The organism is Serratia sp. JSRIV006 (genome assembly GCF_019968685.1).
Lineage (GTDB): Bacteria > Pseudomonadota > Gammaproteobacteria > Enterobacterales > Enterobacteriaceae > Chania > Chania fonticola_B.
In genome coordinates this window covers 1,210,270-1,440,955 of sequence record NZ_CP074137.1, presented here as the reverse complement: position 1 = coordinate 1,440,955, position 230,686 = coordinate 1,210,270, and the positions used below count along the sequence as shown (strand labels likewise).

Genomic DNA, 230,686 nt, shown 5'->3' with positions numbered 1-230,686 from the left:
GATATTCTATCGGCTATTATTTATTAACCAGTTTTGCCGGAACGCTATAGGTCAGTATTGCCCCCAGTATCATCATACTGGATAGCACACACATCGCGACCAGATTACTTTCCGTAGTATTTTTAAAGTAACCAATAATATAAGGAGAAATAAAGCCCCCTATATTGGCAATCGAGTTAATTAACGCTATCCCAGCGGCAGCGCAGGTACCGGTAAAGATAGCATTTGGCAAACTCCAGAAAAGGGGCGAAGGCACCAGGCTGGAGGCGACGGCAATACATAATGCCACCATTACGATGACTTTATTATCTGGGAACAGGCCGATAAAGATCAACGAAACCGCAGCAATACAGAAAGGAACAATAATATGCCAACGCCTTTCTCGATGTTTGTCAGAGCTGCGCGCAGCCATTAGCATAGCGACAACGGCCAGCATATACGGCAGCATGGTCAGCAAACCGATATCCAACACCGAGCTTACCCCCGTATCACGGATCATGGTTGGCACCCAGAAGGCCAATCCCCCTTGCCCCATCACCGTGCAGAAACAGATCAACCACATTTTCGTGAAGGCGGAAGACTTCAGCATGGTCTTCATTGTCCACTCCTGTGCAGTACCATCAGCACCCACTTTTTTCGATGTTCCCTGCGCCATATCTTGAGTGATCATCTCTTTTTCTTGTGGACTGAGCCACTTAGCACTCTGATAGGTATTATCCAGGAAGAAGAAAATGACGACCGCAATCAGTAATGCACGCGGCCCACTGATAAAGAATAACCATTGCCAACCGGACAGCTCAAACATGCCATTCATGTTTTCAATAATCCAACCGCAAAGTGGCCCACCAATGATGTTACTTACCGGTATCCCGCAAACAAACAACGCCGTCATTTTTGCCCGCTGGCTTGAAGGGAACCACAGTGTCAGATAGAGGATCACCCCCGGATAAAAGCCGGCTTCGGCTAACCCCAGCAGGAATCGTGCCAGATAAAACTGTGTGGGATTGGTAATAAAAATACTCAGCATTGAGATCGTGCCCCATACCAACATCAACAGGGCAATGACCTTCCGCGCACCATACTTACTCAGTAAGATATTACTGGGTACACCGGCGATAATATAACCAATAAAAAATACGCCGGCACCGAGGCCATAAACCGCCTCCGCCATCGACACATTACCTTGCAGAATATCCGGCATCATTTGGAACTTTGAAAATGATATCCCCACGCGATCAAGATAACCGACGATATAGCTAATCAGTAATATCGGCATAATTCGCCAGGCTATTTTACGGTAGAGTTTAGCCTTGTCGGGACTGGCCAGAATAGCTTGATCAATCGCAGCATTATTGGTCGCCATATCGGATCTCCTTGGTTGGCATCCTGCTATTTCAGATTTTATTTCACTGTCATTGGATTAACTCGCCCTGGTTATTAAAGACAGGGCGGTGGGAATTTAAACAATATTGATTAATTGCTGTATTATAAATGCTAACGTGGTTTTACCTTATCCCACGGAATACTATTCTCAACCAACACCGCCAGCAGCACACCAACCAACAGGCCATTGCTGAATAGCGGCCTGATGGTGATCGGTACCCCCTGCCAGAAGGAGGAAGGCATACTCATCAGGAATACGCCCAAAAACAGCGGTAGCGCCAGCCGATAAATGTTGCGGCTATTCAATTCGATCTTGTTGATAAACAGCACCGAGGAGAACAGCAGAGGCAGATAAGAGGCCAACATAACGGCACTGCTGACCGTGAGCGGAATACTGCAAAAAAATTGCGCTAGCGGCGTCAACATCCCCACCAACAGGAATACCACGCTGCCAATAATAAACGAGCGCTGGCTGCTGTCTTGTGTCTGGGTCAGCAGGCCAATGGAAGAGACAAAAGGCGAGAAAGGCACCACGCCCAGTGGAGCAGCCAGGCAAGTCAGTCCGCCTGAAACCATAAAGCTACGCCGGAACAGGCTTCTGCCCGCCGGGCCGTCCGCATAAAAAATATCGGTGCCGCGAATGGCGGCAAAGTTATTCGACACGTTGACCAAACCGGTCAGGACGGCGCTGATCACAATTCCCCCATGTAATTCCTGCGGCCACCCGAGTGGGAACAGCACCCAATCGCTGCCCGTGATAGGCGTTCCGGTAGGTGCAAACCACCAGCTGTAAACGCCCCAGCCAACCAGGGTGCCGATTAACAGCGCATATTTGCCGATCGCCCGCGGTAAAAAGGCAATAATGGCGATAATCAGCAGCAACACCGTCAACGCCCAGTAAAAGGCCGGGTAGTTAATGGTCACGACGCCGGTATAAACGCCAAAAGGTAACCCCAGCATCCCTTTCATAAAGATGGTGATTAACTGCGCCCCCAGCAAAAACATAAACGTAGCCATCACCGCCGGACGGAACAGGCGTGCCAGGTGAAACCCCAAGCCGCTAACCCCAATCAGGATGGTCAAAATGCCAGAGATCAGGATCCCCACCGCAAGGCTGCCACCAATTTCTGGCAGCGGCGTGCCGTTGGCCGCTTCCGCCAGGGTCAGAGTTAAAATGGTCACCCACCATAACCCCGTTGGCCCTTCCATAATGGCTCGCCGATGGCCCAAAAACACCTGCGCCAGGCAGGCCAGCGCCGTTGAGATAAAGGTATATTGGGTAATACAAAAGGTCACGCCGGCGGAGAGGTTAAATGCCGATTGCAGGGTCGGCGGGATCACCACCGTATTGCAGAAAATGAAAAAGAACCACTGCAAGCCCGATAACCAACTGCTACGACTGGCACATAACCCGTTCATGGGTGCTTCCTTCATATCCAATATCTCATCATTCATGCGCCCGCCCGGTGACGGGCGCTGATTAACATCTGTTATTGCTGATGTTTAAGCACAAATTTACCGATCGGACGAACGCCAAAGCCCGCCTTGATATCGTAAATCACTTCGCCACGCAGGAGGGTTTTGGCCACCCGGGCGTTGATTTTCCGCCCCACATACGGGCTGACCTTATGGCGATACTCGAGATCGCCGCTAGCCAGTACGTAGCTACTGTTGGGTTGAATGAACACCAGATCGGCATCTTTCCCTACAGCAATGCGCCCCTTATGCTTCAAACCAAAAATATCGGCGGCGTTGGTCGCCATCAATTTGGCAAACACCGGCAGTGACATGCCCCTTTTCTGCACCGCTTCATCGAACATGATATCGACGCAGTTTTGTATCCCGGCGATCCCGCCCCAGGCCTGCATGATATTGCCCGCTTTCATATCCGGTGGGCATGGCGAGTGGTCGGACACCAGGCAGTCTATCTCACCGTTAAACAGCTTATCCCACAGCCCTTTTTGGTTCTGCGCATCGCGGATCGGCGGTGAACACTTGGCCAGGGTGCCAATTTCCTCAAACTGGTCGGTATCCAGCACGAAGTAGTGCGGGCAGGACTCACAGGTGACCTGTTGCCCTTCCAGACGAGCGCGAGTCACTTCTGCCACCCCTTCCGGGCTACTGACGTGGCAAATATGCAAGCGGCAACCCGCGACCTTGGCCAGATACAGCACCCGGCGGATCGCTTCAACTTCGGTAAATACCGGGCGAGAGGCAACATAATCGTGTGCCGTTACGCGTCCTTCCGCCTTGGCCTCTTCCCCCAACGCATCGCAAATCAGGGCGTTTTCGGCGTGTACCGCCACCAACTGATCCAGCTTGGCCAAGGTCTGCAAACCTTTGAAGTATTCAAAGTCGTTCACGTCGCGGAAGTCATTGCTGACGCTGCGATCGCCACAGGTCGCTACAAAGCATTTATAGGCCACCACGCCAATCTCATCGAGTTCATGCAGCCGATCCAGATTGTAGGAAACCAGGCCACCAAACTGGGCCGCATCGATGGTGAGCTTGCCTTCTGCGGCCGAGAACTTCATTTCTATCGAGGCTCTGTCCACCGTGGCTGGCAGCTGGTTGAGCGGCATTTCGACCATGGTGGTGATACCACCCTTGGCCGCAGCACGCGTACCGGTTTCATACCCTTCCCAATGGGTACGGCCCGGTTCGGACATATGCGCATGGGCGTCGATCATGCCCGGTGCCACCACCATTCCGCTGGCATCAATCTCCGTTTTAGCGCCGGTAAGACCATTGCCGATGGCAGCAATCTTACCTTCTTTAACCGCGATATCGGTAATGATGGCATCATGTTCTAAAACAACCTTACCGTTCTTGATAATTAAATCGTATGACATAATCATGCTCCTTCGTGAAATTAAAGTATCATATTATTACGCTTAGGGTTATTGACTTCTTTCTCATATTCACTTCAGGTATATTCTTGCCGATTAACTACTGTTCTACTTTTGAGTAGCGCATATAAACAGAATGCGCTGATAACGCCAACAAACCAGGAAACCCGTGATAAAGGTTCGAGTATCTCAATGAACTTACCGCCCAACGACAGCAACACGGCAAACAGCGTTACAATAAACGCCACGCTGTTAAAGCCGTTATCGTAGTATTTATAATTACCGGGTTCGATATATAAGGTGTCTAGATCGATCTCGCTGCGCATCACGATGAAATAATGCGCCATCATCACACCAATCACCGGCCCTAAAATTCCGCCGATCACATCCAGGAACAGGTAAATACTTTCCTGATTCTCCATCAGTTTCCACGGGCAGATAATCAGGCTGATGATGCTGGCAATCACCACGCCATTTTTGTAGGTGAGTTTTTTCGGTGCGATGGCGGCAATCTGGTAGCCCGCAGGAATGATGTTACCGGTCGCGTTGGTTGAGATGGTCGTCATCAGGATCACCAGCACCGCAAACACCGAGGCAAAAATACTGTCCCATTTCTGCACGATATCCAGCACGTTCCAGGTATCAACCCCGTAATGAATACTGGCCCCGGCCAGGATACAGACGCTGGCGACGGCAAATAATAGATATCCCACAACCAGACCCAGCGTTTGCCCCCAAGCCTGCTGGCGGAAGCTGCTGGCATTCTGGGTAAAGTCCGAGGCGCTGACCGCCGGAGCGGCCCATACCGCCACCACCGCATTGATCACCACCAGGAACATGAAGCCGCCGTTGTTAGTCGTTATAGCATTGGCTGGAACATAGGCGATGATGTTGTCCAGGCCAGCGATGGAGATAGCCCAAATGGCCATGCCGCCAAACACCACGTAGATGCAGGGGTTGAGGATCGCGGTAAACTTGTTAAGAATGCTGCCACCACCCAGGCCGATAGCCACGTTCACCGCCCAGAAAATCAGGAAGGCAATCAGCCCAGGCAGGCCGATCCCCAACAGGTTGAAATCCCCACCCAAGGTCAGAAACTGTGGCCACAGTTTGCCAATCAGGATCAGGAAGGCCAGCGAGCCTGCGTAACACTGCAAGCCAAACCACATGATGGCGGCCACGCAGCCTCTGAGGATCCCTGGAAACAACGCGCCACGCACGCCATAAGAGGCACGTAGGATCATGGCAAAAGGAATACCGTATTTCGAACCGGCAACGCCGTTCATCACCATCACAAAGGCAATAATAAAGGCGCTGAGAATAATGGCGGCCATAATGCTTAAGGTGGAAAGCCCAAGAATAAAGAAGCCCCCGACGGCCACATAGTTGGGAACGTTATGTACCGAACCCATCCACAAGGTAAAATAGTTAATTCCCTTCCAGGTTTTTTTATCCGCTTCTTTGGGTAATAGATCCTCATGATAGCCGCGCCGTTGGTAAATCTCTCTCTGCTTATTGCTAATAGATTCCATGACAGGTCCTTCTTATATTATATAAGAAAATAGCGTAGGTAATTTTTTGCTTATTATCATTGCAACAAACTGATGTTCTAATCTTTATATTAGTCAAATACCAATACGGCCAAGACAGACAGGAATATAACCATTAAACAACTATACGATAACCAGAATTCAAGTTGCAGGCGGAAGGCACCTGCAACTTGTTAAGCCTTACTCTTTAGCCAGCCACTTTATGGTTAGCCATAATTTCCAACGCCTGTACCAACGCGGAATGGTCCAGATCTTTGGCCCCATTGGCCGCACAGAGATTGAACAGTTCCTGGCAAGTGGCGGTATTTGGCAAACTGAGCGCCAACGACTTCGCACCCTGTAGCGCCAGATTGAGATCCTTTTGATGCAGGGAGATACGGAAGCCCGGCTCAAAGGTCCGTTTAATCATCCGCTCACCGTGCACTTCCAGAATGCGCGATGAGGCAAAGCCGCCCATCAGCGCTTCACGGACCCGTGCCGGATCGGCACCCGCTTTGGCAGCAAATATCAGCGCTTCGGATACCGCTTCGATCGTCAGGGCCACAATAATCTGGTTGGCGACCTTGCAGGTCTGGCCGTCGCCATTGCCGCCGACCAGCGTAATGTTTTTCCCCATCAGGGCCAGCAACGGTTTTACCCGCCCAAATACGCCTTCGTCACCGCCGACCATAATGGTCAAGCTGCCCTGCTTGGCCCCGACTTCACCACCGGAGACCGGCGCATCCAGGTAATCGGCGCCCAGTTGGTTGATACGTTTGGCAAACTCCTTGGTCTCCAGCGGCGAGATAGAACTCATATCCACCAGGATCTTGTTTTTGAGCGGCGCTTCGGCACAGCCATTGGCCGCAAATAACACCTCTTCCACCTGAGGCGTATCGGGCACCATAATGAAAATGACGTCAGCCTGCTCGGCCACCTGCTTGGGAGTAGCACAGGCGATGGCCCCTTTTTCCACCAGCTCCGGCGGAACCTGATGCAAGGTGTTGGCATACAGCTGATGGCCGCCTGCGATCAGCTTATCCGCCATTGGCGTGCCCATGATCCCTAAACCAATAAAGCCTACTTTCATGATGTGTCCCTCAATGTTGATATTGCTTAATCCATGACAGGCCGGCAGCCGTCGTTGTCGCAGGTTTGTATTCACAGCCAATCCAACCGCGATAGCCCATCTTGTCCAGCGCGCGGAACAGATAGTCGTAATTGATTTCCCCGGTGCCTGGCTCATGGCGCCCCGGATTATCGGCAACCTGGATATGCGCGATTTTCTGTAACAGCGTTTCCATGGTTTGGGCCAGTTCGCCCTCCATGCGCTGCATGTGATAGATATCGTATTGAATAAACAGGTTAGGGCTCGCGACCCAATCCATCAGCTCCAACGCCTGACGAGTGGTTTGCAGATAGAAGGCGGGCATATCGTATTTATTGATCGGTTCAATCAACAGACGAATATTCGCCTTGGCCAACTCCCTTGCCGCATAGCTCAGGTTAGCGACCACAATCTCATCGGTCTTATGTTTGGCGACGGACTTATCCGGGTTACCGATCAGGCAGTTGATCTGCGCACAGCCCAGCGCACGGGCATATTCCACCGCCAGACCTACGCCATCACGAAACTCGGACTCGCGCCCTGGCAGGCAAGCGATACCCCGCTCACCCGCAGCCCAATCCCCGGCTGGCAGGTTTTGTAATACCTGCGTGAGTTGATTCTCTTCCAGAGCGCCCCTCAACGCCTGCACGGAATAATCGTAGGGAAACATATATTCAATCGCCGTGAATCCCTGCTCTTTGGCACAACGAAAACGCTGCATAAAATCGACTTCATTAAACAACATCGATAAGTTGGCTGAAAACTTCGGCATGAGCCTGCTCCTTACTGATAGTTGAAGTAGCTGACCGAGGTCGGTGCATCTTCTGGCGACTCGGCAACGGGTTCAAATTCATTGACGTTATCCAGCTCTGTCCCCATCGAGATATTGGTGACCCGCTCAAGGATAATCTCCACCACCACCGGTACCTGATGCAGACGCATCAACTCTTGCGCCTGTTGGAAGGCCGGAGCGATATCCTCAGGCTTAACAACGCGGATCGCTTTACATCCCAGCCCTTCGACTACCTTGACGTGATCGACACCGTATTCGCCCACTTCCGGGTTGTTGATGTTTTCATAGGACAGCTGGACGCAGTAATCCATATCAAAACCGCGCTGCGACTGGCGGATCAGCCCCAGATAGGCGTTATTGACCACCACGTGGATGTACGGCAGCTTGAACTGCGCGCCAACGGCCAACTCTTCGATCATGAACTGGAAGTCGTAGTCACCCGACAGCGCAATCACTTTGCGCTGCGGATCGGCGGCACACACGCCCAAAGCAGAAGGAAGAGTCCAACCTAATGGGCCCGCCTGCCCGGCATTAATCCAATGGCGTGGTTTGAACACGTGCAGCATCTGTGCCGCCGCGATCTGCGAAAGCCCGATAGTGGTGACGTAACAGGCATCACGCCCGAACGCCCGGTTCATCTCTTCGTAAACGCGCTGAGGTTTGATTGGCACGTTATCGAAATGCGTTTTACGCAGCAGAGTTTGTTTGCGCTGGAGGCAGGTTTCCACCCACTGTGAGCGATCTGGCAGCGTCCCTTGATCCGCACGTTCACGAGCTCTTGCCACTAACATTTGCAGGGCGATTTTGGCATCGGAAACAATGCCCAGATCCGGGCAGATCACGCGGCCAAGCTGGGTTGGTTCGATATCGATGTGGATCACCTTACGCCCGGCGGTGTATTTATCTACCGAACCGGTATGGCGGTTAGCCCAGCGGTTGCCAATGCCAAACACCAAATCGGAATCCAGCAGGTTGGCGTTACCGTAACGGTGTGAAGTTTGTAACCCGGCCATCCCTGCCATCAACGGGTGATCGTCCGGGATACAGCCCCAGCCCATCAGCGTTGGGATCACCGGTACGTTGCAGGTCTCCGCCAGCTCTTGCAGCAGGTCGGCCGCGTCCGCGTTGAAGATCCCGCCACCGGCAATGAACAAGGGTTTGCTTGCGGCACACAGCATGTCCAAGGCTTTGTCGATCTGCGCTTCAGTGGCCGCCGGTTTGTAAGCCCCCAGCGAGGAATAGGTTTCCGGATCAAACTCAATCTCGGCCATCTGTACGTCATAAGGCAAATCGATCAGCACCGGGCCTGGGCGGCCAGAGCGCATTAAATGGAATGCCTGCTGCAGCACGCGGGGCACCAGCGCCGGCTCCATGACCGTCACCGCCATTTTGGTGACCGGCTTGGCGATGGATTCAATATCTACCGCCTGAAAATCTTCCTTATGCAAACGCGCCCGGGGAGCCTGGCCGGTGATGCACAAAATGGGAATGGAATCGGCAGAGGCGGAGTAAAGCGCGGTGATCATGTCCGTTCCCGCAGGCCCCGAAGTCCCGAGACACACCCCGATATTGCCGGCTTTGGCTCTGGTGTAACCTTCCGCCATATGGGAAGCGCCTTCAACATGACGCGCCAGATAGTGTTTGATGCCGCCGTGTTGACGCATCGCGTTATAGAAAGGGTTGATCGCCGCGCCAGGCACGCCGAATGCGGTATTCACGCCTTCCTTTGCCAACACGTACATTGCCGCATCTACTGCTCGCATAATTGCCATCTCAACGTTCTCCTAAATTTTGGAAAAATTTTCCAAACTTAAAATGAGTTCAAAAAAACCCGTTCAGGTAATAAACGGGGAGGTAACCTCATCCTGCAGCCGCGATCGCGGCTACAGGTTTTGCTTTAAACGTGCTATTTCTTGCTGCGCGACTCGCCTAGCGCGGTACTGATGTCGTTGGCTACGTCACGCACCAACTCCCCCAGTTCCTTGAAACGATCGCTGCTAACGCGCGAACTAGGCCCTGAAATAGAGATGGCCGCAATGACGTTGTTGTTACGGTCAAAGATCGCCGAAGCCAGGCAATTCAGGCCAAGAGCGTGCTCTTCAGCATCAACGGTATAGCCCTGCGCCTGCGATTGCGCTAAATCCTTACGTAATAGATTTACGCTGGTCAGGGTCTTCGGGGTAAACGAGTGCAGCCCCGAACGTACAAACAAATCCAGCATCTCCTCTTCCGCCAGCGGATACAGCAATGCTTTCCCTGCCCCAGATGCGTGCAGCGGTAAGCGGCTGCCAAGTGGCGCGCACATCCGCACCATCGCCTGGCACTCACATTGACGGATCAGCACGGCGTCAAAGTTATTCCTGATGGCCAGATTGGCGGTTTCCCCTGATAGCAACATCAGCCGCCGCATGTAAGGGCCCGCCACCGATACCACATCCCTGTCATTCATATAAGCCGCACCGACGGTAAACGACTGGATGCCGATATGCCACCAGCCAAGCTGGGGATCCTGAAAAACGAATTCCGATTTCTCTAATACTTTCAATAATCTGAAAGTCGTTGATAGCGGTAACTCCAACTTCTCGGATAGCACGGAAACGGACGAGCTTCCTCCGGCATTGGCCAGAAACTGCAGGATCTCCAACCCACGATCCAACGCCTGCGCGCCTTTCGTCGCCCCTGCTTCTGTCGTTGGTCTTCCCTTTCTGCGTACTTCGTTCATTCAGGCTTTCCTTTATTTAGCTCAAGGTTTCCCCGCTATAATAAACAGCCTGTGCGCCTGGGGACAGCGCTATCCAAGCACAACCCGGTAAGTCTCTGGCAATGCTTTGACGATACAGTTGTCGGCACCGCCACGATCGACCGTGAAAAAGTCGGTGATCGCGCCATAAGCAAACAGCGGATGGTGCCAAACATTGCGGTGATAATTCACCCCTTGCTTACCGTTGGTGATAAAGGCGCGCAAAGTATGTAACGGAATTTCATCCCCTTCCCCGGCTTCAGCAACAATCACCACAAAGCGTTCTCCCTTCATCGGCATAAAAGCCTGCGAGGACAACGGGTGTTTCTCCAACACGGAGAACTCCAACGGCAGATCGCAAGGCTCAGATCGGTTGATGCTGACCAGCACCCGATGGTCATCGGCCACTTCTACATTGGCAAGATCATGGTATCTTTCTGTTTTACCACCATTAATATGGAAAAAGGGCGCCCCCTCGATCTGCAATACATTCCCATAAGGTGCAAAGGCTTCAGGCGTTAACTCAACGGCAATCAGGTCCATCAGTTTCTCCAGGATCGTTTCAAAAAGGAACATGACTGAATGGGTTCACTCTAGACAGGTCGCCTGAAATTTAAAAGTTAATATTGGAAAAATTTTCCACAACACGATCTACTGCACATTTTTTGTGCCAAGCAGAAAATATTTAATTAATAATCAAGGCATTAAAAAAAACACCTCCGCGATACAGTTCGTTAACAGAGTTGTCACTTTCAGCGGTATTCAGCAGAGGAAGGGCAATAAAACGTGAGCGAGATCACGGTAAGCGGCTTTATGACTAACCCAAGGCAACTAAGGTAAGTAAATTCTTTTGCAACACTAGGAGAACGATGGCCGCACCGGTTAAGGAATCGATATGCTGGATCACGAAACAATTCGATCGTTTATCAAAGTCGCGGAATGCCAGAGCTTTTCCCGCGCCGCCGAATTACTGCACAAGACCACTGCCACCATCAGTTACCGCATCAAAACGTTGGAAGAAAGCATCGGCACCCAGCTGTTCATCCGCACCACCCGCAGCGTAAACCTGACACCCGCAGGTGAATACCTGCTGGAACGTTGCCGCCAATGGCACAACTGGCTCGACTCCATGCCCGATGAGCTACGCCAGATCAACGACGGCGTGGAGCATCAGGTCAACATCGTAATCAACAACCTGCTGTACAACCCGCTAAGCGTCGCCCGGCTGTTGGCCTACCTGCAACAGCGTTATCCCTTCACGCAGTTTCATATCTCGCGTCAGGTGTATATGGGAGTATGGGATTCGTTGTTACACGGGGATTTTCAGCTGGCCATTGGCACCACCGGCTCTGAATCACTGGCCAATGACGTCAGCGTCTTGAAATTGGGGGGGATCAGTTGGGCTTTTGTGGTCACGCCAGATCATCCGCTCGCGGCCTGCCAGGACACGGCACTGCACGAAGATCGGCTGCGCAGCTACCCGGCAATCAACGTGGAAGATACTTCGCGCAACCTGACCAAACGCGTTGCCTGGCTGCTGCCCGGCCAAAAAGAGATCAAGGTGCCTGACCTGCGCAGTAAACTCGAATGCCACCTGCAGGGGCTGGGCGTCGGGTTCTTGCCGAAAAATCTGTGCCAACCCTATCTGGATAGCGGCCAGTTGATCACCCGTGACGTCGTCAATCAGCGGCAACCGTCACCGCTCTCTCTGGCCTGGCGTAACGACTGTGGTAAAGCCGTGGAAGAAATTGTCACGCTGTTCCAACGACGCGATGAACGCATCACCGGCTTTCTGCAAAGTATTGATTTACCCGTTTAACACGCGATTTTATCGCTTCTGGGTCTGAAGTTACCTAATCGGCAGCAAACCTGATAGAAACGGCGTATTCGCCGTGAGATCCTGAGGTTTTCTGCAAAAAACAGTCTTATCCTGGTGATGTATTAGGCATTCCCTCTGTCACTGGCGTAATATCTAGCAATATGTCTGACAGGAGGTTGTGCCATGTTTACCATTATTCCGATCGTGATCGTTGTCGCGCTGATTATCGTCTTTTCAAGCATCAAAATTGTCCCGCAAGGCTTCCAATGGACGGTAGAGCGCTTCGGCCGTTATACCAAAACGCTGATGCCGGGTTTAAACCTGGTAGTGCCTTTTATGGATCGTATTGGCCGCAAGATCAATATGATGGAGCAGGTGCTGGATATCCCTTCCCAGGAAATTATCTCGCGCGATAACGCCAACGTGTCAATCGATGCCGTTTGCTTTATCCAGGTGGTCGATCCGGCTCGTGCCGCCTATGAGGTCAGTAACCTCGAGCAGGCGATCGTTAACCTGACCATGACCAACTTCCGTACCGTGCTTGGTTCCATGGAGCTCGACGAAATGCTGTCACAGCGCGACAGCATCAACAGCCGCCTGCTGCATATCGTCGATGAGGCCACCAACCCTTGGGGCGTCAAAATTACCCGTATCGAAATCCGTGATGTGCGTCCACCGGCCGAACTGATTGTGGCGATGAACGCCCAGATGAAGGCCGAACGAACCAAACGTGCCGACATTCTGGAAGCGGAAGGGGTACGCCAAGCCGCGATCCTGCGCGCCGAAGGGGATAAGCAATCGCAGATCCTGAAAGCCGAAGGCGAGCGCCAGTCGGCGTTCTTGCAGGCAGAAGCGCGTGAACGTGCTGCCGAAGCAGAAGCACGGGCAACCCAGCTGGTGTCTGACGCCATCGCCACCGGTAATATCCAGGCGATTAACTACTTTGTAGCCCAGAAATACACCGACGCATTGCAGAAGATTGGCTCGGCCAATAACAGCAAAGTGATCATGATGCCGCTGGATGCCAGCAGCCTGCTGGGCTCTATCGGCGGTATTACTGAATTGCTGAAAGACAGCAAAGGTAAGTAATTATGTTGGAACAGATCGCAGCAAACCCTCAATGGTTCTGGGTCTCGCTAGGCGGGCTGCTGTTGGCCGCGGAAATGCTTGGTGCCAGCGGCTATCTGCTGTGGAGCGGTGTTTCTGCGGTGATTGTCGGGGTGATTATCTGGCTGCTGCCGGAGTTGAGCTGGGAGTGGCAGGGGGGCCTGTTTGCCGTGATGACCATCGCCGTGGCCTATCTATGGTGGTACTGGCTGCGCAAGCGGCCAACGGCAACCAGCGGTTCGCCGGTACTCAACCAGCGCAACCGTCAACTGATCGGCACCCGCGCCACGCTGACCGAGGCGATGCATAACGGCCATGGCCGCATCAATATCGCCGACAGCAGTTGGCGCGCGCAAGCCAACGAGGATCTGCCAATCGGCACCGAAGTTGAAGTGGTGGCGGTCGAAGGCACCACCTTGGTGATCCGCGCCATTATCCGCTAGCCTTGGTGGCAGCAGCCTGCCAGATTATTAATGATCGGGCAGTCTGCGCCTTCATCACCAGGGCATTGTTCCGCCAGCGCCAGCAGGCGTTGGCGCATTTCCCCCAGTTCGCTGATGTGCTTTTCGATATCGGCGACTTTCTGCAACGTGCGGGCTTTGACATCGGCACTGTGCCGCGCCGGATCGTTGAACAACGCGACCAGTTCACGGCACTCATCGAGGTTGAAACCCACCTGACGAGCCTGGCGCAATAACGTCAGTTCTTCAATATGCCTGGCACTGTAGCTGCGGTAGCCGTTGTCCGTACGGATCGGGGCGGTCACCAATCCTTTCTCCTCATAAAAACGGATGGCTTTGCTGGTCAAACCGGTTTTTTTGGCAACGTCGCTGATATTCACTTTATCCCCCTTGACCTTAACCCTTGCACACGGCCACTCACGTGACCGTGTGAAATCGATAAATCATAACCTCTTTATCCCACAATTACCGCTTTAGAGCTGCAACACAAAAATCATGCGAACCAGGATAAGAACAAAATAGTGGGCGCTATACCCACAAAATATTGACCACTCGATTAAAGATGGGCATTATACCCACAAAAGGAGAGACGCAGGGGAAAGGGATGGAAAGTGGAGAACTCATCAAACGATTGCAGGCTGACGGATGGATTATCAGGAAGTCGAGAGGCAAGAAGGCAACAGGAAGCCACGTAACAATGACAAAACCGGGGGTAGCAAAAATCATCACCATCCCCCACCCCAAAAAAGATCCTTCAAAGGGCATATTGAGGCAAGTACAACAGATATCCGGCCTCAAATTGATTTAACGCAAAACGCCTCAGCAGCTTTACTGGAGAAGTAACAATGATTTATCCAATATTCATCTTTAAGACGTCAGAAGGCTTTGATGGCTACTTTCCCGATGTAGAAGGCTGTTTTTTTGCCGGTGAGAAAATGTCAGATATCCCAAAAAATGCAGAAGAGGCCTTTGGGGTACATATGGAAGCACTCATCGAAGAGGGGTTCCCTGTTCCAGCCGCCCCCCAAGATCCGCAATCCTATCTCAATGATAGTCGGCTGCGAGAAGACGGCGGCATTTTGGGATTTGTTGAGATAGATCCGGCCAAGTATGAGGATAAATCGATTAAGTTTAATCTGACGATGCCACGTAACTTACTAACGGCAATCGATAAGTACATCGAAACCACACGCGGCTACAAAAACCGCAGCCAGTTTCTAGCGGAATTAGCCCGCGAAAAAATATCCCATTAAAGGGTGCAGCATGTGCGCATGCTGGTAGAGGAATGTCTGCAGTCTACAGCCAGCCTTTGGGCTGGTTTTTTTATGCCCAAAGAAAACCCCGTAAAATTCGGGCCTGATGTCGGAGCGTGGCCGAGTTGTAGACAGCGTTAATACAAATCCTTTTCTATCAAAATAATATTCTATTGACCTTCCCCTTGCTGGAAGGTTTAAGATCATTCTCAATCAAAAGAACCTAGGCGGTCCACCGCCATTATTTTGCGAGGAAAACCATCATGTCACAAACTACCGTGCTGGCGTTGCAGGGGCTCTCCTGCATGAACTGCGCGCAAAAGGTGAAAAAAGCCTTGGAAAGTCGCGCGGACGTCGAACAGGCCAACGTCAACGTTCACTACGCTAAAATCACCGGTGCAGCCCCGGCTACCGAGCTGATTGACAGCGTCGTTGCCGCTGGCTACCAGGCAGAAATCGCCCATCAGGCAGACACCGAGTTACAACTTTCCGGCCTCTCCTGCATGCATTGCGTGGGCAGCACCCGTAAAGCTCTGGAAGCGGTGCCGGGCGTGATCGCCGCCGACGTGACCCTTGAGGGGGCCAAAGTCTATGGCGATGCCACTCCAGAACAGCTCATCGCAGCGGTCGAGGATGCGGGCTATCACGCCAGCCAGGCGGGAGCCAATAGCCACCCAAAAACTGAGCCGCTGACTGAATCTGCCCCAACCTTGCCGGAAACCCAGGCAGCGGCCCCCTCTTCACTTCCGGCAAGCGAGACTGACGACAGCATCCAGCTGTTGCTCAACGGCATGACCTGTGCCAGCTGCGTCAATAAAGTCCAGACGGCGTTACAAAACGTGCCCGGCGTTGAGTTGGCGCGGGTAAACCTGGCAGAGCGCAGCGCCCTGATCACAGGTAAGGCCACACCGCAGGCGTTGGTCGCAGCAGTAGAAAAAGCCGGTTATGGCGCGGAGATGATCCAGGACGAAACCAAGCGCCGTGAACGCCAACAACAAACCGCACAGGCTAATATGAAACGCTTTCGCTGGCAGGCCGCATTAGGCTTGGCAGTGGGTGTCCCGTTGATGGCCTGGGGCGTGTTTGGCGGCAGTATGTCGCTGACGCCAGAAACCCAGCGGCCGTGGCTGATGGTTGGCATCATTACCCTGGCGGTAATGGTGTTTGCCGGTGGCCACTTCTACCGCAATGCCTGGCGATCGTTGATGAACGGCAGCGCCACCATGGATACGCTGGTCGCCTTGGGGACCGGTGCAGCCTGGCTGTACTCCATCAGCGTCAACCTGTGGCCAGACTTCTTCCCGATGGAGGCACGGCATCTGTATTACGAAGCCAGTGCAATGATCATCGGCCTGATCAACCTTGGTCATGCCATGGAGCAGCGCGCGCGGCAGCGTTCTTCCCAGGCGCTGGAACGGCTACTGGATCTCACTCCGCCAACCGCCAGGCTAGTCACAGAACTGGGTGAGCAAAGTATCCCGCTGGCAGAGGTGCAATTGGGCATGACGTTGCGCCTGACGACTGGCGATCGCATCCCGGTTGACGGCGAAATCGTGCAGGGCGAGGTGTGGATCGATGAAGCCATGCTGACCGGCGAAGCGTTGCCGCAGCAAAAAGGCGTCGGCGATACGGTGCATGCCGGTACGGTGGTAGACGACGGCAGCGTGCTGTTTCGCGCAGCGGCCATTGGCACCCAAACCACGCTGGCACGTATTATCAAGCTGGTGCGTCAGGCGCAAAGCAGCAAACCGGAAATCGGTAAGCTGGCAGACCGCATCTCGGCGGTATTTGTGCCCACCGTGGTCGCCATCGCCCTGTTCAGCGCCGCCATCTGGTATTTCTTTGGCCCACAACCGCAGTTGGTCTACACCCTGGTGATCGCCACCACGGTGCTGATCATCGCCTGCCCTTGCGCCTTGGGGCTGGCAACGCCGATGTCAATTATCTCTGGCGTTGGCCGGGCCGCGGAGTTTGGCGTGCTGGTGCGTGACGCCGATGCGCTGCAGCAGGCCAGCAATCTCGATACGCTGGTGTTCGATAAAACCGGTACTCTGACGGAAGGCCAGCCGCGCGTGGTGGAAATCATCACCTTTAACCAGGTGGATGAACAGCAGGCCTTACGTTGGGCCGCAGCACTGGAACAAGGGGCTAACCACCCGCTGGCCCGTGCCATCGTCGAACAGGCTAAAGGGCAGACACTGCCTACGGTAGAGCAATTCCGGACGTTGCGCGGCTCCGGCGTAAGCGGTGAGGTTGAGGGCGTACAGTTGTTGCTGGGTAACGCCAAGCTGTTGCAAGAAAATCAGATCGCGACCGATGAGCTCACTCAGCAGATACAGCAACAGGCTGAATGCGGTATCACGCCGGTACTGTTGGCCGCCAACGGCAAACCTGCCGCGTTGATCGCCATCCGTGATCCGTTACGCAGTGACAGCGTGAGCGCACTACAGCGCCTGCATCAGCAAGGTTATCAACTGGTGATGTTAACGGGCGATAACCCGGTGACCGCCAATGCTATTGCCAAAGAGGCCGGTATCGACCGCGTGATTGCTGGCGTGTTACCCGACGGTAAGGCCGAAGCGATCAAGCAGTTGCAGGCTCAGGGCCACCGGGTAGCGATGGTCGGTGACGGCATCAACGACGCCCCTGCTCTGGCTCAGGCCGATGTCGGGATCGCCATGGGCGGCGGCAGTGATATCGCCATCGAAACTGCGGCGATCACCCTGATGCGTCACAGCCTGAACGGCGTGGCGGACGCGCTGGCCTTGTCGAAGGCAACGCTGCGTAATATGAAGCAGAACCTGCTCGGGGCATTTATCTACAACGCACTTGGCATTCCCATTGCCGCCGGTGTGCTCTATCCGCTGACGGGCACCCTGCTCAGCCCTGTGGTCGCTGGCGCGGCAATGGCACTCTCCTCCATTACCGTGGTCAGCAACGCCAACCGATTGCTGCGTTTTAAACCCAAGCAGTAACCTTCAACCGGAGCGCACCCCATCGCGCTCCGGCCTTTTGAGATAATTCCTCTGCCCTCGGGGTTTATTGTCAGCCACTTAGCGTTTAGCATGGGGAAAAGCCAGCAGCCATCCTGCACGCTGGAGGAAAGGATCAGGAGCCACGCTGTATGGGTCAACTGTTACGCCGCATTGCTACCTTTCTCGGTATTATTTCCCCGCAGAGCTACACCTACCCGGCCTTGGACATCAAGCTGACGGGAAATCGCCAACTACATTTGGTCGGTAGCATTCATATGGGCACCGTCGATATGTCGCCGCTGCCTGCTCGGCTGTCAGCACGCCTGCGCCAGGCCGATGCGTTGATCGTTGAGGCCGATATAACCGGGTCCTCCTCGCCATTTGGCCACGCTGAACCCCAACTCGAACTTGAAGAGCGTCTTGGCGATGAAGAATTCCAACGGTTGCAGGTGCTATGCCAGGAGCTGGGGGCGGATGTAGAGAGCTTCTCTGCTCTTCCCGGCTGGCAGGTAGCGCTGATGATGCAAGCACGGCAGGCACAGCGGCTGGGTTTACGCGCCGAATACGGAATTGATTATCAGCTATTGCAAGCCGCTAAAGTACAGCAGATGCCAGTGATCGAACTGGAAGGGGCCGAAGAACAGCTAAGCATGCTGGAACAACTGCCAGAAGGCGGTATGGCCCTGCTGCACGATACGTTAGAGCACTGGCACACCAACGCCCGTTTGCTGCAAACCATGGTGAGCTGGTGGCTGGACGCCAAACCGAACGCCACGTTGGAAACGCTACCCTCCACCTTCAGTGCCGAGTTGTACGACGTCTTGATGCACCGCCGCAATCGCCACTGGCAGCAAAAGCTGGAAGCGTTACCGCCGGGCAACTATGTGGTGGCAGTCGGTGCTTTGCATCTGTATGGCGAAGACAATTTACCGGCCATGCTGCAGGCACGATAAAAAAGTGGCCAATATCGCTATTGGCCAGTCAAAGAGGAATTTTTCATATTTTAGTTATACGCATTGTAACCGTGTTAACGATTACAATAGACAGGGTAGCAACCTGACGAACCTATTGGCAACTGCCTTTCATCCTCCTTGGCACAGGTTGCTCATTCGGCTACATTTTTATCGTTTCGTTGCCACCGATGACAACTTCCCACAGTTTTGGAAAAGAAATTATGACACCCGCAGTGGTTCTGCTTGAAAAACAAAAGGTGGCCTTCACCCTCCACGCGTATCACCACGATAGCGAAGAAACCAACTTTGGCGACGAGGTGGTAAAAAAGCTGGGGCTGAACGCCGAACAGGTCTACAAAACGCTGTTGGTGTCCCTCAATGGCGATGCGAAAAATCTGGCCGTAGCGGTCACGCCAGTCGCGACCCAGTTGGATTTGAAGAAGGTGGCGAAAGCGCTAGGGGCCAAGAAAGCCGAAATGGCCGATCCGGCAGTCGCTCAACGTGTGACGGGGTATCTGGTTGGTGGGATCAGCCCGCTCGGGCAAAAGAAACGCTTGCCCACGGTGATCGACAGCCCAGCGCAACAGTTTGCCACCATTTTCGTTTCCGGCGGCAAACGCGGGTTGGATATTGAATTGGCGGCCAGCGATCTGTGCCACTTGCTGTCCGGCACCTTCGCCGAGATCGCCAAGCGGGATTGAAAAAGCAGGCCGTTACCTTCCTCTGCAACGGCCTAGTACCTTACTTGTAAACGATCTCGCCTTTAGGCTCGTACGCCGCCGCATCCAGCGGTGAGTGCTTTTCGATATACTGCTTGAGCACTTCCGCATCGATAAAGCCGGTGTTGACGTAGCTTGGCAGGGTATCAATCTTCGGATAACCATCGCCGCCCAGGGCGTTGAAGTTCAGCGTCGCCATACGATAGGTCTTGTCTGCCTGTAAGGGTTCGCCCTTGATCTTGACGTCGCTAACGCCTTTGCCGTCCGCCACCAGGCTGACGTTGGCGAACTGCGCATAGGCCCCGGAGTCCACCTTCATATTGGCTACCGCTGCCAGATATGGCTCAACCTCGCTGCCTTTCATATCGACATACACCAGCGTGTTGCCAAACGGCTGCACCTTGAGCACGTTTTTATAGGTGATGTCACCGGCCTCGATCGAGTCACGCACGCCACCACCGCTCATCACGGCGAAGTCTGCGTTGGCGCGTTCCATCTGCGCAGCTAACAGCACGCGCGAAAGGTTGGTCTGCACGAAGCGGACTTTACTGCGGTCCCCTTCCAGTTTGCCGTTGACGCTGCCCACCTTCACTTCTAACTGAGCCTTGCCTTTGTCCTGGAACGGCGTCAGCAGCTTCATCATCGACGGATCTTCCTGGATCTGCTCGGTGTAATACACCCGCTCGCTGGTGCCGTCGGCTTTCTCTACCTTTTTCTTCAGGTTGACCGGGATCAGTTGGTAATGCACCAGTTTCAGCTCGCCGTTGCGGAACTGGAAGTCGGCACGGCCGACGTATTTACCCCATTCGTGGGCCTGGACGATCCAGGTACCGTTTTGGCGATCTGGCGCGCAAGGCGTGCCCGGTACGTAATCCACCTGTTTGTGGTTTTCACTCGCCATACAGACCGGATCTTGCGAATGCCCACCGACAATCATATCCAGGTAGCCCGTAGGCAGGCTACGTGCCATCTCCACGTCCCCCGGCGCGTTAGAGCCATGGTTACCATCGTCGTAGTGGCCCATGTGGGTAGCGGCGATAATCACGTCCGGCTTTTCATCTTTGCGCAGCTGTTCCACCACCAGCTTGGCTTCTTGCGCCGGAACACGGAATTCGATATCGGTAAAGTATTCCGGGTTGCCGATTTTTGCAGTGTCATCGGTGGTCAGGCCGATCACCGCAATCTTCACCCCTTGCTTTTCAAACAGGGCATAAGGCTTGAACAGGCGTTGCTGAGTGCTTTTTTGATAAATGTTGGCGGACAATAGGGGGAAAGAAGCCCACTTCTCCTGCTGGCGCAACACGCTGAGGGGGTTGTCGAATTCGTGGTTGCCGATCGCCATCGCGTCGTAGCCGATCAGCGTCATACCACGGAAATCGGGTTCTGCATCCTGCAAATCCGATTCTGGCACGCCGGTATTGATGTCCCCACCGGACAGCAACAGCACGCTACCGCCTTTCGCCGCCACTTCCTGACGGATGCTGTCCACCAGCGTCTTTTGCGCCCCCAGGCCGTACTCGCCATGATCGTTCTGCCAGAAATGGCCGTGATGATCGTTGGTGTGCAGGATGGTGATATCGTAGGTTTTATCCTTTTCCCAAGCACTGACTGTTCCTGAAAACAACGTCAGGGAAACAGCCAACGCACATGCGGTGGTGTGAAGCGAAAAGCGCATGGCAGATCTCCATGGTTAATAATGGGTATTTTTTGATAAGGACGAAATTGTAACGCGAATCGGCTGCAACTAATTTCAAATTTTTGCGACATACGTCAAATTATGTCGGAAAGGCACGGCCGGTTCGAATTTTATCGGCACTCCCAATAGCACATAATGATCGAGAGAGAATCAGCTACCCCGTTGTCGGACGAAAGATGAACGTTATAAGATGTCGGCTCTCCCTCTCTCACTTACCAGGCTAATAATAATATGACTGACCGTAGTGAAACGGATATTCCACCGGTAACCCGCAGCGCGGCCAAAGGCACTGCGTTCTCTATTCTCGGTGCTATCAGCGTTTCCCACCTGCTCAACGATATGATGCAATCGCTGATCGTGGCGATTTACCCGATTTTGCAAGCCGATTTTAGCCTCAGCTTTGTGCAGATCGGGATGATCACCCTGACCTATCAGCTCACCGCCTCACTGCTACAACCGCTGATTGGTTATTACACCGATAAACACCCGCAGCCTTATTCGCTGCCTATCGGCATGGGATTCACCCTGTCGGGCTTACTGCTGCTTTCGGTGGCCAACACTTTCCCTCTGGTGCTGCTGGCGGCCGCTTTGGTGGGCACCGGTTCCTCCGTATTCCATCCTGAGTCATCCCGCGTGGCGCGCATGGCATCCGGTGGACGGCACGGTTTGGCCCAGTCGCTGTTCCAGGTGGGCGGCAACTTCGGCAGTTCCCTCGGCCCGCTGTTGGCCGCGCTGATTATTGCCCCCTACGGCAAGGGCAATATCGCCTGGTTCTCCCTGGCTGCGCTGCTGGCCATTGTGGTCTTGTTGCAGGTCAGTAAATGGTATAAGCAGCAACATCGGGCGGCCCAAGGCAAGCCAAAAGCCGCTTCTCTGGTCAAACCGCTGCCAAAACGTACCGTAGTGTTCTCCTTAAGCATTCTGCTGGTGCTGATCTTCTCCAAATACTTCTACTTGGCGAGCATTAGTAGCTATTACACCTTTTATCTCATACATAAGTTCGGCGTTTCGGTACAGAATGCCCAATTCCATCTGTTTGCCTTCCTGTTTGCCGTAGCGGCAGGAACCATCATTGGCGGGCCTTTGGGTGATAAGTTTGGACGTAAATATGTCATTTGGGGCTCCATCCTGGGTGCTGCTCCCTTTACCTTGGCTTTACCCCATGCTTCTCTCTACTGGACCGGGGTTTTGACGGTGATCATCGGGGTTATTCTGGCCTCGGCCTTCTCGGCCATTCTGGTGTATGCGCAGGAGCTGATCCCTGGCAAAGTGGGGATGGTTTCCGGGCTATTCTTCGGTTTTGCTTTCGGTATGGGCGGGTTAGGTGCGGCAGTTCTTGGTTATGTCGCCGATTTGACCAGCATCGAGCTGGTTTATCAAATCTGTGCATTCCTGCCGCTTATCGGCATTATCACCGCATTGCTACCAAATATGGAGCATAACCAGCAATAACCCTGATACAACCCCGGTTTAGCGCAGAAGTTAAACCGGGTTATCCACTCCGAAACCCCATTTAATCCGGTCAATTACGCCATAATTCCCCTTCCTTCTGCCAAAATAGACGAATAGTCTGGTTTTTTACACAAAACCCTAAATTAGCTAAGCAATGAAAGCACAAATGCAATAAACTAAATGTATCCTTTCGTAACACCCGTGAGCACAACCAGAGGAGTATGGATGCATAATTCAACACCCTTGATCACCACTATTGTTGGAGGGTTAGTACTCGCCTTCCTCTTCGGAATGCTGGCAAACCGCCTGCGCATCTCCCCGTTGGTAGGGTATCTGGCCGCAGGCGTTCTTGCCGGCCCGTTTACCCCCGGTTTCGTCGCTGATACCTCGTTAGCGCCGGAACTCGCGGAGATTGGGGTGATCCTGCTGATGTTCGGTGTTGGTCTCCATTTCTCGCTTAAAGATCTCCTCGCTGTAAAAAATATCGCTATCCCTGGGGCCATTGCCCAAATCGCCGTCGCGACGGTGTTGGGGATGGGGTTGTCCAAACTGATGGGCTGGGATTTGGTTTCCGGCCTGGTATTCGGCCTGTGTCTGTCCACCGCCAGTACCGTGGTACTGCTGCGCGCCCTGGAAGAACGGCAACTGATCGACAGCCAACGCGGGCAGATCGCCATCGGCTGGCTGATTGTCGAAGATTTGGCCATGGTGTTGGCCCTGGTGCTGCTGCCGGCATTTGCCAATATGCTCAACAGCGATACCGCCAGCACCACACAGCTGCTCACCGAGTTGGCCATCACCATTGGCAAGGTTATCGCCTTTATCGCGCTGATGATTATCGTTGGCCGCCGAGTGGTGCCTTGGATCCTGGCAAAAACCGCCAGTACCGGCTCGCGCGAGCTGTTTACGCTGGCAGTGTTGGCACTGGCGCTGGGTATTGCCTACGGCGCTGTCGGCCTGTTTGACGTCTCGTTTGCCCTGGGTGCCTTCTTTGCCGGTATGGTGCTGAACGAATCGGAACTGAGCCACCGCGCAGCACACGATACGCTGCCGCTGCGTGACGCCTTTGCGGTGCTGTTCTTTGTCTCGGTCGGTATGCTGTTCGATCCGATGATCCTGATCAACCAACCGCTGGCGGTGTTGGCAACGCTGGCGATTATCCTGTTTGGTAAATCGGTGGCGGCCTTCGCGCTGGTCAAAATGTTCGGTCACTCCAAGCGTACCGCGCTGACCATTTCCGCCAGCCTGGCACAGATTGGTGAGTTCGCCTTTATCCTGGCCGGATTGGGGGTCACGCTAGGCATGATGGATCAGCATGGCCGTAATCTGGTGCTGGCCGGGGCGATCCTGTCAATCATGCTCAACCCGCTACTGTTTACCTTGCTGGAGCGCTATCTGGCCAAGACGGAAACCATCGAGGATCAGATCCTGGAAGAAGCGGTGGAGGAAGAGAAGCAGATCCCGGTCGATATCTGCAATCATGCCGTCGTAGTCGGTTATGGTCGTGTTGGCAGCCTGTTAGGGGCCAAGCTGACCGAAGAAGGCGTGTCGATGGTGGTGATAGAAAACTCTCGCCCACGGGTTGAAGCGCTGCGCGCTCAAGGGATCAAAGCGGTGTTAGGCAATGCGGCCAATCCCGAGATCATGGAACTGGCGCGGCTCGACTGCGCACGCTGGCTGCTGCTGACCATTCCCAACGGTTATGAAGCCGGTGAGATCGTGGCCTCGGCCCGCACCAAGCGCCCAACTCTGGAGATTATCGCCCGCGCTCATTACGATGACGAGGTTTCGTATATCTCCGACCGGGGTGCCGATCAGGTGGTGATGGGGGAACGCGAGATCGCCAACAGTATGTTGAATATCCTCAAGCTGGATTCGTTGTCGGACGAAGAGAAGCTGGCCGCCTGCCCAATCTGACGCCATTAAGCCGGTAAGAGCGCTAAAACCGCGCTCTTACCGGTTGTTGGTTACCGTTCCCAGTAAGACTCTTCCAGACTGTCTTCCCGCTCCGGCAACCCACGGGTCAAACGTGGCGAGTGCTGGTTAAGCACCTGATAGCTAACGCGGTTGGCATATTTGCAGACCTGCGCCAATGAAGAATAGGTCAGATAGCTACGCACATGCTTGCTGGAGTTTGGCACGTTGTTACGGTGATAGCCGTTAGCGGCGATATCATGCAGCAGCGCAGACAGCGCACCGTCGCCCGCACCGTTGGTATTCATGATCTTTTCCGGGCCACCCATATACGGGGCGATATGCGAATAGACCTTGAGTGCGTTTTCGCAGCTTGCACGGCGCATCGCACGGCTGAATTCAAAGCGGTTAAACTCGGCGATATGGCCCGGCAACAGCGGATGCTGGGTTTCACGCTTGTTGGCCTCTTCGGTGTAACCTGCCATATACAGACCGTTTGGCCCAGCGGTACACAACACCAAATCTACCCAGTCCAATGCCATCTCTGAGGCCATCAGCGGATCGCTCAACCCAGTGAGTTCCAACGCCTCATCTTCGTTCATCGCCAGAATGGAGACATGCTCTCTGAGAAAATCACGCCACCACACCGGATTATCCGCAATGACGTACTTGGTGCCCAGCGTCAGCACCACCGGTACATCATGCTTTTTGGCAAACTTTATCGCCTGCATGGTGGCTTCCGGCATGGGTTCACCGGGTTTGCAACGCACCAGATAGGAGGTCAGTACCAACCCGGCAGCCCCTGCGATCACCTCTTCAGGAATGCTTTCCGGGCGTAGCTGGTTCATCTGGCCTGGGCTGATGGCAAAGGTGCGCTCGCCGCTCTCGCTAATCAGCGTAAAGCAGCGGCCAATGGCTCCATCCACCGCTTGCAGGTAGTTGAGATCGGTACGGCTGGAGGTGTTGCACAGATAGCGATAGGCATAGCTGCCAATTTTGACGTTGCTACACATCACGCCGAGCAGCACGGAACGATCGTCCGCCAGTACCGAGTAGTTGTGCAGGGTGTTACCGATGGTGCCACCGGCAAATTGATGAGTGATCAGGTTATTGTCGCTCAGTTCCTGATACAGCGCCTCGGCAACGTCGTCTTCAATGACCAGCGAATGGCCCAGGCTAAGGCCGTAGCGTTCGACAAACGCGTCATCCACTTTCGCTTCGATATCCACCAGCGTCTGATCGATACCGACGACATAAGAGGTACTGACTTCATTTTCAGGCTGTGTCTGCTGCAATAACGGATCGCGAGCGTTGACCGGAAAATAATGTTTGGATTTACGTTTACCAGGAAATTTCATGTGATTGGCGGTGAGTTGCGGTGAACAGGCAGGAATGTTAGCACATTCCTGCCTGATTGCTGCGTTTTCACGTGAGCATTTTGCCAGCCGAGCGGTGAAAAGCCGGCTTGATTACAGGCGTTGCCCCACCAACTGTTGCATCATATCGATATGGGCGGCGTCATCATTGAGTGCCGGGATGTATTCAAACTTCTCGCCACCCGCCTCCAGGAAGATTTCGCGGTTCTGCTCTTTGATCTCCTCCAGCGTTTCCAGGCAATCCGCAGAAAAGCCGGGGCAGATCAGTTGGATATGCTTCACGCCTTGCGCTGGCAGACTCTTCAGGGTTTCGTCGGTGTACGGCGTCAGCCAGGGCTCCCGACCGAAGCGCGATTGATAGGTCATCATCACCCGATCTGGGGCCAGCGGTATGGCCGCCGCCAACGCGCGGTAGGTATCTTCGCAACGTTGCGGGTAATCATCACCCAGCGTGGCGTAGCGTTTGGGAATACCGTGGAACGACATCACCAGGCGGTCGGGCTTACCGTGTTCGGCGAACGCCCGCTCAACGCTTTGCTGCAAGGCCAGGATATACGCTGGGTGCTCGGCATAGTCACGGATAAAGCCAATCGATGGCAGGCGGCGATAACCTTTCAGCACCCGCGCAACACCATCCCAGACTGCGGCGCTGGTCGAGCACGAATATTGCGGATACAGCGGCAACACCACCAGATTGGTCACGCCCTGCGCCAATAGGCTGTCGATCGCCTGTGCCAGACTGGGTGATCCGTAGCTCATACCTAGTTCCACCGGCGTATTCGGCATACGCGCCGCCAGCTCCCGCTGTTGGCGACGGCTGTAGACCAGCAACGGTGAACCTTCGTCCATCCAGACAGATTGATAAAGCTTTGCCACACGCGGTGAACGGATCGGCAAAATGATGCCGTTAAGAATTGGCCACCAGATCAGCGGCGCAGTGTCGACCACCCGGTTGTCACTGAGAAATTCTTTCAGATAGCGTTTTACCGCCTGCGGGGTAGGTGCCTCTGGCGTACCCAGATTCACCAGCAATACCCCGTGTTTCTCTTGCTTCATTCCGATCCCCTTGTCCTTCCCGGCAAATACCCTGTTATTTCTCAGCGTATTAACAGCCACTCATGCGGCCTATTGTAACGGAAAAGCGCCGGACCGGAACCTATATCAGCAACAGGTAGAACAGGGGTTATTTTTGCGCCAGCTGCCAGACGGCAGCTACGTTGCGCGCCGTAACTTCCAGGTTATGGGCCGCGTCCGCCAGCGCCTCTGGCAGCGTCACGATGCGGTCGATCACCGAGAAAGCGGCATCGATGCCGTGTTGATGCACCACCTGATAGTCTTTTGACAGGCTACCGGCAATGGCAATCACCGGTAATTGGTGGCGCTTGGCTACCCGCGCAACGCCGATCGGGGTTTTGCCGTGGATCGACTGGCTGTCGAGCCGCCCTTCGCCAGTGATCACTAAGTCAGCATTACGTACCGCGTCTTCCAGATGCAGCGTTTCGATTACGATTTCGATGCCTGGCCGCAGCTCAGCTGCCAGAAAACCGATCAGTGCCGCTCCCATGCCCCCGGCAGCACCCGAGCCGGGCACCTGCAATACCTTGCGCCCGGTGCTCTGCTCCAGGAGCGTGCCGTAATGATGCAGCGCCTTGTCCAGTTGCCGCACCTTCTCCGGCGTGGCCCCTTTTTGTGGGCCGAAGATTGCTGAAGCCCCGTGATCGCCACACAGCGGGTTATTCACGTCGCAGGCTACCGTGATCTTCACCTGCTGCAAGCGGGGATCCAGTTGGCTGAGATCGATATGCGCCAGTTGCGCCAACGCCGCACCACCGGGCCGTAATTCTTGATTGCGGTGGTCGAGAAGCTTAGCGCCCAGCGCCTGCATCATACCCGCCCCGCCATCGTTGGTTGCGCTGCCGCCGATCCCCAAAATGATCGAGTCTACACCTTGTTGCAGTGCCGCCAGGATCAGCTCGCCGGTGCCAAAACTGCTGGTCACTAACGGATCGCGTTCGTCACCCGCCACCAGATGCAGCCCGGACGCGGCTGCCATTTCGATCACTGCGGTTTTCCCTTCCCCCAGCAGACCATAAAATGCTGCTGTAGGTTTGCCCTGCGGCCCGCTAACCTGCACATTGATGATTTCCCCACCGGTGGCGGCCACCATCGCATCGACGGTGCCCTCGCCTCCGTCCGCCATGGGCAGCAACACATAGTGCGCCTGCGGATAGATTTGCCGGAAACCACGCTCGATCGCTTCTGCGACACCCTGAGCACTCAGGCTCTCTTTAAAGGAGTCGGGGGCAATTACCACTTTCTGTAGGGTGTTCATCGACAGCGCCTTAATCTTCAGAGGATGCCACTGCATCGGTTAGTGAATACCATACCCTGCCGACAACGGAAATTCTTTAGCGATAGACACAAACAAAAGGGTAAAAAAGAACGTTATTTTGTGCATTCACACAATTCAATCCTGCATCAACATCCCGATATACAGTTGCAAGACGTCCGCCAATTGGTTGATCTTCAGGCCAGTCGTTTTTTCTACGCGCTGCAGACGGTAACGCAGGGTGTTAACGTGAATATGCAGCTGTGCCGCAGTCTTGGTTTGGTCACAATTCTGATTGAAATAGTGGCGCAGCGTGTTTCTCAGCATCCCTTTTTCATCCTGGGCGCTCAATTGCCGCCAGGGCCGTGAAAGCTCCTGGGCTCGCCAATCCTCCCCTAAATCGCACAGCAGCGAGGGCAGCGGGTAGTCATCATAAAACAGCGTGTGCTGGATCAGTTTGAGACGGTGCGCCATGGTTTGCACTGCTCTTGCGGTCTGAATGGAGCGATAGACGCCCTCCTCACCACTGTAAAAGCCCCCGACGATCAACCGCAGGCCAAAGCGTTGCTGGATCTCATTCTGGAGCTGCTGGGCCAGCTTACGCTCCTGCTGTACGTCCCACACGCCCTGTTTCATACAGGCCGGGCGCAAGAGCACCAGTTCATTAAAGCTGGTCATGGTGATCAGCGCCTCACGCTGGGTGATCTCCAGCTCTGCCAGCAAGCCTCTCAGTACCTGCGGCTGCGGTTCATACAGCTCTAGCAGCCAGACAATGCGTGGCTGTTGCAGATCCAGCTCTAAATAGGCCGCCATCGCCTCGCGCGAACCAGGTTCACTGTGCCCTTGCAGCAGTTGGTTGGCCAGCTCTTCCCGGTAACGCTTTTCCCACTGATGTTGATCGAGCATCGCAGCCTGTTCCACCATCAGCTCTGCCGCCATTTTCACCAGTTCACCATAGGCTCGCACCTGGGCCGGATCGCCGGAAACCCCAATCGCTCCCACCAGTTGATTACGAAAGCTGAACGGCAGATTGATGCCGGGCTGCACGCCCTTCAGATGGTGTGCCGTGGCCTCATCAATCTCCACCACCCGGTTTTCGGTCAGGGCCAATACCGCCCCTTCGTGTCGCTGATACAGGCGCGAGGCGTTGCCGGAAGCAATAATGACGCCGTTGCTGTCCATCACGTTGACCGAATGGTGAATGATGCTCATCGCACGTTGCACGATCTGGCGCGCGGTCGCTTCTTGCAAAAAATTTGTCTGCCTGGGCATGCGGCTCTTCCTGTCGGGCGAAACGGTAGCACTGATAACCTAGCATGAAGCGGCAAAAAAAACGCCGGGCAGCAACCGCAAGCCCAGCGTTTTCTACAGCCTTGACACCGATTAGCCCAGAATGGTCGCCAGCTCAGCGCTCACTTCCGTCACCTTACGGGTGCCATCGATCTTGTGGTAAGACGTATTACCCGCCTCGGCTTCTTTATGATAGTAAGACACCAGCGGCGCGGTCATCTGATGGTATTCCACCAGGCGCTTACGCACGGTCTCTTCCTGATCGTCTTTACGGGTGGTCAGCTCTTCGCCGGTGGCGTCGTCTTTCCCTTCTACCTTCGGCGGATTGAATTTGATGTGGTACACGCGGCCAGATGGCGCATGCACGCGGCGGCCAACGATACGATCGACGATCAGTTCGTCCGGCACGTCGAACTCCAGCACGTAATCCACTTTAATGCCGGCTTCTTTCATCGCGTCAGCCTGTGGAATGGTGCGTGGGAAACCGTCCAGCAGGAAACCGTTACGGCAGTCTTCCTGGGTAATACGCTCTTTGACCAGCGCAATAACCAGCTCATCGGTCACCAGCTTGCCGGCGTCCATGATTTCTTTCGCCTTTTTGCCCAGCTCAGAACCGGCCTTAACGGCTGCGCGCAACATATCGCCCGTGGAGATTTGCGGAATGCCGTATTTCTCCATGATGAATTGAGCCTGAGTGCCTTTACCAGCGCCTGGAGCGCCCAGCAGAATGATACGCATTGCGTAAATCCCCTTGCTATGTATTTCCCTTCATTCTTCTGGCCGCGGCCGGAAGTCTATCGGGTTTGAGTTTTTATTAAATTTCGAAAACACTCAACCTTACCATTTCTGAGGGGGGTGGCTCAAGGTAGCGAGAGGAAATCGGTTGCGGAAAGATCGGGCTGAAACGAGGCAAGCAGGAGAAAAATTTGACGGGAATAGAAGAGATTACGCCCCAAACCCTAAGGTCTGGGGCGTATTTTGCTGATTAAGCGGACAACAGCTTATTCATGCGGCGGATAAACTGGTTTGGATCTTCCAGCGTACCCCGCTCTGCCAGCAGGGCCTGATCCAACAGCAGATCGATCCATTCGGCAAATTGTTCGTTATCGCCCACATCGGATGCGCGTTTGACCAACGCATGCTCCGGGTTCAGCTCGAAGATATACTTCACTTCCGGCGCAGCCTGCCCCGCAGCGGCAAACAGTTTGGCCATCTGGGTGCTCATCTCGTCGGCATCGGTGGTAACGATGGCCGGGGTATCCGTCAGGCGGTGCGTCAGACGCACGTCCTTCACGCGCTCACCCAGCAGCGTCTTGACCCGCTCGATAAACGGCTCCAGCTGCTTCTCGGCTTCTTTCTGCTCTTCGGTTTCATCCGCCAGTTTATCCAGCGCTTCATCCGCTTTGCTGACCGACTGGAACACCTTACCGTCAAACTCGGTCAGGTAGCTCATCATCCACTCATCGATGCGGTCAGACAGCAGCAGGACTTCGATGCCTTTCTTGCGGAACAGCTCCAGGTGCGGGCTGCTCTTGGCGGCGGCATAACTGTCGGCGGTGATGTAGTAAATCTTGTCCTGGCCTTCGGTCATGCGGCCAACGTACTCTTCCAGCGAGACGGTTTGCGCCGAGCTGTCATTGTGCGTAGAAGCAAAGCGCAGCAGTTTGGCGATGGCCTCTTTGTTGCCGCCGTCCTCCGCTGGCCCTTCTTTCAGTACCATACCGAACTGCTGCCAGAACTTCTGGTAGGCTTCCGCGTCGTCTTTGGCCAGCTTGTCCAACATCTGCAACACGCGTTTGGTCAGCGCGCCACGCAGGTTTTGGGTAACACGGCTGTCCTGCAGGATTTCACGCGAAACGTTCAGCGGCAGATCGTTGGAATCGATCAGGCCACGCACAAATCGCAGGTAGTTCGGCATGAACTGCTCGGCGTCATCCATGATAAACACGCGCTGAACGTACAGCTTCAGGCCGTGTTTATGATCGCGATTCCACATATCCCACGGCGCCTGGGCCGGGATGTACAGCAGGCTGGTGTACTCCTGCTTACCTTCCACCCGGTTGTGGCTCCAGCTCAGCGGATCGGTAAAGTCATGGGCAATGTGCTTGTAGAACTCTTTGTACTCTTCTTCGGTCACGTCAGCTTTGCTGCGAGTCCACAACGCTTGCGCCTTGTTGATTTTCTCCCAGGTGACGGTGCCGTCTTCTTCATTCTTGGTTTCAATCTCTACCGGCAGTGCAATGTGATCGGAATATTTGCCAATCACCGAGCGCAGACGCCAGCCGTCGAGGTATTCGTCTTCGCCTTCACGCAGGTGCAGGGTAATTTCGCTGCCGCGATCGGCCTTGCTGATATCGGCGATGGTGTAATCACCTTCACCGGCAGACTCCCAGTACACCCCTTGATCTTCCGCAGCACCGGCCGCGCGGGTACGCACGGTGACTTTGTCCGCCACAATGAACGCCGAGTAGAAGCCCACGCCGAACTGACCGATCAGTTGGCTGTCTTTCGCCTGATCGGAGCCGATAGACTCCAAGAAGGCCTTGGTACCAGACTTGGCAATCGTCCCCAGGTTTTCGATCACTTCTTCGCGGCTCATACCGATGCCGTTATCGGCAATCGTCAGGGTACGCTTCTCTTTGTCGAAAGACAGACGCACACGCAGCTCGCCATCACCTTCATACAGTTCCGGCTTGGAAAGCGCACGGAAACGCAGTTTGTCCGCCGCATCGGAGGCGTTGGAGATCAGCTCACGCAGGAAGATTTCTTTATTGGAGTACAGCGAATGGATCATCAAATGAAGCAGTTGTTTGACTTCAGACTGGAACCCACGGGTTTCTTGACCTTTCATACTCATTGATTACCTCAAAGACAGTAATGACCAAATCATGCAATGAGGATCAAATGGGGTTAACTCTGTGGTTTTTCAAGCGGCTGGCGGGGAATTTTTTGTCAACGGATTACGGGGCAGAGGACTGCCCCGTAAAGAATCATCAGAATTTGATCGCGTGGCGTCCGGCCAGGGAGTGCGACAGCGTGGTGCCATCCACCATTTCCAGTTCACCACCCACCGGAACCCCGTGGGCAATGCGGCTGGCAAGTACGCCATATTGGCCACACATCTCGGCGATGTAGTTGGCCGTGGCGTCCCCTTCCACCGTTGGGTTGGTGGCCAGGATCACTTCAGTGATGGTTTCCTTCTCCAGCCGTTGCTCCAACCGATCCAGGCCGATATCGCCTGGGCCAATGCCGTCTAACGGTGACAGATGGCCCATCAGCACAAAGTAGCGCCCGGCAAACTGGCCGGTCTGCTCGATGGCGTGAATATCCGCCGGGCTCTCCACTACGCAAATCTGGCCGTTTTGCTGGCGGCGCACATTATTGCAGATGGTGCAGGTATCCTGCTCGGTGAAGGTACGGCAATCGGCACAGTGGCCGATCTCCGACATGGCACGGGTCAGCGCCTGTGCCAGCCGCATACCACCGCTGCGATCGCGCTGCAGCAGTTGGAACGCCATACGCTGCGCCGACTTCGGGCCAACGCCCGGCAGGCAGCGCAGTGCCTCCATCAATGATTCAAGGAGCGGGCTGGTTTGCATCAGAACGGCATCTTAAAGCCTGGCGGCAACTGCATCCCGCTGGAAACCGACGCCATCTTCTCTTTCTGGGTTTCTTCGATGCGACGTGCTGCGTCATTGAAAGCGGCAGCGATCAGATCTTCCAGCATCTCTTTGTCGTCTTCCATCAGGCTTGGGTCGATTTCTACCCGGCGGCAGTTATGTGCCCCGTTGATGGTCACTTTCACCAAGCCAGCCCCGGATTCACCCGTCACTTCCAATTTGGCAATTTCTTCCTGCATCTGCTGCATCTTTTCCTGCATTTGCTGGGCTTGCTTCATCAGGTTACCCATACCGCCTTTACCAAACATAGTCGTCTCTCATAGCATTGGCCGCGCACCGTGCGCCGCGTTAAATAGGGCGAATACTCTCTTCATCCAGATCTGCATCGAAGAACCGACGCAGAGTCTGGATATTGGTATCCGCAACGATGGACTGGCGAGCCTGCGCCAGTTTTTCTTCATAAATGGCTTGCCGCCACTCCAGCGGAGTCCGCTCCGCCGGATTATCGTCTTCCACCACGCTGAGTTCAACCGTGCGGCCATGTAACTCACTGAGTGCCTGCGCCAGTGTCTTCTGTGCCGAAGGCGAATTCAGATGACGCTGCGAAGACCGCAGGTGGAGACAAATGCTGTCCGGAGCCAGCTGCTGCTTAAAGGCGTTTAACGCCAGTTGCTGCACCAGTTTCGGTATTTTTAGCTGGTCGATCTCTGCCGCCCAAGGATCGCGCTCGATGGACTCAACCACCAGTTTAGCCGACAGCTCAGGCGTTTTTTCATGTTCGAGCGCCGTACGCAACGCTTTTGGCGTGGCCAGCGGTTCCGGCGCGGCTTCAGGTTCGGTAAGCGCACGCCAGCGATAGGCCTCCGGCTTGGCCGGCTTCTCCGTCACGATCTTTTCGGCCTGACGCTTCTGGCTGCGTTCGGTTACCGAGGCTAAACGCTCTAGTGCCGAGTTAGCCGGCCGCGCTATTCCTGGCGCCGCCGGCTCATTCTTTTTTGCGGTGGATGCCCCCTGTTGCCGCAGCAACTGGGTTCGCGCTTTAAGTAACTGCGCGGTAGCATCCGGTAAATTTGTTGGTTGAGTATTCTGCACTGACGCAGCCTGCCCCAAGGGAGGTGGGGCATCTGGATAGGGGGAAGGTGGCGCAACGGCCATATTCCCCTGCGGCTGTGCGGGCGCGGTCTGTACCATGGCCACCGGCTCTGGGATCACCGCTTTGGGGTGAAACGCCAGCGCGCGCAGCAGGGTCATCTCAACGCCCATACGGCGATCCGGGGCAAAGGCCAACTCTTTGCGGCCAACCAACAAGGTTTGGTAGTAAAGCTGTACGTCCGTTGGCGGCAGGGTACGCGCCAGCTCACGTAACCGCTGCTCAATCGCAGCGTAATGGTTGTCCAGCACCGAGGGCAGCAGTTGCACCATCGCAATGCGGTGCAGCAGCGCCAGCGTCTCCACCAGCAGGTTTTCCCAATCCACGCCGCGTGACGCTGCCTGGGCGACCTGCGCCATCACTTTTTCACCGTCGGCACTCACCAGGGCTTCCAGGATGGCCAGCGGCTGCTCATCATCCAACGTCCCCAGCATCTGGCTGACGGTGTCGGTCGTCACCTGCCCCTGCCCCATGGCAATCGCCTGGTCGGTCAGGCTGAGGGCATCGCGCATACTGCCATCGGCGGCGCGTGCCAACAGTTGCAACGCGCGGGCATCGCTGATGATGTGCTCTGCCAGCAAGACGGTTTCCAACTGGGTGCGGATTTGTTCCACGTCCATCGCTTTAAGATGGAATTGCAGGCAGCGAGAAAGAATAGTGACCGGCAGCTTCTGCGGATCGGTGGTTGCCAATAGGAACTTGACGTGCGCAGGCGGCTCTTCCAGCGTTTTCAGCAACGCATTGAAGCTGTGGCGCGAGAGCATGTGGACTTCATCGATCAGGTAAACCTTGAAACGGCCACGCGCCGGGGCGTATTGCACGTTATCGAGCAGATCGCGAGTATCTTCCACTTTGGTTCTGGAGGCGGCATCGATCTCGATCAGATCGACAAAGCGCCCCTGCTCAATTTCACGGCAGTTATCACATTGGCCGCAGGGCGTCGCAGTGATGCCTGTTTCGCAGTTCAAACCTTTGGCCAACAGACGCGCAATGGTGGTTTTACCCACGCCACGCGTGCCAGAGAACAGATAGGCGTGATGGATCCGCCCCAGAGAGAGGCCATTAGCCAGCGCCGTCAGGACATGCTCTTGTCCGACAACCTCTGCAAACGTTTGGGGGCGCCACTTACGGGCAAGAACCTGATAGCTCATTAAGACTTCATCACTGATTTATGGAGTAATTTCAACCCAAGTAGTACACCACAACGTCGAGGACATTGCCATGTGGGCGGCCTGCTGGTACCGAGGTTGAACCGATACCCTTTATCGTCCGATGGCCACTCACACTTTAGTGTAACAGTACGCCCGCCGTCATTCCTATAACTTTGCATCATGCCTGCCAGGTGCAAACCTGTTAGCCCGTCAAGATAGGGAACGCTTTGGCATTTTTAGCAAGGAACTGATGGGAGCGAAACAGAAAATGTCAGAATACAGCAGAGAATACGGGGAAGTAGTGATTCTACGTCAACCCCGCAGCGAACCACGGGGTTGTCTATCGAAGCTATCAATGCCCGGCGAAGTCGAGCAGGCAGTAGCAATTAATACCCAGATTATTCAGGCGCGTTTCGCCCCCGAGGTCCGGCAGGTTGATGATAAATGCCGCATCTGTCACTTCACCACCCAAACGGCGGATCAGCGTGGCGGTGGCTTCGATCGTGCCACCGGTGGCCAGCAGATCGTCAACGACCAGTACTTTGTCACCAGCAACGATGGCATCGGTGTGAATTTCCAGCTTGTCGGTGCCGTATTCCAGCTCATAGCTTTCGCTCAGCGTCGCACGCGGCAATTTGCCCGGTTTGCGTACCGGCACAAAGCCAACGCCCAGCGCCAACGCTACCGGTGCGCCGAACAGGAAACCACGCGCTTCAGTACCCACCACCTTGGTGACGCCCGTATCGCGGTAACGTTCGACCAGCAGTTCAATACTGGAAGCATACGCCAGCGGGTTTTCCAACAGGCTGGTCACATCACGGAACAGAATACCCGGCTTCGGGTAGTCGGGAATGGTTTTGATACTGTCTCTAATATACTGAAGCTGTTGCGCAGTCGCGGTCATAGTTATTGCCTGATAAAACTACCTGATAACTTCCACACAGGCCTGCAACCACCACGCTTTGAACAAAAAAACGTCGGGAGGAAACCTGCGCACGAAAACGCCCAAATCTATGCAAAAAGGCGGATAAATGCAACTGACGCCGCACGATCAGCGCTGTTTTTGTTGCGGCAGGTCAATAACTGGCAGCCTGAGCATAAAGGTCAGCAAAATAACCAGGATCGCCAGCAGTACACCTCGCACCCACCAAAGGTTCACCAACCAGAGGGAAGCGGCAAAAGTCAGGACAATAACCAGCACCGCTTTCCACTTGGCTCCTGGCGGTAACGCCTTATGCTGTTGCCAATGCCGCAAATAAGAACCGAACCAGGAGCGATACAGCAACCAATGATGAAACCGCGGTGAAGAGCGTGCAAAGCACCAGGCAGCCAACAACAGAAATGGGGTCGTTGGCAGCAGTGGCAGCATCACGCCCAACGTTGCCAGCACCACGGCTAACCAACCCAGTATAATCAACAACCAACGAGTCATGCCTGTCCTTACCTATCATGATGGCCCGTTTACTGTAGCATCCTTGGCCATAATGCTGCCAGTTGGCGGCTTTATCCATCCGAAGCTTGTCTGATCTCTCTTTCACGGGCAAGCTTAGGCACTTACTGCCTTATCAAAGGATCTCACGTGACTACGCAACGCTTATTACAGGCGCTTGAACAACAGATCGCCGCCCTGGCCAGCGAAATCCAACCGCGAGGTGATACTCCGATCTCGCAGGCGCGGTTTGACGTTGCCCTGTTCTCCAACCACGGCACGCGGTTACGAGATTATCTGGCCGAGATACAAAAGAACTTTGCCCAGCTACAAACGGCGGTCAAAGACAACCGTACCGCCCACGTCGCCTTTCTGGCAGAAAAGCTGGTGGCACAGCTCACCGCGTTACAGCGCGAAATGGCGACCCAGACGATACGGCGTAAAAATCAGCCGAAGGAAGTGGCGGTGGTCGATTTGTACCATAAGCTCGCCGAACATCAGGATTATGAACGCCGCCTGATCGCCATGATCCAGGACCGCGAAAGTCTGTTAGGGCAACAAACCACCTTCGCCGCGCAGAAGAAATTACAACAGGAACTGGCCGCATTCGAGGGCAGATTAGTGCGTTGTCGGCAAGCGTTGGCGCGCATAGAGCGCAGTATCGAGCGAAAAGAAAACGGTTTTTGAATATTTGTCACAATATTTTAATGATTATTCCCCTCCCCGCGCCAGGTTCACTATACTCAGCCAAAGCACAATCTCGTCTCTCCTGCGTTTAAAACACGGGAAGATCCCTTTACTCACACCAACGTTGGACTTATGTCGCTAGAGAATGCCTCCCCAGAATTACAACTGGCGGTAGACTTGATTTACCTGCTGGAATGCAACGAGATCGATCCGGCAACGGCGCTGGCCGCGCTGGACATTGTCAGAAAAGACTATCAGGAAAAGATGCAGCGTGCAGGCATCACCTCACCGTACTTGCCCGCGGGCCAATGATCATGGCCCGCTAGCGTTATCATCAGGTTCCTACACCGCAGGGTGATCACCGATGCCTGGAACCTGCGCCCGCTTGACCTCCTGCACTTCGTTGCCCTGCTGGTTATGCAGGTACACTTCCAACTGGTTGAAGGCGATATTAATGTCGTTCTCACGGCATAGGCGGTCAATCGCCCGGTTCAGTTCATCCACGGTATAGCTGCGATCGCGCAGCTCACGCACGTACAACCGCAGCTCATGATCCAGCGTGCTGGCACCAAAGTTGAGGAAAAACACCATCGGCTCAGGATCCGTCATCACGCGCGGGTTTTCATGCGCCGCCTGCAACAGCACCGCCTTGACCTTGTCCAGATCGGAGCCATAGGCCACTCCCACTTTAATCAGCACGCGGGTAATGGTGTCTGACAGTGACCAGTTAATCAGCCGCTCGGTGACAAACGCTTTGTTAGGAATGATCACTTCTTTACGGTCAAAGTCCGTAATGGTGGTAGCGCGAATCCGGATCTTGCTGACCGTCCCGGAGTACGTGCCGATGGTGATGGTATCGCCGATCCGCACCGGGCGTTCAAACAGAATGATCAGGCCGGAAACGAAGTTGGCAAAGATTTCCTGTAAACCGAAGCCCAAACCTACCGACAGCGCCGCCACCAGCCACTGGAGCTTGTCCCAAGAGACGCCCAGCGATCCTAACGCAGTGATGGTCCCTACCGCCGTGATCAGATAGGTCAGAATGGTGGTGATGGCGTAAGACGCCCCCTGCCGCAACTGCAGGCGGGATAACACCAACACTTCCAGCAACCCCGGCAGGTTACGCGTCATGACGTAAGCGACGATCACCGCCAGGACGGCCACCATCATATTGCCCAACGTTACCGCCTGCGGTATCACACTGCCCGCCACGTTGCTGGAGTAATGCCATAGGGTAACGCTGTCGAGGTAGGAGATCACCGTGACCAGATCCGACCATATCGCATAAAACGCACTGGCGAAGATCAGAAACAGCACCATGGTGGTCAAACGCAGCGACTGCTGGTTGATTTGATCCAGCGCCAGTGGGGGTTCCTCTACCGGCTCGTTACCTTCGGCCCCCTCTTTCTCTTTGGCCTGGTTTTGGCGGCGCGCAAGGGCACGGCGATAGGCCAACCGACGAGCGGCCACGCTCAGGCCACGGATCGCTGCCAGATAAACGATATTCCACAGGAAGTACAGATAGAGGCTATCGATCCAACGGCCAGCCAAACGTAACGTGGTATAGAAGTAACCGGCAAACATCAGCCCTAGCAGGATCACCGGTGTGGCAGCCAGCGCAGTGACCATCAGCAACCGCACTTTATGGGAGTCTTTTTCACGCCAATGGTCGCGGCAGATAGGGAACACCAACACCGATAATAGCGCCAATGTCAGGATCACCACCACCTGGCCAATAACATCTTCGACCAATCTCAGCGGGGCTTTTTCGCCCAGCACTGACCAGAAGATCAGTGGTAACAGGGCAAGTCCCAACCTGAAGGTCTGGCGGCGATAGTGCGCACAGCGATCGGCCGGGATATTAAAATGCCGCTGCGAAATACCTCCCGGGGCCAGCATGCGGAAAGTGAAGCCAAACACCAACCAGAATAACGCCAGCTGTTGTGACAAGGCCCAGATAAAATCGCTGATGCTGAAATCGGCCCGATAGAACCAGAACCCGGCACCGAGCAACAGTAAAGAGCCCGGTAACACCTTTAATAAGGTGAGCAGAATGGCTTTCGGCGTATGCAGTTGGCTATCGCGCTTTAGCTGGCCGACATCATTGGCCAGCTTTTGCAGATGCCTGTCAATCAGGCGGTAGCGCCAGCGCAGTAGGCCAATCACTACCAGCAACGGGATCAGGAACACCAGGGCATGCAGTCCGCCCAACATCAACTGTCCGGGTTCGAATTTAAAATCCAGCCCGGCCAGCTGTTCTTTCACCGCGCCAGGCAGCCCCTTGAGCCAAGCGAAATCGATAGGCTTGTTGCTGTTAACCCAGAAAATCTGCTGGGTCAGCGTGTCCTGTACCGAGCTATAGACGCTGGTCAGTTGCTGCTGATTAATCTGCAGGTTGATGGCCAACGACAGTTGGTTATTGAGCTGTTTATTCAGTTGATCGAGCAGCTCACGGCGCATATCGACAATTTCATTCAACGCGTCAAGCACGTCGCCGTTGGCCTTTTCCTTACTGTCCGCCACCAGCTTATTGATGAAGTCATCGCCCTTGAACAGCTCATCGCGCTGCTGGTTGATCTCAAACTGCTCCAGCCGTAAATCCGCGATCTGGGTGCTCATGTCCGCCACCAATGTGCCCGGCGGCAGGTTTTGCTGCTGCTGATAAAGAATGCGCGATAACACCAGGCTGCCCTTCAGCACCTGGATCTGCTCTTTCAGGTTTTGTTCCGATTGCAGGCCGCGATCGAGCCAGTTTTTCACCTGAATATTTTGCTGGAACAGGGTATTACTTTCTTGCGTGGCGGTGATCAGCCGCTGGCTGATTTGCCGGTTGATGTTCAGCTCTTTGCTCACCAGTTTGTCGCTCTGGATATCGCTGGTATCCTCCGGATTCTGCGCCTCTTTCGCCGTTTTTTCCGACAGCGTCAGCCGTTTGCTGTTTACCACATCCTGCAACACCTGCACTCGGTGATCCAGGGCATCGATGTTCATGGTGGTGTAATCACGCTGCTTCTGGAGCAGGTCTTGTAACGTTGTGTTGGCATCCAGGCTTCTGCGTTGCAGGTCTATCTCAGCATTGAGCAACACCTGCTCCGTATTGAGCATGACCTGCTGGGTGCTGCGTAATACCTGCTGCCCCGGTGCACGATCGCTTAGCAGGTTACGGATTTCCTGCAGGCGTTGGGAAGCCGTGTACATACTGCTCTGTACGCGCTCTGGCTGGGTCTGCAGTGAGATAAGCTGGCTGTTGTAGGTGGAGAGGCTTTCCTGGGTGTCCTGCAGTTCGTCCAACGTCTGATACAGGCGGCTTTCCAACTGACGCAGGGAAAGCGGTAGCAGTTCGGCTCGCGTCACCGCTTCATCAGCCGGATTTTTCAGCGACTCCAGATCCCGTGTGACCTGTTGTAACTTGGCCGGGGCCTGCTGAACCTGCTGTTTAAGCTGATTGACCTCTTGCTTGATACGATCGATGCCGTCAAGCAGTTCCAGCGTGCGATTTAAGTCCTGTAGAGAGAGCTTTTCGACCGGCGTCAGGTTTTTCTGTTTGTTCAGCGCCTCTATCTGGCTCTGAATGTCACTGCGCGCAGGGAGGTCGCCGCTTTGTGCCGCGAACGCGCCCAAAGGCAGAACCAGCGCCGCCAACAACAAAAACCATAGCGTAATAATGCGGAATTGGCCCGCAGCGTAAGACAGGGAAACAGTTTGTACTACGGGGAGAATACGCCTGCGACTCATGATTTAGCGTCGGTTTAACCATCAAGCGTCAAGGTTATCACGATCGCAGGTCGGCGATGAATAAGAAAAGCATTGCAGGACATGAATCGCCTGGGACTCAGAAAGTCAGCACTTTCTCTGCCGCCAGCGTCCACTGGGCCAATTCCACCAGCGTGCCAATTTCTACGCCATCGGCCAGCTTCAGTTGGCTGACGCCACGGGCATCGGCACAGGTTTTACAGAGTTTGACCGGTACCTGCTGCGCCGTCAGAATTTCCAGCATCTGCTGCAAATGATAACCTTCACGCGGCTGCTGCCCGGCAATGCCCGCCACGACCGCATCGGACATCAGAAATAGTTTTAACTGCAGCTTGGGCTGCTGTTCTTTCAGGGTGATCGCCAGACGTAGCGCATTGAACAACGATTCCTGGCCATAAGCCGCACCGTTGGCAATCAGTAACAGAGATGACATTGGGATTCTCCTTATCGAGGTCTACCGGGCTGGCGCGTTCACACGTAGGGAAGGGCTAAGCTGCGCCATTTCTAGGAAGCTGTCGACCAAGATACTCGCCTCGGCTTTGAGATCAAAGCTTTCCGGCATAAACAGCCAGTTCTCCATCAGGCCGGTGATGTAAGCACGCAGGATGATTGCGGCCCGGCGGGTATGCAGATCGGCAGGGAGTTGCCCGTGATCCATACTGTTGCGTAAAACGCGTTCGATACGATCATAGCCTTCAAGGTAAAGCACCTTGCGAGCGTCATGTAACGGCATCATTTCGCCAATAAATTCGCATTTATGGAACACGATCTCCATCAATGCCCGGCGCCGACAGTCATCGACCGTAGCGGTCAGAATATAAATCAGAATCTCTCTTAAAATACGCAGTGGATTATCGGGATACTTTGCCTGATACTCTATCTCCAGATCGCCTATTTTCGACTCTGAGAGCTCCCAAACTTCATTAAACAGGTCTACCTTGTTCTTGAAGTGCCAGTAAATTGCACCACGCGTAACCCCGGCAGCGGTTGCGATATCAGTCAAAGAGGTTGCCGAAACGCCACGCTCGGAGAATTCCCTCACTGCGGCGTCGAGGATCTGTTGTCGTGTTTCTTGCGCCTGCTGTTTGGTTTTTCGTGCCATGATGTTGTTTTTTAGGGGCGGTGTGATTTACATACATTCGCGAATGTATGTACCATAGCACGCAGATAAAATTAACGCAGCAATGGGTTTTAAAGCTTGTGATCCATTGATCAATTTGAAATCGGACACTTGAGGTTTTTCTATGAACAAAAACAGAGGGTTAACGCCTCTGGCGGCAGTTCTGATGCTTTCAGGCAGCTTAGTGCTTACAGGATGTAACGATAAAGAAACCCAGCAACAGGCCCAACACCAGGCTCCTGCCGTGGGTGTGGTGACGCTGAAGGCTGAACCTCTCAATATTACTACCGATCTTCCTGGCCGTACCGCAGCATACCGCATCGCCGAAGTTCGCCCTCAGGTTAGTGGCATCATCCTGAAACGCAACTTTACTGAAGGCAGCGACATCAAGGCGGGTGTTTCACTGTATCAAATCGATCCAGCGACCTATCAAGCCGCTTATGACAGTGCCAAAGGCGACCTGGCCAAAGCCCAGGCCGCGGCAGAAATCGCGCGTCTGACGGTCAACCGTTACAAGCCTTTACTGGGTACTAGCTACATCAGTAAGCAAGACTTCGATAATGCCAACTCCACACTGCTGCAGGCTAACGCTTCCGTGATCGCTGCCAAGGCCGCAGTGGAAACCGCGCGTATCAACCTGGCTTACACCAAAGTGACTTCCCCAATCTCTGGTCGTATCGGCCTTTCATCGGTAACCGAAGGGGCGCTGGTGACTTCCGGTCAGGCCAATGCGCTGGCTACCGTGCAACAACTGGATCCGATGTATGTCGACGTGACCCAGTCAAGCAACGACTATCTGCGCCTGAAACAGGAATTGGCTAACGGCACCCTGAAACAGGAAAACGGCAAGGCCAAAGTGAAACTGCTGCTGGAAAACGGCCAGGCCTATGCGCAAGAAGGAACGCTTGAATTCTCCGACGTGACCGTTGATGAAACCACCGGTTCCATCACTATTCGTGCCATCTTCCCTAACCCGAACGATGCCTTGCTGCCAGGTATGTTCGTGCGCGCCCGTCTGGACGAAGGCGTGCGTACCGATGCCTTGCTGGTTCCGCAACAGGGCGTGACCCGTAACCCGCGTGGCGAAGCTACCGCGATGGTTGTCGGTGCGGACGATAAAGTGGAAGTACGTACGCTGACCGCCGCGCAGGCGATTGGCGACAAGTGGTTGGTGACGGCTGGTTTGAAACCGGGCGATCGCGTCATTGTTTCTGGCCTGCAGAAAATCAGACCTGGCGTTCAGGTGAAAGCGCAAGAAGTTGATAGCAAGCCACAGACTGCGTCTGAACCCGAGAAGAAGTCATAAAAAGGAGCCGGTAATACATGGCTAAGTTCTTTATAGATCGCCCCATATTTGCATGGGTAATCGCCATCATCATTATGTTGGCGGGCATCTTGTCGATCATGAAGCTGCCTATCGCGCAATATCCGACCATTGCGCCACCAGCAGTCACGATCTCCGCCAACTACCCGGGCGCTGACGCCAAAACGGTGCAGGATACCGTAACGCAGGTTATCGAACAGAATATGAACGGTATCGATAACCTGCTGTACATGTCCTCCAACAGTGACTCGTCCGGTAACGTCCAGATTACGTTGACCTTCAACTCTGGTACTGACCCTGATATCGCTCAGGTACAGGTACAGAACAAGCTGCAGCTGGCAATGCCGCTGCTGCCGCAGGAAGTACAGCAACAGGGCGTTAGCGTTGAGAAATCAAGCAGCAGCTTCCTGATGGTAGCGGGCTTTATTTCCGAAGACGGTAGCATGACGCAGGAGGATATCGCGGACTATGTAGGTTCCAACATCAAGGATCCTATCAGCCGTACCTCTGGTGTGGGTGACGTTCAACTGTTCGGTGCCCAGTACGCGATGCGTATCTGGCTTGATCCCAACAAACTGAACAACTACCAACTGACCCCGGGCGATGTTATCGCTGCGATCAAGGTTCAGAACAACCAGGTTGCTGCAGGCCAGCTCGGTGGGACTCCACCGGTGAAAGGCCAACAGCTGAACGCCTCGATCATCGCGCAAACCCGCCTGACCTCACCGGAAGAATTCAGCAAGATCCAGCTGAAAGTCAACCCGGACGGCTCGCAGGTACGCCTGAGTGATGTGGCCAAGGTTGAACTGGGCGGTGAGAGCTACAACGTCATTGCCCGTTATAACGGTAAGCCTGCTGCCGGTATCGGTATCAAGCTGGCAACCGGTGCCAACGCCCTGAACACGGCGTCAGAAGTGAAGGCAGAACTGGCCAAACTGGAACCGTTCTTCCCTGCAAGTCTGAAAGTTGTTTACCCTTATGACACCACCCCATTCGTTAAGATTTCCATTAACGAAGTGGTAAAAACCCTGATTGAAGCGATCATCCTGGTGTTCCTGGTGATGTATCTGTTCCTGCAGAACTTCCGCGCTACGCTGATCCCAACGATCGCCGTACCGGTAGTATTGCTAGGGACGTTCGCCATCCTGGCAATGTTTGGCTTCTCGATAAACACCCTGACGATGTTCGGCATGGTGTTGGCGATAGGCCTGCTGGTGGATGACGCCATCGTGGTGGTAGAAAACGTCGAGCGTGTCATGGCTGAAGAAGGCCTGCCGCCAAAAGAAGCCACCAAGAAATCGATGGAACAGATCCAGGGCGCATTGGTGGGTATCGCCATGGTGCTGTCAGCGGTATTTATCCCGATGGCCTTCTTCGGTGGGTCAACCGGGGCAATCTATCGCCAGTTCTCGATCACCATCGTTTCCGCCATGGTGCTGTCGGTATTGGTGGCGTTGATCCTGACGCCTGCGCTGTGTGCCACCATGCTCAAACCGATCCCGAAAGGCGATCACGGCATCAAGACCGGCTTCTTCGGCTGGTTCAACCGCCTGTTTGAGAAGAGCACCCACCACTATACCGATAGCGTAGCGAACATTTTGCGTAGCACCGGGCGTTATCTGGTGATCTACCTGCTGATCGTGGTTGGTATGGCGGTGCTGTTCATGCGCTTGCCTTCCTCGTTCCTGCCGGACGAAGACCAGGGCATCCTGCTGACCATGGTACAAATGCCAGCGGGTGCCACTCAGGAACGTACCCAGAAAGTCCTGGACGAAGTTAACCGCTACTACCACGAGAAAGAAGGTAACAACATTAACTCGGTGTTCACCGTTAATGGCTTCGGCTTCAGCGGCCAGGGTCAGAACACCGGTTTGGCGTTTGTCAGCCTGAAAGACTGGTCTGAGCGTAAAGGTGAAGAGAACAAGGTGCCGGCAATTGCTGCCCGTGCAATGGGAGCTTTCTCGCAGATTAAAGACGGCTTGGTATTTGCCTTTAACCTGCCAGCGATTGTGGAACTGGGGACGGCGACCGGCTTCGACTTCCAGTTGATCGATCAGGCTAACCTGGGTCACGAAAAACTGACCGCAGCACGTAACCAGCTGTTGGGCATGGCGGCAGAACATCCTGATTTGCTGGTCGGCGTACGCCCGAACGGCTTGGAAGATACGCCTCAGTTCAAACTGATCGTCGATCAGGAAAAAGCACAAACGCTGGGTGTTTCCCTGAGCGATATTAATACGACTCTCGGCACCGCACTGGGCGGCTCGTATGTGAACGACTTTATCGACCGCGGTCGTGTGAAGAAAGTGTACGTGCAGGCTGATGCTCCGTTCCGTATGCTGCCTGATGATATCAATAACTGGTATGTGCGAGGTAGCACCGGGCAGATGGTTCCGTTCTCCGCCTTCTCCACGGCGAAATGGGAGTTCGGTTCACCGCGTCTGGAACGCTACAACGGTCTGCCATCAATGGAAATCCTTGGCCAGGCTGCCCCGGGTAAGAGTACCGGTGAAGCGATGGACATGATGGAACAACTGGCGGCGAAACTGCCAAACGGCGTCGGCTATGACTGGACCGGTATGTCCTATCAGGAACGTCTGTCCGGTAACCAGGCTCCGTCACTGTACGCCATCTCACTGATCGTGGTGTTCCTGTGTCTGGCCGCTCTGTATGAGAGCTGGTCGATTCCGTTCTCCGTTATGTTGGTTGTGCCACTGGGCGTCATCGGTGCTCTGTTGGCCGCGACCATGCGCGGGCTGGAAAATGACGTTTACTTCCAGGTAGGCTTGTTGACAACCATTGGGTTGTCGGCGAAGAACGCGATATTGATCGTGGAATTCGCCAAGGACCTGATGGATAAAGAAGGTAAAGGGCTGATCGAATCAACGTTGGAAGCGGTACGTATGCGTCTGCGTCCAATCCTGATGACGTCACTGGCCTTTATCCTCGGGGTTATGCCGCTGGTTATCAGCAGCGGCGCAGGCTCCGGCGCTCAGAACGCGGTAGGTACCGGCGTAATGGGCGGGATGGTGACAGCTACCGTCTTGGCAATCTTCTTCGTACCGGTGTTCTTCGTGGTGGTTCGCCGCCGCTTCAGTAAAAAGACTGAAGATATGGAACACGCCCATCCGGTTAAGCATCACTGATGCTTTCCTACTGACAACCAAGGCCGCGCAAGCGGCCTTTTTTATGCCTGCTAGTTAGCCAATAGACCCAACGCTGATCCACGCAATTTTGAGGTTGATCCCGATCCCAGAGAGGTGCATAATAATTGTTATAGTATAACATAACAATTGAGGTCATCATGAAGGCAGGCATCCATCCAGACTACCGCACCGTGGTATTTCACGATCTTAGCGCCGATACCTACTTCAAGGTGGGGTCGACCATCAAAACCGATCGCACTATCGAGCTTGAAGGTAAAAGCTGGCCCTACGTCACCATAGATGTCTCTTCCGCTTCGCATCCGTACTACACCGGCAAGCAGAAAGAGTTCTCAAAAGAAGGCAGCACCGCGCGCTTCCAGCAGCGGTTTGGCCATTTGGTTAACAGCAGAAAATAATCGGGGTTGATGATGCAAGTATTGAGTTCACTGCGTTCGGCGAAGGGTCGCCATCCGGATTGCAAAGTTGTGCGCCGTCATGGCCGCGTCTTTGTGATTTGTAAGTCCAACCCGCGTTATAAAGCGGTACAGGGACGTAAGAAGAAGCGTTAAGCCAAAGTGTCACTGGTAACCAAAGCCCCGTTGCTGCTCAACGGGGCTTTTTTATTGCCAAATGCCACTGCAAAGGAAAAACCCACCGCATGCGGTGGGAGGAAAATTTACTTCATGCTGCCAACAATGGCCTCGACGTTGTGTTTGAATGCCTGCACATAGCTGGCTGCCGGGCCTTGCGGTTTGGATAGTGCTTCAGGATACAACTCACCTCCCGCTTTCGCCCCCGTTGCCGCCGCGATCTGCTGTACCAAGCGCGGATCCGTTTGGTTCTCAATAAAATAGGCTTGGACTTTTTCCTGCCTGATCTGCTTGATCAACCCGGCGACATCGCTGGCGCTGGCTTCAGCCTCGGTAGAAAAACCGACCGGGGCAAGGAAAGTGACGCCGTATTCTTGGCCAAAATAGCCGAAAGCATCATGGCTGGTCAGCACCTTGCGCTTTTGCTGTGGCACCGCTGCGAACTGTGCTTTGGCCCAACCATCGAGCTGCTGAAGCTGTTGAATATATTCACCACCACGTTGGCGGAAATAGGCGGCATCTTCAGGATCCGCAGCGATCAGCGCATGCATCACGTTGGTCGCATACTGCACGCCATTGTTCATGCTGTTCCAGGCGTGTGGATCGGTGACCTGTTTGCCCTCTTCTTCCATGCTGCGCGACTCGATCCCTTTGGATGCGGTGATCACCGGCCCCTGATAACCGGAAGCCTTCACCAACCGATCGATCCAACCTTCAAGCCCCAATCCGCTGACAAACACCACATCGGCCTGCGCCAGCTGCTTGCTGTCTTGCGGCGATGGCTCAAAACTGTGCGGATCGCCATCAGGGCCAACCAGCGTGCTGACCTTTACATGTTCACCCCCCACCTGTTTGACGATATCGCCAAGAATAGAAAAGCTGGCCACGGCCTCAACGGTTTTTGCCTGCGCTAACGGGCTGGCGAGCAGAGCAGCTGCCACCAGCGTTATGGGTAAAGATTTCATGTTTTCTCCTTGCAGATAGCACTTCTCAATGACGCGCACGGCGCAACATCCCGCCACGCGTCCCAAACAAAATCGACATTAAAAACATCACGCTGGCACTGAGGACAATCGCCGGGCCTGCGGGCAATGAAGCGTAGTAGGACCACTCCAGACCAACCAGGCTAGCGAGCAGCCCAATCCCCATAGCCACGGCTAATGTCTGCGGTAAATCTCGCGCCCAAAACCGGGCGCAGGTCGCCGGTAGCATCATCAGACCTACCGACATCAGGGTGCCAAGGATTTGAAAACCGGCCACCAGGTTGATCACCACCAAAGCGAGAAAAAGCCCGTGGATCCACGCCAGCGAGCCTGGTGCACTGACGCGTAAAAAAGTGCTGTCAAAGGATTCAATCACCAGAGCCCGATACAGCACTGCCAGCATCATCAACGAAATACTGGCGATAATGCCTACCATAACCAACGCCTGCGCATCCACCGCCAGGATCGAGCCAAACAGTACGTGCAGCAGATCAACGCTCGAGCCGCGTAAAGAGACCAACGTGACGCCCAACGCCAGCGACCCCAGATAGAAACCCGCAAAGCTGGCGTCCTCTTTTAACGGGGTTTTGCGGCTCACCAGCCCGGACAACATGGCTACGGCCAACCCGGCAATAAATCCCCCTACGCCCATGGCTACCAGTGACATGCCAGAAATCAGATAGCCGATTGCTGCACCGGGTAATACCGCATGGGAAAGCGCATCACCCACCAGGCTCATCCGGCGCAGCAATAAAAACACGCCTAGTGGTGCAGCGCTCAGCGATATTGCCAGGCAGGCAACCAATGCCCGGCGCATAAAACCGAAAGAGATAAAAGGATCGAGCAACAGATGGAGTAGCGTCATTACGCTACCCCCCTCTGATTAGCCGCCGTCGAATAATGCGCTAACACGCGCTCGGCGTTATCCCAATGGCAGAGTTCAGGGGTGAGCAACAACGCTTCGGGGAAATGGTTGGCTACGGTAGACATATCGTGCAATACGGCAATCACCGTTCTTCCCTGCCGGTGTAACTGCGCAATGACCTGCAGCAACAGTTGAGTGGTTGCCGCATCGATGCCGGTGAAGGGCTCATCCAGTAAAATCAGTGGCGCTTGCTGGACCAGTAAACGGGCAAATAGTACGCGTTGCAGCTGCCCACCGGATAACTCCCCCACCGCCTCACGCGCCATGGAACTCATGCCCACGGTGTCTAACGCGCCAGCAATAAGCTGCATGGAGCGTTTATTCACACCGCCAAACAGACCGCTTTGTGGCCAGCAGCCCATAGCGACCAAATCCTGAACCAGAATAGGAAATTGACGATCCAGCTCCGCCAGTTGTGGCAAATAGGCCTTCGCCGGAGCCTTCCCGCCCGCAAAATGTAGCTTGCCGCCCAGCAGCGGGTGCAACCCGGCCAACGACTTCATCAACGTAGATTTACCGGCGCCGTTAACGCCAATCACCGCCGTTAATGAACCGGCGGCAAAACGACCGCATAACGGCGGAAACAGAGGAACGTGGTCATAACCCACGATGGCATTTTGTAGCGTTATCATGGCAGCGCAACCGCCCACGTAATGGCTAGCCATAGTAAGGTCAGCAATACGCTAACGGCTCCGCAGCGCAAGACTGCGGCTGAGGTAAACAGGGTAACGGGAAGGAAAGGCAGCATGGTTATCGCCAAAAAGATGACACAAATGTAATAATATAACATCACACAATCTAGAGATCCTCAAGTCGTTCAAGTGCCAATAATGCAACGGAACGTAACATTTCCAGGTTATCGAGCCGATGCTGCTGAGTGAGCGGCAGAACTATCGAGCGGTAAAAATCTCAAAGCTGGGTAAAAAAGCGTTAATCAGTGAAAAGTTTGCCCATCAAGGCTGGAAAAGGAGTAAGATAGAGGCATAGAATGTGATACAACCAGATATCCAAATGCTAGTAACGCTAAGCCGTTGTTCCGAAGTAGACACACTTTCTGTGAAACAATTAAGGAAAGTGGTCGATAATCAATTATCTGACTTGGTACCGGCGCTCACCAGTGGGCTAAGCTTTTACTCCGAGAATGCACGCTATGTGGAAGGCTCATTAGAAATTATTGAGATTAACTGCATCGGTAATAGCGAGTATTCAATGAGTTACCGCTATCAGTGGTCGATTTTTAACGCATGCCTGGATATCAGTGGTGACGAATACATAAATGATTCTGTCACTTTTACCGTGACGGAAAAGGGTTTGGTGTTTGAGGTTATCGACAACTCACGGCCATCAACCGCTGACGAATTGTAAGTTTCGGTAATAGTAACAGGCTAAATGGCAAAAAATGATTTATATTTAATATGCTGAAAGTTTATTAAGCCTGAGCTAAGCTTCACAACATATGATGTAAATCAATGTACTCACAGAGTGTTATCAACACCGAAATTAAGACTGACGGGGGATGATATGGATGAGTATTCGCCTAAAAGGCACGATATTGCTCAACTCAAATTTTTGTGTGAAAATTTGTACGACGAAGGCATCGCTACCCTGGGTGACAGCCATCACGGCTGGGTAAACGATCCAACGTCCGCCGTCAATCTGCAGCTTAATGAGCTGATCGAACATATTGCTTCGTTTGTAATGAGTTTTAAAATTAAATACATGGACGAAGGTGATTTATCGGAACTGGTCGAAGAGTACCTCGACGATACCTACACGCTGTTTAGCAGCTACGGTATTAATGACTCCGATTTGCGTCGCTGGCAAAAAACCAAGGCACGCACATTCAGATTGTTCTCAGGAGAGGGCGTCTGTACCACAATGAAAACTTAGGGGATAATTATCCTCAAATAAATTTATGGTTAATAAGACTAAAGGTTATCATGACAAAAATTGACTATCTGATGCGTTTGCGTAAATGCACCACGATTGAAACCCTTGAGCGCGTGATCGAGAAAAATAAGTACGAACTTTCTGACGATGAGCTAGAGCTGTTCTACTCTGCCGCCGATCATCGCCTGGCCGAACTGACCATGAACAAGCTATACGATAAAATTCCGGTCGCCGTTTGGAAATTTGTAAGATAATCAAAGTAGCCTTGCGTTGAGCCGATAATATTATCGGCTTCAATGGTCGCTCAGATTAAGCATTATCTTAAAAACTCAAGTTTACTTGCCCCTGAGTTGAAAATCGTGCAGTAGCAACTGGAAACAGTTTTCAATTAAAGGTGAGTGATTTTGTTTTGCGCTGCGCATAAGTGCCACAGTGCGGTTAAGTAATGGCTGTTGTAATTGAATAACGGTTAATTCTTCATCGTTTAAATGCGTCGTATAAAGCTGCGGCAAAATAGCCACCGCTAATTGTGACCGTACCAAACCATACAGCGTTTCCAGAAAATCGACCTGATAACGCGCCGTTAAGTTCAGACGATGGCTTTCCGCCAGTGCCGATACCAATCGACTGCTATTCCCTTTCGAAAATACCGCAATATCTCTGTTTGCCAATTGCCGCCAGGGCAGATGATATGGATCTGCCAAGGGATCGTCCCGGCGCATCACCGCCACAAACGGATCTTCCTGCAACGGATAAATCTCAAGCCGATCTGGCACCGAGCTGTCCAAAGCCCCTATGCCGAAATCTATCTGCCCATTTTCCAACTGTAGCAGCAGGGAATCATTGGTTTGATCGTGGAATTCTACGCGTAACCGCGGGAAATGTTGCGCCAGCAATCGCGGTACCGCAGGAAACAGCAGGTTGCTCACCGAAGGCACCAGACCGATACGTAACGTGCCATCCCCTCCGGCCAACATGACGCGCTGCATATCATCAAAGGTAGCGTGAGCCACATTCAGCAGCCGTTGCGCATGCGGCAGGATCGCCGTGCCTAGTTCCGTCAGGGTCACTGCAGAGGCCGTTCGATTGACTAACTTCCCACCAAGCACGGTTTCGACTTGCCGCAGCGCACTGCTTAACGCGGGCTGGCTGATCGCCAGACGGCTGGCGGTATCAGTGAAATGTCGTAGCTGCGCCAGGGTTACAAAGTACTGAATTTGCTTGAGGGAAAGCGCGGGTAACCGTCGCCATGGCTCGGACATAGGCCTAACCTGCCAGGAAAAGAGGTAAACGTTTGCCACAGCATAAACGTTTCTTATCACACAATAAATTAAATCATCTGTGCAAAGCTTACGCCCCCGCCTACAGTAACTCCCTTACTTTTATTCCGGGGATTATCATGACCACCTTTTCTGTCAGTAACGGTGAACGCCAACGTGCCGTACAGGCTGCGCTGGGGAATACGCCGTTTGATCTCTTGCTGAGCAATGCCAACCTGATCGACATGGTCACCGGGGAAATCCGCCTGGTTGATATTGGCATTGTCGGCCCGCTAATCGCCAGCGTTCATCCTTGTGGTTCCTTGCCAACGGCACATCGGACGCAAGACCTGGCGGGAGCCTACCTCAGCCCTGGTCTGATCGATACCCATGTGCACGTTGAGAGTTCCCACCTGCTGCCAGAACGCTATGCCGAGATCGTCGTCGCACAGGGCACCACCACCATCTTCTGGGACCCGCATGAATTGGCGAACGTGCTTGGCGTTGCGGGAGTGCGCTACGCGGTGGATGCCAGCCGCAACCTGCCCCTGCGAGTGATCTGCGCGGCGCCCTCCAGCGTGCCTTCGACGCCTGGGCTGGAAATGTCCGGTGCCGACTTTGGCGGCAACGAGATGGATACCATGTTAGCCTGGCCCGAAGTGGGCGGCGTGGCGGAAGTGATGGATATGCACGGCGTGCTGCACGGCAGCGAACGAATGCAGGAGATCCTAAACGCCGGGCTTAACAGCGGCAAATTGATTGAAGGCCACGCGCGCGGTTTGAGCGGTCCGCAGTTGCAAGCCTATCTGGCCGCAGGCGTAACCTCCGATCATGAGCTGACCTCTGCTGCCGATGCTCTGGAGAAACTACGCTCTGGGCTGACGCTGGAGATCCGAGGTTCTCATCCTTATCTGTTGCCTGAAATTGTTGCGGCATTAAAATCGCTGCCGCATTTCTCCTCTCAAATCACTCTCTGCACTGATGATGTACCTCCCGATATGCTGCTGGAGAAAGGCGGCGTTATCGCCCTGCTCAATCTGCTGATTGAACACGGATTACCGGCTACCGATGCACTACGGATGGCTACGCTCAATGCCGCCATACGCTTGCAACGTAACGATCTGGGCCTGATTGCCGCAGGAAGGATCGCCGATCTGGTCGTCTTTGACTCCCTGGAACACCTCCAGGCCAGCCGGGTTTACGTTGCTGGCCAGTGTCTGGCAGAGCAAGGCAAAATGCTGGCTCCAGTACAAGCTACGCCAGGCGTATCCGCACCACGTGACACGCTCCATCTGCCACCATTGGCCGCAGATGATTTCATCATGCGGGTTGCGGCCATTCGTCACGGCCAGGCCACGTTGCGCCATATCAAAGGGGCACGTTTTACCCAATGGAATAAAACCACGGTAGAAGTGCGCGACGGCAAGGTACAGCTCCCGCCGGGATTCAGTCTGATTTGGGTACAGCATCGCCACGCCCGACACCCAGCCAAGCCTCAGTTGGCATTGCTGGAAGGTTGGGGCGAACTACGGGGGGCGATTGCCACCAGCTACTCTCATGATTCGCATAACCTGGTGGTGCTGGGCCGCGATCCTAATGACATGGCGCTGGCCGCTAACGCGCTGATCGCTACCGGCGGCGGCATGGCTCTCAGCCAGAACGGTGAAATATTGGCGCAGGTGGCCATGCCGATCGCCGGTATGCTTTCCGATCTTCCCGCCGCACAGCTGGCGCAGCAGTTTAAAAACCTGCGCGATCTGAGTGCCAAGGTTGCAGACTGGGAACCACCCTACCGGGTGTTCAAAGCGATTGAGGGCACCTGCCTGGCATGCAATGCCGGACCGCACCTGACGGATTTGGGCCTGACCGATGGCACAACACGCCAGATCGTTGATCCGCTGGTTGCCTGTTGGGAAACCCCGGCATAAATAATATATAGGTAAGGCATCGGCGGCTTGTCGGTGCTTTTTTTTGGGAGGGGAGAAAGCTAGAAATTGGTGGAGGCCCTGCCAGCTACATCCCGGCACACACGTCACTCGCTACGGCTGCTTCCTTCCGGATCTGACCGAGTTCACCAGTTAGTGTTGCGGGAGAACCAACAGGGCCCCCATTGACGGCTTCTTGAATTGCGAAGCGGTGGGCATTATCGGTGATGGCCAGGCAAATAGCAAGCCAACCGGGAGCAACCGCTGTTTTCTTACCCATCTCCCCCTATCGCGCACTCGTTTGGATTGGTTACCAAGCAGCAATGTTGCTAAATTGTCAGGAGCGAAATATTCGCCGCCTAACTCATCACGCAGGAAGAGAGCCATGCAACCAGAAGACGCAACCTTCAGCCAGCGCGTATTTCATATCCTGGCCGCCATTCCTCCTGGCAAGGTCACCACCTACGGCGAAGTTGCACGGCTGGCAGGCTCACCCCGGGCGGCACGCCAGGTTGGCGGCGTATTACGGCGTTTACCAGAGGGCAGCACCCTACCCTGGCACCGGGTCATTAACCGCCACGGGCAGATCTCACAGCAGGGTGAAGATTTTCAGCGCCAACGGCAGGCGTTACTGGCAGAGGGAATTATTTTCGGCCCGCAGAGCACGGTTGATTTTGAACTGTATGGCTGGCACGGGTAAAAAAAACAGCCTCTGGCCAGAGGCGCAAAGGCTGTCAGATGCAGGCACTGCTGCTTACGGATCTGGGGTCGGAGTGACCTGAACCGGAACGTTTTGTACCGGTACCAGCAGCAGATCGGCCTGGGTCCCATTGCGGTTAATCACTTCCTGGATCGTGTCGGTGATAAACATCAACTGGCCATTCACCGTAATCGCCGCGCTCAGGATGATACGCGCATTAGGCTGAATGTCCGCAGGGTTATACGGTAGCGTAAAGCGGAACGGACTCTGCATACCCTCGGTACGTATCGCCTGCTGTGAAATCACTCGTGAAGGGGCATCAGCAAGTGATGCATCGGACAGGGTCACGGTCAGTACCGCATCCGGTGGCAGCGCGATACGCTGACGAATATTAACTGAGCCCTTGACCACCGGGCCTTGGATCTGCGTTTGCGAGGCCGCAGCGTTAGCCGTCTGCGTTGGCACATCCGCATTCTTGTGGGCACAGCCTGCCAGTGTGATCGTCAATGCAGCTGCTCCCCCTACCATTTGCCAGAGTTTCATGGGTCGGTCTCCTTTATTATTAGTTACATGTTAGTGGCTTAAACCACCACACTGATTAAACCTAGCACAAAATACTAACAACTGCCTATCGGACTAGACCTAAATAGCCCGAAGGGCTCATGACGCATGCCTCTGGCTGCAACAGCTTCCTCCGCCGAAATAACGCAATATATTGACGTCCTGCCATCATATTCAGCACACTGCGCAACATGATAACTAAAAGGATCGCCACTTTATGAGCCAGGCACTGCACAACCTCCTCGAACTGCTGGATTTGGAAAAAATTGAAGAAGGTTTATTTCGTGGCCAAAGCGAAGATCTGGGGTTACGCCAGGTCTTTGGCGGTCAGGTGGTCGGCCAGGCGCTGTATGCTGCCAAGCAAACCGTTCCTGCGGAGCGTATCGTTCACTCCTTCCACAGCTATTTCCTGCGCCCTGGGGATAGCAGCAAACCGATTGTTTATGACGTAGAAACCCTGCGCGACGGCAATAGTTTCAGCGCGCGGCGCGTTAGCGCCATTCAAAATGGCAAACCCATTTTCTATATGACGGCCTCTTTCCAAAGCCCCGAGCAGGGTTTTGAGCACCAAAACACCATGCCGGATGTTCCACCGCCGGAAGGATTGATGTCGGAGTCAGAAATTGCACAAAAGCTGTCGCATATGCTGCCGGAAAAGGTGCGCGACAAATTCATTGGCCCGAAGCCGATCGAAATGCGCCCGGTGAAATTCCACAACCCGTTGAAGGGCAGCGTGGAAGAGCCTTATCGCCATGTCTGGTTCCGCGCCAATGGCACCATGCCGGACGACCTGCGGATCCATCAGTATCTGCTTGGCTACGCCTCTGACTTCCACTTCCTGCTGACGGCGCTACAGCCGCATGGTGTCGGTTTCCTAGAGCCGGGAATGCAGGTGGCGACCATTGACCATTCAATGTGGTTCCACCGTCCGTTCCGCATGGACGATTGGCTGCTGTATGCGGTAGAAAGCACCTCAGCCTCAGGTGCCCGTGGCTTTGTGCGCGGCCAGTTCTACACCCGCGACGGTGTGCTGGTAGCCACGACTGTGCAAGAAGGCGTGATCCGCAAGCGCGATATTTAAATGAAAAAGGGGCGATGTTTCCATCGCCCCCTCAGGGTTTAATTCAACGTATTTTACTGGTTGTAAGCATTCTCGCCGTGGCTGTTCACATCCAGGCCTTCGCGTTCCTGCTCTTCCGGTACACGCAGCCCCACCACGGCCCCGGCGACCTTAAAGGCGATAAACGCGGCCACGCTTGACCACACCAGCGTCACAACAACGCTCATCAACTGGACCCATACCTGATGCCCCATGGTAACGCCATCGGCATAGCCCGTTCCGCCCAGTGATGAGGCGGTAAAGACACCGGTCAACAGACAGCCAACGATACCGCAAACCCCGTGCACACCAAACACATCGCAGGTGTCGTCTACTTTCAGCCATTTCTTCAGCGTAACCACGCCCCACAGACCAGCAATACCACCTACCAGGCCGATAATCAGCGCACCGCCTACACCCACGGTACCTGCCGCTGGCGTAATCGCAACCAGACCAGCGATACAGCCCGAGCAGGCTCCCAGCAGAGAAGGTTTGCCCCGTACGACCCACTCGGCAAAGGTCCAGGAGAGGATTGCACCGGCAGTGGCTATTACCGTATTGAGGAACGCCAGCGCTGCAATACCGTTGGCCGCACTGGCTGAACCGGCGTTGAAGCCAAACCAGCCGATATACAGGATCGAGGCTCCGGTAAATACCATCGGCAGGTTGTGTGGCTTGAAGGCCTCTTTACCATAGCCGGCACGTTTACCCAACAGATAGGCCCCCACCAGACCAGCGCTCGCGGCGTTGATATGCACCACGGTACCGCCCGCAAAATCCAACGCGCCGTCGGTTGCCAGGAAACCACCGCCCCAAACCATGTGCGCGATTGGCAAGTAGGAAATCGTGAACCAGATGGCGGCAAAAATAACCACCGCAGAGAAGCGGATGCGCTCAGCAAAGCCGCCCACCACCAACGCCACGGTAATGCAGGCGAAGGAGCACTGGAACGCCACGTGGATCATCTGGCTAAAGGTGCCGGTCAGGCTGTCTATCCCGATCCCTTTGAGCATCACCGTCTGGAAGCCACCGAAGAAGGCGTTACCTTCGCTGAACGCCAGGCTGTAGCCGTAAATGACCCACAGCACACACACCAGGGCAAAGGTGACGGTCACCTGAGTCAACATTGAGAGGACGTTCTTCGAGCGCAGCAGGCCGCCGTAAAACAGCGCCACTCCCGGTAAAGTCATAAACAGCACCAGCGCGGTGCAAATCATCATAAAGGCGTTGTCCGCCTTGTCTGCCACCGCCGGAGCGGCCAGAGCCAAAGAAGGAACCAGGGTTACCAAACTCAGGCCCAACGTGGATAACAGTCTTTTCATTATCAATCCATCCCCATTCAGTTGACTGAGCCTGCGATCACAGAGCCGCTTCGTCGGTTTCGCCGGTACGAATTCGAATCACACGTTGCAATTCGGCAACGAAAATTTTGCCGTCACCGATCTTGCCGGTGTAGGCCGCCTTGCTAATCACATCAACCACTTCATCCAGTTGGTCATCGGCAATAGCGATATCAATTTTGACCTTAGGTAAGAAATTGACGCTGTACTCCGCCCCGCGATAGAGCTCGGCATGACCCTTCTGGCGGCCAAAGCCTTTGACTTCGGTTACGGTCAGCCCCTGAATACCTACAGAGGATAAAGCTTCACGCACGTCCTCTAACTTGAATGGTTTGATCACCACGGTAACCAGCTTCATATTGCCTCTCCACGATTAAGCCCAAAAACTTACCCCCGGTACGAGTCATATAAAGCAAAGGCTGTGCCACAAATTATTTTTTATTTAAATTCAATTGATTATATAGAAATACCCACAACCAGAGGCCAGCACTGGACGAAAGCAGAGATCGCAGCCGGAAGATTGTGCACTTTTTTGGTGCATTACGCGTTGGGAAAGTGCAGTAGGAGGGAGTTGAAAAGCGCTATTGCCTGTTGGTGGTGCGGGCTCCTGGAGCGGAGCCCTTGCTTAAGATTATGCGGGCTGAGTTTCATCGCGAGTCGTAGCAGCCAACTCTTCACCCACCAGCTGTAGCTGATACATTTGGTAGTAGCGACCCTGCTGTGCCAACAACTGCTGATGGTTCCCCTGCTCCACGGCATGACCGCGATGCAGTACCAGAATAGAGTCGGCATCCACAATGGTTGAAAGGCGATGGGCGATCACCACCAGCGTCGTCTGCTCGCGGATCAGCCGTAAGGCACGCTGGATCGCCTGCTCGGTGCCGGAATCTATATTGGCGGTCGCTTCATCCAGGATCAGGATCTGCGGTGCCTGGACCAACACGCGCGCCAAGGCCAACAACTGCTTCTGTCCCACGGACAGATTATTCCCCTGCTCCCCCAGGCGCGTATGGATGCCATGTGGGAAGCTACGTACCAGTTCCCCCAGTTGCACCGTTTCCAGCGCCTGCCAGACCGCCTCTTCACCGATGGAGCGACCAAGCGTGACGTTTGCCAGCACCGATTCCGCCATCACCACCGGATCTTGCTGCACCATGGCAATGCCTTGGCGCAGGGTACGATGTGAAAGGCTGGACAACGGGCGGCCATCCAGACGAATTTCCCCTTCGCTCAGCGGGTAATAGCCCATCAACAGGTTAGCCAGGGTGCTCTTTCCGCTGCCGGTATGACCCACCAAGGCAACAAAACCCCGTGACGGCACCTGCAACGAGATATGTTGCAGCACTTTTTTGTCGCTGCGGTAGGCAAAACTCAGGTCGCTGATATCAATACGGCCGCTCGCCAACGGGCGATCGTCACTGCCATAGCTCTGCTGGCTGCGATCCATCAGCTCGAAAATACGCTCACCGGCCACCACGGCCTGCTGCAATATCGATTGCTGGGCGGTCAACTCAATCAACGGTTCGTTCAAACGGCCAAGATAGTTGATGAAGGCATACAGCACCCCCACGCCAATCGCGCCTTCACCGCTGAAGCCAAACAGCATCAACAGGCCACATAGCACCAAGGCAGAGAACAGGCTAAGCAGTGGCCGTAACAGAAAACCATCCAGGCGCAGCGTCTGCATCCGGGCGGTGTAATGCGAGCGGCTGGCCGCACTCATGCGCTCACCAAAACGGATCTGCTGACGGAACTGCTGGATCACCCCCATGCCGCTGATCACTTCGTTGAAGCCATCGTTGATATCCGCCAGGTAGCTACGCATCCGCCTCACGATCGGCGTGCTGTAATATTGATAGATCCCCATCACCACCATCACCGCCGGGAAAATGCAGATCGCCACCAGCGCCATGCGCCAGTCCAGGCTGAACATCGCCACCAGCATCGCCCCGATCAGCGCCGCACTTTTCAGTACCGTGGACACCACCATCACATACAGATCTTTGATCACTTCGGTATCGTTGGTCACCCGCGAGATCAATTGCCCAACAGGCTGGGTATCAAAGGCGCTCAGCGGTTGGCGCAGGGCTGCATCCATCACATCGGTGCGTAACCGTTGTACCACCCCGACCGCCACCCGATTAAACAGGATGGCCTGGAAATAGTGCAACGCCGCAGCAAGCAGTTCCAGCAGGATATAAGCCACCGCCAGGGAGCTGACGATCATCAGCGGCAGCTGTCCTTTGGCAACGTAGTTATCAATAAAGTAGCCGATCAGAATTGGCCCGGCGACTTCCGCCGCCGCCGCTACCCACAACATCAATACCGCCAATCCCAGGGGTTTACGATAAGGCGAGCCATAAGCCAGCAAACGTTTCAGCGTTGGCCACATAGTTTGTATCTTACTCATCGGCCAAAACCTCCTCGGAGCTATCAGGAGCCTCATCCAACGCCGCTTTCAATTGCTGATAACGATGCATGTCGCGATACCAGCCAGGCTCACTAGCCAATTTCCCATGCTGCCCGCGCTGTACCACCGAGCCGTGTTGCATCACCAGGATTTCGCTGGCTTCCGTCAGGGCCGAAAGGCGGTGCGCGCTGATGATCACCGTGCGGTTTTGCCCCCAACTGCGCAGGTTATGCAGGATCTGGTGTTCGGTGCGCCCATCCACCGCCGAGAGGGCATCGTCGAGGATTAGAATTTCCGCCTCCAGCAGTAGCGCCCGCGCGATGGAAATACGCTGTTTTTGGCCGCCAGAAAGCATCACGCCGCGCTCACCCACCTCGGTCTCGTAACCCTGAGGCAAACGCAGAATATCTTCATGCACGCTGGCCAGGCGCGCGGCCTGTTCAATCTGTTCCTGAGTGGCCGCCGGGTTGCCCAAGGCGATATTATTGGCCACGCTATCGGAGAACAGGAACGGCGTCTGGCTAACGACCGACAGGCGTGAACGCCACTCGTCGAGCTTGATCTGGGTGAGTGGCAAGCCGTGATAGCTGATATGGCCGTCATCAATATCAAACTGACGCTGGATCAACGAAAGCAACGTCGATTTACCCGAACCGGTAGGCCCACACAATCCCAACATTTGCCCCGGCTGCAACTGCAACGCCACGTCATGCAACGCGGGTTTACTGGTTTGCGGATAATGGAAGGCATTGATGTCCACAGTCAGGTTGCCGCGCCCGGCGGGCAGATCGAGTTCACCATCCTTCACGGCCGGTGCCTCTTCCAGCAGGCTGCGGATACGGCTATAGGCGGCACTGCCGCGCTCGACGATGTTGAACATCCAGGCCAGCGCCAGCATCGGCCAAATCATCAGGCCGAGGTACATGACAAAGCTGGTCAGTTGCCCCAGCGTGAGGGAACCGTTAACCACCATCCAGCTACCGCCGCCGATCGCCAGCAGGTTAGCCGCACCGATAGCGATGTAAATCGTCGGATCAAAGCGCGCATCAATTCGCGCCACGTGCATATTCTTCGCGCCGGTTTGCGCGGCCACTTCGGCAAACTGGTTGGACTGATGATCCTCCAGGCCAAAAGCCTTGATCATACGGATGCTGGTCATGCTCTCCTGTGCCTGATCGTTAAGGCTGGAGAACGCGGCCTGCGCCGACTTGAAACGCTGGTGCAGCTGATCGCCATAGTATTTGATGACGATCGCCATGATCGGCATCGGGATCAGTGAAAGCAGGGTCAATTGCCAGCTGATCTGGGTGCTCATCACGATCAGCACCGCCAGCCCCATCACCAAAGAGTCCACCAGCGTCAGCACGCCTTCACCGGCCGCAAACACTACGCGGTCAACGTCATTGGTCGCTCTGGCCATCAGATCGCCGGTACGGTGGCGCAGATAGAAGGCCGGGTTCTGGCGGCTGAGTTGACGATAGAAGTTTTCCCGCAGTTCGACGGCCAGTTGGTAGGAAGCCCCAAACAGCAGCACTCGCCACACGTAGCGCAGCAGATAAACCACAATGGCGGTACCAATCATCAACCCCAGCCAGGCCATCAGTACCTTGTTGGACATCTGATCCTTGGTGACACCATCAACAATGATGCCAACCAGCTTAGGCGGCAGCAGTTGCAGGATGGCAATGGCAATCAGTAGCACCACGGCCCCGAGGTAGCGGCGCCACTCGCGGCGGAAATACCAGCCGATTTGAGCAAAGAGTCTCACGCAGTTTTATTCCAGACAGTATCCGACAAATTCCCGGCTGCAGCCCTGCAACCTTAACATTCAACAGTAGAGTGACGATTTCACTCTGGCACGGGTAGCGCCGTGGTGTATTTGATTTTTTCCATCGCGAAGCTGGAAGTGACATCAATCAGCCCCGGCACGCCGGTCACCAGGCGTTTATAGAAATTGTCATAGCTTTTCATGTCCGCTACCTCGACCTGCATCAGGTAATCATACTCCCCCGCCATACGGTAAAACGCCAACACTTCCGGCATCTGCGCGGTGAGATCGACAAATTTCTGATACCACTCGCTGCTGTGCTGCTGGGTTTTTATCAGCACAAACGCCGTCAGGCCAAGCCCGAGCTTTTCATTATCCAGCAGCGCGACACGCGCGCGAATGTAACCTTCATCTTCCAGCCTTTTTAGCCGTTTCCAGCAAGGCGTTGAGGTCAGATTCACCGCTTCGGCCAGCACTTGCAGCGATTGCGTACAGTCCTGTTGCAGCATGCACAACAGTTTACGGTCTGTTTTATCCAACATAAGGTGATTTCATAGAAAATATTTCTCCCATTAGGCGATTAAACAGGAAAAATGGCAATCCTTTTTTCTCGCTGAACCGCTATGCTACTGCATAAATTAAGACCCTATTTTGAGGCCAGATCATGACAAACGCTTGGGTAAAATATGCTATTGGTGAAATAGAAGCGGATTTCCAACGCTCCGCCGATACGCACTTGATCCGCTTGAACCTGCCGGAATTTCCCGGCATCTATCTTTACCTGAAAGATGAAAGCACCCATCCCACCGGCAGTCTGAAACACCGCCTGGCGCGTTCGCTGTTTCTTTATGGGCTCTGTAACGGTTGGATCAACCAGAACACGCCGATTATTGAAGCCTCATCGGGCAGCACGGCGGTATCTGAAGCCTATTTTGCTCGCCTGCTCGGCCTGCCGTTTATCGCGGTAATGCCTTCCTGCACGGCTAAACGTAAGGTCGAGCAAATCGCCTTTTACGGTGGCCGCAGCCATTTTGTCGATCATGCTGCCCAGATTTATGCGGTGTCAGAGGAGTTGGCCAAAGAGCTGAACGGCCATTATATGGATCAGTTCACCTTTGCCGAACGCGCCACCGACTGGCGTGGTAACAACAACATCGCCGACAGTATTTTCCGCCAGATGGAGCGCGAACCGCACCCGGTTCCGAAACACATCGTGATGAGTGCAGGCACTGGCGGCACTTCGGCAACGCTGGGGCGCTACATTCGCTATCAAGGGCATGATACCCAGCTCACCGTGGTCGATCCGGAAAACTCGGTGTTCTACGACTGCTTCCATCATGGCGATCGCACCCTCATCGGCAGCTGTGGCAGCCGCATCGAAGGGATTGGTCGCCCACGCGCCGAACCGTCGTTTATCCCTTCGGTGATCGACAACATGATGCGCGTGCCTGATGCCGCCAGTATCGCCACCATTTACTGGTTGGAAGGTATTCTTGGCCGCAAGGTAGGCGCGTCCACCGGGACCAACGTCTGGGGAGCACTGCAACTGGCCAGGCAGATGCGGGATAAAGGCGAGCAAGGTGCCATCGTCACCCTGCTATGCGACAGCGGTGAACGCTATCTGGATACCTATTACAACAGCGACTGGGTCAGCAACCATATCGGCGATCTGACGCATTACAGTACCCAACTGGCTAACTTGTTAGAAAAGTAAGTTATTAAGTTATTAATACGAAGTTCAGGGGATAAAAAAAGCCGGGTAGTCATACCCGGCCGGCTGTAATGCTAATACCTCAGAATTCGGGGGAATAGGTGAGGTGTGGTGAACGCAGCCAATGTTGTAAATAGTGAGCCACCGCCTGCTGTTCGCAGTGGCCGATAACCTGTAGTTGGGGCAGTAACGATTTCAACTGTGGCAGGGCATTGCCCATCACCACGCCGTGCCCGACTCCCGCCAGCATTTCCTTATCATTCATCGCATCGCCAAAGGCCATGCAATCAGCCAGCGTCAGCCCCAGATGGCGGCTCAGCCTGTCCAATGCTGCTCCCTTGTTGCACGCCTTTGGCAGCACTTCGAGGCAATCATAGGCCGAGAAGCACAAATCGACACGGGTACCGAAATGTTCACTCAACTGTGCCTGGAGTTTGACCAGTTCTTCATGAGGGGCACAGAAACAGACTTTGCTGTTGCCAAACGCGGACAGACGGCGCAAATCGGTGAGTTGGAAATGAAAGCCACTGAGATGATGTGCAGCCAGCATTTCCGGCACCGCGGTTTCGGTCAACCATCCCTCATCACGAAACACGTGCATGCTGGCAGAAGTACGCCAGTGGGTATGCAACACTTCTTCGGCAATCTCCGCCGGTAAGTCGGTAGCATGCAGTTGCTGCCCTTGCTGATCATGGACGCGAGTGCCGTTACCGGTGATCAGGTAACCTTGTAAACCCAGTTGCGCCATGATCGGCTGGGCATCGAGGTAATGCCGCCCGGTGGCAAAGGTCACCACCATCTCCCTGTCGATAAGCTGCTTTAACGCGCTCAGCGTTTCCGGCCCGACACGGTGATCGGGGGTCAGCAGGGTGCCGTCCATATCGAAAGCGGCCAGGCGATACATAGGAACCTCGTAAATGTGAGCACAATGGCAATCAACGCAGTATGGGGTGGTATTTGCGGAAGTAATAGTGAACAATTTGCCTAAACGCTTCCTGATTTATCTTTCATCGCTTGCAACACCTAGGATACCGCTATGCGCCTGGTTCATCGCCTCGGTCAGTATCAACGTTTGTACCACCAGCTAGGCAGCGCGCCGGTGGCGATCACGATCGGTGAATTAGCTGCGATCTTCTATTGTAGCGAGCGGCATGCACGCACTCTGGTGCAGCAGTTGCAGCAACAAGGCTGGCTAAGTTGGCAATCACAGGCCGGCAGGGGGAAACGCGCGCAGTTGCAGTGCCTGAAAACCCCCGATGAACTGCGGACTGCGCATCTCCAACGTTTACTGCAACTGGGCGATCATCAGGGGGCCTTGGAAATGGCGCAGCTGGCGCCACAGCATCTGCAAGAGTTGCTAAGCCCCCACCTCGGCGGCCAATGGCAGAAGGGCAGCCCTACGCTGCGTATCCCTTATTACCGCACATTGGAAAAGCTCGATCCATTGACGCTAAGCGGCCGTGCGGAACAGCATCTGGTCGCGACCGTTTATGCCGGTTTGACGCGCTTCAATACCGGTTGCCCCGAGCCACAGCCCGATCTGGCCCATCATTGGCAGATTAGCGAAGACGGCCTGCGTTGGCAGTTCTTTCTGCGCAGCCAGCTGCGATGGCATAACGGCGAGGCCTTGACGGGCCAACAACTATTGCAAACCCTCAACGCCCTGCAACACCATCCGCGCAGTCAGCCATTATTGAGCAGCGTGGCGGCAATCAGCCTGCCGCATGCGCTATGCGTCCAGTTCGATCTGCAAATGCCCGATTATTGGCTGGCGCACCGGCTGGCGGAACTGCCCTGCCTGATGACACATCCAGAGTTACCGAGCCTCGGCGCAGGCCCGTTTAAGCTGGCACTAAACGAGCCGCATATGGTACGGCTGGAACAGCATCCTTACTACCATCTGCAACATCCTTATCTTGAAAGCATCGAATACTGGATCACGCCAGAGCTGCCAACCCGCAGTACCGACACCAGTTGCCAGCACCCGGTACGCATCACCATCGGCCAGCAGGAAGAACTGGCACAGGCGCGGCCGGTACAACGCAGTATGAGCCAAGGGTGGTGCTACCTGGCAATTAACCAGCGCCGTGGCGTACTGAGTGAGGCACAAGGGCAAAAGCTGCTGATGCTGATCCAGCGCTCAGGGCTGCTGGCCAGTTTGCCCATCCAGCAGGGCGTGATTATGCCAAGCCATGAAATGCTGCCGGGCTGGGCGATCCCTGAGCATGATGTCAGACAGGATGTTGAGCTGCCCCCTCGATTGACGCTGCTGTACCATCCACCGATCGAACTAGAGAGCGTGACTCAGGCTTTGCAACAATTGCTGGCGGAGCATGGCTGCCAATTAGAGGTCCGCTATTATTCCGGCAAACGTTGGCAAAGTACCGAGCAGGTAGCCCAAGCCGATCTGTTGCTGGCCGATAACCTGATTGGTGAAGCTCCGGAAGCGACGTTAGAAAGCTGGCTACGTCGCGATTTGCTGTGGCAAGGGATTTTGCGAGAAGAGGATTGGCAATACCAACAGCGAACCCTGCAACAGATCCAGCAATGCCCAGCACCACTGCAACGCTACAGCCAGCTAAAAGCGTATTATCAACAGTTGATGGGGGCGGCGATCCTCACGCCCCTATTCAATTATCAGTATCAGGTCAGTGCCCCTCCCCGCATACAGGGCGTGATGCTCACCGCCTACGGCTGGTTTGATTTTTGCCAGGCTTGGCTGCCACCACCGCTGGATGATTAGGTTGCCCTACGCTGTGGCGAGCATTTCTGATAGCATCCCCACATGTGTGTTATAAAGCCCAATAGCGCCAGGTTCAGGCCAGTAACGCTGTAACCTGGCAGTAAAGGGCATAAACCGGCCGCCCGAATGTGCATCGGGAATGGCCCTAGCCAGAAGGTAGATTTATGAAACGCGCAGTCGTCGTTTTTAGCGGTGGACAAGACTCCACGACCTGCTTGATCCAGGCATTGCAACAGTATGATGAAGTTCACTGCATCACGTTCGATTACGGCCAGCGTCACCGCGCCGAAATCGAGGTGGCCCAGGCCCTATGCCAAACCCTGGGAGCCAAGGCGCACAAGGTTTTGGACGTTGGGTTGCTCAATGAGTTGGCCATCAGCAGCCTGACTCGCGATAACATTCCGGTCCCCACCTACGACAGCTCGCAGACCGATGCCTTGCCAAGCACCTTTGTGCCGGGACGCAACATCCTGTTCCTCACCCTGGCGGCGATTTATGCCTACCAGGTGGAAGCCGAAGCCGTGATCACCGGCGTGTGCGAGACGGATTTCTCGGGCTATCCGGATTGCCGCGACGAGTTTGTTAAGGCTCTGAATCAGGCCATCGTGCTGGGGATCGCCCGTGATATTCGCTTTGAAACTCCACTGATGTGGCTCAACAAGGCTGAGACCTGGGCGCTGGCGGACTATTATCAACAGTTGGAACGTGTTCGCCATGAGACGCTCACCTGTTATAACGGCGTTCAAGGCGACGGTTGTGGTGAATGTGCGGCCTGCCACCTGCGCGCCAACGGATTGCAGCAGTATCAGCAGGACAAGGTCGGCGTGATGGCCAGCCTGAAGCGGAAAACCGGCTTGGTTTGAACTCGTTTATGGGCGGCGATAGCGTCGCCCAGTCAATCAGGCCTGCTGATCCTTTTGTTGTAGTGCCACCAGGTGTTCACGCAGTGCGCCTTCAATCGGCAGTGCCCGCTGGGTTTTCAAATCGATACAGACAAAGGTCAGCGTCGCGTCGGCGACCACGGTCCCCTCCGGCTCCAGCAATACCTGCTGGCTCAGCACGCCGCTCTTGCCATTGAGTTGCAGCATCTGGCTATCGATGCGTAGCTTATCCCCCAATACGGCAGGCTTACGATAATTGATATTGATGTTCACCACGATAAACGCGATGTTGTTTTGCGTCATCCAGTGGAAAGCATCCAGATCCTCCAGCCATTCCCAGCGCGCCTCCTCCAGAAATTCCAGATACCGGGCATTATTAACGTGTTGATAGACATCAAGATGATAGCCACGAACTTTGATATAAGTCTGCATAGTGAAACGACCGCTCCTGCTCTGGTGATAACAAATTAATACCGGCATACCCGTTCAGTGATATCCCTCCTTGCAGACCGCATGCTGATACCGCAGGGCTTGGCAAAGAGTTTGCGATGGACGACTGGTATGACCTGTAAAATGTAGCAGAGCAGCGCGGCTGCGAGGGCACTTTGCCACGCAGCCGCGAGCGGGATCACATTTTCAGCCGATCACGATTTCTTTCCACCAGGGAGGGGCCGATCCCCGGCACCTCCTGTAGCTGGTCAATTTCGCTAAACGGCCCGTTCTGTTCGCGGTAGCGCACTATGGCCTCTGCCTTTTTCAGCCCTACGCCGTTCAACACGGTGGCTAGCGCCTCTGCATCTGCCTGGTTAATACTGACCTTGGCTTCACCTTCGCCTGATGCTTCAGGGCTAACCTTAGGCGATACCACAGCGGCCTGTGGTTGCCCCTGAGAGGGTTTCTCTGCGGCAATGGCCGAGCTCCCTATCAGGCCAAACAACGCCGCCGCCAAGAGTAGCTGGCGGATAACGGTAAAACGGATAATGGCTTTATTTTCGCTAAGTTGCATGCTGTATCCTCCTTGTGTTTGACAGCTTGGTTACCTTGCCGCAGCGGCGGAAGATCGGCAAATGGCAGAGTTTAAATGTGGAAAAGGCCGCGAAAGCGGCCTTTGAATATTGCAAGCTGTTGCAAAGAAATGCGGTGCTTATTCCCGTCCACTGCAGGGAGGAATACGGGCGCAGCATGCTGCGCCCCCTACAAAACCAGAGAGCGGAGATTACGGCTGTTGCTGCTCAGCGGCACCCATTTTGATCTTGGCTTCTTTGCGCAGGTTAGTCAGCAGGGCATCGAAGGTCACGCTAGCGCTTCCTTTCTCCATGTTGCTGACGAAGGTTTTCATTTCGTCTGCTGGCAGAGTGCCTGGCTTAACGCTATCCAGAGCGATCAACACCACGTTCCCTTGAGCATCCTGTGACATGCCGTAAACCACTTTACCGGCTTCCGGGTGCGGCAGTGCGAAAACGGCTTCCACAAGTTGGCTGTCTTCCGGGGCGCGTGCCATTTTCTGTACGCTGCCGAAGCTCAGACCAGCGGCTTTCATCGCCTCATCGCCTTTGCCCTGCTTCAGCTCAACCAGCAGTTTTTCACCCTGCAGCTTGGCTTCTTGCAGTGCCTTGTTGTGTTTGACCATCGCGGTTACGCGATCTTTCACCTTGTCGAAAGGTTCAATCCCTTCCGGCTGATGGGCCACAACGCGAACCACGAATGCACGGTCACCGTCAACGGTGATGACGTCAGAGTTGCTGCCTGGTGCGCCGTTCTCGCCAATCAGCGAACCATCGAAGATGGCCTGCACAACCGGCTTGAAGTTCAACGCAGCAGGTACCGAGTCACGGGTAAACCATTCGGTGTTAGCCGCCTTGATACCCGCAGCTTCTTCCGCTGAGGCCAGGGACTCGTTATCGCTGGTCGCCGCCTCGCTGACTTTCTGCTGCAGCGCATAGTAGGCATCTACCGCTTTTTCCTGCTTGAGCTGCTTGGCGATAGCATCATGCACTTCGCTCAATGGCTTCACCAGCGCTGGCTTGATATCGTCCAGGCGCACGATCAGGTAACCCACTGAAGACTTCACTACGCCAGACAGTTGGCCTTTCTCGGTCAGGTTTGCCTGTTTCAGTTCGTCTGCCGTGGTATCTGGTTCCATCCAGTCCATTTCGCCACCGGTACGGCGCGAGATGATGTCGGTAGATTTCTCTTTCGCCAATGCAGCGAAATCGCCACCGTTTTTCAGCTCTTCCAATACCGCTTTGGCATCCGCTTCGGTTTTCAGCTGGATCACGCTGAATTTTTTGCGTTCCGGCTGGCCAAAGCTGCTCTGGTGCCCATCGTAATAGGCGCTGATATCCGCTTCGGTAACGGTCACAGTATCCTGCAATGCCGCGGCATCCAGCGGGATAAAGCTCACTTTCACCTTCTCTGGCGCGATGAAGCTGTTTTTATTCTGCTCGAAGAAGGCCTTCAGCTCTTCGTCGGTGACGGTTTGCTTGGCCATCATGGTATTGAGATCGATCGTCGCCAGACGCACGTCGCGCTCTTGCAGAACCAGGGCAACCATAGACTGTGCTTCGCTGGGTGTGACGATATCGGAACCGCCAAAGCCCTGGATCATCTGCTGGTTGATTAACCGCTGGCGTGTATATTGCGCATATTGATCGGCGCTAAAGCCCGAACGGGTAATCAGGTCGAGATATTTGGCGTTGTCGAATTTGCCGTCCGTCTGGAAATAGCTTTCTTGACGGATGGCCTCTTTCACCTGATCGTCACTGGCGCTCAGGCCCAGCGTCTTCGCGTACTGGTCCAGCAGCGACTTGTCGATCAGTTGAGACAGCACCTGCTGGCGCATCTGCTGCATGTAGCCTTCGTTGCCAGCCATGGCAGAGAAACGGTCACCCAGTTCCTGCTGCATCCGGCTACGTTCACTCTGGAAAGCCTGTTCCAGCTGGGCGCGTTCGATCACCTGGCCATTTACTTTCGCAGCGTAATCGCCGGCACTTCCCTGATAGCTGACTACTCCAGTCAAAAGAAATGACAAGATAATCAGCCCCAGGATGATTTTTAGCACGACGTGGTTAGCAGCCGCGCGTAAATTGTCCATCATAGTGTGACAACACTCCGCTGTGATGTGGATTAACAACCCTTGTGCAGGCGCGTTCCCTGCGACAAAAATAAAAAAAGCGCATCAACCTGATGCGCCTTATATCTTACCTTACCAATACCGCTGCGTCAGGTGATTGTTTACCGGCGACGCGATGCGATTAAACGCCGTAATCAGTTTACTGCGTCTTTCAGGGCTTTCCCTGCACGGAAAGCCGGAACTTTGGCTGCCGCGATTTTAATCTCTTTACCCGTTTGCGGGTTACGGCCGGTACGAGCTGAACGCTCACGCACGGTGAAAGAACCGAAACCAACCAGAGCCACGTCATCCCCTTCTTTCAAGGAATCGGTAACGGAAGCAATAATGGCGTCCAAAGCACGCCCTGCTGCCGCTTTAGAAATATCAGCACCCGCGGCAATTTTGTCGATCAGTTGTGACTTATTCACTCTATCATCCCCTCTAGAATTCAAAACGTCGCACCGAAAAAATCCCTACGGTTACGACAGCGCTGCTGTTATATCAATCCCGTCGTGCCTTGGCAAGCCACCAAACGGCAGCGAAACGCGAGCCGACAGGGATCTAACTTAGCGGCACAAAAAAATACTGGCAAGTCCGAATTGGCTTGCCAGCATGAGTTTTATCAATGGTTTTTGCTATACGTCACTATTTTACCGCTACCGGCTGTGCGCCGAAGGCCGGATTAACCAGTGCGATGTTCAAAACTTCATCGATCCGCTGTACCGGATGGATCTCCAGATCGGCAATGACGTTGTCCGGGATCTCTTCCAAATCGCGCTTGTTCTCGTAAGGGATCAGCACGGTTTTGATACCGCCACGGTGTGCCGCCAGCAGCTTCTCTTTCAGGCCGCCAATCGGCAACACATGACCACGCAAGGTGATCTCGCCGGTCATCGCCACATCGGCGCGCACCGGGTTGCCTGTCAGGCAGGAAACCAGCGCGGTACACATGGCAATACCGGCGCTTGGGCCGTCTTTCGGCGTCGCCCCTTCGGGCACGTGGACGTGGATATCACGTTTTTCATAGAAATCGGCGTTGATGCCCAACTTCTCTGCACGTGCACGTACCACGGTCAACGCGGCCTGGATCGACTCCTGCATCACTTCACCCAAAGAACCGGTGTAGGTCAGCTTGCCTTTGCCCGGTACGCAGGCAGTTTCGATGGTCAGCAGATCGCCGCCCACTTCCGTCCACGCCAGCCCGGTTACCTGGCCTACGCGGTTTTCGGTGTCTGCACGGCCGTAATCAACACGCTGAACGCCCAGATAGTCCTTGAGGTTCTCGCCGTTGATCTCGATGTGTTTGAGCTTCTTGTCCATCAGCAGCGACTTGACCGCTTTACGGCACAGCTTGGAAATTTCACGCTCCAGGCTACGCACCCCGGCTTCACGGGTGTAATAGCGGATGATGCCGATAATGGCACTGTCATCTACCGTCAATTCGCCTTTCTTCAACGCGTTGCGTTCAAGCTGCTTCGGCAACAGGTGCTGTTTGGCGATGTTCAGCTTTTCGTCTTCGGTGTAGCCAGAAAGACGGATCACTTCCATACGGTCCAGCAGCGGTGCCGGGATGTTCATCGAGTTCGAGGTCGCCACGAACATCACGTCGGACAGATCGTAATCCACTTCCAGATAGTGATCGTTAAACGCCACGTTCTGTTCCGGATCCAGCACTTCCAGCAGGGCTGAAGCCGGATCGCCACGCATGTCGGATGACATCTTGTCGATCTCATCGAGCAGGAACAGCGGGTTTTTCACCCCAACCTTGGCCATTTTCTGGATCAGTTTACCCGGCATGGAGCCGATGTAAGTCCGGCGGTGACCGCGAATCTCTGCTTCGTCACGTACGCCGCCCAGCGCCATACGGACATATTGGCGGCCGGTCGCGCGAGCGATCGACTGCCCCAGCGAGGTTTTACCCACGCCAGGAGGCCCTACCAGACACAGGATCGGCCCCTTGATTTTGCTGACGCGGCTCTGCACTGCAAGATACTCAAGGATGCGGTCTTTGACGCGTTCCAGGCCGTAGTGATCGGTATCGAGCACTTCCTGCGCCTTGAGCAGGTCTTTTTTCACCTTGCTGCGCGCATTCCACGGCACCTGGATCATCCAGTCGATATAGCCACGCACGACGGTCGCTTCCGCAGACATCGGCGACATCATTTTCAGCTTTTGCAGTTCCGCTTCGGTTTTCTCACGCGCTTCTTTCGGCATTTTGGCCGCTTCGATCTTGCGCTTCAACGCCTCGTGTTCATCCGGCGTGTCGTCCATCTCGCCCAGTTCTTTCTGAATCGCCTTCATCTGCTCATTCAGATAGTACTCGCGCTGGCTCTTTTCCATCTGTTTCTTGACGCGGTTACGGATGCGCTTCTCAACCTGTAGCAGGTCAATTTCCGACTCCATCATCGCCATCAGGTACTCAAGACGCTCGGTGATATCGAACATTTCCAGCACCGACTGCTTGTCGCTGAGCTTCAGCGGCATATGCGCAGCGATGGTATCCGCCAGGCGTGCAGCGTCGTCGATGCTGTTCAATGACGTCAGCACCTCCGGTGGAATTTTTTTGTTCAGCTTGATGTAGCCTTCAAACTGATTGATCGCCGTGCGCACCAGGACCTCCTGCTCACGCTCGTCGATAGCCGGTGATTCAAGATATTCAGCCTGGGCAGCGAAGTGTTCGCCGCTGTCGGAAAGCGTGGTAATACGCGCACGCTGTAAACCTTCGACCAGCACCTTGACCGTGCCGTCCGGCAGTTTCAGCATCTGTAAAATCGATGCAACGGTACCGACCGAGAACAGATCGTTAATGCCAGGTTCATCCGTCGAGGCCTCTTTCTGCGCCACCAGCATGATCTTTTTATCGTGATCCATTGCGGCTTCGAGGCACCGAATCGATTTTTCCCGGCCAACAAACAACGGGATCACCATGTGCGGATAAACCACCACGTCGCGCAATGGCAACACGGGGATTTCAATGCGTTCGGAACGCTCAGGGTTCATAGAGCTCTCTCTTAGTTTAATTTCCGCCAGGATTAGGGGGATCTCATGAGACGCCAGCATCAAACGTTTCACAAAATCTGGATTATGAGTATATGGGGATGAATCTCTGACATTCAACGGTAACAATGTAGAGAAAAAGAAAAGGGGGATAAAATCCCCCTTTTACGATTAACTTTCTGGTTTGACTGGCTAATTATTCGCCAGAAGCCTGCGCTTCCGGTTTGCCGTAAATCAATAACGGCTTGGATTGGCCAGCGATCACCGATTCGTCGATCACCACTTTATCTACGCTTTCAAGCGACGGCAGATCGTACATGGTGTCCAGCAGCGCGCCTTCGACAATCGAACGCAGACCACGGGCACCCGTCTTACGCGTCATGGCCTTCTTGGCGATGGCGTTCAGCGCTTCCTCACGGAATTCCAGATCGACCCCTTCCAGATTGAACAACGCCTGATATTGCTTGGTCAGAGCGTTTTTCGGCTCTTTCAGGATCTGGATCAGTGCCTCTTCGCTCAGTTCGCTGAGGGTGGCAACCACCGGCAGACGACCGATGAATTCCGGGATCAGGCCAAATTTGATCAAGTCTTCCGGCTCTGCCTGCAACAGCAGTTCGCCTTCGGTGGCTTTTTCAGATTCACCCTTCACCGTGGCACCAAAACCGATACCGGAACCGGTGTTAACGCGCTGGCCAATCACCTTATCCAGGCCGGCAAACGCACCGCCACAGATAAACAGGATCTTGGAGGTGTCCACCTGCAGGAATTCCTGCTGCGGATGTTTACGCCCACCCTGTGGTGGAACCGCCGCAATCGTGCCTTCGATCAGCTTCAGCAGCGCCTGCTGCACGCCTTCGCCCGAAACGTCACGGGTGATGGACGGGTTGTCTGACTTACGTGAAATCTTGTCAATTTCATCGATATAGACGATGCCGCGTTGGGCTTTCTGCACGTCATAGTCGCATTTCTGCAACAGTTTCTGGATGATGTTTTCCACGTCCTCACCCACGTAACCGGCTTCGGTCAGCGTCGTGGCATCGGCCATGGTGAAAGGCACATCCAGGAAACGTGCCAGCGTTTCTGCCAGCAAGGTTTTGCCGCTACCGGTTGGGCCGATCAACAAAATATTGCTTTTGCCCAGTTCGATGCCATTGCTGGTATCGCCGTTACGCAGGCGTTTGTAGTGGTTATAGACCGCCACCGCCAGCACTTTTTTCGCCTGTTCCTGGCCGATAACATAATCGTCCAGGTGGTGACGAATCTCGTGCGGTGTCGGCAATGAATTACGCTCGCGATGCGGCGCAACCTCTTTAATCTCTTCGCGAATAATGTCGTTACACAGATCAACACATTCATCGCAGATATACACTGACGGACCGGCAATCAGCTTACGCACTTCATGCTGGCTTTTGCCGCAGAAAGAGCAGTACAGCAACTTTCCTGAACCGTCTTTGCGCTTATCTGTCATGAGTCAAACCTCTTCTTTTGTCTTTGTCCCGCACCATTACGCGGCGACAATGCGCCCAAACTTTATACCGGGAACGCCGATAACGCTGTTTAAAGCGAGCCAGGCCCGCTCTGAATACTATAGCCTATCGGCCCGCAAGCCGCGCGCTACCTAATAACCCTTCAGGCGGCAGGTACGCTCTACAGCTTGCGGCCCTTGGGTATAGTTTTAGCTGCGGTGCGTCAGAATGCTGTCGACCAGACCGTATTCTACCGATTCTTCCGCCGTCATGAAGCGGTCACGTTCGGTATCACGTTCGATCTGCTCCAGCGATTGGCCGGTATGTTGTGCCATCAGCTCATTCATCCGAGCCTTCACCTTCAGGATCTCACGCGCATGGATTTCAATATCCGTTGCCTGGCCCTGGTAGCCGCCCAGCGGCTGGTGGATCATCACTCTGGAGTTTGGCAGGCAGAAACGCTTGCCCTTGGTGCCTGCCGTCAGCAAGAACGACCCCATGGAACACGCCTGCCCCATACAGATGGTGCTGACGTCCGGTTTGATAAACTGCATGGTGTCATAGATTGACATACCCGCCGTGATCACGCCGCCCGGTGAGTTGATATACAGGAAAATATCTTTTTCTGGGCTTTCTGCCTCGAGGAACAACATCTGCGCCACGATCAGATTAGCCATATGATCTTCAACCTGGCCGGTCAGGAAGATAATGCGCTCTTTCAGCAGGCGGGAATAAATATCGTAAGAACGCTCCCCGCGCGAAGTCTGCTCTACCACCATCGGCACCAGTGCCATGTTAGGTGCAAATTGGTCTCGTTCGCCACTGTATGACATTACCGTCTCCTAATAGAAATTGCCTTGGCGCCATTGTCTGTCGATTCTACTTGAGAACGGCCATCATGACTACGTTCAAGCCATCGACAGGCTCCACACTGATTTGACGGCGCTATCATTCCGCCAGGCGGATAAAGCGGCCCATACTGTTGTAGGAATTGGGGGGTCACAGAGCGAATTTCAAGCCCGGTGAACAATTTCACCAACATCCCTGTGTGGCAGGCAAGGTCACAACCACTGGCCTTCCGCTACCGCCATTCATCCTCGTCCCAATAAATATAGTGCATATTGCCACAGTTAAGCCGAGATTAATCAGTCACGTGGCAAAAGAAAAGCCCGTAACCAAAGTTACGGGCCTTGTAAGGAACTCCCTGCTACGGCAATGGACCTGCCATCAGGCCGTTCCTGGCATCAACCAGCATTAAGCTTGTTGAGTCTGGTTCATCAGCTCGCTGAAGGTAGTGGCTTTTTCGGTCACTTTCGCTTTAGCCAGCAGGGCTTCTACCGCTTGTTCTTCCAGAGCAACGTTACGCATGTTGTTCATCAGCTCTTTGTTTTTGCTGTAGAACTCAACAACTTCGCTCGGATCTTCGTAGGCGGAAGCCATTTCTTCGATCAGGGTCTTAACGCGCTCTTCATCGGCTTTCAGATCGTTGGTGCTGATCACTTCGCCCAACAGCAGGCCGACCACAACGCGACGTTTGGCTTGCTCTTCGAACAGTTCGCGTGGCAGTTCCAACGCTTGCTTCTCGTTGCCACCAAAACGCTGTGCAGCCTGACGACGCAGAACGTCGACTTCGCCGTCGATCAGTGCCGCTGGCACGTCGATGTCGTTAGCGTTGACCAGACCGTCGATAGCCTGAGTCTTGATGCGGTTACGCACGGCGCCTTTCAGTTCGCGCTCCATGTTTTTACGCACTTCGGTACGCAGACCGGCGAGAGAACCATCAGCCACGCCGAAACGCTTGATGAACTCTTCAGTCAGTTCTGGCAGCTCGCGCTGTTCAACTTTCTTCAGCACGATAGCGAACTTGGCCGCTTTCCCTTTCAGGTTTTCAGCGTGGTAATCTTCTGGGAAGTTGACGTCGATGGTGAACTCTTCACCGGCTTTATGACCCACCAGACCTTCTTCGAAGCCCGGGATCATGCGGCCCTGGCCCATGGCCAGAACGAAATCGGCAGCTTTACCGCCTTCAAACTCTTCACCGTCGATAGAGCCGGTGAAGTCAACGGTCACGCGGTCTTCAGCAGTGGCTGCGCCGTCGGTGTCTTTCCAGGTCGCCTGCTGCTTACGCAGAGTTTCCAGCATGGTATCAACATCGGCGTCGTTAACTTCAACTACAGGTTTTTCAACCTCGATGCTTTCCAGGCCTTTCAGCTCAACTTCTGGATAGACTTCGAATTCCACGGTGAAAGCGAAATCTTCGCCTTCTTTATACTCGCCCGGTACGTAGTTTGGTGCACCGGCCGGGTTGATTTTCTCTTTGATGATCGCGTCAACAAAGTTGCGCTGCATCAGATCGCCCAGCACGTCCTGACGGACGGAGGCGCCATAACGCTGTTCGACGATGTTCATTGGCACTTTGCCTTTACGGAAACCGTCGATACGTACGCTTTTAGCTGCGTTGATCAGCTCTTTCTTTACTGCCTGATTGATAACATCAGCGGGTACAGTAATAGAGAGACGGCGCCCAAGGCCTTGAGTGGTTTCTACTGAAACTTGCATCTTGTTACCTCAAAAAAATCACAGTGCTCGGTCAACTCCGTTCCAAGAACCAGGACGGCTACATTAAAAACCGAGTTCCCTGATGTCGAGAGCGTTCCGAAACCATTCCGGAAAAAATAGACGCGACATTATAGCGGCGCAAGCGTAGCTAGTCGAGGATGGCAAGGCAGCACTGGCGCGTTAAAAATCACACTTTTGCCGATTTTTCGCCCAAATACCTTGATGCCATGGCCATCAGAGCTGCAAACGCCTTCGGCTTTGTCGTCGTCAAAAACAGCAACGGCCCGCAGGCCGTTGCAAAATTCGTCAGTAGTAATACCTTAAATACGGGTAAAAGTTCCACTGATACCGTAAATTTTAGGTATTAAGCCAGTGTGCCCGCCCCACGACAAGGTGGTGAAGCCGGAACCGTATCCTGCAGCCCTTCCCACTCTTTCAGGGTATAGGTATGCAATGCCAGCGCGTGTACGCCGTTTTCCAGTTCCTCCGCCAATACGCCATAAATGGAGCGATGGCGGGTCAGGAACCGTTCGCCGACAAATCGGTCGCTCACCAACACCACTTTGAAATGACTTTCGGATCCAGCGGGAACATTATGCCGATAGCTCTCATCAGTCACTTCCAGATACGCGGGTTCAAACGCCGCCCTTAACTTTGCTTCTATTTGCTCGCGGATCATAGGATCTCCTTACAACACCGGCAGGCTACCAGGTTCTACTTTAATATTAGTCGGTTTTGCCCCCTGCAGAACATGGCTATCGTAAATCCCACCGCTCTTTGCTGTAAAAAGCATCAACAAAAGCGGCTCAGTTGAGGTTTATCCGATTGAGCCTCGCAAAAAAGCCTGTTTTTATTCTGGTTGAGGAAAAATTTACGTCACGGCCACCTTCAACACTTCCCCCCGTTGTTGGCAATGCTATGATGGCGGCAATTTATCGTTGACTCTAGCGCTTTGATTATCAAGCACCCACAACCCTGCCCGCGGGCTTGAACAGCACCGGGTATAAAACCACGATTGATGAGACAGTCATAATGTTAAAAAAACTTTGTCTTCCGCTGCTGGCTGCACTGCTGTTGGCTGGCTGTGCTACCAGCACCAATACCCTGAACGTAACCCCGAAGATCGTGTTGCCACAGCAGGACCCAACCCTGCAAGGGATCACCATCAGCATTAACGGTGCCGATCAACGCCCAGACCAGGCGCTGGCCAAAGTGAACCGTGACGGCCAACTGATCACCCTGACCCCATCGCGCGATCTGCGTTTCCTGCTACAAGAAGTGCTGGAAAAGCAAATGGGCGCGCGTGGCTATATGATTGGGCCATCAGGTGCGGTTGATTTGCAGATCGTGGTGAATACGCTGTTTGCCGACGTTTCCCAAGGCAACCTGCGCTACAACATCACCACCAAAGCGGATATTTCAATCATCGCGCAGGCCAAAAACGGCAACAAGCAGGTGAAGAACTACCGTTCTACCTATAACGTGCAGGGTGCCTTCACCGCCAGCAATGAAAAAATCACCGATGCGGTCAACACCGTGCTGGGTGACGTCATCGCCGATATGGCGCAGGACACCAGCGTCAACGACTTTATCAAGCAAAACGCACGTTAATCAGGCAATGCGTTGCCTGTACTTCCGGGCAACGCAGACCAGGATCTCATGTCGAAACAGTATCTGAATATTTTTACCCAGCGTAATTCCGTCATCCTGTTGGTGTTGGGCTTTGCCTCGGGGCTGCCGCTGGCATTGACCTCCGGCACGCTGCAAGCCTGGATGACCGTCGAAGGCCTAGATCTGAAAACCATTGGTATCTTCTCACTGGTAGGTCAGGCCTACGTGTTCAAGTTCCTCTGGTCTCCGTTTATGGATCGCTACACTCCCCCGTTCCTTGGGCGGCGGCGTGGCTGGCTGTTGATCAGCCAGTTGCTGCTGGTAGTGGCCATCGTGGCGATGGGGTTTATGAATCCGTCACAGCACCTGTGGTGGCTGGCCACGCTGGCGGTGGTGGTGGCATTCTGTTCTGCCTCACAGGATATTGTTTTTGACGCCTACAAAACCGATCTGCTGGCGGCCGAAGAACGTGGTGCCGGGGCCGCAGTCTCGGTACTGGGTTATCGCCTGGCAATGCTGGTTTCCGGCGGGCTGGCCCTGTGGCTGGCCGATCGCTATTTCGGCTGGCAGGCGACTTACTGGTTAATGGCCGGGCTGATGCTAATTGGCGTAGCCGCTACGCTGATGGCACCAGAACCGGACGACAGCATTCCTGCACCGCGCACCCTCGAGATGGCAGTAGTCGCTCCGCTGCGTGACTTCTTCGCCCGTAACAATGCCTGGCTGATCCTGTTGCTGATCGTGATGTATAAGATGGGTGACGCCTTTGCCGGGAGTTTGAGTACCACCTTTCTGATCCGCGGCGTCGGCTTCGATGCCGGCGAGGTCGGCCTGGTGAACAAAACGCTCGGTCTGTTTGCCACCATCGTCGGGGCCCTGTTCGGCGGTGTCCTGATGCAGCGTCTCAGCCTGTTCCGCGCGCTGATGCTGTTCGGCATTTTGCAGGCAGTGTCCAACATCGGTTACTGGCTGTTGGCGATCACCGCTAAAAACATCCTGACGATGGGCAGCGCCATTTTCCTGGAAAACCTGTGTGGCGGTATGGGCACGGCAGCCTTTGTCGCCCTGCTGATGACCCTGTGCAACAAATCCTTCTCCGCCACCCAGTTTGCCCTGCTCTCGGCGCTCTCCGCCGTTGGCCGTGTTTACGTCGGGCCGATTGCCGGTTGGTTCGTGACCGCCCATGGCTGGCCACTGTTTTATCTGTTCTCCATCGCGGCTGCGGTTCCAGGCCTGTTGCTGCTGTTAATCTGCCGCCAGACATTGGAGTACACGCAACGTACCGACAACTTCATGCCACGCACTGAGTTTCGTGCCGCCTACCGCTGGGCATTGCGTCTGTTGGGCATCGGCTGCTCGCTGCTAGGCGTATGGCTGCTGTTGCTGATCGCCAACGCGCTGAATTGGACCAACTGGCCCGACCTCGCCGTGCAGCTCCTGCAAACCGGTGCCATGCTGAGCCTGGTGGGAATTATCATGGGCAGCCTGTTGGACTACCTGGCGTTGCGCCGAACGCAATTAGCGTGATTTTTTTGTTAGCCGGTAAAATTCGGCCAACAAAAAAGCATCAGAAAAGCGAATTTATTTCGTTAAAAATTTAATATTTTCGCCAAAGCTATTTTTTTACCCGAGTAAAACGCTCGGAAATAGATTTTAATTCACCTCAACAAAACAAAAATTTTACATTAAATAAACCTTTTTGCGCCTATTCAAACATCGCCACCGCTGACGCCATATCCTGACATACCCTTGGTTTTCCATGACATAGCATCCCCCCGGAACGATTCAGCTCGCCAACACGTTGTTGCCATTAGTAAATTGTCACCTTACGTTACATGTGTGACCCCCTTAACAGAAAGTGTCAACAAGCCGCTGACACTCTCTTAAGTATGTTTACAGTACTGCAACCTTCCCGTAAAATGCCCGCACACATGAAACGACAATATAGAGCCTTGGTAATTGGGGTCGTTAGATGAGACTTAAGAAATACAATAAAAGTATTGGGATGTTATCCTTAATTGTCGCCACCGTTCTGCTAAGCGGTTGCGATATGGTGTTGATGGATCCCAAAGGAGCAATAGGTGTTGAGCAACGAAGACTGATCCTCACGGCAATCGGCTTGATGCTGATCGTTGTGGTGCCAGTGATCTTCATGGCATTTGCCTTTGCCTGGAAGTATCGTGCTTCCAACAAGAGCGCCAAGTACAGTCCGAATTGGTCACACTCCAACAAGATTGAAGCGGTCGTCTGGACCATTCCAATCATTATCATCGCCATCCTTGGCACCATAACCTGGAAAACAACCCACGCGCTGGATCCATTCAGGCCGATTGTCGCCGACAAAAAGCCAATGACCATCGAAGTGGTATCGTTAGACTGGAAATGGCTGTTCATCTACCCAGAGCAAGGTATCGCGACCGTTAATGAGCTGGCTTTCCCGAAAGATGTTCCCGTCGAATTCAAAGTCACCTCTAACTCGGTAATGAACTCGTTCTTTATTCCTCAGTTAGGTGGGCAGATTTATGCGATGGCCGGGATGCAGACCAAACTGCACCTGATCGGCAACGAAGCAGGCAAATACGATGGTATTTCCAGCAGCTTCAGTGGCCGTGGGTTCTCCGGCATGAAATTCACCGCCATTGTCACCCCGACCGAAGGCGACTTCGATCAGTGGGTAGCCAAGGTGAAAGAATCGTCTAATACCCTTAACGCCACCAGCGATTTTAACAAACTGGCAGAGCCGAGTGAAAACAACCCGGTTGAGTACTTCTCCAGTGTCAAACCGAATTTGTTCAAAGAGACAATTGGCAAATTCATGGGTGATATGCACATGCACAAAGGCGCAGAAGCTTCCGCGCATCAGGGCATGGACATGAGCCAGGGTATGGACATGAGTGAACATGCTCACGCCGGAGCCGAGGAATAATCTGATGTTGGGAAAATTAACACTTGATGCGGTTCCGTTGCATGAACCGATCATCATGGTCACCGTTGCTGCAATCATCGTTGGCGGGCTGGCCCTGCTGGCGCTGATCACGTATTTCGGCAAATGGAAGTGGCTGTGGAGCGAATGGCTGACTTCGGTCGACCATAAAAAAATCGGTATCATGTACATCATCGTGGCTATGGTTATGCTGCTGCGTGGTTTTGCTGATGCCATCATGATGCGTAGCCAGCAGGCGCTCGCGTCTGCCGGTGAGGCCGGATTCCTGCCGCCGCACCACTACGACCAGATCTTTACCGCGCACGGCGTCATCATGATCTTCTTCATGGCGATGCCTTTCGTGGTAGGTCTGATGAACGTGGTAGTGCCGTTGCAAATCGGTGCGCGCGACGTTGCCTTCCCGTTCCTGAACTCCCTGAGCTTCTGGTTCTTCGTGGTCGGCGTGGTCTTGATCAACATCTCGCTGGGTGTCGGTGAATTCGCACAGACCGGCTGGTTGGCCTATCCACCGTTGTCAGGTAAGGAATACAGCCCTGGCGTCGGGGTCGATTACTGGATCTGGAGTCTGCAGATTTCCGGTCTGGGTACCCTGTTGACCGGTGTGAACTTCTTCGCCACCATCCTGAAGATGCGTGCCCCTGGCATGCCGATGATGAAGATGCCCGTGTTCACCTGGGCAGCACTGTGTACCAACGTGCTGATCATCGTCTCCTTCCCAATTCTGACCGTCACCGTCGCGTTGCTGACCCTGGATCGCTATCTGGGCACCCATTTCTTTACCAATGATATGGGCGGCAACATGATGATGTACATCAACCTGATTTGGGCCTGGGGTCACCCAGAGGTGTATATCCTGGTTCTGCCAGTGTTCGGTGTGTTCTCTGAAGTTACCGCCACCTTCTCGAAGAAACGCCTGTTCGGCTATACCTCACTGGTATGGGCAACCATCGCGATCACCGTCCTGTCGTTTATCGTTTGGCTGCACCACTTCTTTACCATGGGGTCAGGCGCCAACGTTAACGCCTTCTTCGGGATTGCCACGATGATCATTTCCATCCCGACCGGGGTGAAAATCTTCAACTGGCTGTTCACCATGTACCAGGGCCGTATTCAGCTTAACTCCGCGATGCTGTGGACCGTGGGCTTCATCATCACCTTCTCCATCGGTGGGATGACCGGCGTGCTGCTGGCGGTACCGGGTGCCAACTTCGTGCTGCACAACAGCCTGTTCCTGATTGCCCACTTCCATAACGTCATTATCGGTGGTGTGGTGTTCGGTTGCTTCGCTGGCCTGACCTACTGGTTCCCTAAATCCTTCGGCTTCCGTCTGAATGAGACCTGGGGTATCCGCGCATTCTGGTTCTGGATCATCGGTTTCTTCGTCGCCTTTATGCCGCTGTACGCACTGGGCTTCATGGGAATGACTCGCCGTATCAGTCAGAATATCAATCCTGAGTTCCACCCTCTGCTGCTGGTTGCGGCTGGCGGTGCAGCGCTGATTGCCTGCGGTATTCTGTGCCAAGTGATCCAGGTTTACGTCAGTATCCGCGACCGCGAGCAAAACCGCGATCTGACCGGTGACCCGTGGGGTGCACGTACGCTGGAGTGGTCAACCTCTTCACCACCTCCGTTCTATAACTTCGCCGTAGTGCCGGAAATTCACGATCGTGATGCGTTCTGGGACATGAAAGAAAAAGGCGAAGCCTATAAGAAACCCGCGAAGTACGAGCCGATTCATATGCCGAAGAATACCGGCGCCGGTGTGATTATTGCTGGCTTCAGCCTGGTATTTGGTTTCGCGATGATCTGGGATATCTGGTGGATGGCGATTGCTGGCTTCGTCGGCATGATCGTGACCTGGATCGTCAAGAGCTTCGATGAAGATGTTGATTACTATGTGCCGGTTGATGAGATCGAGCGCATTGAAAACCAACACTATGAACAAATCAGCAAAGCAGGCGTGAAACATGTCAACTGATACTCTGACCAACCATAGCGCAGCCCATGCCGAGCATGGGCACCACGACGCAGGAGAAACCAAGGTCTTCGGATTCTGGGTTTACCTGATGAGCGACTGTATTTTGTTTGCGAGCTTGTTCGCAACCTATGCAGTACTGGTGAACGGGACCGCTGGCGGTCCCACTGGGAAAGATATCTTCGACCTGAATTTTGTACTGGTTGAAACTTTCCTCCTGCTGTTCAGCTCCATCACCTACGGTATGGCGATGATCGGCATGAACAAGGGCAAGGTCAGCAGCGTTAACACCTGGCTGTTCCTGACCTTCCTGTTTGGCCTCGGCTTCGTGGCGATGGAGATCTATGAATTCCATCACCTGATCGCCGAAGGTTACGGCCCAGACCGCAGTGCGTTCCTCTCCAGCTTCTTTGCGCTGGTAGGTACTCACGGTCTGCACGTAACCACCGGCCTGATCTGGATCATCATCATGATGATTCAGGTGAGCAAGCGTGGCCTGAACCCAACCAATAAAACCCGTCTGATGTGTCTGAGCCTGTTCTGGCACTTCCTGGACGTGGTCTGGATCTGCGTATTTACCGTTGTCTACCTGCTGGGGGTAATGTAAATGAGCCATTCATCCCATGATACCTCTCACGGCGGCGCAAGCCACGGTAGCGTGAAGTCATATCTGACCGGCTTTATCCTGTCGGTCATCCTGACGGTAATTCCATTTGCGATGGTGATGAGCGGCAGCGCCTCTCACTCCACCATCCTGGCGGTTGTGGTCGGCATGGCGGTTATCCAGGTGATCGTTCACCTGGTTTACTTCCTGCATATGAACACCTCATCGGAAGAGCGCTGGAACCTGGTGGCATTGCTGTTCACCGTTATGATCATCGGTATCGTTGTTGTGGGTTCACTCTGGATTATGTACAACCTCAACATCAACATGATGGTCGATTAAGAGCAGAGCTGGACGTGATGATTAAGCAATACCTGCAAGTAACTAAACCAGGAATTATTTTCGGTAATTTAATTTCTGTCGTCGGGGGATTCCTGCTCGCTTCCAAAGGGAGCATCGACTATCCCCTGTTTCTCGCCACCCTGTTAGGGGTCTCGTTGGTGGTTGCCTCGGGCTGTGTATTTAACAACTACATTGACCGCGACATCGACAAGAAAATGGAGAGAACGAAGAACCGGGTGCTGGTAAAAGGCCTGATCGCGCCGAGTGTGAGCCTGGTTTACGCTACCTTGCTGGGTATTGCTGGTTTTGCACTGCTGTATATCGCAGCCAACCCGCTGGCCATGTGGCTGGCGGTGATGGGCTTTGTGGTTTATGTCGGCGTTTACAGCCTGTACATGAAACGCCACTCGGTATATGGCACGCTGATCGGCAGCCTGTCTGGGGCCGCGCCACCGGTTATTGGCTACTGCGCGGTCACTAACGAGTTTGACGCTGGTGCGTTGATCCTGCTGGCTATCTTTAGCCTGTGGCAGATGCCGCATTCTTATGCGATTGCCATCTTCCGCTTTAAAGATTACCAGGCAGCCAATATCCCGGTGCTGCCGGTGGTGAAAGGCATCTCCGTTGCCAAAAACCATATTACGCTCTACATCCTGGCGTTTATGATCGCCACGCTGATGCTGACCCTGGGCGGTTATGCTGGCTACAAATACCTGATCGTCGCAGCGGCGGTGAGCGTGTGGTGGCTGGGCATGGCGTTACGCGGCTACAAAGCGGAAAATGACAGCGTCTGGGCGCGCAAACTGTTTGTGTTCTCAATCGTGGCCATTACTTCACTTAGCGTAATGATGTCGATCGATTTCAGTGCCAGTGCTACACCAGAAACCCTGTTAACCTACGCTTGGTAAACAGCGGATGTCTGCGAATGGGCCGCTCAGCGGCCCATTTTATTTGTTTCAGAGAAAAGCACGCCAACTGTAATATCTGTTAAACAACATTCGATTTACCCCCCCTGCCCTTCGCACTAGAATGACGCAACTTTGCCGAGGCTATTCCAACAGGCTAAGTCCCCCCTACTTAGCCCGTTGGAATAGGCTTTACTGAGGTCAAGATGAACGACAATATAATGACGCCCCAAGAACGCCGTGCGACCTGGGGCTTGGGAACCGTATTCTCACTGCGCATGCTTGGCATGTTTATGGTGTTACCGGTACTGACCACCTATGGGATGGCGCTGCACGGTGCCAGCGAGGCCCTGATCGGCCTGGCTATCGGTATTTATGGCCTGGCGCAGGCGGTATTCCAGATCCCCTTCGGCCTGATTTCGGACCGCGTTGGCCGTAAGCCACTGATCGTCGGCGGGCTGCTGATCTTCGCCCTTGGCAGCGTGATCGCAGCCTTAAGCGACTCTATCTGGGGCATCATTCTTGGCCGTGCATTGCAGGGTTCCGGGGCGATAGCCGCTGCGGTAATGGCGCTGCTGTCGGATTTAACCCGCGAACAGAACCGTACCAAGGCGATGGCGTTTATCGGCATCAGCTTCGGTATCACCTTTGCTATCGCCATGGTGGTGGGCCCGATAGTGACCCATGCTTTCGGTTTGCATGCGCTGTTCTGGATGATTGCCGTGCTGTCACTGGCTGGTATCGCGATTACCTTACTGGTCGTCCCTTCTGCCGACGAACACGTGCTGAACCGGGAATCGAGCATCGTGCGGGGCAGTTTTAGCAAGGTGCTGAACAATTCGCGGCTGTTGAAACTCAACTTTGGCATCCTGTGCCTGCATATCTTGCTGATGTCCAGTTTCGTCGCCCTACCGTTGGCGATGGAAAAAGCTGGGCTAGCCGCTGCGGACCACTGGAAAGTCTATCTGGTCACCATGCTGGTTTCCTTCATTGCCGTAGTGCCGTTTATCATCTATGCGGAAAAATACCGCCGTATGAAGCAGGTCTTTATGGGCTGCGTGGCGGTACTGTTTTGCGCCGAGGTGGTACTGTGGTTTTCTGGCCAGCATCTATGGGGCATCATTGCCGGAGTGCAACTGTTCTTTATGGCGTTTAACGTCATGGAAGCTATCCTGCCTTCGCTGATCAGCAAAGAGTCCCCGGCGGGTTATAAAGGCACGGCGATGGGGGTTTACTCCACCAGCCAGTTTATTGGCGTGGCCATCGGCGGCAGCGTGGGCGGCTGGTTATATGGTTTTCAGGGAGCAGGATTGGTCTTTATCGCCGGTGCGGTACTTGCCGCCGTCTGGTTTGTGGTCAGCAGCACCATGAAAGAACCGCCTTACGTCAGCAGCCTGCGTATCACGTTGTCTGAACTGGCGGTAAAAGATTCGGCGTTGCAAAGCCGTTTGCTGGCTCAGCCGGGCGTAGCGGAGGCGGTCGTGGTTCCCGAGGAGCGCAGCGCTTACGTGAAGGTAGATACCAAACAGACCAATCGCGGTCAGTTGGAAGCCCTGATCGCAGCGCTTTAAAACAATAGGGCCGGTTTACCGGCCCTGCACAACTTAATCGCGGAAGTTTTTAAACTGGAACGGCTGTCCCAGATCGGCACCACGGATCAGCGCCATCACGCTTTGCAGATCGTCGCGTGCCTTACCGGTAACGCGGATTTCATCACCCTGGATCTGCGCCTGTACCTTCAGCTTGCTGTCTTTGATCAGCTTGACGATCTTCTTCGCCATTGAGCTTTCGATCCCCTGCTTGAGCTTGGCATCCACGCTGTAGGTTTTGCCACTGTGGGTCAGTTCTTCCGGGATTTCCAGCGCACCGCCTTCAATGCTGCGTTTCATCAGTTTTTCGCGCAGGATATCGAGCAATTGCTGCACCTGGAAGTCAGACTCGCTGGCGACCTTAATGCTTTGGTCTTTCTCGTTCAGCTCAAAGCTGGCCGGTACGTTACGGAAATCCCAACGGGTGCTGAGATCGCGGGTAGCGTTATCAACGGCGTTGCGAACTTCCTGCATATCAATTTCGGAAACGATGTCGAAAGATGGCATACTTCTCTTCCTCCTGAATGGGTGCTGTATGATTTCGTTGCCGTGCATGATACCCGCTTTGCGGTTTCAGGCAAAATTCAGATATATGCCTGAACAAGACGTTCAACAACAGAAAAGCCTATAATCAAAAGGATGCATCAGTGGTCTTTCCGAAAACCAGGGAGATGAAATGAAAATAACCATTCTTGGTTGCGGCGCGCTCGGACAACTGTGGCTAGCCAAACTCTATCAGCAGGGCCACGATGTACAGGGATGGTTACGGGTGCCCCAGCCATTTTGTGCGGTCAACGTCATTGAACCCGACGGCACCTCGTTTAACCGTAATTTACCCACCAACGATCCTGAACACCTGCGGCAAAGTGAGTTGCTGCTGGTCACGCTGAAAGCCTGGCAGGTTTCCAGCGCGGTGACGGCATTGCTGCCCAAATTAAACCCTCGCTGTGCCATTTTGCTGCTGCATAACGGCATAGGGACTCAAGAGGAATTGCCACCGCACAGCCAGCCGGTGCTTCAGGGAATTACCACCCATGCCGCACGCCACGATGGTAACACCATTGTGCACGTCGCCAACGGCACCACCCACATCGGCCCAACGACCCAGCAAGCCACCCACCTCAGCCATCTGGCAGAGATCCTGCACCAGGCTCTGCCCGACGTTGCCTGGCATAACAATATTGCTTCGGCCAGTTGGCGCAAGCTGGCGGTCAACTGCGTCATTAACCCGCTAACCGTGCTGTATGACTGCCGTAATGGCGATCTGCAACGCTATCCTGAGCAGATAGAGCTTATCTGTCGTGAAGTGGCTAGCGTGATGGAGATGGAAGGTCACCACACCTCGTGCGAAAGCCTGGTGTTCTATGTGATGCAGGTGATCCAGTCAACGGCGGACAACATCTCCTCAATGCTCCAGGATATCCGTTCTCAAAGGCACACCGAGATCGACTACATTACCGGTTATTTGCTGCGTCGCGGACGCAGCCACGGCATTCCGTTGCCAGAAAATACCCGGCTGTTTGAAATCATTAAACGCAAGGAAAATAGCTATGAGCGTATCGGTATTGGTCTGCCTGGCACCTGGTAGTGAAGAAACCGAGGCCGTAACCACCATCGACCTGCTGGTTCGCGCCGGTGTCAAAGTAACGACCGCCAGCGTTGCCAGTGATGGTGGCCTGACCATCGTCTGCTCACGCGGCGTCAAGCTGCTGGCAGACGCCCCCTTGGTGGCAATTGTTGATGACCACTTTGACGCCATCGTCTTACCTGGCGGTATCAAGGGAGCAGAGTGTTTTCGCGATAGCCCGTTGCTGGTGGAAAAAGTTCGCCAGATGCATCTGCAAGGCAATATTGTCGCCGCCATCTGTGCGGCACCGGCCTTGGTATTGCAGCATCACCAACTGTTCCCGATCGGCAATATGACCGGCTTCCCTGGCCTGAAAGAGCAAATTCCGGAAGATCAGTGGATGGAAAGACGCGTCGTGTTCGACCCACGCGTCAACCTGCTCACCAGTCAAGGGCCAGGCACCTCGATGGAATTTGCCCTGAAACTGATCGATTTGCTGTTGGGTAAGGCCAAAGCGGCTGAGATAGCGGCACAGCTGGTACTGATCCCCGGCATGTACGACTTCCGCGATTGAAGCAATATTGGCAGGCCGGCTGGCCTGCCAAGCCAATGGCTTATTCGCTGATGGTAAAGGTCAGCGTTGAAAGCAACACGGATTCATCACATTTCGCCTTATCCGCATAAGGCAGTTTATGTTCGGTTTCGACTACCCAATATCCTGCCTTCAGCGGGTAAACGTTGACTTTGCCCTTGCCGTCGGTCTGATTCAAAAAGGCTTTGGCATGACTATGCGTATGCCCGTGGTGCTCGTGTTGGTCGCCAAATCCGGCAAACGTCGCCGTCACATCGGCATTCTTTAGCGGTTTCCCGTCATACAATACCTGTATTGGCAACGGCTGCCCTGGCTTGATGGTGGCCGGGTTGGCTAACGGGATAATTTCCAGCTGCAACCCCTGCGGCTGGCTGATGACTGCGGTCTCTGTCGCCCCATCGATGTTCACAATGGTTTTGCCAAACATGGAGGCCCGCTCGCAGTAAAGCGCGTCTGGCATTTCCGTCCTGCTCTGCTGTTGCCATCCCGATTTATTTTTCGACCAATAGGTGGGGTTATAGATAGCGATAGCGGCATAGCTACCCTTGGCTAACGGTTTTTCCGTCACGAACTGGTAATTCTCTTTACCAGGCTTCAGCATCAGATCCCCATTCTTACCGATCAGCTGTGCCGGTGCGAAAATGTGCAGGCGATCTTCAGGGATCGCTTCTGCGGTAGGGAACTCATCTCCATAACCGAGCTCTATCGTGCTCTGCCCGCCCGCAGCGGGTAACGCATTAACCCATAACGAATGGGCCTGCGAATGGCTGACAAACCAAAAAGGCAGTATCGCCACCAACTTTTTCAACTGCATTAACCTGCTCCTTTCCCAATCCACACAAAAGATATGTTATAACGTAACAATAAATAAACCAAAGTAAGCCACTATGTCAAAGTTATTCGAGGGGAAAGAGAAAAAAAGAGGATCAAGCAGAGGAAGTGGTCAAGGATAGCAACACCAGAGAAACGGCATTGCTACCCTGCAACGCAGATTACGGGCGGTAGACTTTAACGTTAGCGTAGCCCTGCTCCAGCAGGTACAGCGCTTGCAAACGGCTCATTACGCCGCGCTCACAGTACAGCAGATAGGTTTTGCTCTGATCGAGATCGGCAAACTGCGTGCCTAACTTGTAGAACGGCAGCAGTTTGACTTCCACCTGCGCCAATTGCAGCGGCTTCTCTTCCTGCTCGTCCACCGAGCGGATATCCAGGATCACTTCGTTAGCGCTGAATTCAGCCACGGTTTCTACTTCGGCGACCTGCTGACTGGTTTCTTCTGCGATAGTGCGGATATCGACGTTACGCGCTTCGCGCACCACGCGATTGAGGATCTCGAAGTCAAAGTGCCCTTCTTCCTCTTCAATCCTGGTTTTGATTGCCTTGACCGTCGGGCTTTTTGAGATCACACCACAATATTCCGGCATGGTCTTGGCAAAGTCTTCAGTGCCGATTTCACGCGCCACGTTGATGATGTGCTCTTTATCATGCGAGATCAGCGGGCGCAGGATCAGGGTATCGGAGGCGTTATCGATCAGACGCAGGTTGGTCAGGGTCTGGCTGGAAACCTGGCCCAGCGCTTCGCCGGTCACCAAAGCCTGCACATCATAACGTTCAGCAACCTGGGAAGCGGCACGTACCATCATGCGTTTGAGCACCACGCCCATTTGACCATCGTCGACCTTTTCCAGGATCTCACCGACCACCGGTTCGAAATCGATCGCCACAAAGCGCACCTTGTGTGAGCTGCCGAAGCGGTTCCACAGATAGTAGGCAACCTGCTTGACGCCAATTTCGTGCGCCGCGCCACCCAGATTAAAGAAGCAATAATGTACACGGCAGCCACGGCGCATCAGCATATAACTGGAAACACCAGAGTCAAAACCGCCGGAAATCAGTGACAGCACATCTTCCTGAGTGCCAATCGGGTAGCCGCCAATGCCTTCGCGGCGCGCCTTGACCAACATCAGCTTGTCGTCATCGATCTCCAGATTTACCGTCACCTGAGGGCGAGAAAGTTTGACGCGCGCGCTTTCAATATGCTGGTTCAAACCGCCACCAACGTAACGCTCTACATCCTGCGAGCTGAACTCATGCTTGCCGCGGCGTTTCACCCGCACGCAGAAGGTCTTGCCTTCCAGTTGCTCGCGGTAGGTTTCCAGCGTCTGCTCAAAGATGTGGTGGACATCGGTATAGGCGCGATCTTCCACTTCCAGGATATGGTGAATGCCGGGAATACGCGTCAGAGCATCGGCAATCACCGGGCGCTGATCTTCGTTTTTGGCACGCACCTCGATAAAATCCCAGTGACGGACAACCGCCAGAGTTTCATCATACTGCTTCAGGACGTTACGGATGTTGGTAGTCAGGATCTTAATGAAGCGCAAGCGCACAGATTGACTCTTGATGGTGATTTCCGGGAACAATTTAATGATAAACTTCATGGCGGTCTTTATAGTCTGATGAAAATTAGGCAATACCTCTGCCCTATGGGTTTCAGCGGCCGTGGTTAGCTGCCACTGCAAGGCTATTAGGTATACAATGGCGATAAGATTGATAAAATCGCGGGCTGGCCGAGCTTTTATCAATCTTATCTGGGCGCGAAGTATATCACTATCTGCATGCGCGCCGTGCACAAAACCACATAGACGTGCCATGATTTGCTAATCAAGATCCGCTAGGATAGGCTCGGGCCCCACTGTTCACATGATGATGTAAAAAGAAAACTATGGCGAAAAAACCTGCACAATCAGACAGTAAAGAGCAAAGCATCAGCTTTGAGAATTCTCTGAGCGAACTCGAGAGTATCGTAACCCGGCTGGAATCTGGCGAGTTGCCTCTGGAAGATGCGCTTAATGAGTTTGAGCGTGGCGTCCAATTGGCTCGCCAGGGCCAACAGAAGCTGCAACAGGCGGAGCAGCGAGTACAGATCCTGCTCAACGACCAGAACGACGATGCCGCACTGACCCCTTTTACCCCGGACGCTGAGTAATTACGATGTCTGAGTTCCACGATCAGTTACAGGCCTTCCATCAGCGCAGCGATCGCGCACTGCTTGGCTATATCGCTCCGCTGCCGTTCAATGATGGCAAAATGGTTGAGGCGATGCGTCACGGCGCCTTACTGGGCGGTAAACGACTACGGCCTTTCCTGGTTTACGCCACCGGGCAAATGTTTGGCCTGAGCCTGGAGAATCTGGATGCCCCAGCGGCGGCGGTGGAATGCATCCATGCCTATTCGCTGATCCATGACGATCTGCCAGCGATGGATGACGACGATCTGCGCCGCGGCCAGCCAACCTGCCATATCAAATTCGGGGAAGCTAACGCGATTCTGGCGGGCGATGCCCTGCAAACGCTGGCTTTCTCGATCCTGGCTGACGCCGACATGCCCGATGTAACCCTGCGCGATCGGCTGGCGATGATTTCCGAACTGGCCAAAGCCAGCGGCGTTGCCGGTATGTGCGGTGGCCAGTCGCTGGATCTGGAAGCCGAAGGTAAGCAGATCGATCTACAGGCACTAGAACAGATCCACCGCCATAAAACCGGCGCGCTGATCCGTGCCGCGGTTCGCTTGGGGGCTTTGGCCGCCGGTGAGCCGGGCCGTGCTGCACTCCCTGAACTTGACCGTTACGCGGCCGCCATAGGGCTGGCGTTTCAGGTGCAGGACGATATTCTCGACGTCGTGGGCGAAACCGAAAAAATCGGTAAGCGCCAAGGCTCCGACCAACAGCTTGGCAAGAGTACCTACCCTGCACTACTTGGGCTTGACAGCGCCAAGTTAAAAGCGTGGGATCTCTATCAGGAAGCCTTGGCCGCATTAGACTCGTTGGCCACACAATCTTATAACACCGCACCGTTACGTGCATTGGCCAACTTCATTATTGAACGCGACAATTAACTCCTCTGATATGAGTACTGAATGAGTCTTGATATAGCCAAATACCCGACCTTGGCCTTAGCGGAAAATCCTGAAGAGCTCCGCTCATTGCCAAAAGAAAGCCTGCCGAAGTTGTGTGATGAACTGCGGCAATACCTGCTGGACAGCGTCAGCCGCTCCAGTGGCCACTTTGCGTCTGGGCTGGGTACCGTCGAGCTGACGGTGGCACTGCATTACGTCTACAACACTCCTTTCGATCACCTGGTTTGGGACGTTGGCCATCAGGCTTACCCACACAAGATCCTGACCGGTCGGCGTGACCGCATCTCGACCATCCGCCAGAAAAACGGCCTGCACCCTTTCCCGTGGCGCGCCGAAAGTGAATATGACGTGTTGTCCGTTGGCCACTCTTCAACCTCGATCAGCGCGGGTCTTGGTATGGCCGTGGCCGCCGCGCGTGAGGGCAAAAACCGCCGTACCGTCTGCGTGATAGGCGACGGTGCCATCACCGCAGGCATGGCGTTCGAAGCCATGAACCACGCTGGCGACATCACCCCGGATATGCTGGTGGTGCTGAACGATAACGAAATGTCGATCTCCGAAAACGTCGGAGCGTTGAATAATCATCTGGCGCAGCTGCTGTCTGGCAAGCTCTACTCCACGCTACGCGAAGGCGGCAAGAAGGTACTCTCCGGCGTACCGCCGATCAAAGAACTGCTCAAGCGTACCGAAGAACACCTCAAAGGCATGGTGGTCCCCGGCACGCTGTTTGAAGAGCTGGGCTTTAACTACATTGGCCCGGTAGACGGGCATGACGTGCAGGGATTGGCCGCTACGCTAAAAAACATGCGTGACCTGAAAGGCCCGCAGTTACTGCATATCATGACCAAGAAAGGCCGTGGCTATGCTCCGGCAGAAAAGGATCCGATCAGCTTCCACGCGGTGCCAAAATTCGATCCGGCCAGCGGCACCCTGCCAAAAAGCGCTGGCGGCCTGCCAACCTATTCCAAGATCTTTGGTGAATGGCTGTGTGAAACGGCGGCCAAAGACAGCCAACTGATGGCGATCACGCCAGCCATGCGCGAAGGTTCCGGCATGGTGCAGTTCTCTCGTGACTATCCGCAGCAATATTTCGACGTGGCGATCGCCGAGCAGCATGCGGTGACTTTCGCCGCCGGATTGGCGATCGGCGGTTACAAGCCGGTGGTGGCGATTTACTCTACCTTCCTGCAGCGCGCCTACGATCAGGTGATCCACGACGTAGCGATCCAGGAGCTGCCGGTGATGTTTGCCATCGACCGCGGTGGGATTGTCGGTGCAGATGGCCAGACCCACCAGGGCGCCTTTGATCTTTCGTTCCTGCGCTGTATCCCGAACATGGTGATCATGACGCCGAGCGATGAAAACGAATGCCGCCAGATGCTGTACACCGGTTATCACCATAATACGGGCCCAAGTGCGGTACGCTACCCACGGGGCAATGGTACGGGTGCAACGCTGGAACCTCTGGCTGCACTGCCGCTCGGTAAGGGCATAGTGCGCCGCGAAGGGGAAAAGATTGCCATCCTCAACTTTGGTACCCTGTTGGCGGAAGCCGCTCAGGTCGCCGAAGCGATGAACGCTACGCTGGTAGACATGCGCTTTGTCAAACCACTGGACGAACAGCTGGTGCTGGAAATGGCCGCCAGCCACGAAGTGTTGGTGACGCTGGAAGAGAACGCCATTATGGGCGGCGCTGGCAGTGGGGTTAACGAACTGCTGATGGCCAAACGCCGTGTGGTGCCCGTGCTGAATATTGGCCTGCCGGATTACTTTATCCCACAAGGAGGCCAGGAAGAGATCCGCAGCGATCTGGGCCTGGATGCGGCCGGTATTCAGCGCCAGATCGAAACCTGGTTGGCATGATTTAACCAAAAGGGCGTCCCACTGGGCGCCCTTATCAATCCCACCCTTCAACGCCACGCCCATCATTTCTGCATCATTTTCCGCTACAGTTATTTTTTGAACGGTACACAGGAGAGAGGCATGAAATATCTAAAGTTAGGTAACACCGATCTCAACATTTCCCGCATCTGTTTGGGTTGTATGACCTATGGAGAACCCTCACGTGGCAACCACGCCTGGACGCTGCCAGAGGAAAGCAGCCGCCCGTTGATCAAGCAGGCGCTGGATGCGGGCATCAACTTCTTTGATACCTCCAACAACTATTCCGATGGCAGCAGCGAGGAGATCGTTGGCCGGGCAATGCGCGACTTTGCTCGCCGCGACGAGGTGGTGATTGCCACCAAAGTCTATAACGCCATGAGCAACCTGGAGCGCGGCCTGTCACGCCCCAAGATCATGCAGTCGATCGACGACAGCCTGCGGCGTTTGGGTACCGACTACGTCGATTTACTGCAAATCCACCGTTGGGACTATGAAACCCCGATCGAAGAAACGCTGGAAGCCCTGCATGACGTAGTAAAAGCGGGTAAAGCACGCTATATCGGGGCCTCTTCGATGTACGCCTGGCAGTTTGCCAAGGCGCTGTACACCGCCGATCTGCACGGCTGGACACGTTTTGTCAGCATGCAGGATCAGTACAACCTGATCCAACGGGAAGAAGAGCGCGAAATGCACCCGCTATGCGCCGCCGAAGGGATTGCCGTACTTCCCTGGAGCCCGCTGGCTCGTGGCAGGCTGACACGCCCCTGGGGCGAAACTACAGCGCGTCTGGTCAGCGACCTATATGGCAAAACCTTGTATGACGCTACCGAAGGGGTTGATGCCCTGATTGCCGAGCGCGTAGCCACTATTGCTGAAGAGCGCAGCGTTTCGCGAGCGCAAATCGCCCTGGCATGGCTGCTGAGTAAACCAGTGGTTACCGCGCCGATTATTGGTGCCTCACGCAGCGAACACTTGGTCGATGCCTTAGCCGCCGTTGATCTGGAGCTAACATCGCAAGAGATTGCAGAATTAGAAACGGCCTATGTGCCACATCATGTGGTCGGCTTTGAATAGCAACTGAGGCGTACTCAAAAATGCAAAAACCCGACTGGTGAGGTCGGGTTTTTGCGTTTCGGCCGATACTCTGACCAGGGTAGAACTATCCCTAACTAACACGGGCCAGTATAAGACAAAAGATTGAGAGGTGCAAATTCGTACAATTTGACGCTCGTTTTTTACTCACCCCTCCGATATAATCAGGAGGTTAGTCATAGTGATAGTTAAACTTTGGCCTTTCGCAGCGTGGGATAGACGTCTTCAAGTCCTGGCTGAAATACAGGTGGTGCTGATTTCAGTGCTCTGGCCGGAGTTGAACTATCCCTAACTAACATTCGGGATAAACCGTTGTGACAGGCAGCGTATGAGTAAGCAACGGCGTTCTCACTCCACTTGATGGAGAAACGGATGAAAACTTTGATTGATAAAGTTCTCATCGTTCTTAAAGCGCTGGTTGCGCTGCTGGAACTGATCCGCCGGCTCATCGATTGATGACTGTGGAAACGTAGCTAAGGTCGGGGGTTTTTGCCGCCTCCGACCTTTAATAATAACTATTGAGCGCTCCCGAAGTGATCGTAACCACGCCAAGGCAGTTCAACCTCTTGCTGATCGCGGTAGAACTTCATCCCTTCAGACTGCGGGCCGATCTGGCCAATACAGGTGTAATCCGCACCTAAATGGCTTAATGCCACTTCCAGCGCACCCCGATTGATCTCTGGCACGGTGAAGCACAGTTCATAATCTTCACCGCCGGTCAGCGCCCAGCGCAACGCCTGATCTTCATCGGTATTGCTGGTCAGCGTCTGCGACAGCGGCAACTCATCCAGCTCGATACGGGCACCGCACTCAGAGGCGTTCAGCACGTGTCTCAGATCGGAAATCAGACCGTCGGAGATATCGATCGCCGAGCTGGCCAAATCACGCAGCGCCTGGCCTTGCAGCACACGCGGATGCGGGCGCAGATGGCGCGCCAACAGATATTGTTGAGCAGCCCGATCGCTCACTTGCAAACGATCCTGCAGGATTGCCAGCCCGGCGGCGCTGTCGCCCAGCGTACCGGTCACGTAAATCCAGTCGCCAATACGCGCGCCGCTGCGGGTTAGCGCCCGCCCGACCGGGATATGGCCGTGGATCGTCAACGTCATGCTCAGCGGGCCACGGGTAGTGTCGCCGCCAATCAGTTGCATGCCGTAGTAATTCATCTGTTCGAACAGGCTATCGCTGAACGCCTTGAGCCACTCTTCGTTCACTTCCGGCAACGTCAACGCCAGCGATAGCCACGCGGGATCGGCGCCCATTGCTGCCAGGTCGCTCAGGTTAACCGCCAGGGCTTTATAACCGAGATCGGCGGGATCGATATCCGCCAGGAAGTGAATACCCGAAACCAGGGTATCGGTACTGATGGCTAAAAGCTGTTTTTCCGGCACTGTAAGCAGTGCGCAGTCATCGCCGATGCCGAGCTGTACGTCGCGGCGCACACTTTTGAACCGGTCAAAATAGCGGGCAATGAGATCAAATTCGCCACATGCCATAATTCGTCTTCCAAAGAAGTAAGGCCGGTTTCCCGGCCTTATATTTTATTTTTTCCTACGGATGCTGGGGGCTGCTTTATCCAGCACGCCATTGACAAACTTGTGGCTATCTTCTGCGCCGAAGGTTTTCGCCAGTTCGATCGCTTCGTTGATGGCCACTTTGTAAGGGACGTCTTCACGCATTTTCAGCTCGAACAGCGCAATGCGCAGTACGGCTCTTTCCACCTGGCCCAATTCTTCGAGCTGGCGCGACAGGAAGGGGGCCATCAGGCCATCCAGCATACCTGCGTTGACTGCCACACCGGACAGCAGCTCACGAAAATAGGCGACGTCAACATCTTTGACATCCTGCTCCGTCAGGAACTGGTGTTCAACATCGGCAATGTCATTTTTAGACAACTGCCAAGAGTAAATCGCTTGAACAGCGCACTCACGAGCGCGACGACGAGCAGCAGGTTTCACGGAATTCCCCTTAAACTAAATTCAGGCTTTAATAGCTTTGATTACATTAATCATTTCAAGTGCGGTCAGGGCGGCTTCTGCGCCTTTGTTGCCCGCTTTGGTGCCGGCACGCTCGATCGCTTGTTCGATACTTTCGGTGGTCAGCACGCCAAAGGCAACCGGGATCTCGGTATTCATAGAGACTTGGCCCAGACCGGAGCTGGCTTCGCCCGCCACATATTCGAAGTGCGCGGTGCCCCCACGGATCACCGTACCCAGAGCAATCACCGCATCGTATTTACCGGTGTTAGCCAGCACGCGTGCGGTTAATGGCAGCTCGTAAGCGCCTGGGACCCAAACAACGGTGATGTTGTCATCAGCAACCTGGCCGATACGCTTCAGTGCATCAATGGCACCTTGCAGCAGGCTGTCGTTGATGAAATTGTTAAAACGTGCAATTGCGATCGCCACACGGGCATTTGGAGTAGCAACAACACCTTCGATAACTTTCATGGGCTTTCCTTAAAAATGGGTTCAATACCCCGCAGGGGGGCGGATTCTATCATATTCTTTGCCCGGCTGCGCGGCGCTTTTGTAAAACGCGGCTGCACCGGCAGGCAAAGGTTACATTCTCTATTTGGCGGTTAACCGCAGGCGCAGATCGGGGCCAATCTGACGCACCTCGCTAAAGACAAACTCAGGCGCATCGGCCAAGTGCGTCAGCCCCGGTAGTTGACACAGCCCACGGGCATTATCCCCCAATAGTTTGGGCGCGATGTACAAGACGAGCTCATCCACCAGCCCAGCCTGCAGCAGCGCACCGGCAAGCTGTGCGCCAGCCTCGACCCAGATGCTGTTCACCTGGCGCTTGGCCAGTTGCATCATCATTACCACCAGATCGATACCGCCGCCGTGCAGTGGGAAAGATAATTGCTCTACCCCTGCTGGCCAAACCCGATCGTCTGGCTGCTGGCGTGCCAACCAAGTCATCCCCGGTTGCTGCACGACCCGGTGCTGAGGCGTGACCCGGTTCTGGCTGTCCAGAATAATCCGTAGCGGCTGGCGCAGGCTGTCACGCGGATAAATCTGCTGGGTTTCACTGCTCAGTTCATCCCAGCGCACCGTTAGCGAAGGATCGTCGGCCAACACGGTTGCGCTGGTGCTGAGGATCGCCGAACTGGCCGCCCGCAACTCCTGTACATCCCGCCGGGCCTGCGGTGAGGTGATCCACTGGCTTTCCCCCGAGGCCATCGCCGTACGGCCATCCAGTGAAGCGCCCAGCTTGAGCTGCACATAGGGAAACCCGGTGCGCATACGCTTGAGGAACCCCAGATTGACCGCTTCCGCCTCTGCCAGCATTACGCCGTGGCGCACTTCGATGCCCGCCTGTTGCAGCTTGTATAGCCCACGCCCGGCAACCTGCGGATTAGGATCTTGCATGGCTGCCACCACGCGGCTGACTCCCGCTGCAATCAAAGCATCTGCACAAGGTGGCGTACGGCCATGGTGGCTACAAGGTTCCAGCGTGACATAGGCCGTAGCCCCTCGCGCCTTTTCCCCTGCCATGCGCAAAGCGTGTACTTCAGCATGAGGCTCACCGGCCCGCAAATGAAAGCCTTCACCCACGATACTACCATCGCGCACGATCACGCAGCCCACGTTCGGGTTCGGCGTGGTGGTAAAACACCCCAGACGTGCCAGCTCAAAGGCACGTGCCATATAGAATTCGTCGTTTTGCATGCGGACCCTGTTAATCCTGCAGTTTGGCGATCTCTTCGCCGAATTCGCGAATGTCTTCAAAACTGCGATATACCGAAGCGAAGCGGATATACGCGACCTTATCCAGCTTCTTTAACGCATCCATCACCAGATTGCCGACCATTTTGGTGGGCACTTCACGCTCGCCGGTAGCACGCAGCTGGGATTTGATGTGGTTGATGGCGTTTTCTACGTCGTCGGAGCTGACCGGGCGCTTTTCCAGCGCTTTCAGCATGCCACGGCGCAGTTTATCTTCGTTGAACGGTTCGCGAACCTCATCACTTTTGATCACTCGTGGCATTACCAGTTCGGCCACTTCAAAAGTGGTAAAACGTTCATTACACACCAGACATTGGCGACGACGGCGCACCTGCGATCCATCACCCACCAGGCGGGAATCAATCACTTTGGTATCAACGGCAGCGCAGAAAGGGCAATGCATAACTCGTCCTGATAAGCGTTTACATAGTTGAGCACAGTTTACCCCGAACTAACGCCACAACAAAGACCGCCGGGCATTTGTTGCGAATTGCGTCCATCATTGAGTAATAAAGCACCCCTAAAAGGCACTGGACATGACTTTGGCCAGCGATCGGTCTAAGCTGGTAGCCAGTGTGATTGAAGAGGAAATTGCCGTTATGACAATCCGTTATCGTCAGGTTTGTCTGCTCACCGCCATGATCCTGCTGGCCGGTTGTGCACAGAACCGCGAAGTGCCGAAACTCACCAACCAGGTGGTTGAGCTGAAACAGGTGCTGGGGGAGTTGACCGAGCAGGCGACCGCCCTGGAGCGCCAAAATCGGCTTAACCAAAGCTCAACCAGCGGCGTCTACCTGCTGCCAGCCGCCAATAATGCCGCCAGATTACACAGCAGCGTGGGTGAGCTTAGCCTGTCGCTCAACTATGTGAAGAGCGAGGCCAACGGCAGCCAGGCAATACTGTATGTGCGTACGCTCTCAGGCCAATATCTGCCAGGCTTTACCGCTACGTTGGAGTGGGGCCAGCTGGATGCCGCAACCGGTATGCCTCTGACCGCGCAGGCGCAGTCGCAACAAATTCAGAGCGCCAGTTCGCTGCTGCCAAAAACCGAGCAAATCTTTGAACTGCGCCTGAGTGGCGTAACGCCATCGCAACTGGGCTATATCCGTGTGCATAGCATAGAGCCCATTGCTCAACGTTGATACGACGAGTCACCCAATCCCCGTTGTTCACGGGGATTGGGCCAGCAAGATTAACCTAAACGCTGCAGCTTTGCTGGTAACCCCTGCCGCACCGCCGCCCCGCTGACCCAGTCCAGCCAGCTATTACCGACTTCGCGAGTCGGATCGGCCAGCCCCAGATCGTTGAGGTTGATCCCTGCGGCAATGCGTGGATCCGATGCCAATGCCTGCCCATCCAGCGAATGAACCCGAGCCCCCATTTCACGATGCCCATAACCGTGTTCAATGGCAATCACGCCCGGCATGACCCCGTCGAGCAAGCTGATTTGCGCTTCCACGCTGCCGCCCGGCGTCTGCAACCTGACCCGGTCGCCATGTTGTAACCCATAGCGCTCGGCATCTAGCGGGTTGAGCGCGACCAGATTAACCGCCTTCACGGCCCGCAAACGCTCGATAGGAGCAGTTGAGCTGCTCATCAGGTGCGACTTGAACGACATCAGCCGGAACGGCCACGCCTCGCTCGGGTAGTGCTGCGCCACGTCGGAGCCGTCGGCAAAACGTGGTGGATAATAGGTTGGACAGCCGCTATAGCGCTCCCCGGTCATGGCATGGCGATGGCGTGCCACCTCTTCATTCCAGATATTCAGCCCCTGCTTCCACTGCGGACCGGTCGCCTCCCCTTGCCAAGCCTGCTCATGAGGCGCGAAACGGCCACCACGCGCCAGCACATAGCCCACCCGCAGCCGCTCGTCCGGTTTCAACACCTGATTCAGCGCCGGTTGCAGACGATCAACGCCGGTCAGGCGCAGCTCGCTCTCCGTCGCCTCAGGCACTGGCTCACCGGCAAACGCCACGTTGGCCGCTGCACGCAGGTAGTAATCTTCGGCACAATGCAGCCCGCAAGGGTTACCTTGCGCATCCTGCAACGCCCCGTCGCCGAATCCCGGCAGCCCCATGGCCTTCGAGAGCGCAATAACAAAGCTCTCCAGCGCGATCGGCTGCCCATCCGCCGTCTTGGCTGTTCGCGCAGGCACCACTGGCCAACGGGCGGTACTGGCCTTGACCATTACGCCAGACCAAGGGGAGGTAAATCCCCAACTTTCAAAGTTATGCGTATCCGGCACGATATAGTCCGCCAACGCGCTGGTTTCGTTAATAAAGGCGTCGACGGAAATGAACAGCGGCAGATGCTGCGGATCCTTCAGCCTGCTCTCCACCACGTCGCGCAACCCAGCTACACCATAGAGCGGGTTGCCCATGTGATTGATCCAGGCTTTCAGCGGATAAGGGTATCCCATCAGCGCCGGAGCTAGCTGCTCGGTAAACTGACCAGCCACAAAGGGATACCACGGCCCCCGCGCCGGATAAGGATTGACACCTTGTTCCACCTTGCGGCGATATTCATCTGACTTTTCGTACGCCTGCTTACTGCGCGACAGCACCAATCCTTTCGGCTTCACCATCTCAGGGAAAGTGGCGAGATTGTAGCGTGGCCCTTCGGCAAACTCCTTGAACTTGCCGCCGCCTACTGAAACGCCCCCCTTGAGATTAAGGTTACCGATCAGCGCATTGAGCATCATCACCGCCCAGCTGCTATAGAAACCGTTGCCGCTCATCATGCCGCCATGGGAGATCACTGCCGCCTGCCGCTGATAGGACGTAAACTCCTTGGCCAACGCCGCAATGGTTTCAGCGCTAACGCCACACTGGGCGCTGTATTCAGCCAGAGTAAAGCGTTGCGCCGCCAATTGCAGACAACGCAAGCTGGAGCGCACCCGTACCGATGAGCCATCGGCCAGTTGAACCTGCTGCTCAACCAGCAGTTGTCCACGCATGGCCTCGGTGGCGGGCAGTGGTTCGTTTCGCTGTGCGTCCCACACCAAGGCAGGGCTTTCCTCATCACCGCCAGCCCCACCTACCAGATGTGACTTACGCAGGAACTGGCCGCACAGAGGATGATCGTCATCGATCACCACCAGATGCGTGGCATTCGACCAGCTTTTTTCACCGGCCGCCTGCATGGCCGCCTCGCCGGGTAACGCCAGATAATCGGCGTTATAACGCTCCTGGTCGATAATCCAACGGATCATGCCCATCGCTAGCGCTGAGTCCGTCCCCGGCAGTACCGGCACCCAGCGGTTATGATCGTTGGCCAGCGTGGTGGTCAACGGCAGCGCCGGGGCTACCACCACATAGCGGAACTCATCGCGCAGGCGGGCATTGGCTAACTGACGCCCCTGCCGTTTGAACGGGTTACCGGACTGTGCGGGTGACGTCCCCAGAAACAGTGCAAAGCGCAGATGATCCCAGTCGGGTTTCACATGGGCGTTTTTGTCCAGATCGCCCATCAGCGCTCCGGAACCTGCCCGATAGGCTAGACCACAGTAAGCGCCATGATGGCCGAAGTTGCGCGTGCCAAAGGCGTTTTGTGCAAAGCGTTTGATAAAGGTATCCCGCCCCTCATCACCTGCGTTGGTGACCAGCAGTTGGTTAGCCTTCGGCCCAAGCGTTGGCTGTGCCGGATCGAGCGGCGTTTGCAGATCGCGGATGGCCCGTAATCCCTCCACTGGCCCTTCACCAAACAGATCGCCGCCTTCAACCACTTCCTTGATCAGTTGTTCAAAACTGATGCGCTGCCACTGCCCGCCACCGCGCGGCCCTACCCGTTTCATCGGTTCCAGCACCCGGTAGGGGCTGGTCAGCCCTTCCAGCAGAGTTGCACCGCGAGCACAAGCGGTTGAGCGCTGTTCCAGACCAGCATCACCGCCTAGCCGGTTGAGCGCATCACTCACGGGCAAACGATAAGGAAAATGATGATCGTGCGACAGCGGATGATAGGGGTTACCCGCTACGCGCAGTATCTGATTGCTGTCACGATCGACCCGCACCCGTAGGCCGCACAGCGTCCAGCAGCCAAAACATTGTGTCATGGAAACTGCCTGCTGCGGATTGGCCTGCCAGCCTTCGGGATGCTGACGGCCTTCTGGCGGTAACGCATTGGCACTGATCCGGTCCAGCGTCAGTTTTCCACTGCTGCCGTCACGCAGGCCGGTAAACACCTTTTGCACCATTTCGCTGTAGCTGGCACCAAACACGGCCAGCCCACCCAAAGCGAGCCCGCCTTTCAACCACTGACGACGCGTTGACTTAGCCATAGCGTTTTTTCTCCATCAACCCATGCTGTAATTCACGAACCCCGATGATCAATGCCAGCCACAGCCCGAAGGTTCCGAGGATGGCCAATAGCCCCTCGCTGCCGAGCGGTAACACATAGGGGTTGAACAATATATTGAACTTGGGCAGTGTCTGGGTTTGCATCAGCAGCATCCAGCGCACGCCCCAACAGAGCAACAACGCTGCCACGCATTGTGCTAACAGACCTGCCGTCCCTAGCGCCCGATGACGCGATCGCCAAGCCGAAACCAGCAATAGCAGGATCAAGACGGCAAATGTGCTGCCAACCCATGACCAAGCGCTCCCCTGGGTGGGTAACTGACGCAATGCAGCAGCGGAGTCACTACCGTCCAACCACCAGCCCAGGCTGGAGAGGCACAGCAACAGCAGAGAGATCCCTTGATAGCGTGCCAAGCGCGATTGCCATTGGGGTTCGTGACGTAACCAGTAGGCCAGCATTGGCGGAACGGCCTGCATAGCGGTGAGCAGCAATAGCCAAGGCAACCACAGGTTGTACCACAACGGTTGTGAACGCAGCACGGACACTTCGCGGCCGGTATAGAGCAAGATGCTGACGGCTGAAAGCAGCGTGGCCAAGGCTATCCAGCGCAACCATTTCTCTTCTTGCCAAGCGGGCCAGATCTGTAACCAGCGCGCCCAAAATGGCAGGGCTTTTGCCCTCAGTTGGCAACGCAGCAGCAAAATGAAATAGGCCATTACCAGCAAGGTAAACAGCGGCAAAAACACCGAGCCAAGAGACATCCACGACCAAGGTGCAAAATGGGCATAGAAGTGCCAGATTCGAGCGGGCTGATGTAAATCCGCACTCAGAGCCAACGGAGCCACAGTGCCGCTCACCACCGCCAACGAAACGGCGGTCAACTCCAGCCGAGATACCTCAGACGCTGAACGCCAGCGTAGCCAGGCCGCAATGGCAATGCTGCTACATGCCAGGCCGATGAAAAAGAAATACTGTACCGCCCAGGGCAACCAGGCGATCTCCTGTGGGCGAGCCATCACTTCGCGGATCATGAGTGTACCTCCTGCCACAGCGCCGGTTGTCCCCGGACATGGCTGACAAAAGCCTCATCCAGCCCCAGATAAAACACCTGCGGGTGCGTCCCCTGCTCGGGTTTCAGCACCTTTAGTTCCCCTCGATGCTGTTCCAGCATGCGCCTTATAGTGCCTTGTTCATCGTTGAGATCGCCAATCATGCGCGCACCGCCGACGCAGGATTCCACGCAGGCAGGCAACAGTCCGGCATCCAGGCGGTGGACGCAGAAGGTGCATTTATCCGCGGTTTGGGTTTCATGGTTGATAAAGCGCGCCTCATAGGGGCAGGCTTGCACACAGTAGGCGCAGCCGACACAGCGCGTGTTATCAATCACCACAATGCCGTCCTCACGCTGGAAGGTCGCCTGTACCGGGCAGACCGGCACGCATGGCGGGTTATCACAATGATTGCACAGGCGCGGTAGCAGCACGTTGGTGGGGATACGCTGGCTATCCGTGACGACCTGATACTGCAGCACACTGGTGCGAAACTGCCCCTGCGGCAGCTGATTTTCTATCGCGCAGCTAACCGTGCAGGCCTGGCAGCCAATACAGCGGCGCAGATCGATCAACATCGCCATACGCTTTTTGCCGTCGCCTTCACGCCGCTCGGGTTGCAACTGCCAGCCGGAGTGCGCCAGCGGTACCAATGCGGCTCCTGCGGTCAGGACACCGAGGCGTTGTAAAAATTGCCGTTTTCCACTATCCATTGATTTCTCCCAAAAAGTATCAACCGGGGAGCTGATACAAAGGAGTGTAAAAGTGGCGTACGACCGTCCATATTGTGGTTTACCACATTCCCTACTGCGGCTTGATCCAGGACAATTCCTGCTGGCGATCGAGATCATAAAAATGGAGATGATGTGAAAAAGGCAGTACTGATGATCTTGCTATGCGGTTGGTTGAGCCCGGCCTTGGCGGGGCAATGGACTATCGCCGTGCTGGCATTACGCGGCGATACACATGCGCTGGCCCAATGGCAGCCGTTAATTAACCATCTCAACCGTCAGTTCCCAGACGAAAGCTTTCAACTGTTGCCGCTGAACCTGGCCGATATGGGGGAAGCCGTCAGCAACGGCCAGGTCGATTTTCTGCTCACCAACCCGGCGCAGTATATTCAGTTGGACAATAGTTATCCGTTACGCTGGTTGGTGTCCTTACGCTCCGGGAAAAATCAGCAGAACGCTTCAAACAACGTAATAGGCAGCGTGATATTGGTACGCCGCGATAGCCCAGTGATCAACGCCGATCAGCTCACCGGAAAAAAAGTGGGCGCGGTCTCCCCTGACGCCTTTGGCGGCTATCTTCTGGGCTATAAGGAACTGTTGGCCGCCGGCGTACATCCGGAAAAAGATCTGCAACTGCACTTCAGCGGTTATCCGGTGGACGCCCTGCTTTATCTGCTGCGCGATCGGGCACTGGACGCGGCCATCGTGCCGGTTTGTCTACTGGAAGAGATGGAGAAAGAGGGATTACTCAAAGCCAATGATTATCGTGCCCTGCTGGCCAAACCCAGCGCACAGCCCTGCCTGACCAGTAGCGTGCTTTATCCCAACTGGTCGTTTGCTGCCTTGAACCACGTCCCCGATCCCCTGGTCGACGAGCTGACCCGCCAACTGTTGCAAATGGATACCCCAGGTCTCCCTGCCTGGGGCGCTCCCGCCTCATCTCGCCAGGTAGATCAATTGCTGCGCGATCTGGATCGCCATCCGGCACAGCGTTCACTCTGGCAAGAGATACACAGTTGGGCATTGCAACATCTGCTCCTGCTTGGCGCGCTCGCCGGGGGCATGCTACTGCTTGGCACTAACCACCTGTGGATCGGCCACTTGGTACGCCAGCGTGGGCGCGAGCTAGAACAAATGCATCTGACGCTGCGGGCCAGAGAAGCGGCGCTAGCCCGGGCGCAACGTCTCAGCACTCTGGGTGAGATGGCCTCCGGCTTTGCTCACGAACTTAACCAGCCTCTGGCGGCAATACGTCACTATGCCGAAGGCTGCCGTATTCGCCTTGAACGCAGCGATCCGCAGCACGAGCTGTTGCCGATCCTCGAACAGATTGGCCAACAGGCGCAGCGCGGGGCAGAAATCATCGTCAATCTGCGCCAATGGGTCAGCAAAACGCCACACCATGAGAGCGCACAATGGCTAACGCTGCGCCCCCTGGTGGAAAACGTCATCAAGCTGATGCGCATCGAACAGCATTACCCTCAGTGCCAGTTGGCCATCATCATCGCCCCGAAAAGCCAGTTGTATAGCCAGGCCACGCTGTTGGAGCAGGTGCTCACCAACTTGTTAAGTAACAGCCTGCAGGCCGGTTCACAGCAGATCACCCTGAGGCTGGAAACCGATGGCGATCGCCAGACGCTGATACTGGAAGACGATGGCGGCGGCCTCAGCGCCGAACAGTTAGCACAGCCGTTCGTGCCTTTTCGCAGTACTAAATCTGAAGGTCTTGGCCTGGGGCTGGTGATCTGCCAGCGGCTGCTAAGGAGCCAGCAGGGGGAGCTGACGCTGGAAAATTATTCGATATCGCCACAACGGCAGGGGCTACGCGTTACCCTGCTCTTCCCTGGGATCAAAAAGGAAACACGCCATGGCGCTGATACATCTGGTCGATGACGATCTGGCAGTCACCGACGCCAGCCGCTTTTTACTCGAAGGGTTGGATTACCGGGTGAAGATCTGGAACGACAGCCAAAGCTTTATCGACCAAGTCGACCCTTACCAATGCGGCGTCGTGATGCTGGATATTCGCATGCCGGGGATCGATGGGCAGCAAATCCATCAGCGGCTACGCGAGCGGGAAAGTACGCTGGCAGTAGTGATCGTTACCGGCCATGGCGATATCGCCATGGCGGTAGCAGAGATGAAATTGGGGGCGTTGGATTTCCTGCAAAAGCCGATTGCCACCGCACCGCTGATCGCCGCGTTGGAACGGGGGATCGCCCATTCTCAACGCCAAGTGGAGCGCTACCAGTTGCAGCAGCGTTACAGTACGCTAACCTCACGCGAGCGTGATATCGCTAGCGGCGTTGCCGCCGGAATGACCAACAAGGCCATCGCCGATCGTTACTTCGTTGCCGTACGCACCGTCGAGGTACACCGCTCTAAAGTGATGGAGAAGATGCAGGCCACCAGCCTGGCGGAATTGGTGAGCTCGCTGAACCTGCTGGCTGCACAGGAGCAAAAAAAATGCCGGTCAGCGTAAACTGACCGGCATCGGGTTCAGACGGTGCGTGGCTTACTCAGCCACATACCGGGCAATCACGGCAGGATCGAAGGCTGATCGGCGCCCTCTTTCTCCACTTTCTGCTGCAGCATGTGTTCGCGTTTCATACCCAGTTTCAACGCCAACGCAGAGGCGACGTAGATAGAGGATATGGTACCGATAGACACACCGATCAGCATGGTCAGGGAGAAGCCCTGCAGCATCGCGCCGCCGAAGATGTACAGCATCAGAACCACCATCAGCGTAGTGGCGGAGGTCATGATGGTACGGCTCAGCGTCTGCGTCAGCGAGACGTTCATGATTTCGTAAGGCGTACCGCGACGGATCTTGCGGAAGTTCTCACGAATACGGTCAGATACCACGATACTGTCGTTCAGCGAGTAACCGATCACCGACATCAAGGATGCCACGATGGTCAGGTCAATCTCGATATGGAACAGCGACAGCACGCCCATGGTGATAACCACGTCGTGCGCCAGGGCGATAACGGCCCCCGCGGCCAAACGCCATTCAAAACGGAAGCCCACGTAAATCAGGATACAGATCAACGCCACCAGCAGCGCCATGCCGCCGGTTTGTGCCAGTTCTGCCCCTACGCTCGGGCCAACGAATTCAATACGCTTGACGGACGCATTCTTATCGACCGATTCGTTGATCACGCCAATAACTTTGTTACCCAGTTCCTGGCCTGCAGTACCGACCGCCGGTGGCATACGCACCATCACGTCACGGCTGCTGCCAAAGTTCTGGATAATCGGGTCCTGGAACCCGGCTTTTTCCAACGTATCGCGCATCAGGTCCAGATTCGCGGGTTGTTCCAGAGTAATTTCAATCACCGTACCACCGGTGAAATCCAGACCCCAGTTAAACCCACGCACGGACATGGTGGCGATCGACGCTACCAACAGCACCAAAGAGATGCCGAAGGCCACGTAATCCCAGCGCATAAAGTCATAGACTTTACGGCCGTAGTTGAGTTGTTCAACAGTATAATCCTGTGCCACAACGCACTCCTCAGATAGACAGCTTGTTAATGCGCTTGCCGCCGTAAAGCAGGTTGACGATGGCACGGGTACCGACAATCGCGGTGAACATGGACGTCGCCACACCGATTGCGGTGGTAATTGCAAAGCCCTTGATCGAACCGGTACCGACTGCGTACAGAATGATCGCGGTGATCAACGTCGTGACGTTGGCATCAACGATACTGGAGAACGCGCCTTTATAGCCCTCATGGATCGCCTGCTGAATGGATCGTCCATTCTTCAGTTCCTCCTTGATACGTTCGTTTATCAGTACGTTGGCGTCAACCGCCACCGCCAGCGTCAGCACGATCCCGGCAATCCCCGGCATGGTTAGCGTCGCCCCTGGTAGCAGAGACATCACGCCAACGATCAACACCAGGTTAGCCATCAGCGCGGTAGAGGCGATCAGGCCAAACTTGCGGTACCAGACCACCATAAAGACGATCGAAGCCACCAGGCCCCACAGGCAAGCTTCCAGGCCCTGGGTGATGTTCTGTTGCCCCAAGGTTGGACCTATGGTCCGCTCTTCCACGATCTGGATAGGCGCAATCAACGCACCGGCACGCAGCAGCAGCGACAGCTGACGTGCTTCGTTCGGGTTGCTGATACCGGTGATACGGAAGCTGTTACCCAGACGTGACTGAATGTTCGCCACGTTGATCACTTCTTCCTGCTTCACCAGCACGGAACGGCCGTTGGCATCTTTCTTGCCGCTGTCTTTATACTCCACGAACAGCGTCGCCATTGGCTTGCCAATGCTGTCTTTGGTGAAGTTGGACATGGCAGTACCACCAGCGCTGTCCAGTGAGATATTTACCTGCGGCTGGTTGTACTCATCGGTGCTGGAGGTGGAGTCTGTAATGTGGTCACCGGTCAGGATGACACGCTTGTACAGCACAACCGGTTGGCCTTCACGGGTGTATTTCACCTCGGAGTCACCCGGCACACGGCCATTGGCCGCAGCGGTCGCATCCGCGTTGGTGTTCACCAGACGGAATTCCAGCGTAGCGGTCGCACCCAAAATTTCTTTGGCGCGCGCGGTATCCTGGATACCCGGCAATTCAACAACGATACGATCGGCACCCTGGCGCTGTACCAACGGTTCGGCAACGCCGAGCTGGTTAACACGATTACGCAGGATGGTGATGTTCTGCTGCACCGCATACTCACGCGCTTCGCTCAGGCGAGCGTCGGTCATCGTTGCTTTCAGGGTGTTGCTGCCGTTGGCAGAAAGCACCAGATCGCGCTGACGTGGCGTCATGTAGCTGATGGCCTGGTCGCGAGCGGCGTTGTCACGGAAGCGAACTTCCACGCCGTTGTTGTCCAACTTGCGGATCGCAGCGTAAGGAATGCCCTTTTCACGCAGTTCGCTGCGCAGGGTATCCATAGTTTGTTCTTGCAACTTGCTCAGCGCGGTGTCCATGTCGACTTCCATCAGGAAGTGCACGCCACCACGTAAATCCAGACCCAGCTTCATCGGCTCGGCGTTGAGCATCGCCAGCCAGGCAGGCGTTGCCGGGGCAAGGTTCAATGCGACGACATATTTGTCACCCAGTTCCGCCATCAAGGCTTCACGGGCGCGCAGCTGAACGTCAGGATCTTTAAAGCGAGCCAGGATGGCACCGTTTTCCAGCGCAATCGACTTGCTCGCAATATTGTCTTTTTCTAATACAGAACGGACTTGGTCCAGCGTAGTTTCACTGGCGGCGACTCCGCGCGCGCCAGTGATCTGTACGGCCGGATCCTCTCCGTAAATGTTGGGAAGCGCATATAGCAGTCCGACGAGGATCACCACGATCAACATCAGATACTTCCACAGAGGATAACGGTTTAGCACGGCAGTTCCCTTAGGGAAAACAAAATTACAGGGCCTTCATAGTACCTTTCGGCAGAACGGCCGCCACGAAGTCACGCTTGATCATCACTTCCGTGGTGTCATTCAGCGCGATGGCAATGATACCGGTATCTGCCACTTTAGTGACACGGCCAATCAGGCCACCGGTGGTCAACACTTCATCACCCTTGCCGATGGAGTCCATCAGTTTTTTGTGCTCTTTAGCACGTTTCTGCTGTGGGCGCAGGATCATGAAATAGAAAATCAGACCAAACACCACCAGCATAATGATCAAAGAGTACGGGCTACCCTGAGATGGAGCCCCTGCTGCTGCCACTGCATCGGAAATGAAAAAGCTCATTAAAATTCCCTCATTAAATTTTCAATTATTAATTCAAGCGTTTAAAGGTGGTATCGGTTTACCGATCCGACCATAAAAATCCGCCACAAACAGCTCTAATTTACCCTCTTCAATGGCCTGGCGTAAACCCGCCATCAAACGTTGGTAATAGCGCAAGTTATGGATGGTGTTCAATCGGGCACCGAGAATTTCGTTGCAGCGATCGAGATGATGCAAATAGGCACGACTATAATGGCGACAAGTATAGCAGTCACACTCACTGTCCAGCGTGGAGGTATCATCCTTGTGCTTGGCATTACGGATTTTTACCACACCGTCCGTCACGAACAAATGGCCGTTACGGGCATTACGCGTTGGCATCACGCAGTCGAACATGTCGATGCCGCGACGCACGCCTTCAACCAGATCTTCCGGCTTGCCAACCCCCATCAGATAGCGTGGCTTATCTTCTGGAATTTGTGGGCAAACGTGTTCAAGAATGCGATGCATATCCTCTTTTGGCTCACCTACCGCCAAACCGCCCACAGCGTAACCATCAAAGCCGATCTCCACCAGCCCTTTTACCGATACATCACGTAAATCTTCGTAAACGCCGCCTTGGATAATACCGAATAACGCATTGTTGTTATTCAGTTCATCAAAACGCTGGCGGCTGCGCTGCGCCCAACGCAGAGACATTTCCATCGAACGCTTGGCATAGTCCCAATCCGCCGGGTAAGGCGTGCATTCGTCGAAAATCATCACGATGTCAGACCCCAGGTCGTACTGGATCTCCATCGATTTTTCCGGGCTGAGGAACACCTTATCGCCGTTGATTGGGTTACGGAAATAAACGCCTTCCTCTTTAATCTTGCGCATCGCCCCCAGGCTGAACACCTGGAAACCACCGGAGTCGGTCAGGATCGGCCCGTGCCACTGCATAAAGTCATGCAGATCGCCGTGCAGCTTCATGATCTCCTGCCCTGGGCGCAGCCACAGGTGGAAGGTGTTACCCAACAGGATCTGCGCACCGGTGTCTTTCACTTCTTCCGGCGTCATACCTTTGACCGTGCCATAAGTCCCCACCGGCATAAAGGCCGGGGTTTCCACTACGCCACGCTCAAAGACCAGGCGGCCGCGACGAGCACGGCCATCGGTTGTCTGTAATTCGTACTTCACAAAACCTCCAGCGTCAGAGATACAGTCTGACGTCATTAAAACAGGACCACGCATTATGCGTAGCCCGGGAATTTATTCCCCGACGGATTCGCTTTCCGCCAGTGGATTACGGCTGATAAACATCGCATCGCCGTAGCTGAAGAAACGGTACTGCTCGGCCACCGCCTGATGATAGGCGTTCATGGTGTTTTTATAGCCGGCAAACGCCGAGACCAGCATGATCAGGGTGGATTCTGGCAGGTGGAAGTTGGTGACCAGCGCATCGATCACCTGATAGTGATATCCCGGATAGATAAAGATGCTGGTATCGCCGAAGAAGGGCGCGATCAGCGCATCCTGGCAGGCATTGGCCGCGCTTTCCAGCGAACGCACCGACGTGGTGCCCACGGCAACCACCCTTTTGCCCCGCGCCTTACAGGCTAATACCGCATCCACCACATCCTGCGGCACTTCGGCGTATTCCGCATGCATCACATGCTCTTCAATGGTTTCTACCCGCACCGGCTGGAAGGTGCCAGCGCCAACGTGCAAGGTGACAAACGCCATCTCAATGCCCTTGGCGCGCAGCGCAGCCAACAGCGGCTCATCAAAATGCAGGCCAGCAGTCGGGGCCGCTACGGCACCTGGCTTTTCGCTGTAGACGGTCTGATACAGCTCGCGGTCGGCGTCTTCATCAGGGCGATCGATATACGGCGGCAGCGGCATATGGCCCACCGCGTTGAGGATGGTGAACACGTCACGATCGTCGTTAAAGCGCAGTTCGAACAGCGTGTCATGGCGCGCGACCATGGTGGCGGCAATGCTTTCGTCATCGCCCAGCAGCAGTTCGGTACCCGGCTTGGGGGATTTAGAGGCACGCACATGGGCCAGCACCCGATGATCGTCCAACACCCGCTCGACCAGCACTTCTATCTTGCCGCCGCTGACCTTGCGGCCAAACAGGCGCGCCGGGATCACACGGGTATTGTTGAACACCAGCAGATCGCCCGCTTCCAGGTTATCCAGCAGATCGGTGAACACGCCGTGCGTCAGGCCTCCGCTTGGCCCGTCCAGCTGCAGCAAACGGCAACCGCTACGCTCAGGCTGTGGATAGCGGGCAATCAAAGACTCGGGGAGCTCAAAAGAAAAATCGGCGACGCGCATGGGTATTCACTTCTTCAGCTAGCTAATTGGGAAAAAACAGGCGGTACAGTCTAAAGCCGCGGGCGACAAGCAGCAAGGAATAAGGAGGAATTGCATGACTTGGGTTATAGTTGGCAGATGAATTTTCTCGCTCATCTCCATTTGGCCCAGCTTGCGGAAAGCTCGCTGCTTGGCAACCTGCTCGCCGATTTCGTGCGCGGCAACCCCGCAGGTGATTACGATCCGGCGGTCGTGGCTGGCATCATGATGCATCGGCGCGTCGATGTTCTGACCGATATCCAGCCGGAAGTCAAAGCCTGCCGTGACTTTTTCAGCCCGCAATTCCGCCGTGTCGCCCCCATTACGCTCGACGTGGTCTGGGATCACTTTCTGGCTCGCCACTGGCAACAGCTTGAGCCAACCTGCAGCTTACGTACCTTCACCCAACAAGCTCGCAGCGTGATTGTGCCGCACCTGCCGCAAACGCCGCAGCGTTTCCAGAATCTGAACAGCTATCTTTGGCCCGAACGCTGGCTGGAACGTTACGCCGAGCTGCCGTTTATCAGCGATGTATTGGCTGGCATGGCTAGCCGCCGCCCACGGCTGGCCGCATTGGCTGGCTCCTTTGCCGACGTGGAACGCCAGTATCATCAGCTTGAAACACAGTTCTGGCAGTTTTATCCTCGTATGATGGAACAGGCCAGAAACAAGTCATTGTGATCGCCGGATAAAAAACCCTATTACTCATCCAGTTAACGGAATGTGGCTTTTTGTCCTTGCCCTTTTGTACGAAAAGGTTATTTTGAAAGACTGCTGAATTTATTCTCTCGGTTTGATAGGTGGAAGCTATCTCATTGATTGGTCTTTCACCCTTCCCTCACCGAGTGGTGGCCCTTATACTGGCCCCTGCTTTTACATCAACCCATTGAACTACTATTACAGGAGTAATTATGGTCCTGGTAACTCGTCAAGCCCCTGACTTCACCGCTGCAGCCGTTTTAGGCAATGGCGAAATCGTAGAAAACTTCAACCTGAAGAAGCACCTGAACGGCAAACCAGCCGTACTGTTCTTCTGGCCGATGGACTTCACCTTCGTATGTCCTTCTGAGCTGATCGCTTTCGATCACCGCTATGAAGAGTTCCAGAAGCGCGGCGTTGAAGTTGTAGGCGTTTCCTTCGACTCAGAATTCGTCCATAACGCATGGCGTAAAACCCCTGTCGACAAAGGCGGCATCGGTGAAGTGAAATACGCAATGGTTGCTGACGTTAAGCGCGAAATTCAGAAAGCTTACGGCATCGAACACCCAGAAGCGGGCGTTGCCCTGCGTGGTTCTTTCCTGATCGACAAGAACGGCGTTGTTCGTTCCCAGATCGTGAACGACCTGCCAATCGGCCGTAACATCGACGAAATGATCCGTACCGTTGACGCGCTGCAATTCCACGAAGAGCACGGCGAAGTGTGCCCAGCTCAGTGGGAAAAAGGCAAAGCAGGTATGGGCGCATCTCCAGACGGCGTAGCTAAATACCTGTCTGAGAACGCTTCCAAGCTGTAATTTCAGCCTGTAAGTGTCAGAACCGGTCAGCCCTGCTGGCCGGTTTTTTTTATGCCCAAAATCGGTGCAACCGCCCCCCTCCTGTGCAATATTCCCCTGTTTCGCTTCACATTTTTCACTCTGCCGACCGCCGCATCGCCTATTCGTAGCTACTCTTCATAGGTTGGCCTGCGCTTTGCAGCACCTGCGGGACAAATAATAAAACAGGGATCAACACAGGAGTCGTTATGTTTTTACAAAAATGGAGTCAACCGCTGACCTTGGCAGCCTTGCTGGTCAGCAGCCAACTGTATGCCGCATCAACCCCGGCGGTGGAAGCGCAAAATGGCATGGTGGTCACCTCGCAGCATCTGGCCTCTCAGGTCGGCGTCGATATTCTCAAGATGGGGGGCAACGCGGTGGATGCGGCGGTCGCGGTCGGCTATGCCCAGGCGGTGGTTAACCCCTGCTGTGGCAATATCGGCGGCGGCGGTTTCATGACCCTGCACCTGGCCGATGGCACCGATACCTTTATCAACTTTCGTGAAACCGCTCCGGCGGCGGCCAGTGCCGATATGTATCTGGATGCGCAAGGCAAGGTGAAAAAAGACGCCAGCCTGTACGGTTATCTGGCCGCTGGCGTGCCGGGAACGGTGCTGGGGATGGAGACCGCACGTAAAAAGTACGGCAAGCTGAGCCGTGAACAGGTGATGGAACCGGCTATCAGGCTGGCCCGTGAGGGCTTTATCCTGACGCGGGCCGATACCGATATTCTCGACACCACCGTCGCACGCTTCAAGCAAGACCCGGAGTCGGCCAAAATCTTCCTGCGTAAAGACGGTTCTGCGCTACAACCGGGCGATCGCCTGGTGCAAACCGACTTGGCTAACACGCTGGAAGCCATCGCCAAAGAAGGCCCCTCCGCATTCTATCAGGGCAAAATCCCGCAGGCGGTTGAAGCCGCCGCCAAACAGGGGGGAGGCATCCTCACCGCCGCCGACTTCGCCAACTACCAAGTGACCGAGGCTACGCCGATCACCTGTAGCTATCGCGGTTATAAATTCGTTTCTGCGCCACCACCTAGCTCCGGCGGCGTCACGCTGTGCGAGATCCTCAATATCGTTGAGGGCTACGATCTGAAAAGCATGGGCTTTAACTCGGCTGCGACGATCCATACCATGACCGAGGCAATGCGCCATGCCTATATGGACCGCAATACCTATCTCGGCGACCCCGAGTTTATCAAGAATCCGATCGATAGACTGGTGAGCAAAAGCTACGCCGATGAGATCCGCAAGAAAATCGTCGCCAATCAGGCTACGCCTTCTGTCAATGTACAACCGGGGATGGAGCCGCACGAAAAGCCGGAAACCACCCACTATTCGATTGTCGATCATGAAGGGAATGCGGTGTCGACCACCTATACCGTCAACGGCCGTTTTGGTGCCGTGGTGATCGCACCGGGTACCGGTTTCTTCCTTAACGATGAAATGGATGACTTTACCGTCAAGGTTGGCGAGAAAAACCTCTATGGTTTAGTGCAGGGAACGGCCAACGCCATCGCCCCCGGTAAGCGCCCACTATCCTCCATGAGCCCTACGCTGGTTACCAAAGACAACAAAATCTTTATGGTACTCGGCTCGCCAGGCGGTTCACGCATCATTACCATCACGCTGCAGACCGCGCTGAACGTGATCGATCATGGCATGGCGCCGCAGGAAGCGGTGGATGCGCCAAGGATCCATCATCAATGGTTGCCGGATGAAGTCTATTACGAGCAGCGCGGTGTCTCTGCCGATACGCTAAAAATCCTCAAAGAGATGGGCTACAAGATGGTTGAGCAAACCCCTTGGGGCGCTGCGGAGCTGATTCTGGTGGGATTACCGGGTGCAGCGGGGGTCAGCCCGGCCAACTCGGGTAACGACTCTGCCGTTTCTGGACGCGTACGTGAGGGCTACCTGTACGGAGCCAACGACGTACGCCGCCCGGCAGGATCTGCAGTGGGGTACTGACGGATCGGGTTTACCCGCCAATTGGCGGGTAAACCTTTAGCCAACTTTAACCACGTAGCCGCCACACGCTGGCCGACTCGGCCGCTAGCTGCAACCGCAGGCCACCTTCCTGTGCAATAAGTTCACCTTCCCCTTCAGCAAGCTGCCATTTCCCCTCTCGCAACAGCGGGCTATAAGGCAGTTCGACTTCTCCGCTATCACTTCGCTGCAACGCCACCAGCACCTGCTCCCGCTGGTAAGTACGCACAAACGCCAGCGTCTCCCCCTGCGCATACAGCACCTGGCAGCCGCCACGGCGTAACGCCTTGCTCTGCTTACGCAGTGCCGTCAGGCGGCTGAACAAGGCCAACAGCGGCCGATCCCATTGGCTTTCGTCCCAAGGGAACGTCTTGCGGCAGAAGGGATCGTTGCCGCCATCCAGACCAATTTCATCACCGTAATACAGACAAGGCACGCCAATCCACGCCAGCAGCCACACCGCCGCCATCTGCATCCGGCGCGGATTGTTATCCAGCAAGGTCAAGAAACGCGCCGTGTCATGGCTATCCAACTGATTGAACTGGATCAGTTGGCGGTTATGGGGCAATCCGGCCCGGTAACCGTCCATCCAGTGCGCACAGTCTGCCGCATCCAGCAGTACCGGATGATAAGCCACGTCGACACCGGCCAGAAACGCCCTAACCGGCAAGGCAAAGCCCATATAGTTCATGGCAGCGTCTTCAACTCCGGCATGCAGCCAGCGGCGCGCGTCGCCAAAATGTTCGCCCAGCACATAGGCATCCGGGTTCTCTTGCTTGATTGCCTGATACATTCCGGCCAGGTGATGGAGGTTTCCCGCTGCACCGCCGTTTTCCCCCAGCATATGCACCACGTCCAAGCGCCAGCCGTCGATGCTGTACGGTGGGCGTAACCAATGGCGTACCACGCTGTTGTCCGCCCGATAAATAGTATCGACCACCTGCGGTTCGGCAAAGTTGAGCTTGGGCAGATTGGTATTACCCTTCCAGCTCAGCACGTTACCGTCCGGATAGAAGTTGAACCAGCTACGATACGGGGAATCGGGATGATGGCATGCACCACCCTCTGCCTGTTGATAACGATCGAACCACGGATGGGAATCTCCGGTATGGTTGAATACGCCGTCCAGCACCAGTTTCATTCCCACCTTGTGAGTGCTTACTCGCAAACGCAGCAAGGCGTCGTTACCGCCGAAGTAGGGATCGACCTGATAGTAATCTTCGGTATCGTACTTATGGACGCTGGGTGAGGTGAATATCGGGTTCAGATACAGGGCGGTGACGCCAAGCCGCTGCAAGTAGGGCAGCTTCTCGCTGATGCCGTCCAGATCGCCACCGTAAAAGGTCGAGGCAGCATGCTCATCTGCCAACGGGTGTTGCCAGTCACGACGTATCACGTCACTTCCGGCAGCATGATGGTGATAACTGCCATTCTGGATACCATGCTCCCCACCGCTGCTGGCAAAGCGATCGGGGAAGATCTGATAAAACACCTGATCGGCTACCCAACCTGGGCTGCTATCCGGCTCATCCACTGCAAACTGAGCCAGTTGCCCCGGCGGGGTCAGCGACCAGCCCTGCGGGCCAAACCACTGCTGACGATCGGCCCATAGCAGTTTAAAACAGTAGCGCCGTACCGGCTCCCCTTCGTGCAGCGTCAGGCTGGCCTGATAGCGCCAGAGCCCGTCTACCGCCTTCGGCTTCATGATCAACAGCCACTCTTCATTGTCCGGCTCGACGCGTAGAAAGACCTGTTCGGGCAACTCGTCACTTTGTAACCACAAAGCGATCTCCAGACGCTGCCCCTTATTCACCACGAAAGGTGGAACCGGCTGATGCCAGGCATTTAGCATGAATTTTCTCCTGATGTAGCAAACCCAATCGACGACGAATGCAATGCCACGCACCATGCCACGTTGAGCACCGTTCTCCCTCATCTTTGAGTGATAAACTCGGGGATGAGCCGAGGGGTGGAGATGCTGATTTACAATGTAAAAATGGGTAAACAGACACATATCATGCCCGATAACCTTTAGGCTAACGGGTTTTAGATTTATTGGATGTTTTTTAAGTACTTTGGAGGGAGCTAGCATGCAACAACAAATAAGGCACTGGTTGGAAAGTATTGGGCTGGAATTCACCGACATGATGTCACTGGCGATGGTGCTTGGGCTGATTGCATTGATTTCCGTGGTGATCCATCTGGTACTGCACCGCGTGGTACTGACCGCTATCCAGCGCCGCGGCCAGCATTCACAGCATCTCTGGCAGCAGGCCATCACCCAGCATAAACTCTTCCAGCGCGCCGCCCTGCTGCTGCAAGGGGTGATCATCAACGTGCAGGCGGTACTGTGGCTGCATAATGGCAGCCAGACTCAGGCAATTATCGTTACTGCGGCGCAGGTATGGATCCTGTTATTTTCCCTGCTGACGTTGTTCTCACTACTCGACACGCTGTTGGCTCTGATGCGCCAAAGCCAGCTTGCCAATCAGCTCCCGCTGCGTGGCATCTTCCAGGGCGTGAAACTGGTCGCCGCGATCTTTATTGGCATCATGATCATCTCACTGCTGATGGGCCGCTCACCGCTGCTGTTACTCAGCGGTTTGGGAGCCATGACGGCCGTCTTGATGTTGGTGTTTAAAGATCCCATTCTCGGCCTGGTCGCCGGGATCCAGCTTTCCGCCAACGATATGTTGAAAATCGGCGATTGGCTGGAGATGCCTAAATACGGTGCCGATGGCGCGGTGACCGACATCGGCTTGACCACGGTCAAGGTCAGAAACTGGGACAACACCGTCACCACCATTCCCACCTACGCACTGATCTCTGATTCGTTCAAGAACTGGCGTTCAATGTCTGAATCCGGTGGCCGCCGCATCAAGCGCAGCATCAATATCGACACCACCAGCGTCCACTTCCTGACGTCAGAGGAGCAGGAACGCCTCAACCGTAACCCCCTGTTGCAACGCTATCTGAACGATAAAACCCAGGAGCTGGGTAAGTACAATCAACAGAGCGAGGTAGATCTCAGTTCGCCGCTCAACGGCCGCCGCCTGACTAATGTCGGTACTTTGCGTGCCTATTTGGTGGCTTATTTACGTTCGCACCCGGGGATCCACCAGAATATGACGCTGATGGTGCGCCAATTGGCCCCAACGCCGGAAGGGTTACCGCTGGAGATTTACGCCTTTACCAACACCACTGTGTGGGCAGAGTACGAAGGAATTCAATCGGATATCTTCGATCATCTGCTGGCGGTGATCGGCGAATTCGATCTGCGCATCCATCAGACACCAAGCAGCAACGACATGCGCAGCATGCTGGCAAACCTGCAGCCCGCGCCCAACAATCCCTAACGTAGCCTGACGAAATTATTTCTGTTGGTAATTATCTTCAACCGATTGCCAACAGATATCTCCCCTGACTTTCTTTCTGCCGCCGAATGGCTATTAATACTCACACGCCATTTTACCGTTCGGAGCAGGCATCTTGTTAACATCGTCAAAACACCGTCTGATCACCCTATTGGCCACGCTGATGTTTGCTGGCTACCTGCACAGCGCCACGCTGGACGAAAGCCAGATGAGCCGCACATTGCAACCGGCGCTCAGTGCCTTGAGCAGCAATATGATGGATATTCGTGAAGTGCTGGCGCGCTGCTCTGGAGAAGGGAAGGAAGAACGGTTATGCGAAAGCAATCTGGTGATGGAGGCCAGGGCCACCGGAGGGGACGATCCCGAGGAACACAGTTAAAAAAACACCGGTTCAAGGCCGGTGTCCGCTTGCTGACAAAGTCGCAATATAAGGGCGCAGCATGCTGCGCCCCCTAAATGAGTCTCGTTCAGTCCTGCTGCGTCAGCACGACCTGCTTTTTCTGGCGGTTCACCTTGATGTAGTAGCCCAGCAGCAGCACCGCGACCCATACCAGCCCGGCATACAGGGAAATACGCGTCGTTGGGAAGTAACCGATCAGGCCGATGATAAACACCAGGAAGATGATGGCAACCACCGAGGTGAATACCCCACCGCGCAGTGGAAACGCCAGCTTGCTAACCTGATCCTTGCTCAAGCTGCGGCGGAAAGCGATCTGCGAGAACAGGATCATGATCCACACCCACACGGTGGCAAAGGTCGCCAGTGAGGCAATCACCAGGAACACGCTTTCCGGCATGATGTAGTTGAGATACACGGCGATCAGCATGGCCGCCATCATCACCACTACAGTCACCCACGGAATACCGCGTTTGGAGATTTTGCTGAATACCTGCGGGGCATGCCCCTGCTCCGCCAACCCATGCATCATACGGCCAACGCCGAATACATCGCTGTTAATCGCCGACAATGAAGCGGTGATCACTACGAAGTTAAGAATACCAGCCGCAATGGTGATCCCCATATGCTGGAAGGTCAGCACAAACGGGCTACCGTTGGTCCCCACCTGGTTCCACGGATAGATGGACATGATGACGAACAGCGTCCCGACGTAGAACACCAGGATACGCCAAGGCACCGAGTTGATGGCTTTAGGGATCGACACTTTAGGATCTTTGGCTTCACCGGCGGTAATGCCAATGATTTCAATCCCACCGTAGGCGAACATCACCAGCTGTAGCGACAGGATCATGCCAATAAAGCCGTTACTGAAGAAGCCGCCGTTGACCCACAGGTTATGTATCCCGGTCGGTTGCCCTCCGTTGCCGATGCCCCAGAAGATGATGCCGATACCGGCGACGATCATGATGATAATGGTCGCCACCTTGAAGAACGAGAACCAAAACTCCAGCTCACCGAACACCTTCACGCTCATCAGGTTGATGGCACCGATGATCAGCACCACGCTCAACACCCAGATCCAATGCGGCACTTCCGGGAACCAGACGCCCATGTAGATGCCGAAGGCCGTCACGTCGGCAATGGCAACGATCAAGATCTCAAAGCAATAGGTCCAACCGGTAATGTAACCCGCCATTGGGCCGAGATAATCCTGGGCATAGCGCGAGAACGAGCTGGCCTGCGGATTATTCACCGACATTTCGCCCAGTGCGCGCATGATGATAAAGGCAATGATACCGCCGATCAGGTAAGCCAGCAGGACGCTGGGGCCAGCCATTCTGATGGCCTCTGCGGAGCCGTAAAACAGACCGGTACCAATGGCCGAACCCAGGGCCATAAAACGAATGTGGCGCGTGCTGAGGCCACGCTTGAGCTTATTGGCTGGAGCTGCGGTGGGTGACTGTTGTTGCATGAAAATGACCCGTCTTTATTTAAACGTAAAAAAGCCACGGACAAGTCCGTGGCCTAAAATTCAGACCGTAGGTTTAAGGGTGAGCAGTCACTTGGCTGCGTGCAAAAACCCGATCATAAATCGCGACCAGTACCAGCATCAGCAGCGAAGGTGGCAACCATGCCAGCCCCTGCGCCGCCAGCGGCAGGTGATTGGTCCATTCTGGCATCAAATGCTGGAAGTTGGACGCTTTCACCGCATCAAGGATACCAAACAACAGGCTGACTAACATCACCGGCGCAACAATACGTGATGCACTGGTCCACCAACGCAGGGTGAAACTCAGCAGCACCAGCACGATGCAAGGTGGATAGATCGCGGTCAGCACCGGGATCGAAATCTGGATCAGGTGGCTCAGGCCGAGGTTGGAAACCACCATCGAGAACAGGCCGAGAATGAATACCAGCGTCTTGTATGAGAACGGCAGGTATTGCTCAAAGAACTCCGCACAGGCACAGGTCAGGCCCACCGCGGTCACCATACAGGCAATGAAGATCAGCGCCGCCAGGAAGAAGCTGCCCAGGCCGCCGAAGGTATTTTGCACGTAGGCATGCAGCACTACCGCACCATTGGTGGCATCTGGCGTCAGCACGCCGCTGCCGGAGCCCAGTTTGAACAGGCTCAGGTAGACCAGCGTCAGGCCCACACCGGCGATCAAACCGGCCAGGATGGTATAACGGGTCAGCAGACCAGCGTCCTTCACCCCACGAGAACGTGCGGCGTTAACGATAACGATACCGAACACCATGGCGCCCAGCGTATCCATCGTCAGATAGCCGTTAACAAAACCGGAAGAGAACGGCACGGTTTGGTAGGCATCCACCGCCGGGATCGGCGTCCCAGCAGGCCACAACACTGCGGCAATACCCAGCACGGCCAATGCCACAATCTTCAGCGGAGCCAGAATATGGCCCACGGTGTCAAGCAAGCGGCCCGGATAGAGCGAGATGCCAATCACCAGTGCGAAATAGACCAGGCTGTAGATAAACAGCGGCATGGCACCGTCACCGGTCAACGGCGCAATACCCACTTCAAAGGAAACGGTCGCGGTGCGCGGGGTGGCAAACAGCGGGCCAACGGCCAGATAGCACACCGTTGCCAGCAGCAAGCCAGCGCTACGGCCAATCGGTGAGCTTAATGCATCAACGCCGCCGCCAACGCGAGCCAAGGCAATCACGGTGAGAACCGGTAGACCGACGGCGGTGATCAGGAAACCAATTGCCGCAGTCCAGACGTGTTCGCCAGACTGCAAACCCACCATCGGCGGGAAGATGATGTTCCCGGCTCCGACGAATAAGGCAAAGGTCATAAAACCCAAAGCCAGAATATCTTTTGACGCTAAACGATGACTCATAATCTGTTGTGCTGCCTGTTGAAATAAAAAATTGCCGATAAGCATGGTGGCAAAAGTGCCCCACTTCGGTTCGGTTGCCGGCCTGCTCTCTCATCGTAATACTCATGGGCAACAGACAGCGCGCAATAGCGGCGTCTGACCTTGATAAAGGCGAATACGCATGATGACGAGCAGATTTTTAGACGTTTTTTCCCGTGCTGAATTCCAGGCCGCAATCACCGCGGAATGCTGAGGAAAATGGAGGTTTAGTCCGGCAATAGGGGGATAGTTAAACGTTTATAGTGCCAAAAGGCAATACGCAGGACAGAAAGCAGAGTGATCGTCCAGATAATATTGCTCATCCAGTCGAACATAGGGGTTATCAATAAATATGCACTACATGATTTGTATTATTTTTGAGCACATCACTCACGAAATGTGAAACAAATGGTTACATAGTGCGTGAAAACACCAATAACCAGACACTAAACGCGTGTCATGTGCTCATTTTACTGGCGTTTACCAGACCGACGCTGCGATATTGACCACGCTACGCAGCTTATCCCACTGCTGCTGCTCACTCAGGCTGTTGCCCTCTTCGGTAGAGGCAAAGCCACACTGCGTGCTCAAGCATAGCTGTTTGATATCGACGAACTGCGTTGCTTCCTTGATACGTTGTTGCACCACCGCCGGATCTTCCAGCTCACCGGTCTTGGTGGTGATCAACCCTAGTACCACCTGCTGTTTGCCCGGCCTGATAAAACGCAGTGGCTCAAAACCGCCAGATCGTTCGTTATCATATTCCAGGAAGAAGGCATCAATATTGACCTGGCCAAACAGGATTTCCGCTACTGGCTCGTAACCGCCTTCCGAGATCCAGGTGGAACGGAAGTTACCACGACAAACGTGCAGACCAATGGTCAAATCATCCGGTTTTCCGGCAATGGCTTTATTCAGCACCTCTGCGTAGGTTCGGGCCAATTGCTCAGGATCTTCACCCCGCTCACGGATCTGGCGCTTCTGATCGTCGGAGCACAGATAGGCCCAGACAGTATCGTCAAGCTGCAGGTAGCGGCAGCCAGCGTCGTAAAAGGCTTTGATCGCATCGCGGTAGGTTTGTGCCAGATCGTCAAAGTAGCTATCCAGATTCGGGTAAACCAGAGGGTCGATCGCCTTACGGCTACCGCGGAAATGCAACACGCTCGGGCTCGGGATGGTCATCTTCGGTACAGCATCGCCGGCTACGCTTTTCAGAAAACGGAAATCCTCCAGCATCGGATGGTTGCTAAAACCCAGTTTGCCGGTCACCTTGATGCTGCGGGCTTTGGTTTGCACGCCGTTAAACTGAATGCCCTGCTCCACGTCGTAGCCTTCTACACCATCAAGCCCTTCAAGGAAGTCGAAGTGCCACCAGGCGCGACGGAACTCGCCATCTGTCACGACCTGTAAGCCGATCTCTTGCTGTTTGCCAACAATATGGCGGATTTGCTCGTTTTCTACTGCGCGCAACTGAGCCGCATCGATCTCACCATTCTGGAACTGCTGACGGGCCGTTTTCAACGCCGCAGGGCGCAACAGGCTACCGACAACGTCGGCGTGAAAGGCATGGCTGGCTTTGGACATGTTCTGCTCCGATGATGCACTGAGGGCTTACCGCCGTCAGTTCCAATCATTGACAAGTTGAATTATTACGCCGGGTTACAAATGGACATCCAGACGTCTACACTGCTTGGGTGCATCCTTTCATGTCACCGGTCAGCCGGCAATGGAGAAATTTTCATTGGTGTTGAATTAATTTCAAGTTGGCCGGACTACTCCAACCCCAATAGAGCGCGGGTTTTGCGCAGCGTATCTGGCGGCAACGGCAGATAGCCGTCGTGATTTACCAGATCCTGTCCCTGCGCAGACAGTACACGGTCGAGGAATGCCGCCGTCAGGGGCTCCAGCGGCTGGTTGGGAGCTTTGTTGATGTAGATATACAGATAGCGCGCCAACGGATAGCTACCGTTACGCACGTTGGTTTCGCTAGGTTCAATATAACGGTCACCCGTTTCTGCCAGGGGCAACAGCCGCACCCCGCTGGCACGAAAACCAATGCTGGCATAGCCAATGCCGTTTAACGATCCGGCCACCGCCTGCACCACCGAGGCCGACCCCGGCAGTTCATTCACCCGCGCCATAAAATCACCACCGCATAACGCACGCAGCTTGAAATACCCATAGGTACCCGAGGCGGAGTTGCGGCCAAAACGTTGCAAGGCACGCTGCTGCCAACCGCCCTGCAGCCCCAGCTCTCCCCAGCGGTTAATCGGCGTGTTTTCCCCGCAGCGGCGGGTAGCGGAAAAGATTTGATCCAGCTGTTGCAGATTCAACCCACGTAACGGATTGTCCTGATGCACCAGCACCACCAGCGCATCAACCGCGACCGGCACCGCCAGCGGAGCATAGCCATAGCGGTGCTCAAATGCCGACACCTCCGCCGCCTTCATTGGCCTGCTCATTGGCCCAAGCTGCGCCGCTCCTGCCGCCAATGCGGTGGGTGCCGTCGAGGAACCGGCAGCCTGCAGTTGCAGGTTCACGTTGGGATAGTGTCGGCTGAAATCCTGCCCCCATAGCGCCATCAGGTTGGCAAGGGTATCGGAGCCCACGCTGGACAGGTTGCCGGAAAGCATGCCATCCGGAGCAGCCACGGCCCCGCGGCCAACCAACAACAGTAGGCAAAGCAGCAAAGCTTGGGTAAATCGATTCATGGCGGGCGACCTGTTAATTTTTCACCGCATTCTCTGCTAAAGCCGCGGGAACAATCAACCGGTTAGGCAAGGTAAAGATAAAACGGGTGCCGATGCCTGGCTCGCTGAGGATCTCCAGCCGTGAATCATGATGGCTGAGCGCATGCTTCACGATCGCCAACCCGAGCCCACTGCCGCCGGTCTGGCGCGAACGTGCTTTATCCACGCGATAGAAACGCTCGGTCAGGCGTGGGATATGCTCGGCACCGATGCCCGGCCCGTTATCGCTGACCTGGAACTGAGCCCCGTGCGGCGTCTGCTGCCAGCTCACTTCGATGTTGGTACCCGCCGGAGTATGGTTGACAGCGTTGTACACCAGATTGGAAACCGCGCTGCGCAGCTGATCCTCATTACCGAACACCTGCAGATTTTCATTCACCCGGAAATTGATCTGGTGATTACCACTGCTGAGCGACTGCGCCTCACGCTGCAATACCCGCAGCATTAACGGAATATCAACCTTCTCGTTCATATCCACGTTTGGCGCGGCCTCTATCCTGGAAAGCGTGAGCAACTGCTTTACCAACCCATCCATGCGTTTGGTCTGCTCTTGCATGGTGCCCAAGGCTTTGCCACGCAGCGAACCATCCAGCTCTTCATCGCTCATCATCTCCAGATAGCCTTGCAGCACCGTTAGCGGCGTACGCAGCTCATGACTGACGTTGGCAAAGAAGTTGCGTCTGGCCCCCTCCAGTTGACGCATCTGGGTCACATCACGGGCCACCATCAGCAATTGGCCTTCGGAGTACGGCATGATACGGAATTCGACAAAGTGCTCGTTATTCAGCTGTAGCGTCAGCGGCCGGGTAAATTCTTGCTGTTGCAGATAATGGCTGAATTCCGGATAGCGCAGCAGGTTGAGAATGTGTTGGCCGTTATCTTCCGGCCAGCGAAAGCCCAGCAGATGCTGTGCCAGGCCGTTACACCAGAAGATATTACCCTCAACGGTGGTCATCACCACCGCATCCGGTAAGGATTCGGCCCCACTACGGAAGCGTTTGATCAACAACGCAAGCTCACGGCGCCGACGGCGATTACGCTGCTGCATCTGGTACAGACCATAGAACAGCGGCTCCCAGCTCCAGCGGCCCGGCGGCGGCGTCATGCTGCGGTCCACCCACAGCCAGTGGGAAAGTTTGAGTTGGTTATAGAAGTTCCAGGCCAGCGCAGCCAGCACCGAAACCAACAGCAGCCAGGGCAGATAACCGAAAATCAGCCCCAGCAATAAGGCGGGCAGGCAAAAAAGGGCCAGCTCCAGCGCCAGCCTCTTCCACGATAAACGTTCTAGCACGGTAACCTCTCCAGCGCTGTGCGATCAGTAGCGCGTTGAGAACCGATAACCGGTGCCGCGAACGGTTTGAACCATCTTGTCATGACCACTGGTCTCCAGCGCCTTACGCAGCCGGCGGATATGCACATCAACGGTGCGGTCTTCCACATAAACGTTAGTGCCCCAGACGTGATTAAGCAACTGTTCGCGGCTATAAACACGCTCCGGATGAGTCATAAAGAAGTGCAGCAGCTTGAACTCGGTCGGCCCCATCTCCAGCGCCTGCTCATTGGCCATCACCCGGTGTGAGGAAGGATCCAGGCTTAGCCCCTGCATTTCAATCACTTCTTCTACTGCCATTGGTGAAATACGGCGCATTACCGCCTTGATACGTGCCACCAGCTCCTTGGGGGAGAAAGGTTTGGTGATGTAATCATCCGCCCCAACTTCCAGGCCACGTACCCGATCTTCTTCTTCACCGCGCGCGGTCAGCATCATTACCGGGATATCCCGGGTCATCGCCTCACGCTTCATATGCTTGATAAACTGAATGCCGGAACCTCCCGGTAACATCCAGTCCAGTAACACCAAATCAGGGAACGGCTCAGACAGGCGCGTGACGGCACTGTCATAATCCTCGGCTTCCAACGGTTGGTAACCATTCTGTTCCAACACAAAGCACACCATCTCACGGATCGGCGCTTCGTCTTCCACCACCAGTATGCGTCTTGCCATCGTCAATCCTGCCAATGTGTTAGCGATCTCAGTTGATTGCGGTCGCCATTATGCGTCAGTTTTGTGACACTTTTATGAAAAAATAGCCCGTTCGAACGCAGTAAGCATAGCGATTATTTCTGACGGCAAACAAAAATCATTCGGCTCTCTACTTGATTGAGCCACGACAGGAGAGATCCCCCCCTTTATAATCGTCGCCATTATGTTGTCGCCCTGGGAGTTTTATGCGCCTGATCCATACCTCCGACTGGCATTTGGGCCAGTACTTTTTCACCAAAAGCCGCGCCGCCGAGCATCAGGCCTTTTTAGGTTGGCTGATCGAACAGGTGGAACAGCAGCGGGTGGACGCGCTGATCGTCGCAGGCGATTTGTTCGATACCGGCTCTCCGCCAAGCTACGCACGCGAGCTGTACAACCGCTTTGTGGTGGAGCTGCAACGCACCGGCTGCCAGCTGGTGGTGCTGGGCGGCAACCACGACTCCGTAGCCACGCTGAATGAATCGCGTGAGCTGCTTTCCTGCCTGAACACCACCGTGATTGCCAACGCGCAAAGCGAGCTTGAGCAGCAAATTGTGGTGCTCAACCAGCTTGATGGCCAACCTGGTGCGGTGCTCTGCGCCATTCCGTTCCTGCGCCCACGAGATCTGCTCACCAGCCGCGCCGGTGAGTCTGGCAACCAAAAGCAGCAGGCCCTGCAAGAAGCCATCGCCGAACATTACCAAACCCTGTATCAGGCAGCTTGTGCGCGCCGCGATGCGTTGGGTTTGCCACTGCCGATCGTCGCCACTGGCCATTTAACCACCGTGGGCGTCACCACCTCGGATTCGGTGCGGGATATCTATATCGGCACGCTGGACGCTTTCCCGGCTCAAGCGTTCCCTCCTGCCGATTACATTGCGTTGGGGCATATCCATCGTGCGCAGAACGTCGCCAAATCCGAGCATATCCGTTACAGCGGCTCGCCAATCCCACTGAGCTTTGACGAGTTAGGCAAAGCCAAAAGCGTGTTTATGGTCGATTTTGCCGACGGAGCATTGCAACAGATCACGCCACTGGAGATCCCCACCTTCCAGCCCATGCAGCTGATCAAAGGTGATTTGCAGCAAATCGAGGCCCAATTACAGCAGTTTGCCGATTATCAGGGCGAACTTCCGGTTTGGCTGGATATCGAAGTGGCCACCCAGGATTACCTCAGCGATATTCAGCGCCGCATCCAACAGTTGGCGGAAGATTTACCGGTTGAAGTGGTGCTGCTGCGACGCAGTAAAGAGCAACGTAGCCAGACCATTGCTCAGCAGGATAAAGAAACCTTGAATGAATTAAGCGTGGGCGAAGTCTTCGAGCGCCGGTTGGCGTTGGAAGCCGAGATGGCCGAACCGCGCCAACAACAGATGCGGCAGATGTTCCAGCAGGTGGTAGAAACCTTGCATCACCATGAGGAGCCATCAGCATGAAGATCCTGAGCCTAAGGCTGAAAAACCTGAACTCGCTACAGGGCGAGTGGAAAATCGACTTCACGGCGGAACCCTTCGCCAGCAACGGCCTGTTTGCCATTACCGGCCCCACCGGAGCGGGTAAAACCACCCTGCTGGACGCCATCTGCCTGGCCCTCTATCACCAGACACCACGCCTGGAAGTCAGTGCCAGCCAGAATGAATTGATGACCCGCCACACCGCCGAATCGCTGGCCGAAGTGGAGTTTGAGGTCAAAGGCATCGGCTATCGCGCCTTCTGGAGCCAACGCCGGGCGAAAAACGATCCGGACGGCAACCTGCAGGCTCCCAAGGTGGAGCTGGCACTGCGGGCAGACGGCAAAATCCTGGCGGATAAAATTTCCGATAAAAAAGAGCTGATTGCCGCGATCACCGGGCTGGATTTTGGCCGCTTCACCAAATCGATGATGCTGTCACAGGGCCAGTTCGCCGCCTTCCTGAACGCCAAGGCCAACGAACGTGCCGAACTGTTGGAAGAACTGACCGGCACCGAGATTTATGGACGGCTATCGGCACAGGTATTCGAACAGCACAAACAGGCGAAAAGCGCTCTGGACGCTTTGCACCACCGTGCCAGTGGGATTGAACTGCTTAATGATGAGCAGCGCCAGGCGTTGGAAAACCAGCTCAACGAGCTCGGCGCTGAAGAGCAACTTCTCAGCCAACAATCACAGCGGCAACAACATCAGTTGAGCTGGCTGCAACGCTGGCACGCCATCCAGCAACAGACTCAGGATTATCAGCAACAGCTGTCTGGCGTGCAGCAGGAGTATCAACTGGCCGAACCGCAGTTGCAGCAATTAGCTCGCAGTGAGCCCGCCGAGAAACTGCGCCCGTTGCTCAATGAGCGTAATCGTTGTCAGCAGGATCGTTTGGCGTTACAGCAACAGATCGAACAGTTGGCTCAGCAGCAAGAGCGTCAATTGGCCGAACTGACCCCGTTACAACAGCAGTTGGAGCAGGCGCAAAAGGCCAGACAGGCCCAGGCGGAACATCAGCAACAGCAGCAGACGCTGATGGATGACAAGGTGTTGCCGCTCGATCATCAGATTGCTCAGTTACAAAACCAACTGGCAGAAGCGCATAAACAGCATGCAGAGAGCCAGCGGCAGAGCGATGAGCTGCGGCGCACGCTGGAACAACTCACCGAAAGACGCGGCCAACTGGCTACCCTGGCGGGTCAATATCAGACCAGACAGCTTGAACTCACGGCAGCGCTGGATAGCCAACTCCAGCAGCAAGCCACGTTAGAGGCGCAATCCCCACTGGAGAAACTGCGTCACCGCCAGGCCGAACTGAGTGGCTTGCGCCCGGCTCGCCAGCAGTTGTCGAAACTGACCTTACTATTCCAGCAGAACCAGCAGAGCCTTGAGCAACAGCGGCTCGAATTCACTTCGCGCCAAAAACAGCTGACCGAAGTAGAAACCCAGCTCGATGCGGTACGCCAGCAGTATAAACAGCAAAAAGCGCACCTGACAGACGTTGAGAAGACACTCGAACTGGAAAAACGCATCGTCAGTCTGGAAGCCGAACGGGCGCGTCTGCAAACCGATGCCCCCTGCCCGCTGTGCGGCTCCACGCACCATCCGGCGATCGAGCAATATCAGGCTGTCAAACCGTCAGAAACGGAGCAGCGCGTCGCTCAATTGCGCGCCCAAACCGAAGAGCTGCACACTAAAGGAACAGAGCTGCGTGCACGCAGTGAAAGCCTGAAAGAGCAACAGCAACGCCTGCAAACGCAGTTGAACCAGGAACTCGAGCAGCAGGAAAGCTATCTGCAAAACTGGCAAACCCTCAGCGCGCCCTTGGCCTTCGACTTTACGCTGCAAGACAGCGCCCGGTTACCCGCCTGGCTGGAGGCTTGCGATAGTGAGGAACAGGCCGGTCAGCAACTGCTGTTGCAACACGAACGGCTCGCCAAGGCCGTGCAGCTTGCGAAGGATGCCCTGAATGCCCTGCAAAACGAACAGCAGAGTTCGCAACAGGAAGCGGCACGGTTGAATGAGCGCTTTGAGCTGCTGCAGAAAAACCAGCAGGAAACTCAACGCCAATTGGCGCAGTGGCAACAGCAGTGCCTGACGAATGAAACTCAGCTGCTGGCACAGCGTAACGAACGCATCGCGCTGTTTGGTGAGCGAACGGTGGCTGAAGCCCGTGAGCAGTTACGCACGGCACAAATCGCCGCAGAGCACGCCTTGCAGCAGGCCACGGAGCAATTGCACAAAGCGCAGGAGCAGCGCGATCGCCTGGCTGGCCAGTGGGTCGGTTTGCAGCAACAGCAACAACAGCAAGCCGAACGGGGGCAACAGGCCGAGCAGCAATGGCTGCAGGCCTTGGCCAGCAGCACCTTCGATGATGAGGCCGCATTCAACGCCGCGCTGCTGGATGACGACGTACGCCAGCGCTTACAGCAGCACAAAGAGCAGTTGCAGGAGCGTCAGGTGCGGGCCACAACGCTGTTGGCGCAGGCCGTACAAGCTCTGGAACAGCACCGTCTGGAACGCCCTGCGGATCTGGATGAAAACCAGGTCAATATTGAGCAACTCACCACCGCGCTCAGCGAACTGGCAGAGCGGCTGAAAACATTACAGCTGCGCCAGGGCGAGGTACGTAACCAACTGAGCAGCGATGCCGAGCGCCGCCTGAATCAACAGTCCCTGTTCGAACAGATCGCCCAAAGCCAGCAGCAGTACGACGACTGGAGCCTGCTCAACCAGCTTATCGGTTCCAAAGAGGGCGACAAGTTCCGCAAGTTCGCTCAGGGCCTGACCCTGGATCATCTGGTGTACCTGGCCAACAACCAGCTTGGCCGCCTGCACGGGCGCTATCTGTTGCAGCGCAAAACCAGTGATGCGCTGGAGCTACAGGTAGTAGATACCTGGCAGGCAGATGCTCTGCGCGATACCCGAACCCTTTCCGGTGGTGAAAGCTTCCTGGTGAGTCTGGCGCTAGCGCTGGCCTTGTCCGATCTGGTCAGCCACAAGACCAGCATCGATTCGCTGTTCCTGGATGAGGGCTTCGGCACGCTGGATGCCGAGACGCTGGATACCGCGCTAGACGCCTTGGACAGCCTTAACGCGACTGGCAAAACCATCGGCGTGATCAGCCACGTTGAGGCAATGAAGGAGCGCATCCCGGTGCAGATTAAGGTGAAAAAGGTCAATGGCCTGGGGGTCAGCCGACTGGACGCGCAGTTTCGCATCGAATGACTGCTACTGAGGTTTACGTCAAGAGGTAACTACGGCCAGAAGTGTGATCGTGGCGACAGTACAGGCTGAAAAGCATTGAGCCCGCGCCGACAACGGTTATCATGATAATGATTACAGGATTGTCACTGTGCATACAGGCAAAACCTGACCTCCGGGATCGCTCCTGGGCGTCGGGTTTTTTCGTTTTCAGCGGGCCGGGAATAGCCATGAAAATCGCTAAAATACTCAATAATAACGTAGTGATTACGCTGAATGACCATCAGGAAGAAACGGTGGTTATGGGGCGTGGCATTGGCTTTCAAAAGAAAGCCGGGGAAAGTGTGGATGAAAGCCTGATCGAAAAGGTGTTCACCCTCAACAGTGGCGAAATGAGCGAACGCTACAAAGAACTGCTGGCGGAGATCCCGCTGGCGTGTGTCACCACTGCCGACAAAATCATCACCCTCGCCCGCGAGCGGCTGCCGGGGAAACTGCATAACATTGTCTACATCACGTTGACCGACCATATCCATTTTGCGCTGCAACGCCACGCGCAAGGGTTGGATATCAAGAACGCGCTGCTGTGGGAGATCAAAAAACTCTATCCAAACGAGTTCGCCATCGGGCTTGAGGCGCTGACCATCATCGCCCAGCGTCTGGAAACCACGCTGCCGGAAGACGAGGCCGGATTTATTGCCTTGCACCTGGTCAACGCGCAGCTCAATGACGAAATGCACAACACCCTGCATATCACCCGCGTGATGCAGGAGATCCTCAATATCGTCAAATACCATTTCCGTTTTGACTACAACGAGGAGTCGCTCAGCTACCATCGCTTTGTCACCCACCTGAAATTCTTTGCCCAGCGCCTGTTAGGTAAGAATTACGTCAACAGCGAGGACGATTCGCTGTATCAGGTGGTGAAGGAGAAATACCGCGAGTCATTCGCCTGTGCCGGCAAGATCAACCAGCACATCGAGAAGAGCTACCAGCACCAGTTGACCAGCGAAGAAATGCTGTTTCTGACCATCCATATCGAGCGGGTACGCAGCGAAAGCGAAAAGAATTACACGCCGAAGGAGTGAAGCTGGGGATCACAACGGGCACTGCATGCAGTGCCCCTACGAAGGTATGTTACACCTGAGGCCAGAGCCAGGCGGCACCGCGCACACCGCTCGAATCACCGTGAATTGCCTTACGGATTGGCGTTTCGCACTCGCCACCAAATACCCAAGGTTTTACCAGTGACGGCACCGTTTGATACAGCCGTTCCACGTTGCTCATCCCGCCTCCCAGGACAATCATATCGGGATCAAAGAGATTGATAACGTGCGCCAGAGACTTTGCCAGCCGCATTTCGTAACGCTGAATAGCCAACTCTGCCACCGCATCCTGTTGTGCAGCCAGCGCCATAATTTCGTGACCTTTTCGCGCCTGACCACTCAGCCGCGCATAGTCGGTGGCGAAACCGGTCCCGGAGATAAAGGTTTCAATACAGCCTGGCTTACCACAGTAACAGGGCACCTCGGAGCGAAAACGCAGTTCATCCTCATCCAGCCACGGCAACGGGTTGTGTCCCCACTCGCCGGAAATGCCGTTGCCCCCGGCATGCACCTGGCCGTTTATCGCAACTCCAGCCCCACAGCCGGTGCCAATGATCACCGCAAACACGGTTTTTTTTCCGGCAGCGGCCCCATCCGTGGCTTCCGATACCGCCAGACAGTTGGCATCGTTGGCTAGCCGCACTTCGCGCTGCAGCATGGCAGAAAGATCTTTATCCATCGGCTGGCCATTCAGCCAGGTAGAGTTGGCGTTTTTTACCAGGCCGGTAAAGGGCGACAACGTGCCTGGGATCCCCACGCCCACCGAGCCTTGCTGGCCTGTTTTTTCCTCCGCCAGTGTCACCAGCCCGCAGATAGCCTCCAACGTCAGCTGATAATCATGACGAGGGGTGGCAATGCGATGACGGAACAGTTCTGCCCCATCGTTAGCCAACGCAATCACTTCAATTTTGGTGCCACCCAGATCGATACCAATACGCACAATTTCTCTCCCCAATTCAGCACGACAACAAACTTGCCGCCCAGTGTAGCGCATAGCCCGGCTCACGCCACGCTCACCGAATGTGACACCAATGGCAATTCCCCTATCTGGCTGTATGAAACGCGGCAGCGGACGCAAATCAACGGGAATGAGGCGATTTTTCAGCGTCAATTCGTTATTATGCCGCCCTGCTTTTGATGAATCTGCGTGCCAAATGCACGCCCAGCCTGGGATAACATTATGCTGTGGTTTAAGAATTTGATGGTTTACCGTTTGAGCCGCGACGTTGCGCTAACTGCGGATGAAATGGAAAAACAGCTCAGCGCCTTTGCCTTCACCCCGTGTGGCAGCCAGGACATGGCGAAAACCGGCTGGGTTTCCCCGATGGGCTCTCACAGCGACGCACTGACGCACGCGGTTAACGGCCAGATCATGATTTGCGCCCGTAAAGAAGAGAAGATCCTGCCCTCTCCGGTACTGAAACAAGAGCTGCAGGCCAAGATCGAAAAGCTGGAAGGCGAACAGCATCGCAAGCTGAAAAAAACCGAGAAAGACTCCCTGAAAGATGAAGTGCTGCATAGCCTGCTGCCACGCGCCTTCAGCCGCTTCAACCAGACCTATATGTGGATCGATACCGTTAACGATCTGATTATGGTCGATGCCGCCAGCGCCAAGCGCGCCGAAGATATGCTGGCGCTGCTGCGTAAGAGCCTGGGTTCTCTGCCGGTAGTACCTTTGACCATGGAAAGCCCGATCGAGCTGACGCTGACCGAATGGGTCCGCTCCGGCGAACTGCCAGCCGGCTTTATCATTCAGGATGAGGCCGAACTGAAAGCTATTCTGGAAGAAGGCGGGGTGATCCGCTGTAAGAAACAGAACCTGATCAGCGACGAGATTGCCGTGCATATCGAAGCGGGCAAGCTAGTGACCAAGTTGGCGGTAGATTGGCAGGAACGCATTCAACTGGTGCTGGCCGACGACGGCTCACTCAAGCGCCTGAAGTTTGCCGATACCCTGCGCGATCAGAACGATGATATCGATCGTGAAGATTTTGCCCAGCGTTTCGACGCCGACTTCATTCTGATGACCAGCGAACTGGCGGCCTTGATCAGCAATACCATCGAAGCCTTGGGTGGCGAAGCACAGCGCTAAAACAGAAGGGGCGCAACGTTGCGCCCTCTGGGGAATGCCGGGGAAAATCTTCATCCCCGGCCAAACAACACTGATTACTTACTCAGATAACGACACAGGTAGGCCGTCGCATCGGCAACCTGAACGTTGAATTCACTCTGCGCAGGCACGAAGAACTTCTCGCCTGGCGTAAACACCTGCCAATCCGGTGCGCCCGGTAACAGCACTTTCAATGCCCCGGTGATCACCGTCATCTCTTCCGGCTGTGCGGTACCGAAGGTGTATTCACCCTCTTCCATCACCCCGACGCTGGTACGACCGATGCTGCTACTATCGTAACCGATAGACTTCACTTTCCCGGCAAAATACTCGTTCACTTTCAGCATAGACTGGCACCTGCGTAATCATCTTTGAGGGATCTCCATATTGGGGGATGAAACCGGGTCTGTCACTGGTTTTTGATGCGAAATGCGATCGTTACGCATGGCAAAACATGAGCGGGATCAAACAATGGGTTCGGCGGCCAACGTTCGGCGTTCTCTTGCTCATTCCATCTGGCGGAGATCACGGTTATTTCCGCTGTTGAAAATGGCTCAGGCTGCCATAAAGCGCCAGCAGACGGTCATATTCAGCAGGATCGTAGAAACTGCAGGTACCACGCCCAAACTCTTTTGCCACTTCCACGGCAAACTTCACCGCCAGCGCGATATCCACCTCATGGCTGGCACCGGTGCCACAGCCCGGCACTACCGACTCAGTACAGATTGCCACACCTACTACTGGCGATGCCGTAGCAGTTGAGGGTTGCAGGATACTGTTGAGGTGATGAACGTCATTACCATAGGGCGTAATGTCCTGCATGGTGATCGGGAAGGTCACTGCCGGGCGGCCACTGGTCATTTCCATGATACGCAAAAGGTCTTCCGACACCCGCAGGATGTAGCCCTGTTTCACCGTCGGTGATAGTGCATAGCCCTTGTGGTTGATAATACGATTGCCCTTGGTGGTATCGATCGACAAAATGGCATCGGCTTGCGGCACCACTTCGTTATCATTCATCGTGACGTCATCGATGGGCGAATCCATAAAATCGACCGGATCGTGTGGGCGAGTGGGTGCGTTCGGGCAAATATGCGTAGTGATAACCACGTCACCAGGCAGAACGTCACCTTTGCGCTGCATTTCTGCCAGCTTTAGCGCACTGGCGATCGCCGCAATCGCCCCATCACCGTCTGACACCAATCCTATACGCGTGGGGCGAGCTCCAATGCCGCCCAACCGGCCAATAATTCCCAAGGTTGGCGCATCACCACCGGATTGCTTGCCTGCACTGCCAGGGATCTCGATGCGGACAAAATCCGTGGTGCCCTTCTCACCGCTGACACGATGAGTGCTGGCCTTGACCGACGGGTAGTGGGCAAACAGATCGACCACGTCCTGCCCTTTGACATAGGCATTATCAATCAGCTCAAAGACCTGCAGCGTTTGTTGCAAACTCATGTTAATCCCTCGCAAATGTTGCCTGATAGGTTTATGCCTCCCGCAATTGCAGGCACGGCGTTATTTTCCCTTGCTGGAAAAGATCGAATTGAAGAAGTTGTATAGCGCATCACCGGCAATAAACCCGGCAGCCATGATCTCCATCGGCGCGCGGCCTTTATCCCCCCAGCGTTTGATGATCAGAATGCGCAACGCGATACCGGCAAGCACCGCCCATCCTGCCAAGGCATTATTAATCAGCAAACCTGTCGCAAGCAGCACGCCGAGCTGGCGTTTAGGCCCGCCAATAAACTGCACTATCGCGCCTGGTATGGCCCAAATCAGCAGGCTGGACGCAATACCGGGCTGGGCTCCTGCCTCAATGGTTTTGGCGTATACCCGGGCCACCGGTGGGATCAACTCCTGCAGGAAATAGCTGGTGTAAGAGAGATAAACCACGGGAATGGCGATCACAAAAGCAATCATGGCGGCAATCAGCTGAATACGCCGCCCCAGCAGTTCCTGCTGTAAATCCTTACCGTAACCCCGCAGGATAAAACCGGCTTTCAGGTCAAACCCCATATCGGCAAACGCCGGCCCGGTCGCTGCGGTAAAACCGGTCAGAATGCACAGCGCCAGAGGAGGGAAACCAAGCATGATCCCCACGATCAGCGTGATCAACGCCACCGCAAACGCCGGAAACCAGCCGGAATGCATCGCCGCAATGCCGACGATCAGTTCATGTACAAAGGCAGCAAACGCGGCATAGATAACAAACAGCACCAGCATGGTCAGCGACATTTCGCTGTATAGCCCGCCCCCCAAAGCCAGCATCCCGGCAATCACGACATATCCGACAGCCCCCAGCCCCAAGGCCTTGCGTACTTCGCTGTCAGGTTGGGTATAGGTAGAGGTCGAACTTTGATTTTTGTTGCGGATCACCTGCACCACCTGGATCAATGCCACCAGCCCGGCACCGACCATCACGCCATGCGGAATATAGTGCGCATTGATGTCGACACCGGTCAGCGGCTGGCCATAGGCACGCAACAGCAGGCCAACACCGAACATGCTCAACGCCCAGATATTGCCAATAAATGCGGTACCGAAGGCCGCCATAGGGATCTTCAACATGGAGCCTGCAATCCCCACAACAACGCCGACAACCAGTAACCAGGCCTGTTTACCACCACGGTCACCGGCCTTGATAGCCTCCGCCGCCGCGACTCCCGGGGGCCAGGCATTGGCCGCTGGGAACACTTTAGTGTCAAACATCCGGTACAGCAGGTAAGCATCTAGCAGCATCGCCGCCGCTACGCCGCAAAACATCGGCAGGATCAATTGCGGTTGTCCCATGACATAAGGCACGGCAATCGGCATCAGCAGGCTATTGGCCGCCCCGAAGGTGGCTGAGGAAATTACCGTTTGGGCCAGATTCTGAGTGTGTATCGAACGATAGCGTTGGAACATGCGCAGCGGGATCCGGGCCAGCAGCATGGCGATCAGCGCACCAATAATCGAAGTATTAGGCGTCACGCCCAAGGTGGTGATCAACTGTACGCCAATTATCGCCCCGACGACGGATAACAGCACCATCACCAGTAACGTACCGATATCTTTCAATGGATTACTCGTTATATCTGGTTTCATAAATCCACCCTGTGAATATCCCTGCTAAATGGCAAAAATAATATTTCGGACACAGATTGCCGATAGAGTTCCATTATTCGAAACTCTACGCGGTGAAATAAATTATTTAGTGCCTGCCTTGGCCGCATTAATGGTAGAACGACTCTCTCTACCATTAACTCATCAGCGAGATGCCCTGGTGTTGGCGCGCTAATCAAGCCGGTTTACGGTGATCTATTTGATCTGTTGCCAATAGTCATCACCGAGTTTTTCTGCCAGTTGCCGGGAAACCGTCATTAATGCCTCAAGCACCTGGGGAGAATAAGGCTGCTCCTCGGTCTGGGAGGGGAAAGAGAGACATAACCCCACCGTCTCACTACGGTGTTTATTCCTCACCGAGGTTGCTAACGAACTGATACCCGGCAGCGTTTCGTTACGGGCCAATGACCAGCCCTGCTGCCGGATGGTTGCCAGCTTTTGCAGCAACGCCTCCAGCGTTTTGGGAGAGTTTGCCGAGGAGACTTCGTAGCCGGTTGCGAAACGCTCACGCACCTGCTCATCACTTTCCCGCGCCAGTATCGCGCGCCCCACAGAGGTTTCTGCCGCTGGCGAACTGGCCCCCACCGGTGTCACCACCTGTAGGAAATGGCGGCCAGGCAGCGTACGCATCACCCAATTCTCCCGCCCCTCCAACACCGATATATAGCCGGTACAGAAGGTTAACTGATTAAGCTGCATCATCGCCGCCGTGGCACTTTCCACCAGCGGAGTGGAAAGATAATGGCTGGCCACCCCAAGCAGCAGATAGCCAATATGATACTGACGGCTTTGCGGATCCCGCTCTAACAGCCCCTGGCTTTCCATCGTTTGTAGCAGGCGTGATACGGTGCTTTTTGGCAGCCTCAACCTTTCGACGACATCAGTAAAAGAAATTCCTCCTTGGCCATGCGTTATCTGCCGTTGAGAAAACAGTTTTAATACCGCGGCAGCATTTTCCAAGGTCGTCATAATTTGCCTTGTTCCACTATATGGAACTCAGTTCCCAGTCGATATTTAGAAACCTAAAACCCACACCTCTTATCGTCAAGAAGTTTATTTTTATTACACGGTGAAATCACAGCGAATGATGCTTTAATATTGAAAATACTGCACAGATCGCCAAGTTATTTTTCGAGTGAGTTGGTTTATATCCGTCTTACAGCGTTAATATCAGCATAAGATACCAATATTCACCCAGTCATCAGTGCGGGGGATGCCGCTATTAAAAGATTGCGCAAGATATAAATCGCGAGAAGTCTCGAACAGAATGATGAGGATGGACCCAAAGGCGGGGAAAAACCGGTCATGGATAGCACCACGCTGTAGAAAAAATGAAGCCGGTTTATACCGGCCACTTGTTGTTACACCGCTGGCTATTCGCCCAGGCTTTCATCTTCGTAACGCCGCTTGGCGTCTAACGCTTCCCGTTCGGTTTCGTGCTCGCTGATCAGCGTATCAGGTTTGGGGTGATCGGCCCGTAGCTCATACCAACGAACCTGCTTGCCCACTTCGCCCTTGTCTACGGCCTTGATACGCGCCGTTCTCGGGTAGGGAGGTTTACTCGGCATAGTGCTCTCCAATGTGATGACCTGCGGTTAAGTATAGACAACCACACGGAAATGCCAGTTATCGGCGCGACCCCAAATCCCGATCCTGGTGTTCACCGGCCAGCAACTGCGTCAATTCAACACAGGACTGGATCTGGCCATCACGCACGGTGAAATGAGCCAACACCCTGATCTGGCTCTGGCTGCCATCACGTTTTTCAATATTCACCCAATGATGGGTGAAGACATTTTCCCCATCAGCGGCGATGGCGAGGATCTGAAGCTGCATGCTGCAAGTGATCTGTTTAAGCAAGGCCATATGCTGGATAAACTGCGGGTAATCTAGCGTATGACCATCCACCGTCTGGTGATAGTGGCGGCTGAACAGATTGGCAATCAGCTCGGGCTGGTGTTCAGGGTTAGCTACAATTTGCTGTAAAGCCGTAAGGACAAGGGTTTGGTGGATCATGCTGTTTTCTCCGGTGTGATAACGCCCGAAGAGCATAAAGGCAATCAGCAATGGCATAATAACCGTATCAAGCTATTCAATAACGCTAATCGGCCAATCTGATGAAACTGCACAGCGAACGTTTGTTGCACGCTAAAAAACACCTGACACCCTGGCATCAGCATCAACAGGGGCAGGTCTATCTGTTAAGCCACGGCATGATGATGTTGGAAACCGCGGGGCGGCAGTGGGCAATGACCGCCGGTAACCTTGGCTGGCTGCCGCCCCACTGTCCTCATCAGGCACTGGCCTGCGGCAAAGTGATCGGCTGGATCCTCTATTTACCCGAGAGCTGCTGCAATACACTGGCGGCAACGCCACGCTTGACCGCTGCCAACGCCTTAAGCTCGGCGCTGGTTGAACGCATTGCACAGTTTTCCGCGCCGCTTGAGATGGCGCAACAGCGTTTGGTGCAGGTTCTGCTTGATGAGATGCGAAGCGAGGAGGCCGAGCCGCTGCAATTACCGCTGCCGCAAGATGCCCGGTTGCTGAAGATTGCCTATGGCTTATTGAACGATCCCGCCAATGTTCGCCAACAAAGTGAATGGGCTGCATGGGCGGGCTTAAGCCCCCGCACCCTTAGCCGACGCTTTATGCAGGAAACCGGCATGAGTTTTTCCCGCTGGCGTCAGCAAGCCAGGGTGATCCGTTCGTTGGAGGCGCTATCGGCCGGTATGCCCGTTGCTAACGTCGCCAACGAATGTGGCTATGATAACGTCAGCGCCTATATTGCCGCCTTCCGTCAGCGATTTGGCATAACGCCAGGGCTTTATTTTACTTAGCGGCATACAGTTAAGCGGGCGCAGCATGCGGCGCCCCCTACAGCACATAGCGAGTTGGTTGGGGTTGGTCAGTGGGATCGTGGCACAAGGTGTGGCCTGGGTAAGTTACTTCACCGCCTCGCCTTGCAAGACCGCCAAGATTTGCTCGACTACCTGCTGGGGATTAGCGGTGCCATCCATAACATGGTGCGCGGCCTCCTGATAGAGAGCCTCACGTACCGCCAGCACTTCCAGCATTTCTTCGGCGATGGGACGGCCAGTGAGCGTTGGGCGCTGCCCCTCTTCCGGAAACTCTGCCAGCCGTTGCGCCAATACGCTGGCTGGGGCACGCAGGTAGATCACCGTGCCATGCTGGCGCATAAAACGCCGGTTCTCTTCGGCCAGGATCGCCCCGCCGCCAGTGGCAACTATGGTTGACGGTTGGGTCACCGCTTGCAGGGTCTGGGTCTCGCGCTGACGAAAACCCTGCCAACCCACCTGTGCGACCATTTCCGCTACGTTCATTTGCGTGGTTTGCTGCATAAACAGATCGGTATCGATAAACCGATAGCCCAGCGCCTGCGCCAATGCACTGCCGACCGTGGTTTTACCTGCTCCACGAGCTCCTACCATAAAAATGGCTTGTGTCATTACGGGTTGTCCCTTTTGCGGTGACTGAATGCATTAGATTGCCTGCGAACCTGCCCGCAGGTCGATCGAGCGTTGGCGTTGTAACTGCATCATACCGCCCTGAATCTGTATTTCAATCTTTACGATAGTGTAAATTCCATAGCACAGCGGCTATTGGCAGCAAACCCATGCTTTACCTCCTGCGCCAGAAGATGCTGTAGATACGCATCCAACCGTGCAACAGGAATGGTGCGAAAGCCAAGGCGCTGGTAATAAGGTGCATTCCATGCCACTTGCACGAAAGTCGTTAGCGTTAACCGTTGGATGCCTTGGTGCAAGGCCAGCCCGGCAATCTCTTCGACTAGGCGCTTGCCCACGCCTTGCCGCTGCCAATCGGCCGCGACCGAAAGCTCGGCGATATGCCAGCTGTGCGCAAAAGGCTGAACCGCGATAAAACCGGCGATCTGCTCAGTTGGACTAGCCATCACCCACTCCCGCTGCTGAGCAATAAAATCGACGTGCTGCTGCGGGCTCATCACCTCACCTTCGGCAATAAACTGTAACTCTGGCTGCTGGCGAAACAGCTGGGCGGCGGAACGTTCAACCGCGACCAACTGCGGGATATCCTGCGGTTGTGCCAAGCGTAGCTTCAGGTTCATGTCTGGCTCCTGGTTAACGGCCGGCTATTTAAACAGATTTTGCCGCAGGCAGAAATCACCAATAGCGCCATATGATAATGACTCTCATTTAAATATTCAATCAACAGCGAAGATACGGCATCCTCTTCCCTGAACAACCTCAGCAGATAAAAAGCCAAAAGCAGTCGCCACACGGCGGCCTTGCAGGCTAAATTGGTATCTCAACACCGGGGGATAAATATGGCTCAACAGATTGTTACGCTGACAGACTACCCACACTTTGCCGATGTCTGTGCCGCTTGGGCATTCGGCCAATGGGGTTCACAACGAGGTGGCACGTTAGAACGTACCCGCCAACGCTTTGCTTTGTGCAGCAAACCCAGCGAGGACTTCCTGACGCTGCTGCTGATTGATGGCGAACGCCCACTGGGGATGGCCAGCCTGTGGCCAAGTGACGACCATCATCGCATGGATCTCTCCCCCTGGTTGGCCGGTGTCTTCGTGCACCCAGATCATCGGCGGCAGGGTATTGCCCAGCGCCTGGAGCAGGCGATCGTCAGCGCGGCGCAACAACGCGGCCATCCCGTTCTGCATCTGATCACCGATCACAGCGAGGCGTTGTACGCCGGTTGGGGCTGGCAGACTATTGAGCGCCGCCAGCAATATGGCGACGAAGTGGTGGTAATGGAAAAACGATTGTGACCGGTAATCAAGTGTCACCAGGCATCATAAAATATAAAATAAAAACCAAAAAGGCTGCGATAATAATCAACCAACACAGTATTGGACAGATTATTATCCGCAGCCGTCTAAACCCGTCGCCTTTCAAGCTGCAGCGTTGTTACCTGCACTTACACACCCCAGTCACTTACTAAACGTAAGCTCCTGGGGATGAGTAAGTTTGTCGCCTAGCTGCAGCTTGAAATTCATAGGGTAATTTATATTGGCCCAGCTAACTGGCCACTTCACTATTTATCGTGACTTATTTAACGATAAACTTCTGCAGTACCGCGCCAAGCGCTGGAATCCCCTGGATTATCCAGGCCAATGATTCGATAGTGCGTTGCGCCGTCTTCAGTCGCTTTTTGTTTCAACGCATGGATAGCGTCATCCGGTGAGCCGCTGATACCGGAAACTGACACCACGCCGATGCTCTGCATGCTGCTGGCTTGAGCGCTATCAACCTGTTTGGCGCCCATGGTTGCGGCCATGGTGGAGAATGAAGCGGTGGCGATCAGTGCTGCTGCGATGCATGGTAATAGTTTCATGATTGACTCCGTTATTTTCATTTGAACTCGTTCTCAGTGAGGTTAATTATGAGTTAACCATTGAAAACAGACGTCATCCAATGTAAAGAAGCTCAATCATTGTGAGCAAAATAAGGAGAAAGTGAGAGTGGGTATTTCCTGATAGCGCATAACTTTATTTATAGCGCAAATTTTACGCTCTATTTGAAAAAATTAATAATTATATTTAGTCAACTGAGGTAACCCGGTTTATTTTAAAGCAATTTTCCTTCTCTCTGCCCACGCTTAACGGATAATTGGGCCAAACCTGGCCCAATTATCCGGCAGACATTCCTCTATCGACTTGCTACGCCCGTTCAGCGCAATGGCTCTGGCAGGGTTAACACCCACAGTTCACTCAAGGACTCTGGCTGTGCCAATGGACGCAATTCAATCGTCGTGTTTACCGGTTTACCTGCCAAACTCAGTTTCCCTTGCTGATCCAGCTGATAGTCGCCAATCTTCTTCCCTTCAGGCTCGGCGTTGACCAGCTTGGCCTGCAAACCAAAATCATTGTCGTTAATCACCGCCAGTGTGCGGTTATCGATCAGCGCCAATCCTTCCACCTTCTCCTGCTGCCAACCCAGTTTACGCAGATCGGCCACTTCACGTTTCTGGGCCAGCTTCACTCCGCGCTTGGCTAATTCGCTGGAATCAGCAAATTCCAACGCCTTACCCTGGCCGTCGAACGACGTCAGATCGCTGGCCTGGCTGAGATCAACCAAATAGATCTTGTTCATCATCTGTTTGTCTTTGTCACTGCCCTGTTCGATCAGCAGGATGTGTTGATTATCGACCGCCACGATATCGCCAATCTTGGCATCTTTGGCTTTCTGGTAACGGGTGATATCGATCGGATAACCATACATGGCCGTTTTGCCACTGGCAGGGTCAAAGCTGACCAAACGGGTAAACTGCGCCTGGTTTTTACTCTTGCCATCGATATCCAGCGTGCTCTGCACCGCGGCCAGGATCCGCCCATCCGGCAACCGGGTTACGCCTTCAAAACCCCGGTTCGGTTGACGCCATTTAATGATGTTAGGCAGACCGCTGGCAACCGCCTGCTCACCCGCTAACGGCGTTGGGCCATATTTCGCCAGGATCTTACCCTGGCCATCGATATGGATCAGGAAGGGGCCATATTCATCACACAGCCAATAGCCTCCCTTGCCGTCTGGCGTGATCCCTTCGGTATCCAACCCGCGTTTGTCACTCGGCAGCGGCTTGAGCGTATCCGTCAATGCCACTTCATTGGTTGAGCCAATCAGGTTGCCAGGCAACGGCAAGCCGCTAATAGGGCCTTTATCATCGTGCAGAGGACGGGCTTGGGTGGCAACGGCCTTACCGCCACCAATACGGATTTCCATCAATAAGGGAACAAAAGCCGGATTGGCAAAAATCTTGGCCTCCTGTTTGCCGACTGCTGGTGCATCGGCGTTCGGGCCACGATCGGTCACGGTAGTCAGCAGTAGATCCCCCCCTTCCTGGCCATTAAATACCAGCCCGGAACCAATCCCTACCGGTAGCCCATTGGGAAACTGGCTGGCAAAAGCGCCGGAATAGCCCACGCGATCGCCATCAGGAAAGCTGACGTTGTAACGAGCAACGCCAATATCGGCAGCATGGGACAACAGCGGTAATACAGAGGCCAACAACACGCCAAGCGGTTTGATTCTCATAGCATTAACTCTTTGTAAGGGAAAGTAACAGCCTGAGAGCCTAACCATCGACAGTGACACTTTCATGACAGCAGGATCTAAATGAGCGGATAACAAATAGAAATAAACAATCAGCCCATCATTATTGAGTGATAAAAACAAATTGAAAAATAAGAATTAACCAACGAGATAAATAAAACAGATGATTAATCCTATAAGAAATAAGAAAATTACCTACCGCCAAGATAAAAAAACAGCAAAAGGAGGATAATTTCTTAAAATAATCGCTTTCGCATAGACAAAATAAAAAGATAGGGCTTTAATACCGGCCGTCATCGAAGGTGTGCGCGAAAATTTATGCTATAGGCCACTACAATATTAAAAAGGTGCTCTATAGTTTTAGTGCTAACGCCCGTTAGTTTTTTCCCCAGCAGGATGGAGTCTATGTCAAAGCGACTTTTTGCCGAATTTTTCGGTACTTTTTGGTTGGTGTTCGGTGGTTGTGGTAGCGCAGTGCTGGCCGCAGCGTTTCCTCAATTAGGTATTGGTTTTGCTGGTGTGGCTTTAGCGTTCGGCCTTACCGTGGTAACCATGGCCTACGCTGTCGGCCATATTTCTGGTGGGCACTTTAACCCAGCGGTCACAATGGGATTATTTGCAGGCGGCCGTTTCCCTGCCAAAGATGTTATTCCCTATGTGGTTGCTCAGGTCATTGGTGGTATTGCTGCCGCCGCGGTACTTTATTTAGTTGCCAGCGGAAAAGCCGAGTTTGATGCAACTGCCAGCGGTTTAGCCTCTAATGGCTACGGTGAGCATTCACCGGGTGGCTATTCTTTACAGGCCGCCATCGTTATTGAATTAGTACTGACCGCATTCTTCCTGATCGTTATCCATGGTGCGACCGATAAACGCGCACCGGCAGGCTTTGCGCCCTTGGCCATCGGCCTGGCGTTGACGCTGATCCACCTGATCAGTATTCCTGTTACCAATACCTCAGTTAACCCGGCACGTAGTACCGCCGTGGCAATCTTCCAGGGTACCTGGGCGTTGCAACAACTGTGGGTATTCTGGCTGGTACCGCTGATCGGCGGTGTTATCGGTGGTTTGATCTACCGTTGCCTGTTAGAAGACAAGAAGTAAGCGTGGATTTTCAGGGCAGCCCACAACGGCTGCCCTGAAATTTTAACCTTTCACCGCTTCAAACATCATGATGTCACTGGTAAATGTGCCGTCGGCCTGAATCGCAAAGTGTTGGCGAACATCTTCTGCTACCCCCTGCTGTAACGCACGGATCGCCGTGACAAAATGCTCAGGCGTCCGCATCCGCGCCACCCAACTGCTGAACTCCAGATCCAAACGATCGGTCGTGACTTCCCGCACCAACAACCCAGACTCGGTCAACATGCTTAGCCACTCACCTGGTGCATAGTTGCGCACGTGTGAAGTATCCCGCAGCACTTCGACCGTTTGCAGATAGATATCCAATAACGGATGCCCCGGGGAGACCACATCCATAAAGATGGCTCGCCCGCCTGGTTTCAATACCCGTTTAACTTCACGCAGTGCCCGACCCACATCGTGCCAATGGTGTGCCGAGTAGCGGCTGATCACCACGTCAAAGCTGGCGTCATCAAAGGGTAACGACTCCGCTACGCCCTGCTGCAGTTGAATATTCTCCAATCCCTTTTCCTGCGCCGCGTTGCCAACCACCGTCAGCATCTGCGCCGACAGATCGTACGCCACCACCTGCCCGACATGGGCCGCAGCGGTAAAGCTGGCGTGCCCTGCCCCGCACCCCAGATCGAGCAAGCGGGCATCGGTACTCCCTGCCAACAGCTTGGCCAGGCGTTGCAGGTCTTTCCCTTGCGCATGTACCGCACTGGTCAGGTAGGCATTGGCCTGTTCGCCAAACTGGCGGTCGACCGCATTTTTATGGCTGTTGCTGATGCTCATAGCTGCTCCCATTATTATCTGGCTTACGCCGGTGCCGAGATGGCTGGTAATGACTATAATCAAGCAGCTATACGGGTACAATATGAGCAGTTATCCTAGTATAAACAGGTACCACCCTAATGGAATCAGACGCAATATCCAGCCAGAAAGCCCTAGGTGCCTTTTTGCGTGCGCACCGCGAGCGGATCACGCCAGAAATGCTGGGCCTGCCCACCGCAACACGCCGCCGCACCAGTGGTTTGCGCCGTGAAGAGCTGGCACAAATCAGCGGCATTAGCGCCACTTGGTATACCTGGATAGAACAGGGGCGCGAGGTGTCAATTTCCCCCTATACGCTGGCACGCATCGCCACGGCGTTACGGCTGGGCCATGCCGAGCGGCACTACCTGTTCACCCTGGCACATATCACCGATCCTGAAAAAGAACAGCCGCAGGAGACGGTTAATGCCGCCGTGCTGCAAAGCGTGCATCAAATAACCGTGCCCTGTTATCTGCTCGATCTCACCTGGAATATGGTGGCCTGGAACCCACAGGCAGAGGAGCTGTTCTGCGATTGGCTTAAGCAGGCAAAAACCCCCAACCTGCTGCACTTCATGTTTTTTCACCCTCAGGCGAAGGTGCTGGTCAGTGACTGGGAAAATCGGGCTCGACGAGTGGTGGCCGAATTTCGTGCCGAAACCAGCCATCATCAGGGAACGGAAGAGATACGCGCCTTTGTGCGCAATATGACCCACAACAGCGAAGCTTTTCACCATTGGTGGAAGCAGCAGGACGTGATGGCCCGTGAAGGTGGTGAACGTACCTTCAGCCACCCACAGCAGGGGGAGCGGCATTTTCAGCAGGTCACGTTCTACCCGGCGGAGCACAGCGGGTTGAAGTTGGTTATGTTAATGCCGTTATGCTAGCCCGCTAAAAAATTATTGCGCCTGGCAAACGGCGTTAGCGGGTTTGGTCACTGTCAATCTTCGCCAGAACCTGGCGGTAGGCTTTGACTTTCTGACGTTTTTTCAGCCAGGTAGTGGTTGAAACAACAAAAATGGCACCGGACATGGCCAATACGCCGGTAGGATGACCATAAAACGCCATCAGAGCAAAGTAAGCGGCTGAAACAATTGCCACCCATTTCGCCGAATTGCCGACGGCATTTTTTTCTAGACTCAACCGACGGAGAGCTTCTTCTTCACTGATCCCCATACGCGCTCCTTGTGAAATTAACACTCCATTATATGTGGAGATCCCGCTGAATTTTCAATCGGTTTCTCAGTAAAGATGCGTAAATTTCAATACGTTGTTCGCAGCAGGAACGTTCGCGGTCGGGAAATTTGAGTATGACGCCCGGCACGGAGAGCATTTTCTGTACCGGGACATCAATTTTACAGATTGCTGCCTGAGGTAGTCAGCGGCATCGCGCCAAACTGACCGCTGTTGAAATCACGGAAAGCCTGTTGGATCTCCGCCTCGTTATTCATCACGAAGGGGCCGTAACCGACGATGGGCTCATCGATAGGCTCACCACTCAGCACCAGCAAGCTGACGTCACCATTTGCCTCAAGGGTGATGGAGTCGCCAGCGCGATCCAGCAGCACCATTTGCGTTTCCCGCACAATCTGCTCGCCGTTAACCAGAATCGCCCCATGCAGCATAACCACGGCCAGCGTATGCCCTTCTTCCACCTGCAAGGTGGTGGTATGCCCGGCGTTCAGCTTCATATCCCACACGTTGATCGGGCTGAAGGTACGCGCTGCGCCAGCATGACCGCCGTAGTTCCCGGCAATCACCCTGACCTGCCCGGCGTTATCCGCCAGAGGCACGACAGGAATATCCTGGTTGAGCAAAGTCTGGTAACCCGGCGCCGCCATTTTGTCTTTGGCTGGCAGGTTGACCCAAAGTTGTACCATTTCTATGGTGCCCCCTTTCTGCGAAAAGTCTTTGGAATGAAACTCTTCGTGCAAGATGCCTGACGCTGCCGTCATCCACTGCACATCGCCAGGGCCAATCACCCCACCGCTGCCGGTGGAATCGCGATGCTCTACTTCGCCCTGATAGACAATGGTGACCGTTTCAAACCCGCGATGGGGATGCTGCCCCACGCCACGTCGGCCACTGTGCGAACGGAATTTGGTTGGCGCAGCGTGATCCAGCAGCAGGAACGGGCTCATCTCTGCGCCCAGCTCGTTATATGAGAACAGGGAATTCACCAGAAAACCGTTGCCGACCCAGTGAGCTTCCGGGCTGTTATAAACACCAAGGATCTTTTTCATCTTAAACTCCTGTTGCAGGCCTCGCGGCCTAACGTTGATGACAGAAGTTTAGTCCAAGGCGATTTGCCGCAGTAGTCGGCAAGATATACACTCAGTGTTCTATCAATAGAACGATAAGGGCACCGATGCAGACAGACCTGAACGATCTGTATTTCTTCGCCAGCGTGGTAGACCATCAGGGATTTGCCCCGGCAGGGCGTGCGCTGGGCATTCCCAAATCGAAGCTCAGCCGCCGCGTGGCGCAGTTGGAAGAACGGCTCGGCGTACGCCTGATCCAGCGTTCAACCCGGCGTTTCTCGGTGACCGATTTGGGGCAAAGCTATTATGTGCACTGCAAGGCGATGCTGGTTGAGGCCGAAGCGGCGCAGCAGGCGATCGAACAAACCCGGGCGGAGCCTTGCGGCACGGTACGCATGTCTTGCCCGGTGGCGATGTTGCATACGCGTATCGGTAGCATGGTGGCCAGGTTTATGGCGGATTATCCACGGGTGACGGTACATCTGGAGGCGACCAACCGCCGGGTCGATGTGGTGGGTGAAGGGTTGGATCTGGCGGTTCGCGTCAGGCCACCGCCGTTAGAAGACAGCGACCTGGTATTGAAAATCCTGGCTCAGCGCAGCTGGTGCATCGCAGCCAGCCCGGCATTGGTACGCACCATCGGCGCTATCGATTCACCTGCTGGGTTACAGCACTACCCAACGCTCGATCTCGGCCCGGCGAGAACGCAGCATCAATGGCAACTCAGCGGCCCAGAGGGGCAAACGTTTCAGTGGGAGCATCAGCCCAGACTGGTCACCGACGATATGCTGATGCTGCGTACCGCGGCGATTGCTGGGGCCGGTATCGTTCAACTGCCGACCATGATGATGCACGACGAGATCCTGCGGGGCGATCTGGTGCAGCTGTTGCCCGGCTGGCAACCTCAGGGCGGCGTGATCCACATTGTCTATCCCTCACGCCGTGGCATGCTGCCAGCGGTACGGCTGCTGATAGATTTTCTGGCTCAGCAGTTTGCCACCCTGGAGGAAGCGTGATCAGGCGGTGATTTCGATCGCGTTGCCGTCTGGATCGCGAATGATGGCCTCATAAAAGCCATCACCGGTCCAGCGCGGTGCCGCCTGCAAAATCCCCTCTTGGCTGGCCCGCTGTGCCAGTTCATCCACCAACGCCTCGCTTCCGAGCGACAGTGCAATATGGGCCCAGCCAACGCGTTCCTCCCCTTTCCCCCCCGGCAACAAGCCAGGCACGCACATGATCTCCAGCGCGGGGCCATCCGCCAGTTGAACAAAACGCGAGGTAAAGCCTGGGCGATTCTTGCTCACATACTCCTCCCCTGCTACGCCATTGAAATAGCGCTGCCAGAAGCCGACCTGAGCCTCAATATCCTCTGTCCATAGGGCAACATGGGCGATTTTCATCCTCATTCTCCATCATCTGCGGAAATATACAGCACGCTACCGCCACTGAGAGTGACCTGCTGCTCGAGCTGCGCATGGCCGCCACGGGCAATCACCAGATAATCGACCTGGTTGGCGGGCATGAGCGTATAAGGCGCATAGGTATTGAACTTGTCGCGGGTACACAGCACCGCGACGTTGCCAGCGCGTGCCAGCATTTGCTTCTTGAACTGCGCCTCCTGATAGCGCAGCGCGGTAAAGCCACTGTCGGGATCGTAAGCACAAACGCCGGTGAAGGCGATGTCGAAACGAAACGCGGCAATCTCGGCCAATGCCTTGGCATCGACGCTGCCGCCGATTTCTGCATCTAGCTCACCGCCTATCAAAATAGTACGTATCCCAGGGCGTTCCAGCAGGCGGCTGGCCACGCTTAGCGCATTGGTCACCACGGTGAGTTGCCGATCGCGGGGCAGCAGATCGGCCAGATAAAGATAGGTACTGCCCGCATCAAGAAAGATCACCTGCCCGGTCTGGATCAGAGGCAAGGCTGCCTGGGCCAGCCGATGCTTTTCATCGCCACTAATCTCAACCCGCTCGGCCATATAGCCACCGGCAGGCGTGAGCGCCAACGCCCCACCATAGATCCGTTTGCACAGGTTTTGCGCCGCCAGTTGGCGCAGATCGCGGCGGATGGTGGCCTCGGTGGTATGCAGTTGCGCCGCCATTTCAATCGCCAGCACTCGCCCCTGCTGTTGCAAGGTGGCGAGAATGGCTTGGTGGCGCTCATTGGGCAGCAGTTTTGACATTCTGAAGGTCCGGCAAAGTAACAACGAGCACAAATGTATACAAACGAACACAAACGTACAATCGTTTTCTATAAAAAGCGCTTTTGGCGATTTTCGCCGCCAGGATGTTGGCTATACTGGAAAAAGTTACGTTAACGCAGATGTAACGCTCTGATTAATCACCCATTGAAAGGCAAGTTGCGGCTTGAAAGGAAAAACAATGCTATTGAGAGTTGCAAGCTGGCTGTTTCAACTGCCGGGAAGGCTATTGGCACCGATCTTCCGCAATCGACTGACCCTGTTGATCTTCTTTATGCTGGTTGCAGCTGGGGCTTTGCTGGCTAAACGCCACTTGAGTGAAGGGGAACAGGAGGAGAGTTTTACCCTTGCCGCCCCCCAAAATTACGTGATCCAACGGGAAGCCCCATTACGGGAGGCACGCCAACACTGCGTTGGGCCGTTGCCAGATAATCAGGGCAGCCCATGGCCCGCTTCGGCAGGTTATCTCCATGAGCCAGATTGGCAAGCAGGCAGCAAATTGCAGACGTTGGCGCTGGATAATCAGCACAATGAATTTGCCGTGTTGGTCAAACTGGAGAACACCACCAAGCAACTGCTGGCCGAGGTGTTCCTCCCGGCCGCCAGCAGCTTCAATATCAAGCTGGAGCCCAACGGCCGCTATGTGATGAAGGTGAAAAACATCCACAGCGGTTGTAGCTTCCGTAAGGCCCTCTCGGTGGCAGATCGGCCCGATGGCAGACTGCCATTAACCTTTTCAGAGGAGGGGCCAAACCAATATCATCCAATCAGTGATAGGGAGTTCTAGCACGGTTATCGGGTTACTTTTTCGCTGGATGGTCGCGGCGGAACAGCTCCCAGCTGTCAATCTCTTGCCCATCAGGCAAAGTGCAGGTGGAATACTGCCCCTGAGCATTCTGTTTGGGGTTAAGCTTGCCGCCAATCTGGCTGCAATACACATCTGCCGGATTCGCCATACCAATCACCTTTGGCGGCGCAGGCGCATCATCATTGGTTTTCGCCGTACACCCCTGTAACAAAGCTACACTAGCGAAAAGAGAAAGTATCAGCATCTTGCTCATTGAGATTATCTTCACCGTGAGTTGAGTAGGAGCATCGCTGACCCCAGGGGATCAGGAAATAAAGGACATACCCTGCTTGAGCACCAGATCGCAGGCTTTCTGCTTCACCTTCTCGGTGATTTGCGAGGTGCCAAGGCTATTGAGATCCAGCGTGTTGCCCTTGCCGGTAAGCAACAGGCCACCCAGACCTTGCTGATAATCTTCACTGTTGGCATTGGCCGTGCTGGTGATGCCCAGTTTATTCAGCAGTTGGTCTTTCACCGCTTCGGTGCCGTTCGCCGATAGAACGTTATTCTGCACGCAGTACTGCAAGATCCCTGCGGCGTTGGTCATGCTGGAGGAGCTCAATGCTTTATCACCGCCGTTGAGTAATCCACTCAGCGAAGACAGCGACATGCCACCGCTGCTGGTGCTGCCACCCGATTTGCTCAGTTCTGTGGCGGCACTGCTAAGGGAGTCCATCAACCCGGCGGCCTGGGCACTGCCCGTAGCCATTACCGTGGTCAAGCTCAGGGCCAACAATAAGCGATGTTTGGTATTCATAACGGCAAGACTCCTGTTTAACTGCAAAATGATGGCGCAATTAACACCACGCTTAGCTCGGACGCCGTGCCAACCGACAAGTTCCGTTTATTCGGACTACCGCGCATTTTTCAGAACATCGGCAAGTCATCACAACTGCCAGCGTAACCAAGCGAAGAACACGTTACCGTTGTTGTAAGTACCCGGAATATAGGTGGCCTGGAAGGTCAGTTGCTTATAGCCGATCGAGGCCAACGGCAGCGGCGCGGGGATCGGGATATATTTCCAGTTGTCACGAGCGGTCACGCTGGCGGTAAATCCCAGCCCCAGACGGAAGTCCTCCCCTTCAATCGGTCGCCAGATCTTCTCATAGGCATAACCGCCGATCGGCTCCCACTTGTTGAAGGAGTCCTTGAACGCCATCAGGTAGATCGCGTGCCAATCACCATCGGCATCAAACCGTGAGATGCCATAGCCAGCCCCCCAAGGGCGCTCGTTATACTCGTCGGTCTTTTCCTTGTCGTAGGTCCAGCGGTTGTGCCAAGTGATCGCCGGGAGATAGAGCTCCTTATTGGGCGAGTTGTTCCAGGTTTCCGCCACGTTGCCGGTAAAGCGCCCCCACCAGCCTGGATCTTCTGCGTGCGCGGCATTGCTATTTTCCGCACTAACCTCGGCGTAGGAAGGCAGTGCAGGAAATATCAACGCCAACCCCCCGGCTAACAAGATCCTTTTAACCACCATTTCACAACTCCTGTAAAAATAAAACCGGGGATTCTTACCGATCGTCCTATCCTGAGCAAGCCGTATCTTACTGGTCCGATGCTTTTATCGCCCCTCGTTGAGAGAAGGTTAAGTTTGGTGCGCGATGGCGTGCTAGCGGCATACGTGCTCAAGTTATGCGCCTGGATACGCGTTGTCTGTCAGAAAACTCCGGTTATCCTGCTTGCACCTCAACGACTTATGGAGGAACCTTAGCTTTTATTTGCCGGGGGGGGGTAAGTATGGTTATTGGTCCATTTATTAATGGTGCAGCAATATTGGCCGGTGGCATTGCAGGGGCAATGTTGGGCCATAGACTACCGGAGCGGGTGCGCCTGGCATTGCCAATGACCTTTGGTATTACCTCCATGGGGATGGGCATAGTGCTGATTGGCAAGGTAGCTCATATGCCGGTGATGGTATTGGCGCTGGTGCTGGGAGCGCTGCTTGGCGAGCTTTGCTACATCGAACGAGGCATCAGCCGCATCGCAGGCTGGGCCCGTAATCTGATGTCTCCCAAAGGCGCTGTCAGAGAGGACCAGAAAGAGTTTCTGGAGGCATATGTCGCCATTATCGTGCTGTTTTGTGCCAGCGGCACCGGCATCTTTGGCTCGATGCACGAAGGGATGACCGGGGATGCCAGCGTGCTGATTGCCAAATCTTTCCTTGATCTGTTCACCGCGCTGATTTTTGCTTCCACGCTTGGCCTGGCCGTAGCGCTGATCGCCGTCCCGCAGTTGGTCATCCAGTTAGCGCTGGCGTTTGGTGCCGTGTTCATGTTGCCGCTGACCACACCGGCAATGCAGGCCGATTTCTCTGCCGTTGGCGGATTAATGATGTTGGCCACCGGCTTGCGCATCTGCGGCATCAAGCTGTTCCCGGTAGCCAATATGCTGCCAGCATTGGTGTTGGCGATGCCGATTTCGGCAGCCTGGATTATGTTCTTCTGAGCGCCACTCTCCCACTCTAAATTATCTTCCTCCTGGCGTAGCGAAAAATTGACGCCCAGCCAGGAGAGAAGTGAAGATGGCGGAAAGTACCTATCTGGCGTTTCCCTTCTGCCCTTGCCGCGATTTTCAGCGGCCATCAATGCAAGAAAAGTACCGCCCCCTGCGAAAACCGTTCTTGCTACCCCTTTGGGGTCGTAAACTCCTTGATACGATAAGCAATCCTTCCCCAAACCCGCTCAACTTGAACAAGCCACCACTTTCACCAACTGTTAATGCTGACGCCCTACAAGCGACTCGCATTTTCAACGATTAACCGCGCGACATCGCCAGCCCTTCCCTGCTGCGCACGGTTAAATAACAATAAATTGACGTGAATGTGGAGCAATCAATGAGGATCACCATAGGTTCATTCATCCTGCAACAGCTGCGTGCCCTGAAAGTGGATCGCATCTACGGCGTGCCCGGCGATTACAACCTGGCGCTGCTGGAAACCATCGAGCATGACCAAGAGTGCGAATTCATTGGCAACTGTAACGAGCTTAACGCCGCTTACGCCGCCGATGGCTATGCCCGTCTCAAAGGCGCCGGGGCGTTGATCACCACCTATGGCGTGGGCGATCTGGCGGCCCTTTCCGGCATTGCCGGAGCCTATGCGGAATCAGCTCCGGTGATTTGCATTGCAGGTACACCACCGCTGCACGCCATGCAGGGCAATGCGCTGCTGCACCACTCTCTGGCAGACGGCAATTTTGATAACGTGATGAACTGTTTCCGGCAGTTTACCGTGGCGCAGGCGCTCATCACCCCGGAAAATGCCACAACGGAGATCCCGCGGGTCATTGCCTGCGCTTGGCAACGTAAGAAGCCGGTTTACCTGCAGCTACCTTCAGACATTTGTGAAGTGGAAATTGAGGTTGCCGATAACCCCGCCCCATATCGTTTGCCAAGCAGCGATGCCAGCCATCTTCAGCTTGCCAGCGCAGCCCTGCTCGCACGGATTAGCCGTGCTAAACGGCCAATCATCCTGATCGATCAGATGGTCGAACGATATCACCTTCAAACGCAGGTGTTAGCGTTGGCGGATAAATTCGCCATCCCGCTAACCAATATGCCCACGGCAAAATGTGCGATCTCAGAGAACACGCCGGGCTGGCAAGGCGGCTACAACGGCGATCTGTCTCGCCCCGAGTTGTTTGAGCTGATGGCCGAGTCAGATTGCATCCTCAGCTTTGGCGTACGCCTGGTGGATTCCACCACCGGTTATTTCAGCCAGCAGATCCCAGAGCAGTCAGTGGTGGATATTCAGCCTTTTTCGCTGAAGCTGGATAATCTGTCCTATCCGGCGGTAACGGCAAGCGAGCTGCTGCAAGCGCTATTGGAGAAAGTTCCTGCCACCAGCCTGCCGCCGCTGAAGCCACTATCCCGGCCGCAACAAAAACTGGCGCAGCCAAGCAGCGAACCGCTCGATCAGGACTATTTCTGGCAGCGGATACAGCGCTTTATTCAGGCGGATGACGTGCTGGTCGTTGAAAATGGCACCTCTGGGGCAGCGATCGGCGGCATGCGGATACCAAATGGCGTTACGGTGGTCAACCAACCAATATGGGGATCGATCGGCTATACCTTACCGGCATTACTCGGCACGATGATGGCCGCGCCCCAACGGCGGCAGTTGCTGTTTATTGGTGATGGCTCCTTCCAGCTCACCGCCCAGGAACTCTCAACGCTGTTACGCCATCAGCAAAAGCCGATCGTCTTTCTGATCAATAACGACGGTTACACCATTGAGCGCTATATCCTTGGCGAAGCGTCATCTTATAACGATATCGGCTCGTGGGATTACGCAAGACTCCCGGCGGTGCTAAGCCCGCAGACCCAGGCGTTTTGCGTCGCGGTAGCAACCAGCCAACAGCTGGAGATGGCGCTGGAGCAGGCTTCGCGTCAGGACCAGTTGGCGTTTATCGAGGTGAAATTGCCGAGGATGGACTCCCCACCGGCGATGAAAGAGTTCTGCCGCCGCTGCAACAGCTTTAACTTTGGGCTGCACAACCCAAGGCGCATTGGCTGATAAAACCAGGGCCTGGCGCAGGGATACCGCCAGGCCAAACTGAACGGGTATACTGTGATCCTCTCAACGGCTAGGCAAAAGGCCATTAAAGATGTATTTTATATACATCAAATATAGAGGAACACCATGATGGATCAGCAGCCCCCCCTGCCAGAAAACTACTACACCCAAAAATACTCCCTGACGGCCACCCATTCCGAAGTCCTTGAGGCAGCCAAACTGATCGCGCCCGGCAAGACGCTGGATCTGGGCTGTGGCAGCGGTCGCAATGCGCTGTATCTCAACCTGAAAGGTTTTGACGTTACCGCCTGGGACAAAAATGCTGCATCAATCGCCGCGATAAACCAGATCATAGCCACCGAGCAGCTTGCACATATCAGCGCCAGTGAGCAGGATCTCAATACTCACCGCTTTAGTGGCCAGTACGACTTTATCCTGTCTACCGTGGTGTTTATGTTCCTGGACCGCCAGCAGATCCCACACATCGTGCGCAATATGCAAGACAGCACGGTCAAAGGAGGCTACAACCTGATCGTCGCGGCCATGGATACGCCAGATTATCCCTGTACGGTGCCCTTCTCATTCACCTTCAAACCGGATGAGTTAGCAGACTATTATCAGGATTGGGACATCATCAAATATAACGAGAACCCCGGCGAGCTGCACCGCGTCGATGCCGAGGGCAACCGCATCAAACTGCGTTTCGCTACCTTGCTGGCGCGTAAATAGCCCGCAAGTGTCACGCAGTACAAACCCATTGTCAGGCAGATGAAAACCGCGTTGGGCATAACGCTATAGACTGTTAAGGGTAACGATCCGTTTATTCCCTTAGGAGGGCGTATGCCTAATGTGACCATACTGGACAGCGTAGTCCGTTTCCTCGATCGTCAGCACGGCCTGTATATCAACGGCCAATGGCAAACCTCACAGGCCGAATCGCGGCTGGCGGTCTATAACCCAGCCGACGGCAAACAAATCTCCTGCACCGCCGATGCCAACGCCGCCGACGTGGAGCTGGCGGTCACCTCGGCCCATCAGGCCTTTACCGCTGGCGTTTGGGCACAACGCCTGCCCGCCGAACGTGAGCGCATTTTACTGCGCTTCGCCGATCTGGTTGAACAACACGCCGAGGAGCTGGCCCAGTTGGAAACCCTGGAACAGGGGAAATCCATCAACATCTCCCGCGCCTTTGAAGTGGGCTGCACGCTGAACTGGATGCGCTATACCGCCGGGCTGACCACCAAGATCGTCGGGCAAACCCTGGATGTCTCCATTCCGATGCCGCCGGGAGCCAAATATCAGGTCTATACCCGCAAGGAGCCGATCGGCGTAGTGGCCGGGATTGTCCCCTGGAACTTCCCGCTGCTGATTGGCATGTGGAAGGTGATGCCAGCGCTGGCTGCGGGCTGTTCCATCGTCATCAAACCGTCTGAAACGACGCCTCTCACCCTGCTGCGTATAGCTGAGCTAGCCAGCGAGGCAGGAGTACCACCGGGCGTGTTTAACGTGGTGACCGGCAAAGGAGCTATCTGCGGTAAGGCGCTGACGGAACATCCGCTGATCGCCAAAGTGAGCTTTACCGGCTCCACGCCGGTGGGGAAAGGGATCGCACGCGCGGCGGCGGATCGGTTGACCCGCGTCACGCTGGAGTTAGGCGGTAAAAACCCGGCCATCGTGCTGAAAGATGCCGATATGCAGCAGGTGATCGAAGGGTTGATGGCCGGCAGCTTCCTCAACCAGGGGCAGGTCTGCGCCGCCAGCTCACGTATCTATATTGAAGCCCCGATTTACGATCGGCTGGTCGCCGGTTTTGAGCAGGCAGTGAAGTCGCTTTCTGTCGGGCCGGGGATGGATGGCAACGCCCAGATCAACCCGCTGGTGTCCAAAGAACACCGCAACAAGGTGGCCGCCTATTTGGATGACGCCCGCAACAAACACGCCGAGTTGATCACCGGAGCCGCCGGGCCTGACTTGCAAGGCTTCTATATTCCCCCGACGCTGGTGATCAATCCCGATGACAGCCTGAACCTGGCGCGGGAAGAAGTGTTTGGCCCGGTCGTCAACCTGATCCGCGTAGCGGATGCCGAAGAGGCGCTGCAGAAGGCCAACGATACCGACTATGGCCTGACGGCCAGCCTGTGGACCACCAGCCTGCAAGCGGCGATGGCTTATACGCCACGCATTCAGGCGGGCACGGTGTGGGTCAACACTCATACGTTAATTGATGCCAACATGCCGTTTGGCGGCATCAAGCAGTCTGGCAGCGGCCGTGATTTTGGCCCGGACTGGTTGGATGCTTATACCGAGTCCAAATCGGTGTGTATTCGCTATTAGTTAGCACTGCATTGAAAGAGTCAGGGGGGCGAATCGCAGAGTTCGCCCCCCTGTGTTATTTGCCGTCACCCGATATCGCTGCTTCCCCTCACCCCAACCCTCTCCCACAGGGAGAGGGAGCTGGTACGGAGTTAGGCTCAGGTGCAGGAGTCGTTCTTTGGCATACTGCTGACAAACGCCAACAGAACTAAACCGTAGGGGTGCTGCATGCTGCGCCCGTCTGGATAATCAATAGATTGCCGGAGCTCGCTGTTCCTCTACTCCTTCAATCTCTCCCACAGGGAGAGGGAGCTGGTACGGAGTTAGGCTCAGGTGCAGGAGTCGTTCTTTGGCATACTGCTGACAAACGCCAACAGAACCAAACCGTAGGGGTGCTGCATGCTGCGCCCGTCTGGATAATCAATAGATTGCCGGAGCTCGCTGTTCCTCTACTCCTTCAATCTGGCTTACTGCTGCTTTTGCCCGTTCAGATTCAGTGTTGGCGTTTCATCGAAGAAGTTCCATGGTTTCAGCAAGGCGTGCACCCACTCAGTTGGCATAATCGGCCACTCTTCCGCTCGCGCCACATGGGTGGTGCCGGTGGTGAGCCAGACCACGTCGTCGGTATTGTCTATCGGCTGGTTGTCCGCCGTGTACTTGCCCAGCCCGGTATCGTGGATCGAGCGGTTGGGGTATTTGCCTTCCGGATAGCGTTCATTCGGGTTGTAGCGGGTCACCCACAGTTGCCGATCCATAAAGCTCAGGCGGTGGTAAATCCATTCGTCATTGCCAAAATTGGCCCCCTTGGCGATCGGGTGCGTACCGCCCGCATACGGGATCAACTGATAGGAAACCGGGTTACCCATCTTGTTCAACCGGCTCGGGTTGCTCAGCAAACGGAGGGTAGAAGGATCGAATTTCTGTGCCGCCTGCTGTTCGGTAGTCACTTTCACCTGATCGACCTGCATGGTGCTGGTGCGCGGGCCGCTCCGATCGTTAGGCTTCACATCTGGGTTCAACTCCACCAGGCTGTTATTTTCGCCATCCACATCCATATCCAGCCGGAAGTTGTAAAGGATAGCTTTCGTCGCGGGGATATAAATAATCGCAGAAACAAGAAGAGAATATGGGGGAAAAGGAAAGGTACGACACCATCCATAGTGCCGTACCTTGACTATTACTTGCGATTAAGCGCCGCAGCGAGCCAGATCGGCTGGTTCACGAGTCAAAAATTCACCGAACTTGCCTTGGCAGGTGGCAACGCGACGGCAAACGGTTACCGCAGAGGTACCGGTACCTGTGGTTTGACGCTCATAGGTAATAACACAGCCAAGTACATAACCACCAATAACATTTGAAACTTCAGATGCGTTTAATTTCTTCATAAATATATCCTTATAGTAATTACCAAAATGAACTTGCAATATTTTGCTAGGAAATAACTTTAATTTAACGAGATATTATCGTCTTAAAGCAATTAAATTATAATAATAGAATAAATCCACAGTCAACATTAAAGCCTTACCTATCCCACGTTATGGATTGGTCTTGATTAAAAACAAGAATAATCCATCATTAAACCCTCAAACATACATTCATTATATGATTAATAAAAAATTATCTGGTGTAAGATATTACAATGTCGGCAACAGGAATAAACCCAGCTGACCAGTTATCATCATATTGGGCTTTATTGAATAGAGTTCATTCTGGTAAGTCCCCAACAGCAGAACAAACACGAGTTGATTACGTGATCCTTATCACTGTATAAATAAACAGCACATGTAACATAACCAATCAGGAACAACAATCAATACCACTGGAGAATACCATGAATAAAAATATCGTTAGCTGGTTTGAAATTTATGTTACTGATATGCCACGAGCAAAGAAATTCTATGAGGCAGTATTCGACACGCAGTTAGAAAAACTGGAAACCGAGGGCATGGAATACCTGATGTTCCCTTACCAGGAAGGGGGGGAAGGGTCTGGCGGCGCACTGGTTAAAATGGCTGGCGTGCCAGTTGGAACGGGCGGCACCATGGTTTATCTGTCATGTGAGGATTGCGCCGTAGAAGAAAGCCGCATTGTGCCAAACGGCGGTGAAATCCTGAAAGAAAAATTTGCCATCGGCGAACATGGTTTTATTTCCATCGCCAAAGACAGTGAAGGCAACGTGATTGGCCTGCATTCCATGAAATAATACCCCTCACCCTAACCCTCTCCCAAAGGGAGAGGGGATCAGATCGAGTTCGTTGATTGCTCTGTGTAATACCCTATCTTTCTCCTGATAGGGTTATGGAAATTCGGCGACATACTATGGATGAGGGACGATCGAGTTTTCTGAGATTATCTATTTACTTCTAAAAGAGCTGGGGCTATCAGCTCCCTCGCCCTGTGGGAGAGGGGATCAGATCGAGTTCATTGATTGCTCTGCGTAATACCCTATCTTTCTTCTTCTTACTCCCTGGTGTGGTTCTTAAAATTAGCAGACACACCATGGATGAGAGAGTATTAGAATATTCTGAGATTATCTATTTACTTCCAAAAGAGCTGGGGCTATCTGCTCCCTCTCCCTGTGGGAGAGGGTTGGGGTGAGGGGACAACCAAATAGTTACATTTATTACCCGCATTGTTTCCCTCCCCTATAGATTATTAATAAATTTGACAAAAAGTCACTTTTGTAATTTATTGAATGCCGCTGATCGCTCAGCCACACCCGCCGTCAAATCAGATAAAAAAACTGACTGAGGCCGATAAAAACTCTTTTTTATTTCACCAGGAAAGGAATATGCCGCTGCATTTACGCCATTTAGTCTTAATACCGCTATTAACGTTGGTGGCTTGCCATCAACCTGCTGCCACCAATCCCACTCATTCTCTTACCGCTACGGTTAAAAGTTCACCGGCGGCGGTGGTAAGCAATGCCCGGTTGGAAATCTCACAAAGCGCGCTGGAATATAACACCCACAAAATTCAGCAACTGTTGGGCGATAAAACTACCCTTTGCGCCATTCTGAAAGGCGATGCCTACGGGCACGACCTTTCGTTGGTGGCACCCGTGATGATCAAGAATCACGTGCAGTGCATTGGCGTGGCCAGTAACCAAGAGCTGCAAACCGTGCGCGAACTCGGCTTTAAAGGCCGCCTGATGCGCGTGCGCAATGCCACCGAAGCAGAGATGCGCCAGGCTACCGACTATGACACCGAAGAGCTGATCGGTAATCTGGAGATGGCGAAACGCCTGGATGCCATTGCCGCCCAACAGGGCAAAACCCTGCGCTTCCATTTGGCACTGAACTCTGGCGGTATGTCACGTAACGGCCTGGAAGTCAGCGAAGCTGCCGGATTGACTGAAGCCAAGGCTATCTCTGCATTACCCCATCTGAAAATGGTCGGCATCATGTCCCACTATCCTGAGGAAGATGCAGCGGCGGTGCGCAAGGATCTTGCCCGCTTTAAGGTGCAATCCCAGCAGGTGCTAGACATTACCGGGATCAAACGCAGCGACGTGACCTTACACGTTGCCAATACCTTTGCTACCCTCACCGTGCCGGAGTCCTGGCTTGATATGGTGCGCGTTGGCGGGGTGTTTTATGGCGATACCATTGCCAGTAACGACTATAAACGCGTGATGACCTTCAAGTCATCCATAGCGGCACTCAACCATTACCCTAAAGGCAATACCGTCGGTTACGATCGTACCTACACCCTGAAACGCGATTCAGTATTGGCGAACATCCCAGTGGGTTATGCAGACGGCTATCGCCGTGTGTTCAGCAATGCCGGTCATGTATTGATCCAGGGGCAGCGGGTGCCGGTGGTGGGTAAAACCTCGATGAATACAGTAATGGTGGATGTGACCGACGTGAAAGGCGTCACTCCTGGTGATGAGGTGGTGTTCTTCGGCAAGCAGGGTAATGCAGAGATCACCGCCACTGAAGTTGAAGACATCAGCGGTGCGCTGTTTACCGAGATGTCGATCCTTTGGGGCGCGACCAATAAGCGTGTTCTGGTGGATTAATTAACTCCCCCAGGCAAAGGCTTGCGCCGAGACCTGGGGGAAATCTATACCGTTTACTCGTCGAAGAACCAATACCCCTGATTAACCAGACCCGTTAACTCGGCAACGAACGCCGGGTTTTGCAGCGCCTCACCTAACTCTTGCTTACCGACGATAGTGTAACGGCATAGGGCATCGGCGGCTTTAGGCTCGACGGTATCCAGACGCTCGCTGTTGATAAAGAAGCTGCCGCCAACCTCCAGCACCCTTAAGCCACTCAGGCGAGTCAGGACGGCACCGTCCATCAACGCTTCGATAACCTCATCTTGCTCGTAAGGCGGTTGCGCTGGGGCAATATCCAACTCGTGGCGCGGCGTGGTCACGAAGCGGCCAAACCAATGTTTGAAATCTTCCGGCTGATTAATCATCTCGGTCATCATGCTGCGCAGGCGATCGAGCTCATACTCTTCAACCCGGCCCGGATGTTCCCGGCAGGTTAAATCAGGATCGCTGTAATGCTCGCCCCCGAGATCGTTTTCCAGCGCATAGTCCGCAAAGCTGCTGATTAAATCCCTGCCGTTAGGGCCACGGAAGCCAACGGAGTAGTTAAGCGCGGTTTGGTGGGTAAAGCCGTCGTGCGGGAAGCCCGGTGGAATATACAAGATATCGCCCGGTTCCAGATCTTCATCGATAATCGGCTCGAAAGGTTCCACGTGCAGCAGTGCCGGATGCGGACAAAACTGCTTCAGCGGCAGTTTGTCACCCACGCGCCAGCGGCGGCTCCCCATGCCCTGGATGATAAAGACGTCGTACTGATCGATATGTGGCCCTACGCCGCCGCCAGGGACCGAGAAGGAGATCATCAGATCGTCCAACCGCCAGTCCGGTAATACACGGAACGGGGTAACCAACTCCGCTGACGGAGCATGCCAGTGGTTAACCGCCTGGGCCAACAGTGACCAGCCGGTTTCCCCCAGATTATCAAAATGCTCGAACGGCCCGTGGCTCGCCTGCCATTGACCATGGGTTTGGCTGACCAGACGGCTGTCTACCTCAACCTCCATCGCCAGACCGGCCAACTCGTCCGGAGTAATCGGATCGACAAAGTTCGGGAAGGCATTTTTTAATACCACAGGTTGTTTTTGCCAGTATTTCTCTAAAAATTCGGGCCAGTTAAGATTCAGTTGATAAGCCATGGGTCCACACCAGTGAGAAGACAAACGGGCCTGATTATAAAGAGGCTGCCACTCATGCCGCCTTGTCATTGGTCAATGACTGGGCGTTAAACTGGGCAAAAAGAAGGTATTGGGGGATATTGGTGAATGGGCAGGGACGAACAGGTTCGCCCATGTCTAACATATTGAATATATTAACGGGCGCTGCATGCAGCGCCCGTTATTGCAAGTTCAGTGCACAGTGAAGAAACGATTAATGCACTTGCTTGTCATCGACAAAAATATGGTGCGCGGAGCGTGCACGCGGGTGGATAAAGAAGTGCCCTTCTGGCGCAGAATCCGTGCTTACAGGCACCAGCTTGAGGTTGGTCGCCTTCAAGCGTTTATCATGCAGCGCATAGATAATGAACGGGATAGCCACAACCACCAGGAAACACACCACCAGCATAGTCACGTACATATGGTCGGCTTCAAGCCCGGCCAAACCTGAGGGCGGGAAGAATGAGACCACAAAGGCAACCGCAGAGGTGAGTAAACCAATCGTAGCCACGGTAAGCTTGACCACATTACCCCCCGGAATATTGAAGACACGTTCGTTTTCCGGCTGTTTGCGTACCAGTTTGATGTAGCCCAGGAACAGCAGGAAATAGCTGCACAGGTAGATCACCACGGTCAACGCCAGCGCAATCAGGAAGGACATGTTATTGCCGCCCCCGGTGTTGGTCAGGACAATCAGCGCAATCGACGTAATCACCAGTTGAGAAATCACCAGTGCAACCGGCACACCATTCTTGTTCATTTTGGCAAAGCGAGCAGGCAAGATCCCTTGTTGTGCGGTAACCAACATGCCGCGAGATGGCCCAACAATCCAGGCGGCGATTTCTGCCAATACCCCTAACAACAGCAGTGCAGCAATGACGCGAACAGCCCATTCAAACTGCGGACCAAAGTGCGAGATCAACACGCTGAAGGTTTGCATTACCCCCGCAGAAAGGTTGATTTCACCATGAGGGATCACCGCTGCGATAGACAGACCGCCGACAGAGCTTAAACAAATGGCCGCCGCCATCAGTAACAGCATGGCAAGCGGGTAATCCCGGCCTGGGTTTTTCATCTCTTTGACGTGAGTCGCCGAGGCTTCAACGCCCATATAGCTCAGGATAAACGCTACGAACACCACCAGCGTGCCCATTTGGGTAAAGTCTGGGAAGAAGGTAGAGGCGTTCATTTCGATGGCCAGTGGCGCACCAGAATGCAGATAGCTGACGGCCAGGGCCACCAGAACAGCCGCAGGTAACAAGATACCGGCAAAGAAGCCAATCTTGGCAATGCGCGCGGTGTTTTTGGTGCCACCGAACTGGGTGAACGCCAGCCCCCACAAGATGACCAATGCAGCGACAGTTTTAACGACCGGGTCTTCGTTCAGTTCAGGCCACTTGAGGATATAAGACAGCGCCCCCAGCACAAAATAGAGCATAGGGATAAAACCTATGGCAATTTGCAGATAGCCAAAAGAGATGGCGGCAAAGCCCCATTTCTCACCCAGCGTTTTAGACACCCAGGTGAATACCCCACCTTCCTGCCATCCTTTTACTGTCGCCATCTCGGCGGCGCATAGGCCAACGGGAATGAACCATAGGAACCCGCCTAACAGCAGGAAGAAGATGAGAGAAAAACCCGAGGTTGCAAAGGTCGGATATTCATAAACCGCCATTACCATAGATGCGGTAATAGCAAAAAACCCTAACAACGTTAATTGCTTTGGAGCGGCGCTTTTTTCTGTGCTCGCCATAACGATTCTCCTGCAGGAAGAGGTTACTCTTCCCAACGAATATTGGTGGGGGAAAAAGCGGGGCTGGCATCGACGCCGCCCCGATATAATAAAGCTCTGGCCTTAGCCGTGATGGAATCCGCTACCTTGTTGCGCAGACACTGGGTTGGTGACAGGGTGATTCTCGAATTCAATCAGTGCCCTTTTGATATCGTCGATCAGCAGGCAACCGAGGTCGTAGCTCACGCCGTGACGCACCAGGATGCGTTGAATAACCAGATCTTCACGGTGTGTCGGCATCGAATAGGCCGGAACCTGCCAACCGCGAGCGCGCAGTTTTTCCGCAAGATCGTAAAGGGTATAACCACCGATCGCCGCGCCGTCTTTCAATTTCCACGCCAGCGCCGGGATGCCTTTATCGCTGTCACCATCAAACAGGATTTCAAACGGTCCTAACTTGCCAATCTCGGCCGCTAAATGCTGAGCCGTGGCGTAGCAAGCGTTGTGAATTTTGGCGTACCCTTCGCGGCCAAGGCGCAGGAAGTTGTAATACTGCGCAACGATCTGGCCACCGGGGCGTGAGAAGTTCAGTGCGAAGGTTGGCATGTTGCCACCGAGATAGTTGACGTTGAAAATCAGCTCTTCGGGCAAATCCGCCGCTTCACGCCATACCACCCAGCCAGCACCCAACGGCGCCAAACCAAATTTATGACCGGATGAATTAATGGATTTCACCCGTGGCAGGCGGAAGTCCCACTCCAGTTCTGGCGAGCAGAATGGAGCCAGGAAAGCGCCGCTGGCACCATCGATGTGCATCGGAATATCCAGGCCAGTTTCCTGTTGCAGGCGATCCAGCGCATCACTGACCTCTTTCACCGGCTCGTACTGGCAGGTGAAGGTCACGCCCAGGGTTGGCACGACACCAATGGTGTTTTCGTCAACGCGCTTGAGCACTTCTTCCGCATTCATGATCAGACGATCGCCTTCCAGCGGGATTTCACGCAGCTCTACGTCAAAGTAACGAGCAAACTTGTGCCAGCAGATCTGTACCGGGCCACAAATCAGGTTGGGTTTATCGCTAGGCAGCCCCTGCTCGGCACGCTTTTTGCGCCACTGCCATTTCAGCGCCAGCCCTCCCAACATGGCGGCTTCTGAGGAACCGATGGTTGAACAGCCAAGGGTGGTTTCCGGCGTTGGCGAATTCCACAGGTCGGCCAGCATTCTGACGCAGCGGGCTTCAATTTCGGCCGTTTGCGGATATTCATCTTTATCGATCATGTTCTTGTCGATAGACAGATCCATCAGTTCACGAATTTCGTCATCCACCCAGGTCTGGCAGAACGTCGCCAGGTTTTGGCGGGAATTACCGTCCAGCATCAGTTCATCGCGGATGGCATTAAAGACGTTACGTGGATTGCGCTCGGTAATTGGGAAGGTTGACTTAGGTAATTCACCCGCCAAATCTTGTGACGCGTAAACATCATCATTTTCATTATAAGCTGGGGTGTTATTTGCCTTGTTCATAATAATAACCTTTTAAGATAGACCTATTAATCAAGAATTAAATTCGCGATATCAGGTAGCATAAATAGCGTTATTATTTGAACGCTACGTTCGCCACAAAACTTGATAAGGATATTAAAACAGGACTCATAACGAAGATATCAGAGCGATTTGTAAATACTGTAGGCGCGGGACTACACCCGTAGGCTTGTATCAAGGGGCGCAGCATGTGAACTGACCCCAAGAAGTTGGACGGTTTAAAATTAAGCAACCATCAAAGCCTGCGTTCTGTACTCCACAGGGCTCAGGCCTTTGAGCTTCTGTTTGATACGATGGTTATTGTAGTAATCTATGTACATGTCTATCTCTTCAGACAGCTGTTCCACACTCTCAAAGCGTTGTAAATAATACAGTTCAGCTTTCAGATGGCCAAAGAAGTTTTCCATTACCGCATTATCCAGGCAGTTACCCTTGCGAGACATGCTCTGTTCTATCCCATTTTCCTGCAACTGATGCTGATAAGCCGCCATCTGATAGTGCCAACCTTGGTCACTGTGCAGCAACGGCTTTTCTTCCGTTTTTAGCGTACTGAGCGCCTTATCCAGCATCGTTTTTACCAGACTGAACACAGGTTTACGGGACATCTCATAGGCAATGATTTCACCGTTAAACAAGTCGAGTACCGGCGATAAATACAGCTTTTTATCCGCCACCCGGAACTCCGTGATATCGGTCACCCACTTTTGGTTAGGCTCCAGAGCGGTAAAATCGCGCTGCAAGGTATTCGGGGCCACTTTACCGACATGTCCCTTGTACGAACGGTATTTTTTACGGCGAACGGGCGATTTCAATTGCAGCTCAACCATCAGTTTTTGCACGGTTTTATGATTTAGCACAGCCCCCATCTTTCGAAGAACACTGGTCACCCGGCGATAGCCGTAACGGCCTTTATGCTCGTTAAAAACAGCCATTATTTGCTGCTTGGTTTCACCATACTTATCCGGTGCTTGATGGCTTTTACAACAATAGTAATACGTACTGCGCGGCAGTTTTCCGGCCCACAGCAAAACCTCCAAACGGTGTTCTGACCTCAATGCTCTGATTATTTTTGCCCTTTTCGACGAGTCTGGGCTTCCTTCTGTTGCATCAAGGCTCTCAACTTTTTTATGTAATCATTCTGCGCACGTAAAAACTCGATTTCCTCCCGCATCTCTTCGGGGGTCAACTCATCAGGCGATTTATCGGCATGGGGGGTTTTGGGATGCTGACGCATTTGGCGACTACGCTTATTCAGGTTGAGGGCTTCAGCCCCATTCTCCCGATAGAGTTTAATCCAGCGTTCCACAGTAAGGTAAGAAGGAATATTGAATTTAGCGGCGACTGTCGCTAAAGAGAGCGGATTTGAAAGCGCGAATTCGACAACAGAGAGCCTGAAGTCAGGTGTGTAATGTTGCTTGCGTCCTACCCGCAGCCCCTGTTCCCCATGATGCTGATAAGCGGCAATCCATCTGCGTAGTTGGACATGGGCAATAGAAAACTTCTTAGCGGTCTGTTTTTGACCGCCGAGTCCGGCAAGATAGTACCGGACAACGTCAAGTTTGAACTGAAGTGAATACTTCATCAGAACTGTACCTCCAAATGTCAGATGTTTGTCCAACATTTGGGGTTCAGTTCACATGTAGCGCCCCTTGTGAATATATCTATGGGTGGGAAAATGCCTCAATAGCTGCATTCAGCCCCTGCAGCAACTTTTCCAGCTCGCGCATGCCTTCTTCGATCACCGCCTCATGCTGTTGTGTCGCCAGCGCATTTTCCAGTTCTTCGCTAAGCAGATGTAACGACGTGGCCCCCAGCAGCTGAGCCGTACCATTAATGCGGTGTAAATGGGATTGCAGAGTCGGCCAGTCCTGAGAGTGGAGTGCCTTTCTCGCTGCCGCCAAATCTTGGTCATTTTCCAGGCGGGATTGTTCAAGCATCTGGCGCATCAGGGCGCTGTCACCCAGGCTGAGTGCCTGCAGCGTTGCCATATCGATAAACTCGCTGAGTGGATCGGCCTGCGAAGGGCCTGTCACACCTTGTAGCGCAGCTTCCAACTTCGGTAAATCTACCGGTTTAAACAGGCACAGGTTCATGCCCATCGCCAGGCAGCGCTCTTTCTCTTCGGCCTGTGCGTTGGCAGTTAACCCCCAGATAATAATGTCCCGATTGAATTCACGTACCCGGCGGGTCAGCGTTATGCCATCCATATTAGGCATATTGAGATCGGTGATGAGCAGATCGTACGGATTGGCCTCGATCAAGGCCAAAGCTGCCACACCATCAATGGCCTCATCGACCCGATAGCCAAGCGTAGCCAACTGACGACGCAACAGAAGCCGGTTGGTGGGGTGATCGTCCGCAATCACAATCCTCAGCGCTTTAGGGCCACTGACGGGCGATTTTGGTGTAAATGAAATGGCGGCAACCTTTTCCAGGTCCGTAACCGCGGTGGTGAGCGTCACCGTCATGGTGGTGCCCCTGCCCGGCTGGCTGGCCATGTCTATGGTACCATCCATGCGTTCAACCAACTCACGGCAGATCGTCAAACCCAATCCCGATCCGGTCTGTTGTTTACCCCACTTGGTCTGACTAAAGGGCTTGAACAGATGTTGCTGTTCCTGCGGGCTAATGCCCGCCCCGCTATCTTTCACGCTCAGCGTCAGGCAAGTGTGATCGGTGCCCTGCGCATGCGTTTGCGCTATCACTTCGATCCCGCCCTCAACGGTAAATTTGATGGCGTTACTGAGGAGATTGGCCAGCACCTGTTTCACCGCCTGCGGATCGAGCCACAGCGCCTGCGTTTTTTCCAGGCGGTAATCGACCGACAGCCGCAGGTTTTTCAGCGTGGCCACCCCTTCAAAGCTACTGACCGTCGTAGCTAACAACGAGGCCAGATCTACCCATTCCGGCGCCAGCTCAAAGTTACCAGACTCAATTTTTTCCATATCCAGCACATCGCCAATCAGGCCCAGTAGTGACTGAGCGGTGGAATAAGCCAACTGAATAGATTCCTTCTCTGCTGCCGGACTTTGGCTATGGGTGGTCAGTAGCTCCAGGAACCCCATGATCGCACTCACCGGCGTACGGATCTCATGGCTCATGCTGGCAAGGAAAGTGCTCTTGGCCCGATTGGCATCGATGGCCTTGTCTTTCTCCACCTGCAACGCCTCCATCAACTGCCTGGATTCAGTAATGTCCTGCCAGCCACAAATCAGCGTGGGCGGCGTGTTGGCGGGTAGTTGGCACAGCGTTAACCAGTGCAGGATCAGGCGCTCTTCCGTGCCATTATTCAACACCAGTTGATGAGGGATAACCTGGTTGATTTGCAGCCCTTGCTGGATATTGGGTTGAAGCGCTGCGAAAATATCTGCCAGAGGATGACGGCGATCGAACAATGAATGATGCATCGCGGCATGTAACTCGGGGGTGAAGAAGGCCCCGAAGGCGCTGTTGTAGCTTTCGAGCTCACCTTCCACCGAAATAACGTACACCGGCACGGGGATCGAATTGAATAAGGTCTGGCGAAAACCGAGCTGATACTCAAGCGCAGCCTGTGCCTCTTTGCTTTTACGGATGGCCCGCAGCAGATAGGCTCCCCACAGCAAGCTGCTGACAACCAGCAGCGTAGCCAGAACGATCACCAGGTAAAAAGGCCGGTTATAGAGATTCCAGGTGTCAATTTTCACTTCGGGGGTTTTTACCCACTTCCCGGCCAAATTCATCAGTTCTTTGGGGGGAATATCGTCGATTGCTTTATTTAGAATGCTTTGTAATTCTTGCGAGCCACGTGGGATGACAAAGGCGATCTGGGCGGTGCGCTCGTCGGGGATACGGAAATAGCTCAGCCGATGGGGATAATAGTGATCGATGATGTAGCGCGAGGCGAGCTGTGTGGACACCACTGCGTCAATTTCTCTCCGATCCAGCATGCTCAGCGCCGCGCCGGTGTTCTCTACCTCAACCCATTGCACACCCGGATATTTGGCTTTTAGTTTTTCCGATAACGTATGGTAGGCCGGAATAGCGACTTTCATGCCAGGCTTCATCGTTTCGGTCTGCTTGACCGCCGCGCGGGTGACGATCACAAAAGGAGTCGCCAAAAACGGATGAGTGAAGGCCGCCTGTTCTTCCCGCTCTGGGCTGTACGTGGCCGAGGACAGGATATCCCAATTACCACTACGTATAATGCTAGCCATCTCTTCATTGGAATTGGCAATCACCGGTTCAAAGGTCAAACCGGTTTGCAGCTGGATCAGGTTAAGAATATCGCCAACTATCCCGCGTATTTCCTGATTTTCATCCACCATGCTAAACGGGGCGTAATAGGGATTAATCACTATGCGCAATTTGCGGTTTTTTTCCAGCCAGCGCGTTTCCTGTGGGGTAAAAGCCAGGTCCCTGGTTAAAAAGGTGAGGTTACCCATATCAATCCAGGACTGAGCAATCTGGCTGTGCTGAGGTTCGGTCAGTGAACAGATAAATCTGTCGACAATGTTGACCAATTGCCGCTGACTATCGAGCGCAATAAGCACATCGCCGCTTTGCGGTGCTCGCCAGAACTTCACCATTCCCAGCGTCTGGTAGAAATCGCGCGCGATAATAAAACTGGTGGTGAGGTTATTGCCGAGAAAGTAGTCACTCTGATGACTGGCAACCGAGGCCAACGCCTGATATTCATCGGCAAAAGAAATGACGCTGGCGTTAGGAAATGCCTGTTTAATAAATGATTCTGGGGGATAATCCCGGGTGATCGCTATCTTGAGCTTATCGCTATTATCGTGAAACGGCTTCATCACCTCGGCAAGCCGCGTCACCAGGGTTGGATAGCCTTGCACCAGCGGCAAGCTGGCAATAAAGGGAGCCTTTTGCGGGCTAATCCTACCGGGCGTAGTGAGAACAAGATCGACGCGGCCCGCAAGCAGTGCCGCCAATGCCTGTTGCTCATCGGCGTAGAGTTTGACGTTTACATTGATATTCAGAGCCTTTCCAAACAGCGCAAGGTAATCCGCATTCATTCCCCAATAGCGCCCGGTGACGCTATTCATCGTCAACGGTTGGGATTCAACACCATACACCGCAACGGTAATACTGTGCTTTTGCGCCAGCCAGATAAAGTCGTCGTGGCCCAGGTAGATGGCAGGAGGCGTGACCAGGTGGTTACTCGCCAGCGCTAACGTGATCGGCCCGTTGCTCACAGCCTGTGCAGGCAGCATCAGACACAGTAAAACCAGCCAAAACCCCAGAACCCGTTTTAGCATGCACTCACCCAATTTTATTACGGTTGGCGAAAGCAAACAGATCGGCCAACGAGCTACAGCCGAGCTTCTCCATTAAACGGCTTTTATAGGTGCTAACCGTTTTATTACTGATAAACATCGCCGCCGCAATCTGCATATTATCTGCACCGCCGAGGAGGGAACGCATCACCTTGATCTCCTGGCTGGAGAGCGACAGCAGCATTTCCTGTTCCGAAGAAAGACTGCCGACAAAGCCGTTCAGTGAAAAAGGAAAATAGCTGTAGCCATTCTGGGCAGCATGCACCGCGGCGATGATATTGGTCATGCCCTCTTTTTTACTGATAAAAGCATTGGCCCCGGCATCCGCGCTACGCTTGCCGTAGAACAGATCGTTTTTGGCGGAGACCACGATAATGATTTGGCTGAACTGCTGCTTTCTGAGTTTTTCAACCACCTCAATGCCGCTCATGATGGGAATATCGACGTCGACAATCACCAAGTCTGGCTGCTGCTGCGCCACCTGCAGCAGCGCCTCTGCCCCGTCCGCTGCCTCGCCAATGACGCTAATACTTTCACTTTCCAGCAGGTTCTTGATCGCCATACGAGCCAGAGGGTGGTCGTCAACAATTACGGCGCGCAAAGACTTGGTTTCACTCATTGTCGTTTCCTGGTGATATAAAAAACACGGGCAGCGTTGGTCAGCGATGTTTCTTCGCTTACGAAATATCTTAAGGATTTCAAGCTATCTACGAGCTTATAGCATAACCCTGTTTATAGTTCTAATTCGCTGTTGCCCCAGCTCCTGTAGTCACGGGGTGGACTTCACGTGTAGGACGCTGCCTGCAACGATTTCCGATGTCTCTGCTGGGTTACGGCAACGCCCGCTTTTATAATCACTACGAACTTTCAGCACTTCCTCCTATAGGCCTATGCCGCTTTAAGCTGAAGGTGATTAACCAAGCCATTCAATGATTAAATTACGCGCTGTGCTTATTGCCCACAGCAGCGTAATGGTTTGCTATTGCTCATAAAACAGACAAGCAAGGGTTTTGCCATGCCACAATTACCGCAGCCAGACAGTAACCAGGTGAAAACACCATTAGAAAAAAGAAAGCAGTGGCTGCTCATTTTTCTAATGGTGATTATTATTGCGGCCATGGCCAGTGCAACCTGGTGGTATTTCAATTCGCGCAATGTGCAAAGCACCGATGATGCCTATGTGATGGGCAATCAGGTCACTATTTCTTCGCAGGTTAACGGCAGCGTGGTCAGCGTGAATTACACCAATACCGATTTAGTCCAGCAAGGGGATGTCTTGGTCAATTTAGATGATACCGATGCCAACCTCAACTTTAAAAAAGTCAAAAATAAGCTGGCGGAAACGGTGAGAAAAACCAAACAGATCTATATCAACGACGCCCAATATAATGCCAATATCGCCCAGGCTAAAATCGCTTACCAGCAAGCGCAGGCCGATTATCTACGCCGCACCAAGCTGATGGGAGCGGGGGCATTTTCAAAAGAAGACCTGCAACATGCGCGTGATGCCGTTAACAGCAGCAAAGCGGCGCTGGACGTCGCTATCGAACAATATCGCGGCAATCGTATCCTGATCCAGAACTCCACGCTTGAACAGCAGCCCGCCATCCTGTTGGCGGCAGAACAAATGCGCGAAGCCTGGCTCGCGCTACAGCGCACCAAAATTCGCAGCCCGGTGACCGGCTATGTCGCTCAACGCAATGTGCAGGTGGGTGAAACGCTCAGCGCTGGCCAGGCCTTGTTATCCATCGTCCCGGCCGATCAGCTATGGATTGATGCCAACTTCAAGGAAACCCAGCTCAGCGGCGTGCGCATTGGGCAAAAGGTGAGCGTGGTGAGCGATCTCTATGGCAGCAATGTGGTATTCGACGGCGTGGTTGAAGGGATCAATATGGGAACCGGCGGTGCGTTCTCGGTGCTGCCCGCGCAGAATGCCACCGGTAACTGGATCAAAGTGGTTCAACGCCTGCCGGTGCGTATTACCCTGGATGCGGAACAGCTCAAGGCATACCCATTGCGAATTGGCTTATCCACCACGGTGACCTTGCGCGAAAACAACACCAACGGCCCTGCGCTATCTACCACCCAACGCCTGAAACCGGCTTACCAAAGCCAGGCGCTGGTGCTCGATACCTCCAGTATCGACGCGGAAATCCAAGACATCATCAAAGCCAATGCGATGTGATTTATGAGCAATAACAACACACTGCTGCCGTTAAAAGGCTGGTCGTTGATCCTGGTGACGCTGTCGCTTTCGATGGCGACCTTTATGCAGATGTTGGACTCCACCATCTCCAATGTCGCCATTCCCACCATTTCCGGGTTCCTGGGGGCCTCTACGGACGAAGGAACCTGGGTGATCACCTCGTTTGGTGTCGCCAACGCGATCTCCATCCCGATAACCGGGCGTCTGGCGCAGCGGTTCGGTGAGCGTAAGCTGTTTTTAGCTTCGGTGACGTTGTTTGCACTGGCGTCGCTGTGCTGCGGGTTCTCCACCAATCTCGATATGCTGATCTTTTTCCGCGTCATTCAGGGATTGGTCGCAGGCCCGTTGATCCCACTATCGCAAAGCCTGCTGCTGCGTAACTACCCGCCAGAGAAGCGTAATATCGCGTTGGCGCTGTGGTCGATGACGGTGATTATCGCCCCGATCTTTGGCCCGATTATTGGCGGCTATATTTGCGATAACTACGACTGGGGCTGGATATTTTTAATCAACGTTCCGTTCGGCATCATCGTCGTTGCCATTACCGCATGGAAGCTGAGAGGAAGAGAAACGCCCACCGAGCCGGTAAAAATCAACCTGTTCGCCCTGAGCCTGCTGGTGCTCGGTGTGGGTAGCCTGCAAATCATGTTGGATAAAGGCAAAGACCTCGACTGGTTTAACTCTACCACCGTGATCGTGCTGGCCGTGATCGCCGTGGTCGCGCTGATTTTGCTGATTATCTGGGAAGCCACCAACGATAACCCGATCATCGATCTGAGCCTGTTCCGCTCACGTAACTTCAGCATCGGCATCCTGTGTATCAGTTGTGCGTATCTGATTTATGCCGGGGCGATTGTGCTGATGCCGCAGCTGCTACAGACGGTGTTTGATTACACCTCTGTGTGGGCAGGGCTGGCCTATGCCCCCATCGGGCTGATGCCGCTGCTGATCGCGCCATTGATTGGTCGCTACTGCGATCGTATTGATATGCGGGTATTGGTGACCTTTAGCTTTATCGTGTATGCCGGTTGCTATTACTGGCGTGCGATGACGTTTAATCCGGCGATTGATTTTACTGCCGTGGTGCTGCCGCAGCTGATGCAAGGCTTTGCCGTGGCTTGCTTCTTCCTACCGCTGACCACCATTTCATTGTCAGGGCTTGCACCAGAAAAATTCGCAGCGGCCACCAGCCTGAGCAACTTTTTCCGGACGTTATCTGGCTCGATCGGCACGTCACTCACCATGACCCTGTGGAGCCACCGGGAGTCATTTCATCATGCGCAGCTGACGCAGTCAGTGACGCAATTCAATCCGGCTGCGATCAGCCTGGATCACCAACTGCAACATCTGGGGTTCAATCAGCAGCAAGCCGCGACCTATATCAACGATCAAATTACCCAGCAGAGCCTGCTGATGTCGGCCAACGATATTTTCTATCTCTCTGCCGGGGTATTCCTGATGCTGACCTTGCTGGTGTGGTTCGCCAAGCCGCCGTTTAATACGGCCAAGGCCGGGTGATAAACGGGGAGTTAGAGAGGCGCTGCGCGCCTCCCGATTTACTTAATCCGTTTGCCGGCGCTATCAACAATCTTTTCGCCGTCCTCTTTGGCCAATGCCCCAATTTGCGGATCGGGCAGGATATCAAGCACCGTTTCGGAGGGGCGGCATAGGCGGGTCCCCAGCGGCGTCACCACAATCGGCCGGTTAATCAGGATCGGGTGTTGCAACATAAAGTCGATCAGCTGCTCGTCAGTGAAGACGTCTGCTGCCAACCCTAACTGCTCGTGGGGTTCCACGTTATTACGCAACAAGGCCCGCACGCTGATCCCCATGTCTGCAATGAGCTTTACCAGTTCAGCGCGGCTGGGGGGTGTCTCCAGATAATGGACGATCGTTGGCTCTGTACCGCTGTTGCGAATCAGCGCCAGCGTATTACGCGAGGTGCCGCAGGCCGGGTTGTGGTAAATCGTAATCATGGGTGTTCCTCGCTACAAAGTGATGGATAGACGTAACGCCAAGGCCGTCAGCGTGACCAACAACACGGGTACGGTCATGATAATTCCGGTACGGAAGTAATATCCCCAGGTGATCGTCATGTTTTTCTGTGACAAGACATGCAGCCAGAGCAGCGTTGCCAAGCTGCCAATCGGCGTGATTTTGGGCCCCAGATCGCAGCCAATAACGTTGGCGTAAATCATGGCTTCCTTAATCACTCCTGACGCAGCACTTCCCTCAATGGACAGCGCGCCAATCAACACCGTTGGCATATTGTTCATAATGGATGACAGGAACGCAGTCAGGAAGCCGGTGCCAAGCGTGGCGGCCCATAAACCGTTCTCCGCCAGCAGATTCAGCACGCTGGAGAGGTACTCCGTTAGCCCGGCATTGCGTAGGCCATAAACCACCAGATACATCCCCAGCGAGAAAATGACGATCTGCCAAGGCGCACCACGCAGCACCTTCCCGGTGTTGATGGCATGACCTCTTTTGGCTACCGCAAACAGGATCATCGCCCCCACGGCGGCAATAGCGCTGACCGGAATGCCGAGCGGCTCCAGCACGAAGAAACCCACCAACAGCAGGATTAAGACCACCCAGCCAGTTTTGAACGTGGCCGGATCTTTAATGGCTTGCGCCGGTTGCTTCAGTCGTTCGAGATCATAGGTCGGCGGAATGTCCTTGCGAAAGAACAGATGCAGCATCACCAGCGTCGCGATAATCGCAGCGATATCAACAGGCACCATCACCGAAGCATATTGCGTGAACCCCAGATCAAAGAAGTCTGCCGAAACGATATTGACCAGATTGGACACAATCAGCGGCAGACTGGCAGTATCAGCAATAAACCCGGCAGCCATGACAAACGCCAACGTGGTGCCTTTGCTGAACCCCAGCGCCAACAGCATGGCGATCACGATGGGGGTCAGGATCAGCGCAGCTCCATCGTTGGCAAACAAAGCCGCCACGGCTGCGCCTAGTAACACGATGTAAGTGAACAGCAGGCGCCCCCGCCCGTTTCCCCAACGGGAGACATGCAGCGCAGCCCATTCGAAAAAGCCAGACTCATCGAGCAACAGGCTGATGATGATCACGGCGATAAAGGTCGCCGTAGCATTCCAGACAATATTCCACACCACCGGGATATCAGCAATCTGCACCACTCCGGTGACCAAAGCCAGCCCCGCGCCAAGTGTGGCACTCCACCCAATCCCTAACCCTTTCGGCTGCCAGATCACCAGCACGATGGTCAGGATAAATATCGCCCCAGCCAGTAACATACTTACCACCTCATTTTATATATGTATTTTCATATATATTTGCGCAAAAAATTTAGCTACACAGGGTTTTACCCTCGCTGGAGCCATTCGCCGCTGCCAGCTTACGTGCCATAGTGTGGACTTCGTCCTGTTGGCTCATCCAGGCTTGTTCAACAACCAGGGCTGCCCAGGCAGGAATATGCGGGGAAAGACGATAATGCACCCACTTGCCCTGCTTACGATCCAGCAGCAACCCGCACTCTCTGAGCATTGCCAAGTGGCGTGAGATCTTGGGTTGCGACTCTTCCAACCCGGTGCAAAGATCGCAAACGCACAGTTCACCCAGCTGTTTGAGCAGCAACACGATACCCAGGCGGGTTTCATCCGACAGGATTTTGAACAGCTGCAAGGAAGTCAGGGTCATGGGTCTCTCCACTACAATCGGTAGATAAATCATACCCACAGGCACTTTCAAGTCAATAACACATTTGAATTTTCATATATGTTTTCTCATCCCTTGTCCCAGAAAGCGGTCAACATGGTGTCGATACGTCCTTTCGGCAATATGGCTTTACATTTAAGCCCATTAAAAAGCCATAATACGGTAATATATTCACACCCCGGCAACAAATAATATTGCACCCAATAGTGTGAGCCTGTTCAAGACGAAAAACGCCCAATAATGCTATTTATTCTGCATGGTTTTCTCTAACGTGGATCTGCGTCATCATGAATCATTTAGAACTGCAGGCACTGCGTCAGCTTTTTTTTATGACGGTCGAAGAATGTGCGACCTATATTTCACCTGACAACAATTTAGCTACATGGCAGCAATGGGAGCGTGGTGAAAGTGAAATACCGGCCGCTATTATTGATACATTCACAAAAATTATTAAAAAAAGAAAAAACCACATCAATGCCATCATCGACAAGATCAACAATCGCATTGGTAATAACACCATGCGCTTCTTCCCTGATTATGCGTCCTTTCTGGCTGTCTACGCCCAAGGTGATTATCTGGAATGGAAAATTTATCAGTCGGTCGCCGCACAACTTTATGCTTATGATCTCGAGCGGCTATGTTAACCCTGACTAATAGGACACATCGCGCTCATTAATCTGGATGGGATTTAATAAGGACGGCTTATCAACACCGCCTGCCCATAGTTTTGACTGACTATCACTCCTGACCGCAGTTTAACGCCTGTAACAATCTCGTGCCCAACCGTTTTTCCCGGCACGAATTATTTATTATGAACGAGTTTCAGAGCAACAACCTATGGAAAACAAGTATGTACCAACGGCCTTGGGGCTGTATCTGAATTATCTGGTGCACGGTATGGGGGTGATATTAATCAGCTTGAATATGCCTTATCTGGCAGAACAATGGCATACCGATGCCGCAGGCATTTCGATCGTCATCTCTTCTTTGGGCATTGGCAGGCTCAGTGTGTTATTAATCACCGGCATGTTATCCGATCGATTTGGCCGCAGACCCTTTATTTTTCTGGGGATAGTGTGCTATTTGGGCTTCTTTTTTGGCATTCTGCTTAGCCCCACCATTATTATCGCTTATGTATTTGGTTTTTTAGCTGGCGTTGCCAACAGTTTTCTCGACTCTGGCACCTATCCTACGTTGATGGAAGCGTTCCCCAAGTCGCCAGGCACCGCCAATATCTTGATCAAAGCCTTTGTCTCCGGTGGCCAGTTTATGTTGCCGATGGTCATCAGCCTGCTGGTCTGGGCTGAGGTCTGGTTTGGCTGGTCGTTCCTGATCGCTGCTGGCATTATGCTGCTCAACGGCCTGTTCCTGCTGCGCTGCCCATTCCCCGCGCACCCGGGGCGACGAGTGGCCACCGAACCCGATTTGAATGCGGATGACAACCCTCGCTGTTCCATCGTTGATCTCATCAGCTATACCTTATATGGCTATATCGCCATGGCCACCTTTTACCTGATCAGCCAGTGGCTGGCACAGTATGGCCAGTTTGTGGCGGGTATGAGCTATACGATGTCGATCAAGCTGCTGAGTATCTACACCATCGGATCATTGATGTGCGTGTTCATCACCGCCGGGCTGGTAAAGAAAAGGTTTAAATCAACTACCTTTCTGATGCTGTATACCTTTATCTCCTTCATTACCTTACTCACCGTTTGCCTGTATCCCAACATGTACGTCGTGATGGTTTTCGCCTTTGTTATCGGCTTCTCTGCCGCAGGCGGGGTCATGCAGCTAGGGCTGACGCTGATGGCGACCCGCCTTCCCCACGCGAAAGGCAAAGCCACCGGCATCTATTACAGCGCTGGCAGTCTGGCAACGTTCACCATTCCTTTGATTACCGCCAAGATTTCCGAAACCAGTATCGCCAACATTATGTGGTTCGATACCGCTATCGCAGCCTGCGGCTTTCTGCTGGCGCTGTTTATTGGTTACCGTAGCCATAAAGAGGCCAACCGTCCCCTTAAGATGGTACAGATGGCCAGTTAATCCCGCCAAATTACCTTCTCTGACTGTTAACTTTCTTATGCTGTATCTCCCTCTCCCCAAGGAGAGGGAATTGATCCAGTGCAGTGTTCAGGTACGGTTTCCACAACTTATTACGAACTCGATCGGTCCCCTCTCCTTTTGAGAGAGGGTTAGGGTGAGGGGCCATTATTTAGATATAGAAACCTGGCTTTATTCCTCCGACCGACACCACATACAATATTATTATGACCGCGTGCAATATCAGACAGTATTCCGTCAGCAGCTGATCTCCAGACAAAGTAAATAGCTTGTTAATAGCCATTCGCCTTCACCACGCCCAAACAGTAAACACCGTGCAGCAGCCTTCCATACCTGATTTAACCAGCGAAATATCGGCACAATTCGGCAACACCATCAAGCGCCACCTCAGCATCTTTCCCTGCAATAAAGTTGAAAACTAAAACGGCATATTACGTATTCATCACCTACTGCATTACCTATACTCAGCACACGTCAGGTTGCCGGTGTATTGGCGGTTATCCATGACCCAAGTTATTTACCGCAGTGTGACTTATCGGGATATTTTCACCCCTTACTTTCCCGCAATGATTAATGAAAAAGAAAGGCCACCAGAACAACAAGTCCCCTGGATCTAGATAACGTAAAAAATTAGCGACAAGCGGAGAACAGTATGAGCCAGAGCAAGGCCTTCAAAGCGCCATTTTTGTTAGCGGTCATCAGTATCTATTTGAGTTATTTTCTCCACGGCGCCAGCGTCATTACGCTGGCGCAAAACATGACGCCACTGGCCGAGAAGTTCGGCACCGACAACGCGGGCATTGCCTACCTGATATCCGGTATTGGGTTGGGTCGACTAGTCAGCATTCTGTTCTTTGGCGTGATATCGGATAAGTTTGGCCGCCGCGCCGCCATTTTGATCGGCGTCGCCCTGTATATTCTGTTCTTCTTTGGCATCCCGGCCAGCCCTAATCTGATCGTCGCCTTTGGCCTGGCGGTTTGCGTTGGCGTTGCCAATGCGGCGCTCGATACCGGCGGCTATCCTGCCCTGATGGAAAGCTATCCCAAGACGTCCGGCTCGGCGGTGATCCTGGTAAAAGCCATGATCTCTTTCGGCCAGATGTTATACCCGATGTTGGTCAGCTACCTGTTGGTCAGCCACATCTGGTACGGCTACGCGATGGTTATCCCGGGGCTCCTGTTCGTCCTGATCACCTTGCTGCTACTAAAAAGCAAGTTCCCCAGCCAGCTGGTTGATGCCTCCGTGGCTAAAGAATTGCCGCAGATGAACAGCAAGCCGCTGGCCTGGTTGGAGGGCGTCTCCTCCGTTATCTTCGGCGTAGCCGCATTCTCTACCTTCTACGTGATCGTGGTCTGGATGCCGAAATACGCAATGGCATTTGCCGGTATGGCGGAGGCCGACGCGCTGAAAACCATCTCCTGGTATAGCCTTGGCTCGCTGATGTGCGTGTTTATCTTCGCCCTGCTGTTAAAAAGCACCGTGCGCCCGGTATGGGCAAATGTGTTTAACGCCGGTGTCTCGGTGATCGCGGCAACCATTATCTATCTGTATCCCTCACCGCTGGTTTGTAACCTTGGCGCCTTTGCGATTGGTTTCTCTGCCGCCGGTGGGATATTGCAGCTTGGCGTCTCCGTCATGTCGGAGTTTTTCCCGAAAAGCAAAGCCAAGGTCACCAGCGTTTATATGATGATGGGTGGGTTAGCCAACTTCTTGATCCCGTTGATTACCGGCTATCTCTCCACCATTGGTTTGCAATACATCATCCTGCTGGATATTGCCTTTGCCCTGCTGGCCTTTGTTACCGCCATCATCGTCTTCATTCGCTATTACAGAGTCTTCAAAGTCCCGCAAAGTGACCTGCGATTGGGCGAGCGCTTTTTCCAATAACCCAAAACAGCGATTACGCAGGTTTGCGCCCCACACGAACATGGTTAGACAAGGAGTTTAGAATGGATGTAACCGCAAAATATGAGCTTATCGGGCTGATGGCCTACCCGATTAGACACAGCTTATCGCCAGAGATGCAAAATAAAGCGTTGGAAAAAGTCGGGTTACCTTTTACCTACATGGCTTTCGAAGTCGATACCACCACCTTCGCCAGCGCGATTGAAGGGCTGAAGGCGTTAAAAATGCGCGGCACCGGCGTTTCGATGCCTAACAAACAGTTTGCCTGCCAGTATGTCGATGAATTAACGCCAGCGGCCAAACTGGTTGGTGCTATCAACACCATCGTCAACGACGACGGCTACCTGCGCGGCTATAACACCGACGGCACCGGGCATATTCGGGCTATCAAGGAAACCGGTTTTGATATCAAGGGCAAAACCATGGTGCTGGTCGGTGCGGGTGGCGCTTCTACCGCTATCGGCGCACAGGCCGCCGTTGAAGGCATCAAAGAGATCAAGCTGTTTAATCGTAAGGACGAGTTCTTTGAACAGGCGCTCGACTTTGCCAAACGGGTCAACGACAACACCGACTGCAAGGTAACCGTGACCGATCTGGCAGACCAGCAAGCGTTTGCCAGCGCTATCGCCAGCGCGGATATCCTGACTAACGGCACCAAAGTCGGGATGAAGCCGCTGGAAAACGAGAGCATCGTTAGCGACATCGCCCTGCTGCGCCCGCAACTGCTGGTGACGGAGTGCGTGTATAACCCGCACATGACCAAGTTGCTGCAAATGGCCCAACAGGCAGGTTGCAAAACGGTGGACGGTTACGGCATGTTGTTATGGCAAGGCGCCGAACAGTTCAAACTGTGGACTGGCAAAGATTTCCCACTGGAATACGTTAAGCAAGTGATGGGATTCGAGGCGTAGCATTCCCGTAGCGCGTGGTGATGGGCTTAAATCACCACCTTATTGATTGCGGCAAAACAGCATGCAAAAGGTAAAAATGAAAACCATAACCGTAAAAAACATTGTGTTCGGCGAAGGCGCGCCAAAAATCATTGTCTCGCTGATGGGCAAAGATATCCCTGCCGTGGTGGCTGAGGCGCAGGATTATCGTCACGCTGATTTCGATATTCTGGAGTGGCGCGTCGATCATTTTGCGGATGTCGCCACGCTCAGCAACGTGCTAGCCGCCGCGCGTCAGATCAAAGAGATCATTGCCGACAAGCCGCTGCTGTTTACCTTCCGCAGCGCGCAGGAAGGCGGTGAGCAGGCGTTGCCCCCACAGGCCTATATCGCGCTCAATCTGGCGGCGGTGGACAGCGGCCTGGTCGATATGATCGATCTGGAGCTGTTTACCGGCGACGAACTGCTCAAAGAGGCCGTGGCCCATGCCCACGCCAAGAACGTCTTGGTCATCATGTCGAATCATGATTTCCATAAAACGCCGCCGCAGGAGGAAATCGTCAAGCGCCTGTGCAAAATGCAGGAATTGGGAGCCGATATTCCGAAAATCGCCCTGATGCCGCAAAACAAAAGTGACGTATTGACGCTGCTGGCCGCGACGCTGGAAATGCACGAAAAGCATGCCAACGGGCCGATAATCACCATGTCGATGGCCAAAACCGGCATTGTATCCCGGTTAGCGGGCGAAACCTTTGGCTCTGCGGCCACCTTTGGCGCGGTCAAGAAAGCCTCCGCGCCGGGGCAAATCTCCGTCACGGATTTACGCACCATATTAACGATACTGCATTAATTCAGTGGCGTACTGATATTACTGTCGGCGGGAATAATCGTCTTTCCACCGAATAAAACAAGTCACTAAAAAGAGCAATCAATTTTTCATGCAGCTTAATTGCGGCATCCGCGCGCCTGCGTGCGAGTTTGGTTGCCCCGCAAAATAAAATAAATGCATCGGTCATTAACAGGAGTAATTATGGAACTGGTAAAACCGAAAAGAATCAATGGCAGAGTCCCGGTATTATCGGCACAAGAGGCGGTAAATTATATTCCTGACGAAGCCACCTTATGCGTATTAGGGGCCGGTGGCGGTATTCTGGAGGCCACCACCTTAATTACCGCGCTGGCAGAGAAATATCAAACCTCGCAAACCCCGCGTGACCTGTCATTAATCAGCCCGACAGGGTTAGGCGACCGCGCCGATCGCGGTATCAGCCCACTGGCACAGGTTGGGCTGGTGAAATGGGCACTGTGCGGGCATTGGGGACAATCCCCACGCATCTCCGATCTGGCCGAGCAGAACAAGATTGCGGCCTACAACTATCCCCAAGGCGTGTTGACCCAAACCCTACGGGCCGCAGCGGCTCACCAACCGGGGATTTTAAGCGAGATCGGGATTGGTACCTTCGTCGACCCGCGCCAGCAAGGCGGCAAACTCAATGAGGTGACCAAAGAAGATCTCATCAAGCTGGTCGAGATCGATAACCAGGAATATCTCTACTACAAGGCTATTGCGCCCAACGTCGCCTTTATTCGCGCCACCACCTGCGACAGCGAAGGCTATGCCTCGTTCGAAGATGAGGTGATGTATCTGGACGCGCTGGTGATTGCCCAGGCGGTGCATAACAACGGCGGCATCGTGATGATGCAGGTGCAAAAAATGGTCAAGAAGGCGACGCTGCACCCTAAATCGGTGCGCATCCCTGGCTATCTGGTTGATATCGTAGTGGTCGATCCACAGCAGACGCAGCTGTATGGCGGCGCCCCGGTAAACCGCTTTATTTCCGGCGATTTCGTGCTCGATGACAGCACCCAAATCGCCCTGCCCCTTAACCAGCGCAAACTGGTGGCGCGACGTGCACTCTTTGAGATGCGTAAAGGAGCGGTGGGCAACGTTGGGGTGGGCATTGCCGATGGCATTGGGCTAGTCGCCCGCGAAGAGGGATGTGCCGATGATTTCGTGCTGACGGTCGAGACCGGCCCCATTGGCGGTATTACCTCGCAGGGCGTGGCCTTCGGCGCGAACGTCAACACCCGTGCCGTCCTGGATATGACTTCCCAGTTCGATTTCTACCACGGCGGTGGGCTAGATGTCTGTTACCTGAGCTTTGCCGAGGTGGATCAACAGGGCAACGTTGGCGTGCATAAATTCAACGGCAAAATCATGGGCACCGGTGGCTTTATCGATATCAGCGCGACGTCGAAAAAGATTGTGTTCTGCGGCACCCTCACCGCCGGCAGTTTAAAAACCGACATCACCGACGGCAAGCTGAATATTGTGCAGGAAGGGCGCGTCAACAAATTCATCAAGCAATTACCAGAGATCACCTTTAGCGGCAAAATCGCGCTCGAACGGGGATTAGACGTGCGCTACATCACCGAACGCGCCGTCTTTACGCTCAAAGCCGATGGTCTGCACCTGATTGAAATTGCCCCCGGCGTCGATTTGGAAAAAGACATTCTGGCAAAAATGGATTTCGCCCCGGTTATTTCCCCGCAGTTAAAACTGATGGACGAAAGACTGTTTATCGACGGCGTCATGGGTTTCACTTTACCTGAAGCGGTATATTAAAAGGAGTAAGGCTATGGACTTTTCTTTAACTGAAGAGCAGGAACTGCTGCTTGCCAGTATTCGGGAACTGATCGGCAATAACTTTTCGGAAGAGTATTTCCGCACCTGCGATCAAACCTCAACCTACCCTACCGAGTTTATGCGCGCGCTCGCCGATAGCGGTATTTCCCTGTTAGGTGTGCCGGAGGAGTTCGGCGGCATTCCGGCGGACTATGTCACCCAGATGCTGGCGCTGATGGAAGTCTCCAAATGTGGCGCACCGGCGTTCCTGATCACCAACGGCCAGTGTATTCACAGCATGCGCCGTTTTGGCTCAGCCGAACAGCTACGCAAGACAGCAGAAAGCACGCTGGCCACTGGCGATCCGGCCTATGCGCTGGCCCTGACCGAACCGGGCGCAGGTTCGGACAATAGCGCCGCGACCACTACCTACACCCGTAAAAACGGCAAGGTGTATCTGAACGGGCAAAAAACCTTTATCACCGGTGCCAAAGAATACCCGTATATGCTGGTTCTGGCGCGCGACCCCGAGCCCAAAGATCCGAAAAAGGCCTTCACCCTGTGGTGGATGGAATCCAACAAGCCGGGCATTAAGGTCAATCCGCTGCACAAGATCGGCTGGCATATGCTGAGCACCTGCGAAGTTTACCTCGATAACGTTGAGGTGGATGAGAGCGATAGGGTGGGTGAAGAAGGCATGGGCTTCCTCAATGTGATGTACAACTTTGAAATGGAGCGCCTGATCAACGCCGCACGCAGCGCTGGTTTCGCCGAGTGCGCGTTTGAAGATGCCGCCCGTTATGCCAACCAGCGTATCGCCTTCGGCAAGCCGATCGGCCATAACCAGATGATCCAGGAAAAGCTGGCGCTGATGGCGATCAAGGTCGACAACATGCGCAATATGGTGATGAAAGTGGCCTGGCAGGCGGATCAGAAGCAGTCACTGCGCACCAGCGCCGCGCTGTGTAAGCTCCACTGCGCCCGTACGGCGATGGAAGTAATTGATGACGCCATCCAGATCATGGGCGGGCTGGGCTATACGGATGAGGCTCGGGTTTCCCGCTTCTGGCGTGACGTACGCTGCGAAAGGATTGGCGGTGGCACCGATGAAATCATGATTTATATTGCTGGCCGCCAGATCCTCAAAGACTACCAGAGCAAATAAGGCACTAAAACGCCAGGAGGTAGCCAATAAGCCAACCTCCTGGCGCATTATCAATAAGCCACCAGCAGATTCAACCCGGTAAACATGCCTGTTCCACCAAGTTATTATTGAACTGCTTACGATATTCACTTGGGGAACAACCGACATGACGCATAAATAATTTGGCAAAATGGTCGACGTTTTCGTACCCAACCCGCCAGGCGATCTCATTGAGGCTATTATCGGTATTGGTCAGCGTAAACTTGGCCTCGGTGATCCGGCGTTGAATAACGTAATTAATCGGTGATATATGATATTCACGAGCAAACTCATGGCAAATATAGCTGACACTGGCGCGGAATTTTTTAGCTAGCTGTTCGAGCGTGATCTTCTCACGATAGTTATTATTCAAATAAACCAGTACATCCTTCACCAGCACATCTTTTTTAATGTACCCCAACTCTGAACGGTAAGCGTTTTTAAAGTTTTCATAAAACAGTGCGGTGAGGGCATAACCATAAGCATCATAAATCGATGAGGTTAACTCGTTTTTCTGCTGGGGTAATCTCACGCCGAGTTCATTAAGGATCGCTTTTATCACCTCCCCCCCTTGCCCAACGGAAACTACCGGGCAGGAGTGAGGCTGTAAAATCTGATTCTCTTCCCAGCCCTGAAACTTGAAGCCATGGACGGCACAGGTATAGGTGGTAGCCGGAGAGGTGCAGTCTGATGCTACCGCATGGAGCCGACCAGGCTCAATAACCACGATATCACCAGCGTGTGCCACGTAGTAAGAGGAATCGATGACCAGCCTGGCCACCCCCTGCTTAACGTAAATCAGCTCGCTCTCATCATTATGCACATGATGCCCAGACTCCCAGTTGGGATCGTCACTGATGACGAACCGCGAGAGTTTTGGCGTCATCCCCTGCGCAAAAAGGGCTTCTTTTTTATTATCGAAACAGCGCTGAAACATGGCAACCTCCACACAAAAACGTTGGCTTTGGCAAAATGATCAGTGGCTAAAATAGAGCGACAGAAAACAATATACAATATGAGCCCAGACGACTAAAACAAGATAGTTTGCCCCACGTGCAAGATGGCACGAAAATAAAATCACCACGATCGCGCCGCCGGCTTACCTTACTCATTGGCAAACCATTTTCCCGCACAACAATCCATCCGTTATTAGCCGTTTTTTTGCAAGATTGTTAGCAACAAAAACAGATTATCCAGTCGTAAATCCCCCTGCGCACTCGCAATATATTGTCATGCTTTTTGTCCTTTCCGCTGATAGAACGCTCTCTGCCGCCAGCGAGCGACCCACAGGAGATACCATGAAAATAATAACCTGCTTTAAGCTGGTCCCCGAAGAGCAAGATATTGTGGTTACCGCACAACGTACGCTCGATTTCGATCACGCCGAAGCCAAAATCAGCCAGTTCGATTTAAATGCGATCGAGGCCGCCACCCAGCTGGCAACAGAGAACGATCACATTACCGCACTCTGCGTGGGCGGCTCGCTGCTGCAAAACTCCAAGGTGCGTAAGGACGTGCTGTCGCGCGGCCCTCATGAGCTTTATCTGGTGCAGGATGCGCAACTGGAAAATGCGCTGCCGATGGATACCGCACACGCGCTGGCTGCCGCCGCAGACAAAATCGGCTTTGATCTGATGCTGTTTGGTGAAGGTTCCGGGGATTTATATGCCCAGCAGGTGGGCCTGTTGGTTGGGGAAATCTTGCAGCTCCCTACCGTTAATGCCGTCAGCCAGATCCAATTTGCCGGTGAACGTGTACTGGTTGAGCGCACGCTCGAAGAAGAGGTCGAGGTGCTTGAACTACCACTTCCAGCGGTTATCTGCGTGACCTCAGATATTAACGTTCCCCGCATTCCGACGATGAAGGCGATCCTCGGCGCCGGCAAAAAGCCGGTCAATCAGTGGCAAGCCAATGACATTGCCTGGAGCCAGACGCCGCCTTTGGCCGAGCTGGTCGAGATCACCGTACCGCCGCAGAAACAGCGCCAACGCATCATTCTGGAAAACGACTCGCCGGAAGCCATTGCCGAGCTGGCGGACCATCTGAAAAAAGCGCTGAACTAACCCACGACTGGAGAAAATCATCATGAGTAAACTGACAAACGTATGGGTGTTCAGCGACAACGTTGAGCGCTACGGCGAACTGATGGCAGGCGCACGCCAGTGGGGCGAGCATGTTTATGCCATCGTGCAGGACAGCGAACAGGTTGCCAGGCTCAAGTCTCTGGGTGCAGACGGCATCTACGTGCTGGAGAAAACCTCCGCACTGCAGCGCATTGAAAATTATGCTGAAACCCTGGCGGACATCTTGAAAGAGGTCAACGGCGAACAGACTCCGGCCCTGGTGCTGATGGCAGCCACCAAACGCGGTAAAGCACTCACCGCCCGCCTGGGTGTGTTACTGAACGCAGCGGTAGTGAACGATGTGACCGCCGTGCACGTCGACGGGGCTGATTTCATCGCCGAACACCGTATGTACGGCGGATTGGCCTTCGGTAAGGAAAAAATCAATACCACCACTGCCATCATCACCCTGGCTCCCGGCGTGATGGAGTCTGCCGCCGCCGACCCGGCTCATGACTGCCTGGTCACTCAGCTCAGCTATGTTACCCCGCGCCAGGAAATCCTCTGCAAGGAGCGCCGTGCCAAAGCGCTGAGCAGCGTCGATCTCAGCAAGGCCAAACGCGTGGTTGGTGTCGGACGTGGGCTGGCTGCACAGGACGACCTGAAAATGGTCCATGAGTTGGCAGCCCTGTTAGGAGCAGAAGTTGGCTGCTCTCGCCCTATCGCCGAGGGCGAAAACTGGATGGAACGCGAGCGCTATATCGGGGTATCTGGCGTGCAGTTGAAATCCGATCTCTACCTGATGTTGGGCATTTCCGGGCAGATCCAGCATATGGTCGGCGGCAACGGCGCCAAGATCATTGTCGCGGTGAACAAGGACAAAAACGCCCCGATCTTCAACTATGCCGACTACGGCCTGGTGGGCGACATTTACAAAGTGGTCCCAGCCCTGATCGACCAGTTAGGTCGTTAACCCTTTGATTCACTGCACGCATCTCGCCGCACACCCGCGGCGAGATAGGGAGCATAAGCATGTCGGACGATAAATTTGATGCCATCGTGGTCGGTGCTGGCGTCGCTGGTGCCGTAGCCAGCTACGTGATGGCGCAGGCCGGGTTGGATGTGCTGGTCATCGAGCGTGGCAACAGCGCTGGCAGTAAGAATATGACCGGAGGCCGCCTGTATGCCCATAGCTTGGAACGCATCATGCCTGGGTTCGCACAGGAGGCGCCAGTAGAGCGCAAGGTCACCCGCGAGAAGATCTCATTCATGACGGAGGAAAGCGCCGTCACGCTCGATTTTCACAGCGAGAAACCGGATATTGCCGCCCAGGCGTCTTATACCGTGCTGCGCAACCGGTTCGATCCCTGGTTGATGGAAAAAGCCGAACAGGCGGGAGCACAGTTTATCTCGGGCGTCCGCGTCGACGCGCTGATACGGGAAGGTAATCAGGTCACCGGCGTGCAGGCGGGCGACGATATCCTGAAGGCTGACATAGTGATCCTGGCTGACGGCGTGAATTCCATGCTCGGCCGCTCGATTAACCTGTTGCCCCCTTCTTCGCCACATCACTATGCCGTAGGCGTCAAAGAGCTTATCGGTTTATCCCCCTCGGTGATCGAAGATCGCTTTAACCTCTCTGGCAATGACGGGGCCGCCTGGCTGTTTGCCGGTTCCCCGTCCAACGGCCTGATGGGGGGAGGATTTCTCTATACCAACCGGGACTCCCTCTCTCTAGGGCTGGTATGCGGTCTGGGAGAGATTGGCCACGCGGGGAAAAGCGTGCCCCAGATGCTGGAGGACTTTAAGCAGCACCCATCCATTCGCCCGCTGATCCAGGGTGGAAAGCTGCTGGAGTACGGTGCTCACCTGGTTCCGGAAGGTGGCAAGGCGATGATACCCACGCTGGCTGACGGCGGCGTAATGATCGTCGGCGATGCGGCAGGATTCTGCCTGAACCTGGGCTTTACCATACGCGGCATGGATCTGGCCATTGCATCAGCCCAGGCGGCTGCCAATACGGCCATTGCGGCAAAGCAGCGGCAGAACTTTTCCGCCAGTAGCCTAGGAGAGTATAAGCACGCTCTGGAGCAAAACTGCGTGATGCATGAGGTGCACCACTTCCGCAAAATCCCTGCGCTGATGGAAAACCCGCGCCTGTTTACGCAGTATCCGCGCATGGTCGCGGACATCATGGGGGATATGTTCACTATCGATGGCAGCCCTACCCAGCCCGTGCGCAAGGCTCTAATGAAAAGGGTGAAACAGATTGGGCTGATGAATTTATTGAAAGACGGCATCAAGGGGGCGACAGCGCTATGAGCAGCGAAAATCCGGTCAACGTAGACGTCAAACTGGGCATCAACAAGTTCCATGTTAATGAAGGCCATCCACACATCATTCTGATGGATAACCCCAACATGGAGGAGTTCCGTAAGCTGATGCTGGCCTGCCCTGCCGGGCTGTATAAGCAAGACAGCACAGGCAATATCCATTTCGATTCTGCCGGTTGTCTGGAATGCGGAACCTGCCGCGTGCTGTGCGGCGACACCATTCTTGAGCAGTGGGAATATCCTTTGGGGACGTTTGGCGTCGAGTTTCGCTACGGCTGATCCTGTTAGCGTCTGTCTGAAAGAGCGTGCCAGCCCCTCACCCCAACCCTCTCCCGTAGGGAGAGGGAGCTGATAGCCCTTGCACTTTTGGCAGTAAAGAGACCCTCTCAGCAAACCGCTCCTCACTCATCAAAGGTGAGTCACTACAATTTCAAACACGCTCGATCGGTCCCCTCTCCCTGTGGGAGAGGGTTAGGGTGAGGGGCAATGTTTACCGGACCAGAACAGTTCACCCCCCCAGAAATAATGAATAGAGATAAACCAATGAGTGTCACGATAAAACTCAATCTTGAGCGCCGGGCCAAATACCGGCAACAGGGTTTTTGGGGCGATGCCTCGCTTGCCGATTACTGGCATCAAACCCAGCAGGCCATGCCGGAAAAAATTGCCGTGATCGACAATAGAGGAACTTCCTATACCTATGCCGCCCTCGACCGCGCGGCAAGTAGCTTGGCAGCATGGCTGATCTCCTGCGGTATTCAACCGGGTGACCGCATCGCCTTTCAGCTTCCCGGCTGGTGTGAGTTTACCGTGATCTACCTGGCCTGCCTGAAAACGGGGGCGGTTTCCGTTCCCCTGCTTCCCTCCTGGCGAGAGGCAGAGCTGGTCTGGGTGCTGAACAAATGCCAGGCCAAGGTGCTGTTCGCGCCAACCTCGTTCAGAAATACCCGGCCAATTGAGCTCATCTTGCCGCTATGCGATCAAATACCTGGCCTGCTTGAGGTGGTGGCCGTTGATAAGCTTTCCCCCGCAACAACCGTCCCCGCACTTAGCCAGTTGCTACGGGATGTTCCACCACTGATTACACCGGTCAGCGTGCATGGCGATGAGCTGGCCGCCGTGCTGTTCACCTCCGGTACCGAAGGCAAACCCAAAGGCGTGATGCTGACGCACAATAATATTCTGGCCAGCGAGCGTGCCTACTGCGCGCGGCTTAATCTCACCTGGCTGGATACCTTCCTGATGCCCGCACCGCTGGGGCATGCGACCGGTTTCTTGCACGGCGTGACGGCCCCCTTTCTGATTGGCGCACGCAGCGTTCTGCTGGATATCTTTAATCCGCTCGATTGCCTTGCCTTGCTGCAACAAGAGCGCTGTACTTGCGTGCTCGGAGCAACGCCTTTTGTCTATGACCTGTTATGCACCCTGCAACAACAGCCGCACGACATCTCATCGTTACGCTTCTTCCTGTGCGGCGGCACCACCATCCCGAAAAAAATTGCCCAGGATTGCCTGCAAATGGGCATTAAACTACTCAGCGTCTACGGCTCGACGGAAAGTTCGCCACACGCGGTGGTCAACCTGGACGATCCCCTTTCCCGCGTGATCAACACCGACGGTTTTGCCGCACCTGGGATAGAAATCAAAGTGGTGGATAAAGAGCGTAACCCACTCCCCAACGGTGAAGAAGGCGAAGAAGCCTCACGTGGCCCCAACGTATTTATGGGATATCTGGATGAGCCCGAGCTGACTGCCCGATCGCTGGATGAGGATGGCTGGTACTACAGCGGTGACCTGTGCCGCATGGATGCCGACGGCTACATTAAAATTACCGGCCGCAAGAAGGATATTATCGTGCGTGGCGGGGAAAATATCAGCAGCCGCGAAGTGGAGGATATCCTGATGCAACATCCACGTATCCATGATGCCGCGATTGTCGCCATGCCGGATGAACGATTAGGGGAAAGATCCTGCGCCTACGTGGTGCTGAAGGCCGCTTACGGCTCACTCACCCTGGAGGAGGTCATCGCGTTCTTTGGCCGCAAGCGGGTCGCCAAATACAAATACCCTGAACACCTGGTGGTGGTGGACAACCTGCCGCGTAACGCCTCAGGCAAGATACAAAAATTCCTGCTACGTCAGGATATTATCCAGCGTCTTGGCAAAGAGGTTAAACAGGCAGCCATGGGAAGAAGAGACGATGTTCGCGTTACGGAACAAGCAAAATGAAAGGCTCTGGCAACAGGGCTCGAACCTGTGTCCAGTCGGATGGAGAGCCGACTGCTCTACCACTGAGCTATACCAGAGTTAGGGCTATTATCTACGAGCCGTCAGCCCGGTCAAGCGGGCTAACCGCCTTTACCGGAAAAATAGCCCGCCTTGCGCAGTATCAGGGCGATCTCCGGCTTATCCACCACCACGCCATGAACCAGCTCCGGCGTTGGCACAAAAGGCACTGCCTGCCGATTGCGGCGTGGGCCGATCCACCCCTTGTTATAAGGATCGACGCCAAACTGCGCGCAGACCCGCTGCACATCGGCTTTGGTACAACTGCTGGCACCAGAAAACACTTCCCAAGGCAACGGCAGATGCGCCCATACCTGAGTATCCGGCTCCAACCCACCGCCAGTCTGATAGTGCCAGGCGGCGACGTCCCCAGCCATAAGGCGTAGCACTTTACCTAGGCACATCTGTTCGACCATCTCCTCCATGCCTAATACGACAGCCAGCGCAAGCCAACCTTGCCTGGCGCTGTTCCAGGCTCCAGCCAGGGCATTCCAGGTAGAGGAGTCATCGCCACGCTTTACTATCATGGTCTGGCGATTGAAGGTATTGCGTTGCCAGATCAATTGCAGCAATCCGGCCAGCTCGTTGAGCTGTGCCAGATAGAGAGTGAACAAGCTCAGCTTTTGCCGATCGTCGAGGTGCTTTACGATGTCACGATCCGGCATGATATGGGCAATGGCGTACCAGCCCGCCGATGTCGGCGCCTGTTGTACCCGCGCCAGCAGCATCTCGCCAATCTGGTCAAAAGCACGATCCTGAGCCTGGTTGGTAAACACGCTGCGGCGGTTCATGCGGGCGGAAAGCCAGGCAATAAAGCAGGCAACGTCCGGCGTGGAAGCAAAATCCTCATAGCGGATCATCATTGCCAGCCCCGATTTGGCCATCCGGGTCGCCTGGTATTTTTGCGTTTCCAGTTGGTAGGTCGCCAGCTTGCTCTCAAAGCGCTGCAGAAAACGGAACAGCTTGTTATAGCGCCGTTTGGAGATATCCATGCCCGCCTGTCGCCGCTGCGCACGGCTGAAACGGTCGACGATAAAATTATTACTGCCTGGAGCTTTCTGGATCTCCACCGACAGTTGCTCAATCAGTTGGCGAACCTGTTGAATATCGCTGCAATCAACGCTGTCCAACACCGGGGCACCAGCAAATAACTCTCCTGCCTTCGCCACCTGTTTCTCTGGAGCGACCGGTTGACGAAATTCCTGCATCATCGAGGTCATCTGTACCAGGCCGGACTTCAGTGACCCAGTCGCTGCCTGCCGTAGCTGAGCCGTTTCCACTGGAGTCAGGGAATCTCCCAACTGCGTGAGGATCAGTTCAGCCACGTCTTCCGGCCGTAAGCGTTTTTGCAGGGAGGAGAACAGCTGAGCAAGGTTATCCATCAGGCTTAATCCGTTAAAAAGTTAAAATCTTGTGAGGTCAGGTGACGCTGGCTTCAGCCTGAGCATTTTCCAGATGACATATTGTTGACTATTTTGATAGAGGTCAATTGATCAACCCGTTTAGTCGTGAAATGTCCCCTGCGACCAAGTTAAACTCAGCGAACCTGGCCGCTTTGTTATTCCTACCGCGTTCACCGTGGAGCACAAAATTGTTTAAATACCGGATCAATTGGCTAGCGCTGATCGCTGTCGTCGCCTTGCCCACCGCTGCCAATGCGGCCACACACGTGCAAGTGGGATTTTCGCCAGAGGGCTCGGCGCGGGCGTTGGTGCTGAATATTATCGGCCACGCACATCAGTCCATCCAAATGATCGCTTATTCTTTCCAGGCACCCGATATCACCCAGGCGCTGGTAGCGGCGCACAATCGTGGAGTGGAGGTGCGCGTGGTAGTCGATAAACGCCGGAATCAGGGCAAAGCCAGCCAGGCTGCAATTAACTACGCGGCCACTCACGGCATACAGATGCGCATCGATGGGCATTATCATATTCAGCACGACAAGACGATTATTGTCGATGGCAAGACGGTGGAAACCGGCTCGTTTAACTATGCTCCCTCAGCTGAAACACAAAATAGCGAAAACGTGGTAGTACTGCGCTATATGCCCGACGTTACCAGGCAGTTCATCGCACACTGGCAAAGCCGCTGGGATTTGGGCCTGCCTTACAAAGTGAGGCTTGAAGCCACGAAACTGCCATAATAAGTTCATCTGCAAGCGTTGCCACTTCGGGCAAGATACAAAAATTTCTGTTACGTCAGGATACTATTCTGCGCCCTGGTGAAGATGTATGCTCTGAACTCACCCACTGATAGTCAAAGCGGGCGCAGCATGCAGCGCCCCTACGGTCGAATATGTGAGACCCTACCATTCAGTTAAGGCTGGCATGCCTGGACCCGATTAACGCGCCCCAAAAACGCCATATTCCACGCTCGCCAGGTAAAAACAGAAGGCCTCTCTGACCATATCGATAAAACGGGGTTTAAGCTCAATGGTCTTGCCATCTTGCCTCAAGTTCAATAAATCTAACCGCTCGGCTGCCTGAAAACATCGCTTGATATGTGAGCGGGATACCGAAAACTCCGTCGATACTTTTAAGTAATTATATTGCACCGTTAACGTTCTTTGCCTGAGACTTTCCATATACAGGTGAAACATCATCATATGCCCCCCATCCTTGGTCAAAAATGCACGGCTATCTGGCACAACGTCATACACAAACATTTCTTTCCCTATGACTTGTATATAATTTTTGAAAAAATCCGCCATGAAATCATCGTGATCAAACCTCTGTGCAAGAGCGAACTCAGGGTAGATCATCGCGTAAGCCAGCAGCAGGGTATCAATCAACTCACGAACCTCATTTACCCCTTTGGCTGTCGGTTGGTAAGTTAATTTGCGTTTATCCTGTTCATCACGCCTGATCGCCAAGCGCCCTCCTACCTGCAAGAAAGAGATGAATGAATCCAAGGCATTAGCACTTAACAATTCATGGTTAATGCAAAGCTTCTTAACCCCTTTAAAAGAAGGGTTTTTAAAGGTGTAATAACCACCTAACATGGACCAAAAAATAATATTCCGATTGGCTTTAAACATCACTTTAAAATAGAGAGGATGAGTCATATAAATTTTATGAATCGCATTATAATAAATCTCCACTGCAGCATCCAAATCCTCACTTAGACCAATCTCACGCCTCCTACCATTGATTATTGAAACGACCACACAACAAACTCCACTCTCAGTTTATTTATCGCTAAAAATACGCAAAAAATCAAAAAACACATAACCTACCGATAATACAAAATAATGTCAATGATTGTAAAAATTATTAAAAATTATAACATAAAAAACAAACTAACAGATTGAATTAAAAGGGTTTAATAAATATTGCCACTATAATTATAATTCCTCTAATTTATAATTAATAATAATTATTACATATACCAAAATTAACAACAAAAATGGACAGTGAGTAATCCAGGATACTGTGTAAGTCTGCCTATCCTCAAGGGAAGACAAGCTAAAAAGGACACCTGGCTAATGATTTACGGTGTTTAAGAGATCTCACACCTGGCAACAAGATAAGGCGCTATGTGTGAGGTCTTTTATATAAGTAACCTCAAGGAAAGGTATAGCCGATTTATACCAAAGACAGCATGTAAATATGGAGATTAAAAATGACTATCAAGAAAACCCTGCTAGCCGCTACCGTATTAGCCTCTTTAGCGCTGAGCGGTACCGTTCTGGCTGAGGTTCCCCCTGGTTCCCAAGGCAATGGCCAGATCCTGTTCAAAGGTTCGGTGTTAAAAGCCCCTTGCGGTTTAGCTCCAGGTATTGATGGCGACAACCAATCGATCAACTTGGGACAGGTTGCCGACTCCCAGTTGACCACTATCGGTTACAGCACCCCTATCGAGTTTAAAATCAAACTTATCGGCTGCACATTTGATCCCAAGGCTGCCGCCGAAACCAAAGTCAACGTCCGCTTCGATGGCATGTCTGTCGGTGGTGCCAATGGTTTCCTGGGGGTCACCGGTGATGCCAAGGGTTTGGCCATCCGTCTGTTAGATGCCGCCAACAAGCAGGTTAAGATTGCGACAAAATCCGAGCCTTATAGCTTACGCACCGGAGACAACACCCTGCAATTCTCCGCTCAGGTCGTTGCCTTGGATGGGGAAGCGGTTATTGCCGGTCACTATGACGCATTGACCAGCTTCTCTCTGACCTATCTCTAAAACCCCCAAATCCAGTAGTAATTATCACCTAGCAGGTATGGCTTGGCCAAGCCTGCTACTTACCGACGTTCAGAAACTATTATCATGAACAATAAGAAAAATTACTCACCCGCTTCATCCCTATTGTTTTTTATCATTGTTGCACACTCAGCCTATGCAAAAAACAATGATATTGAGTTTGAGACCAGAGCCTTGGACATCCTCGATAAACAGAGTATCAGCTTGAGTAATTTTTCACGTCCTGATTATATTCCAGCGGGAAACTACCTGCTGTCGTTAAAGTTGAATAATAGAACTGTTGGCACCCTCCAGTTCCAGTTAATCGACATCGAGGGGGACAGCAAGGTTTGCTTTACCCCGGAACTGTTGCAGAAATTTGATTTAAAAAGTAGTGCCTTGCAGGGAATAATGGAACACCACGCACCAGGGGATAGCACCTGCATTATCGTTGAGGATTATGCAGGCAGCACGGTGAGAATCGATCGTAAAAAGAGCGAACTGCTGCTGACGATCCCGCAGGCAGCGTTAAAGTATAACGATCCCAACTGGATACCACCGGCGCAATGGGATGAAGGCATTCCCGGCATCCTGCTTGATTATAACGCCAGTGGCAACGTCTATCAGAATAAGCAGGGTTCAAACTACCTGTCATTATCTGGCTACGGGACTGCCGGTGTGAACTACGGTTCCTGGCGCCTGAGAAGTCACCATCAGGCATTTTTATATAAAGGCCGGCAGGGCGAAAAGCAATCGCGCTTCAGCACGCCAACGGCTTACCTGGCGCGCTCACTCAATGATGCCGGTGCTCATTTAACTCTCGGCAGAAACTTTCTTTCATCCGATGTTTTCGACGCCATTGACTATACCGGGGTTGCCATTGTCAGCGACGATCGCATGCTGCCACCGGCATTGCGTGGCTATGCGCCGGTCATCGAAGGAGTTGCCAACAGCAACGCCAAAATTATCATCACCCGGGGTGATAATAACGTTATCTATGAAAAGTTGGTGCCGCCCGGCAACTTTATCATCAACGATCTCACCGACATGACCTCTGGCGAGTTAAAAATAACCATCCGCGAGGAAAATGGTGAGGAGAGAACGTCAACCATTCAAACCTCCAACGTTCCTTTCCTGACGCGTTCCGGTCATGTCAGATATAAAGTCATGATGGGGCAATCAAATAACAATGGAAGTTTCAATCCGTATCTCGCCACCGGTGAAGCCTCTCTCGGCATCTTTTCAGGAACGTCACTGTTTGGCGGCTTTATCCTTACCGATAAACAGTACTACGCTATCAACGGGGGTATTGGTTACGATATGGGCATACTGGGTGCCCTATCCTTCGACTTGACCCACACCGATGCACAGCTGACAGACTCCCGCCCGCGGGGCCAAAGCTACCGTTTCAACTACTCGAAAATGTTCGACAGCATTGATAGCCAAATTACCTTTGCGGGCTACCGTTTCTCAGAGGAAAGCTTCCTGACGCTCAATGATTTTATCACACTGAAAACTAGCCCGGATTATATCAGCACCAGCAAGGAAAGTTACAATATCGTCGCCAGCAAGAGCTTTAGCGATCTCGGGTTCTCACTGAACGCCATTTATACCAAGCAAACCTACTGGCAGGACGTTTCCGACAGTAATACCTACGGGTTAAGCGTGTCAAAATCCTTTGACTTCGCCGGCCTGAAAAATATCAATACCTATCTCTCGGTAAACCGCACAGAGTATAAGAAAAGCTTTTATTCACAGAGCCAGAAAAACAACAACTCAATCTACCTGAGTTTTAATATCCCATTAGGTGCCAAAAGCTATATGAATACCGCTATGCGTACCAATAACGGTAAATTATCACCGAGCCTGTCCTATACCAATAATGTTGACCCCAATAATACCTGGTCCGTTGGCGCCAACGCCTATGAGGGCTTGCGGCAAGGTAAGATCAATGCCAACTCCTCGCAAAAAATGGCCAAGGTCGCCACCACCTTAAACGCATCGATGAGTGACGACGATTACTATCTGGGCGGCAGCATCAAGTCCGGGTTCACGACCACCGCTCATGGCACCGTTATGCACCGTGACGGCTACGCCGGAAACTCAAGATTGCTGCTCGACACTAAGGGTATTGCCGGTGTTTACGTTGGCAATGGAGACCGCAACGAGCCCACCAACGCCCAAGGCTTGGCCATCATCAACGACGTCCCGGAATATTACCGCACCGATTACTCGATTGATACTAAACGACTCCCCGATGATGTTGATGGTTCAGTCGCCAACATCCAAACGGTGCTAACCAAAGGGGCGATTGGCTATCGCAGACTCAAGGTTTACCGGGGGATCAAAGCCTTTATTCGGTTAACCGATCCCCAGGGCCGACCGATCCCGTTTGGCACCACCGTTGAAGACGCTGCTGAGAAGAGAAGCGTTGGCATGGTGGGTGAAAATGGCGAGGTCTATATTTCCGGAGTCAGCAGTGATTCCACCCTAAAAGCGATGGATGCGGCTGGCCGACACTGTTTCTTCAGCCTGCAGGGCCAGAATGTATCGCTGTCTTTCACCTCTTCTACGGTATGTAAAACCCAATAATCTCACAAGGATATTCCCATGTTCCCACAGGCTACCAAGCTATTTTTTATCCTGATGCTAGCAGGTTTTAGCGTCTCCCAGGCCAACGCGGCGATCTCTATTGATAGAACTCGCGTGATTATGATGGGTGATGAAAAATCGGCACCGGTTAATATTATTAACCACAGTAAAAAATTACCTTATCTGGCACAAAGCTGGCTAGAAAATGAAAATGAAGAAAAAATAAACTCCCCCCTTACCGTGCTGCCACCGCTACAACGGCTGGAACAAGACACTACAGTGCAGGTAAACATTACCCCGTTGCCGGCTGCGGCTCAATTACCTCAGGATAGAGAGTCATTGTTCTTCTATAACCTGCAGGAGATCCCACCAAAATCTGAAAAGAGCAACGTCGTGCAGTTAGCTTTACGGATTAAAATAAAGGTCTTCTACCGCCCTGCGAGCCTGAAAAAAATGGCCATGGAGGTTTGGCAAGAGAAGTTAGTGCTTACCCCCGTCAATAATGGCGTGAAGATCGTCAATCCTACGCCTTTTTATATCGTTATCCCGACCCTCAGCGTAGCGAGCAAACCGCTATCACTGGCGGATGAGGCTATAACGCTTAAGCCGCTGAGTGACGTCACTGTGCCAAACGCGCGGGTAAAAAACCAGGCCATCCAACTACAGTACATTAATGATTATGGCTCTTATAACGCAATAAATTATCATTGCACAGCGAGCCAGTGCGATGTGGTAAAAGACGATAAAAGTCGCCCTTGATATTGAGGCTATTATTATGATCAAGTTTATCCTGAGCTTCTGTATAGGGCTTTTCTCTGTTAACACCGCCTGGGCTGAGTCAGTTATTGCCTGCGATTGGACGCCAAGCCCTAGCCTCATTCCTGCCGTAAGCCTCGGTAGCCTGATCAAGGGAAGGATCCAAAGGGGCACTGAAGATATTAATTGTTATCAAGACGAAGAGGGTATTAAGCATTGTGACAAAAAAGATATCTGGAAAATTCCCAACGGCATCTACTCCACCAGCCAAACCGCCAGGGTAATCTGCATCAACTTTGGCGATAAAGCAGAGATGATCACCTATAAGTTTTCCAAGGCCAGCGATCTGGATATTCCCATCCCTGCCAATTCTAACGTATGGAAAAACCTGACCTTAACGATCTCCGGTGCCGGTTCGCAGAGAACCTTTAGCAATATTGAAAACATGGAACACGATAAGCAGTTTACCTGGAACGATACCACTTTGGCACCATGCCAAAAAACTTGCTGGGATCTGGAACTCGCCACACCACGCTATACCAAGAGTTTAACGTTTAATTTTCGCGTACAACCCAAAGTATTTAAAACCGATTATAACGTTAACCCTTTCTATGACCTGCAAGACTCGGTCGGCGCCCTGTGGATAATTTCTGGCTCGGATACCGATATGGCCTGGTCAACAACCAGCACCCCCTACTTGATTATCTGCGGCCTTAACGGAAATGACGGATCGACTTCCTGCGATACTAACAGCAGCATCGGTAGCGGAGGTGGGGGCGGTTCGATGAGACCACCGATCAAGCAGTGTACCTTGACCGTTGTCACCCCGGATGTGGTGGCATTCCAGCCGATCTCCTCTGACGATCTCAGCCGTGGCAGAGTCCGTAGTGAGGACTTCACCATGACCGTGATAAAAGGACCAGACCAATCCACCACCTGTATGGGTAGCGCCTATAATCTGCCCGGTGAAATCAAAACCCAAGGCGGTTACCCAATCAGCTCGACCTTTTGGGGGATTAGCCATAGCTCAGGAGCGCCACAGGGTATCGGCCTCAAGCTGTTTGATTTAGGTAAAGGTGCATACTTGAAATTCAACCAAAAATACTCCAGCTTTATTAGTGATATCAGCAGCATCAGCGAATCAAAAAGGATGCGGGCTGAAATATCCGCCACCACCAAGGATCTAAAAAAAATCAAGGATGGTGAATACAGCCAGGTGCTGACCTTCGAAGTTGCCATGCCGTGAATGTTATTGGGAAGGAAAGCAATGATGAACAGCAAATGTTTACTTCTATTTGCCGCAACACTGTTGCCCACCGCTGCTCATGCGGAAATCAAGGCGAGCAGTAGCACTCAGTTTGTGGGCAGGATTACTGTCGCCACCTGCAATATCGTGGTCGGTGATGATAATCAAACGATCAACATGGGCGAAATATCCAGCGCCGAGCTTGATGCCAAAGGGAAATCTACACCGGTGCCCTTCCTCATCAATTTATACGGCTGCGATACAGAAAATAAGAACGTCAAGATTGCGTTCGACAGAACGGGGACCGGCGCATCTGGCAGTTTGATTCCGGTTGATGGCATGAGTGGTATCGCGTTAGGGCTGCTGGACAGTGATGGCAGCCCGCTGTATTTTGGCAAAAAGAATAGCGGCCAAAAAATTAAAAAAGGCGATAACACCCTGCTTTTCTCGGCTTACATCGCTAAAACGGGGCCGATTAATTCAGGGTCATTTAGCCGCTTGCTGCACTATACGCTGTACTATGATTAACCTTATGTGTGCAGTCTTTACCTTGCTCAGTTGAGCTTGGGCCAATTCGCCTGCCAGGCTAAGATTGCCGACCAGGTCAGCCACAAAAAATCCGCAGTACCAGCACAAACAGCAGGGTTCATTCGCTTATTAATGAATCCTGCTAATTAACCCTAGCGAATTACTCCCTCTAATCAATTAAATCACGCCGAGTAAAACTTTTCACACACCACAGATCGGCCGATCGATACCGCGACCAGCGCTTTCTTCTCGCATCGCGATCCGGCCAGGGTGGAATAGCTAGCCAGCCGCAAACTCGACGTTTAACGATAAAATAGGAGGAACTCCCGAATGCAAACACGTTATCTCGGTAAGTCCGGGCTGGAAGTGTCAGCGCTCGGCCTGGGCTGCATGGGGTTGAGCTTCGGCAACGGATACGCGTCAGGCCGTTGAACTGATCCGCGCAGCCGTTGAGCGTGGCGGGCACCGTGATAGCAGGCTGCGCACCGCATGTTCGCCCGCCGCTTTGGTAAAAACTCTCTCCCTCGCCACGGCGAGAAAAACCTGTAGCTCATTGAAGTTTTCTTTCAGCATGCGTATTTCCTTGGTTGACGTAAACCTTGCCAGTTCGCACAGAACTTATGAAATGGGTTCATAGACACTACCATTTTAGCCCCGTTAACGACCAAGGTTGCTGATAAATCGCCAACAAAAATGTTCTCATACCGCCAGATTTTTTGGATGGTGCTATATTTTATGAACTGACCTCTCCCCACCGAGAGGATATATGAAAAGACATCCTTTTAGCATTGCCTTAGGTGTTTTATCTACCGACATGTCATTGTCGGCGTGCACTGCCAAAGTAGATGAAAAATATCACTATTCATAAATTATTATCCACTACAGTCAATGATAACCCACTACTACACGCCTAACAGACAAGGTGGCGCACCCCATAGCGCACGTACCTAATCCGTCGGGTGAGTTTACTTAGCCGAGGCCACCATGTTCTTAAATTACTTTGCGTTAGGCGTACTCATTGTTGTCTTCCTCGTTATTTTTTACGGGATCATTATTCTCCATGACATTCCTTATCTGATCGCAAAATCACGCAATCATCCGCATGCAGACGCGATCCATGTTGCGGGTTGGGTCAGTTTGTTTACTCTGCATGTGATGTGGCCTTTTTTATGGATATGGGCCACGTTGTATCGCCCAGAGCGCGGTTGGGGCATGCAAGGCCAGCAAGATCCCTTTGCCCGCTTAGAGCAAAGAATAACCGAGCTGGAACAGAGCATCTGCGAAACCAAAACACCTTCTGCGGAGTAACTCCATGGACTTGCTCATTATTCTTACCTATGTCGCGTTGGCCTATGGCATATTCAAAATATTTAAAATCCCGGTAAACAAATGGACGGTCCCCACCGCAGCATTGGGTGGCGTTGTTTTAGTCGGCGCCCTGATTTTATTAATGAATTATAACCACCCTTATACTTTTCAAGCACAAAAGGCCGTGGTTTCCATTCCCATTACTCCGCAAGTTACCGGCATTGTCAGTGAGGTCACTGATAAGCAGAATACCTTTATAAAAAAAGGGGACGTACTTTTTAAAATAGAGCCCACCCGATACCAGGCACGTGTCGATAGATTACAGGCCGATTTAATGACGGCAATCCATAGCATCCAGGTGCTCCAAGGGCAATTAGATGAAGCCGTCGCCCATACCTCGGGGGTGATTGCCGAACGCGATCGTTTATATAAAGACTACCAGCGCTATCTTAGAGGAAGCCGGGCCAGGGTAAACCCGTTCTCCGAAAGCGACATTGATAACGCCAGGCAAAATTTTCTGGCGCAGGATGCGCTGGTGAAAAGTTCATTGGCTGAACAGGCACAGATAAAAAGCCAGTTAAGCAGCGTCGTCAACGGAGAACAGTCGCAGATAGTCAGCCTCCGTGCCCAGTTAACAGAAGCCAAATACAATCTCGACCAAACCGTGGTTCGCGCCCCCAGTAATGGCTATGTAACCCAGGTGCTTATCCGCCCAGGAACCTACGCGGCAGCGCTGCCACTGCGCCCGGTGATGGTGTTTATCCCGCAGCAAAAACGGCAAATCGTCGCGCAATTCAGACAAAATTCGCTGTTACGCCTGAAATCGGGCGATCAAGCCGAGATCGTCTTCAATGCGCTACCTGGCCAGGTGTTTCAGGGGAGACTGACCAGCATACTTCCCGTCGTTCCCAGCGGGACGTACCAGGCGCAGGGAACCCTGCAATCATTGAGCATGATACCCGGCTCCGATGGCGTGCTGGCGGTGATTGAGTTAGAGCCGAATGCGGATGTTGATGCTTTGCCAGATGGGATATTTGCCCAGGTGGCGGTGTATTCCGACCACTTTACCCATGTTTCCGTAATGCGTAAGGTGCTGCTGCGCATGACAAGCTGGATGCACTATCTCTATCTTGATCATTGATCGTAACAACGCGGCCGGATGAATGGATAGCGATAGTCCAATTTATGACGCTGATCTGGCACATCATCTCGTAGAAAGACGATGGGCTTTGGGGAAGTCATTGTATCGACAAAGGCGTAAACTGATTTCCGGTAGACAAACGTGTATTTTTTGCCCCTGGGAGGCCTGATGCTTGATTCCTTTTACTGGATTAATGAACCTGAACAATGGCAGTGCGATCACGGTAAGTTAAGCGTTGTCACAAATGACAAAACCGACTTCTGGCAAAAAACCTGGTACGGGTTTGAGCGTTTTTCAGGGCACATCTTCGCCACCGACGTCAGTGAAGATTTCACTTTTCAGGTAAAGGTCTGCGCGGACTTCACCACGCTGTATGACCAGGCCGGGATCATGTTCATGACCGATGACCAGCACTGGCTTAAAGCCGGTATTGAGTTTAACGACGGTGCCCCCGCAATAGGCAGTGTGCTGACGCTGGAGAACTCAGACTGGGCAACCGGCACCTTTGCGGGGGATCCACGTGAGTTCTGGCTTCGCTTGACCCGCAAAGGCAACAGCCTGCGATTACAGTACTCAATGGAGGGTCATCACTGGCCGCTGCTACGCTTATGTTACTTTCCGCAAGGCGCAGCGAAAATCGGTGTGATGTGCTGCACGCCTGAACGTCGTGGGTTATCGGTGGACTTCCTGAATATCACGCTGACTCCACCGGTGGATAAAGCCTTGCATGACCTGAGTTAATCGTTCGAGTCTATGCGATTCAGTATGCTGGACCGCCTTCACTGCCCGCGCGACAACATTAACGCTGATGTATCAAAGATCACACTTTTCAGTGCCAGCTTATTCCCATACAAATAATGTGTGTTACTATTCCCGCCGTAAAACCCTTTCAACTCATACCGAGGCTTTGATGCTGGAGAATGTAATCATCCGATAATCAGCTGCCCGACCTTTCCGGGCCGGACTGATTATCAATGCGCCGAAATCGAATGCGGACACCGCTGGGTGTTTGCACGTTTTGCACATGATGATTAACAGGTTTTTCAGCATGAATTTATCCCGTCAGGAACAACGTACCTTACACGTTCTCGCCAAAGGTGGACGTATTGCGCACGTCCGAGATGCCTCCGGCCGCGTCACTTCCGTTGAATGTTACAGCCGCGAAGGGCTGTTGCTCAGCGACTGCACGCTAGCCGTATTCAAAAAACTCAAAACCAAAAAGCTGATCAAGTCCGTCAATGGTCAGCCATATCGCATCAATACCAGCGGGCTGAACAATGTTCGCGCCCAGTTGGACAACCGCTAAGGAGAGTGTCATGGATATCCCACGTATTTTCACTATCAGCGAAAGTGCTCACCGCATCCATAATCCGTTCACACCCGAGAAGTACGCGACTCTCGGCGCGGTGTTACGTATGGAACCAGGTACGCGAGTGCTCGACCTCGGCAGCGGTTCGGGGGAGATGCTCTGCACCTGGGCACGCGATTACAACATCACCGGTACGGGTATCGACATGAGCCCGTTATTCAGTGCACAAGCCAGGCTGCGAGCAGAGGAGCTCGGTGTCGCCGAACGCGTTGAGTTTATCCATAACGACGCTGCCGGTTACGTAGCCGATGAAAAATGTGAAGTAGCGGCCTGCGTCGGTGCCACCTGGATAGCCGGAGGCGTCTCCGGGACTATCGAACTGCTGAGTAAAAGCCTCAAGCCTGGCGGGATCATCCTTATCGGTGAACCTTATTGGCGTCTGTTGCCACCGACGGAAGAGATCGCCAAAGAGTGTGGCGCTACTGCCCTCGCCGACTTTCTCCCCCTGGCAGAGCTTGTCACCTCTTTTGACACGCTCGGTTACGACGTCGTAGAAATGGTGTTGGCAGATCAGGAAGGTTGGGACAGGTACGTAGCGGCCATGTGGCTGACGATGCGCCGATGGTTGGAGGCAAACCCCGATGATGAGCTCGCAGAAGAAGTTCGGACGCAGTTGACGACCGCGCCTAAACGCCACGTGGCGTACACGCGTGAATACCTTGGCTGGGGAGTTTTTGCGTTGATGGCTCGATGATCAAAAGCTGCGAGTGAGCCAATAGCCAGAAACAATAAGGGCGCAGTATCTACACACTGCGCCCTTTAGCATCATTTAAACCTGAACCTAGCTGCGCACCAAATCGTCGCCGTAGCCAATCCACTTATAGGTGGTCAGCGCATCCAGCCCCATCGGGCCGCGGGCGTGTAGTTTCTGGGTGCTGACCGCAACTTCTGCGCCCAAACCAAACTGGCCGCCGTCGGTAAAGCGGGTGCTGGCGTTGACGTATACCGCAGAAGAATCCACCGCACGGACAAAATACTCGGCGTTGCTCAGCGAGCGCGTCAAAATGGCATCGGAATGGCTGGTGCCGTGGGTGCGAATATGATCGATGGCCTGATCGATATCATCCACCAGCGTCACGTTCAAATCCAACGATAGCCATTCGTCATCGTAATCTTCTGTGGCCACTGCAACCACCTTCGCTGGCCCTTCCTGCAACAACGACATGGCGTTATCGCTGGCGTGCAACGTTACCCCAACGGCGGCCATACGCGCGCTCAACGCAGGCAGGAAGCTGTTAGCGATAGTCCGATTAACCAGCAGGGTTTCGACCGAGTTACAGGCGCTTGGCCGCTGTATCTTGGCGTTTTCGATGACCGTCAGCGCCTTGTCGTAGTCTACGCTGTCGTCTACATAGATATGGCACACGCCGATACCGCCGGTGATCACCGGAATGGTCGATTGCTCGCGGCACAGCTTATGCAGCCCGGCACCGCCGCGTGGGATCAGCATGTCTACATAGCGATCCATTCGCAGCAGTTCATTCACCAGTTCACGATCCGGGCTTTCGATCGCCTGCACCGCCGCCGCTGGCAGGCCGCACTGTTCCAGCGCCTGCTGGATCACTTTCACCGTCGCCTGATTGGTGTGGTGAGTTTCTTTACCGCCGCGCAAGATCACCGCATTACCGGTTTTCAAGCACAGGCTGGCGACGTCAATGGTGACGTTGGGGCGCGCTTCATAGATCACGCCAATCACCCCGAGCGGCACACGACGGCGCTCCAGCTTCAGGCCGCTGTCCAGCAGATTGCCGTCCAGCACGTGGCCAACCGGATCGCTCAGGCGGCAGACCTGGCGCACATCGTTGGCGATCGCCGCCAGACGCGCTGGAGTCAACAACAGACGATCCAACAGGGCTTCAGTCATCCCGGTGGCACGCGCCTGCGCCATATCCTGCTCATTCGCCTGTAGAATTTCCTCGCTGCGGGCTTCCAACATGTCGGCCATCACCGCCAACACCTGGTTCTTTTTCGCCGTGCTCAGTACCGCCAACTGCCAGGAAGCCTGTTTGGCGGCTTTCCCCATCTGCTCGAGCATGTTCACTCCTTAACTTACGATCATATCGTCGCGATGCACGGCCACCGGGCCATATTCATAGCCCAGGATTTCGCTGATTTGCTGCGAGTGGTGCCCGGCAATCATGCGCATGGCATCGCTGTTATAACGGCTGACGCCATGAGCCAGATCGCGCCCCGCCAGATTGCGGATGCGGATCACCTCACCACGTGAGAAATCACCTTTAACATCGCGGATACCCTTCGGCAGCAGTGAACTGCCACGGGCCATCATGGCTTCTACCGCCCCATCGTCAACGGTGATCTCACCCGCAGGCGGTGCACCAAAGATCCAGCGTTTACGGTTCTCCAACGGGGTTTCCAGCGCATGGAAGCGGGTGCCCACCGGGTTGCCTTCAATCACATCTGCCACTACGCCCGGCTTGCTACCAGCAGCGATAATCACATCAATGCCAGCACGGCAGGCCACATCGGCGGCCTGTAGCTTGGTACCCATGCCGCCGGTACCCAAACCGGAAACGCTGTCGCCCGCAATGGCTCTCAGCGCATCGTCAACGCCATGCACTTCACGGATCAGCTCAGCTTCCGGGTTATTACGCGGGTCAGCGGTATATAAGCCCTGCTGATCGGTCAGCAGCAGCAGTTTATCCGCCCCGGCCAAAATGGCAGCCAGTGCAGACAGGTTATCGTTGTCGCCGACTTTGATTTCTGCGGTGGCAACCGCGTCGTTCTCATTAATCACCGGGACAATGCGGTTGTCCAGCAGCGCGGTCATGGTGTCACGCGCGTTGAGGAAGCGCTCGCGGTCTTCCAGATCGGCACGTGTCAGCAGCATCTGCCCGATATGAATGCCATAGATCGAGAAAAGTTGTTCCCACAGCTGGATCAGCCGGCTTTGCCCCACCGCCGCCAGCAACTGCTTGGAAGCGATGGTAGCGGGCAATTCGGGGTAGCCCAGGTGTTCACGCCCGGCAGCAATCGCCCCGGAAGTAACAATAACAATGCGGTGGCCCGCTGCATGTTGCTGGGCGCATTGGCGCACCAGTTCGACAATATGGGCACGGTTCAGACGCAGCGAACCGCCGGTCAACACGCTGGTACCCAATTTCACAACCAATGTCTGGCTGCCGTTCATAATAGTTCTGCCGTTGGAGTTAAAAGGAATGCATGACGTTGTAACAGGAGAGACGCGTTATGCCAACAGGCACAACGCGATTTCGGCGTAAATTTGCGGGGGAATTGATTTAGGCGGAGAGTTTTATCGGCTGTTCAATGAAATCATCGGCGGGTTCAAGCTTCAGCTCCATGGTGGCAAGCAGTTCACCCAGGCGACGATGGAACACGCGCAGCGTGGTTTCCAGCTTCTCTTTCACTTCAGCGTCTTTAATCTTTTCCTCGTTCCAACGCCCTTCCTTGTCAAACAGACCAAAGTGGTAGCTATAGGTGAAACGGGAATTATCGGCCTGCAGTTCGATCCACCAGCCCCAGAACTCGCGTTTTTCCGGTACTGGCTTGACGTTGACGCAGACCGCCAGGCAGTCAAAGAAAAAGCGGTCGTTCTCACATTGCCCTTCGCGCAGGTACGGCCCCAGGCTGGCAAAGCGTTTCATTAGTCGGCTTTTAGGGTGGCCACTCGGTAGCGTCATTTTTCAACCTCCACAATGTAGTCCACCCTTTTTAACAAACTGTTAAAAATTAGCAACTAGTTAGCGCATTTTATCTCTTAGCCAATCACAAATTTGCAGTAAGGATTGATGGAAACTCTGATAAACCGGCGTACGCGGGATGGCGATCAGTTTGCCGCTCAGCGAAGAAGACGCGATCAGCTGCGACTCTTCTTTGGGGCTAAGCGGATCCTCATCCCAATAGGCGGCCAGCATCGGCGTTGGGCAGCGGCGGCCCAACAGCCCCTGGGTTTTCAGGGAATAACGGTTCAACTCGGTTTTCAGCACGCTGTCAGAAGCGTTGGCCATACCCATGCGGCTAGCCAGCACGTCCATATACATATCCGGCACGTGGTCCTGGCATTTCAACTCACACAGCAGGCTATGCACCACCGGCCCAACGCAGGCCACACCGCGCAAACGCTGCGACTCCAGATAGGCCAGGCGTACCGCCACGTTGGCACCAAAGCGGAAGCCGAAGGCGCTGACACGCGTATGGTCAACCCAAGGCACGGAAGGCAGTTGAGCCAACACCTGCTGATGCAGGAAGCTGGAGTCTTGCGTCAGCTTCCACTTATAGGATGAACCGATGGACGGCATATCGATGGTCAGCATCGCAATGCCGTGCGGCGCCAGATAATCACGGAACAGGCGGTGGTAATCGGTCTGCAAGGTATCCAGGCTACCGCACATCAGTACCGTTGGATACGGCGCCTGGCCGTTATCTGGCATATGCAGGAAGCCGGTGATGGAACTGCCGCCCTCAATGGCGAACTCCAGCTCTTTTAGCTGGTACGGCAGCAGCAATGCGGCTTCTTCATAGGCGCGATTGGAGAGCACCTCTGCCTGTTCGGCCAGCTCATCCCCTTTCAGATGCGGATAACCGGCAATGCTGTAGAGATTGGCGGCATTGAGCCAATACTGCCCGCCGACCAGCGGATCTTGTTGCTCTAATGCCCGCTGCTGCCACAGCATCCCCTGGCGCACCCATTCGTAGATCCAGTTGCCGTTTCGGTAACCGACCACGGTATCCAGCAGGTGATCGTCGCTATGCTCTGCGTTAGAGGCCGCAATGCGCGCCAACACTTCGCTGATCTCCAACGGATCGGTGCCGCGCCAGGTCCACAGCAGATGGTTGAGCATGCGATACCAGTTGCCATCGGTGTCCCCCTCCAAGGCGGAGTGCATATCAGCACCTACCGCATGATGGGCACGGGTGACTAACGTCGAGGTTTCGACATGTTTAAATGAAGGTTTGAACAGTACTTCGGAAAGGTTGGCCTGTGCCATGGTAACAACAGCCTCCTGAGACTTACATCAAGGCTTGAATAGCCGGGATATCTAGGTGCTAGTGTACCTAACTCTGGAGGTAGAAGGCGGGGAATTTACCGAATTTGACGAAACCGCTGGATAAACAACAACGCCCGGTATTGCCGGGCGTTTGAAGCAGAAGCTGATTAACGGCCGCCGATTGGTGGCACGAAGGTCACCGCCATATCCCAAGGCTGCTCGATCCAGGTGTCCTGCGGGATATCAACCACGTAATCGTCAACCAGCGGGCGGCCAGCAGGCTTGGCGAAGATGGTCACGAAATGGGCTTTCGGGTACATGTCGCGGATCGCTTTGGCGGTGCCGCCGGTATCCACTAAATCGTCAACTACGATAAAGCCTTCACCATCGCCCTCGGCGCGCTTGAGCACCTTCATTTCGCGTTGGTTGTCATGGTCATAGCTGGAGATGCAGACGGTATCCACATAACGGATGCTCAACTCACGTGCCAGCAGTGAAGCAGGCACCAGGCCGCCACGGCTTACGGCAATGATGCCTTTCCATTGATCGGCAGGCAGCAGGCGGTGAGCCAGTTTGCGCGCTTGCATTTGCAACATATCCCAGGTAACAACGTATTTTTCGCTCATAGAATGGTGTCCCAGCCAGCAATGATGTGGCTTACTCAGTAGTTCAGGGGGAAAAAAGGTTGCGCGAGATTATAGAGACTGCGCGCCACGAATACCAGTTGAACCGAGGCGTTGATGCGTTTTTCCTGTGAATATCCTTGTGACGAGCCGCGTGGCTTATCGGCGCAACCGCCCGTAAAACGGGGAACCCAAGCCGATAAACAGCGTCATACGGGGCGCGCACAGCCGCGAATAAAATGATATTCTCAGGCTCACGTGCCTGAAGCACAGATAGCTACTCACCCTAACCGCACAGCATTCACTCCTTGCTGAAAATGCTGTCACAGGAGACTTATAGTGTCTGAATTGTCTCAACTTTCGCCACAGCCGCTGTGGGATATTTTTGCCAAGATCTGCTCAATCCCACACCCTTCTTACCATGAAGAAGCGTTAGCGCAGCACATCCTCGACTGGGCCAAAGAAAAGAACCTGCATGCCGAGCGCGACCAGGTCGGCAATATTCTGCTGCGCAAGCCTGCCACCAAAGGCATGGAAAACCGCAAGCCGGTAGCGCTGCAAGCGCATCTGGATATGGTGCCGCAGAAGAACAACGATACGGTTCACGATTTCACCAAAGACCCGATCCAGCCTTATATCGACGGCGAATGGATCAAGGCTCGTGGTACCACGCTGGGTGCCGATAACGGCATCGGTATGGCGTCTGCGCTGGCGGTGCTGGCCGATGACAGCGTAGAGCATGGCCCACTGGAAGTCCTGCTGACCATGACGGAAGAAGCCGGTATGGACGGTGCCTTTGGCCTGCAGCCAAACTGGTTACAAGCCGACATCCTGATCAACACCGACTCCGAAGAAGAAGGCGAAATCTACATGGGCTGCGCCGGGGGGATTGATTTCATCACCACCCTGCCGCTGCAACGTGAAGCACTGCCAGCCGGTTACCAAACGCTGAAGCTGACCCTGAAAGGGTTGAAAGGCGGCCACTCCGGTGCCGATATCCATCACGGTCTGGGCAACGCCAACAAGCTGCTGGCCCGTTTCCTGTTTGCCCATACGCCTGAGCTGAACCTGCGTCTGCTGGAGCTGAACGGCGGTACGCTGCGTAATGCCATCCCACGTGAAGCCTCTGCCGTAGTAGCCGTTCCGGCTGCCAAAGCGGATGCGCTGAAAGCCCTGAGCCAGCAATTCCTGGCTACGCTGCAAAACGAACTGTCTGCCAAAGAGAAGAATATTACCGTTCTGCTCGAGCCAGCCACCACCGCTTTGCAGGCACTCACCACAGACTGTCAGAGCCGCTTGGTGGCACTGCTCAACGGCACCCCTAACGGCGTGATCCGCATGAGCGACGAAGTGAAAGGCGTGGTAGAAACTTCGCTGAACGTTGGCGTGGTGACCACCAGCGAGCATGAAGCCGAAATCATTTGCCTGATCCGCTCCCTGATCGACAGCGGTAAAGACTATGTGGTGGATATGCTGACCGCCTTGGGCCAACTGGCCAACGCCAAAGTGGCCCCGAAAGGCGGCTATCCGGGCTGGCAGCCAGATGCCAAATCTCCGGTGATGCAACTGGTACGCGAAACCTACCAGAAGCTGTTCAACAAGACGCCAAACATCATGGTGATCCACGCCGGGCTGGAGTGTGGTTTGTTCAAGAAGCCTTACCCACAGATGGATATGGTGTCGATTGGGCCGACCATCACCGGGCCGCACTCACCGGATGAGCAGGTGCATATCGCCAGCGTTGGCCAATACTGGACGCTGCTGACCGCCTTGCTGAAAGCGATTCCTGAGCGCGGATAAGATATTGGGCCCAGTTTAACGCTGGGCCCAATAACTCAGTTGAAAAAACTATCGGCCCTACCTGTCAGGATTGCGTTTCCTTGTTAGCCAGATTGCCGCTAATTTCATTCATCTGCGACTGTATCAGCGCTGCGCTAACCGGTGGCAGCAGGAAAGCAAACAGGATTATCAGCCAGGTCTTATACCTTGCTTGTTGCCCATGGCTTTCAATTATCGCCCGAAGAGTATCGTTTAGCGTGGAGAAAATTGCTGGCGTGACAATAGGCACAACAAAAGCCGACCACCCAGCCCCTCTAGGGGTTAGTAGTGTCGCAGATTGGCTATAGTTTCTGATTTCCGCATGTATTTTTACCAACCAATAAATATTGTAAAACGGCACAAAATACAGCAGGAAGGTCATTCCAGGTTCGCGGTATGTCGGCGTAAGAGGAGCAGCCTGCCGTACCGGCGGCGCCACATTAAATAACTGTGGTTTCATCGGCATCAACAACAATGTGCCAATGATCGCCGGTGTCGCTAATACTGCAAAAAAGTATGTTGGATTGCCAAGCAACAGATCCATATCAAAAACCCATCCTGCCAGAGGCGCAATGGATAAATTATTCAACAACTTCAATGTTGCCATCAACCCAAATGCCAAGACATAAGTTTCTGTACTGCCGACTGCACCAGCAATAAATGCAGGGATGATCAGTATGATAGCCCCTATCCCCAGCCCTATCAGCATCTCTCCGGCCATCAGCGCAACAACGTTTTCCACATTGAAACAGAATAATGCTATACCCAGTAAATAGAAGGCACTAAACAGGTACAGTAAATAGTAGCTTTTCATCCGGCTGGCTATCCAGGCCAGAATCACACCAAATAAAAAACCGGCCTGTTGGAATGAAAATGCGACGCCAATCGTTGAATAGGACAAACCTGAACTTTGCTTCATATAAAGCGCCGAATATATGCTCAAGATATATTGACTCGAAGCAATAAAAACAAAATAAAAAACCAGCCCCCAAAATCGATAGCTACTGTGTAAATCGGCCCACGTCCATTTTGTTGCGGACGCCTGGTGAGTCTTTTCCATTGTTCCTGCTTCCCTGTAAGGATATAACCAAAAAAAATAAGCGTTGATTGTACCTAGGCTAGTGCTTTAAACATACTCGTTTTTCACCTCACCACGTCAGTACCAACTGCCGCTCCAACTGAGGATCGAGCAGCGTTACGTGTAGGCCAACCAGGCGCACACCTCGCCCTTCCCTCCGCTCCTGCCATGCCTGGCGGGCCACGTTAAGCAAATCCTCAATATTGAGCACCGGCCAAACGTGCTCCTGGGTGGTTTGCTGGAAATCCTGGAACTTCAGCTTTACCCCTTGGCGGGCGATATGCAGATCTGGTTTGACCTTGCGCAGCCGCATTTCCAGCTCGGGGTAGAGCTTTTCAACGATCAACGCCTCGCAATCTTCCCACTCATGAATATCGGCCACCAACGTTCGCTCAACCCCTACCGATTTGCGTAAACGATCGGGAGACACCTCACGCTCATCGATACCCTGGCAGCGTTCCCACAGCACCCGGCCAAACTTGCCGAAGCGCTTTAACAAATCGGCCAGATTATAGTTCTGCACATCGGCGCAGGTGATTAGCCCCACCTCTTCCAACCGTTTGGCGGTGACCTTGCCCACGCCGGGGATTTTACTTAGCGGCAGCTGCTGCAAGAAAGCGGGTACCTGCGCCGGTGTGATGACATATTGGCCGTTTGGCTTGTTCAACTCGGAGGCTATCTTGGCGAGGAATTTGATCGGGGCAATGCCTGCCGAGGCGGTCAGGTTCAATTCAGCAGCAATTTCCTGGCGGATCTGTTGGGCAATCAGGGTGGCGGAGCCGTTGCATTGGGTGCTGTTGGTCACGTCCAGATAGGCTTCATCCAGAGAGAGCGGTTCTATCAGCGGGGTATAGCGGGCAAAGATTTCACGGATATGCAGCGAGGCTTCTTTATAGGCCGCCATGCGGCCCGGTAATAGCGTCAAGTGCGGGCATAGCTTGAGCGCCGTGGCGGTGGGCATAGCGCTATGCACGCCATAACGGCGCGCCGGGTAGTTGGCGGTGCTGATCACACCACGCCGATCGGCGCTGGCACCGATAGCCAGCGGGATATCGCGCAGGCTGGGGTTGTCGCGCATTTCTACCGCTGCGAAGAAGCAGTCCATATCGACATGAATGATTTTACGCATCGCGCCTCCAATAACACTGTATAAGTATACAGCCAATTATTAAAAGCTCAATATGGAGAGTGTAGACTAGTGACGCCCCTCACCCTAACCCTCTCCCACATGGTGAGGGGACCGAACGTGCCACAAATTAGCTCCCGCACCTGACCGCAACTCCGCACTAGCCCCCCTCCCCCCAAACAAGTGTTCATGAGGTACTCGGTATGTACATTGGGAGAGGGGACCGAACGTGCCACAAATTAGTTCCGGCACCTGACCGCAACTCCGCACTAGCCCCCCTCCCCCCAAACAAGTGTTCATGAGGTACTCGGTATGTACATTGGGAGAGGGGACCGAACGTGCCACAAATTAGTTCCGGCACCTGACCGCAACTCCGCACTAGCCCCCTCTCCCCAAACAAGTGTTCATGAGGTACTCGGTATGTACATTGGGAGAGGGTTGGGGTGAGGGGCTGTGCAGCGCCCCTACATGGAAAACCAGTGTGGCTAGAGAATTCGGTGTTTTTCCAGCATCTCGCGGCGTTGCGCTTCCTTCGCCATACGCTTTTTGCGCACATCGCAGGGCTCCGGGCAGTCGCAGACCTTCTCCACCCCCAGCGCGGTAATGCCGCCACAGCTGCCCTGCAAGGTTTTGCGCTTGAACACATAGCCCAACGACATTCCGCCAACCACCAGCAGAAACAGCACAAAGGATGCTGCGAACATCGTCAACATAACGTCTACCCTTTCTTCAGATAGGGTTTGAACGCGTCGGAATAGCGCTCCTCAAACCCCTTGGCGGTTTTCACGATCATAAACACCGGGATCCCCAGCAGGTTGGCCAGTGCCATACCCCGCTCCGGCCCCATCACGTTTAACCCGGTAGAAAGCCCGTCCGCCGTCATACACAGCGGGCTGATCACCGTGATCGACACTAAGTTGTGGCGGATCGGTTTACCGGTGAGCGGGTCGATAGTATGAGAATAGCGCACTCCGTCCTGCTCGAAGTAGTTTCGGTAATCCCCGGAGGTCGCCATCGCCATCTCACCCGGTTCGATCACCAGTTGCGCCTGCTGCTCCCCCCCGGCGGTTGGCCGTTCGATAGCAATGCGCCAAGGCTTCTTCTCACCGTTATGGCCACGGGTACGAACCTCCCCGCCAATATCAACCATGTAGTTTTTGACGTGCTGCGATTGCAGGTACTGGGCAATCACATCAACGCCGTAGCCTTTGGCAATGGAAGAGAGGTCGACATAAAGTTCAGGAATGCGCTTGACCAGCGCATTACCTTCCACCGCCAGCTTGTCGATCCCCGTCCAGTTGCGGCGCTGATCCAACTCGGTGGCGCTCGGCACTTTATCCGACCGCCCTTCCGGGCCAAAACCCCACAGGTTCACCAGCGGCCCGACGGTCACGTCCAGCGCGCCGTCGGTCACACGGTTGATGCGCAGCGCTTCCAGCACCACTTCCGTGGTGGCAGCAGAAACCGGGAAAGGCTTGTCCACTTCCCGGCTGGCGTTAAAGCGGCTCAGCTCGGAATCAGGTTGATAGGTCGACATCTGATCGTTAACCTGCACCAGCCGTTTGTCGATCTCCTCTTGCAGCGTTGCCACCGAAGGCGTTCCGTCCCCAGGGAGATAACTGATCGAGTACGACGTCCCCATGGTTTTGCCACGCAGGTTTTCCTGCTGCGGTTTACAACCGGTCAGCAATACTGCGGTGGCCAGGGCCACCACCATCATCCAAGCCTTCATTCCATCGCCGCCTACAGCTCGCATTTAACCACCAAAGTCATCGAGCATGATGTTTTCATCTTCCACGCCCAAGTCCTTCAGCATCTTGATCACCGCCGCGTTCATCATCGGCGGCCCACACATATAGAATTCACAATCTTCCGGCGCTGGATGGTTACGCAGATAATTTTCCAGCAGGACATTATGAATAAAGCCGGTGTAGCCCGTCCAGTTATCCTCTGGCTGTGGATCGGAGAGCGCCACATGCCAGGTGAAGTTTTCATTCTCTTCTTGCAGGTGGTTGAAGTCGTCCTCATAGAACATCTCGCGCAAGGAGCGCGCACCGTACCAGAAGGTGATCTTGCGCTTCGATTTCAGGCGCTTCAACTGATCGAAGATGTGTGAACGCATCGGCGCCATACCGGCCCCGCCGCCGATAAAGACCATCTCGGCGTCGGTGTCTTTGGCAAAGAACTCGCCAAACGGCCCGGAGATGGTCACCTTATCCCCCGCCTTCAGCGACCAGATATAGGAAGACATAATGCCCGGCGGCACGTCCGGGTTGCTCGGCGGTGGCGTAGCGATACGCACGTTGAGCATGATGATGCCTTTCTCATCGGGATAGTTGGCCATTGAATAGGCGCGCACCGTCGGCTCTTTGACTACCGAACGGTAACGGAACAGATTGAATTTATCCCAGTCGCCACGGTATTCCTGCGGCACGTCGAAATCGGCATAGCTGACTTCATGCTCGGGCGCTTCGATCTGGATAAAGCCGCCAGCGCGGAAAGGTACATCTTCCCCATCCGGAATGCGCAGTTTCAGCTCTTTGATAAAGGTGGCTTTGTTATCGTTGGAGATCACCTCGCAGTCCCATTTCTTCACGCCGAAGATCTCTTCCGGCAGCTCGATTTTCAGGTTCTGCTTCACGTTAACCTGGCACGCCAGGCGGCAGCCCTCTTTGGCTTCACGCTTGCTGATATGGGAAAGTTCGGTTGGCAGAATATCGCCGCCGCCCTCTTTGATCACCACCCGGCACTGGCCGCAGGAGCCGCCGCCACCACAGGCCGAGGAAACAAAAATCCCCTGGCTGGACAGCATGTTCAGCAGCTTGTCCCCCGCTGGGGCGGTAAAACTCTTGTCTTGATCGCCGTTAACCTCAACGGCAATGTCACCGGTGTTCACCAACTTGGATTTGGCAAACAGGATCAGTAACGCCAGCACCATCACGATGCAGGTAAACATCACCACGCCTAAAATAATTTCCATAAATGCTTCCTGCCTTTACAACTGGACGCCGGAGAACGACATAAAGCCCAATGCCATCAATCCGGTGGTAATAAAGGTAATGCCCAGGCCACGCAACCCGGCTGGCACATCGGCATACTTCAGTTTTTCACGGATCCCCGCCATGGCAACAATCGCCAACATCCAGCCAGTGCCGGAGCCAAAGCCGTACACCACGGATTCCATAAAGTTGTAATCACGCTGGACCATGAACGACACGCCGCCGAAAATGGCACAGTTCACCGTGATCAACGGCAGGAAGATCCCCAAGGCGTTGTAGAGCGCCGGGAAGAAGCGATCGAGGATCATCTCCAGGATCTGCACCAGCGCCGCAATCACGCCGATAAAGGTAATGAAGTTGAGGAAGCTCAGATCGACGCCTTCCACCAGCGCCCCATCACGCAGGATCAGGTTATAAACCAGGTTGTTGACGGGTACCGAGATGCCAAGGACCAGCGTCACGGCAATCCCCAAGCCAAACGAGGTGGAGACCTTCTTCGACACCGCCAGGAAGGTACACATCCCCAGGAAGAACGCCAGCGCCATGTTCTCAACGAACACCGCACGCACAAACAGGCTGATATAGTGAGCCATCGGCGGTTACTCCTTTTCTATCTGCGCTGGCTTGAGGGAACGCAGTCCCCAAATCAGCAGGCCGATGATAAAGAACGCACTCGGCGCCAGCAGGAACAGGCCGTTGGGCTGATACCAGCCGCCGTTCTGCACCGTTTCCAGCACCGTAATGCCAAACAGCTTGCCCGAGCCGACCAGTTCGCGCAGGAAGCCCACCAGGATCAGGATCACGCCATAGCCCAGCCCGTTGCCGATACCGTCCATAAAGCTCTCAATCGGTGGCGACTTCATGGCGTACGCCTCGGCGCGGCCCATCACGATACAGTTGGTGATGATCAGCCCGACGAACACCGAAAGCTGTTTGGAGATTTCAAACGCATAGGCACGCAGCAACTGATCGACCACGATCACCAGCGAGGCGATGATCGTCATCTGCACGATGATGCGCACGCTGTTGGGGATATGGTGGCGGATCAGCGAAATAAAGAAGCTGGAAAACGCGGTGACCAGGGTGACCGCAATCGTCATCACCACCGCCGTTTCCAGCTTGGTGGTCACCGCCAGCGCCGAACAGACGCCAAGCACCTGCAGCGCGATCGGGTTATTGTCAAACAGCGGCCCCAGCAGGACCCGTTTAACCTCTTTGGAATCAGCCATTTTTCAGCGCTCCTTCACGAACTTTCTGCAGGAATGGGCCAAAGCCGTGCTCGCCCAACCAGAAATTAAACGTATGCTGTACGCCGTTAGCGGTCAGCGTCGCGCCGGACAGGCCATCCACACCGTGGATATCCCCTTGCCGCGATCCGCCCTTCACAATGCGGATTGCCGGGTTGCCGTTGTCATCAAACAGCTGCTTGCCAATCCACTGTGCACGCCAGTTGGCGTTCTGGATCTCGCCGCCCAGCCCCGGGGTTTCACCATGCTGATAGAAACTCAGCCCGCGCACCGTATTGCCATCAGCATCCAGCGCGACAAAGGCGTACATCATCGACCATAGGCCAGTGCCGTAAACCGGCAACACAATCTTGTCCACCGCTCCGCTTTCGTCGCGCACCAGGTAGATTTCCGCCTGATTGCTACGGCGGCGGATACCGGCCAGATCCTGCTCGGCGGTCAACGCCCGACTCTTGGCATCGCTGCGTAGCGCGGCGGCCAGATCGAAGGTGCCCGCATCGCCAGGCACAAACTCACCGCTGTCCAGATCCAGCAAACGCGGTTCGATGCGCTTGCTAAAGGTGGCTTTCACCTGTTCGCCAGTCATCCCCGGTTGCAGTAAACCGGCTACGTCCAGGATATTGCGCTGCTTATCCAGCAACCGCTGTTCCTGCTGTCTGGATTGCAACCCAACGGCGGAACCCGCGACCACCACAGAACACACCAGACACAGCAGCAGCACTACCAGCAGCGTTTTGCCAATGCTGTCATTTTTAGATTCATTCGCCACGTGCTTTTCTCCGCTTGATGTTAGCCTGCACCACCAGGTAATCGAACAGCGGTGCGAACAGGTTGGCGAACAGGATCGCCAGCATCATGCCTTCCGGATAGGCCGGGTTGACCACCCGTATCAGCACGCACATCACGCCGATCAGGATGCCGTACCACCACTTCCCTTTGTTGGTAAACGAGGCGGAAACCGGGTCGGTAGCCATAAACACCATACCGAAGGCAAAGCCGCCCAGAACCAGATGCCAGTACCAAGGCATGGCAAACATCGGGTTGGTGGTTGAGCCAATGGCATTGAACAGATACGCCGTGGCGATCATGCCAATCATCACGCCAGCCACGATGCGCCAGGAAGCGACACGGCCAAACAGGATAATCGCCCCACCGATCAGGATCATCAGGGTTGAGACTTCCCCGATCGAACCAGGGATGTTACCGATAAAGGCGTCCATCCAACTGATGGATTGTCCGGTGGTGACGTTGGTCAGGCTGTGAGCTCCGCCAGCGCTCCATTGCGCCAACGGTGTCGCACCGGAAAAGCCGTCTGCCGCGGTCCACACCAGATCGCCAGAAATCTGCGCCGGATAGGCAAAGAACAGGAAGGCACGCCCCGCTAAAGCCGGGTTGAGGAAGTTACGCCCGGTGCCGCCAAAGATCTCCTTGGCGACTACCACACCAAAGCTGATGCCCAGCGCGGCCTGCCATAACGGCAGGGTTGGCGGCACAATCAGGGCAAACAGAATGGAGGTGACGAAGAAGCCTTCGTTGATCTCATGTTTGCGTACCATCGCAAACACCACTTCCCAGAAGCCGCCCACCAGGAATACCACGGCGTAGATTGGCACGAAGTAGGTCGCACCGAGCACCATCTTGCTGATCCAGCCCGCATCCGCGCCGAGCGTTGCCCCAAGCATCTGCGCCAACCGGTAATGCCAGTCCCCCGCCAGCACCTGTTGCAGCTGATCGCCACTGTACAGATGGTGCAATGCAGGAATGGTCTGCTGGCCCACGTTATACATGCCCCAGAACATGGCCGGGAACACCGCCAGCCACACCAGGATCATCATGCGTTTCAGATCGATGGCATCACGTACGTGCGAAGCCCCGCGCGTTACCGTGCCGGGGGTGTAGAACACCGTCGCCGTTGCTTCAAACAGCGGGTACCACTTTTCCAGCTTGCCGCCCGGCGTGAAGTGATGCTCAATCTTGTCAAAAAAATTCTTCAGGCCCATCGGTTATCCTTCCTGCTCAATCTTGGTCAGCACTTCGCGCAGCACCGGGCCATATTCATACTTGCCGGGGCAAACGAAGGTACACAACGCCAGATCTTCTTCATCCAGCTCCAGACAGCCCAGCGCCTGGGCACTGTCCGTATCGCCCGCCAGCAGATCGCGCAGCAGATGCGTCGGCAGAATATCCAGCGGCATCACCCGCTCATAATTGCCGATCGGCACCATCGAACGCTCACCGCCGTTGGTGGTGGTGGAGAAAGCGAACAGCTTGTGCTTGAGGAAATGGCCCAGCGTGGTACGAGTGATGGAGAACTTGTCCGATGCCGGAGCAATCCAGCCGAACAGCTCTTTCTCCCGGCCTTCCAGCAACACCGAAACCTGGTTGTGGAAACGGCCAAGCCAGGCACTCGGGCCGCTGGCATGGAAGCCGCTCAGCACCGAGCCGGAAATCACCCGGTTCTCACCGGCCTTCAGGCGGCCCGCCGTCAGTTGATCCAGGCTAGCCCCTAAACGGGTGCGCAGCAGCACCGGTTGTTCCACCTGTGGCCCCGCCAAGGCGACCACGCGCTGGGTATCCAGTTTGCCGGTAGTAAACAGGGTGCCGATGGCGATCACGTCCTGATAACCGATATGCCAAACGGTTTTCTTCAGGCTGACCGGCTCCAGGAAGTGAATATGCGTGCCCACCAACCCCGCAGGGTGCGGGCCAGCAAACTCGTTGTAATCAATCTGCGCGCCGGCAGCCGTATCCAGCCGAGTACCCGCTGCGTGGCAGACGTGCACCTTGCCGTCTGTCAGGCGTGCCAATACCGTCAGCCCGGCATTGAATGCCGCCAATTGCTCGTTGATGATCACCAACGGATCCGCTGCCAGCGGCTGAGTATCGATAGCGCTGACGAAAATAGCGCGCGGTGAAGTGCCAGGCCGGGGGGTTCTGCTAAATGGGCGAGTACGCAGTGCGGTCCACAGGCCACTGGCGATCAGATCGCTTTCAACCTGTTGGCGCTCCAGCATCGGCAAATCGGCCTGCTGATAATAGGCCAGTTCCACCTGCTCTTCGCCGCCGTTGTCGATGTCAATCACCACCGATTGCAGCATGCGGCGTTCGCCGCGATTGATAGCGGCGATCTGCCCGCTGGCCGGTGCCGTGAAGAAAACCCCAGGGATCTTCTTATCTTCAAACAGCGCCTGGCCTTTTTTAACACGATCGCCAACCTGTACCAACATGGAGGGGCGCATACCAACATATTCCTGGCCGAGCAGCGCCACTTGCGTGACCGCTGGGCCATCCTGGATCGCCTGCGAAGGGGCCCCAGCTATTGGCAGATCTAACCCTTTTTTTATTTTGATCATAGGATTTTTACGATGTTTTGAATTTTTACACGCCCAACCAACCCAGAGGCAGGCACAAAGCATGCAGGATGATGAGGTGACCCAAGCCCCCTCCGGATGAACACGATGACCTCATGCCCAACTTGAAATATTCACACTGACCGCCGACATCAAGGTCAATGATTAAGCCAATACTGCAAAATGTTAAAACATTGCTATCAACGATGGTGGAATTGTTGCTATTTCACACAATATCCCCGTACTGATCACCGATTAATAACGCTGCAGCATGGGTAAGATATTAACATTTTCGACGGAATTTTTCCGTGCTATCTAGTGACCTGAGTCGAGGAAATGCAATTAAACAGCTGTTATACCTTGACACTACTCGTTAAAAACGTGGGTTCATTTCACTTTTACCGAGGATTGTAGTTTTTTTATACACTTCGCATATTGCTAAAAAACAACACGCTGGTAATCTGACGGGGTTAAATACGACATCTCGTCAGTGGCATGCTGGCTACGTTCTCTACACCAGCAAATAAATATAAGCAGGATAAATTAAGAATGAGCAAAATCGCGCTGTTGTTTGCGATGCTATTTTGTACGCCGCTGATCACGGCGTGCAGCGCCAGTGAGCCAGCCCCGGCTCCCCAGTCCCCTTTGGTTGCACAGCAGTTATTAGGTTCACCGGTCTATATCCAGATATTCAAAGAAGAACGCAAGCTGGAGTTGTACGCCAAGATGGGTAACGAATTCCGTCTGGTGAATAGCTTTCCTATCTGTAACTTCTCCGGAGGGCTTGGTCCGAAGCGCCGTGAAGGGGATTTTAAAAGCCCCGAAGGCTTTTATAGCGTCGACACCCGCCATCTGAAACCAGACAGCAAATATTATCGCGCCATCAATATCGGTTTCCCGAATGATTACGATAAAGCGCAGGGATATTCCGGTGCCTATCTGATGATCCACGGGGAATGCAAATCGATTGGTTGCTACGCGATGACCAACACCTATATGGACGATATCTATCGTTACGTTGAGGCGGCGTTTGCCCATGGGCAAAGCCGGGTGGACATCAGCATTTATCCGTTCCGCATGACCGAACAGAATCTGCAACGCCACCGTTCTTCAACCTACATCAGCTTCTGGCGTCAGTTGAAACCGGGTTATGACTACTTCGTCAAAAACCGTCAGCCGCCGCTGGTTAGCGTAGCCAACGGCCAATATGTGTTGGCACAGCCGGTGATTGGCAGCGGTCAGCCAACGCAGTACGCCTCAACGATTGAGACCAGCAACAACCCGTTCGCCCGCAGCCAGCCGCTCACCGTAGTGAAATAACGCAAACTCGCCTGGTGCAATCTTGTGCCAGGTTTCATTGCCTGTCAGCGGTTGAGTCGCAATGACCGTGACCACGTCATCCGGCGTGGTCTGCCGCTGAAAATCAATCTCTACGTCCTGATCGAGCAAGGTGGCTTTGCCAAACGGTGCTCGCCGGGTGATCCAGTAAAGGTTGGTGGAGCAATAGGCCATCACAAAGCGCCCATCTGACAACAGCATATTAAATACCCCTTTCTCTCTGAGCCGGTCGGCCAATAACGCGATATAGCGAAATACGGCTGGCCAGTTGCTGGGAGTGCGTGGGTATTTCAGTGCCAGCTGGTGTAACAGCCAGCAGAAGGCATATTCACTGTCGGTCTGCCCTACCGGACGGAAGTTGCCGGTCGCCAGTTGGCGATAGCCTTTCAGTTGCCCATTGTGAGCGTAAGTCCAGTTGCGGCCCCACAGCTCACGGGTAAAGGGATGGGTATTTTCCAGCGCCACTTCACCGCGATTAGCCTGGCGGATGTGGGAGACCACGGCACAGGACTTGATCGGGTATTCCTGCACCAGGCGGGCAATAGGTGAATTAAAGCTGGGTTGGGGATCCTTGAATGTGCGACAACCGTTGCCTTCATAGAAGGTAATGCCCCAGCCATCTTTATGTGGCCCGGTTCGGCCACCGCGCTGTACCAGCCCGGTAAAGCTAAAGCAGATGTCGGTTGGTACGTTGGCGCTCATCCCGAGCAGTTCACACATCGATTGCCACCCCTTGAGGACTACTGACATTGGTATAAGGGCGCAGCTTTAAGCCACGCCCTAGATTTAATGCTGATCTCGCTATTAAGCCTTAACCATCTCTTTTTCGATCAACAGGATCAAGATGTGGATCGCTTTGATATGGATTTCCTGGATACGGTCGGCGTAGCCAAAGTGCGGTACGCGGATTTCCACGTCGGCGCTACCGGCCATTTTGCCACCGTCTTTGCCGGTCAGGGTGATCACTTTCATCCCCTTGGCACGGGCTGCTTCAATGGCTTTGATGATGTTGCCAGAGTTGCCGGAGGTGGAGATCCCCAACAGCACGTCGCCTTCGCGGCCTACGGATTCCACATAGCGGGAAAACACGTATTCATAGCCAAAATCATTGCTGACGCAGGACAGGTGGCTAACGTCAGAAATCGCGATGGCCGGATAGCCCGGGCGATTCTCACGGTAGCGGCCAGTCAGCTCTTCTGCGAAGTGCATCGCATCACAATGCGAGCCACCGTTACCGCAGGAAATCACTTTCCCGCCGGCTTTAAAGGAGTCCGCCAGCAGCACTGCCGCGCGTTGGATAGTATCAATGTTGGCGTCATCGCTGAGGAATTTCGCCAGAGTATCAGCCGCTTCATTCAGTTCACTGCGAATTAAATCGTGGTACATAGAGATCGCCTCAAGTTGTGCGGTGGCATCGTCAATCTTTCGTCTTGCAGTGTAACGGATTGCAGAAAAACCTAGAAGCGTTGCGAAGCAAACAGCGCTAGTGTGAACCGACCCGGCGATTTTTTGACAATTGATGCTGTCAGTTTGTGACTTAAGTTGTAATTAAAGTGTAAATACATTGATAAAAAAATGGGTATGGACTAAAACCATTAGATATACACAACAGGTCAGACCTCTTACTACTTCGGAGCTTCTTATGATGGTTCTTAGTATCGTTGTTCTACTCGCGCTCATTGGTGTGGTGTTTTATCACCGAGTGAACCTGGCTCTCAGCAGTCTGCTGCTGTTGGCCTTTACTGCGGCCATGGGCGCTATCGGCCTCTGGACCTACTGGATGCTGGTACCGCTGGCAATCGTGCTGCTGCCGCTGAACATCGTTTCGCTGCGCCGCTCGCTGCTTTCTGCCCCTGCACTGCGCGCTTTCCGCAAAGTGATGCCGCCAATGTCCACCACGGAAAAAGAAGCCATCGACGCCGGGACCACCTGGTGGGAAGGCGATCTGTTCCGCGGCCAACCGGATTGGAACAAGCTGCACAACTATCCGCAGCCTAAGCTGACGGAAG

209 protein-coding genes, 1 tRNA gene, 1 other RNA gene, 3 pseudogenes and 1 other annotated feature (1 of these 215 cut by a window edge) are annotated in these 230,686 nt (G+C 54.1%); of the genes and pseudogenes, 93 read left to right on the top strand and 121 right to left on the bottom strand.

Annotated features, from left to right (window positions below; genetic code table 11):
* Positions 1–16: 16 nt before the first annotated feature.
* From KGP16_RS06495 to KGP16_RS06455, 9 genes are all read right to left on the bottom strand, one after another.
* Positions 17–1,363, bottom strand: a complete 1,347-nt coding sequence (locus KGP16_RS06495; protein WP_021805432.1) for an MFS transporter — start codon at positions 1,361–1,363, stop codon at positions 17–19.
* Between the two features lie 131 nt (positions 1,364–1,494).
* A complete protein-coding gene (locus KGP16_RS06490) occupies positions 1,495–2,802 on the bottom strand; it encodes a uracil/xanthine transporter (RefSeq protein WP_059200047.1) in 1,308 nt (435 codons plus the stop codon).
* 71 nt (positions 2,803–2,873) lie between these two features.
* Positions 2,874–4,235 carry an allantoinase AllB gene (gene allB, locus KGP16_RS06485; RefSeq protein ID WP_094981171.1) on the bottom strand — a complete coding sequence of 454 codons (1,362 nt, stop codon included), beginning with the start codon at positions 4,233–4,235 and terminating at the stop codon, positions 2,874–2,876.
* A gap of 74 nt (positions 4,236–4,309) precedes the next feature.
* On the bottom strand, positions 4,310–5,764 hold the full coding sequence (locus tag KGP16_RS06480; protein ID WP_223499056.1) for a putative allantoin permease: 1,455 nt from the start codon (positions 5,762–5,764) through the stop codon (positions 4,310–4,312).
* 205 nt (positions 5,765–5,969) lie between these two features.
* Positions 5,970–6,851: a 2-hydroxy-3-oxopropionate reductase gene (gene glxR / locus KGP16_RS06475; RefSeq protein WP_021180090.1), complete on the bottom strand. Its 882-nt coding sequence runs from the start codon at positions 6,849–6,851 to the stop codon at positions 5,970–5,972.
* Between the two features lie 10 nt (positions 6,852–6,861).
* Positions 6,862–7,641 carry a hydroxypyruvate isomerase gene (gene hyi / locus KGP16_RS06470; protein WP_071682986.1) on the bottom strand — a complete coding sequence of 260 codons (780 nt, stop codon included), beginning with the start codon at positions 7,639–7,641 and terminating at the stop codon, positions 6,862–6,864.
* 11 nt (positions 7,642–7,652) lie between these two features.
* Complete coding sequence (gene gcl, locus KGP16_RS06465; RefSeq protein ID WP_115158685.1) at positions 7,653–9,434, bottom strand: glyoxylate carboligase; 1,782 nt, start codon at positions 9,432–9,434, stop codon at positions 7,653–7,655.
* 134 nt (positions 9,435–9,568) lie between these two features.
* Positions 9,569–10,384: an HTH-type transcriptional repressor AllR gene (gene allR / locus KGP16_RS06460; RefSeq protein ID WP_021805438.1), complete on the bottom strand. Its 816-nt coding sequence runs from the start codon at positions 10,382–10,384 to the stop codon at positions 9,569–9,571.
* A 69-nt stretch (positions 10,385–10,453) separates the two neighbouring features.
* Complete coding sequence (locus KGP16_RS06455) at positions 10,454–10,945, bottom strand: ureidoglycolate lyase (protein WP_059201975.1); 492 nt, start codon at positions 10,943–10,945, stop codon at positions 10,454–10,456.
* A 352-nt stretch (positions 10,946–11,297) separates the two neighbouring features.
* Here KGP16_RS06455 and allS point away from each other — a divergent pair, with 352 nt between their 5' ends.
* From allS to KGP16_RS06440, 3 genes are all read left to right on the top strand, one after another.
* The gene (gene allS, locus KGP16_RS06450; protein WP_021180095.1) at positions 11,298–12,221 is read left to right on the top strand and encodes an HTH-type transcriptional activator AllS; all 924 of its coding nucleotides are present in this window, start codon (positions 11,298–11,300) and stop codon (positions 12,219–12,221) included.
* Between the two features lie 183 nt (positions 12,222–12,404).
* Positions 12,405–13,310, top strand: coding sequence for an SPFH domain-containing protein (locus KGP16_RS06445; protein ID WP_021180096.1), 906 nt, complete (start codon positions 12,405–12,407; stop codon positions 13,308–13,310).
* A gap of 2 nt (positions 13,311–13,312) precedes the next feature.
* A complete protein-coding gene (locus tag KGP16_RS06440) occupies positions 13,313–13,771 on the top strand; it encodes an NfeD family protein (protein WP_223500987.1) in 459 nt (152 codons plus the stop codon).
* Here the strand turns inward: KGP16_RS06440 and cueR are convergent.
* Positions 13,768–14,169 carry a Cu(I)-responsive transcriptional regulator gene (gene cueR, locus KGP16_RS06435; RefSeq protein WP_094981176.1) on the bottom strand — a complete coding sequence of 134 codons (402 nt, stop codon included), beginning with the start codon at positions 14,167–14,169 and terminating at the stop codon, positions 13,768–13,770. The two genes, KGP16_RS06440 and cueR, sit on opposite strands and share 4 nt — an antisense overlap.
* Before the next feature lie 224 nt (positions 14,170–14,393).
* Here cueR and KGP16_RS06430 point away from each other — a divergent pair, with 224 nt between their 5' ends.
* From KGP16_RS06430 to ybaK, 5 genes are all read left to right on the top strand, one after another.
* Positions 14,394–14,597 (top strand): type II toxin-antitoxin system HicA family toxin, encoded by a 204-nt coding sequence (locus tag KGP16_RS06430; protein ID WP_094981177.1) that lies wholly within the window; start codon positions 14,394–14,396, stop codon positions 14,595–14,597.
* A 37-nt stretch (positions 14,598–14,634) separates the two neighbouring features.
* Positions 14,635–15,042 carry a type II toxin-antitoxin system HicB family antitoxin gene (locus KGP16_RS06425; RefSeq protein ID WP_021180099.1) on the top strand — a complete coding sequence of 136 codons (408 nt, stop codon included), beginning with the start codon at positions 14,635–14,637 and terminating at the stop codon, positions 15,040–15,042.
* 263 nt (positions 15,043–15,305) lie between these two features.
* The gene (gene copA / locus KGP16_RS06420) at positions 15,306–18,017 is read left to right on the top strand and encodes a copper-exporting P-type ATPase CopA (protein WP_223500986.1); all 2,712 of its coding nucleotides are present in this window, start codon (positions 15,306–15,308) and stop codon (positions 18,015–18,017) included.
* A 149-nt stretch (positions 18,018–18,166) separates the two neighbouring features.
* Positions 18,167–18,970 carry a TraB/GumN family protein gene (locus KGP16_RS06415; RefSeq protein ID WP_071682995.1) on the top strand — a complete coding sequence of 268 codons (804 nt, stop codon included), beginning with the start codon at positions 18,167–18,169 and terminating at the stop codon, positions 18,968–18,970.
* A 221-nt stretch (positions 18,971–19,191) separates the two neighbouring features.
* Positions 19,192–19,671 (top strand): Cys-tRNA(Pro)/Cys-tRNA(Cys) deacylase YbaK, encoded by a 480-nt coding sequence (gene ybaK, locus KGP16_RS06410; RefSeq protein WP_094981179.1) that lies wholly within the window; start codon positions 19,192–19,194, stop codon positions 19,669–19,671.
* A gap of 40 nt (positions 19,672–19,711) precedes the next feature.
* Here the strand turns inward: ybaK and ushA are convergent, their stop codons facing one another.
* On the bottom strand, positions 19,712–21,364 hold the full coding sequence (gene ushA / locus KGP16_RS06405; protein WP_094981180.1) for a bifunctional UDP-sugar hydrolase/5'-nucleotidase UshA: 1,653 nt from the start codon (positions 21,362–21,364) through the stop codon (positions 19,712–19,714).
* A gap of 252 nt (positions 21,365–21,616) precedes the next feature.
* On the opposite strand from ushA, the gene KGP16_RS06400 reads away from it, so the two are divergent.
* Both KGP16_RS06400 and ybaL read left to right on the top strand, forming a co-directional pair.
* Positions 21,617–22,837 carry an MFS transporter gene (locus tag KGP16_RS06400; RefSeq protein WP_094981181.1) on the top strand — a complete coding sequence of 407 codons (1,221 nt, stop codon included), beginning with the start codon at positions 21,617–21,619 and terminating at the stop codon, positions 22,835–22,837.
* Between the two features lie 225 nt (positions 22,838–23,062).
* Positions 23,063–24,754 carry a YbaL family putative K(+) efflux transporter gene (gene ybaL / locus KGP16_RS06395; RefSeq protein WP_024484415.1) on the top strand — a complete coding sequence of 564 codons (1,692 nt, stop codon included), beginning with the start codon at positions 23,063–23,065 and terminating at the stop codon, positions 24,752–24,754.
* Between the two features lie 50 nt (positions 24,755–24,804).
* Here ybaL and KGP16_RS06390 read toward each other — a convergent pair whose 3' ends face one another.
* The 11 genes from KGP16_RS06390 to KGP16_RS06340 form a co-directional block, all read right to left on the bottom strand.
* Entirely contained in the window at positions 24,805–26,109 is a 1,305-nt protein-coding gene (locus KGP16_RS06390; RefSeq protein ID WP_223500985.1) for an inosine/guanosine kinase, read from the bottom strand.
* A gap of 111 nt (positions 26,110–26,220) precedes the next feature.
* Positions 26,221–27,183 (bottom strand): ferrochelatase, encoded by a 963-nt coding sequence (gene hemH / locus KGP16_RS06385; protein ID WP_024484413.1) that lies wholly within the window; start codon positions 27,181–27,183, stop codon positions 26,221–26,223.
* 127 nt (positions 27,184–27,310) lie between these two features.
* Positions 27,311–28,459, bottom strand: coding sequence for a glycerate kinase (locus KGP16_RS06380; RefSeq protein ID WP_223501499.1), 1,149 nt, complete (start codon positions 28,457–28,459; stop codon positions 27,311–27,313).
* 135 nt (positions 28,460–28,594) lie between these two features.
* The gene (locus KGP16_RS06375; RefSeq protein WP_223500984.1) at positions 28,595–29,728 is read right to left on the bottom strand and encodes a sugar diacid recognition domain-containing protein; all 1,134 of its coding nucleotides are present in this window, start codon (positions 29,726–29,728) and stop codon (positions 28,595–28,597) included.
* 111 nt (positions 29,729–29,839) lie between these two features.
* A complete protein-coding gene (adk, locus tag KGP16_RS06370) occupies positions 29,840–30,484 on the bottom strand; it encodes an adenylate kinase (RefSeq protein WP_024528407.1) in 645 nt (214 codons plus the stop codon).
* Positions 30,485–30,731: 247 nt separating this feature from the next.
* Positions 30,732–32,597, bottom strand: coding sequence for a molecular chaperone HtpG (gene htpG, locus KGP16_RS06365; RefSeq protein WP_037375256.1), 1,866 nt, complete (start codon positions 32,595–32,597; stop codon positions 30,732–30,734).
* Positions 32,598–32,739: 142 nt separating this feature from the next.
* The gene (gene recR, locus KGP16_RS06360) at positions 32,740–33,345 is read right to left on the bottom strand and encodes a recombination mediator RecR (protein WP_024484410.1); all 606 of its coding nucleotides are present in this window, start codon (positions 33,343–33,345) and stop codon (positions 32,740–32,742) included.
* On the bottom strand, positions 33,345–33,674 hold the full coding sequence (locus KGP16_RS06355; RefSeq protein ID WP_021180123.1) for a YbaB/EbfC family nucleoid-associated protein: 330 nt from the start codon (positions 33,672–33,674) through the stop codon (positions 33,345–33,347). The genes recR and KGP16_RS06355 overlap by 1 nt, the downstream gene beginning before the upstream one ends.
* A 40-nt stretch (positions 33,675–33,714) precedes the next feature.
* Positions 33,715–35,667 carry a DNA polymerase III subunit gamma/tau gene (gene dnaX, locus KGP16_RS06350; RefSeq protein WP_223500983.1) on the bottom strand — a complete coding sequence of 651 codons (1,953 nt, stop codon included), beginning with the start codon at positions 35,665–35,667 and terminating at the stop codon, positions 33,715–33,717.
* Positions 34,318–34,382: a sequence feature (DnaX frameshifting element), on the bottom strand. Its footprint overlaps the gene before it by 65 nt.
* Before the next feature lie 352 nt (positions 35,668–36,019).
* The gene (gene apt, locus KGP16_RS06345) at positions 36,020–36,571 is read right to left on the bottom strand and encodes an adenine phosphoribosyltransferase (protein WP_021180126.1); all 552 of its coding nucleotides are present in this window, start codon (positions 36,569–36,571) and stop codon (positions 36,020–36,022) included.
* Between the two features lie 147 nt (positions 36,572–36,718).
* Positions 36,719–37,099, bottom strand: a complete 381-nt coding sequence (locus KGP16_RS06340) for a DUF454 family protein (protein WP_223500981.1) — start codon at positions 37,097–37,099, stop codon at positions 36,719–36,721.
* A gap of 147 nt (positions 37,100–37,246) precedes the next feature.
* Here KGP16_RS06340 and priC point away from each other — a divergent pair, with 147 nt between their 5' ends.
* Both priC and rsmS read left to right on the top strand, forming a co-directional pair.
* A complete protein-coding gene (priC, locus tag KGP16_RS06335; protein WP_059200031.1) occupies positions 37,247–37,783 on the top strand; it encodes a primosomal replication protein PriC in 537 nt (178 codons plus the stop codon).
* 132 nt (positions 37,784–37,915) lie between these two features.
* Entirely contained in the window at positions 37,916–38,095 is a 180-nt protein-coding gene (rsmS, locus tag KGP16_RS06330) for a pleiotropic regulatory protein RsmS (RefSeq protein WP_021180129.1), read from the top strand.
* Positions 38,096–38,125: 30 nt separating this feature from the next.
* Here rsmS and mscK read toward each other — a convergent pair whose 3' ends face one another.
* The 3 genes from mscK to acrR form a co-directional block, all read right to left on the bottom strand.
* Complete coding sequence (gene mscK, locus KGP16_RS06325; RefSeq protein ID WP_223500980.1) at positions 38,126–41,518, bottom strand: mechanosensitive channel MscK; 3,393 nt, start codon at positions 41,516–41,518, stop codon at positions 38,126–38,128.
* Between the two features lie 97 nt (positions 41,519–41,615).
* A complete protein-coding gene (locus KGP16_RS06320) occupies positions 41,616–41,969 on the bottom strand; it encodes a DsrE/DsrF/TusD sulfur relay family protein (protein WP_021805459.1) in 354 nt (117 codons plus the stop codon).
* 21 nt (positions 41,970–41,990) lie between these two features.
* Entirely contained in the window at positions 41,991–42,638 is a 648-nt protein-coding gene (gene acrR / locus KGP16_RS06315) for a multidrug efflux transporter transcriptional repressor AcrR (protein ID WP_021180132.1), read from the bottom strand.
* 142 nt (positions 42,639–42,780) lie between these two features.
* On the opposite strand from acrR, the gene sdeX reads away from it, so the two are divergent.
* The 4 genes from sdeX to ykgO all read left to right on the top strand — a co-directional run bounded on the left by sdeX (position 42,781) and on the right by ykgO (position 47,695).
* Entirely contained in the window at positions 42,781–43,962 is a 1,182-nt protein-coding gene (gene sdeX, locus KGP16_RS06310; protein WP_021180133.1) for a multidrug efflux RND transporter periplasmic adaptor subunit SdeX, read from the top strand.
* A gap of 17 nt (positions 43,963–43,979) precedes the next feature.
* Positions 43,980–47,126 carry a multidrug efflux RND transporter permease subunit AcrB gene (acrB, locus tag KGP16_RS06305; RefSeq protein WP_094981187.1) on the top strand — a complete coding sequence of 1,049 codons (3,147 nt, stop codon included), beginning with the start codon at positions 43,980–43,982 and terminating at the stop codon, positions 47,124–47,126.
* Positions 47,127–47,284: 158 nt separating this feature from the next.
* The gene (locus tag KGP16_RS06300) at positions 47,285–47,542 is read left to right on the top strand and encodes a type B 50S ribosomal protein L31 (RefSeq protein WP_021180135.1); all 258 of its coding nucleotides are present in this window, start codon (positions 47,285–47,287) and stop codon (positions 47,540–47,542) included.
* A 12-nt stretch (positions 47,543–47,554) separates the two neighbouring features.
* Positions 47,555–47,695, top strand: coding sequence for a type B 50S ribosomal protein L36 (gene ykgO / locus KGP16_RS06295; protein ID WP_021805462.1), 141 nt, complete (start codon positions 47,555–47,557; stop codon positions 47,693–47,695).
* A gap of 107 nt (positions 47,696–47,802) precedes the next feature.
* On the opposite strand, the gene KGP16_RS06290 is transcribed toward ykgO, so the two are convergent.
* Genes KGP16_RS06290 through KGP16_RS06280 form a run of 3 tightly spaced genes read right to left on the bottom strand, consistent with a single transcriptional unit; the run spans position 47,803 to position 50,256 of the window.
* Complete coding sequence (locus KGP16_RS06290) at positions 47,803–48,681, bottom strand: metal ABC transporter solute-binding protein, Zn/Mn family (RefSeq protein WP_059200029.1); 879 nt, start codon at positions 48,679–48,681, stop codon at positions 47,803–47,805.
* A 25-nt stretch (positions 48,682–48,706) separates the two neighbouring features.
* Positions 48,707–49,564, bottom strand: a complete 858-nt coding sequence (locus KGP16_RS06285) for a metal ABC transporter permease (protein ID WP_094981189.1) — start codon at positions 49,562–49,564, stop codon at positions 48,707–48,709.
* Positions 49,564–50,256, bottom strand: coding sequence for a metal ABC transporter ATP-binding protein (locus KGP16_RS06280; protein WP_094981217.1), 693 nt, complete (start codon positions 50,254–50,256; stop codon positions 49,564–49,566). The genes KGP16_RS06285 and KGP16_RS06280 overlap by 1 nt, the downstream gene beginning before the upstream one ends.
* 379 nt (positions 50,257–50,635) lie before the next feature.
* On the opposite strand from KGP16_RS06280, the gene KGP16_RS06275 reads away from it, so the two are divergent.
* From KGP16_RS06275 to KGP16_RS06265, 3 genes are all read left to right on the top strand, one after another.
* Entirely contained in the window at positions 50,636–50,989 is a 354-nt protein-coding gene (locus KGP16_RS06275) for a hypothetical protein (RefSeq protein WP_094981218.1), read from the top strand.
* A 156-nt stretch (positions 50,990–51,145) separates the two neighbouring features.
* Positions 51,146–51,514, top strand: coding sequence for an Hha toxicity modulator TomB (tomB, locus tag KGP16_RS06270; protein ID WP_021180141.1), 369 nt, complete (start codon positions 51,146–51,148; stop codon positions 51,512–51,514).
* A 50-nt stretch (positions 51,515–51,564) separates the two neighbouring features.
* Positions 51,565–51,768, top strand: coding sequence for an HHA domain-containing protein (locus KGP16_RS06265; protein WP_021180142.1), 204 nt, complete (start codon positions 51,565–51,567; stop codon positions 51,766–51,768).
* 81 nt (positions 51,769–51,849) lie between these two features.
* Here the strand turns inward: KGP16_RS06265 and KGP16_RS06260 are convergent, their stop codons facing one another.
* Positions 51,850–52,776: a LysR family transcriptional regulator gene (locus KGP16_RS06260; protein WP_059200026.1), complete on the bottom strand. Its 927-nt coding sequence runs from the start codon at positions 52,774–52,776 to the stop codon at positions 51,850–51,852.
* Between the two features lie 137 nt (positions 52,777–52,913).
* Here KGP16_RS06260 and KGP16_RS06255 point away from each other — a divergent pair, with 137 nt between their 5' ends.
* The gene (locus KGP16_RS06255) at positions 52,914–54,701 is read left to right on the top strand and encodes an adenine deaminase (RefSeq protein WP_223500979.1); all 1,788 of its coding nucleotides are present in this window, start codon (positions 52,914–52,916) and stop codon (positions 54,699–54,701) included.
* A 76-nt stretch (positions 54,702–54,777) separates the two neighbouring features.
* Here the strand turns inward: KGP16_RS06255 and ffs are convergent.
* Positions 54,778–54,874, bottom strand: an RNA gene (gene ffs / locus KGP16_RS06250) — signal recognition particle sRNA small type.
* Positions 54,875–55,083: 209 nt separating this feature from the next.
* Here ffs and KGP16_RS06245 point away from each other — a divergent pair.
* Positions 55,084–55,398 carry an MGMT family protein gene (locus tag KGP16_RS06245; RefSeq protein WP_021180150.1) on the top strand — a complete coding sequence of 105 codons (315 nt, stop codon included), beginning with the start codon at positions 55,084–55,086 and terminating at the stop codon, positions 55,396–55,398.
* Between the two features lie 54 nt (positions 55,399–55,452).
* Here KGP16_RS06245 and KGP16_RS06240 read toward each other — a convergent pair whose 3' ends face one another.
* Positions 55,453–55,941, bottom strand: a complete 489-nt coding sequence (locus tag KGP16_RS06240) for a YbaY family lipoprotein (RefSeq protein WP_223500978.1) — start codon at positions 55,939–55,941, stop codon at positions 55,453–55,455.
* Between the two features lie 235 nt (positions 55,942–56,176).
* Between KGP16_RS06240 and tesB the strand changes: the two genes are divergently transcribed.
* Positions 56,177–57,040 carry an acyl-CoA thioesterase II gene (tesB, locus tag KGP16_RS06235; protein WP_021805471.1) on the top strand — a complete coding sequence of 288 codons (864 nt, stop codon included), beginning with the start codon at positions 56,177–56,179 and terminating at the stop codon, positions 57,038–57,040.
* Between the two features lie 53 nt (positions 57,041–57,093).
* Here tesB and amtB read toward each other — a convergent pair whose 3' ends face one another.
* From amtB to KGP16_RS06210, 5 genes are all read right to left on the bottom strand, one after another.
* A complete protein-coding gene (amtB, locus tag KGP16_RS06230) occupies positions 57,094–58,380 on the bottom strand; it encodes an ammonium transporter AmtB (RefSeq protein WP_021180153.1) in 1,287 nt (428 codons plus the stop codon).
* A 37-nt stretch (positions 58,381–58,417) separates the two neighbouring features.
* On the bottom strand, positions 58,418–58,756 hold the full coding sequence (gene glnK / locus KGP16_RS06225; RefSeq protein WP_004949337.1) for a P-II family nitrogen regulator: 339 nt from the start codon (positions 58,754–58,756) through the stop codon (positions 58,418–58,420).
* Positions 58,757–59,029: 273 nt separating this feature from the next.
* The gene (locus tag KGP16_RS06220; RefSeq protein WP_223500977.1) at positions 59,030–60,808 is read right to left on the bottom strand and encodes a SmdB family multidrug efflux ABC transporter permease/ATP-binding protein; all 1,779 of its coding nucleotides are present in this window, start codon (positions 60,806–60,808) and stop codon (positions 59,030–59,032) included.
* Positions 60,801–62,576, bottom strand: coding sequence for a SmdA family multidrug ABC transporter permease/ATP-binding protein (locus tag KGP16_RS06215; RefSeq protein WP_223500976.1), 1,776 nt, complete (start codon positions 62,574–62,576; stop codon positions 60,801–60,803). The genes KGP16_RS06220 and KGP16_RS06215 overlap by 8 nt, the downstream gene beginning before the upstream one ends.
* Positions 62,577–62,656: 80 nt before the next feature.
* Positions 62,657–63,118, bottom strand: coding sequence for an Lrp/AsnC family transcriptional regulator (locus tag KGP16_RS06210; protein ID WP_021180156.1), 462 nt, complete (start codon positions 63,116–63,118; stop codon positions 62,657–62,659).
* Between the two features lie 122 nt (positions 63,119–63,240).
* Between KGP16_RS06210 and KGP16_RS06205 the strand changes: the two genes are divergently transcribed.
* Positions 63,241–64,290: a PLP-dependent cysteine synthase family protein gene (locus KGP16_RS06205; RefSeq protein ID WP_094981194.1), complete on the top strand. Its 1,050-nt coding sequence runs from the start codon at positions 63,241–63,243 to the stop codon at positions 64,288–64,290.
* A gap of 79 nt (positions 64,291–64,369) precedes the next feature.
* Here the strand turns inward: KGP16_RS06205 and cof are convergent, their stop codons facing one another.
* Entirely contained in the window at positions 64,370–65,191 is an 822-nt protein-coding gene (gene cof / locus KGP16_RS06200; RefSeq protein ID WP_094981195.1) for an HMP-PP phosphatase, read from the bottom strand.
* A gap of 132 nt (positions 65,192–65,323) precedes the next feature.
* On the opposite strand from cof, the gene KGP16_RS06195 reads away from it, so the two are divergent.
* Positions 65,324–67,030 carry an SgrR family transcriptional regulator gene (locus KGP16_RS06195; protein WP_094981196.1) on the top strand — a complete coding sequence of 569 codons (1,707 nt, stop codon included), beginning with the start codon at positions 65,324–65,326 and terminating at the stop codon, positions 67,028–67,030.
* A 164-nt stretch (positions 67,031–67,194) separates the two neighbouring features.
* A complete protein-coding gene (gene queC / locus KGP16_RS06190; RefSeq protein ID WP_021805478.1) occupies positions 67,195–67,893 on the top strand; it encodes a 7-cyano-7-deazaguanine synthase QueC in 699 nt (232 codons plus the stop codon).
* A 36-nt stretch (positions 67,894–67,929) separates the two neighbouring features.
* On the opposite strand, the gene KGP16_RS06185 is transcribed toward queC, so the two are convergent.
* The 9 genes from KGP16_RS06185 to bolA form a co-directional block, all read right to left on the bottom strand.
* The gene (locus KGP16_RS06185; RefSeq protein ID WP_039995774.1) at positions 67,930–68,343 is read right to left on the bottom strand and encodes a thioesterase family protein; all 414 of its coding nucleotides are present in this window, start codon (positions 68,341–68,343) and stop codon (positions 67,930–67,932) included.
* Positions 68,344–68,539: 196 nt separating this feature from the next.
* Entirely contained in the window at positions 68,540–68,917 is a 378-nt protein-coding gene (locus KGP16_RS06180) for a ComEA family DNA-binding protein (RefSeq protein WP_223500975.1), read from the bottom strand.
* A 210-nt stretch (positions 68,918–69,127) separates the two neighbouring features.
* Positions 69,128–71,008: a peptidylprolyl isomerase gene (gene ppiD, locus KGP16_RS06175; protein ID WP_223500974.1), complete on the bottom strand. Its 1,881-nt coding sequence runs from the start codon at positions 71,006–71,008 to the stop codon at positions 69,128–69,130.
* A gap of 170 nt (positions 71,009–71,178) precedes the next feature.
* Positions 71,179–71,451, bottom strand: a complete 273-nt coding sequence (gene hupB / locus KGP16_RS06170) for a nucleoid-associated protein HU-beta (protein WP_004954599.1) — start codon at positions 71,449–71,451, stop codon at positions 71,179–71,181.
* Between the two features lie 217 nt (positions 71,452–71,668).
* Positions 71,669–74,023 carry an endopeptidase La gene (lon, locus tag KGP16_RS06165; protein ID WP_021805482.1) on the bottom strand — a complete coding sequence of 785 codons (2,355 nt, stop codon included), beginning with the start codon at positions 74,021–74,023 and terminating at the stop codon, positions 71,669–71,671.
* Positions 74,024–74,216: 193 nt separating this feature from the next.
* On the bottom strand, positions 74,217–75,488 hold the full coding sequence (clpX, locus tag KGP16_RS06160) for an ATP-dependent protease ATP-binding subunit ClpX (RefSeq protein ID WP_021180166.1): 1,272 nt from the start codon (positions 75,486–75,488) through the stop codon (positions 74,217–74,219).
* 207 nt (positions 75,489–75,695) lie between these two features.
* Positions 75,696–76,319 carry an ATP-dependent Clp endopeptidase proteolytic subunit ClpP gene (gene clpP, locus KGP16_RS06155; protein WP_021180167.1) on the bottom strand — a complete coding sequence of 208 codons (624 nt, stop codon included), beginning with the start codon at positions 76,317–76,319 and terminating at the stop codon, positions 75,696–75,698.
* 421 nt (positions 76,320–76,740) lie between these two features.
* Positions 76,741–78,045: a trigger factor gene (gene tig, locus KGP16_RS06150; protein ID WP_021180168.1), complete on the bottom strand. Its 1,305-nt coding sequence runs from the start codon at positions 78,043–78,045 to the stop codon at positions 76,741–76,743.
* A gap of 364 nt (positions 78,046–78,409) precedes the next feature.
* A complete protein-coding gene (gene bolA / locus KGP16_RS06145) occupies positions 78,410–78,724 on the bottom strand; it encodes a transcriptional regulator BolA (RefSeq protein ID WP_021805484.1) in 315 nt (104 codons plus the stop codon).
* A gap of 353 nt (positions 78,725–79,077) precedes the next feature.
* Here bolA and KGP16_RS06140 point away from each other — a divergent pair, with 353 nt between their 5' ends.
* The 8 genes from KGP16_RS06140 to KGP16_RS06105 all read left to right on the top strand — a co-directional run bounded on the left by KGP16_RS06140 (position 79,078) and on the right by KGP16_RS06105 (position 87,997).
* Complete coding sequence (locus tag KGP16_RS06140) at positions 79,078–79,656, top strand: lipoprotein (protein WP_021180171.1); 579 nt, start codon at positions 79,078–79,080, stop codon at positions 79,654–79,656.
* Positions 79,657–79,704: 48 nt separating this feature from the next.
* Positions 79,705–81,183 (top strand): muropeptide MFS transporter AmpG, encoded by a 1,479-nt coding sequence (gene ampG, locus KGP16_RS06135; RefSeq protein WP_021805485.1) that lies wholly within the window; start codon positions 79,705–79,707, stop codon positions 81,181–81,183.
* Between the two features lie 445 nt (positions 81,184–81,628).
* Positions 81,629–82,582, top strand: coding sequence for a cytochrome o ubiquinol oxidase subunit II (gene cyoA / locus KGP16_RS06130; RefSeq protein ID WP_037375261.1), 954 nt, complete (start codon positions 81,629–81,631; stop codon positions 82,580–82,582).
* Positions 82,583–82,586: 4 nt separating this feature from the next.
* The gene (cyoB, locus tag KGP16_RS06125; protein WP_021180174.1) at positions 82,587–84,578 is read left to right on the top strand and encodes a cytochrome o ubiquinol oxidase subunit I; all 1,992 of its coding nucleotides are present in this window, start codon (positions 82,587–82,589) and stop codon (positions 84,576–84,578) included.
* Entirely contained in the window at positions 84,568–85,182 is a 615-nt protein-coding gene (locus KGP16_RS06120; protein WP_071683015.1) for a cytochrome o ubiquinol oxidase subunit III, read from the top strand. The genes cyoB and KGP16_RS06120 overlap by 11 nt, the downstream gene beginning before the upstream one ends.
* The gene (locus tag KGP16_RS06115; RefSeq protein WP_021180176.1) at positions 85,183–85,521 is read left to right on the top strand and encodes a cytochrome o ubiquinol oxidase subunit IV; all 339 of its coding nucleotides are present in this window, start codon (positions 85,183–85,185) and stop codon (positions 85,519–85,521) included.
* A 17-nt stretch (positions 85,522–85,538) separates the two neighbouring features.
* Complete coding sequence (gene cyoE / locus KGP16_RS06110; RefSeq protein ID WP_021180177.1) at positions 85,539–86,429, top strand: heme o synthase; 891 nt, start codon at positions 85,539–85,541, stop codon at positions 86,427–86,429.
* A gap of 203 nt (positions 86,430–86,632) precedes the next feature.
* On the top strand, positions 86,633–87,997 hold the full coding sequence (locus KGP16_RS06105; RefSeq protein WP_024483938.1) for an MFS transporter: 1,365 nt from the start codon (positions 86,633–86,635) through the stop codon (positions 87,995–87,997).
* Between the two features lie 33 nt (positions 87,998–88,030).
* Here the strand turns inward: KGP16_RS06105 and KGP16_RS06100 are convergent, their stop codons facing one another.
* Positions 88,031–88,522 carry a YajQ family cyclic di-GMP-binding protein gene (locus tag KGP16_RS06100; RefSeq protein WP_021180179.1) on the bottom strand — a complete coding sequence of 164 codons (492 nt, stop codon included), beginning with the start codon at positions 88,520–88,522 and terminating at the stop codon, positions 88,031–88,033.
* Positions 88,523–88,691: 169 nt separating this feature from the next.
* Between KGP16_RS06100 and panE the strand changes: the two genes are divergently transcribed.
* Positions 88,692–89,603: a 2-dehydropantoate 2-reductase gene (panE, locus tag KGP16_RS06095; RefSeq protein ID WP_021805488.1), complete on the top strand. Its 912-nt coding sequence runs from the start codon at positions 88,692–88,694 to the stop codon at positions 89,601–89,603.
* Complete coding sequence (gene yajL / locus KGP16_RS06090; protein WP_223500972.1) at positions 89,566–90,156, top strand: protein deglycase YajL; 591 nt, start codon at positions 89,566–89,568, stop codon at positions 90,154–90,156. Before panE ends, yajL begins: the two co-directional genes overlap by 38 nt.
* A 40-nt stretch (positions 90,157–90,196) precedes the next feature.
* On the opposite strand, the gene KGP16_RS06085 is transcribed toward yajL, so the two are convergent.
* Positions 90,197–90,988 carry a DUF4198 domain-containing protein gene (locus KGP16_RS06085; RefSeq protein WP_021805489.1) on the bottom strand — a complete coding sequence of 264 codons (792 nt, stop codon included), beginning with the start codon at positions 90,986–90,988 and terminating at the stop codon, positions 90,197–90,199.
* Between the two features lie 178 nt (positions 90,989–91,166).
* On the bottom strand, positions 91,167–92,615 hold the full coding sequence (gene thiI, locus KGP16_RS06080; protein WP_037375262.1) for a tRNA uracil 4-sulfurtransferase ThiI: 1,449 nt from the start codon (positions 92,613–92,615) through the stop codon (positions 91,167–91,169).
* 284 nt (positions 92,616–92,899) lie between these two features.
* Between thiI and xseB the strand changes: the two genes are divergently transcribed.
* The 5 genes from xseB (at position 92,900) to dinQ (ending at position 97,524) form a co-directional block, all read left to right on the top strand.
* The gene (gene xseB / locus KGP16_RS06075; protein WP_024483932.1) at positions 92,900–93,163 is read left to right on the top strand and encodes an exodeoxyribonuclease VII small subunit; all 264 of its coding nucleotides are present in this window, start codon (positions 92,900–92,902) and stop codon (positions 93,161–93,163) included.
* A gap of 5 nt (positions 93,164–93,168) precedes the next feature.
* Positions 93,169–94,071 carry a (2E,6E)-farnesyl diphosphate synthase gene (gene ispA, locus KGP16_RS06070; RefSeq protein ID WP_115158613.1) on the top strand — a complete coding sequence of 301 codons (903 nt, stop codon included), beginning with the start codon at positions 93,169–93,171 and terminating at the stop codon, positions 94,069–94,071.
* Positions 94,072–94,092: 21 nt separating this feature from the next.
* Entirely contained in the window at positions 94,093–95,955 is a 1,863-nt protein-coding gene (gene dxs / locus KGP16_RS06065; protein WP_021805492.1) for a 1-deoxy-D-xylulose-5-phosphate synthase, read from the top strand.
* Between the two features lie 120 nt (positions 95,956–96,075).
* Positions 96,076–97,050 carry an aldo/keto reductase gene (locus KGP16_RS06060; RefSeq protein ID WP_094981202.1) on the top strand — a complete coding sequence of 325 codons (975 nt, stop codon included), beginning with the start codon at positions 96,076–96,078 and terminating at the stop codon, positions 97,048–97,050.
* Between the two features lie 378 nt (positions 97,051–97,428).
* Positions 97,429–97,524, top strand: coding sequence for a damage-inducible type I toxin DinQ (dinQ, locus tag KGP16_RS27650; protein ID WP_368443917.1), 96 nt, complete (start codon positions 97,429–97,431; stop codon positions 97,522–97,524).
* 59 nt (positions 97,525–97,583) lie between these two features.
* Here the strand turns inward: dinQ and thiL are convergent, their stop codons facing one another.
* From thiL to nrdR, 5 genes are all read right to left on the bottom strand, one after another.
* Positions 97,584–98,564, bottom strand: a complete 981-nt coding sequence (gene thiL / locus KGP16_RS06055; RefSeq protein ID WP_223500970.1) for a thiamine-phosphate kinase — start codon at positions 98,562–98,564, stop codon at positions 97,584–97,586.
* 45 nt (positions 98,565–98,609) lie between these two features.
* Positions 98,610–99,026 carry a transcription antitermination factor NusB gene (gene nusB, locus KGP16_RS06050; protein WP_021180188.1) on the bottom strand — a complete coding sequence of 139 codons (417 nt, stop codon included), beginning with the start codon at positions 99,024–99,026 and terminating at the stop codon, positions 98,610–98,612.
* A 21-nt stretch (positions 99,027–99,047) separates the two neighbouring features.
* Complete coding sequence (ribE, locus tag KGP16_RS06045; protein WP_021805495.1) at positions 99,048–99,518, bottom strand: 6,7-dimethyl-8-ribityllumazine synthase; 471 nt, start codon at positions 99,516–99,518, stop codon at positions 99,048–99,050.
* Positions 99,519–99,638: 120 nt separating this feature from the next.
* Positions 99,639–100,745: a bifunctional diaminohydroxyphosphoribosylaminopyrimidine deaminase/5-amino-6-(5-phosphoribosylamino)uracil reductase RibD gene (gene ribD, locus KGP16_RS06040; protein ID WP_223500969.1), complete on the bottom strand. Its 1,107-nt coding sequence runs from the start codon at positions 100,743–100,745 to the stop codon at positions 99,639–99,641.
* 10 nt (positions 100,746–100,755) lie between these two features.
* On the bottom strand, positions 100,756–101,205 hold the full coding sequence (gene nrdR / locus KGP16_RS06035; RefSeq protein ID WP_021180191.1) for a transcriptional regulator NrdR: 450 nt from the start codon (positions 101,203–101,205) through the stop codon (positions 100,756–100,758).
* A 196-nt stretch (positions 101,206–101,401) separates the two neighbouring features.
* Between nrdR and KGP16_RS06030 the strand changes: the two genes are divergently transcribed.
* Positions 101,402–101,944, top strand: a complete 543-nt coding sequence (locus KGP16_RS06030; protein ID WP_037375327.1) for a DUF3251 domain-containing protein — start codon at positions 101,402–101,404, stop codon at positions 101,942–101,944.
* A gap of 50 nt (positions 101,945–101,994) precedes the next feature.
* Here KGP16_RS06030 and ttrA read toward each other — a convergent pair whose 3' ends face one another.
* Genes ttrA through ttrB form a run of 3 tightly spaced genes read right to left on the bottom strand, consistent with a single transcriptional unit; the run spans position 101,995 to position 106,860 of the window.
* Positions 101,995–105,078, bottom strand: coding sequence for a tetrathionate reductase subunit TtrA (ttrA, locus tag KGP16_RS06025; protein ID WP_223500968.1), 3,084 nt, complete (start codon positions 105,076–105,078; stop codon positions 101,995–101,997).
* Complete coding sequence (ttrC, locus tag KGP16_RS06020) at positions 105,071–106,129, bottom strand: tetrathionate reductase subunit TtrC (RefSeq protein WP_223500967.1); 1,059 nt, start codon at positions 106,127–106,129, stop codon at positions 105,071–105,073. The genes ttrA and ttrC overlap by 8 nt, the downstream gene beginning before the upstream one ends.
* On the bottom strand, positions 106,126–106,860 hold the full coding sequence (gene ttrB, locus KGP16_RS06015; RefSeq protein WP_223500966.1) for a tetrathionate reductase subunit TtrB: 735 nt from the start codon (positions 106,858–106,860) through the stop codon (positions 106,126–106,128). Before ttrB ends, ttrC begins: the two co-directional genes overlap by 4 nt.
* 171 nt (positions 106,861–107,031) lie before the next feature.
* Here ttrB and ttrS point away from each other — a divergent pair, with 171 nt between their 5' ends.
* Together ttrS and ttrR are read left to right on the top strand one after the other, a co-directional pair.
* Entirely contained in the window at positions 107,032–108,771 is a 1,740-nt protein-coding gene (gene ttrS / locus KGP16_RS06010; RefSeq protein ID WP_371822708.1) for a tetrathionate respiration histidine kinase TtrS, read from the top strand.
* A complete protein-coding gene (gene ttrR / locus KGP16_RS06005) occupies positions 108,746–109,360 on the top strand; it encodes a tetrathionate respiration response regulator TtrR (RefSeq protein WP_021180197.1) in 615 nt (204 codons plus the stop codon). The genes ttrS and ttrR overlap by 26 nt, the downstream gene beginning before the upstream one ends.
* Positions 109,361–109,416: 56 nt before the next feature.
* On the opposite strand, the gene secF is transcribed toward ttrR, so the two are convergent.
* The 5 genes from secF to queA form a co-directional block, all read right to left on the bottom strand.
* The gene (secF, locus tag KGP16_RS06000) at positions 109,417–110,385 is read right to left on the bottom strand and encodes a protein translocase subunit SecF (protein WP_024483920.1); all 969 of its coding nucleotides are present in this window, start codon (positions 110,383–110,385) and stop codon (positions 109,417–109,419) included.
* A 10-nt stretch (positions 110,386–110,395) separates the two neighbouring features.
* Positions 110,396–112,243, bottom strand: coding sequence for a protein translocase subunit SecD (gene secD / locus KGP16_RS05995; RefSeq protein WP_179248283.1), 1,848 nt, complete (start codon positions 112,241–112,243; stop codon positions 110,396–110,398).
* Positions 112,244–112,268: 25 nt separating this feature from the next.
* A complete protein-coding gene (gene yajC / locus KGP16_RS05990; RefSeq protein ID WP_021180200.1) occupies positions 112,269–112,601 on the bottom strand; it encodes a preprotein translocase subunit YajC in 333 nt (110 codons plus the stop codon).
* Positions 112,602–112,634: 33 nt separating this feature from the next.
* The gene (gene tgt / locus KGP16_RS05985; RefSeq protein WP_021805505.1) at positions 112,635–113,759 is read right to left on the bottom strand and encodes a tRNA guanosine(34) transglycosylase Tgt; all 1,125 of its coding nucleotides are present in this window, start codon (positions 113,757–113,759) and stop codon (positions 112,635–112,637) included.
* Positions 113,760–113,831: 72 nt separating this feature from the next.
* A complete protein-coding gene (gene queA, locus KGP16_RS05980) occupies positions 113,832–114,902 on the bottom strand; it encodes a tRNA preQ1(34) S-adenosylmethionine ribosyltransferase-isomerase QueA (protein WP_021805506.1) in 1,071 nt (356 codons plus the stop codon).
* 117 nt (positions 114,903–115,019) lie between these two features.
* Between queA and KGP16_RS05975 the strand changes: the two genes are divergently transcribed.
* The 3 genes from KGP16_RS05975 to ggt all read left to right on the top strand — a co-directional run bounded on the left by KGP16_RS05975 (position 115,020) and on the right by ggt (position 118,425).
* Entirely contained in the window at positions 115,020–115,601 is a 582-nt protein-coding gene (locus KGP16_RS05975) for an ACP phosphodiesterase (protein ID WP_037375264.1), read from the top strand.
* 230 nt (positions 115,602–115,831) lie between these two features.
* Entirely contained in the window at positions 115,832–116,434 is a 603-nt protein-coding gene (locus KGP16_RS05970; RefSeq protein ID WP_037375265.1) for a peroxiredoxin C, read from the top strand.
* 227 nt (positions 116,435–116,661) lie between these two features.
* Positions 116,662–118,425, top strand: a complete 1,764-nt coding sequence (ggt, locus tag KGP16_RS05965; RefSeq protein WP_094981209.1) for a gamma-glutamyltransferase — start codon at positions 116,662–116,664, stop codon at positions 118,423–118,425.
* A gap of 46 nt (positions 118,426–118,471) precedes the next feature.
* On the opposite strand, the gene malZ is transcribed toward ggt, so the two are convergent.
* Positions 118,472–120,295 carry a maltodextrin glucosidase gene (gene malZ / locus KGP16_RS05960; RefSeq protein WP_223500964.1) on the bottom strand — a complete coding sequence of 608 codons (1,824 nt, stop codon included), beginning with the start codon at positions 120,293–120,295 and terminating at the stop codon, positions 118,472–118,474.
* A 238-nt stretch (positions 120,296–120,533) separates the two neighbouring features.
* Between malZ and KGP16_RS05955 the strand changes: the two genes are divergently transcribed.
* Together KGP16_RS05955 and KGP16_RS05950 are read left to right on the top strand one after the other, a co-directional pair.
* Positions 120,534–121,799: a mechanosensitive ion channel family protein gene (locus KGP16_RS05955; RefSeq protein ID WP_059199997.1), complete on the top strand. Its 1,266-nt coding sequence runs from the start codon at positions 120,534–120,536 to the stop codon at positions 121,797–121,799.
* Positions 121,800–121,932: 133 nt separating this feature from the next.
* Positions 121,933–122,196: a hypothetical protein gene (locus tag KGP16_RS05950; protein ID WP_059199996.1), complete on the top strand. Its 264-nt coding sequence runs from the start codon at positions 121,933–121,935 to the stop codon at positions 122,194–122,196.
* A gap of 88 nt (positions 122,197–122,284) precedes the next feature.
* On the opposite strand, the gene proY is transcribed toward KGP16_RS05950, so the two are convergent.
* From proY to phoB, 6 genes are all read right to left on the bottom strand, one after another.
* Positions 122,285–123,688, bottom strand: coding sequence for a proline-specific permease ProY (gene proY / locus KGP16_RS05945; protein WP_021805512.1), 1,404 nt, complete (start codon positions 123,686–123,688; stop codon positions 122,285–122,287).
* A 73-nt stretch (positions 123,689–123,761) separates the two neighbouring features.
* Complete coding sequence (gene brnQ, locus KGP16_RS05940; RefSeq protein WP_037375329.1) at positions 123,762–125,081, bottom strand: branched-chain amino acid transport system II carrier protein; 1,320 nt, start codon at positions 125,079–125,081, stop codon at positions 123,762–123,764.
* Positions 125,082–125,579: 498 nt separating this feature from the next.
* Entirely contained in the window at positions 125,580–126,683 is a 1,104-nt protein-coding gene (locus KGP16_RS05935; protein WP_223500962.1) for a cobalamin-independent methionine synthase II family protein, read from the bottom strand.
* Positions 126,684–126,871: 188 nt separating this feature from the next.
* Positions 126,872–127,810 (bottom strand): PstS family phosphate ABC transporter substrate-binding protein, encoded by a 939-nt coding sequence (locus KGP16_RS05930; RefSeq protein ID WP_094983241.1) that lies wholly within the window; start codon positions 127,808–127,810, stop codon positions 126,872–126,874.
* A 13-nt stretch (positions 127,811–127,823) separates the two neighbouring features.
* Positions 127,824–129,140 carry a phosphate regulon sensor histidine kinase PhoR gene (gene phoR / locus KGP16_RS05925; RefSeq protein WP_115158601.1) on the bottom strand — a complete coding sequence of 439 codons (1,317 nt, stop codon included), beginning with the start codon at positions 129,138–129,140 and terminating at the stop codon, positions 127,824–127,826.
* 24 nt (positions 129,141–129,164) lie between these two features.
* Complete coding sequence (phoB, locus tag KGP16_RS05920; RefSeq protein WP_021180214.1) at positions 129,165–129,854, bottom strand: phosphate response regulator transcription factor PhoB; 690 nt, start codon at positions 129,852–129,854, stop codon at positions 129,165–129,167.
* Positions 129,855–130,078: 224 nt separating this feature from the next.
* Here phoB and sbcD point away from each other — a divergent pair, with 224 nt between their 5' ends.
* The 3 genes from sbcD (at position 130,079) to licT (ending at position 135,620) form a co-directional block, all read left to right on the top strand.
* Positions 130,079–131,308, top strand: coding sequence for an exonuclease subunit SbcD (gene sbcD, locus KGP16_RS05915; RefSeq protein ID WP_223500960.1), 1,230 nt, complete (start codon positions 130,079–130,081; stop codon positions 131,306–131,308).
* The gene (gene sbcC / locus KGP16_RS05910; RefSeq protein ID WP_223500959.1) at positions 131,305–134,556 is read left to right on the top strand and encodes an exonuclease subunit SbcC; all 3,252 of its coding nucleotides are present in this window, start codon (positions 131,305–131,307) and stop codon (positions 134,554–134,556) included. The genes sbcD and sbcC overlap by 4 nt, the downstream gene beginning before the upstream one ends.
* A 206-nt stretch (positions 134,557–134,762) precedes the next feature.
* Positions 134,763–135,620: a BglG family transcription antiterminator LicT gene (licT, locus tag KGP16_RS05905; RefSeq protein WP_021805518.1), complete on the top strand. Its 858-nt coding sequence runs from the start codon at positions 134,763–134,765 to the stop codon at positions 135,618–135,620.
* Between the two features lie 49 nt (positions 135,621–135,669).
* Here the strand turns inward: licT and mak are convergent, their stop codons facing one another.
* Positions 135,670–136,578 (bottom strand): fructokinase, encoded by a 909-nt coding sequence (gene mak / locus KGP16_RS05900; protein WP_037375267.1) that lies wholly within the window; start codon positions 136,576–136,578, stop codon positions 135,670–135,672.
* 240 nt (positions 136,579–136,818) lie between these two features.
* On the opposite strand from mak, the gene rdgC reads away from it, so the two are divergent.
* Positions 136,819–137,730: a recombination-associated protein RdgC gene (rdgC, locus tag KGP16_RS05895; RefSeq protein ID WP_021805520.1), complete on the top strand. Its 912-nt coding sequence runs from the start codon at positions 136,819–136,821 to the stop codon at positions 137,728–137,730.
* Between the two features lie 74 nt (positions 137,731–137,804).
* On the opposite strand, the gene ppnP is transcribed toward rdgC, so the two are convergent.
* The 6 genes from ppnP to KGP16_RS05865 all read right to left on the bottom strand — a co-directional run bounded on the left by ppnP (position 137,805) and on the right by KGP16_RS05865 (position 142,872).
* A complete protein-coding gene (gene ppnP / locus KGP16_RS05890) occupies positions 137,805–138,095 on the bottom strand; it encodes a pyrimidine/purine nucleoside phosphorylase (protein WP_021180225.1) in 291 nt (96 codons plus the stop codon).
* Positions 138,096–138,279: 184 nt separating this feature from the next.
* The gene (locus tag KGP16_RS05885; protein WP_115158598.1) at positions 138,280–139,209 is read right to left on the bottom strand and encodes a DUF1177 domain-containing protein; all 930 of its coding nucleotides are present in this window, start codon (positions 139,207–139,209) and stop codon (positions 138,280–138,282) included.
* A 60-nt stretch (positions 139,210–139,269) separates the two neighbouring features.
* The gene (locus KGP16_RS05880; RefSeq protein ID WP_021805522.1) at positions 139,270–140,838 is read right to left on the bottom strand and encodes an OPT/YSL family transporter; all 1,569 of its coding nucleotides are present in this window, start codon (positions 140,836–140,838) and stop codon (positions 139,270–139,272) included.
* 213 nt (positions 140,839–141,051) lie between these two features.
* Positions 141,052–141,825: an IclR family transcriptional regulator gene (locus KGP16_RS05875; RefSeq protein WP_021805523.1), complete on the bottom strand. Its 774-nt coding sequence runs from the start codon at positions 141,823–141,825 to the stop codon at positions 141,052–141,054.
* A gap of 404 nt (positions 141,826–142,229) precedes the next feature.
* Positions 142,230–142,424 carry a YaiA family protein gene (locus KGP16_RS05870; RefSeq protein ID WP_021180227.1) on the bottom strand — a complete coding sequence of 65 codons (195 nt, stop codon included), beginning with the start codon at positions 142,422–142,424 and terminating at the stop codon, positions 142,230–142,232.
* A 58-nt stretch (positions 142,425–142,482) separates the two neighbouring features.
* The gene (locus tag KGP16_RS05865) at positions 142,483–142,872 is read right to left on the bottom strand and encodes a nuclear transport factor 2 family protein (protein WP_037375332.1); all 390 of its coding nucleotides are present in this window, start codon (positions 142,870–142,872) and stop codon (positions 142,483–142,485) included.
* A gap of 98 nt (positions 142,873–142,970) precedes the next feature.
* Between KGP16_RS05865 and KGP16_RS05860 the strand changes: the two genes are divergently transcribed.
* Positions 142,971–143,693: an AraC family transcriptional regulator gene (locus KGP16_RS05860; RefSeq protein WP_179250792.1), complete on the top strand. Its 723-nt coding sequence runs from the start codon at positions 142,971–142,973 to the stop codon at positions 143,691–143,693.
* A gap of 105 nt (positions 143,694–143,798) precedes the next feature.
* Here KGP16_RS05860 and aroL read toward each other — a convergent pair whose 3' ends face one another.
* Together aroL and KGP16_RS05850 are read right to left on the bottom strand one after the other, a co-directional pair.
* Positions 143,799–144,323, bottom strand: coding sequence for a shikimate kinase AroL (gene aroL / locus KGP16_RS05855; protein ID WP_021805524.1), 525 nt, complete (start codon positions 144,321–144,323; stop codon positions 143,799–143,801).
* 119 nt (positions 144,324–144,442) lie between these two features.
* Complete coding sequence (locus KGP16_RS05850; protein ID WP_021805525.1) at positions 144,443–144,961, bottom strand: GNAT family N-acetyltransferase; 519 nt, start codon at positions 144,959–144,961, stop codon at positions 144,443–144,445.
* A gap of 219 nt (positions 144,962–145,180) precedes the next feature.
* Between KGP16_RS05850 and KGP16_RS05845 the strand changes: the two genes are divergently transcribed.
* Entirely contained in the window at positions 145,181–145,642 is a 462-nt protein-coding gene (locus tag KGP16_RS05845; protein ID WP_021180230.1) for a GNAT family N-acetyltransferase, read from the top strand.
* A 284-nt stretch (positions 145,643–145,926) separates the two neighbouring features.
* Here KGP16_RS05845 and KGP16_RS05840 read toward each other — a convergent pair whose 3' ends face one another.
* Both KGP16_RS05840 and KGP16_RS05835 read right to left on the bottom strand, forming a co-directional pair.
* The gene (locus KGP16_RS05840; protein WP_021805527.1) at positions 145,927–146,208 is read right to left on the bottom strand and encodes a DUF1471 domain-containing protein; all 282 of its coding nucleotides are present in this window, start codon (positions 146,206–146,208) and stop codon (positions 145,927–145,929) included.
* 335 nt (positions 146,209–146,543) lie between these two features.
* Positions 146,544–147,905, bottom strand: a complete 1,362-nt coding sequence (locus KGP16_RS05835) for an esterase-like activity of phytase family protein (protein WP_223500958.1) — start codon at positions 147,903–147,905, stop codon at positions 146,544–146,546.
* 423 nt (positions 147,906–148,328) lie between these two features.
* On the opposite strand from KGP16_RS05835, the gene aqpZ reads away from it, so the two are divergent.
* The gene (gene aqpZ / locus KGP16_RS05830) at positions 148,329–149,024 is read left to right on the top strand and encodes an aquaporin Z (protein WP_094983236.1); all 696 of its coding nucleotides are present in this window, start codon (positions 148,329–148,331) and stop codon (positions 149,022–149,024) included.
* A gap of 42 nt (positions 149,025–149,066) precedes the next feature.
* On the opposite strand, the gene KGP16_RS05825 is transcribed toward aqpZ, so the two are convergent.
* A complete protein-coding gene (locus KGP16_RS05825; protein WP_223500957.1) occupies positions 149,067–149,837 on the bottom strand; it encodes a class I SAM-dependent methyltransferase in 771 nt (256 codons plus the stop codon).
* A gap of 119 nt (positions 149,838–149,956) precedes the next feature.
* Between KGP16_RS05825 and KGP16_RS05820 the strand changes: the two genes are divergently transcribed.
* Positions 149,957–150,742 carry a helix-turn-helix transcriptional regulator gene (locus KGP16_RS05820; RefSeq protein WP_094983235.1) on the top strand — a complete coding sequence of 262 codons (786 nt, stop codon included), beginning with the start codon at positions 149,957–149,959 and terminating at the stop codon, positions 150,740–150,742.
* A gap of 34 nt (positions 150,743–150,776) precedes the next feature.
* Here KGP16_RS05820 and KGP16_RS05815 read toward each other — a convergent pair whose 3' ends face one another.
* Together KGP16_RS05815 and KGP16_RS05810 are read right to left on the bottom strand one after the other, a co-directional pair.
* Complete coding sequence (locus tag KGP16_RS05815; protein WP_021805531.1) at positions 150,777–151,031, bottom strand: hypothetical protein; 255 nt, start codon at positions 151,029–151,031, stop codon at positions 150,777–150,779.
* Positions 151,032–151,210: 179 nt separating this feature from the next.
* A complete protein-coding gene (locus KGP16_RS05810; RefSeq protein WP_223500956.1) occupies positions 151,211–152,098 on the bottom strand; it encodes a pirin family protein in 888 nt (295 codons plus the stop codon).
* Between the two features lie 125 nt (positions 152,099–152,223).
* Between KGP16_RS05810 and KGP16_RS05805 the strand changes: the two genes are divergently transcribed.
* Positions 152,224–153,132, top strand: a complete 909-nt coding sequence (locus KGP16_RS05805) for a LysR family transcriptional regulator (RefSeq protein WP_094983233.1) — start codon at positions 152,224–152,226, stop codon at positions 153,130–153,132.
* On the opposite strand, the gene KGP16_RS05800 is transcribed toward KGP16_RS05805, so the two are convergent.
* Both KGP16_RS05800 and KGP16_RS05795 read right to left on the bottom strand, forming a co-directional pair.
* Entirely contained in the window at positions 153,133–153,516 is a 384-nt protein-coding gene (locus KGP16_RS05800; RefSeq protein ID WP_021805534.1) for a VOC family protein, read from the bottom strand. It abuts the gene before it with no gap.
* Between the two features lie 2 nt (positions 153,517–153,518).
* The gene (locus tag KGP16_RS05795) at positions 153,519–154,301 is read right to left on the bottom strand and encodes a DeoR/GlpR family DNA-binding transcription regulator (protein ID WP_021180241.1); all 783 of its coding nucleotides are present in this window, start codon (positions 154,299–154,301) and stop codon (positions 153,519–153,521) included.
* A gap of 199 nt (positions 154,302–154,500) precedes the next feature.
* On the opposite strand from KGP16_RS05795, the gene KGP16_RS05790 reads away from it, so the two are divergent.
* The gene (locus tag KGP16_RS05790; protein WP_223500955.1) at positions 154,501–155,106 is read left to right on the top strand and encodes a hypothetical protein; all 606 of its coding nucleotides are present in this window, start codon (positions 154,501–154,503) and stop codon (positions 155,104–155,106) included.
* 13 nt (positions 155,107–155,119) lie between these two features.
* Here the strand turns inward: KGP16_RS05790 and KGP16_RS05785 are convergent, their stop codons facing one another.
* From KGP16_RS05785 to pagP, 3 genes are all read right to left on the bottom strand, one after another.
* Positions 155,120–155,380, bottom strand: coding sequence for a DUF333 domain-containing protein (locus KGP16_RS05785; RefSeq protein WP_037375272.1), 261 nt, complete (start codon positions 155,378–155,380; stop codon positions 155,120–155,122).
* 51 nt (positions 155,381–155,431) lie between these two features.
* On the bottom strand, positions 155,432–155,923 hold the full coding sequence (locus KGP16_RS05780) for a DUF2501 domain-containing protein (RefSeq protein ID WP_094983230.1): 492 nt from the start codon (positions 155,921–155,923) through the stop codon (positions 155,432–155,434).
* 129 nt (positions 155,924–156,052) lie between these two features.
* On the bottom strand, positions 156,053–156,643 hold the full coding sequence (gene pagP, locus KGP16_RS05775) for a lipid IV(A) palmitoyltransferase PagP (RefSeq protein ID WP_059199975.1): 591 nt from the start codon (positions 156,641–156,643) through the stop codon (positions 156,053–156,055).
* Positions 156,644–156,903: 260 nt separating this feature from the next.
* Here pagP and KGP16_RS05770 point away from each other — a divergent pair, with 260 nt between their 5' ends.
* The 4 genes from KGP16_RS05770 to KGP16_RS05755 all read left to right on the top strand — a co-directional run bounded on the left by KGP16_RS05770 (position 156,904) and on the right by KGP16_RS05755 (position 162,013).
* A complete protein-coding gene (locus KGP16_RS05770; protein WP_223500954.1) occupies positions 156,904–157,611 on the top strand; it encodes a DUF554 domain-containing protein in 708 nt (235 codons plus the stop codon).
* A gap of 388 nt (positions 157,612–157,999) precedes the next feature.
* Entirely contained in the window at positions 158,000–159,679 is a 1,680-nt protein-coding gene (locus KGP16_RS05765) for an alpha-keto acid decarboxylase family protein (RefSeq protein ID WP_223500953.1), read from the top strand.
* Between the two features lie 126 nt (positions 159,680–159,805).
* Positions 159,806–160,408 (top strand): tellurite resistance methyltransferase TehB, encoded by a 603-nt coding sequence (gene tehB, locus KGP16_RS05760; protein ID WP_021805542.1) that lies wholly within the window; start codon positions 159,806–159,808, stop codon positions 160,406–160,408.
* A 111-nt stretch (positions 160,409–160,519) separates the two neighbouring features.
* Positions 160,520–162,013 carry an aldehyde dehydrogenase family protein gene (locus tag KGP16_RS05755; RefSeq protein WP_218519791.1) on the top strand — a complete coding sequence of 498 codons (1,494 nt, stop codon included), beginning with the start codon at positions 160,520–160,522 and terminating at the stop codon, positions 162,011–162,013.
* Between the two features lie 446 nt (positions 162,014–162,459).
* Here KGP16_RS05755 and tynA read toward each other — a convergent pair.
* Both tynA and KGP16_RS05745 read right to left on the bottom strand, forming a co-directional pair.
* A pseudogene (tynA, locus tag KGP16_RS05750) lies at positions 162,460–163,071 on the bottom strand (primary-amine oxidase); the annotation flags it as partial.
* 108 nt (positions 163,072–163,179) lie between these two features.
* Positions 163,180–163,377 (bottom strand): DUF4762 family protein, encoded by a 198-nt coding sequence (locus KGP16_RS05745; protein WP_021805545.1) that lies wholly within the window; start codon positions 163,375–163,377, stop codon positions 163,180–163,182.
* 446 nt (positions 163,378–163,823) lie between these two features.
* Here KGP16_RS05745 and KGP16_RS05740 point away from each other — a divergent pair, with 446 nt between their 5' ends.
* The gene (locus KGP16_RS05740; protein ID WP_021805546.1) at positions 163,824–164,195 is read left to right on the top strand and encodes a VOC family protein; all 372 of its coding nucleotides are present in this window, start codon (positions 163,824–163,826) and stop codon (positions 164,193–164,195) included.
* A gap of 588 nt (positions 164,196–164,783) precedes the next feature.
* Positions 164,784–166,016: an alanine racemase gene (alr, locus tag KGP16_RS05735; RefSeq protein WP_037375276.1), complete on the top strand. Its 1,233-nt coding sequence runs from the start codon at positions 164,784–164,786 to the stop codon at positions 166,014–166,016.
* 53 nt (positions 166,017–166,069) lie between these two features.
* Here the strand turns inward: alr and KGP16_RS05730 are convergent, their stop codons facing one another.
* The 6 genes from KGP16_RS05730 to evgA form a co-directional block, all read right to left on the bottom strand.
* A complete protein-coding gene (locus KGP16_RS05730) occupies positions 166,070–167,191 on the bottom strand; it encodes a cupin domain-containing protein (protein ID WP_223500952.1) in 1,122 nt (373 codons plus the stop codon).
* A gap of 232 nt (positions 167,192–167,423) precedes the next feature.
* Complete coding sequence (gene gadC, locus KGP16_RS05725; protein ID WP_223500951.1) at positions 167,424–168,962, bottom strand: glutamate:gamma-aminobutyrate antiporter; 1,539 nt, start codon at positions 168,960–168,962, stop codon at positions 167,424–167,426.
* 102 nt (positions 168,963–169,064) lie between these two features.
* Positions 169,065–170,465, bottom strand: a complete 1,401-nt coding sequence (locus tag KGP16_RS05720) for a glutamate decarboxylase (protein ID WP_059199967.1) — start codon at positions 170,463–170,465, stop codon at positions 169,065–169,067.
* A 242-nt stretch (positions 170,466–170,707) separates the two neighbouring features.
* Positions 170,708–172,068 (bottom strand): IS3 family transposase gene (locus tag KGP16_RS05715; protein ID WP_371822707.1). Its coding sequence is split into 2 segments (ribosomal slippage): positions 170,708–171,550 and positions 171,553–172,068, totalling 1,359 coding nucleotides; the frame shifts between segments, so codons are not numbered across the junction.
* Positions 172,069–172,144: 76 nt separating this feature from the next.
* Positions 172,145–175,741: a response regulator gene (locus KGP16_RS05710; RefSeq protein ID WP_223500950.1), complete on the bottom strand. Its 3,597-nt coding sequence runs from the start codon at positions 175,739–175,741 to the stop codon at positions 172,145–172,147.
* A 4-nt stretch (positions 175,742–175,745) separates the two neighbouring features.
* On the bottom strand, positions 175,746–176,360 hold the full coding sequence (gene evgA / locus KGP16_RS05705) for an acid-sensing system DNA-binding response regulator EvgA (protein ID WP_223501496.1): 615 nt from the start codon (positions 176,358–176,360) through the stop codon (positions 175,746–175,748).
* Positions 176,361–176,774: 414 nt separating this feature from the next.
* On the opposite strand from evgA, the gene KGP16_RS05700 reads away from it, so the two are divergent.
* Positions 176,775–177,944, top strand: coding sequence for an EmrA/EmrK family multidrug efflux transporter periplasmic adaptor subunit (locus tag KGP16_RS05700; protein WP_021805554.1), 1,170 nt, complete (start codon positions 176,775–176,777; stop codon positions 177,942–177,944).
* 3 nt (positions 177,945–177,947) lie between these two features.
* Entirely contained in the window at positions 177,948–179,483 is a 1,536-nt protein-coding gene (locus KGP16_RS05695) for a DHA2 family efflux MFS transporter permease subunit (RefSeq protein ID WP_223500949.1), read from the top strand.
* A 38-nt stretch (positions 179,484–179,521) separates the two neighbouring features.
* On the opposite strand, the gene arsC is transcribed toward KGP16_RS05695, so the two are convergent.
* The 3 genes from arsC to KGP16_RS05680 are packed head-to-tail and all read right to left on the bottom strand — an operon-like array spanning position 179,522 to position 181,646.
* Entirely contained in the window at positions 179,522–179,941 is a 420-nt protein-coding gene (gene arsC / locus KGP16_RS05690) for a glutaredoxin-dependent arsenate reductase (protein WP_094983041.1), read from the bottom strand.
* Between the two features lie 12 nt (positions 179,942–179,953).
* Entirely contained in the window at positions 179,954–181,243 is a 1,290-nt protein-coding gene (locus KGP16_RS05685) for an arsenic transporter (protein ID WP_223500948.1), read from the bottom strand.
* 52 nt (positions 181,244–181,295) lie between these two features.
* The gene (locus KGP16_RS05680; protein ID WP_223500946.1) at positions 181,296–181,646 is read right to left on the bottom strand and encodes a transcriptional regulator; all 351 of its coding nucleotides are present in this window, start codon (positions 181,644–181,646) and stop codon (positions 181,296–181,298) included.
* Between the two features lie 305 nt (positions 181,647–181,951).
* Between KGP16_RS05680 and KGP16_RS05675 the strand changes: the two genes are divergently transcribed.
* From KGP16_RS05675 to KGP16_RS05645, 7 genes are all read left to right on the top strand, one after another.
* Positions 181,952–182,308, top strand: coding sequence for a YdiL family protein (locus tag KGP16_RS05675; protein ID WP_223500945.1), 357 nt, complete (start codon positions 181,952–181,954; stop codon positions 182,306–182,308).
* Between the two features lie 193 nt (positions 182,309–182,501).
* A complete protein-coding gene (locus KGP16_RS05670) occupies positions 182,502–183,710 on the top strand; it encodes an MFS transporter (RefSeq protein ID WP_223500944.1) in 1,209 nt (402 codons plus the stop codon).
* A gap of 670 nt (positions 183,711–184,380) precedes the next feature.
* On the top strand, positions 184,381–185,616 hold the full coding sequence (locus KGP16_RS05665) for an MFS transporter (protein ID WP_223500942.1): 1,236 nt from the start codon (positions 184,381–184,383) through the stop codon (positions 185,614–185,616).
* 62 nt (positions 185,617–185,678) lie between these two features.
* Complete coding sequence (ydiB, locus tag KGP16_RS05660) at positions 185,679–186,545, top strand: quinate/shikimate dehydrogenase (RefSeq protein ID WP_223500941.1); 867 nt, start codon at positions 185,679–185,681, stop codon at positions 186,543–186,545.
* Between the two features lie 76 nt (positions 186,546–186,621).
* Positions 186,622–187,374 (top strand): type I 3-dehydroquinate dehydratase, encoded by a 753-nt coding sequence (gene aroD, locus KGP16_RS05655; protein ID WP_115158787.1) that lies wholly within the window; start codon positions 186,622–186,624, stop codon positions 187,372–187,374.
* 180 nt (positions 187,375–187,554) lie between these two features.
* Positions 187,555–189,150, top strand: a complete 1,596-nt coding sequence (locus KGP16_RS05650; RefSeq protein WP_223500940.1) for an acyl CoA:acetate/3-ketoacid CoA transferase — start codon at positions 187,555–187,557, stop codon at positions 189,148–189,150.
* A gap of 13 nt (positions 189,151–189,163) precedes the next feature.
* Positions 189,164–190,315 (top strand): acyl-CoA dehydrogenase, encoded by a 1,152-nt coding sequence (locus tag KGP16_RS05645; protein WP_021805562.1) that lies wholly within the window; start codon positions 189,164–189,166, stop codon positions 190,313–190,315.
* A gap of 70 nt (positions 190,316–190,385) precedes the next feature.
* Here KGP16_RS05645 and KGP16_RS05640 read toward each other — a convergent pair whose 3' ends face one another.
* Positions 190,386–191,270, bottom strand: coding sequence for an AraC family transcriptional regulator (locus tag KGP16_RS05640; protein ID WP_223500939.1), 885 nt, complete (start codon positions 191,268–191,270; stop codon positions 190,386–190,388).
* Between the two features lie 361 nt (positions 191,271–191,631).
* Here KGP16_RS05640 and KGP16_RS05635 point away from each other — a divergent pair, with 361 nt between their 5' ends.
* The 5 genes from KGP16_RS05635 to fadK all read left to right on the top strand — a co-directional run bounded on the left by KGP16_RS05635 (position 191,632) and on the right by fadK (position 196,958).
* Positions 191,632–192,396, top strand: coding sequence for an electron transfer flavoprotein (locus KGP16_RS05635; RefSeq protein WP_094983035.1), 765 nt, complete (start codon positions 191,632–191,634; stop codon positions 192,394–192,396).
* A gap of 22 nt (positions 192,397–192,418) precedes the next feature.
* On the top strand, positions 192,419–193,369 hold the full coding sequence (locus tag KGP16_RS05630) for an electron transfer flavoprotein subunit alpha (protein WP_223500938.1): 951 nt from the start codon (positions 192,419–192,421) through the stop codon (positions 193,367–193,369).
* A 59-nt stretch (positions 193,370–193,428) separates the two neighbouring features.
* Positions 193,429–194,718 carry an FAD-dependent oxidoreductase gene (locus KGP16_RS05625; protein ID WP_059199954.1) on the top strand — a complete coding sequence of 430 codons (1,290 nt, stop codon included), beginning with the start codon at positions 193,429–193,431 and terminating at the stop codon, positions 194,716–194,718.
* Positions 194,715–195,008 carry a ferredoxin family protein gene (locus KGP16_RS05620; protein ID WP_115158578.1) on the top strand — a complete coding sequence of 98 codons (294 nt, stop codon included), beginning with the start codon at positions 194,715–194,717 and terminating at the stop codon, positions 195,006–195,008. Before KGP16_RS05625 ends, KGP16_RS05620 begins: the two co-directional genes overlap by 4 nt.
* 264 nt (positions 195,009–195,272) lie before the next feature.
* A complete protein-coding gene (fadK, locus tag KGP16_RS05615) occupies positions 195,273–196,958 on the top strand; it encodes a medium-chain fatty-acid--CoA ligase (RefSeq protein WP_094983033.1) in 1,686 nt (561 codons plus the stop codon).
* Positions 196,959–196,962: 4 nt separating this feature from the next.
* Here fadK and KGP16_RS05610 read toward each other — a convergent pair.
* Positions 196,963–197,035: transfer RNA gene (locus tag KGP16_RS05610), tRNA-Glu, on the bottom strand.
* Between the two features lie 42 nt (positions 197,036–197,077).
* Positions 197,078–198,397, bottom strand: coding sequence for a hypothetical protein (locus KGP16_RS05605; RefSeq protein WP_179249110.1), 1,320 nt, complete (start codon positions 198,395–198,397; stop codon positions 197,078–197,080).
* Positions 198,398–198,606: 209 nt separating this feature from the next.
* Between KGP16_RS05605 and KGP16_RS05600 the strand changes: the two genes are divergently transcribed.
* Positions 198,607–199,158, top strand: coding sequence for a phospholipase D family protein (locus KGP16_RS05600; RefSeq protein WP_371822671.1), 552 nt, complete (start codon positions 198,607–198,609; stop codon positions 199,156–199,158).
* Positions 199,159–199,356: 198 nt separating this feature from the next.
* Here the strand turns inward: KGP16_RS05600 and KGP16_RS05595 are convergent, their stop codons facing one another.
* Positions 199,357–200,181, bottom strand: a complete 825-nt coding sequence (locus KGP16_RS05595) for a hypothetical protein (RefSeq protein ID WP_021805571.1) — start codon at positions 200,179–200,181, stop codon at positions 199,357–199,359.
* Between the two features lie 455 nt (positions 200,182–200,636).
* On the opposite strand from KGP16_RS05595, the gene KGP16_RS05590 reads away from it, so the two are divergent.
* The 6 genes and pseudogenes from KGP16_RS05590 to KGP16_RS05565 form a co-directional block, all read left to right on the top strand.
* Positions 200,637–201,194, top strand: coding sequence for a fimbrial protein (locus KGP16_RS05590; protein WP_115158575.1), 558 nt, complete (start codon positions 200,637–200,639; stop codon positions 201,192–201,194).
* 222 nt (positions 201,195–201,416) lie between these two features.
* Entirely contained in the window at positions 201,417–203,783 is a 2,367-nt protein-coding gene (locus KGP16_RS05585; protein WP_245398322.1) for a fimbria/pilus outer membrane usher protein, read from the top strand.
* A gap of 18 nt (positions 203,784–203,801) precedes the next feature.
* Complete coding sequence (locus tag KGP16_RS05580; RefSeq protein WP_094983031.1) at positions 203,802–204,542, top strand: fimbria/pilus periplasmic chaperone; 741 nt, start codon at positions 203,802–203,804, stop codon at positions 204,540–204,542.
* Positions 204,543–204,558: 16 nt separating this feature from the next.
* Complete coding sequence (locus KGP16_RS05575; RefSeq protein ID WP_223500937.1) at positions 204,559–205,785, top strand: hypothetical protein; 1,227 nt, start codon at positions 204,559–204,561, stop codon at positions 205,783–205,785.
* Between the two features lie 21 nt (positions 205,786–205,806).
* Positions 205,807–206,313: a fimbrial protein gene (locus tag KGP16_RS05570; RefSeq protein WP_179249113.1), complete on the top strand. Its 507-nt coding sequence runs from the start codon at positions 205,807–205,809 to the stop codon at positions 206,311–206,313.
* Positions 206,314–206,643: 330 nt separating this feature from the next.
* Positions 206,644–206,773 (top strand): annotated as a pseudogene (locus tag KGP16_RS05565) (aldo/keto reductase); the annotation flags it as partial.
* Positions 206,774–206,778: 5 nt separating this feature from the next.
* On the opposite strand, the pseudogene KGP16_RS05560 reads toward KGP16_RS05565, so the two are convergent.
* Positions 206,779–206,886: pseudogene (locus KGP16_RS05560) on the bottom strand (LysR family transcriptional regulator); the annotation flags it as partial.
* A 411-nt stretch (positions 206,887–207,297) separates the two neighbouring features.
* On the opposite strand from KGP16_RS05560, the gene KGP16_RS05555 reads away from it, so the two are divergent.
* From KGP16_RS05555 to KGP16_RS05535, 5 genes are all read left to right on the top strand, one after another.
* Complete coding sequence (locus KGP16_RS05555; RefSeq protein ID WP_021805578.1) at positions 207,298–207,621, top strand: DUF3302 domain-containing protein; 324 nt, start codon at positions 207,298–207,300, stop codon at positions 207,619–207,621.
* Between the two features lie 4 nt (positions 207,622–207,625).
* The gene (locus KGP16_RS05550; protein WP_021805579.1) at positions 207,626–208,762 is read left to right on the top strand and encodes an HlyD family secretion protein; all 1,137 of its coding nucleotides are present in this window, start codon (positions 207,626–207,628) and stop codon (positions 208,760–208,762) included.
* 168 nt (positions 208,763–208,930) lie between these two features.
* A complete protein-coding gene (locus KGP16_RS05545; RefSeq protein WP_094983028.1) occupies positions 208,931–209,503 on the top strand; it encodes a DUF1349 domain-containing protein in 573 nt (190 codons plus the stop codon).
* Between the two features lie 307 nt (positions 209,504–209,810).
* The gene (locus KGP16_RS05540; RefSeq protein ID WP_021805582.1) at positions 209,811–210,068 is read left to right on the top strand and encodes a YjhX family toxin; all 258 of its coding nucleotides are present in this window, start codon (positions 209,811–209,813) and stop codon (positions 210,066–210,068) included.
* Between the two features lie 10 nt (positions 210,069–210,078).
* The gene (locus KGP16_RS05535; protein ID WP_223500936.1) at positions 210,079–210,825 is read left to right on the top strand and encodes a cyclopropane-fatty-acyl-phospholipid synthase family protein; all 747 of its coding nucleotides are present in this window, start codon (positions 210,079–210,081) and stop codon (positions 210,823–210,825) included.
* An 87-nt stretch (positions 210,826–210,912) separates the two neighbouring features.
* Here the strand turns inward: KGP16_RS05535 and proA are convergent, their stop codons facing one another.
* The 5 genes from proA to gpt form a co-directional block, all read right to left on the bottom strand.
* Positions 210,913–212,166 (bottom strand): glutamate-5-semialdehyde dehydrogenase, encoded by a 1,254-nt coding sequence (gene proA / locus KGP16_RS05530; RefSeq protein WP_179253320.1) that lies wholly within the window; start codon positions 212,164–212,166, stop codon positions 210,913–210,915.
* Positions 212,167–212,175: 9 nt separating this feature from the next.
* The gene (gene proB, locus KGP16_RS05525) at positions 212,176–213,279 is read right to left on the bottom strand and encodes a glutamate 5-kinase (protein ID WP_024483654.1); all 1,104 of its coding nucleotides are present in this window, start codon (positions 213,277–213,279) and stop codon (positions 212,176–212,178) included.
* Positions 213,280–213,388: 109 nt separating this feature from the next.
* Positions 213,389–213,790, bottom strand: coding sequence for a sigma factor-binding protein Crl (gene crl / locus KGP16_RS05520; protein ID WP_021805586.1), 402 nt, complete (start codon positions 213,788–213,790; stop codon positions 213,389–213,391).
* 60 nt (positions 213,791–213,850) lie between these two features.
* Positions 213,851–215,098: an esterase FrsA gene (frsA, locus tag KGP16_RS05515; RefSeq protein WP_021805587.1), complete on the bottom strand. Its 1,248-nt coding sequence runs from the start codon at positions 215,096–215,098 to the stop codon at positions 213,851–213,853.
* A gap of 167 nt (positions 215,099–215,265) precedes the next feature.
* On the bottom strand, positions 215,266–215,724 hold the full coding sequence (gene gpt, locus KGP16_RS05510) for a xanthine phosphoribosyltransferase (RefSeq protein ID WP_021805588.1): 459 nt from the start codon (positions 215,722–215,724) through the stop codon (positions 215,266–215,268).
* Between the two features lie 336 nt (positions 215,725–216,060).
* Between gpt and pepD the strand changes: the two genes are divergently transcribed.
* Positions 216,061–217,521, top strand: a complete 1,461-nt coding sequence (gene pepD / locus KGP16_RS05505; protein WP_021805589.1) for a beta-Ala-His dipeptidase — start codon at positions 216,061–216,063, stop codon at positions 217,519–217,521.
* Positions 217,522–217,585: 64 nt separating this feature from the next.
* Here pepD and KGP16_RS05500 read toward each other — a convergent pair whose 3' ends face one another.
* The 10 genes from KGP16_RS05500 to KGP16_RS05455 all read right to left on the bottom strand — a co-directional run bounded on the left by KGP16_RS05500 (position 217,586) and on the right by KGP16_RS05455 (position 227,342).
* Complete coding sequence (locus tag KGP16_RS05500) at positions 217,586–218,599, bottom strand: hypothetical protein (RefSeq protein ID WP_223500934.1); 1,014 nt, start codon at positions 218,597–218,599, stop codon at positions 217,586–217,588.
* A gap of 88 nt (positions 218,600–218,687) precedes the next feature.
* A complete protein-coding gene (gene dinB / locus KGP16_RS05495; RefSeq protein WP_021805591.1) occupies positions 218,688–219,746 on the bottom strand; it encodes a DNA polymerase IV in 1,059 nt (352 codons plus the stop codon).
* A gap of 482 nt (positions 219,747–220,228) precedes the next feature.
* Complete coding sequence (gene nqrM, locus KGP16_RS05490; RefSeq protein WP_223500932.1) at positions 220,229–220,456, bottom strand: (Na+)-NQR maturation NqrM; 228 nt, start codon at positions 220,454–220,456, stop codon at positions 220,229–220,231.
* Between the two features lie 5 nt (positions 220,457–220,461).
* On the bottom strand, positions 220,462–221,475 hold the full coding sequence (locus tag KGP16_RS05485; protein ID WP_371822670.1) for an FAD:protein FMN transferase: 1,014 nt from the start codon (positions 221,473–221,475) through the stop codon (positions 220,462–220,464).
* A gap of 24 nt (positions 221,476–221,499) precedes the next feature.
* Positions 221,500–222,723, bottom strand: a complete 1,224-nt coding sequence (gene nqrF / locus KGP16_RS05480; RefSeq protein WP_021805594.1) for an NADH:ubiquinone reductase (Na(+)-transporting) subunit F — start codon at positions 222,721–222,723, stop codon at positions 221,500–221,502.
* A gap of 15 nt (positions 222,724–222,738) precedes the next feature.
* Positions 222,739–223,335: an NADH:ubiquinone reductase (Na(+)-transporting) subunit E gene (gene nqrE / locus KGP16_RS05475; protein ID WP_021181925.1), complete on the bottom strand. Its 597-nt coding sequence runs from the start codon at positions 223,333–223,335 to the stop codon at positions 222,739–222,741.
* A gap of 6 nt (positions 223,336–223,341) precedes the next feature.
* Entirely contained in the window at positions 223,342–223,971 is a 630-nt protein-coding gene (locus KGP16_RS05470; RefSeq protein WP_021181926.1) for an NADH:ubiquinone reductase (Na(+)-transporting) subunit D, read from the bottom strand.
* Complete coding sequence (locus tag KGP16_RS05465) at positions 223,964–224,758, bottom strand: Na(+)-translocating NADH-quinone reductase subunit C (RefSeq protein ID WP_223500930.1); 795 nt, start codon at positions 224,756–224,758, stop codon at positions 223,964–223,966. The genes KGP16_RS05470 and KGP16_RS05465 overlap by 8 nt, the downstream gene beginning before the upstream one ends.
* Positions 224,748–225,989 (bottom strand): NADH:ubiquinone reductase (Na(+)-transporting) subunit B, encoded by a 1,242-nt coding sequence (locus KGP16_RS05460; protein WP_021181928.1) that lies wholly within the window; start codon positions 225,987–225,989, stop codon positions 224,748–224,750. The genes KGP16_RS05465 and KGP16_RS05460 overlap by 11 nt, the downstream gene beginning before the upstream one ends.
* 3 nt (positions 225,990–225,992) lie before the next feature.
* A complete protein-coding gene (locus KGP16_RS05455) occupies positions 225,993–227,342 on the bottom strand; it encodes a Na(+)-translocating NADH-quinone reductase subunit A (protein WP_021805597.1) in 1,350 nt (449 codons plus the stop codon).
* A 546-nt stretch (positions 227,343–227,888) separates the two neighbouring features.
* On the opposite strand from KGP16_RS05455, the gene dpaA reads away from it, so the two are divergent.
* Positions 227,889–228,659 carry a peptidoglycan meso-diaminopimelic acid protein amidase gene (gene dpaA / locus KGP16_RS05450; RefSeq protein WP_021805598.1) on the top strand — a complete coding sequence of 257 codons (771 nt, stop codon included), beginning with the start codon at positions 227,889–227,891 and terminating at the stop codon, positions 228,657–228,659.
* Here dpaA and KGP16_RS05445 read toward each other — a convergent pair.
* Both KGP16_RS05445 and lpcA read right to left on the bottom strand, forming a co-directional pair.
* On the bottom strand, positions 228,597–229,397 hold the full coding sequence (locus tag KGP16_RS05445; RefSeq protein ID WP_024483642.1) for a class II glutamine amidotransferase: 801 nt from the start codon (positions 229,395–229,397) through the stop codon (positions 228,597–228,599). The genes dpaA and KGP16_RS05445 overlap by 63 nt on opposite strands.
* Positions 229,398–229,481: 84 nt before the next feature.
* Positions 229,482–230,063 carry a D-sedoheptulose 7-phosphate isomerase gene (gene lpcA / locus KGP16_RS05440; RefSeq protein WP_021181931.1) on the bottom strand — a complete coding sequence of 194 codons (582 nt, stop codon included), beginning with the start codon at positions 230,061–230,063 and terminating at the stop codon, positions 229,482–229,484.
* Between the two features lie 256 nt (positions 230,064–230,319).
* Here lpcA and fadE point away from each other — a divergent pair, with 256 nt between their 5' ends.
* Positions 230,320–230,686: the 5' portion of an acyl-CoA dehydrogenase FadE gene (gene fadE / locus KGP16_RS05435; protein WP_037375284.1), read on the top strand. 2,090 nt of this gene lie beyond the right edge of the window; only the first 367 of its 2,457 coding nucleotides appear in the window; its start codon is at positions 230,320–230,322; its stop codon lies off the right edge, out of view.

Excerpts from the sequence above, each read along its gene's own strand:
- KGP16_RS06495 (WP_021805432.1), bottom strand. The coding sequence starts at position 1,363 with ATGGCGACCAATAATGCTGCGATTGATCAAGCTATTCTGGCCAGTCCC.
- KGP16_RS06490 (WP_059200047.1), bottom strand. The coding sequence starts at position 2,802 with ATGAACGGGTTATGTGCCAGTCGTAGCAGTTGGTTATCGGGCTTGCAG.
- allB (WP_094981171.1), bottom strand. The coding sequence starts at position 4,235 with ATGTCATACGATTTAATTATCAAGAACGGTAAGGTTGTTTTAGAACAT.
- KGP16_RS06480 (WP_223499056.1), bottom strand. The coding sequence starts at position 5,764 with ATGGAATCTATTAGCAATAAGCAGAGAGAGATTTACCAACGGCGCGGC.
- glxR (WP_021180090.1), bottom strand. The coding sequence starts at position 6,851 with ATGAAAGTAGGCTTTATTGGTTTAGGGATCATGGGCACGCCAATGGCG.
- hyi (WP_071682986.1), bottom strand. The coding sequence starts at position 7,641 with ATGCCGAAGTTTTCAGCCAACTTATCGATGTTGTTTAATGAAGTCGAT.
- gcl (WP_115158685.1), bottom strand. The coding sequence starts at position 9,434 with ATGGCAATTATGCGAGCAGTAGATGCGGCAATGTACGTGTTGGCAAAG.
- allR (WP_021805438.1), bottom strand. The coding sequence starts at position 10,384 with ATGAACGAAGTACGCAGAAAGGGAAGACCAACGACAGAAGCAGGGGCG.
- KGP16_RS06455 (WP_059201975.1), bottom strand. The coding sequence starts at position 10,945 with ATGGACCTGATTGCCGTTGAGTTAACGCCTGAAGCCTTTGCACCTTAT.
- allS (WP_021180095.1), top strand. The coding sequence starts at position 11,298 with ATGCTGGATCACGAAACAATTCGATCGTTTATCAAAGTCGCGGAATGC.
- KGP16_RS06445 (WP_021180096.1), top strand. The coding sequence starts at position 12,405 with ATGTTTACCATTATTCCGATCGTGATCGTTGTCGCGCTGATTATCGTC.
- KGP16_RS06440 (WP_223500987.1), top strand. The coding sequence starts at position 13,313 with ATGTTGGAACAGATCGCAGCAAACCCTCAATGGTTCTGGGTCTCGCTA.
- KGP16_RS06430 (WP_094981177.1), top strand. The coding sequence starts at position 14,394 with ATGGAAAGTGGAGAACTCATCAAACGATTGCAGGCTGACGGATGGATT.
- KGP16_RS06425 (WP_021180099.1), top strand. The coding sequence starts at position 14,635 with ATGATTTATCCAATATTCATCTTTAAGACGTCAGAAGGCTTTGATGGC.
- copA (WP_223500986.1), top strand. The coding sequence starts at position 15,306 with ATGTCACAAACTACCGTGCTGGCGTTGCAGGGGCTCTCCTGCATGAAC.
- KGP16_RS06415 (WP_071682995.1), top strand. The coding sequence starts at position 18,167 with ATGGGTCAACTGTTACGCCGCATTGCTACCTTTCTCGGTATTATTTCC.
- ybaK (WP_094981179.1), top strand. The coding sequence starts at position 19,192 with ATGACACCCGCAGTGGTTCTGCTTGAAAAACAAAAGGTGGCCTTCACC.
- ushA (WP_094981180.1), bottom strand. The coding sequence starts at position 21,364 with ATGCGCTTTTCGCTTCACACCACCGCATGTGCGTTGGCTGTTTCCCTG.
- KGP16_RS06400 (WP_094981181.1), top strand. The coding sequence starts at position 21,617 with ATGACTGACCGTAGTGAAACGGATATTCCACCGGTAACCCGCAGCGCG.
- ybaL (WP_024484415.1), top strand. The coding sequence starts at position 23,063 with ATGCATAATTCAACACCCTTGATCACCACTATTGTTGGAGGGTTAGTA.
- KGP16_RS06390 (WP_223500985.1), bottom strand. The coding sequence starts at position 26,109 with ATGAAATTTCCTGGTAAACGTAAATCCAAACATTATTTTCCGGTCAAC.
- hemH (WP_024484413.1), bottom strand. The coding sequence starts at position 27,183 with ATGAAGCAAGAGAAACACGGGGTATTGCTGGTGAATCTGGGTACGCCA.
- KGP16_RS06380 (WP_223501499.1), bottom strand. The coding sequence starts at position 28,459 with ATGAACACCCTACAGAAAGTGGTAATTGCCCCCGACTCCTTTAAAGAG.
- KGP16_RS06375 (WP_223500984.1), bottom strand. The coding sequence starts at position 29,728 with ATGCCCAGGCAGACAAATTTTTTGCAAGAAGCGACCGCGCGCCAGATC.
- adk (WP_024528407.1), bottom strand. The coding sequence starts at position 30,484 with ATGCGTATCATTCTGCTGGGCGCTCCAGGCGCTGGTAAAGGCACTCAG.
- htpG (WP_037375256.1), bottom strand. The coding sequence starts at position 32,597 with ATGAAAGGTCAAGAAACCCGTGGGTTCCAGTCTGAAGTCAAACAACTG.
- recR (WP_024484410.1), bottom strand. The coding sequence starts at position 33,345 with ATGCAAACCAGCCCGCTCCTTGAATCATTGATGGAGGCACTGCGCTGC.
- KGP16_RS06355 (WP_021180123.1), bottom strand. The coding sequence starts at position 33,674 with ATGTTTGGTAAAGGCGGTATGGGTAACCTGATGAAGCAAGCCCAGCAA.
- dnaX (WP_223500983.1), bottom strand. The coding sequence starts at position 35,667 with ATGAGCTATCAGGTTCTTGCCCGTAAGTGGCGCCCCCAAACGTTTGCA.
- apt (WP_021180126.1), bottom strand. The coding sequence starts at position 36,571 with ATGACCGCGACTGCGCAACAGCTTCAGTATATTAGAGACAGTATCAAA.
- KGP16_RS06340 (WP_223500981.1), bottom strand. The coding sequence starts at position 37,099 with ATGACTCGTTGGTTGTTGATTATACTGGGTTGGTTAGCCGTGGTGCTG.
- rsmS (WP_021180129.1), top strand. The coding sequence starts at position 37,916 with ATGTCGCTAGAGAATGCCTCCCCAGAATTACAACTGGCGGTAGACTTG.
- mscK (WP_223500980.1), bottom strand. The coding sequence starts at position 41,518 with ATGAGTCGCAGGCGTATTCTCCCCGTAGTACAAACTGTTTCCCTGTCT.
- KGP16_RS06320 (WP_021805459.1), bottom strand. The coding sequence starts at position 41,969 with ATGTCATCTCTGTTACTGATTGCCAACGGTGCGGCTTATGGCCAGGAA.
- acrR (WP_021180132.1), bottom strand. The coding sequence starts at position 42,638 with ATGGCACGAAAAACCAAACAGCAGGCGCAAGAAACACGACAACAGATC.
- sdeX (WP_021180133.1), top strand. The coding sequence starts at position 42,781 with ATGAACAAAAACAGAGGGTTAACGCCTCTGGCGGCAGTTCTGATGCTT.
- acrB (WP_094981187.1), top strand. The coding sequence starts at position 43,980 with ATGGCTAAGTTCTTTATAGATCGCCCCATATTTGCATGGGTAATCGCC.
- KGP16_RS06300 (WP_021180135.1), top strand. The coding sequence starts at position 47,285 with ATGAAGGCAGGCATCCATCCAGACTACCGCACCGTGGTATTTCACGAT.
- ykgO (WP_021805462.1), top strand. The coding sequence starts at position 47,555 with ATGCAAGTATTGAGTTCACTGCGTTCGGCGAAGGGTCGCCATCCGGAT.
- KGP16_RS06290 (WP_059200029.1), bottom strand. The coding sequence starts at position 48,681 with ATGAAATCTTTACCCATAACGCTGGTGGCAGCTGCTCTGCTCGCCAGC.
- KGP16_RS06285 (WP_094981189.1), bottom strand. The coding sequence starts at position 49,564 with ATGACGCTACTCCATCTGTTGCTCGATCCTTTTATCTCTTTCGGTTTT.
- KGP16_RS06280 (WP_094981217.1), bottom strand. The coding sequence starts at position 50,256 with ATGATAACGCTACAAAATGCCATCGTGGGTTATGACCACGTTCCTCTG.
- KGP16_RS06275 (WP_094981218.1), top strand. The coding sequence starts at position 50,636 with ATGCTAGTAACGCTAAGCCGTTGTTCCGAAGTAGACACACTTTCTGTG.
- tomB (WP_021180141.1), top strand. The coding sequence starts at position 51,146 with ATGGATGAGTATTCGCCTAAAAGGCACGATATTGCTCAACTCAAATTT.
- KGP16_RS06265 (WP_021180142.1), top strand. The coding sequence starts at position 51,565 with ATGACAAAAATTGACTATCTGATGCGTTTGCGTAAATGCACCACGATT.
- KGP16_RS06260 (WP_059200026.1), bottom strand. The coding sequence starts at position 52,776 with ATGTCCGAGCCATGGCGACGGTTACCCGCGCTTTCCCTCAAGCAAATT.
- KGP16_RS06255 (WP_223500979.1), top strand. The coding sequence starts at position 52,914 with ATGACCACCTTTTCTGTCAGTAACGGTGAACGCCAACGTGCCGTACAG.
- KGP16_RS06245 (WP_021180150.1), top strand. The coding sequence starts at position 55,084 with ATGCAACCAGAAGACGCAACCTTCAGCCAGCGCGTATTTCATATCCTG.
- KGP16_RS06240 (WP_223500978.1), bottom strand. The coding sequence starts at position 55,941 with ATGAAACTCTGGCAAATGGTAGGGGGAGCAGCTGCATTGACGATCACA.
- tesB (WP_021805471.1), top strand. The coding sequence starts at position 56,177 with ATGAGCCAGGCACTGCACAACCTCCTCGAACTGCTGGATTTGGAAAAA.
- amtB (WP_021180153.1), bottom strand. The coding sequence starts at position 58,380 with ATGAAAAGACTGTTATCCACGTTGGGCCTGAGTTTGGTAACCCTGGTT.
- glnK (WP_004949337.1), bottom strand. The coding sequence starts at position 58,756 with ATGAAGCTGGTTACCGTGGTGATCAAACCATTCAAGTTAGAGGACGTG.
- KGP16_RS06220 (WP_223500977.1), bottom strand. The coding sequence starts at position 60,808 with ATGAGTAAGATACAAACTATGTGGCCAACGCTGAAACGTTTGCTGGCT.
- KGP16_RS06210 (WP_021180156.1), bottom strand. The coding sequence starts at position 63,118 with ATGTTGGATAAAACAGACCGTAAACTGTTGTGCATGCTGCAACAGGAC.
- KGP16_RS06205 (WP_094981194.1), top strand. The coding sequence starts at position 63,241 with ATGACAAACGCTTGGGTAAAATATGCTATTGGTGAAATAGAAGCGGAT.
- cof (WP_094981195.1), bottom strand. The coding sequence starts at position 65,191 with ATGTATCGCCTGGCCGCTTTCGATATGGACGGCACCCTGCTGACCCCC.
- KGP16_RS06195 (WP_094981196.1), top strand. The coding sequence starts at position 65,324 with ATGCGCCTGGTTCATCGCCTCGGTCAGTATCAACGTTTGTACCACCAG.
- queC (WP_021805478.1), top strand. The coding sequence starts at position 67,195 with ATGAAACGCGCAGTCGTCGTTTTTAGCGGTGGACAAGACTCCACGACC.
- KGP16_RS06185 (WP_039995774.1), bottom strand. The coding sequence starts at position 68,343 with ATGCAGACTTATATCAAAGTTCGTGGCTATCATCTTGATGTCTATCAA.
- KGP16_RS06180 (WP_223500975.1), bottom strand. The coding sequence starts at position 68,917 with ATGCAACTTAGCGAAAATAAAGCCATTATCCGTTTTACCGTTATCCGC.
- ppiD (WP_223500974.1), bottom strand. The coding sequence starts at position 71,008 with ATGATGGACAATTTACGCGCGGCTGCTAACCACGTCGTGCTAAAAATC.
- lon (WP_021805482.1), bottom strand. The coding sequence starts at position 74,023 with ATGAACCCTGAGCGTTCCGAACGCATTGAAATCCCCGTGTTGCCATTG.
- clpX (WP_021180166.1), bottom strand. The coding sequence starts at position 75,488 with ATGACAGATAAGCGCAAAGACGGTTCAGGAAAGTTGCTGTACTGCTCT.
- clpP (WP_021180167.1), bottom strand. The coding sequence starts at position 76,319 with ATGTCATACAGTGGCGAACGAGACCAATTTGCACCTAACATGGCACTG.
- tig (WP_021180168.1), bottom strand. The coding sequence starts at position 78,045 with ATGCAAGTTTCAGTAGAAACCACTCAAGGCCTTGGGCGCCGTCTCTCT.
- bolA (WP_021805484.1), bottom strand. The coding sequence starts at position 78,724 with ATGATCCGCGAGCAAATAGAAGCAAAGTTAAGGGCGGCGTTTGAACCC.
- KGP16_RS06140 (WP_021180171.1), top strand. The coding sequence starts at position 79,078 with ATGTTAAAAAAACTTTGTCTTCCGCTGCTGGCTGCACTGCTGTTGGCT.
- ampG (WP_021805485.1), top strand. The coding sequence starts at position 79,705 with ATGTCGAAACAGTATCTGAATATTTTTACCCAGCGTAATTCCGTCATC.
- cyoA (WP_037375261.1), top strand. The coding sequence starts at position 81,629 with ATGAGACTTAAGAAATACAATAAAAGTATTGGGATGTTATCCTTAATT.
- cyoB (WP_021180174.1), top strand. The coding sequence starts at position 82,587 with ATGTTGGGAAAATTAACACTTGATGCGGTTCCGTTGCATGAACCGATC.
- KGP16_RS06120 (WP_071683015.1), top strand. The coding sequence starts at position 84,568 with ATGTCAACTGATACTCTGACCAACCATAGCGCAGCCCATGCCGAGCAT.
- KGP16_RS06115 (WP_021180176.1), top strand. The coding sequence starts at position 85,183 with ATGAGCCATTCATCCCATGATACCTCTCACGGCGGCGCAAGCCACGGT.
- cyoE (WP_021180177.1), top strand. The coding sequence starts at position 85,539 with ATGATTAAGCAATACCTGCAAGTAACTAAACCAGGAATTATTTTCGGT.
- KGP16_RS06105 (WP_024483938.1), top strand. The coding sequence starts at position 86,633 with ATGAACGACAATATAATGACGCCCCAAGAACGCCGTGCGACCTGGGGC.
- KGP16_RS06100 (WP_021180179.1), bottom strand. The coding sequence starts at position 88,522 with ATGCCATCTTTCGACATCGTTTCCGAAATTGATATGCAGGAAGTTCGC.
- panE (WP_021805488.1), top strand. The coding sequence starts at position 88,692 with ATGAAAATAACCATTCTTGGTTGCGGCGCGCTCGGACAACTGTGGCTA.
- yajL (WP_223500972.1), top strand. The coding sequence starts at position 89,566 with ATGAGCGTATCGGTATTGGTCTGCCTGGCACCTGGTAGTGAAGAAACC.
- KGP16_RS06085 (WP_021805489.1), bottom strand. The coding sequence starts at position 90,988 with ATGCAGTTGAAAAAGTTGGTGGCGATACTGCCTTTTTGGTTTGTCAGC.
- thiI (WP_037375262.1), bottom strand. The coding sequence starts at position 92,615 with ATGAAGTTTATCATTAAATTGTTCCCGGAAATCACCATCAAGAGTCAA.
- xseB (WP_024483932.1), top strand. The coding sequence starts at position 92,900 with ATGGCGAAAAAACCTGCACAATCAGACAGTAAAGAGCAAAGCATCAGC.
- ispA (WP_115158613.1), top strand. The coding sequence starts at position 93,169 with ATGTCTGAGTTCCACGATCAGTTACAGGCCTTCCATCAGCGCAGCGAT.
- dxs (WP_021805492.1), top strand. The coding sequence starts at position 94,093 with ATGAGTCTTGATATAGCCAAATACCCGACCTTGGCCTTAGCGGAAAAT.
- KGP16_RS06060 (WP_094981202.1), top strand. The coding sequence starts at position 96,076 with ATGAAATATCTAAAGTTAGGTAACACCGATCTCAACATTTCCCGCATC.
- dinQ (WP_368443917.1), top strand. The coding sequence starts at position 97,429 with ATGGAGAAACGGATGAAAACTTTGATTGATAAAGTTCTCATCGTTCTT.
- thiL (WP_223500970.1), bottom strand. The coding sequence starts at position 98,564 with ATGGCATGTGGCGAATTTGATCTCATTGCCCGCTATTTTGACCGGTTC.
- ribE (WP_021805495.1), bottom strand. The coding sequence starts at position 99,518 with ATGAAAGTTATCGAAGGTGTTGTTGCTACTCCAAATGCCCGTGTGGCG.
- ribD (WP_223500969.1), bottom strand. The coding sequence starts at position 100,745 with ATGCAAAACGACGAATTCTATATGGCACGTGCCTTTGAGCTGGCACGT.
- nrdR (WP_021180191.1), bottom strand. The coding sequence starts at position 101,205 with ATGCATTGCCCTTTCTGCGCTGCCGTTGATACCAAAGTGATTGATTCC.
- KGP16_RS06030 (WP_037375327.1), top strand. The coding sequence starts at position 101,402 with ATGACAATCCGTTATCGTCAGGTTTGTCTGCTCACCGCCATGATCCTG.
- ttrA (WP_223500968.1), bottom strand. The coding sequence starts at position 105,078 with ATGGCTAAGTCAACGCGTCGTCAGTGGTTGAAAGGCGGGCTCGCTTTG.
- ttrC (WP_223500967.1), bottom strand. The coding sequence starts at position 106,129 with ATGATCCGCGAAGTGATGGCTCGCCCACAGGAGATCGCCTGGTTGCCC.
- ttrB (WP_223500966.1), bottom strand. The coding sequence starts at position 106,860 with ATGGATAGTGGAAAACGGCAATTTTTACAACGCCTCGGTGTCCTGACC.
- ttrS (WP_371822708.1), top strand. The coding sequence starts at position 107,032 with ATGATCTTGCTATGCGGTTGGTTGAGCCCGGCCTTGGCGGGGCAATGG.
- ttrR (WP_021180197.1), top strand. The coding sequence starts at position 108,746 with ATGGCGCTGATACATCTGGTCGATGACGATCTGGCAGTCACCGACGCC.
- yajC (WP_021180200.1), bottom strand. The coding sequence starts at position 112,601 with ATGAGCTTTTTCATTTCCGATGCAGTGGCAGCAGCAGGGGCTCCATCT.
- queA (WP_021805506.1), bottom strand. The coding sequence starts at position 114,902 with ATGCGCGTCGCCGATTTTTCTTTTGAGCTCCCCGAGTCTTTGATTGCC.
- KGP16_RS05975 (WP_037375264.1), top strand. The coding sequence starts at position 115,020 with ATGAATTTTCTCGCTCATCTCCATTTGGCCCAGCTTGCGGAAAGCTCG.
- KGP16_RS05970 (WP_037375265.1), top strand. The coding sequence starts at position 115,832 with ATGGTCCTGGTAACTCGTCAAGCCCCTGACTTCACCGCTGCAGCCGTT.
- ggt (WP_094981209.1), top strand. The coding sequence starts at position 116,662 with ATGTTTTTACAAAAATGGAGTCAACCGCTGACCTTGGCAGCCTTGCTG.
- malZ (WP_223500964.1), bottom strand. The coding sequence starts at position 120,295 with ATGCTAAATGCCTGGCATCAGCCGGTTCCACCTTTCGTGGTGAATAAG.
- KGP16_RS05955 (WP_059199997.1), top strand. The coding sequence starts at position 120,534 with ATGCAACAACAAATAAGGCACTGGTTGGAAAGTATTGGGCTGGAATTC.
- proY (WP_021805512.1), bottom strand. The coding sequence starts at position 123,688 with ATGCAACAACAGTCACCCACCGCAGCTCCAGCCAATAAGCTCAAGCGT.
- brnQ (WP_037375329.1), bottom strand. The coding sequence starts at position 125,081 with ATGAGTCATCGTTTAGCGTCAAAAGATATTCTGGCTTTGGGTTTTATG.
- KGP16_RS05935 (WP_223500962.1), bottom strand. The coding sequence starts at position 126,683 with ATGTCCAAAGCCAGCCATGCCTTTCACGCCGACGTTGTCGGTAGCCTG.
- KGP16_RS05930 (WP_094983241.1), bottom strand. The coding sequence starts at position 127,810 with ATGAATCGATTTACCCAAGCTTTGCTGCTTTGCCTACTGTTGTTGGTT.
- phoB (WP_021180214.1), bottom strand. The coding sequence starts at position 129,854 with ATGGCAAGACGCATACTGGTGGTGGAAGACGAAGCGCCGATCCGTGAG.
- sbcD (WP_223500960.1), top strand. The coding sequence starts at position 130,079 with ATGCGCCTGATCCATACCTCCGACTGGCATTTGGGCCAGTACTTTTTC.
- sbcC (WP_223500959.1), top strand. The coding sequence starts at position 131,305 with ATGAAGATCCTGAGCCTAAGGCTGAAAAACCTGAACTCGCTACAGGGC.
- licT (WP_021805518.1), top strand. The coding sequence starts at position 134,763 with ATGAAAATCGCTAAAATACTCAATAATAACGTAGTGATTACGCTGAAT.
- rdgC (WP_021805520.1), top strand. The coding sequence starts at position 136,819 with ATGCTGTGGTTTAAGAATTTGATGGTTTACCGTTTGAGCCGCGACGTT.
- ppnP (WP_021180225.1), bottom strand. The coding sequence starts at position 138,095 with ATGCTGAAAGTGAACGAGTATTTTGCCGGGAAAGTGAAGTCTATCGGT.
- KGP16_RS05885 (WP_115158598.1), bottom strand. The coding sequence starts at position 139,209 with ATGAGTTTGCAACAAACGCTGCAGGTCTTTGAGCTGATTGATAATGCC.
- KGP16_RS05880 (WP_021805522.1), bottom strand. The coding sequence starts at position 140,838 with ATGAAACCAGATATAACGAGTAATCCATTGAAAGATATCGGTACGTTA.
- KGP16_RS05875 (WP_021805523.1), bottom strand. The coding sequence starts at position 141,825 with ATGACGACCTTGGAAAATGCTGCCGCGGTATTAAAACTGTTTTCTCAA.
- KGP16_RS05870 (WP_021180227.1), bottom strand. The coding sequence starts at position 142,424 with ATGCCGAGTAAACCTCCCTACCCGAGAACGGCGCGTATCAAGGCCGTA.
- KGP16_RS05865 (WP_037375332.1), bottom strand. The coding sequence starts at position 142,872 with ATGATCCACCAAACCCTTGTCCTTACGGCTTTACAGCAAATTGTAGCT.
- aroL (WP_021805524.1), bottom strand. The coding sequence starts at position 144,323 with ATGACACAAGCCATTTTTATGGTAGGAGCTCGTGGAGCAGGTAAAACC.
- KGP16_RS05850 (WP_021805525.1), bottom strand. The coding sequence starts at position 144,961 with ATGAACCTGAAGCTACGCTTGGCACAACCGCAGGATATCCCGCAGTTG.
- KGP16_RS05845 (WP_021180230.1), top strand. The coding sequence starts at position 145,181 with ATGGCTCAACAGATTGTTACGCTGACAGACTACCCACACTTTGCCGAT.
- KGP16_RS05840 (WP_021805527.1), bottom strand. The coding sequence starts at position 146,208 with ATGAAACTATTACCATGCATCGCAGCAGCACTGATCGCCACCGCTTCA.
- KGP16_RS05835 (WP_223500958.1), bottom strand. The coding sequence starts at position 147,905 with ATGAGAATCAAACCGCTTGGCGTGTTGTTGGCCTCTGTATTACCGCTG.
- aqpZ (WP_094983236.1), top strand. The coding sequence starts at position 148,329 with ATGTCAAAGCGACTTTTTGCCGAATTTTTCGGTACTTTTTGGTTGGTG.
- KGP16_RS05825 (WP_223500957.1), bottom strand. The coding sequence starts at position 149,837 with ATGAGCATCAGCAACAGCCATAAAAATGCGGTCGACCGCCAGTTTGGC.
- KGP16_RS05820 (WP_094983235.1), top strand. The coding sequence starts at position 149,957 with ATGGAATCAGACGCAATATCCAGCCAGAAAGCCCTAGGTGCCTTTTTG.
- KGP16_RS05815 (WP_021805531.1), bottom strand. The coding sequence starts at position 151,031 with ATGGGGATCAGTGAAGAAGAAGCTCTCCGTCGGTTGAGTCTAGAAAAA.
- KGP16_RS05810 (WP_223500956.1), bottom strand. The coding sequence starts at position 152,098 with ATGAAAAAGATCCTTGGTGTTTATAACAGCCCGGAAGCTCACTGGGTC.
- KGP16_RS05805 (WP_094983233.1), top strand. The coding sequence starts at position 152,224 with ATGCAGACAGACCTGAACGATCTGTATTTCTTCGCCAGCGTGGTAGAC.
- KGP16_RS05800 (WP_021805534.1), bottom strand. The coding sequence starts at position 153,516 with ATGAAAATCGCCCATGTTGCCCTATGGACAGAGGATATTGAGGCTCAG.
- KGP16_RS05795 (WP_021180241.1), bottom strand. The coding sequence starts at position 154,301 with ATGTCAAAACTGCTGCCCAATGAGCGCCACCAAGCCATTCTCGCCACC.
- KGP16_RS05790 (WP_223500955.1), top strand. The coding sequence starts at position 154,501 with ATGCTATTGAGAGTTGCAAGCTGGCTGTTTCAACTGCCGGGAAGGCTA.
- KGP16_RS05785 (WP_037375272.1), bottom strand. The coding sequence starts at position 155,380 with ATGAGCAAGATGCTGATACTTTCTCTTTTCGCTAGTGTAGCTTTGTTA.
- KGP16_RS05780 (WP_094983230.1), bottom strand. The coding sequence starts at position 155,923 with ATGAATACCAAACATCGCTTATTGTTGGCCCTGAGCTTGACCACGGTA.
- pagP (WP_059199975.1), bottom strand. The coding sequence starts at position 156,643 with ATGGTGGTTAAAAGGATCTTGTTAGCCGGGGGGTTGGCGTTGATATTT.
- KGP16_RS05770 (WP_223500954.1), top strand. The coding sequence starts at position 156,904 with ATGGTTATTGGTCCATTTATTAATGGTGCAGCAATATTGGCCGGTGGC.
- KGP16_RS05765 (WP_223500953.1), top strand. The coding sequence starts at position 158,000 with ATGAGGATCACCATAGGTTCATTCATCCTGCAACAGCTGCGTGCCCTG.
- tehB (WP_021805542.1), top strand. The coding sequence starts at position 159,806 with ATGATGGATCAGCAGCCCCCCCTGCCAGAAAACTACTACACCCAAAAA.
- KGP16_RS05755 (WP_218519791.1), top strand. The coding sequence starts at position 160,520 with ATGCCTAATGTGACCATACTGGACAGCGTAGTCCGTTTCCTCGATCGT.
- KGP16_RS05745 (WP_021805545.1), bottom strand. The coding sequence starts at position 163,377 with ATGAAGAAATTAAACGCATCTGAAGTTTCAAATGTTATTGGTGGTTAT.
- KGP16_RS05740 (WP_021805546.1), top strand. The coding sequence starts at position 163,824 with ATGAATAAAAATATCGTTAGCTGGTTTGAAATTTATGTTACTGATATG.
- alr (WP_037375276.1), top strand. The coding sequence starts at position 164,784 with ATGCCGCTGCATTTACGCCATTTAGTCTTAATACCGCTATTAACGTTG.
- KGP16_RS05730 (WP_223500952.1), bottom strand. The coding sequence starts at position 167,191 with ATGGCTTATCAACTGAATCTTAACTGGCCCGAATTTTTAGAGAAATAC.
- gadC (WP_223500951.1), bottom strand. The coding sequence starts at position 168,962 with ATGGCGAGCACAGAAAAAAGCGCCGCTCCAAAGCAATTAACGTTGTTA.
- KGP16_RS05720 (WP_059199967.1), bottom strand. The coding sequence starts at position 170,465 with ATGAACAAGGCAAATAACACCCCAGCTTATAATGAAAATGATGATGTT.
- KGP16_RS05710 (WP_223500950.1), bottom strand. The coding sequence starts at position 175,741 with ATGCTAAAACGGGTTCTGGGGTTTTGGCTGGTTTTACTGTGTCTGATG.
- KGP16_RS05700 (WP_021805554.1), top strand. The coding sequence starts at position 176,775 with ATGCCACAATTACCGCAGCCAGACAGTAACCAGGTGAAAACACCATTA.
- KGP16_RS05695 (WP_223500949.1), top strand. The coding sequence starts at position 177,948 with ATGAGCAATAACAACACACTGCTGCCGTTAAAAGGCTGGTCGTTGATC.
- arsC (WP_094983041.1), bottom strand. The coding sequence starts at position 179,941 with ATGATTACGATTTACCACAACCCGGCCTGCGGCACCTCGCGTAATACG.
- KGP16_RS05685 (WP_223500948.1), bottom strand. The coding sequence starts at position 181,243 with ATGTTACTGGCTGGGGCGATATTTATCCTGACCATCGTGCTGGTGATC.
- KGP16_RS05680 (WP_223500946.1), bottom strand. The coding sequence starts at position 181,646 with ATGACCCTGACTTCCTTGCAGCTGTTCAAAATCCTGTCGGATGAAACC.
- KGP16_RS05675 (WP_223500945.1), top strand. The coding sequence starts at position 181,952 with ATGAATCATTTAGAACTGCAGGCACTGCGTCAGCTTTTTTTTATGACG.
- KGP16_RS05670 (WP_223500944.1), top strand. The coding sequence starts at position 182,502 with ATGGAAAACAAGTATGTACCAACGGCCTTGGGGCTGTATCTGAATTAT.
- KGP16_RS05665 (WP_223500942.1), top strand. The coding sequence starts at position 184,381 with ATGAGCCAGAGCAAGGCCTTCAAAGCGCCATTTTTGTTAGCGGTCATC.
- ydiB (WP_223500941.1), top strand. The coding sequence starts at position 185,679 with ATGGATGTAACCGCAAAATATGAGCTTATCGGGCTGATGGCCTACCCG.
- aroD (WP_115158787.1), top strand. The coding sequence starts at position 186,622 with ATGAAAACCATAACCGTAAAAAACATTGTGTTCGGCGAAGGCGCGCCA.
- KGP16_RS05650 (WP_223500940.1), top strand. The coding sequence starts at position 187,555 with ATGGAACTGGTAAAACCGAAAAGAATCAATGGCAGAGTCCCGGTATTA.
- KGP16_RS05645 (WP_021805562.1), top strand. The coding sequence starts at position 189,164 with ATGGACTTTTCTTTAACTGAAGAGCAGGAACTGCTGCTTGCCAGTATT.
- KGP16_RS05640 (WP_223500939.1), bottom strand. The coding sequence starts at position 191,270 with ATGTTTCAGCGCTGTTTCGATAATAAAAAAGAAGCCCTTTTTGCGCAG.
- KGP16_RS05635 (WP_094983035.1), top strand. The coding sequence starts at position 191,632 with ATGAAAATAATAACCTGCTTTAAGCTGGTCCCCGAAGAGCAAGATATT.
- KGP16_RS05630 (WP_223500938.1), top strand. The coding sequence starts at position 192,419 with ATGAGTAAACTGACAAACGTATGGGTGTTCAGCGACAACGTTGAGCGC.
- KGP16_RS05625 (WP_059199954.1), top strand. The coding sequence starts at position 193,429 with ATGTCGGACGATAAATTTGATGCCATCGTGGTCGGTGCTGGCGTCGCT.
- KGP16_RS05620 (WP_115158578.1), top strand. The coding sequence starts at position 194,715 with ATGAGCAGCGAAAATCCGGTCAACGTAGACGTCAAACTGGGCATCAAC.
- fadK (WP_094983033.1), top strand. The coding sequence starts at position 195,273 with ATGAGTGTCACGATAAAACTCAATCTTGAGCGCCGGGCCAAATACCGG.
- KGP16_RS05605 (WP_179249110.1), bottom strand. The coding sequence starts at position 198,397 with ATGGATAACCTTGCTCAGCTGTTCTCCTCCCTGCAAAAACGCTTACGG.
- KGP16_RS05590 (WP_115158575.1), top strand. The coding sequence starts at position 200,637 with ATGACTATCAAGAAAACCCTGCTAGCCGCTACCGTATTAGCCTCTTTA.
- KGP16_RS05580 (WP_094983031.1), top strand. The coding sequence starts at position 203,802 with ATGTTCCCACAGGCTACCAAGCTATTTTTTATCCTGATGCTAGCAGGT.
- KGP16_RS05575 (WP_223500937.1), top strand. The coding sequence starts at position 204,559 with ATGATCAAGTTTATCCTGAGCTTCTGTATAGGGCTTTTCTCTGTTAAC.
- KGP16_RS05570 (WP_179249113.1), top strand. The coding sequence starts at position 205,807 with ATGATGAACAGCAAATGTTTACTTCTATTTGCCGCAACACTGTTGCCC.
- KGP16_RS05555 (WP_021805578.1), top strand. The coding sequence starts at position 207,298 with ATGTTCTTAAATTACTTTGCGTTAGGCGTACTCATTGTTGTCTTCCTC.
- KGP16_RS05550 (WP_021805579.1), top strand. The coding sequence starts at position 207,626 with ATGGACTTGCTCATTATTCTTACCTATGTCGCGTTGGCCTATGGCATA.
- KGP16_RS05545 (WP_094983028.1), top strand. The coding sequence starts at position 208,931 with ATGCTTGATTCCTTTTACTGGATTAATGAACCTGAACAATGGCAGTGC.
- KGP16_RS05540 (WP_021805582.1), top strand. The coding sequence starts at position 209,811 with ATGAATTTATCCCGTCAGGAACAACGTACCTTACACGTTCTCGCCAAA.
- KGP16_RS05535 (WP_223500936.1), top strand. The coding sequence starts at position 210,079 with ATGGATATCCCACGTATTTTCACTATCAGCGAAAGTGCTCACCGCATC.
- proA (WP_179253320.1), bottom strand. The coding sequence starts at position 212,166 with ATGCTCGAGCAGATGGGGAAAGCCGCCAAACAGGCTTCCTGGCAGTTG.
- proB (WP_024483654.1), bottom strand. The coding sequence starts at position 213,279 with ATGAACGGCAGCCAGACATTGGTTGTGAAATTGGGTACCAGCGTGTTG.
- crl (WP_021805586.1), bottom strand. The coding sequence starts at position 213,790 with ATGACGCTACCGAGTGGCCACCCTAAAAGCCGACTAATGAAACGCTTT.
- frsA (WP_021805587.1), bottom strand. The coding sequence starts at position 215,098 with ATGGCACAGGCCAACCTTTCCGAAGTACTGTTCAAACCTTCATTTAAA.
- gpt (WP_021805588.1), bottom strand. The coding sequence starts at position 215,724 with ATGAGCGAAAAATACGTTGTTACCTGGGATATGTTGCAAATGCAAGCG.
- KGP16_RS05500 (WP_223500934.1), bottom strand. The coding sequence starts at position 218,599 with ATGGAAAAGACTCACCAGGCGTCCGCAACAAAATGGACGTGGGCCGAT.
- dinB (WP_021805591.1), bottom strand. The coding sequence starts at position 219,746 with ATGCGTAAAATCATTCATGTCGATATGGACTGCTTCTTCGCAGCGGTA.
- nqrM (WP_223500932.1), bottom strand. The coding sequence starts at position 220,456 with ATGTTGACGATGTTCGCAGCATCCTTTGTGCTGTTTCTGCTGGTGGTT.
- KGP16_RS05485 (WP_371822670.1), bottom strand. The coding sequence starts at position 221,475 with ATGAAGGCTTGGATGATGGTGGTGGCCCTGGCCACCGCAGTATTGCTG.
- nqrF (WP_021805594.1), bottom strand. The coding sequence starts at position 222,723 with ATGGAAATTATTTTAGGCGTGGTGATGTTTACCTGCATCGTGATGGTG.
- nqrE (WP_021181925.1), bottom strand. The coding sequence starts at position 223,335 with ATGGCTCACTATATCAGCCTGTTTGTGCGTGCGGTGTTCGTTGAGAAC.
- KGP16_RS05470 (WP_021181926.1), bottom strand. The coding sequence starts at position 223,971 with ATGGCTGATTCCAAAGAGGTTAAACGGGTCCTGCTGGGGCCGCTGTTT.
- KGP16_RS05460 (WP_021181928.1), bottom strand. The coding sequence starts at position 225,989 with ATGGGCCTGAAGAATTTTTTTGACAAGATTGAGCATCACTTCACGCCG.
- KGP16_RS05455 (WP_021805597.1), bottom strand. The coding sequence starts at position 227,342 with ATGATCAAAATAAAAAAAGGGTTAGATCTGCCAATAGCTGGGGCCCCT.
- dpaA (WP_021805598.1), top strand. The coding sequence starts at position 227,889 with ATGAGCAAAATCGCGCTGTTGTTTGCGATGCTATTTTGTACGCCGCTG.
- KGP16_RS05445 (WP_024483642.1), bottom strand. The coding sequence starts at position 229,397 with ATGTGTGAACTGCTCGGGATGAGCGCCAACGTACCAACCGACATCTGC.
- lpcA (WP_021181931.1), bottom strand. The coding sequence starts at position 230,063 with ATGTACCACGATTTAATTCGCAGTGAACTGAATGAAGCGGCTGATACT.